Raw genomic sequence first — 226,749 nt, forward strand, 5'->3', positions numbered from 1 at the left:
TCGTCGGTGGGGTCGACCAGGACCAGGGCGCGGACCCGGTCGGGGTGGCCGGCCGCCTTGAGCCCCGCCGCGGCAAGGCGGACCAGTGGGCCGCCCGCGCTGTGGCCCACCAGGATGTACGGACCCGGGCCGAAGTGGTCGAGCAGGTCGGCCAGGTCCTCGGCCATGCGGGGCAGCGTACGGGGGCCCGGGTCGGCGGGGCTGAGGCCGAGCCCGGCCCGGTCGTAGACGACGGCCCGCGCCGCCTCGGCCACGAGGGGCTGCACCAGCGCCCAGGAGGAACGCGTCGCCGCGGCGCCCGCCTCGAAGACCACCGTGGGCACCGCGCCGGCTTCCGTCCCCGAAGGGCCCGCGAGGACCATCGCATGCAGCGTGCGCCCGTCCCGGGTCGGCACCCGCTCCACGACCCCCTGGACATGCCCCGCGCCCGAGCCCCCGCCCGTACCTCCCGTGCCGCCTGTACCGCCCGCGCCCTTGCCCGCGCCCGCGCTCTTGCCCGCCGAGGACATACGCCGTCCCCCTCCCCCGTCATGACGGCCATGACCGTCATGACCGTAAGTTAGGCAAGCCTAACTTCTGCCCCCTCCGTGCTCTCCCGCAGCACCAGCCGGTGCGGTACGACACGATCCTGCGGCGACGGCAAGGGCTCCTCATCCGCCACCCCCCGCACCCCCTCCTCGATACGCTGGCGCAGCAGTTGGACAGCGACCCGGGCCACCGCGTCCTTGTCCGGGGCCACCGTGCTCAGCGTGGGTACGCTGTACTGGCCGCCCTCGACATCGTCGAAGCCCACCACCGCCACCTCCTCCGGCACCCGCACCCCGTGCTCGTGCAGCGCCCGCAACGCCCCCAGCGCCAACTGGTCGTTCAGGCAGAGCAGGGCGTCCGGGCGGGGGACGGAAGCCAGGGCGCGGGCCGCCGCCGCGGCGCCGTCCGGCATCCGGAACGCCGCCACCGGGAGCAGCGCCGCCGGGTCGTACGGGAGCCCCGCCGCGTCCAGAGCAGCGCGGTACCCCCGGGTGCGGGCCTCCGCCGTACCCAGGCCGGAACGGTCCACGCCGCCGATGACCCTGATGTCGCGGCGGCCCTGGCCGATCAGGTGCGCCGTGGCCTCGCGGGCGGCGCGTTCGTTGTCGATCGCGACATGGTCCGCGCCCTCCTCCAGCAACTCCCCCAGCAGCACCATCGGCGGGGAGCCCGCACGGGCCCGCAGGTCGTCGGAGGTCAGGGCGAGCGGGCTGAGGATGACGCCGTCCACGAAGTCGGAACCGAACCCCGCCACCGCCGCCAGTTCATGGGCCCGGTCCCCGCCCGACTGGTGCACCAGCACGGTCAGCGAGCACCGCTCGGCCTCGCGGATGACATGCCGGGCGAGTTCGGCGAAGTACGGGACGTCCAGCTCCGGTACGACGAGGGCGATCACCCCGCTCCGTCCGGTCCGCAGATGGCGGCCGGCCAGGTTGACCCGGTAGCCGAGATGGTCGATGGCCTCGCGGACCGCGCGGCGGGTCCGGTCGGAGACATGGACGTAGTCGTTGATCACGTTCGAGACGGTCTTCTCCGACACGCCCGCGTGCCGCGCGACGTCCTTGATCCTGGGTCGTGCCACCGCCATCTCCCCTGTTCTGGTGCCTGCCGAGTCTATGTGTCAGAGGTCTTTACAGGCGGTGTACATCGATGTAAAAACACTGGACACCGTGCACCGTACGTGCGGCGGCGCGCCGACCCGGCGCCGCCGGAAGGTCCGGAAGGTCCGGAAGGATCGCAAGGTTCGGAAGGTGAGGTCCGTCGATGAGCGCTCCGCCGTCCCCTCCCCCACCCGCCCAGGGCCACGACGGGCGGGACCGGGGCCCCTCCCCCACCCGCCGGAGTCTGCTGCGCGGCGCCCTCGCCGGCACCGGCGCCGCCCTCCTCGGCTCCGCCGCGCTCACCGGCTGCGGCTCGCTCGCCGCCTCGGCGGACCCCTCCGCCCTCCGGGTCTGGGACCTCTTCCAGGGCGGTGACGGCATGCTCATGAACGACATGATCAAGGCCGTCTCCGCCGGGCCCGACGGCTTCACCGTGAACCGTACGATCCTGGAGTGGGGCCCCTCGTACTACACGAAACTGGCCATGTCGGCCGCCGGGGGCCGCGCCGCCGATGTCGGGGTCGTCCATCTCTCCCGGCTCGCCGGATACGCCCCGGGCGGGCTGCTGGACCCCTTCGACCTCGATCTGCTCGCCTCGTTCGGCTGCCGCGAGGCCGACTTCACCCCGTCCCTGTGGCAGCGCACCCGGTACGACGGGACCGTCTACGCGATCCCGCTCGACATCCACCCCTTCATCGTCTTCTACGACCTGGACGCCGCCGAGCGGGCCGGCCTCCTCGACACCTCGGGCGAACTCGCCCCCATGGGCTCCCCCGAGGCGCTGCTCGACGCGGGCAAGGCGCTCGCGGAGGCCACCGGAGGACCCGGCATCATCTTCGGCTACGTCAACGACACCTCCCAGTGCTGGCGGCAGTTCGCCGCCTTCTACGCCCAGACGGGCGCGGCGTTCACGCTGCCCGAGGGCGGCCCGGCCGGGATCGACACCGACGCCGCCATCCGGGTCGTGACGTTCATGCGGCAGCTCTTCGACGGCCGTACCAACCCCAACAACCTGGATTACGACGGCGCCCTGGCCGCGTTCATGGGCGGCCGGGGCGGGATGGCCATGCTCGGGGAGTGGGAGCTTCCGGCGCTGCGGAAGTCGGGCATCCGGTTCGGCGCAGCGCCCTTCCCCCAGGTCTTCGAACGCCCCGCCGTCTACACCGACTCCCACAGCCTCGTCCTGCCGCACCAGGCCGACCCCGACCCCGCGCGGCGGCGCGAGGCGCACCGGTACATCGCGGAGCTGATCAAGCAGAGCCTGACGTGGGCGAGTGCCGGGCACATCCCCGCGTACCGGCCGGTGCTGGAGAGTCCGGAGTACGCGGCGCTCCGCCCCCAGTCGTCGTACGCGGGCGCGAGCGAGGTGGCGGTGCTCGATCCGCCGGCCTGGTTCGTCGGATCCGGTTCGAACTTCCACCACCGGATGTCCCAGTCGATCCAGTCGGCGCTGCTCGGCAACGCCTCCCCGGAGCGGGCGGTACGCGACATGGTCCGTACGGCCAACTCACTGCTGAGCCAGGCGAACCCGGTGGCCTGACCGGCCGGTCCCCCGGCCCGAAAGGCCCCCGGGCCACAGGTCCCGGTCACCGGGCCCTCAGGCCCTCAGACCCCCAAGGTCCCCAAGGTCCCCAAGACCCTCAAGGTCCCCAAGGCTCTCAAGGTCCCTCAAGGAGTCAGTCACATGGCAGTCACCGCGCCCGCAGGAGCCACCGGGACATCCGGCCGGGAAGCGCAGGCAGAGAGCCCCGGGACCGGAAGGAGGCCGGGAAGCGGGAGCGGGATCGCCGGCAGCGGCCTGCTCTTCGTCCTCCCCTTCCTCCTCCTCTTCGGCCTCTTCCTCGTCTGGCCGGTCGTCCACGGCCTCTGGATGAGCCTCACCGACACCTCCCTCACCCTCCGCCCCGCCTCCTTCGTCGGCTTCGCCAACTACGCGGAGGCGCTGGCCGATCCGGATGTCTGGAGCAGTCTGGGCAACACCCTCGTCTTCACACTCCTCTCCTCCGTCCCCCTCGTGCTCCTCGCGCTGACGATGGCGCTGCTGGTGCACAGCGGGCTGGCCGGGCAGTGGGTGTGGCGGCTGGCGTACTTCGCGCCGTATCTGCTCCCCGTCACCGTGGTGACCCTCATCTGGGAGTGGCTGTACCAGCCGGAACTCGGCTTCGGCAACCAGTTCCTCGGGGCGCTCGGCCTGGGCCCGGTCGGCTGGCTCTCCGACGAGCGGGTCGCCATGTGGTCCGTCACGGCGCTGACCGTCTGGTGGACGGTCGGCTTCAACTTCCTGCTCTACCTCGCCGCCCTCCAGTCCCTCCCGGAGACGCTGGACGAGGCCGCGGCGCTCGACGGCGCGGGGGCGTGGCGCCGCCTCTGGTCCATCACCCTGCCCCAGCTCCGCAGGACCACGGCGATGGTGGGCATGCTCCAGATCCTGGCCTCGCTCAAAGTGTTCGACCAGATCTACATCCTGACCAGGGGCGGCCCGAGCGGCACGACGCGCCCGATCCTGGAGTACGTCTACGACGTGGGGTTCACCGGATACCGGCTGGGTTACGCCTCCGCCGTCTCGTATGTCTTCTTCGCCCTCGTGATCGTCGTCTCGATCGCCCAGCTCCGCTTCTTCCGCCAGGGGGACTGACCGTGGCCGCTCACTCCACTCACTCCACGCGCCCCAAGCGCCCCAAGCGCTCTGCTCACTCCGCTCACTCCACTCGCTCCGCTCCGATGCTCCTCGGGCCCGGCCGCCTCCCCCGCGTGCTCGCCGGTACGGCGCTGGCCGTGCTGGCGGGGGTGTGGCTGCTGCCGCTGGTCTGGGCGGTGGCGACCTCCCTCCAGAGCGAGACGGACGCGGCGTCGCCCGGTCTCTCCCCGCTCAAGGGGGCGCTGACCCTGGAGTCGTACCGCCTGATCCTGTCGCGGGGAAACGTTCCGGTCTGGGCGTTCAACAGCTTCCTCGTCGCCGCCCTGGTCACCCTGATCACCGTGGCCGTCTCCACCCTCGCCGCGTACGGCTTCGCGCGCGGTACGTTCCGGGGGCGCCGCGTGCTGCTGGCGGTGACCGTCGCCGCGATCCTGGTGCCGCCGCAGTTGCTGATCGTCCCGCTCTTCGAGCAGATGCTGCTCTTCCGGCTGGTCGACACGTACGCGGCGATCGTGCTGCCCCAAGTCGTGGCGCCCATGATGGTGTTCATCCTGAAACGGTTCTTCGAGGCGCTGCCCCGGGAGCTGGAGGACGCGGCCCGGATCGACGGCGCTTCGGAGGTACGGGTCTTCCTCTCCGTGGTGCTGCCGCTCTCCCGGCCGATCGTCGCGGCGGTCGCGATCTTCGTCTTCATCGGGGCCTGGAACAACTTCATGTGGCCGTTCATCGTCACCAACGACCCGGGCCTGATGACCCTTCCGGTGGGCCTGGCGACCGTGCGGGACGCCTTCGGGGTCCAGTACGCCCAGTCGATGGCCTCGGCCGTGCTCGCCTCACTGCCGCTGATCGTGATGTTCCTGCTCTTCCAGCGCCGCATCGTCAGGTCGGTCGCGACGACGGGCCTGGGCGGCTCCTGACCCGGCCCGCCCCTGGCCGCCCCGGGCGTATGCCGCCGGCCGCCCCGGGCGTATGCCGTCGGCCGAACCGGGCGTATGACCCTGGCCGACCGGGGCGTATGCCCCTGCCCGACCCAGGCGTATGCACGTGCCGTTAATTCTCCCTGCCACGATTTACATCGATGTACATTGGGGTCGGTCCAGCACCGCCCGCCCCTCACCCCACCGACTGGAGTACGCGTGCCCACACCCCCCGCCGCCACCCCGCGCCCCGAGTACCCGCGCCCGCAGTTCGTCCGCAGGGAGTGGCTCAACCTCAACGGCACCTGGCAGTTCGAGACCGACCGAGGGGACAGCGGCCTGGAACGGGGCCTGCTGGAGCGCGAGTTGACCGGGGCGATCGTCGTCCCCTTCCCCCCGGAGTCGGAGCTGTCGGGCATCGGCGACACCGACTTCCTGGAGGCCGTGTGGTACCGCCGGGTGGTCACCCTCCCCGCCGCCTGGGCCGGGCGGCGGGTGCTGCTGCACTTCGGCGCCGTCGACTACGACACCACCGTCTGGGCCAACGGCGTCGAAGTCGCCCGCCACCGGGGCGGGTTCACGCCGTTCACCGCCGATCTCGGGGACGTCCCCGGTGCGGGCCCCGGCGACGAGGTGACCCTCACCGTCCGCGCCCGCGACCCGCGTTCGGGCCCGCAGGCGCGCGGCAAGCAGGCGGTGCGGTACGCGAACCACGACTGCAACTACACCCGGGTCACCGGCATCTGGCAGACCGTATGGCTGGAGCCCGTCCCCGACCTCCATCTGCGCCGCCCCCGGATCACCCCCGACCTGGCGGGCTCCGCCTTCCACCTCGAACTCCCGCTCTCCGGCGCCCACTCGGACCCCCGCCCCGGCCACCGCCTCCGCGCCGTCCTCGCCGACGCCGCCGGCGAGATCTGCCGCGCCGAGGTCCGCGCCGACCTCGACCTCGCGCCCCGCCTCCACCTCCCCGTCCCCGAGGAGCGCCGCCGCCCGTGGTGCCCCGAGGACCCGCACCTCTACGAGCTGCGCATCGAACTCCTCGACGCGGCGGGCGAGGTGACCGACACCGCCGAGAGTTACGCGGGGCTGCGGGCCGTCGCCGTCCGGGGCAAGGCCGTCACCCTCAACGGCCGCCCGGTCTTCCAGCGGCTCGTGCTCGACCAGGGCTGGTACCCGGACGGCCTGATGACCGCGCCGACCGACGCCGCCCTGGTCCATGACATCGAGCTGGCGATGGCCGCCGGGTTCAACGGGGCGCGCCTGCACCAGAAGGTCTTCGAGGAGCGCTTCCTCTACCACGCGGACCGCCTCGGCTACCTGGTCTGGGGCGAGTTCGGCGACTGGGGGTGCGAGACGGGCGGCACCTCAGGAGACAACCAGCGCCCGGACGTCTCGTATGCCGCCCAGTGGCTCGAAGCCCTGGAGCGGGACTACTCGCACCCGTCGGTCATCGGCTGGTGCCCGCTCAACGAGACGTACCAGAAGCTCCACGACCGCCTCACCGGGCTGGACGCCGTGACCCGCGCCATGTTCCTGGCGACGAAGGCGATGGACACCACCCGGCCGGTGGTCGACGCCTCCGGCTACTCCCACCGGGTCGCGGAGACCGACGTCTACGACGCGCACAGCTACGAGCAGGACCCGGCCGCGTTCCAGCGCCAGATGTCGGGGCTCGCCAAGGGCGACCCGTACGTCAACATCCACCGGAACGGCGACACCTTCTCGCTCCCGTACCGGGGCCAGCCGTACTTCGTCAGCGAGTTCGGCGGCATCTGGTGGGACCCGGAGGCCGCTGCCGCCGAGAGCGGCGAGAACCGGACGGAGTCCTGGGGGTACGGCGAACGGGTGCGGGACGAGGAGGAGTTCCACGCCCGGTTCGCCGGGCTGACGGGGGTGCTGCTGGACGACCCGGCGATGTTCGGCTACTGCTACACGCAGCTCACCGACGTCTTCCAGGAGCGCAACGGCGTCTACCGCTTCGACCGCAGCCCCAAGCTCGACCTGGCCCGGGTCCGGTCGGCCCAGCTCCGCCCGGCGGCGTTCGAGGCGGCGGAGGGACAGGGGGAGTTGGAGCAGCCGTAGGGGCTGTACGTACGCGAAGGACGGCCGCCCGCCCGGTGGAAGGGGCGGGCGGCCTCCCACCCCGGTGAGGGGCGGGAGGCCGTCCGGTACGCGGGCCGGGTGACGCCCGCGTACCGGTACGCGGCTTACGCGGCGCCCTCTTCCCCCGTACGCCGCCGCCGCGTCGCGAAGACCACGGCTGCCCCCGCGGCGGCCACCGCACCGGCCGCCGTCAGCAGGGACCCCGTGGGCACGCCGGCGCCCGTGGAGGCCAGCGATCCCCCGGTGCCGGATCCGGCCGTACCGCCGCCGACGGTCCCGCCGACGGTGCCCCCGGTCGTCCCCGCCGATGTCCCGCCCGACGCGCCGCCGGTCGACCCGCCGGTCGACCCGCCCGTCGTACCGGCCGTCGTACCGCCCGAGGCGCCCGGCAGTTCGGCGTCCGCGTCCAGGGAGACCGCGAGGGTCAGCGGGTCGAGGGCCGTGCCCTCCGGGTACATGCCGCCGAACGCCTTCGTGCCGTCGGCGGTCAGCGTGGCCGGTACGGCGTCCAGGGTGACCACGCCGTCCTCGGCGGCCGGCGGGGCGGCCGGGAGGTCGAGCGTGGCGAAGGCGAGGCCCTTGAACTCCGAGACCTTGTGCGTCTCGCGGTCCTTGGTGGAGACATCGGCGACCAGCGTGCCCTTGCCGTCCTTCACCTTCACCCGGAGCGCGCCGAGGTTCAGGTCGAGGATGTACGTACCGTCCGCCTCCTTGTGCCCGAGGAAGCGGACCGTCCCGCCGAAGGCGGCGTCGAGGCTCCCGGCGGAGGCGTCGAACGAGCCGGTGGCCTTCGGGAAGCGGTACGCGGCGCCGCCGGGCTGGGTCGCGCCGTCGCCCAGTTCGACCTTGCTGGCCGCGATCGGCCCGGTGACGTACGAGCGGAACGACTCCTTCACGCCCCAGTCGAGGTTGCCGTCGACGATCGCGCCGTCCACGACGGGGGTGCTGGGGGTCGGCGTGGGCGTCGGGGTGGGGGTGGGAGCGGGGTTCGAGGACGAGGGCGGGGCGGAGGTCGGGGTGGCGGTCGGCTCGGTGGTCGGGCTCGGGGTGGGCGTGGGGGCCGGGCTCTCCCCGCCGTCGCCGGGGTCACCCGGCTCGCCCGGTTCACCGTCTCCGGGCGGTGCGGCCTCGTAACCGACCGAGAGCGTCGCGCTGTCGAGTGCGGTGCCCTCCGGGTACATCCCGTTGAACGCCTTCGCTCCGGCGGCGGTCAGGGTGGCCGGGATGTCCGCGAAGACCATCGTGCCGTCGGCGTTGTCCGGGGCGACGTCCGTCAGGTCGATCGCGGCGAACTCGATGTCGTCCTGGGTGTCGCCGTTGAGGGTGACGTCGGCCTCTATGGCGCCGGTCGTGCCGGAGGTGACCAGTTTGATGTCGCTGATCTTGATGTCGAAGCCGTGGGCGGCCGAGGTGAACCGGACGCTGCCGTCGAACGCCGTGGTCACGGCGTGGGTGGCGGGGTCGTAGGTGCCGGTGCCCTCGGTGAAGGTGAACGGCCCGTTGCCGGCGGCCTGGGTGGCGCCGTCGGCCGGGGTGATGGTGCCGGCGGCGATGCCCGTCACGTACTTGCGGAAGGACTCCTTCACCCCCCACTCCAGCGTGCCGTCCTTCAGCACCAGGTGCGGCGCTGCGGCGGGCGCGGCGGCGAGCGCGGCGCCGGGAAGGGTCCCGGGAACGGCTGCGGGCGCGGCGGTCAGGCCGCTCGTCGCGAGGGCGGGAAGGGCGAACGAGGTCGCGCCGAGCGTCACCGCCGTCGCGATGGCCGCGACGAGGGTGAGGGGGCGGGGGCGGCGGGTGGCTGCCATGGTCGGGATGCTCCTAGGTGTGTGAAGTCTGCGAGATGCGGGGGCGGAGTTCACGCCGGCTGTCGGGGGCGCGAGACGGCCGCACCGCCGGTCAGCCGTCAGGAAGAGTTCGAGTCGTTCGGGTTGTTCGCGCCGTTCGGGCCGCCGGAGTTGTTCTCGCCGTTCGGGCCTGCGGAATCGGCGGAGCCCGGTGCGGAGGACGGCGAGGCCGATTCCGCCGCACCCGCACCCGCACCCGCCGTCGCCCCCGCCCGCCGCTTCCGCGCCACGACGACCGCGAGCCCGGCGGCCGCCACCGCCCCCGCCCCGATCGCCGCGTACGCCCCGGCCCCGAGGGACCCGGAGGACGACGACGTGGCGGCCGGACCGGCCCCGTCCACGGAGGGGCTGGGGGTGGGCGTGGACGGGGCCGTCGGAGTGGCGGAGGGGGCGCCGGAATCCGTGTCGGTGCCCAGGTCGGGGAGGGCCGGAAGCTTCGCCTTCGCGTCGACGGTGACGGCGAGCGAGACGGGGTCCATCGCGGTACCGGCCGGGTAGAGCGAGCCGAGGCTCTTCGCCCCCTCGGCGGTCAGTTCGGCGGGCGCCTCGGTGAGGGCCGCCAGGCCGTCCTTCGGGGTGAAGTCCGGGGCGTCGAAGGTGACGAGGGGCACGGCCTTGCGGGGCGGGCTGCCCTCGGCCGCGTCGGTGACATCGGCGGAGAGGGTGCCCTTGCCGTCCTTGACGGTCACCCCGACCTTGCCCAGGGTCAGGTCGAGGTGGGTGCCGGTGAAGCGGAGGGTGCCCGCGAAGGTGGCGTCCAGGGTGCCCTTCTTCGGGTCGTACGAGCCCTTCCCGCCCGGGAACCGGAAGAGCGCGCCGCCGTCCTGGGCGCCGTCGCCCAGGGTCCACTTGCCGTTGGCGACGGGCCCGGTGACGTACTCGCGGTACGTGCGCCGCACCCCCCAGTCGACGGCCGCGTCCCGGAACTCGCCCTGCCCCGGGGAGTTCTCCGGGGACGCCTCCGGGGACTTCTCCCCCGGCGCGGCGGACTTCTCCCCGCTGCCACCACTGCCACTACTGCCACCGCTGCCGCTGCCGCTCCCCCCGCCGGCGACGACATCCACGGAGAGGCTGACCGGATCGAGTTCGGTACCGGCCGTGTAGTACCCGGCGAAGGCCGTCGCGCCCTGCGAGGTGAGCGTGGCCGGAATGTTGCTCAGCCCGATGGGTGAGGAGCCCCCGCGCATGTTGACGCCGGAGAGATTCAGGGAGGCGAACGGAACCTGGCTCGACGTCGTGACCTTCCCCGAGCCCTTCGCCTTGCTGACCATGTCGGCGTAGAGGGTGGCGCCGCCACCGGTGATCCGGACGGTGGGGCGCGAGAGGGTGAGGTCGAGTTCGTACGTACCGTCGGACTTCTGGTGCCCGACGAACCGTACGCCGCCCGAGAACCCGGCCCGGAAGGCACCGCTGTCAGGGTCGTACGCCCCGGTCGCCGAGTGGAAGCGGAACTGGCTCCCGACGGTGGCCGCGCCCCCGGTGAGGCTCCAACTCCCTTGCGCGATGGGCCCGGTGACATAGGCGAGGAAGGATGATTTGATGCCCCAGTCCAGCCTGCCGCCCTGCACCGTACGCTCCGCCGCCTGCGCGACACCGGCACCGATACCGGACCCGGCACCGGCCGGGAGCAGCACGGGTGCCGACGCCAGCGCGAGCGCCATCAGCAGAGTGCTGAAGGCGCGTACGAATCTGAAGGTAGGCATTCGGGTCACTTCGGGTCACTCCCGCGTCTGGACGCTCGACACACGCCACGTGAAACACCCCCGGGCCTGGTAACCGAGGTAAGGCTAACCTAAGCTATTTCCGACCTGTGCCGGAACCCTCCCGCCACAGAAGCCTCGATACCCGATGTACCGGAAGCGGAAAGAAGGACGGTGCGCTCCGTGCCCAGATCTCGCCTGTCGCGCCTGACGGGTGCGCTCGTCCCCGCGCTGGCCCTCGCCCTCGCCGCCACGCTCACCGGCTGCGGCGGAAGCGGTACGGAGCCCCCCGCCACCCCGTCAGGCGGCTCCGGTTCCGCCTCCGGCTCCGGCGCGGCCGACCGGGTGGAGCCCCTGGCGACGGCGCCCGAGCCGCGTCTCCCGGTCACCGTCGGCTCGGCGGACGGCCGGAAGGTGACCGTCACCTCCGCCGACCGGATCGTGCCGCTGACCGGCTCCCTGAGCGAGATCGTCTTCTCGCTCGGCCTCGGCACGCGGGTCGTGGCCCGCGACATCACCGCGACGTTCGAACAGGCCGCGGAACTCCCGGTGGTGACGCGCGCCCACGACGTCTCCGCCGAGGGCGTCCTCGCCCTCAAGCCGACCCTGGTCCTGGCGGACACCACCACGGGCCCGGCGGAGGCCGTCGACCAGATCAGGGCGGCGGGCATCCCGCTCCTCGTGGTCGAACCGGCGAAGAGCCTCGCGGACGTCGGCCGCCGGATCGACACGGTGGCCGGGGCGCTGGGGGTCACGGCGGCGGGCAAGGAGCTGAAGGAGCGCACGGAGGCCCGGATCACGGCCGTACAGAAGGAGATCCCGCGGCAGAAGGAGGAGAAGTCCGAGCCGCGCGTGGCGTTCCTGTACGTACGCGGCTCCGCCTCCGTCTATCTGATCGGCGGCGCCGACTCCGGCGCCGTATCGCTGCTGGAGGCGGCCGGCGCGGTCGACGCGGGCAAGGAGTCGGGGCTCACCAAGGACTTCACCCCGATCACCAGCGAGGCCCTGGCGAAGGCGGCCCCGGACGCGATCCTGGTGATGACGAAGGGCCTCGCGTCGGTGGGCGGCGTGGACGGCCTGGTGAAGATCCCGGGCGTGGCGGAGACCCCGGCGGGGATGGACCGCAGGGTCATCATGGTGGAGGACGGGGTGCTGCTGAACTACGGCCCGCGCACGGACGAGGTACTGAGGTCCATCGTCGGCCAGCTCTACGCGGGCGAGAAGTGACGGGGCGGCAGAACCGGTGACGACCAGCCCGACGGCGCAGACTCCGGAGGCTCCCCCTCCCGGCACTCCTTCCGCCAATCCGCCCGCCACTCCTCCCAGCACTTCTCCCGCCCAACAGCCGCACCCCGATCGCGCAGCTCCCTCCGACCCCCCAGCCCCCTCCGATTCCCAGGCTCCCTCCGACCCCCCAGCCCCCTCCGACCCCCCAGCTCCCCCCGATCCCCCCGGCCGCCCCCGCCGCCTCCCCGGCACCACCACCCTCCTCACCATCACCCTCCTCGCCGCCCTCGCCCTCCTCTGCCTCCTCTCCGCCGGGATCGGCGCGTACCCCATCCCCCTCGGGGACGTACTCGCCTCCCTCCAGCACCATCTGGGCCTCGGCGGCGCGCCGCTCGACCGGGTCGGCGAGAGCGTCCTGTGGAACGTACGGCTCCCCCGCGTCGTCCTCGCCCTGCTGGTCGGCGCCTCGCTCGGCTGCGCGGGCGCGCTGATGCAGGGCGTGTTCGGCAACCCGCTCGCCGAGCCCGGCGTCATCGGCATCTCGTCCGGCGCGGCGGTCGGCGCGGTCGCCTCGATCGCGCTGGGGCTCACCCTCTTCGGCAACTGGACGGTGACCGTCTGCGCGTTCGTCGCCGGGCTCGCGACCGTCCTGCTGGTGTACGCGCTGTCGCGCTCGGGCGGCCGTACGGAGGTGGTGACCCTCATCCTCACCGGGATCGCGGTGAACGCCTTCGCGGGGGCGCTGATCGGCCTGTTCATCTTCTTCGCGGACAACGCGCAGATCACCCAGATCACCTTCTGGCAGCTCGGTTCGCTCGCCCAGGCGACCTGGCCGAAGGTGCTCGCCGTACTCCCGTGCGCCCTCGTCGGGCTGGCGGTGGCGCCGCTCTGGGCCCGGAAGCTCGACCTGCTCGCGCTCGGCGAACGCCCCGCCCGTCACCTGGGCGTGGACGTGGAGCGGCTCCGCATCCTGCTGGTGCTGGTGGTCGCGCTGCTCACGGCGGCGGCGGTCGCGGTGGCCGGGATCATCACGTTCGTGGGCCTGCTCGTGCCGCACCTGCTCCGCATGGCGAACGGCCCCGGGCACCGCTTCCTCATCCCGGGCAGCGCGCTCGGCGGGGCGCTGGTGCTGCTCGCGGGCGACCTGGCGGCCCGCACGGTCGCTGCCCCCGCCGAGCTGCCGCTGGGGGTGCTGACGGCGCTGTTCGGCAGCCCGTTCTTCTTCTGGCTGCTGCGCAGGACCCGTCGCAAGCAAGGAGGCTGGGCATGAGCAGGTTCCCGCGCACCACGATCGGCACCACGATCGGCACCACCCTCACCAGCATGTTCACCCCCCGAGCCCGCTCCCGTGCCCTCCCCGCCCCCGCGTCCCCCGGCACCCCGGTGGCCGAAGCGACCGCCCTCCACGTCCGCCTGGGCGGGCGCGCCGTCCTCTCCGGCATCGACCTGGTGGCGCGCGCCGGCGAGGTGGTCGCCCTGGTCGGCCCGAACGGGGCGGGGAAGTCCACCCTGCTCGCCGCCCTCGCCGCCGACCTCCCCGCCGAGCAGGGGACGGTACGGATCGACGGCCGCCCGGCCCCCGCCTGGTCCCCGCCCGAACTCGCCCTGCGCCGCGCGGTGCTGCCCCAGGCCGCGACGCTCTCGTTCCCCTTCCCGGTGGGTGAGGTGGTACGGATGGGACGCGCGCCCTGGGCCGGCACGGCGCGGGAGGACGAGGACGACGCGGCGGTCGCCGCCGCGATGGCCGCCACCGAGGTGACGGCCTTCGCCGCCCGCCCCTTCTCCGCGCTCTCCGGCGGCGAACGCGCCCGTGTCGCCCTGGCGAGGGTCCTCGCCCAGCGCGCCCCGCTCCTCCTCCTGGACGAACCGACGGCCGCGCTCGACCTCCGCCACCAGGAACTCGTCCTGCGGATCTGCCGCGAGCGCGCCGAGGCGGGCGACGCGGTCGTCGTGGTCCTGCACGACCTGGGCCTGGCGGCGGCGTACGCGGACCGTACGGCCGTCCTCCACGACGGCCGGATCGCGGCGGAGGGCCCGCCCCGGGAGGTCTTCCGGGACGAGCTGCTGAGCCGGGTCTACCGCCAGCCGGTGGAGGTACTGCCGCACCCGCGCACGGGCGTCCCCCTGATCGTCCCGGAGCGAACACGCTGAGCCCGCCCCCCCACCATCACCATCACCGCCCCCACCACCGTCCCCACCGTCCCCGGCCCCCCGTCTCCCTTCCCCGACGACCCTCTTGGGCTCCCCTTTGCCTAGCCGTGGGGAGCCCCTGAACCCCCTGTGACCTGCTCGTATCCGGACACCACCGAACCGGCTGAGTGAGAGCTGAATCACTGGACGTGAGCGCCCTACTGAGGTAAGCCTCAGTTAAGTTAGCCGCGCCGCACTCCGTGACAATCTCCCCCTTTCGCCGCCCTCAGTGGAGCCCCGTATGCGACCTGTCCGCCTTCCCTCCGTCATCGCCACCGCCACGGTGGTGGCCCTGGCCGCCGTCACGGGATGCGCCGAGAAAAGCGACACCAAGGGCGGCGGATCCGGGGGCGCGGGCTCCGTCCAGGTCACGGCGAAGGACGACGCCTGCGAGATCTCCAAGAAGGAGTTCCCCGCCGGCCATCTCGAACTGGCCGTCGAGAACAAGGGCTCCAAGGTCACCGAGGTCTATGTCCTCTTCCCTGACGACCGGATCGTCACCGAGCGCGAGAACATCGGCCCCGGCACGAAGGCGAAGATCACCGCGGAGGTGAAGGCGGGTTCGTACGAGATCGCCTGCAAGCCCGGGATGAAGGGCGACGGCATCCGCCAGAAGATCACGGTGACCGGCGGCACGGCGACGAGGCGGAGCCCGGAGATGGACGCCGCGGTGGCCTCGTACCGCAAGTACGTGCAGGAGCAGGCCGATCAGACGCTGCCGAAGGTCAAGGTCTTCACCGACGCGGTACGCGCCGGGGACCTGGCGGCGGCGAAGAAGGCGTACGCGCCCTCGCGCATCGGCTGGGAGCGTACGGAACCGGTGGCCGAGTCCTTCGGCGACATCGACCCGAAGGTGGACACCCGCGCGGACGGCCTGGAGCCCGGCCAGAAGTGGACCGGCTGGCACCGCCTGGAGAAGGAACTCTGGGCGGACAAGAAGCTCGGCCCGGACGCGAAGGCGCTCGCCGACGCGCTCGACAAGGACCTGCTGGACTGGCAGAAGCGGGTGGGCCGGGCCGAGATCACCCCGACGTCCATGGCCAACGGCGCGAAGGAACTCCTCGACGAGGTGGCCGCAGGCAAGGTCACCGGCGAGGAGGAACGGTACAGCCACACCGACCTGGTCGACTTCCAGGCCAATGTGGAGGGCGCGGAGCGCTCGTACGAGCTGCTGAAGCCGGTGGCGGTGAAGAACGACAAGGCGCTGGTGACGGAGTTGGACAAGCAGTTCGCTGCGCTGAACGGGCTGCTGGACAAGTACCGCACGGGCAGCGGCACTAACTCCTCGGACTCGTCCGCCTCCCCCGACTCCACGGACTCGGCGGACTCGGCGGACTCGGCGGACTCGTACGAGTTCATGTCGTACGACAAGGTCGGCAAGGCCGAGCGCAAGGAACTGTCCGACGGCGTCAACGCCCTGGCCGAGCCGCTCTCGAAGCTGGCCGCGGCCGTGGTGAAGTAAGCGAAGCGCCCCCATGCCGGACATCAACTCCACACCAACGGACACCACCCCCACCCCTCCTCTTCCCTCCTCCTCCCCCTCACCTTCTCCTTCTCCCTCCCCCTCACCTTCTCCCTCTTCCTCCCCCTCTCCTTCTCCCTCCCGCCGCGCCCTCCTCGGCTGGGGCGGTGCCGGCCTGGCGCTGGGGGCCGTGGCGGCAGGAGGCACCGTCGCGGCGGTACGGGCCGGAGAGCGCACCCCGGGCCCCGAGGAGTCGGGGGAGGCGGCGGGCGCGGCCGTGGCGTTCCACGGGGCGCACCAGGCGGGGATCGCCACGCCCGTACAGGACCGGCTGCACTTCGCCGCGTTCGACGTGACGACGGAGGACCGGGCCGAGCTGATCCAGTTGCTGAAGGACTGGACGCGGGCCGCCGAGCGGATGACGGCGGGGCACGGGGTCGGCGGGGGCGCGTACGGGGGCCTGCCCGAGGCGCCGCCGGACGACACCGGCGAGGCCCTGGGCCTCCCGCCCTCCCGCCTCACGCTCACGGTGGGCTTCGGCCCCGCCCTCTTCCGCGAGAAAGCGGGCTTCGGCCTCGCCGCACACCGCCCCGCCGCCCTCGTCGACCTCCCGAAGTTCCCGGGCGACAACCTCGACCCGGCGCGCGGCGGCGGCGACCTCTGCGTGCAAGCCTGCGCCGACGACCCCCAGGTAGCCGTCCACGCCATCCGCAACCTCGCCAGGATCGGCTTCGGCAAGGTGGCCGTGCGCTGGTCCCAGCTCGGCTTCGGCAAGACGTCGTCCACGACCCCGGGCGCCCAGACCCCGCGTAACCTCTTCGGCTTCAAGGACGGCACCAGCAATATCGCGGGCACCGAGACGGCCGCGCTCGACCGGCACGTATGGGTGGGCGGGAAGGAGGGCCCGGCATGGCTGGCCGGGGGCTCGTATCTGGTCGCGCGCCGGATCGCGATGCGGATCGAGAGCTGGGACCGTACCTCGCTCCAGGAGCAGGAGGATGTCTTCGGCCGCGACAAGAAGGAGGGCGCGGCGGTGGGCAAGGCCCACGAGCACGACCCGCCCAGCCTCCGCGCGATGCTGCCGACCTCGCACGTACGGCTGGCGCACCCCGACTCCCACCACGGGGTGCGGATGCTGCGCCGGGGCTACTCGTTCACGGACGGTACGGACGGCCTGGGCCGGCTGGACGCGGGCCTGTTCTTCCTGGCGTACCAGCGGGACGTGCGGGACGCGTTCATCCCCGTACAGCAGGCGCTGGCGCGCTCTGACGCGCTCAACGAGTACATCCAGCACGTGGGTTCCGCGGTCTTCGCGATCCCGCCGGGTGTACGGGACGGTTCCGACTGGTGGGGCCGGGCCTTGTTCACGTAAGCCCACCCGAGCCCACCGCACCCCGCCCCACCCCTATGACGTGTTCCACCCCTATGACGTGTTCCAGAAGGAGTCCGGCGTGTTCGGCAACTATCTGATCGGCCTGCGGGAGGGCCTGGAGGCCAGTCTCGTCGTCTGCATCCTCATCGCGTACCTCGTGAAGACGGAGCGCCGCGACGCGCTGCGCCCCGTCTGGATCGGCATCACGGTCGCCGTGGTCCTGGCCCTCGCCTTCGGCTTCGGCCTCGAATTCGGCTCCCAGGAGCTGACGTTCGAGGCGCAGGAGGGGCTGGGCGGCTCGCTGTCGATCATCGCGGTCGGCCTGGTGACGTGGATGGTGTTCTGGATGCGGCGCACGGCACGCCACCTCAAGGCGGAGCTGGGCGCGAAGCTGGACGCGGCGCTGCGCATGGGGACGGGCGCGCTGGTGGCGACGGCGTTCCTGGCGGTGGGCCGGGAGGGGCTGGAGACGGCGCTCTTCGTCTGGGCGTCGGTGAGGGCGTCCTCGGACGGTACGCACGGCCCCCTGATCGGGGTGACGCTCGGCATCGCCACGGCGGTCCTCCTCGGCTGGCTCTTCTACCGGGGCGCGCTGAGGATCAATCTGGCCAAGTTCTTCACGTGGACCGGCGGGATGCTGGTGGTCGTGGCGGCCGGGGTGCTCGCGTACGGGGTCCACGATCTCCAGGAGGCGGGGTTCGTGGGCGGCCTGTCGGACAAGGCGTTCGACATCAGTGACACGGTGCCGCCGGACAGTTGGTACGGCACGCTCCTGAAGGGCGTGCTCAACTTCCAGCCGGACCCGACGGTCCTTCAGGTAACCGTCTGGTTCCTGTATCTGGTCCCGGTCCTCGCACTGTTCCTGGCCCCGGTAGGGTGGCGATCCGTTCGTACAGGTCGTACGAGTCGTACGGGTCGTGCGGGTCTTGAGTAGGAACAGCGGCAGGTAGCACGGCGCCTGCGGCAGGGGCCAAGGGGAGCAGAGGCGGCCGATGAGCAGGCTGGTAGGGCCGATTCGGGTTCGGCTTCGGGATCGGGATCGGCTTCGGAATCTGGATCGCCTTCGGGATCGGCTTCGGGATCGCCTTCGGGATCGGAAGACGTTCCGGGCTCGCCGGACGGCGGCGGCGCTCGCGGCGGTGACGGTGCTGTCGCTGACGGCGAGCGGCTGCGTGACCGTACACGGCGAGCTGGCGGTGCTGCCGTCGGCGGACCGGGGCGAGGCCGCGCGGGCGCTGAAGGACTTCACAGAGGCGTACAACGCGGCGGACAAGGCGTACGACCCGGGGCTCGACGCGGACCGGGTGACCGGCGCGCTCGGCGCGATCAACCAGGCGGGCCTGAAGGCGCGTTCCGTCACCTCCCCGAACGGGAACCCTCAGCATCAGCCGCTGGAGCTGTCGGACGCGAAGTTCGCGATACCGAAGAAGGCGGGCTGGCCGCGCTGGTTCGTGGCGGACACCCGGAGCAACCGGCAGTCGGCCGGCGGCCAGCAGACCCGCTGGCTCCTGGTGTTCCTGCGCAACGGCCCGGACCAGAAGTGGAAGGTCCCGTATCTCACGATCGTCGCGGCGGACGCGGTCCCGGAGTTCCGTACGGACGACGAGGGCCTGGCCGAGCCGGTGGAGCCGGGCAGCAAGGGCCTGTCGGTGGCGCCGAAGGATCTGAGCGCGGAGTACGCCTCGTACCTGGAGGACGGCGAACCGGGCCACTTCGCGGACGGCCCGCACACCGACGCGCTGCGCGAGGAGCGCAAGAAGAAGGAGCGGCTGCGGGGCCTGTCCACGCAGTACATCGACCAGGCGGTCAGCAGCGGCGACTTCGAACCGCTGGGTCTGGCGACGGAGGACGGCGGTGCGCTGGTCTTCTTCACGACGCGGTACTTCGAGCGGCTGACGGGCGCGAAGGGCGTGAAGCCGGAGGTCAGCAAGGACGTGCAGGCGCTGACGACGGGTGAGGTGACGAGCACCCTCACGAAGGAGTGGGTCTCCAGCCAGGCGGTCCTGGTCCCGGCGGCGGACGCGGGCGACCAGAGGGTGACCGTGGCGGGCCGCTTGCAGGGGGTTGTGGCGGCGAAGGGCTCGTAGCGGGGCGTGGCTCGCGGGCCGTAGCAGGGTGCCGGGGTGTGCGGGGCCGGTCCGGTCGTACGGTACGGACCCGACGACGCCCCCCGAGTCCCTCCCTCTTCCTCTTCCTCCCCTTCCCCCAACTCCCCATAGGCCCTCTCGCCCCCCATGGGCCCCACGCCCGCAACGCCCCCCATGGGCGGCCAGGTCTGCCGCTCAACGCCCCATGGGCCAGGCGACCGCGTGGGGATCCAGCTCGCCGTTCTCCCCCGCGTACCGCGCACACGCGTCGGTGAGGATCTCCAGCAGGGTCAGCGGGTCCGGCAGCGGATGCTCCGGCCCGCGCACCCAGCCGACACCCAGCTCACCGGGGAGCCGGGCGGGCGGTACGAGTACGTAACTGCCCCGGCAGTGCCAGCGCAGCCCCGGGTGCTCGTCCATGGTCTCGGGGTGGCAGTCCAGCTCACAGGGCCACCACTCGTCCTCGTCCTCCGGGGTGCCGCGCGTGGCGGTGAAGAAGAGCATCCGGTCCCCGCCGGAGTCGGCGACGGGGCCGACCTCGATGCCCTGCTCCAGCAGGCGTTCCAGGGCGCTGCGCCCCGCTTCGAGGGGCACGTCGAGAACGTCGTGGACCATCCCGGTCGCGGTGATGAAGTTCGCCTCGGGCTGATTGCGCGCCCAGCGCTCGACCTGGGCCCGGTCGGTGGTGGACTGGGTCTGCCAGGCGAAGGAGATCGGGTGGCGCCCCGGGGTGGGACAGCCGATACGCTCGCAGGAACATCGGTAACCGACCGGGTGGGCGGCGGGCGCGACGGGCATCCCCGCTCCGGCGACGGCGAGCAGCAGCCCTTCCCGGGCCGCGGCGACGGCCTCGGCCCCGCCCGCACCGCCGCCTCCCTTGCCACCCCGGACACCCTTGGTGTTCTTGGTGCCGTTCGTGCTCTTGGGCCGCCTGCGAAGCCACTGGGGAATTTTGCTCTCCGTGCCGTGGAAGCGGCCGAAATCGTCGCCCATCTATCCCCTCACAGTCATGCTCGTCCACCCATGCCCGTCAGCGCGGACTCTTCCCATGGTCGCACCATCCTGCCTCCCGGGCGGCCGTGGTCCCGCACCGGGGAGCATGGGCGGAGGTGGGCTCATCCCCCGCCGTGGCCGTCATCGCGGCTTATGTAGCGATATGAGGCCCAGGGGAGCGCTTCCCGGAAACCCCGGCGGGGTGCGTTTTCCGCCACAGCCGCCCCACATGCCTCGACGCGCCCCCACGCGCCCCCGGAGGGATGAGCGGCCGGCCGGCTCCGGCCCGCCGCGAGGTCCCCTTATTGCGCGCCGCCCACCGAAAGGCACCGCAACCCGAAGAACGACCCGCAGGAACCACCCACGGGAACCCCTAAAGGAAAGTGGAACCCCCAAAGGGAAGTGGACCCCCCAAAGGGAAGTGCCACCCCGACGCCACACGCCCGTAACGCACCGGTTACGTACCGTCCGCGCAGGCCGTCTGACATGCGCGAAGACCACCCGAACGGTGCACGCGCGGAACCCGGCGACGGCGCACCATAACTCACAGCACGACGTACGAACACGCCCCACTGACACGACGCACGAACACGCCCCACCAACGCAACTCACTAACGCAACTCACTAACGCGACCCACGGCATCACTCTCAGCACAACTCTCAGCACAAACTCTCACCACTCTCAGCATGGCTGTCGGCACATACCCCGTGCGCACTGCCTGCCCCGCCCTACCCCGCCCCGCCCCGCCCCGCCCCGCCCCGACGCGCCGACCCGGTGCGAGGGCGGGCCACCCGTAAGGAGCCCCTAAGGTGCCCCGTCCCCGCGTCTCCTCCCCTCGGCACTATCTGATGTGCCCACCCGAGTACTTCAAAGTGACGTATTCGATCAACCCGTGGATGAACCCGGCGAAGCCGGTGGACCAGCGCCTGGCCCTCGTCCAGTGGGAGGACCTGCGTGACCGGTACCGTTCGCTGGGCCACACCGTCTCCGTACTGGAACCGGACCCCGAGCTGCCCGACATGGTGTACGCGGCGAACGGCGCGACCGTGGTGGAGGGCCGCGTCCTGGGGGCGCGCTTCGCGCACGAGGAGCGGCGCGCGGAGGCGGAGGCCCACCTGAACTGGTTCCGGGGACAGGGGTATCCGGAGGTCAGGGAGCCCGTCCACGTCAACGAGGGAGAGGGCGACTTCGCAGTCACGTCCGACTACATCTTGGCCGGCCGGGGCTTCCGCTCCAGCCCGCTGGCGCACGGCGAGGCCCAGGAGTTCTTCGGCCGCCCGGTGATCGGCCTGGACCTGATCGACCCGCGCTACTACCACCTGGACACGGCACTCTGCGTCCTGGACGAGGCGGCCGGGGAGATCATGTACTACCCGGACGCGTTCTCCCCCGGCAGCCGCGCAGTCCTGACCAGGCTCTTCCCCAACGCCCTCCGCGCAGAGGCCGCCGACGCCTCCCGCTTCGGCCTGAACGCGGTCAGCGACGGCCACCACGTCCTCCTCCCCCAGGCCGCGACTGGCCTGTTCGAACCCCTACGCGCCCGGGGTTTCGAACCCATCGGAATGGACCTGGGCGAACTCCTGAAGGGCGGCGGCAGCGTGAAGTGCTGCACGCAGGAGCTGCGGGGGTGAGAAGGCGCCCCAGGGGGGCGACGCGGGGCGCCAACACGGAAGAGGCTGCCACCCGTCCCCCTGCCTCGCCAAAACGCCCCCGTGAGTACGAGGCCAACCAGACCCAGCGGTCAGAACCCACCTGAGGAACCCCGCGTGCGCGGGGGCGACTTCACCACGATCGGCACCGGAACCACGGGGCTCGGAGCATCCCCGCATACGCCGGGCCGACAGGTGACGAGCCGCCGAGGCCATGATGACCGGGGGAGCGTCCCCGCATATGCGGGGTCGATTGGCACGCGGGACCGTGGCCGGTGGAGTGACTGGGGGCACCCCGCACTGTCGGGGACAACTGGATGCGCGTCTCGCAGGAGGCGATCAGGTCCGGTGCATCCCCGCATGCGCGGGGCCGACGTCATCGGCGAGGAAGATCTGCCGATCGACCGGGGAGCATCCCCGCGTGTGCGGGGCGGACGTCCTGTGGCGCAAAGGCGAACGCACCCCCGACGGAGCATCCCCGCATACGCGGGGCCGACGATCCACCCGGCGGGACACCCGGAACCCGGCGGGGAGCATCCCCGCATGCGCGGGGCGGACCCCCGTGGTGCTGCCCTAGTCCTCCAGCGGCCAGGGGGCATCCCCGCATGCGCGGGGCGGACCTCGGTCTGCCCGCCGAAGGTGACCCACCGCCAGGGAGCACCCCTGCGTGCGCGGGGCCGACGCGAGCAGGTGCTGCGCGTCGCCGGATACGTACGGAACATCCCCGCGTGTGCGGGGCCGACTGGCCGGGGTAGCGAGGGTTCCGTACCTGCCGGGGAGCATCCCCGCGCGTGCGGGGCCGACCCGGGGCGGTGCTGGGGCCAGCGCGCGGGGCCGGGAGCATCCCCGCGCGTGCGGGGCCGACCCGGGGCGGTGCTGGGGCCAGCGCGCGGGGCCGGGAGCATCCCCGCGCGTGCGGGGCCGACGCCCCGCAGCAGGTCGCCTCGCTCAGGTTCTACGGAGCATCCCCGCGCGTGCGGGGCCGACGTCGGCGAGGTGGGTGACTACGCCGAGCTGGAGGGAGCATCCCCGCGCGTGCGGGGCCGACACTTGCTGAGCTGGGGGTTTAACCGGGGCAAGTGCCGATTTCGTTTAGTGGCGTTGGGCGGAGACGCTGACCTGCGTCCTGTCGCTGGCGAGCCGAGGGCGTCACCGGTGACCAACTCCTCCATGCCGTCAGGGGTGGCACTTCGAACGCCCACCCAGCGTACAGACCCAGCGGGCATCCCCGCGCCCCGCCAGAGCAACCGCCCTGCCGACCGAGCCGACTGCTCCTGCGGAAGCACCCCCACGTGCGCGGGGCCGACCCAACGAGCCGCTTTCGCAGACCGTCAAAACCCGGAGCACCCCCGCGTGTGCGGGGCGGACTGGCCGACTCCGCCGGAGCCGCGGGCGGAGGGCGGAGCATCCCCGCGTGTGCGGGGCGGACACTTGTTGAGCTGGGGTTTTAGCCGGAGCAAGTGCCGTTTTCGTTTAGTGGGGTTCGACGGAGACGCTGACCTGAGTCGCGTCGCAGGCAGGCTGAGAGCGTCATCGGTGACCAGGTCCTCCATGCCGTCCGGGGCAGCACTTCGAACGCCCACCCAGCGTACTGACCCGGTGGGCATCCCGGTGCCCCCTCCGGAGTGGCCGCCCCGTTGGCCGAGACGGTTGTTCCGGCGGGCGGAACCGGAGCATGCCCTCCGCGATCAGTGCCGCCGTCCCAACACGCCTCGGCCGCGTCAACCCGGCACCAGGCCCCCGGGGCCAGCGCCTCCAGGGCCCACAGGCCCTACCAGCTCCGGATCCCCTGCGCCGGGTCCGGTGCAGAACGACCAGCGCCCGCAGCTAAAGCTCCTCGTAGGGCGTGACCAGACGCACCGACACCCGTTCGCCGACCAGCACAGCCCCTGCATGCGGGGCCGACGTGGTGTACCTGGGGCAGATGGAGGAGCAGCAGGGAGCACCCCCGCGTGCGCGGGGCCGACCAGCCGCTGCTGCCCGCGACCGGCGCGGAGAACGGAGCACCCCCGCGTGTGCGGGGCCGACACCCCGTAGAAGCGCGCGTTGCCGTCGACCGTGGGAGCACCCCCGCGTGCGCGAGGCCGACACTTGCTGAGCTGGGGCTCTATCCGGGGCAAGTGCCGTTTTCATTTAGTGGGGTTCGACGGAGACGCTGACCTGAGTCGCGTCGCAGGCAGGCTGAGAGCGTCACCGGTGACTAGGTCCTCCATGTCGTCAAGGGTGGCACTGGAACGCCCACTCAGAGTACTGACCCCGTGGGCATCCCCGCGCCCCGCCAGCGCAACAGCCCTGCCGACCAAGCCGGTTGCTTCTGCGGGAGCCTCCCAGGGCGGAGCCGACCTGAGCATCGCCGCCTCCATCGTCGGCATGGACGGAGCATCCCCGGATGCGCGGGGCCGACACGTACTGGGCGACGGCCTGGAGCTGCTGGGTGGGAGCACCCCCGCCTGTGCGGGGACGACCGGCAGTGGCTGACCGTGCCGGAACTGGCCGGCGGAGCATCCCCGCGTGTGCGGGGGCGACCCGACCAGCCAGCCAAGGCTCGGGAACTCACCCGGAGCATCCCCGCGTGTGCGGGGGCGACACTTGTTGAGCTGGGGTTCTATCCGGGGCAAGTGCCGATTTCGTTTAGTGGGGTTGGGCGGAGACGCTGAGCTGAGTCGCGTCGCAGGCGAGCTGGGGACGTCACGTGACCAGGTCCTCTATGCGGTTCGGGGCAGCGCTTGGAACGCCCACCCAGCGTACTGACCCGGGTGGGCATCCCGATGCCCCCTCCGGAGCAGCCGCCCCGTTGCCCGAGCAGATTGTTCCGGCGGGCGGAACCGGAGCATCCCCTCCACGATCAGCGCCACCATCCCAACACGCCTCGGCCGCATCAACCCGGCACCAGGGCCCCCAGGAACAACGCCTCCAGGGGCCACAGGCCCTACCGGCCCCGGATGCCTTTGAGGCGCGTCCGGTGCAGAACGGCCAGCGCCCGCAATTGAAGCTCCTCGTACGGCGTGGCCAGCCGCACCGACACCCGTTCGCCGGCCAACACAGCCCCTACATGCGGGGCCAACCTCACCGCCGAGGACCAGGGCATCGTACGGGCCGGAACATCCCCGCATTCGCGGGGCCGACCTCTCCGTCGCCGCCCAGAAGGTGAGGAAGTCCGGAGCACCCCCGCATGCGCGGGGCCGACGAACTCTGGGGGGGGACGCCCGTAGTACGGCGACGGGAGCACCCCCGCGTGTGCGGGGCGGACTGCCCCTTCGCGGACCGGGACGACAGGTCGTACGGAGCACCCCCGCGTACGCGGGGCCGACGTGCACGAGCTGGTCGAAGCCCTCTCCGCCCCGGGAGCACCCCCGCGTACGCGGGGCCGACCTTCGCCCCGCTCCCCCGAGGGGGTGGGGTGCTGGAGCACCCCCGCGTACGCGGGGCCGACACTTGCTGAGCTGGGGGTTTAGCCGGGGCAAGTGCCGATTTCGTTTAGTGGGGTTCGACGGAGACGCTGACCTGAGTCGCGTCGCCAGCAGGCTGAGAGCGTCACCGGTGACCAGTTCCTCCATGCGGTTCGGGGCAGCGCTTGGAACGCCACCCAGCGTACTGACCCGGCGGACATCCCCGCGCCCCACCAGAGCAACAGCCCTGCCGACCAAGCCGGTTACTCCTGCGGGAGCCTCCCAGGGGCGGGGCCGACCTGAGCATCGCCGCCGCCATCGTCGGCATGGACGGAGCATCCCCGCATGCGCGGGGCCGACGCGCGGGCGGTCGCGATGGGCGCTGCGGAGTGGGGAGAACCCCCGCGTGCGCGGGGCCGACGCCGGACAGTCGGAGCAGCCCCCGCGCATACGGGGAGCACCCCCGCGTGCGCGGGGCCGACGACGCGCCGACGACGACGCCCATCAAGGCGCGCGGAGTATCCCCGCGTGTGCGGGGGCGACCACCAGACGCGTTCCCCGACCGAGCGCCGGATCGGAGCACCCCCGCATGCGCGGGGCCGACGTAGCGGGGGTCGCGGCGGCCGGACTCGTACCGGGAAGCACCCCCGCGCGGGCGGGGTCGACGTGCGCCGAGGACCCCGACCACGACGGTACGAGGGAGCATCCCCGCGTGCGCGGGGCCGACCGCGTAGGTCGAGTCCCGCACCGCGCGCCCCTCGGAGCATCCCCGCGTGTGCGGGGTCGACGTAGACGCCCGCCGTCCGCGGGTCGATCTCGACGGAGCATCCCCGCGTGCGCGGGGCCGACGGGCTCCCGGAGGTGGTCGGGTCCCCGGCCGGGGGAGCATCCCCGCGTGCGCGGGGCCGACGGTACGACGACGCCGGGGGCCACCTCCACGTCCGGAGCATCCCCGCGTGCGCGGGGCCGACGGGCTCACCCTGGGCCGCCGCCGCGGTGCCGGCGGAGCATCCCCGCGTGCGCGGGGCCGACTCTTCGAGGGGGCCGGGAGGGCCGCTGGAGGGCGGAGCATCCCCGCGTGCGCGGGGCCGACCACACCCACTGGCGCGGCATCAACCTGGAGGAAGGAGCATCCCCGCGTGCGCGGGGCCGACACTTGCTGAGCTGGGGTTCTATCCGGGGCAAGTGCCGATTTCGTTTAGTGGGGTTCGACGGAGACGCTGACCTGAGACGCGCCGCCAGCAGGCTGAGAGCGCCACCGGCGACCAGGTCCTCCATGCGGTTCGGGGCAGCACTTGGAACGCCACCCAGCGTACTGACCCGGCGGACATCCCGATGCCCCCTCCGGGGCAACCGCACCGCCAGCCGAGACGGTTGTTCCGGCGGGCGGAACCGGAGCATGCCCTCCGCGATCAGTGCCGCCATCCCAACACGCCTCGGCCGCATCAACCCGGCACCAGGCCCCCGGGGACAACGCCTCCAGGGGCCACAGGCCCTACCGGCCCCGGATGCCTTTGAGGCGCGTCCAGTGCAGAACGGCCAGCGCCCGCAACCGAAGCTCCTCCTAGGACGTGGCCAAACGCACCGACACCCGTTCGCCGACCAACACAACCCCTACATGCGGGGCCAACCTCACCGCTGAGGACCGGGGCATCGTACGGGCCGGAACATCCCCGCATGCGCGGGGGCGACTACTCCGGTCTCTGGTTGTACGAGGATCCCCGCGTGCGCGGGGCCGACCGATGCCTGCTCGGCGCCGCCGTGCCAGACCTGGGAGCACCCCCGCGTGCGCGGGGCCGACGCGCTGGCCTCGCTCCCGGCGCAGATCCTGCACGGAGCACCCCCGCGTGCGCGGGGCCGACCGGAGGTGACGCACTGCGCCAGATCTCGCCATGCGGAGCACCCCCGCGTGCGCGGGGCCGACGAACAACCGGTGCGAGCCCGGTGATTGAGCGCGGGAGCACCCCCGCGTGCGCGGGGCCGACCGCAGGCCGCCGCCGTGCTGCGTGCGGGACGGTGGAGCATCCCCGCGTGCGCGGGGCCGACCCCGACGACTTCGTGCCCGGTGAGGTCCTGCGGGGAGCACCCCCGCGTGTGCGGGGCCGACGACGAGCAGGCGCGCGGTGACCTCGCCGCGTACGGAGCATCCCCGCGTGCGCGGGGGCGACCCAGTCTCAATGGCGTCGACCAGGTCACGCCGCGGAGCATCCCCGCGGGTGCGGGGGCGACACGAACTCGGCCGTGTCCTGGCCGTGGGAGATGGGAGCATCCCCGCGTGTGCGGGGGCGGCGCTTGCTGAGCTGGGGTTCTATCCGGGGCGAGTGCCGATTTCGTTTGGCGGAGACGCTGGGCTGAGTCGTGTCGGTGGCGGGCTGGGGGCGTCGCTGGGGGCCAGGGGCTCCATGGCGTGGGCAGCGTTTGGGACGTCGCCCAGCGTACTGACCCGGGGGGGCATCCCGGTGCCCCTCCGGAGTGGCCGCCCCGCCAGCCGAGGCGGTTGTTTCGGTGGGGGGAACCGGGGCATGGCCTCCGCGAATCAGCGTCGCCGTCCCGGCACGGCTCGGCCGCATCGACCCGGTACCAGGCCCCCGGGGACGACGTCTCCAGGGGCCAAAGGGGCGCCACAGGGTCTACCGGCCCCGGATTCCCTTCAGGCGGGTCCGGTGCAGGGCACCCAGCGCCCTCAACTGGCGCTTCTCGTACGGCGTGGCCAGCCGCAGCGAGAACCGGTTCGCCTCCCAGTGCAACCCCGTGGGCCGGATCAGGTGAACCAGCGGCCCGGCGAACCCGGCGATCTCCCCGGGCATGTCGTACCGCCGGTCGAACACGACCATGCCGAGCCGGAGTTCACCCAGCACGGGCGAGGACGAGGGCGAGGGCGAGGGTCCAGACCCGGATGCGGACTCGGACATCGGGCCCGGCTGCCTCGGCACCGGGGGCACCGGAGCCCTCGGGCGCACCGCACGCGGCGGAGGCGGCCACCCCGACGACGAAGTCAGTGGCAGCGGAGCCGGGGAGAGCGGAGCCGAGGGCGACTCACCCGGGAGCAACCGCCCCTGAGCCGACGGCCCCGGCGGCACCTGCCCCGGGGTCGAGCACGGGCGCGCCGACGGCGAAGGCACGGGCGGGCGCGGCCTCACCCCGGTTCCCCCGCCCACGCGCCCTCCCCGGCCGCCGGCCACTCCCCGACCAACCGGTGCGGGTGATTCCGCAACTCCTCGTTCCACGTCCGAACCGTCCACCCGTCCCCCGCCGCCCGCGCCTCCTCCCGCTGCCGGCAGAGCGCGGCACACACCCCGCACCCCACCGCCGCCCCGGGCTCGCACGCCGACGACAGCGATGCCGACGACAGCGACACCGAGGGCTGCGACGTCGAGTGCTGCGCCGACAATCCCTCACTCACCGCGCACCACCCCCGGCCCCGGCCCCGGCGTCGGCATCGGACCCGGACCCCGCGTCGGCCCCGGCGTCGGGCCCGGGCCCACACCCCGGCCCGGCCGAGGTTCCGACCCCCCGTCAGGGCAGACCGGGCTGCCGCACCGGCACGGCGGCCACCTCAGCGCATCCCCAGGCGCGAGGTCACCCCCCTCGGGCCCGGCCCCGTACCCCGCCCCGGGCCAAGTCCTCGCCCCAGCCCCGTACTTCGGCACCAGAAGCGAACCGTCCACCCCAAACGTGGCGATCACCAACGCGATACGCCTCCGCGCCTCACTCCCCGTCATCACTCAGCCCCCGCAACCCACGCGCCACCCGCGCCGTCAACTCCGGCGTAGGCTCCGCGAACCACCGGGGCACACACTCCGGAACCAGCCGATGAACCCAATCCCCCTCGGCCACCAGCACCTTGTCCGGCGCCCTCCGGACGCCCTCCCACTCGCCACACATGCACCCCTCCGTCATCGAGTAACTACTTTCTGTGCCCAATAATCGGTTTTCGGGCATAGGCTGAACAGGGTTGAGGGCACGACAACGCACCTGGCGTGAAGGAGGATCACGATGTCGGACGGTCAGAAGGGACCGGTGGAGCCGCTACAGCCGATGACGGGAGCGGCGTTTTTCGGTAACGAGGTACGGGAATGGCGCCTGGCCAGGGGCCTGAGCCAACGCGAGGTCGGCGCCCCGAAGCAGTACGGCCAGCAGTACGTGGCGAAGGTCGAGGCCGGCGAGCGCATGGCCAGCCCTGAGTTCGCGGAAGGCTGCGACGAGGTCTTCGGCACGCCGAAGGCGTTCACGCGGCTGCGGGACCGTTGCGCGGAGAGGGGTGGGTACCCGGACTGGTTCGAGCCGTACATTCAGCTCGAACGGAAGGCGACCACGATCCTGAACTTCAGCAACAGCCTGGTCACTGGGCTGCTGCAAACCAAACCGTATGCGCACGCGATCTTCCAGAAAGGATGCCCGACGGATACTCCAGAGGAGACCTCCCGGAAGGTCGAACGCCGTTTGAAGCGCCGCCAAATCCTGGAGAAGGAGAATCCTCCTCTGATCTGGGTGATCCTTGACGAAGCAGCCCTCAGGCGAATGATCGGCACCCCTGCGATCATGGCCGCGCAAGTGGCACACCTGATCCAGGAGGCCGAATCACCGCGCTTCACCATCCAGGTGCTACCGCTCGACTCTGGCGCCCCCTCCTGGTCTTTGGCTTTCACGCTGCTGAGGTTCGACGACGAGGAACCCGACATGCTGTACCAGGAGACACTTGGTGCAGGCCATGTCACCGACTCGCGGACGGTAGTAGCGGATGCAGGCGTCCTTTACGATCGGCTACGAGCCGACGCACTCTCACCAGAGGCGTCAGTCGCTTACTTGCGCAAGGTAATGGAGGAATGGACCCGATGAACACACTCGATCTCTCCAACACGCTGTGGGAGAAGTCCAGTTACAGCGACCAGCAGGGCGGCGAGTGCGTAGAGTTCAGCCGCACCCTCCTCTCCCCCGCCGGGGTCATCCCCGTGCGCGACAGCAAGAACCCCACCGGCCCGGTCCTGACCGTAACCCCGTCCGCCTGGGCCGACTTCATCACCTACGCCGCCCGATAAGCCCTCGGAACAAGGAGATGACCCCGATGAACACACGCGACCTCGCAGACGCGCAGTGGCAGAAGTCCACCTACAGCGACCAGCAAGGCGGCGACTGCATCGAGTTCAGCCGCACGTTCACCCGTGCCGGGGTCATCCGCGTACGAGACAGCAAGAACCCCGACGGGCCCACCCTGCTCACAACTCCCGCAGCCTGGGGCGACTTCACCGCCTACGCCTCAGCGAACCCTGCGTAAAGTTCCGGACACCCCCGGCTGTTTGGGGTGCCATCGCCTCTCCGGGCGGAGGGAGTTGCCCAGGGCCCGATGAACGTCGGCTACGCCACCGCAGCGGCGGAACCGGGCCCACCCCTGCGCGGGCGATACCGCCCGGACCGTAGCGACGCTCTGCGAACCCGGGCACACGTACGTCTGCATGTGGTCGCACGGCCCGGACACCCGCAAGCCCCGCAAGTACCGGCACATCGCGGTCCAGCCGCCGCACGGTCCGAAAGGCGGGCGGCTTGGCCCCGACACATCACAGGCGCGGGCTGCTCACCGCCATGGTGCGGGCCCAGTTGACCGGCCTGTACGCGTCCGGGCGGGAGGCGATCGCGGCGCTTCGCCCCTCCGAGGCCGGGGCTCCGGGATCTCCGGACCGTACAGTTGCGGCTCGGGGACCGCACGCGCTGCGACCGCCGGGCTCCGCGCTTCCGCCCTGCCACGGACTTCGGCGACGGGGCGGTCCGGACGTACCAGCCCGAGCAGGCCCGTCCGCCCTGAGCAGGTCTACGATCAGGCCCGTACCGCCACGTCCGCCGGCCCGACCGGAGGACGGCCCACTGGACGGTACGGTACGTCTCGCCGACCACCCGGTGCACGGCGACGTCGCTGCATCCAGCCGTGCACCAGGAGAGGGACGGCCCTCCGCAAGCGGCTACGCGCTCTACCGCCGTGGTGCGGGGGGGGCCGAGGTGGCGGCGGTCACGCGGGAGGCGTATGCGACGCCGTGGCGGTACTTCGCCGGGAGCGGCCTGGTGACCCGGATCGATGACGAAGGCGCGGCGGACGAACCGCTCCCGTACTTCCCCGTCGACCCGCGAGCGGTCAACGCGTTCCTAGTGGATCGCCTGTGGGTGTGGGTACGGCCGGTCGCCCGTCTCGTTCGCGCGCCCCGGCTACGGCCGAGGGGTATCCGACGCGGGCCCGGGGCGGCGCGCCACGAACACGAACTCCCTGCCCGGGCGGTCGGGTGCGTCGCGTACGTCTTCGACGGTGAAGCCGTGCTCGCGCACGTTCCGTTCGATCTCCGTACGTTCACGGAAGCGCAGCGTCGATTCCGAGGTCAGTACGGCCCCGTCCGCAGCGAACACATGCGTGCCCCGGAAGCTCACCAACGGCAGGCTCACGTCGGTCAGTTCGGCCCAGGTCTCGACGCGGCCGACGCCCGGGACATCCGTGACGCGGTACGTGGTCCCCCGCGTCCACTCCGCCCATTCCTCCCACACGCGGTACGCCGGATCGCGCGTCTCGAAGACGAGCCGGCCGCCGGGCCGCAGTGCGTCGTACGCGCCGCGCAGCGTCGTACGCCACGCCTGCGGATCGGTGATCGCCTGGGCCACGTTCCCGGTCATCGTCACCAGGTCGACCTGCATGGGCGGCAGGTCCCCCGCGTCGCCGTCGAGCCAGCGCACCCGTTCCGCGCCCGGTTTGCCGCGCGCGACGTCGACGGAGGCCCGCGCGGGGTCGATCCCGGTGACCGTCGTCCCGCGCCCGGCGAGCAGCAGCGCGAACACGCCCGTACCGCACCCGATGTCCAGCACGGAGCGCGCGCCGAACTCCTCCGCCATCGCGAGGTACGCGTCGAGATCGGGGCGGTCCGGATCGAGGGGGTCGTAGATGGCGGCGAGGCGCGGATGCCCGAAAGTTGCGTCGACCATGGGGGCGAACGTATGCGGCCCCGAGCCCGCGCGGCCACTGCTTTTCGGGCTCCGACGGTGTGCGGATGGGCGGCGCGTACGACGGCGGGGGCGCCCAACCGCCCGGCCGCCCAACCGCCCGGCAATCCGAACGCCCGACCGCCCGGCCGTCCGACCGCCGGGCATCCGAACGCCCGGCCGTCCGACCGCCCGACGTCAGCCGGTCGGCCTCGCCCGCCTCGTCCGCCGCGTCCGTCGCGCCCCCTCGGGCCCGGGCGCCGCTCGGAGTCGATTCCGCTGACGATGCCCTCGGGGCACCCCTAGGGGGCGCACCCGCACCCCCGGGGTCAGCCGTTCGCGGTGCCGGTCGCGACGTCGGTCGTCGTGCCGGACTCGGTGCCGGTCGCGACGTCGGTCGTGGTGCCGGTCCGGGCATCCGTCCCGGCACCGGTCCCGGCATCCGTCCCGGCGTCGGTCGCGGCGCCGGTCATGGCGTCGGCCCCGGTGCCAGTCCCGGTGCCCGTCGGGGGAAGGGCGTTGTCGATGAGGACGGCGGCGATGGCTGCGGCGGTGGGGAAGGACTCGGCGTTGAGGACCCGGGTGCGGGCCGAGGCGCCGTCGAGGAGCAGCGCCAGTTGCTCGCCGAGTTGTTCGGGGTCGGCGGCGCCGGCTTCGCGGGCCGTCGCGGCGAGCCGCGCGGCGATGGCGAGCTTGTAGTCGCGTGCGTATTGGGACGCGGGGTGCTGGGGGTCGTGGATCTCGACGGTCGCCGCGATGTAGGGGCACAGGGGCGTGAGTTCGTCCGGGCCGGACGCGGGGAGTTCGAAGGCGGCGAGGAGTCGTTCGCGGGGCGTGAGGTCGGTGCGGTCGAACACCCCGGCCATGACGTCGGGATCGAATCGGCGCAGGTATTCGGCGACCAGGTCGTCCTTGCCGGCGAAGTGCTGGTAGGCGGTGCGCTTCGAGACCTGGGCCACCGCGCAGAGCTGGTCCATGCCGGTGCCGTTGATGCCCTGTGCTCGGAACAGTTGCTGCGATGCGCTGAGGATGCGCTCGCGCGCGCCCCTGCCGCGGCGCCGGCCCTGGGGGCCCTTCTCCAGCTTCGTCATGGCTTCATCATACCCCGGTTCGGTACCGCTCGGTGTACATAGCTTGCGTTCCCGCCGGTCGCCGGATACGTTTAAGTACACAGATCGGTTTACGTAGGAGTGATCGTGGGAAAGCTTGATGGCAAGGTCGCGGTGGTCACGGGCGGGTCGACCGGCATGGCGCTGGCCGGCGCGAAGCTGTTCGTCGAGGAAGGGGCTCATGTCTTCATCACGGGCCGGCGGCAGGAAGCGCTGGACGACGCCGTCAAGGTGATCGGCCGGAACGTGACCGCCGTACAGGGCGACGCGGCCGACCTGGCCGACCTGGACCGTCTGTACGAGACGGTCCGGCGCGACAAGGGATCGATCGACGTGCTCTGGGCGAGCGCCGGGATGGGCGAGGAGGGCAGGCTCGGCGAGATCACCGAGGAGCAGTTCGACCGCGCGTTCTCACTGAACGCGCGCGGCACGCTGTTCACGGTGCAGAAGGCGCTGCCGCTGCTCAACGACGGCGGCTCGGTCTTCATGACCGGGTCGAACGCCTCGCTCAAGGGCTACCCCGGGTGGAGCGTGTACGCGGGGAGCAAGGCCGTGCAGCAGGCCTGGGCCCGCGTATGGCTGAACGAGCTGCGGGACCGGCGGATCCGGGTGAACGTACTGACCCCCGGCCAGGTCGCCACCGCCAAGCAGGAGGAGTTGTTCGACGAGGAGACGAAGCGGCAGTTCGAGTCCCTGATCCCGCGCGGCGTGATGGGCCGCCCCGAGGAGATCGCGACGGTCGCGCTGTTCCTCGCCTCGGACGACTCCAGCTATGTGAACGGGCTGGAACTGACCACCGACGGCGGCACCACGGCGATCTGAGCGGACGCACTCCGCGACGCCAGATGGAGCAGAAGCGAACGTTCGAGAACAGGAAAGTTCGAGAACTTCGAGAACTTCGAGAACAAGGAAGAGAGCACACCTCATGAACAGCAGCATCAGCATCATCGGTACGGGGAACATGGCCCGCGCCATCGGCGCGCTGGCGGTAGCGGGCGGCAACACCGTCGAGATCATGGGCCGCGATCACGCCAAGGCGGCCGACCTGGCCAAGGCTCTCGGTGGCGGCACCACGACGGGAGAGTGGGGCGGCGTCCCGGCCGGGGACATCGTGGTCGTGGCCCTGTTGCCCGACGGTGTCGTTCCGGCCGTCGCCCACTACGGAGACGCCCTCGCGGGCAAGGTCGTGGTCGACATCAGCAACCCCTTCAACTCCACGTTCGACGGTCTGACCCACCGCGAGGTCACCTCGGTCGCGCAGGAGGCCGCCAAGGTGGTCCCGGCCGGTGCCGAGGTGGTGAAGGGGTTCAACACCGTCTTCCGGCATGTCCTGGAGAACGGCCGGCCCGACATCTTCATCGCCGGCGACAGCGCGGAGGCCAAGGCGAGCGTGGCGGCGTTCGTCAAGAGCCTCGGCATGCGCCCGATGGACGTCGGTGGCCTGCGAATGGCCCACTGGCTGGAAGGAGCAGGCCTGCTCACGATGGGGCTCGCCCGCCATGGGGTGGGCGGCTGGGACTTCGCCCTCGGCGTCACGGAACTCCCCGCCTGAGCCGGACGGTTCCCCATCCCAGCGCCTCGTTTGTCACATCAGGCCGACCTTGTCCCACCCGTAACACCGTGTGCGCAGAAGGCGTACGGACACGCCGCCCCCGCACCGAACGCGCCGGAGTCCGCCCCTGCCCCGCCCCGGCCCGACACAAGCACCGGCACCGGCACCGGCACCGGAACGGGCACAGGCCCCGGCACCGGGACCGGGACCGGCCCCAGCCCTGGCAGCGGCAGCGGCCACCGGCCGATCCGGGTCCGCCATGGATACCCCTCGGCCGTAGCCGAATGCCGACAGCGGCGAGGGTGGCCAGCCGCTAGCTCAGCAGCTCGGTCAGCCGCCGCGCCGCCTCCGCTGCGGGCTTGCCCACCGAGCCGACGGCCTCCGCGATCCGCACGACGGATGCCAGGACGGTGCCGCGCCCGCTCCGGGTGTCCCGGTCGGGATCGAGCACGGGCAGTGCGTCCCCGACGGTCCGGTCCTGGTCCGGGGTGAGGTGCGGGCGCAGTTCCTGGAGCAATTGGCGGAGATCCGCGATGGCGGCGCGGGTCTCCGCCTCCTGGGCGGCACCGCCGGCCGACCCGTAGTTGATGCCGATGTTCTCGCGCCCGCCATGCATGTTGACCACGGGTCCGTGGTAATTCGACGTATCGCTCACAGCTTGAACCCCGTGTTCCCCCGACCGCCGCTCATGTTGACGACGGGACCGTAGTTGTTCGTGTTGTTGAGCTGCCTGACGATCGCGGTGAATTCGGCTTTCGGGTTGTCGATCGCGGACACGATCTGCCCGGCGATCTGCCGTAGATCGTCCATGTTCGGCAGGGTCACCACCACCTTGGAGCCGCTTGCCATCTCGACGACCAGTACCGGCTTCGCCGACCCGAACAGGGCGACGAGGACGACGACCAGGCCGATCGCGACGATGACGCGGAAAACGCCACCGTTCACCGCGACTTGCGCCCCGCCCTCGGCCACGGCACCGACCAGGGCGCCGACGATCACAATCGTCAGGAAGCGGAGGAGAGCCCTGCCCCAGTCGGGCTTGACCCTGTAGGCATCGACCCAGGTGACATTGCGCAGCGGGATGGCCGCCGTCCCCACCCACAACATCTGGTGGCTGACCCGGAGGACCAGAGGTGCCCCCTTGCGCTGAGCCGACGGTAGCTGCGGCGGCTCGTACGGTCCGGGCGGCTGCTCGGGCGGTGGACCGGGCGGTGCTGCCGGGGGGGCTCCGGGCGGTGGCTCGGGCCGTGACGCGCCGACGTTTCCTGCACGTTCGGCAGGTTCGGCAGGTTCGGCGCGTTCAGCAGGTTCGACGCGTTCAGCAGGTTCGATGTGTTCGGCACGTTCAACGCGTTCGGCAGGTTCGGCGTGTTCGACGCGTGCTGCGCGTGCGGCACGTCTGATGTGTTCTGCGTGATCCATGGTTCCCCCGTGCTGTCATCACTCCCACCCGCATGTCGCGGGAGCACCATTAAGCGCCTGTAGACAGTCACGGGGCAGATGAAAAGCAGCCAACTCGCCATATGAAGGCCGATAGTCGGCCCCATGGCAGGCGGTTACGTGATATATGGCCCGCCCGGGCAGCAGCACGGCGAACCTCCGGGACGATCGCGGTGCCGGCCCGGTCCCGTCCTCGTACCTGGTGATGTGCCGGCCGGGCCGAAGGCGACCGCCCGCCCCTCTCATAGACTCATGGCGTGGCATTCATGAGCACCCCGCACTGCTGCTTCCTGTGATCGGAAGGCGTTGAGGGCGATGTCGGACGGCATCGCCCTCCTTGGTGTGCCTGCCGGGTAACGCGTAACACCTAACGGGTAACGCGTAGTACGCACTGCGTGCGCGTGCGCGTGCGGGCACGGTCCTTCCCATCCCCTTGCCTGGAGTGCCTCGTGCCCGTATCGCTTCCGCCTGCCCTCGAACTCTCCCTCGGCCTGTTGCGCTGCCCGACGTGCCGCACGCGTCGCACACACCGCACACACCGCACACGCCATGCGGGCCACCTGCGCCCCACCGCCGACCTCCGCGCGCTGCGCTGTCCGGCGGGCCACACCTTCGACATCGCCCGGCACGGTTACGCCGGTCTGCTCACGGGCAGCCGCGCCATCAGCGGCGACGACGCGGCCATGGTTCGGGCCCGGGCCCGGTTCCTGTCCAGCGGTGTCTACGCGCCTGTCCGCGACGTTACGGCGCGCCTGGCAGCCACGGCGGTTCCCTCCGGTGCCGCCCACGGCTCCGCCCCCGGCGCGGCCCCCGGCGCCCGCCCCGGCACCGAGCGGGCCACGGTCGTGGACGTGGGATGTGGCACGGGGTACTACCTGGCCGGCGTACTCGACCGCCTGCCCGGCGCCCGTGGTCTGGGGCTGGACACATCGGTACGCGCGCTGCGTTCGGCGGCCCGTGCCCACACCCGGGCCGCCGCGATCGCCTGGGATGTCTTCCGGCCCTTCCCGCTGGCCGACGGGGTGGCCGATGTCGTGCTGGACGTGTTCGCCCCGCGCAACCCGGCCGAGTTCCACCGTGTGCTGCGTGCGGCCGGCCGGTTGATCGTGGTCCGGCCCACCGGGCGGCACCTGGCCGAGCTGCGCGGCCGGCTGCCCGGGATGGTCATGGTCGACCCGGCGAAGGAAGAGCGCCTGCACCGGAGGCTCGGCCCCTTCTTCGACGCCGTCGGCACCGAACTGGTCGAGTACGCCGCGCCCCTGTCCGGGCCCGATGCCCTGGACCTGGTGGCGATGACGCCCAGCGCACGCCATATGGGCCACGCGGACCTCGCCGAAGACGGCGTCCCGCCGGATCCGGCCACCCAGGCCGCCCGCATCGCCCAGGCCACTCACATCACTCAGGCCGCCCGCGTCACCCAATTCACCCAGGTCTCCCAGGTCACCCAAGTCACCGTCACCGTCTCCGTGCTGGCCACCGCCTACCGGCGTCGGTGACCACGGGCGGGTTCGCGGTCGGCGCATGGGCGGGGAGCACGCCCGGCGCCCCGCCCCCCACAGCTCCGCCGAACTCCCCGAGTCGGCCGATTCGTTACCCGCCGACGCCCGTACAGGCCCCGGAATGCGCGGTTTTCGGCCTCCGCAATGGGTAGGATCACGCCGCGTGCCGAGCGAGTGGCATGAATCCGGTGCCGCCCGCCCCGCACGTGGCACAGGTCGGAACATCACGGGGGCGTACGGCATGAGCACGAACGGCAATGGTCACCCGGGGCCCGGTGGGCAGCCCGGTCCCGGCGGCGGGCATCCGCCCTACCCCGGCCCCGGCGGGCCCGGCGGGCCCGGCGCTGGGCCCTACCCAGGGCCTTATCCGGGGCCCTATCCGCCGCAGCCGGGGCCCGTCCCCGTACCGCCGCAGGGGCGGCCGGGGCATCCTCCGGGGTGGGGGCCGTACCCGCCGCAGCCCCCGTACCCGGGTCCGCCGCAGCCGCCCCGGCCGCCGCTGACGCGGGGGCAGCGGATCCTCAAGTGCCTCTACAACCCGTTCTACGCCGCCCAGCGCGCCTTCAGGCCCTCGCGGCCCGACGTCGTCCACGACCTGACGGTGCGCAAGATCCAGATGTGGCGGACGGGGCTCGGGATCGGTGCCTGGCTCGTGCTGGTCATGTCGTACAAGCCGGTCGACACCGCCAAGGGGGTCGAGGCCGTCGCGGACGACAAGTTCAACCAGAGCTGGATCAGCACGCTCGTCCTCGTCTGCGCCTTCCCGCTCGTGATCGGCCTCTTCGCGTACGCCGCCCGGGGAGCGCTGCGCGGGCTCTATCTGCGGCGGTCCCTGAAGTCCTTCGGGGCGGTGGCGGCGCTGATGGGGTCCATGGCCTCGTTCCCCCTCGCCGTCGCGCCCGACCCGGAGACCACCGCCTTCCGGGACGCCATCGGGGTCCCCGGCATGGTCGTGATCGTCATCCTCTGCACATGGTCGCTCGGCTTCGCGCTGTACGGGATCGGGCTCTGCCTGATGCACGTGTTCCGCAGCGCGGACATCCACGAGGTGCTGCCGCCGGTCCTCGCGACCCTGCTGGTGTGGGTGATGGCCGCGCTCGACGTGATCAACAACGAGAACGCCGAAGTCCCGCTCCTCGCCCGGATCGTGTTCCTGCTCGGGGCTCCGGTGTCGGTGACGGTGCTGTCGTGCTGGGAGCTGTACCGGCTCCGGACCCACCACAACCTGACGATCCGCCAGGCCCTGGGCCGGTAGCCCTCGCCAGGACCGTCAGGCCGTCAAGTCATCAGGGCCGTAAGGCCCTCTCCGCCGGGACCACCGCCGCCGCCACCGCCGCGTCGTCGTCGCTCCCAGCGGAACGAGCGGAACGGGCGGAACCGCTGATGTCTCCTTCCGAGGACATCAGCGGCCCGGTAACCCCTGCTTCCTGAGCAGGCTTCAGCAGTGCTCTCAGCTGTGCTCTCAGCAGTGCGGGACGTAACTCTGGATGCGCCCCGTCGTGAGGTAGTAGTCGCTGACGTACCGGGTTCCGCTCGCGGAGTAGAGGCGGGCCCAGATGTTGTAGCCGTTCACGGACGTGCCCGTGGTCCAGCAGTCGACCTCGACCTTGGCGCCGTTGGCAAGGGTGTACACGATGTCGGCGCTGGTGCTGGGCTTGACGCGGACCTTCAGCCCGTTCGGCGCCTTCTGCACATACGCGCACCACGCCCGCGGATCGCTGCCGGAAGAACCGCAGCGGAACGCGTCGGCGTTGGCCGCGGGGGCCAGCGCGACCCCCGAGGCGAGGATTCCGGCGGCGGACGCGGCGACGACACCGGCCTTCCAACGTACGAATCTCATGATTCCCCCTGTTTCTGTCGGTCTGCGCATTCGGTCTGCGCTGTCGGTACAGCTCGCCAGGTGCGGGCGGCTGGTTGACGGCGATGCGCCGTACGCGGCGCTTCTCGTCATGCTCCGATCATTCCCAGGGGACCCGGCCCGGCAGATAGCAATGCGCGCCAAGGGCTTGGCACTGAGCGCCGCCCTCCGGGCCCGGTTCGTGATGTCGCGGCGGAGCCGGCTGCACGGCGGCACCCGTGGTCAGTGGGGTGTCCGGGCCGGAGTGGGCATCAGGGCGTTCCAGAGGGGGGTGGCCCGGCCTCGGTTGCGGGCGGTCAGCTCCTCCAGATACCAGTCCTGGCCCAGGAGTTGCTTGACGCGGGGGACGGCCTCGGCGTCCGGGCCGCTGTAGTAGTGGACCTTGCGGGGGTCGCCGTCGGTGACCATACGGAACATGACCTCGGCCGTGACCGCCGGGTCGGAGCGCACCAGGTTCAGCGAGGCGAAGGTGTTCCAGGACTCCGTGTAGTCGTCCGGGACGTCCCGCGCGCGGTCGGCCTTGCCGAAGATCTTCGTCTCCATGCTCCCCGGGTGCAGGGCCTTGACCTGCACCCCGAACTCGGCCAGCTCCGCGTGGAGACCCTCCGTGAGGGCGGCGACGGCCGCCTTGGACGCCTGGTACACGGAGGTGTACGGGAACCCCGCGTCCGCGCTGATCGAACTGACGTTGACGATCACCCCCGAGCGCTGTTCGCGGAAGATCGGAACGACCGCCTTGTTCAGCGCGGCCAGGCCGAAGACATTGGTCTGGAACTGGCGGTGCACCTGGTCCATCGTCACCGCTTCGAGCGGGCCAGACTGGAAGTAACCCGCGTTGTTGATCAGGGCGTCCAGGCGGCCGAACCGAGACCGGGCGAGGTCGCCGAAGCGCAGGTCGGCGTCCTCGTCGTCGACGTCCAGCAGGAGCGTCCTCACACGGTCCAGACCGGCGTGTACGGCCAGGTCCGCCTCCTTGCGGACAGTGGCGACGACGTTCCAGCCCGCCTCGGCGAAGCGGCGCACGCTCAGACAGCCGAATCCGCTGGCGGTGCCCGTGATGGCGATGGTCTTCGCCGGCATCGGAGACATCAGAGCTTCCTTCTTCCGTGGTCGCGCCTTCCTTTCCTATAGTGAAACACCGGTGCGTTAATTGGGCAAGTTTAACGCGCCGCCGTTGCGTTATTGTTTACGTATGCCGTCGTCGCCCCCTTCGCCCTCGCCCGACTCCTTCCAGCGCGCCCGCCGCCCCGAGCACAAGGAGCGGCGCCGGCACGACATCCTGGAGGCCGCCGCGACGCTGGCCCTGAGGGACGGGGTCCGGTCGGTCACCCTCACCGGCATCGCCGCCCGGGCCGGTGTCCACAAGTCGGCGGTGCTGCGCTACTTCGCCTCCCGCGAGGCGGTCTTCCTGCTGCTGACCGCGGAGGGGTGGGGGGAGTGGGCCGCCGCTGTCGGTGACGCTCTCGCGGAGCCCATGGCGCCCGGCGAGGTCGCGGGCGTGCTCGCGGGGACTCTGGGCGAGCGGGCCCTGTTCTGCGATCTCCTCGCCCACGCGCAGCTCACCCTCGAACGCGGGGTGACCCTGCGCCAGGTACGCGAGTTCAAGATCGCGACCCTCGACGCGGTCGCCGGGATCGCCCAGGCCCTGACCACGGCCCTGCCCGCGCTCCCCCGCGAGCGGGCAATCGACGTCATCGCCGGTACGACCGCGATGGCCGCCGCCCAGTGGCAGACCTCGAACCCGCCGGACACCCTGGCCCTGCTCTATGCCCAGGACCCGGTCTTCGCCCATGTCGCGACCGACTTCGCGCCCCGGCTCACCCGGCTGGTGACCCTGCTCCTGACCGGCGCCGCCGGCCAGGAGTGAACCCAGGCCGGGGAGCGAGCCGGCCGGCGGGCGCGCGGGCTCGGGGGCGGCCCCGCTCGGGGAGGGGGCGGCGCCACTCCGGGAGGGGGCGGCGCCACTCCGGGAGGGGGCGGCCCCCGCTCAGGCGCGGCGCCCGCTCAGCGGTGGCGGCGGGCTCGTACGATCAGGGCCGTCACGGCGGCCACGGTGACCACGCCGCTCACCAGGTTCGTCCAGATCGGCAGGGAGCCGAAGTTGGACGCCATGTTGATGATCACGCTGAGCACGACCACCGTCCACAGCCCGGCCCGTACCATTCCGTCCCGGGCCACGCCCTCCGCCTGCCCTCCTTCCGTCTGCCCGCCCTCCGCCTGCTGACCAGGTCCCTGCTGGTTGTACGTCTGCTGGGCGGTGGGGCGGTAGGGGTCGGTGGTGTGCGTCATGACGGGGCCTCCTCGGGCGGGTTCCGGTGGTGTGGACGACATTACGGAGCGTCGCCGCCCTGCCCCATCCCGCGTACGGCCCGGTCCGCGGTACAGCAGGCTGTACCTTCCCGGCCCTGGAACTGAAGTGGAACCCCTGTTCCCTCTATGGTCGTTCCGGACTACCGGAAAGAGGCGGACGGATGGCCACTGCATCCCCCAACACCAGGCCCGACACCGGGCCCAGCGGCAAGCCCGGCACCAGGCCCAGCGGCACGCAGAGCAGAGGAGGCCGGGGCGGGGGTGACGACGGCGAAGGGCTCATAGCCGTCACCCTCGCCCGTACCGCCTCCGCCGTCGGCGAGCTGCTCGGCGGCCTCGGTACGGCCCTCCTCGCTCTGGTCCTGCTCGCCCTGCTCGCCGTCACCGCCCTCACCTCCCTCCTCGGCGTGGGGCTCCTCCTCGCCCCCCTCACCCTCCGCGCCCTCCACGCCCTGGCCCGCCGCGAGCGCGCCCGGCTCGGGCGGCGGGGCGCCGAGGTCATCGCCCCGGACCCGCCGCCGACCCGGCTGACCGCCGCCCTCGCCGACCCCACCACCCGGCGCGAGGCCCGCTGGCTGGTCCGGCACGCCACGGTGGGCCTCCTGCTCGGCACCGCCGCGCTCCTGATGGTGATCTCCGCCGTGCGCGACACCACGTTCCCGCTGTACTGGCGGCTGCTGCCCGAGAACCCCACCGCCACCTCCTTCGCGGTCGGCGTCGCCCGCTCCTGGCCCGACGCCATCGCCGTGGGCCTGGCCGGCTTCGGCGCGATCGCCATGCTCGTCGGGCTCACCCCGGGCATGGCCCGGCTCCAGGCCGCCCCCGGCCGCCGCCACCTCGCCGCGGGCTCCGAGGTGGACCTCCAGCTCCGCGTCGCCGAGCTGACCTCCACCCGCGCCGCGGCCCTCGACGCCCACGCCACCGAACTCCGCCGTATCGAAAGGGCGTTGCACGACGGCACCCAGAACCGGCTGGTCTCCGTCTCCGTCCTCCTCGGCGCCGCCCGCCGCCAGGTCGCCCGCGACCCGTCCCGCGCCGACGAGATCCTGGAACGCGCCCAGTCCGCCGCCGAACAGGCCCTGGCCGAGCTGCGCTCCGTCTCCCGGAGCATCCTCCCGCCCGTGCTCGACGACCGGGGGCTGGCCGGCGCGCTCACCGGGCTCGCCTCGGAGTCCCCGGTTCCGTGCCGTATCGATGTCGAGACCCGGCAGCGCTGCGCCGCCTCCGTCGAGGCGACCGCCTACTTCGTGGTCGCCGAAGCCCTCACCAACGTCGCCAAGCACAGTGGCGCGCGGCATACGACGGTGACGGTACGGACGCGGGGCGGGCGGCTCCTGCTGAACGTCACCGACGACGGCCGGGGCGGCGCGGACGCCGCCGGTGGTTCCGGGCTGACCGGGATACGCCGCCGGGTGGCGGCCCATGACGGCACTCTCCGCCTGGCCAGCCCGCCCGGCGGTCCGACAACCCTGGAAGTGGATCTCCCCTGTGGAACGTGAAACCCCCCTCGCCCACGCTCCGGGCACCGGCCCCGGCACCGGCCCCGCCCCTGACCGGAGCCTGCGGGTCGTGATCGCCGAGGACGACCCGCTGCTCCGCGAGGGGCTCGCCCTCCTCCTCCACGCCGAGTCGCTGGACGTCGCCGCCACCGCCGGGACCCCCGAGGAGGCGCTGGCCGCGATCGACACGTACCGCCCGGATGTCGCCATCTTCGACGTACGGATGCCCCCCACCCACACCGACGAGGGGATCCGGGCGGCCGTGGAGGCCCGGAGCCGGCACACCGGTCTCGCGGTGCTCGTGCTCTCCGCGTACGTCGAGCAGAGCTTCGCCACCCAGCTCCTCACCGGCGGCGTCGGCGGCCTCGGCTATCTGCTCAAGGAACGCGTCGGCCGGGTCGAGGAGTTCCTCGACGCGCTGTACCGGGTGGCGGACGGCGGCACCGCGATCGACCCGGAGATCGTCGCGCAGCTCTTCACCCGCTCCCGCCAGGACACCCGGCTTGAGCGGCTGAGCCCGCGCGAACGGGATGTCCTCGCCCTGATGGCGGAGGGGCTGGGCAACAGCGCCATCGCCGCCCGGCTGGTGGTCACGGACGGCGCGGTCCACAAGCACATCCGCTCCATCTTCGCCAAGCTCGACCTCTCCCCCGCCGACCGGGTCGACCGGCGGGTGGCGGCCGTTCTGCACTATCTGGAGGATGTGCGGCGGCTCGTCTGACCGGTGACCGGTGATCAGTGACCGGTGAACGGTGAACGGTGAACGGTGAACGGTGAACGGTGAACGGACATGGATACGGGCCGACCGCCGCCGCCGACCGCCGCCGCCGCCGCCGTCCGACAACCCCTCCGGGCTACGGAGGGCTTGTCACTCCCCGGGCCAGCCCTGGTCCTCCTCCGGAGGCCAGCTCTCCCCCCACCCCCTGTCCCGCGCCGCGCGGTACAGGGGGCCATGGCGTTTGGTGACCGTCTCGCGGCGCAGGGCGTCGGTGGCCGTGCAGAGCTCCAGCAGCACCTGCCCCTTCCTGAGCTGCGGCTTCCGGACGATCCTGGCCGGGGCCCGGTCCGGGACCGACCGTACGGCGGCCACGTAACTGAACTTCTCGTCCTCGTACGGCAGCGAGCCGCCCTTCACCTGCCGGTGCAAGGAGGACCTGCTGACCCGGGCCGAGAAGTGGCACCAGTCGGTGCCGGGCGCGATCGGGCAGGCGGTGTCGTGCGGACAGGGCGCCGCGACATGGAAACCCGCGCCGATCAGCAGATCCCGGGCCTCGATGACCCGGAGATAGCCGTCGGGGGTGCCCGGCTCCACGATCACCACGGCCTGGGCCGACGCCCGCGCGGCCTCGGTGACCAGGGCGGCACGGTCCCGCTCCGCCAGTTCCTTCAGAACGTACGAGACGGTCACCAGGTCGCTCCCCTCGGGCAGCCGCAGCGCCTCCCCGATCCGCCCCGTGCGCCACCGGACGGCGCGGAGGGCGGGGATCCCCGAGGACTCCGCGAGCTCCCGGCCGAGCGCCAGGGCGGGCTCCGCCCAGTCGAGGACGGTGGTGGAACGGGGGGTTCCACCGGCGCCGCTCCCGTCGTCCCCGCCCCACACCGCGTCCGCCGCCCACACCGCCGCCCCCGTACCGCCGCCCACGTCCACATGGCCGCCCGGCGCCCACCCCGGCACCGCGTCGGCCAGGGCCTCCAGGGCGGCCCTTACGGCCTCGAAGGTGGCCGGCATCCGGTACGCGGCGTACGCGGCGACGTCCGAACGGTCCCGCAGGACGGGGGCGTCGGTCGGGGTGGTGCCCCGGTAGTGGGCGATCAGGCGGTCGACGGCCTGGGCGGCCTGCTTCGGCGGGAGCCCGTCGAGGAGCCGGCCGAGCCGGGAGCGCAGGGTTTCCGCGGTGGAGAGGGTGGCGTTCACCGCCGAATTGTAGGCAAGCGGGCAGGACCCGACGCCCACTCGGGCACCCGCGCGCACCCCTGTGCCCGCCCCCGCGCCCGTCCCAGGAGCGAACGCCGAGCCCCCTATGACCAGTTGCTACGCTGGCCGCCTTGCAGCACGGGGCGGGCTCTCACAGGAGGACCACGGGGACCATGGCCACCATGTTCCAGCGGATAGGGCGCAGACTCGTGGGGCCTACGGGGATGCTGAGAACGACGCGTCACAACCGTCCCCTGGGGGACGGGCCGACGAGGCGCGAACGGATCGTACGCACCTCCCTGGCGGTCGGCGGGGTGCTGCTCGCCCTGCTGCTCCTCCTCGTCACCTGCGGCCCCCCGGCCGACAGGAAGAGCGACAAGGCGGGGCCCGGCGTCAGCGTGCCGACGGCGAGCGCGTCGGCGAGCAGCGCCCCGCGGATCCCGCAGCTCGTCGTACCGGACACGTACGACACGACGAACGGCTGGGACATCACGGACAGTTCGCCGACGTACGCCGTCGCGCAGTCCAGCGGTCTCATCGCCTACCTGGCGCGGACCGATGACGACGAGTACCTGATCCGCACGATCAACCCGAAGAACGGCAAGCCCGCCTGGGACGGCGAACCCCGGCGCACCCTCTATCCGCCGGATCGTTTCCCCCGGCTGCTGTCGGTCTCCGCGGATCCGGTACGGAAGGCCGAGGAACCGGCCGGGGAAAAGGCTGGGGACAAGGCCGGGGACAAGGGCGGGGACAAGGGCGGGGACAAGAAGGACGACAAGAAGAAGGACGACGAGAAGGACGACAAGGCGAAGGACGACGCCAACGCCAAGGACGGGGAGAAGGCGAAGGACGACGCCCAGGCCAAGGACGGGGACAAGGGCAAGGACGGGGAGAACGCCCAGGGCGCCCAGGACGCCAAGGGCGACGGGAAGCAGGACGCCCCGGAGGAGCAAGAGGCCCAGGAGTACTTCGTCACCTGGTCGTACGGGCGGGTCGACCAGGGGCCCGGGCAGCCCTCCGACTCGTTCATCTCGCTCGACATCTTCCGCGCCTCGGACGGCAGGGCGCGCCGTATCGAACTCCCCTGGCCCGACCCGCCGAAGATCACCGCCTCCGGCCCCTCCATCCTGATCAGCGACGGCAAGGCGACGACGGCGGTGATCGACCCGGCGAAGGGCGACATCGTGAGCGTCCCACCGGGGGCCCTCGGCTACCCCAAGGAGTGCAAGGAGTGCCGCACCCTGACCCAGGTACGGGGTACGACCCCCAAGGGGCTGCTGGTGAGCGGCGCCAAGGAGTTCTGGGTGCGCGGCGGCTGGTACAGCAGGAAGGTCGCGCCGAAGGACGCGGACCCGGCGACCGGGGTACCGGCCTCGCAGGCGGGCGGCTACATCCTCGCCACCTGGCAGAAAAAGAAAGAGGCGAAGGACGCCCGTACGCACGAACTGTGGGTGCTGCACGACGCGGCCACCGGCAAGGCGGTGCTCCAGGCCCGGTGCCGTAAACCCGCGATCAGATCGGCGGAGGACCCGCAGCTCGTGATCTCCCGGGACGGTGAGTACCTGGTCGCCGGGCGGCTCGCCTTCGACCTGCGGGAGAAGCGCGCGTACTGCTTCGAGGAGGAGGACGGCACGCGTCCCCTCATGCTGACCACGGTCACGGACGACGGCACGGCGTACGGCGCGCGGAGCGCGCGCAGCGCCTCGGACGCGCTGGCGGGCGGCGGCAGCGCCCCGGTCGTGGTGGACCTGACGACGGCGACACCGGAGACGATGGCCCTCAACGTACGGATTCCGGGGGCGGAGATCGCCGGGATCGGGCTGTTCCGGTGGACGGACGGCAAGGACAGGTCGCACCTGACGGGGTACCCGCACCGCCAGGAGCCGGGCCAGGAACAGGAGCCGGCCCCGGAGGAGACCCCGGTCCCGGAGCCGGGCCGGAGCGGGGAAGACGGCCAGGGGAATGGCCAGGGGGACGGTCAGGGGAATGGACAAGGGAATGGCCAGGTCCAGGAGGACGGAGCGGGCGGAGTGAGCTGAGGGGCGCGCTCCCCGCGAGCCCAAGCTCCCCGCGAGCCCCTCACTCCCGCGCGCTCCCCCTCACTCCCCCGCGCCCACGTCAGGGTGGGGAAGGCTAGGAGGAAGCCGGACCCGCGCCGCCCCGGCCACCGGCCCCGGCGCCCGTCTCCATCGGCGGCTGGTGCTGCCACGGTCGTACGAGACCGACGAACGCCGCCAGCGCCCCCACCGCGCACACCAGTTGGACGACGGCCATCGGTACGGCCGTCTCCTCGCCCGCGATCCCCACCAGCGGCGACGCGACCGCCCCGATCAGGAAGGACGCCGTGCCGATCAGGGCGGACGCCGAGCCCGCCGCGTGCGGGGTGCGCATCAGGGCGGAGGCGTTGGTGTTGGGCATCGCGAGCCCCATCGCGGACATCAGCACGAAGAGCCCGGCGGCGACCGGGATCAGCCCGACCTCGCCGAACACCCCGCTGGTCATCAGCAGCAGCGCCAGCGCCGCGCCCACGATCACGAGCAGGCCGAAGGCGAGTACGCGGTCGAGGGAGACCCGGCCGACCAGCACCTTGCCGTTGATCTGGCCGACGGCGATCAGGCCGATGGAGTTGACGCCGAAGAGCAGGCTGAAGGTCTGCGGGGATGCGCCGTAGATCTCCTGCACCACGAACGGGGAGGCGGCGACGTACGCGAAGAGCGCGGCGAAGGCGAGCCCGCCCGCGAGGAGATAGCCGGTGAAGATCCGGTCCGCGAGCAGCCCGCGCATGGTGCGCAGCGCGTGGCCGACGCCGCCGCTGTGGCGCTGCTCCTCGGGCAGGGTCTCGTGCAGCCACTTCCAGACGACGAAGGTGAGCACCACGCCGACCCCGGTGAGGACGACGAAGATGCCGCGCCAGTCCGTCAGCCGCAGCACCTGCCCGCCGATGACCGGGGCGATGATCGGAGCGACGCCGGAGATGAGCATGAGGGTGGAGAAGAAGCGGGCCATCTCCATGCCGTCGTAGAGGTCGCGTACGACGGCGCGGGCGATGACGATCCCGGCCGCGCCGGCCAGGCCCTGGAGCAGCCGGAACCCGATGAGGAGTTCGACGGTGGGCGCGAAGGCGCAGATGGCGGTGGCGACGACGTACACGGCCATGCCGACGAGCAGCGGCTTGCGCCGCCCCCACTTGTCGCCCATCGGACCGACGACTATCTGGCCGAGCGCCATCCCGGCGAGGCAGGCGGTCAGGGTGAGCTGGGCGGTGGCGGCGGTGGAGCCGAGGGAGCGGGTGACGGCCGGAAGCGCCGGGAGGTACATGTCCATGGAGAGCGGCGGCAGCGCGGTGAGCCCTCCGAGGATGAGGGTCACCAGCAGCCCGGCCCGGCGCGCGGCGACGACGGCGGGCGGTACGGCTGGTGCTCCCTGTGCCGCCGGGGCGGCCGGGGTGGCCGGGGCGGTCGAGGCGGTCGAGGTGGCCGGGGCGGTCGGGGTGGCCTGGCCGGATGCCGAGCGAGGCTGCTCGGACCGTATGGGTGTGGTACGCGTGGTGCTTTCTTCAGTGGTGCGACAGCCGTCCTGCATCCATCTCTCCATGTCGTTGAATCCGCATCTATGCTCTCAGCTCAGCCGGGCAGCTCGCCCCGCACCGCGACCGGCCGAGCGACCGACCGACCGAGCGGCCGAGCGACCGAGTGACCGAGCGACCAACCGAGCGATCGAGGCAGCGATGACAACAGCACCACTCCCGCAGGACCGCCCCGTGCGCTGGGGCGTCCTCGCCACGGGCGGCATCGCCGAGCGGTTCACCCGTGACGCGGGCGGGCTGCCGGACGCGGAGATCGTCGCGGTGGCGTCCCGGAGCGAGGAGCCGGCGAAGGAGTTCGCGGGCCGGTTCGGGATCCCGCGCGCGTACGGCGACTGGGCGGGCCTGGTGGCCGACCCCGAGGTCGACATCGTGTACGTCGCGACACCGCACTCCGCGCACCGGGCCGCCGCGGGCCTCGCGCTGACCGCCGGCAAGCCGGTGCTCTGCGAGAAGGCGTTCACGCTCAACACCCGGGAGGCCGGCGAGCTGGTCGCGCTCGCCCGGGAGCGGGACGTCTTCCTGATGGAGGCGATGTGGACGTACTGCAACCCGGTCGTACGGCACCTCGCCGAGCTGGTGCGGGACGGGGCGATCGGTGAGGTCCGTACAGTCCAGGCGGACTTCGGCATCCGGGGCGACAACGGCCCCTTCCCCGCCGGACACCGGCTGCGGAACCCGGCGCTGGGCGGCGGCGCGGTGCTGGACCTGGGGGTGTACCCGGTCGCCTTCGCCCACCTCCTGCTGGGCGAGCCGGACCGCGTCCAGGCCGACGCGCTCCTCTCCCCGGAGGGTGTCGACCTGAACACCGGGATGCTGCTCGGCTGGGACTCGGGCGCGACGGCGCTGCTCTCCTGCTCCATCACGGCCCGCACCCCGGCGGCGGCGACGGTGACCGGCACGGCGGGCAGGATCGACGTACCGCCCGGCTTCTTCCACGCGGAGAGCTTCGTCCTGCACCGCGACGGCGCGGAGCCGGAAGAGTTCCGGGCGGGCACGGGCCCGCTGGCCCACGCGGCCTCCCACGGCCTCCAGTACGAGGCGGCCGAGGCGATGCGCTGCCTCCGCGCGGGCGAACGGGAATCCCCGCTGGTCCCGCTGGCCGGCACCCTCGCGGTCATGCGCACGCTGGACGCGGTACGGGAGCGGATCGGCGTCCGGTATCCGGCGGACGGCCATCCGGCGGACGACCAGGGCTGAGGGGCGACGCCATGCGGAAGACGGACAGCACGGAGAGCACGAAGAGCACGGGCAGCGCGGACAGCACGGACAGCGCGGGCCGGGGCGGGCGGCGGGTCGCCGTCGTCACCGGCGCCGGGTCGGGGATCGGACGGGCCGTCGCCGTGGCCCTCGGGGGCGCGGGCTGGGCGGTGGTGCTCGCCGGGCGCCGGACGGAGACCCTGGAGGGGACCGCCGAGGAGGTCCGGGGCGCGGCCGGCACCGCCGGGCCGGAGGGCGACGTCCTGACCGTACGGACGGATGTGGCGCGGCCCGATGACGTGGACGCCCTGTTCGCCTCGGTACGGGAGCGGTACGGCCGGATCGACCTGCTCTTCAACAACGCGGGCACCTTCGGCCCCGGCGGCGTCACCGTCGCCGACCTGCCCTACACGGCGTGGCGGAGGGTCGTGGACACCAATCTGACCGGCTCGTTCCTCTGCGCGCAGGCCGCGTTCCGGCTGATGAAGGCGCAGGAACCGCAGGGCGGCCGGATCATCAACAACGGGTCGATCTCCGCGCACACCCCGCGCCCCGACTCCGTCGCGTACACCGCAACCAAGCACGCCATGACGGGGCTCACCAAGTCGCTGTCGCTGGACGGCCGTCCGTACCGGATCGCCTGCGGCCAGATCGACATCGGCAACGCGGCGACCGATATGACGGAGCGGATGCGGCAGGGCGTGCCGCAGGCGAACGGGGAGCTGGCGGTGGAGCCGGTGATGGACGTACGGGACGTGGCGCGGACCGTGCTGCACATGGCGGAGCTGCCGTTGGAGGCGAATGTGCAGTTCGCGACGGTGATGGCGACGGCGATGCCGTACATCGGCCGGGGGTGACGGCGGGGCGGAGCCCGTACGGGGCCGCCCGTAGGGGATGCGCTCGTACGGGATGAGCCCGTACGGGACCGCCCGTACGGGACCGCCCGCAGGTACTGGGCGGGATCCCCGGCGGAGTCCGGTCCGGGACACCGGGACACCGGAACACCGGAACACCGGAATACGCGACACCACCCGGCCCGTTGGTGACGCGTATGACCTCTCCTGATCTCCCTCCCGTCCTTCGTTACACCGCGTTCTCCGCCGACCCCCGGGGTGGCAACCCCGCCGGGGTCGTGCTCGACGCGACGCGGCTCGACGACCGCGAGATGCTGGCGATCGCGGCGGAGGTGGGGTACAGCGAGACGGCGTTCCTGACCCGGCTCCCCGAGGCCGGGGACGAGGCCGGTAACGGGGACGGGGCCGCGCACGGGGACGGCGGGCGCGTCTTCGGCGTGCGGTACTTCAGCCCCGTCGCCGAGGTGCCCTTCTGCGGGCACGCCACCGTCGCCACCGCGATCGCGCTGGCCGAGCGTTCCGGCCCCGGCGAGCTGGTCTTCGAGACCCCCGCCGGGGCCGTGCCCGTCTCCGTGACCAGAGACGGCGGCACCCCCGGCGGCACCCCCGGCGGCGCGCTGCGGGCCACGCTCACCGGGGTCGAGCCGTACGTCACCGGGGTGGCCGAGGACGACGTACGAGAGGCCCTGGCCGCGCTCGGCTGGCCGGCCGGCGATCTCGATCCGGCGCTGCCGCCCCGTATCGCCTACGCGGGCGCCCGGCATCTCGTCCTGGCCGCCGCGAGCCGGGCCCGTCTCGCGGACCTCGCGTACGACTTCGACCGGCTCGCCGCGCTCATGCGCCGACTGGACCTGACCACCGTCCAGTTGGCGTGGCGGGAATCGGCCGAGGTGTTCCATGTGCGCGACCCGTTCCCGGTGGGCGGGGTGGTCGAGGACCCGGCGACCGGCGCCGCCGCGCTCGCCTTCGGGGCGTACGTACGGGAGGTGGGCGCCGTCGACGGGAGCGCCGTCCTCACCCTGCACCAGGGCGAGGACATGGGCCGGCCCGGTGTCCTGACCGTCGAGCTGCGGGCGGGCGACCCGCGCGTCCGGGTGAGCGGCACGGGCGCCCGGATCCCGGACGACGCCGTCTGACCTGGAGGGCGCCATCTGACCCGGAGGGCGCCGGCCGCCCGTACACGCGCGTCCGTACGCCCTCCCGGTCCCTGAGTCCCCTACGGGGCAGGCGGCTCCCCTGTGACCGCCTGACCCGTACGGGCTCGTCCCCAGGACGGGCTCGTCCCCAGGACGGGCTCGTCCCCAGGACGGGCTCGCCCTCAGGGCGGGTTCGTCCCGTACGGGATGGCCTTACGGGGCCACCGCGTCGCCCGCCAGCAGCCCCGCGACCTCCGCCATCTGCGCCTCCCCCAGCGGCCCGTACCGCAGGGCCCCCGCGTTCTCCTCCGCCTGGGCGACGGAGCGGAAGCCGGGGATCGGCAGGGTGTGCGGGCCGCGCGCCCAGAGCCAGGCGAGGGCGCCCTGCGCGAGGGTGCGCCCGTCGGACATCAGCACCTCCCGTACGGCGTCGACCCGCGCCGCCCACTCCGGGGCCGGTACGCCGCCGGTACGGAACCAGTGCAGCCACCCCGGCGGTACGGAGCGGATGTCACCGCCGTCCCGCGTACCCGCCGTATCCCCGTGGCGGGCCAGGAGGCCCATCGCGAGCGGCCCCCGGTTCACGCTGGCGAGCCCCAGCTCCGCGCAGAGCGCCAGCATCTCCGGCGTGTCCTCCAGGACGTTGCAGGTGTGCTGGACGGCCGCGCAGTGCTCCCCACGCGCGAAGAGCGCCGCCCGCTCCGGGTCGTCCGTGGACCAGCCGTACGCCCTGATCAGCCCCTCCCGTACGAACTCCTCGCACAGCTCCTGGAGTTCGGTGGCGGCCTCGGGGGGCGCGTCGCCGATGTGGAGCTGGTAGAGGTCCACGTACTCCGTGCCGAGGCGGCGCAGCGAGTCGGTGAGCGCCCGGCGGGCGTAGCCGGGGGTGAGGTCGGCGCCGGTGCGGGTGCGGGTCTCCGGGTCGAAGACGTTGCCCCACTTGGTGGCGATGACGGCCTCGTCGCGCCGGCCCCGCAGGGCCCGCCCGAGGACGGTCTCGCTGTGGCCGGTGCCGTAGGTGTCGGCCGTGTCGAAGAAGGTGATCCCGAGGTCGAGCGCGCGCCGGATCGCGGCGACGGACTCGTCGTCGTCCACCGCGCCCCAGCCCAGCGGGGAGCCGTCGGGGTCCTGCCATTCGCCGCCGATCGCCCAGCAGCCGAAGCCGAGCGCGCCGACGGCGATTCCGCTCCGCCCCAGCGTTCTGTCTATGGCGTCCGTGTTCATGGCGTCCGTGGTGTCCATGGAGAGGACCGTAGGAGTTGAAGCGCACACGAAGACAAGGTGCGAGAGACCCGGAAACAGAGAAAGCCGGAAACAGAGTGACCCGGAAACGAGGCGGCCGACCATCGTCAACTTTGGGTTGACGGTCCGCATATCGTCAACCTAAGGTTGACGCATGGAGAATCCCACTCAGGGTCCTCAGGACCCGCAGAACGCAACGTCCGCTCCCGCCCAGGTGACCAACCCGGTCCGTCTCGACGAACTGATCGAAGGCATCAAGAAGGTCCACACCGACGCGCTCGAACAGCTCTCCAGCGCCGTCGTCGCCGCCGACCACCTCGGCGAGGTGGCCGACCACCTCATCGGCCACTTCGTGGACCAGGCCCGCCGCTCCGGCGCCTCCTGGACCGACATCGGCCGCAGCATGGGCGTGTCCAAGCAGGCCGCCCAGAAGCGCTTCGTACCGAAGGCCGGCGAGCCGTTCACCCTCGACCCGAGCGAGGGGTTCAGCCGCTACACCCCCGGGGCGCGGAGCGCGGTGGTCGGGTCGCAGAACGCGGCGCACGCCGCCGGTAACGACGAGATCGGCACCGCCCATATCGTGCTCGGCCTGCTCGGCCTGCCCGGGACCATCGCCGCGCAGGCGATCGTCGCCCAGGGGGTGCCGCTCGACCTCGTACGGGAGAAGGCGACGGCGGCGCTGCCCGGCCGGGCGGAGACGACACCGGCGCTGGTGCCGTTCGACGCGGCGGCGAAGAAGGCGCTGGAGCTGACGTTCCGGGAGGCCCTGCGGCTGGGGCACAACTACATCGGGACGGAGCACATCCTGCTGGCCCTGCTGGAGCTGGAGAACGGTACGGGGGTGCTCCACGAGGCGGGCATCGGCAAGGCCGCGTCGGAGACCCACATCGCGCGGCTGCTCGCGGAGTACGTCACGCGGCAGGCGGAGGCTCCGGAGGGGGCCGGGGAGGGGTCCGGGGCGTAGTCCGGGGAGCGGACGGGCTACCCGGGGGGGGGAGAGAGAAGCGGGGGGCCGGGGGCCAGAGGGGGGCCGGGGGCAGAAGGGGGCCGGGGGGCGGCAACCTTTCCCGTCCCGGAGGCGACCGGAGGGCACAGGGCCCCGACCCCCCACCCCCCTCTGGAGGATTCCGTGCCGCTCAGAACCCCCTCCCCGGGCACTCCACGCCCCCGCCCACGCCGCCGCCCCTTCGCCGTGCTGGCGGTGACCGGCGCGGTGGTGGCCGCCCTGGCCTCCCCCACAGCGAGCGCCACCTCGGCCGAGGCATCTGTCTCCGCAACCGACGCCTCCCCCCTCCTCGCCGCCTCCCGCATGGAGCGCCTCGACCGGGGCCTGGTCAGCGTCCACACCGGCAACGACAACCTGGTGAGCTGGCGCTGGCTGGGGACCGACCCCGACAACGTCACCTTCAACCTCTACCGGGGCTCCCTCAAGGTCAACACGGACCCGATCACCACCACCAACTACCTCCACAAGGACGCGCCCAACTCGGCGGACTACACGGTGCGGGCCATCGTGAACGGTACGGAGCAGGCCGCCTCGCCCCACGCGATCCAGTTCCGGGCCGGGTACTTCGACGTGCCGATCTCCGTGCCGCCGGGCGGCTCCGACTACACGTACGAGGCCAACGACGCCTCCGTGGGCGACCTCAACGGGGACGGCGAGCTGGAGATCGTCCTCAAGTGGCAGCCCACGAACGCGAAGGACAACTCCCAGTCGGGCGTCACCGGCAACACGATCGTCGACGGCTACACCCTTCAGGGGCAGCGGCTCTGGCGTATCGACCTGGGCCGCAACATCCGCTCCGGCGCGCATTACACGCAGTTCCAGGTGTACGACTACGACGGCGACGGCAAGGCGGAGGTCGCCATGAAGACCGCCGACGCGACGGTCGACGGCACCGGCCGGGTCATCGGCAACGCCTCCGCCGACTACCGCAACTCCTCCGGGTACGTCCTGGACGGACCCGAGTACCTGACCATGTTCAGCGGCCAGACCGGCGCCGCGCTCTCCACCGTCGACTATGTGCCGCCGCGCGGCTCCGTCGCCTCCTGGGGGGACTCGTACGGCAACCGCGTGGACCGCTTCCTCGCCGGCACCGCCTATCTCGACGGGGCCACGCCCTCCCTGATCATGGCGCGCGGCTACTACACCCGTACGGTGATCGCCGCCTGGAACTTCACGGGTGGTCAGCTCGTCCGCAAGTGGACGTTCGACACGAACAGTTCCACCAACGTCGGCAAGGGGTACGACGGGCAGGGCAACCACGCGCTGGCCATCGGGGACGTCGACGGCGACGGCCGCGACGAGATCGTCTACGGCTCGATGGCCGTGGACGACAACGGGGCCGGCCTGTGGACCAACAAGAACGGCCACGGCGACGCGGCCCACCTCGGCGACCTCGACCCGTCCCGCCCGGGACTCGAATACTTCAAGGTGGACGAGGACGGTTCGAAGCCCTCCTCGTACTTCGCGGACGCCAGGACCGGCCAGGTGCTCTGGTCGACGCCGGCCGCCGGCGACAACGGGCGCGGCGTGGCGGGCGACATCTGGGCCGGCAGCCCCGGCGCGGAGTCGTGGTCGGCCGCGGACGGCTCGCTGCGCAGCACCACCGGCGCGGCGCTGGGCCGCAAGCCCTCCTCCACCAACTTCCTCTCCTGGTGGGACGGCGACCCGGTGCGCGAACTCCTCGACGGCACGCACATCGACAAGTACGGCCCCTCCGGCGACACCCGGCTGCTGACGGGCTCGGGGGTGCACTCCAACAACGGTACGAAGGCGACGCCCTCGCTCTCCGGTGACATCCTGGGCGACTGGCGCGAGGAGGTCATCTGGCCCACCAGCGACAACACGGCCCTGCGGATCTACTCGACGCCGTACCCGACCGACCGGAAGATCACCACGCTGCTCCACGACCGGATGTACCGGACGGCGCTGGCCTGGCAGAACACGGCGTACAACCAGCCGCCGCACCCGAGCTTCTTCATAGGCGACAACATGCCGACGCCGCCGCGCCCCGCCATCACCACCCCTTAGGCGGACCGCGGACGACCCCTCCGGCACCCGGGGCCCCGAAACCCCCTGCCCGGCCCGTCACCCCGGCCCTCACCCGCTGTTGGCGACGCCGCTGCCGTCCCCGGTGCCGGAGGAGTCGTACCCCTGCCCCTCCTCGACCGAGCCGCCGAGCTTGCCCTGGGCACCCTTGACGTTCTTCTCGTCGTCCGTGCCGATGACCCACCGGGTGCCGATGAGGTAGGTGCCGCCGTACATCTGGGCGTAGTCGACCCAGTCGCGCTTGTTCTTCTCGGTGGTGAAGGTGATGAGCGTGTACCCGGTCCCGCCCTTCTTGCAGACGCCCTGCCGGTAGTCCTCGACGGTCATCCTGATCTGGGCCGTGCACCCGACGGCCTCGGCCAACTGCTCCACGGTCGCGGGCCCGGCCGCCACGGCGGAGGGTCCGGCGCTCCCCCCGTCGCCGCCGGTGGCAGCGCCGGTGGCCTTCCCGGAGTCCTCCCGCACGGAGTCCCCGCTCCCCCCGCTCCCCCCGCACCCGGCGAGGCCCAGCACCCCGACGGCCATCAGCCCCGCCACGACGGGCCGGAATCCCCGGCTCGGCCTCGGGGCCGGCCTCGGGCTCCGGCCCGGCTTCCGGCCCGGCTTCTGGCCCGGCTTCCGGCTCGGCACATACGACAACGTCAACGGCGCGCGCCGCCGGCGCGGATGAAGGCGTATCACACCCACGGATACGCACGCGCCGCCCCGAGCGTTCACCGGCGCCTCCCCGCCGGCCGCTCCCCACCGGCGCCGATCCCCCCGGCACGCCGATCCGCCATCCGTTCCGGTTTCCGCCGTGTCCGGCCCGGTCCTCCGCCCGGGGCGCACCGGCGCCGTAAGACTCGCCGGTACCGGGATCCCAACCGGACACGTGGTGAGAACGAGGAGCGACGATGACGACGACCGGCCTCCGCCCGCTGGGGACTGTGCTGGCCCAGCCCGAACCCGGCCTCACGGCCGACGATTTCCTGCTGCGGGCCCGCGCGCTGCGCGACCACCTCCGCGCCGAGCAGGAGGCGACCGAGCGGCGGACGTTCTACTCGCAGGAGACCCACGACCTCCTCCGGCGGAACGGTTTCTACCGCATGCTCCAGCCCAGGACCTTCGGCGGCTACGAGCTGCGGGTGTCCGAGTTCTACCAGGTCGTCGTCGAGATCGCCCGGGGCTGCCCCTCCACGGGCTGGTGTCTGGCCCTCGGCTCGGGACATGTGCTCCCGTTCGCCTCGCTCTTCGGCCCCGATGTCCAGACCGGGGCGATGGGCGCCGACGGACACTTCATCGCACCGCACCGGATGGTCCCGTCGGTCCGCGCGGTCCCGCACGCCGACGGCTGGGAGCTGACGGGCACATGGAGCTACAACTCCGGGGCGCCGTACTCGACCCACGCGCTCGGCACCGTCGCCCTGCCTCCCGGCGAGGAGGGCGCGCCCCGCTTCGGTATCGCGGTGGTGCCCCGGTCGGGGTACGCGGTCCTCGACGACTGGGGGGACATCCTCGGCCTGCGGGGCACCGGCTCGCCTTCGCTCCGGATGGAGAACGCCGTGGTGCCGTACGGCAACGTGCGCGAGGTGGACGGGCAGGACCCCTTGTGGGCCGAGCCCGTCGGCGCGGCTCTGCACGGCAACCCCATGTACGGAGGACGCTTCGGCGGCTTCTTCTTCGGTGAGACGCTCGCCGTCGCGGCCGGCATCGGTCACGCCATGCTCGACGAGTACCGGTCGGCGCTGCTGGAGAAGGCGCCGATGTGGAACCCGCACGGGGTGCGCGCGGACGACGCCCAGTACCAGGAGTGGTACGGCGAGGCGTGCTCCCTGCTCGACGCGGCGGAGGCGGTGCTCTGGCGGATGGGAGAGCTGTACCACGCGTTCTGCGAGCGCGAGGCCCGGGGCGAAGGGAGGTTCGGCCCCGTGGACGATCTGCGCCTGACCAGCCTGGGCGCGCAGGGCGATCGGTACGTCACGGAGGCGATGGACCTCCTCGTCCGTACCGGCGGGTCGAGCGCGCTCCGCCAGGGGGCCAGGACCGAGCGCTACTGGCGGGACTTCAGCGCCTACCGCACCCACCCCGCCACGATGGCGAGGCCGCTCACGGCCAGGCGTTTCGCCGCCGCCGACCTGGCGTCCGGACGTCCGGAGGCACCGCGAGGGGCGGCGCCCGATGAAGCCCGGGCGCACCACCCCTGAGGTCATCCCGGCCGTTAGCCCTGCCGTTACACCTGCCCTTACCCCTCCTGACCCCTCCTGCCGCCGCCCCCCCCTACGACCGGTCCAGGGCACTCCACGCTCTGCGGGGCGCCATGCGGAGATGGCTTCTCCACTTACGTGTTACGGTGGTCGGGTAAGCGGAGAGACCTTCTCCGCTTACCGTCCCTCCTCCGCTGCTCGCACGCTGCCCCTCCTCGCTCGCCGCCCTCCGCTTCCCTCAAGGAGTGAACGTCATGACCAAGCCCCGCGCCCTGATCGTGGGCATGGGCATCGGCGGCCTGGCCACCGCCATGCGCCTGCACGAGGTCGGCTGGGAACCCGTCCTGGTCGAACGTGCCGCCGACCGCCGCGCCGCCGGCTACTTCATCGGCCTGTTCGAGACCGGCCGGGCCACCGCGCGGCGGATGGGCGTCCTGGACGCCATCGGCAACCGGACCGACCTCACCAGCGTGACCTACGACATCGACCGCACCGGCCGCCGACGCCCCGGCCTGGGCTACGGCGACCTGCCCGGCGGCCCGCGCCTCATGCTCCGCGGGGACATCGAGGCCGCCCTCTACGACGAGGCCGCGCCGCGGACCGAGATCCGCTACGGCACCACTCCCGTCGCCGTCGACGAGCACCCCGGGGGCGTGGACGTCACCCTGCGCACCACCACAGGCGCGGACACGTGCGAGAACACCGAAGGCGCCGGAAGAGCGGAGACGGAGGGCACGGAGAGCACGGAAAGCACGGAGAGCACCGAGCGCTTCGATCTCGTCGTCGGCGCCGACGGCCTGCGCTCCACCGTGCGCCGCCTCGCCTTCGGGCCGGACGCGCGGTACCTGCGGCCCTTCCACCACATCATCGGCGCGGCGATCCTCAAGGACGCCGTACCCGGGTTCCGCCCCAACGACGGCCTGGTCCTGGCGGAACCGGGCCGCTCCGTATGGGTCTTCCCCTTCTCCGACCACCAGCCAGGAGTGCTCTTCAGCTACCGCACCGACGACGAGGACGGCCAGTTCACCCGCCCGCCCGCCGAGTCCCTGCGCCGCGCCTTCGGCCCCGAGCCCACCGGCCCCGTACTGGAGAATCTTCTGACCCAGTTCGAGCAGGCCGACGACTGCCTCTTCGACTCCGTCCACCAGGTGGAGATGCCGGCCTGGCACACCGACCGTGTCGTCCTCCTCGGCGACGCCGCCTGGTGCCTCACCCTGTACTCGGGCATGGGCGCCTCGACCGCCCTGGCCGGCGCCGACCTGCTCGGCACCACCCTGCTGCGCAACCCCGGCAACCCCGGCCGGGCCCTGCGCGAATGGGACCAGCGGCTGCGGCCCTTCATCACCACCCAGCAGGAACTGGGGCGCACCGAGGGCCTGACCATGTTCGTCCCGCAGTCCCGCCGGGACCTGCTCGTCCGCGGCCTCACCCAGAAACTCGCCGGCAACCAGGTCGGCAAGCGAGTCATGCACAAGCTGATCGACGGCAAGTTCGCCAGCAAGTCACAGGACATAGCCGCCCCCTGACCGAGCTCTCCAGGGCGAGTCCTCCGTGGCGAGTCCTCTAGGGCGAGCCCTCTGACCGAGTTCTCCAGGGCGAGTTCTCTGCCGTATGGCGGGCGCGCGCCCGCCCCATGGCGGCGTCGAAGTCGCGCTGGGTGTCGTCGCACCAGTGCAGCAGGTCGACGAGGACCTGCTGAAGGGTCTCGCCGGGGCTGCGGCGCCAGCCGTCGCCCGAGAGCGTGTACGTCTCCATCGCCGCGTTGGCGCGCTTCACCGCGGCATCGTGCCCATCCGGGGTCACCGGCATCGTTCCCCTCCCGCGGAAACTCGCGAAGACTCGCGAAAACTATAATGCGCTGTATATTTACAGCGCACTTCACTTTCCGGCAAGGCGGGCAGAAGCGACCGGGGCAGCCGCAGAGCACACGCAGGGCAGGGGCAGGGGCAGGAACGTATGGAGACACTCTCGGACGGGCTGCGCACGGTGACCGCCGTCCGGTACGTGACCCCGCTGCGGAGCGGCGGCTCCGTCCCCGGTGTCGTCGAGGCGGACGACCTGGGGACGTACGTGGTCAAGTTCACCGGCTCCGCGCAGGGGCGCAAGGCGCTCGTCGCCGAGGTCATCGTGGGCGAGCTGGCACGCCATCTCGGGCTGCCCGTACCGGAACTGGTCCTGGTGGACTTCGACCCGGCGGTCGCCGCCGGGGAACCGCACCAGGAGGTGCGGGACCTGCTGCGCGCCAGCGCGGGGGTGAACCTCGGCATGGACTACCTGCCGGGAGCCGCCGACTTCACGCCGGGTGCGCTCGACATCGACCCGATGGAGTCCGCCAGGATCCTCTGGCTGGACGCGTTCACCGCGAATGTGGACCGTACGGTGCACAGCTCGAACCTGATGACATGGCCGCCCGCCGGCCACCAGAAGCCCCGTCTGTGGCTCATCGACCACGGTGCGTCGCTGGTGTTCCACCACCGATGGGAGAGCGCGGCGGACGCGGTCGGCAAGGGCTACGACTTCCGGTCGCACGCGCTCGGCCCGCCCGGTCCCCACCTGGCGGCGGCCGACGCCGAGCTGGCGCACCGGGTGACCCCCGGGCTGCTGCGTCGGCTCGCCGCCGCCGTACCGGACGTATGGCTGGCCGGCGAACCGGGGTTCGGCACCCCGGACGACGTCCGCGACGCCTACGTCGCCCATCTCGCCTCCCGCGCGCGGTACTCCGCCCGGTGGCTTCCCCAGGAGATGTCATGAGTGAAGGGCTGCGGGAACGGAAGAAGCGGCAGACCCGGCGGCGTATCTCCGAGGCGGCACTCGGCCTGTTCGTGGCGCGGGGCTTCGACAGCGTCACCATCGCGGAGGTCGCTGCGGCGGCGGATGTCTCGGTCAACACCCTCTACAACTACTTCGAGGCGAAGGAAGACCTGGTCCTGCCGCCGGACGAGGCGTCACCGCAGCGGCTCGCCGACATCGTGCGCGCCCGGCGGCCGGGCGAGTCCGCCGCGCGGGCGGTGCTCGGCCGGCTGCGGGAGGAAGTGCGCCGCCATGACCGGAAGGTGGGCCTGACCGAGGGCTTCGGCCCCGTATTCGAGATGATGCGGGCCGCCCCCACCCTCACCGCCCGGCTGGAGAACCTCGGCCGGCAGATGACCGACGCCCTCACCACGGTCCTGGCCGAGGAAACCGGAGCCGCGCCCGAGGACCAGACACCACGCGTGGTCGCCGGCCAGATCGGCTGGTTCCACTCCCTGGTCTACAGCGAGATCGGACGGCGCGTCGCGGCGGGCGAGAAACCCGCCACGATCGCCGGGGCCGTCCTGGAACTCCTCGACATCGTCGAGGAGACGCTGGGCGAACGAACACTCGGCTACGCGGCCGGTTAGTCCGTCAGTGAGGTGGTCCGTCAGTGAGGTAGTCCGTCACAGAGGTACTGCGCCACAGAGGTACTGCGCCAGGCGCGTACCGGCAGACGAAGCGCGTACCGGCCATCGATGACCGGCGGTCGATGACCGGCGGTCGATGACCGGTGGTCGATGACCGGCAGACGAGTCGGGCTGTACGCCGGATTTTGTTCGCCCGGCGCCTCGCGGCGGCCGGGGAGACGGCCATCCATCTAGGGCCGACGTTGCCGCCGGCCTCGTGCGGTCTACCCGCGGACTCGGGCGGGCAGCCCTCGAACGTCCGCGCAGGCCCGCCGTTCCTCGCGGAACGGGGAGCCCTCTTGACCTTGCTCCGGGTGGGGTTTACCGAGCCGTCCGGGTCACCCCGGACGCTGGTGGTCTCTTACACCACCGTTTCACCCTTACCGGGCCCGCCCTCTCCGAGGAGAGCACAGCCCCGGCGGTCTGTTTTCTGTGGCACTGTCCCGCGGGTCGCCCCGGGTGGGCGTTACCCACCACCCTGCCGTGTGGAGTCCGGACGTTCCTCGGCAGGAGCTGAAGAATCAGATCCTGACGCGGCCGTCCGCCCGGCTCGTCTGCCGTACTGGCCATCGTACCCGTCCGTACCCCCGGCCGTACCCGTCGGCTTGACCCTGCCGCGACGTCAGGGTTTGTACTGAGCCCATGCGCATCGCAGAGATCGCCTCCCTCGCCGGGGTCACCACCCGTGCCGTACGCCACTACCACCATGTCGGTCTGCTGCCCGAGCCCGCGCGGCGCCCCAACGGCTACCGCGACTACGCGGTACGGGACGCCGTCCTCCTGGCCCGGATCCGCCGGCTCACCGCGCTGGGGCTCTCGCTGGACGAGGTACGCGACGTACTCGCCGATGACGCGGGGCACGAACTCGCCGAGGTGCTGAGCGAACTCGACGCCGACCTGGCCCGCCAGGAGGCGGAGATCCGGGCCCGGCGGCGCCGTCTCGCCGAGCTGATGGCGGAGCCGCCGACCGCCGAGGGCCCCCTCTCCCCCGCGCTCGCGCGCTTCCTGCGCTCGCTCCCCGACCTCGACTCCCCGGCCGCCGCCGCGGACCGCGCCCTGCTCACCCTCCTCGACCCGCAGGGGAGGGTGACGGGGACGAAGGCGGAGGCGGAGGCCGAGGGAGAGGCAGAGGCCGGGGGAGCGGCCGAGGGAGAGGCGTACGGGCCCGAGGGGCTGTACGACGCGCTGCGCTCCCTCACCGCCGCCCCGGAGCTGCACCGCGCCTACCAGCGGCTCGACGCGCTGGACGGCGCCCCCGCCGACGACCCCCGGATCGGCCCGCTCGTGGCCGACCTGAACACCCTGGTCACCGACGAGATCATCGCCGCGATCCCAGACGACGACGGCCCGCCCCACGACGGAACCGGGCTCGGGGAAGCCCTCCTGGCCGAGTACAGCCCGGCCCAGGCGGAGGTCGTACGGCACCTCATAGCGTCGATAGCGGCCCGCACCCGGTCCCACAGCCGTACACAGAACCAGAACCAGAGCCGGCAGCGGCAGGAGGAGGCGTCATGAAGCGGGCGGCCGAGATCGTACGGCGCCTGATCGCCCTCGAATTCCGGAGCCTGGCCGGCATCGCGCGCTGGGCAGCGCGGCGCCCGCACAGGGTCGGTCCGGGCGCCCACGCGGCCCCGTACACCGGACCGCAGACGGCGATGCTCTACGGGCTGCTCTTCGTCGCCGTCGTGGAGACCGTGGCACTGGCGGCGCTGATCCCCTGGCCCGTCGTGCACCTGATCGCCCTGGTGCTGGACGTCTACACGGTGCTGATGGTGCTGGGGCTGCACGCGGGCTGCGTCACCCGCCCCCATGTGGCGGGCCCGGACGGCTCGTTGAGGATCCGCTACGGCGTCCTCTTCGACCTGCGCATACCGGCCGGCCTCATCGCCGCCGTACGGGTCGACCGGCGCTACCCGGACGGCGGGCTCCTCCAGTACGACGCGGGGAACGGCGAGTACGACGCGGGGAGCGGCGAGCACGACGCGGGGAACGGCGAGGCGGACGGTGGCACGCTGGACCTCGTCGTAGGAAGTCAGACGTCCGTACGGGTGGAACTGGCGACGCCCGTCCCCTTCGTACGGCCGCTCGGCGCGACAGGCCGGGCGCGGGTGATCCGTTTCCACGCCGACCACCCGGAGGAACTGGTGAAGGTGCTCCGGAGCCGGAAGGCGACGGAAAAGGTGCGGGAAGGAGCGCGGAAGGAGCCAGGAGAAGAAGGCACCGCCCCCGTTCACCTACGCTGACGCGGGGATGCCACCTGGCCGCCCACAAAAGTCAACCCCTGTCCAAAATCCCTGTCCCAATCCCTGTCCAACTCCACGTGCCTTCCAAGGAGACCCGCCGTGCTCGTCCTGCTGCCCCCGTCCGAAGGCAAGGCCGCCTCGGGGCGCGGCGCTCCGCTGAAGCCGGAGTCGCTGTCGCTCCCCGCGCTGGCCGGGGCGCGCGCCGCCGTACTGGACGAGCTGGTCGAGCTCTGTGCCGCCGACGAGGAGAAGGCGCGCACGGTGCTCGGCCTGAGCGAGGGGCTGCGCGGCGAGGTCGCCAAGAACGCGGAGCTGCGCACGGCGGGCACCCGCCCGGCGGGGGAGATCTACACCGGCGTGCTGTACGACGCGCTGGGCCTGGCCACCCTGGATCCGGCCGCGCGTCGGCGGGCCGGCACGTCCCTGCTGGTCTTCTCGGGGCTCTGGGGCGCGGTACGGATCGGGGACCGCATCCCCTCGTACCGCTGCTCGATGGGGGTACGGCTGCCGGGGCTCGGCGCGCTGGGCGCGTACTGGCGCACCCCGATGGAGGCGGCGCTGCCGGAGGCCGCCGAGGAGGCCGCGTCCGGGGGCTCCGGGGCTTCCGGGGGCGGCGGTCTGGTGCTGGATCTGCGCTCGGCGGCGTACGCGACGGCCTGGAGGCCGAAGGGCGAACTGGCCGGGCGCACGGCGACGGTACGGGTCCTGCACGCCCAGACCGACCCGGTGACCGGGGCGGAGAAGCGGTCGGTGGTCAGCCACTTCAACAAGGCGACGAAGGGCCGGCTCGTACGGGACCTGCTGGCCTCCGGCGCCCGGCCCCGGGACCCGGAGCGCCTGGTGGAGACGGTGCGGGAGCTGGGGTACGTGGTGGAGGCGACGGCTCCGGCACGGGCGGGGCGGCCCTGGGCCCTGGACGTGGTCGTCCGCGAGATCCACTGACCCTGACCGCCCTGTTCCTTTTCCTCGCCGCCTTCCCCTCCCCGCCTTTCCCTCGCGGCCTTTCCCTCTCCGCTCTTTCCCTCTCCACCGTCCTCCCCCACCGACACTCGTTGCATGCTGCGCAACGGGCATTGCGTACGGTGAGAGCGCGCGGCAGGATGACCCCATGACCTCCGTGCTCGATCTCGCCCCCGTGATCCCCGTCGTCGTCCTGCACGACGCCGCCGACGCCGTCCCGCTCGCCCGCGCCCTGGTGGCGGGCGGGCTGCCCGCGATCGAGGTGACCCTGCGGACGTCCGCCGCGCCGGACGCCATCCGCGCCATCGCCGCCGAGGTGCCGGACGCGGTGGTCGGCGCCGGTACGGTCGTCACCCCCGAGGCGGTGACCGGGTCGGTCGCTGCGGGCGCGCGCTTCCTGGTGAGCCCGGGGTGGACGGAGACGCTGCTGGGGGCGATGCGGGACTCGGGCATACCGTTCCTGCCCGGGGTGTCCACGACCTCCGAGGTCGTGGCGCTGCTGGAGCGCGGTGTGACGGAGATGAAGTTCTTCCCGGCGGAGGCCGCGGGCGGGCGGCCCTATCTGAAGTCGCTGGCGGGGCCGCTCCCGCAGGCCAGGTTCTGCCCCACGGGCGGCATCACGCCCGCATCGGCCCCGGAGTATCTGGCCCTGCCCAACGTCCGCTGCGTGGGCGGTACCTGGCTGCTCCCTGCGGACGCGCTGGCGGCGAAGGACTGGGGCCGTGTCGAGGCACTGGCCCGCGAGGCGGCGGCACTGGGCGGCGCGGCCCGGGACTGACCGGGGCCGCGCCCCGGGGTCACGTCCCGCCGTCGAGTTCGAGCGTGGCGTACCCCTCGATCGGGCGGTACCCGAGGCGCTGGTAGAGCGCGGTGGAGGTCGGGTTCGCGTTGTCGGCGAAGAGCAGCACCTCGCGCGCGCCCGCCCGGCGGGCCGCCTCGCTGATCGCTGCGGTCACCCCGGCCGCGTATCCGCGCCCCCGGTGGGCGGGCGGGGTGTAGACGGGGGCGATCCGGATCTGGTCCGCGAGGAGCGGGGAACGGCCGGCCAGCGAGACGGGCACGCCGTCCTTCTCCCAGAGCAGCAGCAGCCCCTGCCCGATACGGGCGCGGGCCGGGCCCGACTGGTCCGCGCCGGCCGGCTCCCCGATCTCGTCGGCGAAGGCGGTCAGCCACGCGGCCACCAGCGGAACGTCCTCGGCCCTGGCGGGACGCGCCCGCCCCTCGGGCGCGGGGGACTGCGGGGTCAGCTCTCCCAGCCGGAAGAGCCGGATGTGGTGAGTGAGCCGGTACGGTGACGGCCCGGCAGCCCGGTCACCGGCCGACGGCCCCGTCCCGTCCGCCCATGCCGCGCCGAAGGCCCCGATGTCGGCCGCCCGGCCCCGTACCTCCGTCAGCGCGGCCCCGCGCTGCCCCAGCTCCCCGGCCCGCAGGGCGTGGGCCAGGGCGACGGCGGCGCGGGCCGGCATCGTCCCGAGGTACGGCGGATACGGCGGCGTCTGGAGAAACGCCCCGCTCACCGGCGCGCCCGGGGTGTCCGGGTCCGGGGTGTCCGGGTCCAGGGTGTCCGGGCCGTCCTCCCGCCACCAGCCGAACCGGGCTGGCCCATCTCCGGCGCCGGGCGGGTCGGCATCCGCAGCACCGCCGTCACCATCGCCAACACCGTCGCCGCCGTCACCGCCGTCACCGCCGCGCAGCGACTCGCTGACCGTCAGTAGGACGGTGTTGCGCGCGGCGTCCGCCGCCAAATACGGGTCCGCTACACGGCGGAACTCCTCGACGTCTTCGGTCCATTGCCAGCTCATACGGCATCGTCCTCCGCGCTCCCCGCCCGGAGCCAGCGAATAACGGGCCGGCGGACGGAGCGGCCGGGGCCCGGCTCAGCGCAGGTGCGAGGTGTCGTTGAAGAGCCGTACCGACGCGTTGCCGTCCGCGTAGTACGCCACCTCGGAGACCGAGGCCGCCGACAGCTCCATCCGGAACAGCGACTCCTGCGGGGCGCCGAGGGCCAGCCGTATCAGCTCCTTGACGGGGGTGACATGGGTGACCACCAGGACCGTACGGCCCCGGTACCGGTCGAGCAGGGCGTCGCGGGCGGCGGCGACCCGGCGGCCCACGGTGGCGAAGCTCTCGCCGCCGCCGGTCGGTTCGGCCTCCGCCGAGGCGAGCCAGGCGGCCAGGTCGTCCGGATGGCGCTCCTGGACCTCGGCGAAGGTCAGCCCTTCCCACGCGCCGAAGTGGGTCTCGCGCAGGCCCTCTTCGATCACCACGTCGAGGCCGAGCCGGCCGGAGACGGCGCCCGCCGTCTCGCGGCAGCGGCGCAGCGGGGAGGAGACGATGTCCTGGACCGTGCCGCGCCCCGCCAGCTCCGCGGCGATCGCATCCGCCTGGCGGCGGCCCATCTCCGACAGTTCGGGGTCCGTGCCGCCGCTGCCCGAGAAGCGCTTCTCGGGGGTGAGGGCGGTCTCGCCGTGCCGCAGCAGGACGAAGGTGGCGGGGGCGCCGAGGTCGGCGGAGGCGCCCCAGCCGACGGACGAGGAGGACTCGGAGGAGAGCGTCGCCATCAGCGCGTCACAGCCCCGAGTCGGCGGTGCGGACGAGGATGCGGCGGCAGTTCTCGCACCGGAGCACCGCGTCGGCGGGCGCCGCCTTGACCTCGTTGACCTCGGTAATGTTCAGCTCCAGTTGGCAGCCCTCGCAGCGGCGCCGGAAGAGCCGGGCCGCGCCGACGCCGCCCTGCTGGACGCGGAGCTTCTCGTACAGCTTGAGCAGGTCGGCGGGGACGGAGGCGGCGACGATGCCCCGCTCCTTGGTGACGGTGGCGGCCTCGGTGTCGAACTCGGCGAGGGCGGCGTCGCGGCGCGCCGCGGCGTCGTCGGCCTTGGCCTGGACGGCGGAGACCCGCTCGGTCAGCTCGGCCACCCGCTCCTGCGCGGACTCGCGGCGCTCCATGACCTCCAGGACGACGTCCTCCAGGTCGCCCTGGCGCTTGGCGAGGGAGACGATCTCGCGCTGGAGGTTCTCCAGGTCCTTCGGGGAGGTGACGGCCCCGGAGTCCAGGCGCTGCTGGTCCCGTACGGCGCGCTGGCGCACCTGGTCGACGTCCTGCTCCGCCTTGGTCTGCTCGCGGGCGGTGTCGCTCTCCTCGGTCTCCGCGGCGACCAGCAGGTCACGGAGTTGGGCGAGGTCCTTGGTCAGCGATTCGATCTCGGCGTGCTCGGGCAGGGCCTTGCGCTTGTGGTCGAGCTGCGACAGGCGCGCGTCGAGGCCCTGGACGTCGAGGAGTCGGATCTGGTCTGCGGGTGCGGCGTTCAGTTGGGGGCTCCTGAGGAGTGGTGGGCTGACCAGGGGTCGGTGACCGTTTTCGAGACGTGGACCCGCAGGTCCCAGCCGTGGCGGTCGGAAATCTCGTCGAGCTGGGCGGCGGCCTGCTCGCACCAGGGCCATTCGGTGGCCCAGTGCGCGGCGTCGACCAGGCCGAGCGCGCTGTGCTGGGTGGCCTCGGAGACCGGGTGGTGGCGCAGGTCGGCGGTGACGAAGGCGTCCACGCCCGCGGCTCTGACCTGGTCGAAGAGGCTGTCGCCGGAGCCGCCGCTGACCGCGACCGTACGGACGAGGGCGTCCGGGTCGCCGGCGACGCGGATGCCCTGGGCGGTGGCGGGCAGCCGGTGGGCGACGCGGGCGGCGAAGTCGCGGAGGGCGGCGGGGCGGTCCAGCGCGCAGATCCGGCCGAGGCCGCGCCGGCCCGCGGGGTCGGTGGGGTCCGGGACGAGGGGCCGCAGGACCCGCAGGTCGAGCGCGCCGGCGAGGGCGTCGGAGACGCCGGGGTCGGCGGTGTCGGCGTTGGTGTGCGCGACGTGCAGGGCGATGTCGTGCTTGATGAGGGTGTGCACGACACGGCCCTTGAAGGTGCCGGCGGCGACCGTCGTCGTACCGCGCAGATAGAGCGGGTGGTGGGTGACGATCAGGTCGGCGCCGAGCCGCAGGGCCTCGTCGGCGATGCCCTGGACGGGGTCGACGGCGAACAGGACCCGGCGTACGGGGGCGTCGGGGTCGCCGCAGACCGTGCCGACGGCGTCCCACTGCTCGGCGCGCTCGGGCGGCCAGAGGGCGTCGAGCGCGGCGACGACATCGGCGAGCCGGGGCGCGGCGGGCGGTTGGGCGGGGAGTTCGGACACGCAGCAAAGGCTACCTGCCCGGACCTCCCCGCCGACCATGCCTGTGGACAACTCCGCGCCCGCCCGGGCCCGGGGCCTGGGGCCTGGGGCCGGGTCTTGGGCTGGGCCTGGGGGCCAGACCCGGGAGGCGGGACCGGGGCCGGTGGGGCCGTGGCTACTTGACGAGGTAGCCGCGCAGATCGTCGAGGACCAGATCGGCCGCTGTCACGCCGAGCCCGAGGTACCAGGTCTCGTCCGGCACGTCCTCGGCGTGACCGTCCTTGACGGCCGTGAGGTTCTTCCACAGCGGGTTGGAGCGGGCGGTGTCGCGCTGGGTCTTCTTGGGGTCGCCGTAGACCCCGGTGAAGATCCAGTCGGCGTCGGCGTCGTCGATCTTCTCCGGGCTGATCTCGACGGCGAGATCCTCGACCTGCTGGTTCTTCGGGCGCGGCAGCCCGACGTCGTCGAGGATGGTGCCGATGAAGGAGGCCTTCGCGTAGAGGCGGAGCCGGTCCGGCATGTAGCGGACCATGGAGACGGTCGGCTTGTCGGGGCCGATCGCCGTCCCGAGGTCCTTCGCCTTCTTGTCGTACGCGGCCAGCGCCGCCTTCGCCCGGTCGGTACGGTCCAGGGCCTGGGCGTTGAGGAGGTAGTTCTCCTTCCAGGTGAAGCCGGGCCGGATGGAGAAGACGGTGGGGGCGATCGCGGAGAGCGCCTTGTACTTGTCGGCGGCGCGGAGCTGGCTGCCCAGGATGAGGTCCGGCTTGAGCGCGGCCACGGCCTCCAGGTTCAGGTTGTTGATGGTGCCCACGTTCTTCGGCTCTCCGGCGCCCTTCTTCAGGTAGCCGGGAAGCGAGGCGTCGCCTTCTGTGGGCGCGTAGCCGACGGGGGCGACACCGAGCGAGACGACGTTGTCCAGCTCGCCGACATCGAGCACGACGACGCGTTCGGGACGCTTGGCGAGCACCGTGGTGCCCATGGCGTGGGTGATCGTGCGCGGGAACTCACCCGCCTTGGCGTCGGTCCCGTACCCGGCGGTCTTCCTCGCCGCGTCCGCGAAGTCCTTGCCGCCGGTGGCCACGGCCGCCTTCTTGCCCGCGCCGTCTCCCGAGGAGTCGCTGTCGGAGGAGTCGCCACCGCCGCAGGCCGCGAGGGAGAGCGCGGCGGCGAAGGCGACGACGACGGCCGTGGCACGGCGTCTTATGGGCATCTTCAGGCTCCTGACGGGGTCGGACGAGTTAGGCGCGCCTTACCTTAGGCTTCCCCTCTCCCGGCCAGCACACCCGCCCCCGCGCTATCAGGCGAATCGCGTGACGGCCACCCTTATGTGTGAAGTGCGAGGTCTCGTGTTGTTCGGCAGGAAGTGCGAAAACTAGCTTCTTGGCCGGAGGTGACGGATCGATGACTGCCTGTGCTGTCGAGACGGTGGAGTACCCGGGCCTGACGGGGCCAGCGCCCGCGGTGCCCCCGCTGACGGACCCCATGGCGACGGACCCCATGGGGGCGGAACCCGTGACAACCGACCCCATGCCGACGGCGTTGACCTTGACGGCGGACGGGGCGTACGGCGCGCGGCTGGTCCTCAAGGAGGGCACGCGGAACGCGTGGTTCCCCGAGCGGTGGACCCTGGACGGCCCGGAGCCGTACGCCGTGCCACTCCCCCTGGACCAGCCGGAGGAGCCGGACACCCAGGTGCTGCCCCTGGCCGACGGCCGGGTCCTGGTGTGCCGCCGGGTCGCGGAGCGGCACGATCTCTCGCTGCTCTACCCGACGGGCCCGGGGACAGGGCAGCTCCTCGTCGGGGTGGTGGAGTCGCCGGGGCTGACCCTCCTCCCGCCCGCGCCGGAGGGACGGTGCGCGTACGCCCTGGCGGTGGGCGCCGGCGTCACCACGGTCTGGCGGGTGGCGGGCGGCCCCTTCGGCCCGGAGCGGGTCGCCGAGGTTCCGGGGGTGTGCACGGGCGGGGTGTGGCTCGACGGTACGGGGCGGATGCTGGCGCTCGACCGGGAGCGGGACGGCGTGGTCAAGGCCGTCGCGGTGGATCTGGCGCGGGGCGGCGAGGTGACACCGCTGCTCCAGATCACGGAGGAGAGCGACGACCGGCTGCTGCTGGCGGACCCGGACAGCGGTCTGCTCCTGATCCGCTCCGACGCGCCGGGCCACGACCGGCTGGGCTGGGGGGTGCTGGGCAGCAGCCGCCCCGTACGGTTCCCGGAGTGCCTGCGCCCCGCCGACCGCACGGTGACGCCGTTCGCCGTCCAGCCGGGCCAGGTGCTGATGCCGGAGAGCTGCGCGGTCGCCCTGCGGATCGAGGGCGCGGCGGGAACCCGGGTGGGTATGTGGCACCCGGCGGGCCGCCGCCTCCACGAGCGCCCCGCGCCGCCCGGCTGGTTGGCGGGCACCGGGGCGTGGACGAGGGAGGGCGTGCTGCGGCTGCCGTGCGCGACGAGGGCGGTGCCCTGCGGGCTGACGGAGTTCGCGGCCCCGGCGCCGGTCTCGGCTCCGGTTCCGGCTCCGGTTCCGACCTCGGCTCCGGCGAGCGCCCCGAATCAGGACAAGGTCATGAAATCAACACAAGTGGAATGCGGAGAAGGGGAACCATACGGCGCTCCACGGACTCCTGTGATGTGCAGGCCCGTGCCGTTGCAACAGGCTCCTCTCTCCGGCCGCGCGGCTCCTGGATAGAGTTCTTCCGGGCCCTGTGCCACAAGAACCAGAACGACCACAACGGGGTGACTTCCCACATGGCTGAGACCCGAAGCGACACGCAGCAGCAGGGGACGGGGACCGCAGGCGGCGACAGCGACGGCGCCGGCAAGCACCGCGGGGGTGCGGCGTCGGCCGAGAGTTCCGCCGCTCCCGCCCACGGCCGCCACCGCCGCCCGGCGGAGGACAAGAGCGCGGCCTGACGGGCCCGCCCGGGGCTCGGCGCCCGGGCGGGCCCGGGCCGACCACCGGATACGCGCGCGACGCGTGCGCGTGCGAGAGGCCGCCACGGATTTCCGTGGCGGCCTCTCGCGCGCAGGCGGGAAACGGGGCCGGGGGGCGGGGCGAGGTCGCCCGACAGGGGCCGGGGCGGGTCCGGGACATTTGTACCGCCCGAGTCCGTACATGCGCATCTGCCCACGATCGACGGCACTCCGTAACGTTTTGGGCATGACGCAGACGACACAGCAGACCAAACCCGTCCTTCCCCCTCTCCCTTCTTCCCCTTCCTCCCCTTCCTCCTCTTCTCTTTCTTCCTCCCCTTCCCCTCCTTCCTCCCTCACGGCGGTGAGTTTCCGTGGCGTGACCAAGACCTTCGGCGCGGTACGGGCCGTGGCCGGGGCCGACCTCTCCGTCGCGCGCGGTGAGACGGTCGCGCTGCTCGGGCGGAGCGGGGCGGGCAAGTCGACCATGATCGGGCTGCTCCTCGGGGTGGAGCGGCCGGACATGGGCACGGTGCGGCTCTTCGGCGGGGCGCCCGGGCGCGCGGTGGCCGAGGGGCGGGTGGGCGTCATGCTCCAGGAGGGCGGGCCGATCCGCCGGGCGACCGTGCGCGAGGTGCTCACGATCGCGCTCGCGGGCGGCCCCGAGCTGCTGGTGCTGGACGAGCCCGCCGCAGCACTCGAAAGGGAGGCGCGCAGCTCCTTCTGGTCGTCCCTGCGCGGGTATGCGGGGCGGGGGAACGCCGTGTTGTTCTCCACCCGCTCGCTGGAGGAGGCGGACCGGTACGCGGACCGGATCGTGGTCATCGATCACGGCAGGATCGTCGCCGACGGCACGAGCGAGCGGATCAAGGAGGCGGTCGGCGGGCACGCCGTCTCCTTCGACCTGTCGGACGGACTGGACGAGCCGACCATCGCCCGGCTGCCCGGGGTGGTCTCGATGTCGGTACGGGGGCGCCGGGTGCGGCTCCGCAGCGACGACTCGGACGCCACCGTCATCGCGCTCGCCGCGCGCGGTGCGGTCCACCGGCTCGAAGTGCGCCCGGCGACGCTGGAAGACGCGTTCCTCGCCCTGACCACCGACCCCCTGCCCGGCAGGATCCGCCCCCTGGGCCCGCTGGACGACCCGCCCGGACGGGGGTGAGTCCGGTGGGTCCCCGGGGTGGCGGAACGGTCCACGGGGTCCGGCCTGTCGGGGCGGCGGTTTTCCACAGGGCGGCGGGGGTTCGGGCGCGGTGGGCCGGGGCCGACCTAATCTGTGGTTGTGACGGAGATGCCCCAGAATCAGCGGCCGGCCAAGTGTGTGCGTGTCCTTCTCGCCGAGGACCAGGGCATGGTGCGCGGCGCCCTCGCCCTGCTGCTCGGTATGGAACCGGACATGGAGGTGGTCGCCCAGGTGGGCCGGGGCGACGCCATCGTCGGGACGGCACTCACCTCCCGTCCCGATGTCGCGCTGCTGGACATCGAACTCCCCGGGCTCAGCGGCCTGGACGCCGCCGCCGCGCTCCGCGCCGAGGTGCCGGAGTGCCGGGTGCTGATCCTCACCACCTTCGGGCGCCCCGGATATCTGCGCCGTGCGATGGACGCGGGCGCGGCGGGCTTCCTCGTCAAGGACGGGCCCGTGGAGGAGCTGGCCGCCGCGATCCGCGCGGTGCTGACCGGCGAGACGGTCGTGGACCCGGCCCTGGCCACCGCCGCGCTGAGCGCGGGGCCGAGCCCGCTCACCGCGCGGGAGCGGGAGGTGCTCAACGCGTCCGTGGACGGCGCGACCGTCGCCGACATGGCGCAGGGGCTGCACCTGTCCGAGTCGACGGTACGGAACTACCTGTCGGCGGCCATCGGCAAGACCGGCACCCGTAACCGCATGGAGGCGGTACGGGCGGCCCGCCGCCAGGGCTGGCTCTGAGTCACGCGGGCGGCAGGGTCACCTTTTCGGGGCCGCAGCCGATGCGTTCGGCCTCCGTCGCCACATAGCCCGCGATGAGGTCACGGGGCAGGGGATGGTCACCGGCGGACAGGGCGTCGTACCGGTCCACCAGGAAGACCACGGGCCCGGTCTGGCAGTCGGCCGTGTAGAGGGCTCGGGTCTCGTTGAGGCTTCCGCTGCCCTTGGTGCCCCGGAGGCGGAGGCCGCCGTAGAACCTTTCCCTGCTGAAGATCTCGCCCAGCGCCGGATCCTCGATGGTGATCAGGCGCGCCCCCGTCTGCGAGCCGCTGCCCAGTTCGCATACCCGGGCCGGCCCGCCGGAGCCGGTGGAGCCGCTGTCCAGGTAGGTGTCCGTCAGACTCTCGCGGTACGCGGCGGGCAGGGTGAACCCCTTGTTGCCGCAGAGGGCGTCGCTCCGCGTCCTCTCGGATGTGATGAGGGGCGGCAGCTTGGCGGGCCTGCGGTAGGTACCGGAGCAGTCCAGCTCGCGCAGCACGCCGTTGGTGGCTTCCACCAGCACATCGGCGAGCGCGGACCTGTCCGCCTCCTCGTAATCGCCCCCGCTGACGTGCCGGAGGCCCGTGGAGACGTCGACGACGAAGGGGGCCGAGTAGCGGCCCGGGCGCCCGGTGCAGCTCTGCGGCAGGGCCAGCCAGGCCCGGGACGCGGACGCCATGCCGGGCAGTCCGTCGCCCAGCGGGACCATGCCCGAGCCGAGGAACTCCCGGGGCCACTGCCGCCCGTCGTCGCCCCGCATGCCGTCCAGGATGTGCGCCCGTATCGTCAGCCTGCGGCGGCTCTCCTCCCCCTTGAAGCTGGTGACACGGCACTGCCCGTACGACGGTGTGTCGCTCCTCGGGTCGGGGCGCACTTCCTCCTCCTCGGCCTCGACCGTGCGGTCGTCGCCGAAGAAGGCCCGTACGGTCGTGTCGCTGAGCGAGTCCCAGCAGGGCTGGGGGCCGAGGAGCGGCAGGGTGTCCGTCCGCCAGGCGACCGTGCCGGCGCCGAGCAGCCCGCCCACGAGTGCGGCGACCACGGCGGTCCGGAACGTACGGTTCCGGAGCAGCCTGCGCAGCGCGTTCCCGTTCACGTCCCCGCTCTCGTTCCCGCTCTCGTTCCCGTTCTTGGTGTCGTTCTCGTTCTTGCTCTGGTTCGTGTTCTCGTTCGTCATCGGTTGTCATTCCCCGTGTCGCAGCCGATGCGCCGGCTCACCGAGCGCGTGAAGTTCTCGAACACCTGCTGGTCGTCGGGGACCCCGCGCCCCTGACCTCCCGGGTCGACATGCCCGTAGAACGCCGTACGCCGCCCGTCGCACATGGCGTGGACGAGGCCGTGGGCGGCGCCCTCGGGGAGTCCGTCGAAGATGGCGGCCAGCCGGGGTTCGCCCGCCATCACGTACTGCGCGGCCGGTTCGTCGGGCACCCCGAGGGTGCTCCAGACCATGGAGCAGGTCTGGAGCCGGTCCCCGACCGTGCCCACCTGCTGCCGGAAGCGGTATTCCTCGCCCAGGTCGAAGGTGACCCCGGGGATCCGGCAGAGCGGCCGGGCGGCGCTCTGCTCCTTCTCCGCGACGGTGATCAGGGGCGAGGTCATGCTCAGCGGTGCGGAAGGGGCGCATCCGGCCTGCCGCATGGTGGCGTCGGCGACGTCCAGGAGCATCTGGGCGACCTCGGTCCTGGTGCCCATCGCGAACGGCGGGAACACCTTGCCGAGATGGCCGTCGCCCCGGCTCTCGGTGCGGAGGGTGACCACCGAGGGGCGGTCGGCGGTGTCGCACTTCTCGGGCAGGACGAGCATCGCCCGGTCCGTGCCGACCAGCCCGGTGAGCCCGTCCGGGAGCGGGGAGACGGAGCCGTGGAAGTTCCGGGCGATCCAGGCGCGCCGTTTCTCCGCGCTCTCCGGGACGGGGCCGTAGTCGACGGTGACCCGCTCCTTGAAGCGCAGGGGTTCGTCCGCGTCGTCGTCCGGGACCGTGGAGTTCACCGTGACCGTGCAGGTGGCGTCGGGCCGGTCGGCCGAGGGCGGCGCGGACTCGGTCGCCTTCCGTTCCGAGCCGCTCGTGCCGAGCGCCTTCTCGCCGAGGAAGTACGCGCCGCTGTTCTGCTGCCACGCGCCCCAGCAGTACGTGTCCCGGAAGGGCCAGGTGTCGGTGGCCCAGAGCCCGATGCCCGAGACGAGCACCGCCCCGGCCACCGCCCCCGCCACCCACCGGGCACGGCTCCTCACCCGCCGCCCGGTCACACCCCCGCCGACGCCGACGCCCCCGCCGGAGTCCCCGCCGACGCCCTCCGTACCCGCACCCGGCCCCGCACTCGTATCCGTATCCGTATCCGTACGGCTTTCGCCGCCGCTCTCAACACCGTTACCGCCATCGCTCATGGCGTTCCCCCCAGCCGTTACCGAGATCACAGCAAACCCGTCGATGGTACGGGGTGCCGTTCCCCGGCCCGTCAGGGGAGTTGGGCCAGGTCAGCTCTCCGGGGACGGCTCCCGGCGCGGCAGCCAGACCGTCATCAGGGCCGCCGCCACGAGCAGCACCCCGCATCCGGTGCGGAAGGCGAGCGCGTACCCCTCCGTCAGTGCCTCGGGGCCGCCGCGTCCGCCGGTCCGTGTCGCCGCGACGGTGGCGAGTACGGCGAGGCCGAGCGCGCTGCCCATCGTGCGCGAGGTGTTGATCAGGCCGGAGACCAGGCCCGCCTCGCCGGGCGCCGCGCTGCCCGTGGCGAGGACGGCGAGCGGGGTGGTGGCGAGGCCGAGGCCGGTCATCATGAGGATGCCGGGGCCGAGGATGGTCGCGAGGAACGTTCCTTCGACGGTCATCGTGGACTGCCACCCGAATCCGGCCGCCGCCACCAGCGCCCCGCCGATCGCGACCCCGCGCGCCCCGGCCCGGGGCATCAGGCGCGGCGCGAGCTTCGAGCCGAGTACGACGCAGAGCGAACTCGGGACGAGCGCGAGTCCGGCCTCCAGCGGGGTGTAGCCCAGCACGTTCTGCGCATACACGGTCATGAAGAACCACATGCTGAAGGAGGCCGTGCCGCAGAGGAACATCCCGGTGTTGGCCGCCGAGACGGCCCGGATCCGGAAGAGCCCGAGCGGCACGAGCGCCTGCTTCGTCCGCGCCTCCACCAGAACGAAGGCGCCCAGCAGCAGGACGCCGCCGACCAGCGGCACCAGCGTCCCCGGATCGGCCCAGCCGCGCTGTTCGGTCTGGACGACGCCGTACGCGGTGGCCGCGAGCCCCGTCGTGACCAGGACCGCGCCGGGCAGGTCGAGCCGGCGTCCGGCGGCGTCCCGGGACTCGGTGAGCCAGAGGGCGGCGCCGACGAGCACCAGGATCCCGACGGGCACGTTGATCAGCAGGACCCAGCGCCAGGAGAGGAGTTCGGTGAGGAGCCCGCCGACCAGCCCGCCCGCGGCGCCGCCACCCGCGCCGACGGCGGCCCAGGTGGCGACGGCGCGGACCCGGGCGGGCCCCGCGGGCACGGAGGCGGTGAGGATGGTGAGGCTGGCGGGGGCGAGGACGGCGGCGCCGAGTCCCTGGACGGCGCGGGCCGCGATCAACTGCCAGCCCTCCTGGGCGAAGCCGCCGGCCGCGCTGGCGAGGGTGAAGACGGCGAGTCCGGCGAGGTAGGTCGCCTTGCGGCCGAAGAGGTCGGCGGCCCGTCCGCCGAGCAACATGAATCCGGCGAAGGCGATCGTGTAGCCGTTGAGGACCCATTGGAGCCCGGTGGCGGAGAGGGCGAGGTCCGCGCGCATGGAGGGCAGGGCGACGTTCATCACGGACACGTCGAGGACGACGAGGAACTGTCCGGCGCAGGAGGCCAGGATCACGGCCCAGGTACGCGGCCCGGGCTTCCCGGAGGCAGGGGCGGCCCCTGCGGCGGATATGGCGGGGTCGGGGGAGGCGGAGGCGGCGGATGTCGCATCGGAGGAGGTTCTGACCATGGGTGTCATGCTCTCAGCCGGTGGGTGACCCGTACATGGATATTCCGCACGAGCCTGCCCGGCCGGTCGGCCCGGTCCGCAGGACCTACGCCGGGCCCACGCCGGGCCCACGCCGCGCCGGAAGCCCCCTCCCCCAGCCCCTCCCCAGCCGTCCCCCCAGCCCTTCCCAGCTCCTCCCGAGCCCTTCCCCAGCCCTTCCCGAGCCTCTCCCGCGTTCCCCCTCCGCTCCCCGCGCCCCCTGGGTCCCGGACATCACGCCGCCGAAACCTCGTTCACACACTGTTTACCTGATGATGGCCGAAGAGGCCGGAATACAGCGGCGCGCCCACGGGTTGACCTGAGAAGGTTTCATGGTGCATGTACTTGACGGCCGACCCGGCCCTGTCAAGCACCGGCACACCCGGCACACCCGGCACGCCCGGCACGGGTGTCCGCCGCTCACCGCACCACCCTCGCGCACCACCCGTACGTCCGTACTCTCCCCTGCCCCGGAGGCCGCACATATGCCGCAGACGACGACCGATCAGCACGCCGGAGGGCTCCCCGGTCCATCACCCCGCACAGCCGGCGGCATCGTCCCCGTCCTCGCCTTCGCGGGCATCACCGTCGCGGTGATGCAGACCCTGCTCGTCCCCGTCATCAAGGACCTGCCCGTCCTCCTCGGCACCGAGGCCTCCGACGCCACCTGGGTCATGACGGCGACCCTTCTCGCGGGCGCCGTCGCGACGCCGATCATGGGGCGTCTCGGCGATCTCTTCGGCAAGCGGCGGATGCTGCTCGCCAGCCTCGCCGTCATGGTGGTCGGCTCGCTGATCTGCGGTTTCACCGATGACCTCATGATCATGATCGTCGGCCGGGCGCTCCAGGGCTTCGCCATGGGCGCGATACCCCTCGGCATCGGCATCATGCGGGACGAGCTCCCGCCCGAGAAGCTCGGCTCCGCCATGGCGCTGATGAGCTCGTCCATCGGGGTCGGCGGCGGGCTCGCCATGCCGGCCGCCGCGCTGATCGCGCAGAACTCCGACTGGCACGCCCTGTTCTTCGCCTCCGCCGGTCTGGGCACGCTGTCGATCCTGCTCACCGCCTTCCTCGTCCCCGAGTCGTCCGTGCGTGCCCAGGGCACCTTCGACTGGCTGGGCGCGATCGCGCTCTCCGCCGGGCTGGTCGCGCTGCTGCTGCCGATCACCAAGGGCAGCGACTGGGGCTGGGCCTCCGGGACCACCCTCGGTCTCTTCGCCCTGGCGGTCGTGATCCTGCTGCTGTGGGGGGTGATGGAGCTGCGCAGCCCGGCGCCGCTGGTCGATCTGCGGACCAGCGCCCGCCGTGAGGTGCTGCTGACGAACCTCGCCTCGATCATGATCGGGGTGGCGTTCTACGCGGTCTCGCTCGTACTGCCGCAGTTGCTCCAGCTCCCCGCGTCGACCGGGTACGGCCTGGGCCAGTCGATGGTGAGCGCGGGCCTCTGCGTGGCGCCGCTCGGCCTGACGATGATGTTCACGGCGCCGCTGTACGCGCGGCTCTCGGCCCGCCACGGGCCGAAGGTGACGCTGGTCATCGGTCTGCTGGTGATGGCCGTGGGGTACGGGGCCGGTCTGGGCCTGATGAGCGCCGCCTGGCAGACCGTGGTGATCGCGGTCGTCCTCGGCGCCGGGATCGGGCTCGCGTACTCCTCGCTGCCCGCCCTGATCATCGGCGCCGTCGACGAGTCTGAGACCGGCGCCGCGAACGGGCTGAACACGCTGATGCGCTCCATCGGCACCTCGACGTCGAGCGCGGTGATCGGCATGGTGCTGGCGCACACCTCGGTCCCGGTGGGCGGGGTGATGCTGCCGTCGCTGCACGGCTTCCGCATTTCGTTCCTGATCGCCACGGGCGCGGTGCTGACCGGCCTGGTGCTCGCCGCGTTCCTGCCGGGCCGGCGGAGCGCCCCGCGCGCCGAGGAGGCGGAGTACGAGGCTGCCGGGTACGGGGCCGGGTACGCGGGCCCCGCGCACTCGGCCCACTCCGCGCACTCCGCGCACCGGTCGGTGCCGGTCGCGGGCTCCGGCGGGTTCACCGGGCAGGTGGTGGACGTGGACGGTACGCCGGTGGGGCGGGCGAACATCACCCTGATCGACCGGCGCGGGCGCCAGGCGGGGCGGACGACGGCGGACGCGGCGGGCCGCTGGACGCTGCTGCCGCCGGCGGGCGGTACGTATGTACTGGCGGGCACGGCCACCGGGTACAGCCCGCACGCCCGCCCGGCGACCTACCAGGGCGACGGGGTGCCGGTCACGGTCGACCTGGTCCTCGGCCAGGGTCTGGAACAGGCCCAGCAGACCGGCACGGCCGTCACCTCCTGACGTCCTGGCGGTCCCTGGCCTCCTGCACGTCCCTGCCCTCCTGAGGTCCCTGAGGTCCGGTCCAGGACCGGCCTCCTGGCCTTACGGGGCCGGGGTCCCCACGCGTACCGCTGTACGGCACGATGGGACGCCCCCGGCCCCCGAACCCCGCGCCCCAGGAGCCCCCCATGCCCGCCCCCGCCCCTGTCTCCTCCCCCACCCCGCCCCCGAAGATCCTCGCCGCCTTCGAGGCGGCGAGGGGCTTCATGCCCGTCCACGAGGGGCTCGCCCTGTACGCGGCGGCCGTCGAGGCCGGGGCGCTCGGGCTGCCGCTGCTGGAGATCGGCACGTACTGCGGGCGCTCCACCCTCCTGCTGGCCGCCGCCGCGGAGCAGGCCGGCACCGTCGTGGTCACCGTGGACCACCACCGGGGCAGCGAGGAGCAGCAGGAGGGGTGGGAATACCACGACCCGGATCTGGTCGACCCCGGTGCCGGGCTGATGGACACGCTCCCGTTCTTCCGCTCGGCGCTCCACCGGGCGGAACTCGAAGAGCGGGTGATCGCGGTCGTCGGCCGTTCGCCGCAGGTGGCGCGGGTCTGGGGCGACGGGCGGTTCGGGCTGGTCTTCATCGACGGCGGCCACACGGACGAGCACGCCACCGGGGATTACGAGGGGTGGGCGCCCCGGGTCGCCGGGGGCGGGCTGCTGGTGATCCACGACGTCTTCCCCGACCCGGCGGAGGGCGGCCAGGCGCCGTACCGGATCTACCGGCGGGCCCTCGCCTCCGGCGCGTTCACGGAGGTGTCGGCGACCGACACGCTCCGGGTCCTCCGCCGCACCGGGGACCGCGAAGCGGACCCTACCGACGACCGTACCGACGGCCCCACCGCGGACCGCACCGAGGCGGGGCCGCCCGGCGCCCCCTGACCCGTCAGAGGGGTCCTCGGCCCCGCCCCGGCCGGTCCGTGGCCGGAAGACCGCGATCGGGAGGCGGTGCGTCTAGCCTGGCGAGGTGTCGTACGACGAGAGCCCGCACCCCGCGCCCCGCCGCCGCTTCGGCCGGCACCACCTCACCGTCGCGGTCGCCGCGCTGGTGCCGACCGGTCTGGTGGGGTGGCTGGTGTGGCAGGGGGTGAGCGGCCCCGACGGCGCCAACGCCACGGCCGCCTCCTCCTCCGCCGCGCCCGCCTCCCCCACCGGCCCCTCGGCGCCCACCACCCCCCGTACCGCCGCATCCGCGTCCGCGTCCGCCTCGGCCGATGACGACGCCCCCGGCGGCGCCGACCCGTCCGGGCCGCTCGCCGGGAAGGTGGTGGTCATCGACCCGGGGCACAATCCGGGGAACAAGGACCACACCGCCGAGATCAACAAGCAGGTCTCCATCGGGACCACGTCCAAGGAGTGCGACACCACCGGGACCGCCACCGACGCCGGTTATCCGGAGGCCGAGTTCACCCTCGACGTGGCGCACCGGCTCCGTACGCTGCTGGCCCGCCAGGGCGCGACGGTCCGGTTCACCCAGGACGACGACCGCCCGTTCGGGCCGTGCGTGGACGAGCGGGCCCGGATCGGCAACGAGGCGGAGGCCGATGCCGTCGTCTCCGTCCACGCGGACGGCTCGGCGCCCGGCAACCGCGGTTTCCATGTCATCCTGCCCGCCCTCGTCAAGGGCGGCGGGGCCGACACCTCCGCCATCGTCGGGCCTTCCCGGGAACTCGGTGAGCGCATCGTCGGGAATTTCGTACGGGAAACCGGAAGTTCTCCTTCCAACTACATCGGGGACGGTACGGCGTTGGACGTACGGTCGGATCTCGGCGGTCTGAACCTTTCCACCGTCCCGAAGGTGTTCATCGAGTGCGGGAATATGCGGGATTCGGCCGATGCCGCGCTGCTGACCGACCCGGAATGGCGGCAGAAAGCGGCACGGGGGCTGTCGGAGGGCATCAGCGGTTTCCTGAAGAAGTAAAGAAGAAGCGGTGAATCACTGTGCGCCCACTGTGAGGAGCCGGTGCGGCGCACCGTGCGGGGAAGGGACGGGGGAGGGATACCCGGGCGGTACGGGTGGGGATACGGTGCGCGGCGCGAGGAGCGTGCCCGGCGGCAAAAGCCGAGGCAGACGGCGCGCGGCGGGGCAGGTGAGGGGCGCGTCGGGGGCGTGGGCGCGGGGCGCGCGGAGGCCGGGGCGACCGGCGGGATGAGCGGATCGCATAACGGACCCGAGTAACGGCCGGGTACCGGGGCGGATACCGGGCGGACGCCCGCATCGGGCAGACGATAGATTCAACCGTACGATAGGGAGCCGCCCCCGAGCTTCGCACCGCGCACCGCACCCTGAGCGGCGCGACGACCGCCCCCACGAGACGACTGACGAAGGACTTTTCACGTGAACATCCGCTCCCTCACGAGAGGTGACGGCGTGGTGATCGGAGCAGCGGTGTTGCTGTTCATCGCCTCGTTCCTCAATTTCTACGACTCGAACTACGTCTCGGGCACCAAGGCGTGGGACATCCTCGGCGTCGTGATGAGCATCCACATCGCCGGGGTGATCGCCGCGGCGCTGATCGTCGTCTCGCACGCCGTTCCGCAGACCCCGAAGAAGATCGCCGGGCTCGACCTCGGCCAGTTCGGTGTCGCGCTCGCCATCTTCGCCGCGTGGACCTCGCTCTGGTACCTGCTCGGCAACGGCACGGCCGGCAGCGGCCAGATCCTCGGGTTCCTCGGCTCCGCGGTGCTCGCGGGCGCGGCCGTGGCGACCCCGCTCGTGCCCGCGCTGAAGGTCGGCCTCGTCGGCGCCCCGAAGCCGGTCGCGCCGCAGCCGTACGGGGGCGCCCCGGGCACTCCGGGCGGCCCCGGTTACGGCTACCCGGGCGGCCAGCAGCCGTACGGCGCGCAGCCGCAGCCGGGGACGTTCGGCGCGGACGCCCAGGGCGCGCAGGCGGGCCAGCCGGGCGGGCCGGCGCAGGGCGGGGCGGCTCCGGCGGGCGATTTCGCGCCGTTCTGGTTCGCCGTACCGGTGGCGCGGCCCCTCTTCGGTGAGGACGGATCGCCCACGCCGATCGCGGAACTGGCGCCGGGCACCTGGTACTTGGCGGTCGAGCAGCGCGGCGCGAGCCTGGTGGCGCAGACGCAGGACGGCCAGCGGGGCGTCCTCCAGGACACCTCGGGCATCCAGCGCGGCTGACGCCCGGTCACCCCAGGGTGCGGCCCTGGCCCGGAACTTCGCGTTCCGGGCCAGGGCCTTTCTCGTACCCCTTCTCGTCTCCGGCCGTCCGTCAGCCGGCGCCGCTCTTGAGCTGCGACAGGGAGGGCACCTTGTCCTTCACCGGTGCGCCCGCCTTGTCCCCCGCTCCCTTGACGTCCGTGATGTTCTTCTGGAAGTTGTCGATGTCCGAGCTGCTCGCGTCGCCCTTGCGGAGCTTCGTGGCGAGCCCCTTCAGCGAGGCGATCCCGGCCGCCAGCGGTGCGACGGCCTTGGAGAGCAGCGGGTCACCCTTGGCGTTCTCCGAGGCGGCCTTGAGCCGGTTGTAGGTGAAGGCACCGGCCAGGCCCGCCTTGACGAGGGCGAGCTTCCGCCCCTTGGCGCCCTTCTTGAACTTGCCCGCCTTGTACGGCTTGATGATCCACTGGTACGTCGCCCCGGCCGCGAGGCCGGCGTTGGCGACGAAGCGGGTCTTGGAGAACTTCTGCTTCTCCGCCGAGCTGGTGGGCGACGCCGCCGCCTCATCGGCCGCGGGGAACTCCTGCACCGCCTCCACGGCCTTCTCGGCCTTCTCGGCTCGGGGGGACGAGGCGCCGCCACAGGCGGCCGTCGTCAGCAGCGCGCAGGAGAGCAGCAGGGCGAGGACGGCGCGGCGCACCGTCACCTGGAGTGCGTGCGCACGGAGGGGGCGCGGAGGGGGTGCGCCCGGTTCGTGGCCCGGTATGTGGGGGTGGTCGGACATGGGAACCTCCCTGGCAGACTGCCTGAATCCTCACCGGCCCCAGGGTCGCCCGCCACGCGGGCTGGTCCGTTCGGGTCACCCGCCCGCCCCGCGGCTACCTCGGGCAGCACTCCGTCGCCCGGTCCGGTTCCAGGCCGTGCGGGAGGCGTTCGCCGCCGAAGACGGCGGTGGTCGCCTCGTGGCCGCCGAGCGCGGCCACCGCGAGGAGCAGCGCGCCGGCCGTCCAGGTGGTCAGCTCCTCGGGCCACCGGCCCGGCTTCCCCTCGAAGACGTACCCGGTCCAGTACAGGCCGTTCTCGGCGCGCAGGTGCTGGATGGACTGGAGCACGTCGAGGGCCCGGTCGGACTGGCCCATCACCCAGAGGGCCAGGGCGAGTTCGCAGCTCTCGCCGCCGGTGACCCACGGGTTGGGCAGGACGCACCGCACCCCGAGCCCGGGGACGACGAAGCGCTCCCAGCCCTCCTCGATCCGGCGGGTGGCGGCGGCGCCGGTGACGGCGCCGCCGAGGACCGGGTAGTACCAGTCCATCGAGTAGCGGCTCTTGTCGAGGAAGCGCTCGGGGTGGTCGCGGATGGCGTGCGCGAGCGCGCCCGCCGCCAGTTCCCAGTCGGGCTGCGGCTCCTCGCGCTCCTCGGCGATGGCGAGGGCGCACCGCAGCGCCTGGTGGACCGAGGAGTTGCCGGTGAGGAGCGCGTCGTGGCGGGGGGTGCCGTCGGCCTCCCGCTTCCAGCCGATCTGCCCGCCGGGGAGCTGGAGTTCGAGGACGAAGGCGATGGCGGCGTGGACGACGGGCCACATCAGGTCGAGGAAGGCGTCGTCGCCGGTGGCCAGGTAGTGGTGGTAGATGCCGACGACCGGGTAGGCGCAGAAGTTGCTCTCGCGGCCCAGGTCCGAGGGGTGGTGGGCGCCGCTCTCGGTGTCGGTGTAGGCGGCGCACCAGGAGCCGTCCTCGTTCTGGTGCCGGGCGAGCCAGTCGTACGCGCGGGCCGCCGCCCGGTGTTCGCCGGCCGCGTCGAGCGCCATGGCGGCCTCGGTGTGGTCCCAGGGGTCGAGGTGGTGGCCGTGGAACCAGGGGATCGCCCCGTCGGGCCGCTGGACGGCGAGGATCCCGGCGACGGTCAGCGCGGCCTGCTCGGCGGTGAGCACGCCGGGGAGCACGAGGTGTTCGACGGCGCCGGGGGCGGGGCCGGAACCGGCGCCGGACCGGGGCCCTGGCAGCGTCACTTGGCGTCCGCCGGAGCCGTGCCCGCCGTGGCTGCCGTGGCTGCCGTGGCTGCCGTGGCTGCCGTGGCCGCCGGGAGGTGCGGCTTGGTCGCGTACGCCACGAAGCTCTTGCCGACGACCGGGTTGAGGAGCTGCTCGGCGACCCGGGTGGCCATGGGCTTCTTCATGATGTCCCAGACGAGCAGTTTGTGGTACGCGCGGACGGGCAGCGCCTGGTCGTTGTCGACGCCGAAGGCGCACTTGAGCCACCAGTAGGGGGCGTGCAGCGCGTGGGCGTGGTGGGTGCCGTACGGCTTGAGTCCGGCCTCCCGCATCCTGGCGAGGAGTTCGTCGGCCTTGTAGATGCGGATGTGGCCGCCCTCGACCTCGTGGTACGCGTCGGAGAGCGCCCAGCAGACCTTCTCGGGGCCGTAGCGGGGCACGGTGACCGCGATCCGGCCGCCGGGGCGGAGCACGCGGACCATCTCGGCGAGGACGCCCTTGTCGTCGGGGATGTGCTCCATCACCTCGGAGATGATCACGACGTCGAACGAGGCGTCGGGGAAGGGGAGGTTGAGCGCGTCCCCCTCCATGGCGGTGGCGGTGGCGCCCTCGGGGGCCTCGCCCTCGGCCTTCATCGCGGCGAACCAGGTGGCCACCTCGCGGATCTCCGCGCCGTTCCGGTCGAGGGCGACGACCTGGGCGCCGCGCCGGTAGCACTCGAAGGCGTGCCGGCCGGCGCCGCACCCCAGGTCGAGCACGCGGTCGCCCGCGGCGAGCGGGAAGCGGGTGAAGTCCACGGTCAGCACAGGGCGGTCCTGCTTTCGCGGTCGGGGTTCGGGGTCGGACGAGGCGTCAGGGGCGGGGCGGGGGCCGGGGGTCGGGGGGTCAGGGGCGGGGCGGGATCCGGCGGCCCTGCCGGGCGATGGCCTCACGGTAGAGGTCGGCGGTGCCCTGGGCGGCGCGGGCCCAGGTGAACTTGGCCAGGACGCGTTCGCGCCCCGCCGCGCCGAGCCGGGCGCGCAGCTCCGCGTCGTCGAGGAGCCGGCCGAGCGCGGCGGCGAGGGCGCCCGCGTCGCCCGGGGGTACGGCGAGACAGCTCTCCCCGTCGGCGCCGGTGACCTCGGGGATGGCGCCGCCGGTGGTGGCGACGAGCGGGGTGCCGGTGGCCATCGCCTCGGCGGCGGGCAGCGAGAACCCCTCGTACAGGGAGGGGACGCAGGCGATCTGGGCGCCCCGGATCAGATCGACCAGCTCCGCGTCGGAGATGCCCTTGACGAACTCGACGGCGCCTTCGAGCCCGTACCGTTCGATGGCCTGGGCGACCGGGCCGTCCTCGGCGCGCTTGCCGACCACGACGAGGTGGGCGCCGGCGTGTTCGGTACGGAGTTTGGCGAGCGCCTCCACGAGGTGGACGAGGCCCTTGAGGGGGACGTCCGCGCTGGAGGTGGTGACGATACGGCCGGGGATCTCGGGGACGGCCGGGTCGGGGGCGAAGAGGCCGGTGTCGGCGCCGATATGGACGACGCGGATCCGGTCGGCCGGTACCCCGAGGTGGTCGGTGATCTCCTGCCGGGAGGAGCCGGAGACGGTGAGGACGGACGGCAGCCGGCGGGCGACGCGCCGCTGCATACGGGTGAAGCCGTACCAGCGGCGTACGGAGGCGCGGCGGCGCCAGTCCTCGGCGGCGGCGAGGTCGAGGGCGCGGTCGACGGTGATGGGGTGGTGGATGGTGGTGACGAGGGGCGCGCCGAGGTCGCCGAGGAGCCCGTAGCCGAGGGTCTGGTTGTCGTGGACGACGTCGAACTCCCCGGCGCGGGCGGCGAGATGGCGGCGGGCTCGGAGCGAGAAGGTGAGCGGCTCGGGGAAGCCGCCGGTCCACATGGTGGCGACCTCGACGGCGTCGATCCAGTCGCGGAACTCGTCGCGGCGCGGGGTGCGGAACGGGTCGGGCTGCCGGTAGAGGTCGAGGCTGGCGAGTTCGGTGAGCGGGACGCCCGCGTCGAGTACGGGGTAGGGCTGGGCGCCGATGACCTCGATGTGGTGGCCGAGGCGGGCGAGTTCGCGGGAGAGGTGGCGCACGTAGACGCCCTGGCCGCCGCAGAAGGGGTTGCCCTTGTAGCTGAGGAGCGCGATCCGCAGCGGGCGGTCGTCCTGGAGTCCTGGTCCGGTGCCCGCCGCTATGGCCTCAGCGGTCACGCTCGGCCCCCTTCTGGCTGCTCTGACTGCGCTCTCCGTGGTGGATCGGATCGCCGCGGCGAAACCGCTGTCGACAATCTAGAACAAGTTTCAGACGCACTCGTTCACAGGCATTGAATTTACCGGCAGGTAGCGTTCGCGTACCGGCCGGTACAGGTGATTCGTGCCACGGCGGCCGTCCGTCGCCCCCGCCGCTCCCCCGCCACTCCCCCGCCACTCCCCCGCCACTCCCTCACTGCTTCCTCGCTGCTCCATCCGGCCCATCCGGCTCAAGTCCGGGGTGTGTCGCGGCCGAAAGACAGGTGGCTCATCCGCCAGACCCGGCCCCCGACCCCTTACGGAGAACGCATGCGCCGTCCCCGTCCGCGCTGGGCTTCCGCCGCCCTGCTGCTTCTGCTCCCCCTCCTCGGCGCCGCCCCGGCGGCCACCGCCGGCTCCGGTCCCGGTCCCGGTGAGCCGGGACCGGGCGGCGCCGCGAGCACCGCCCCGCGCACCGCGCCGCTGGAGCGCTCGCCGCGCGCGGTGCCCGGTGAGTACATCGTGACGCTCGCCCCCTCGGTCTCCGCCGCCTCGGTGGCCCGTCAGCTCCGGCTCGCCCCGCACTTCACGTACGACACCGTGCTGCACGGCTTCGCCGCCGCGCTCACCCCGTCCCAGCTCGGCCATCTGCGCGGCTTCCCGGGCGTCGAGGCGGTGGAGGAGAACGGGGTCATGGCGCTGGACCCGGCGGAGGCCACCTCGGGGCACCGGCCGCTGGTGCCGGCCGAGAGCTGGGGGCTCGACCGGATCGACCAGCGGTTTCTGCCGCTGGACGGCGCGTACGACGTGACGGCCACGGGCGCGGGCGTCACCGCGTACATCGTGGACACCGGGATCGAGACCGCGCACCCCGAGTTCGCGGGGCGCGCGAGCGTCGGGTACGACGCGGTCGGCGACGGCCGGAACGGCCAGGACTGCCAGGGGCACGGCACCCATGTCGCGGGCACCACCGGGGGCGCGCGCTACGGGGTGGCGCGCGAGGTGTCGCTGGTCGCGGTGCGGGTCCTGGACTGCAAGGGGTCGGGCACCAACGCGGGGGTGATCGCGGGGCTCGACTGGGTGGCCCGTACCGCGCACACGCCCGCCGTCGTCAACGGCTCGCTGGGCGGCCCGGGCTCCACGGCGGTCGACACGGCCGTGACCGCGGTACGGAACGGGGGCGTCCTCCCGGTCGTCGCCGCGGGCAACTCCTCGGCGGACGCCTGTACGGTCTCACCGGCCCGGGCCCGGGGCGCCGTGGCCGTCGGGGCGACCGACCGTACCGACCGGCAGGCGGCGTTCAGCAACACCGGGTCCTGTCTGAGCCTGTACGCGCCGGGTGTCGACATCGTCTCGGCCCGGCTCGGCGGCGGCTCCGTCGCGCTGAGCGGTACGTCGATGGCCTCCCCGCATGCGGCCGGGGTGGCGGCGCTCTATCTGGGGGGCCATCCGTCGGCGTCGCCGGGGCAGGTGGCCGAGTGGCTGGTGGACGAGGCCACCCCCGACGTGATCTCCGCCATCGGCGCCGGATCTCCCGACCGTCTGCTCTACACCGGCGGGTGGTGACGGGGCGGGGCCGCGACAGCGGCTCTGACCACGTACGCAGCCCTCACCAGCGGGTTTTCCCCGCACGGGGGAAAGCGCTGTCATATGCGATACGCGAGCGCCATGGGCATGACGGAACGCCGACCAGGGTGCGGCGGGGCGTGTACCGTGCTCGGTCGTCGCACCCGCCCGCCCGTTCACCGGAGTTCACCGAAGGAGTGAGGTCCCCCATCGCCGCTCTGCCCCCGTATGCCCCGTTCGGCATCGAGATCGTCACCGGCCAGGACCGTGTCCTGGTGCGGGTCAGCGGCGAGCTGGACTGCGACACCGGACCCGACCTGTTCGCCGCGCTGGCCGCGCTGACCGACCGGTATGTCGAACTGGACCTGAGCCGGGTGCCGTTCATGGACTCCACCGGCCTCAGCCTGCTCCTCGGCCAGCGCCGGGCGAGCCGCCGGGCCGGCGGGGACATCTCGCTGCTCCGCTGCTCGGCCCCGGTCCGCCGGATCCTCGATGTCACCAGCACGCTCGCCCATCTGACGGCGCCGTGCGGCTCGGCGCCCGACTCCGCCCCGTAACTCCCGGAGCGGAAAAGGAGTGGCGGGCGGGCGCCCCACGCACGGGGTGCCCGCCCGCCACGTTTCTGCCGGCGGTCGGCTCGGCCGGCCCACTGGCCGGTCAGCCCTGCCGGCCCACTGGCCGGTCAGCTCTGCCGACGGGTCAGCGGATGCGGACCACCTGCGGGTCGTGGTCGCTCGCCTGGTCGGCGAACTCGGCGTTGATGTGGACGACCTCGTACGCCGGCTTCTTGACGGCCGGGCTGACCAGGATGTGGTCGAGGGTCTGCGAGTTGCCGTCGTACACGTAGCTGTAGCGCTCGTTCTTCGGCAGCGTGTTGATCAGGTCGGTGAGGACCTTGCCCTGGGTGAGGGCGGCCAGCGGCTTGGAGAACTGGTAGTCGTTCAGGTCGCCGAGGACGACGACCTTGGCCTTCGCGTCCTGCTTGAGCAGGCCGGTGACGAAGGAGTTGACCTCCTTGGCCTGCGCCAGGCGCTGGGTCTCCGAGGAGAGGACCGGCGGCTGGAAGCGGCTGTGCAGGGACTGGTCGCCGCCCTTGGAGTTGAAGTGGTTGCCGATGACGAAGACCTGCTGGCCCTGGAAGGTGAACTCGCCGACGAGCGGCTTGCGGCTGTTCAGCCAGGCGCTGGAGGTGGGGTTGATACGGCCCGGGGAGTTCGACAGCGTGATGCCGCCCTTGCCGTTGCCCTTGCCCTTCTCGTTGCCCTTGCCGGGCTTCCCGCCCGTCGCGGGGGCCTGGACGACCTTCGTGGCGGTCGTGGCGTCGCCGCCGGGACGGTCCACGAAGCTCACGCGCTTGGGGTTGAAGAGGAAGACGTTACGGATGTTGCCGCCGGGCTCACCGCCGTCCTTCTTGTCCTCCGGGTCGATCGAGCGCCACTCGTACGCGGGGCCGCCCGCGGCCTTGATGGCGTCGGTGAACTGCTGGAGGGTCTTGTCCGCGGCGACCGTGCCGTCGTCCTTGTTCCCGTTGTTGTCCTGGATCTCCTCCAGGCTCACGATGTCGGGCGCGGAGAGGTTCTTGACGACGCCGGTGGCCAGCCGGTCGAACTTCGACTGCGGGTTGGTCGGGGCGAGGTTCTCCACGTTGTACGTGGCGACCGCCAGCTCGTCCGACTTCGCCTTCTTCGCCACCTCGGGCTTGAGGCCGCCGGACTTCACCTTGCCGAGCTGGGTGGCCTGGAGGCCGTAGCCGCCGTAGTTGGAGTAGTCGAGAACGCCGGTGGTCGCTCCGGTGAGCGTGTCGCCCACATTGGCGTCGGCCTTCTCGCCGGTGACCGAGGCGACCAGCAGCCGGCCCGAGTTGGGCTGGGCGTAGGAGCCGTAGAGGGTGCCGCCGCGCGGGGTGGCGTTCTCCTTGGGCTTGGTGGTGATCCAGGTCTCGCCGTACGCGTTGGACGCGCCGACGACCCGGGTGTTGACGACCTGGACGCGCATGCCCTCGCGGGACTCCAGCCAGTCCAGGGCGTACTTGGTGGGCTTGAGGGCCAGGGACTCGATGTTGCCGTCCTTGGCGGTGGCCTTGGGGGCGTACGTGTCCGGGATGGTCTTCGCGTCGATGACCTCGGCGGCGGGCAGCGCGTTGCCGGAGGAGAGGACGGTGGCGGTGGGGCCGGTGATCTCGGTGACGGACTGGTTGCCGCTCGCGGCGCCGCCCGGGTAGTACTCGGAGACCTTGCCGCTGACCAGGACCGAGTCGCCGACCTTGACCTGCGGGGTGGTCGATCCGGTGAAGACGAAGACCGCCTCGCTGGTCGCCGGGTCCTTGTCGGGCTTGGGGTCCTGGACCCAGTAGCCGCGCGAGGTGCCGGTCACGCGCAGGGCGGTGACGATGCCGGGCACGTCGGTGACGGTGGATCCGGCGTACGGGGAGATCCGGGTGTTGCCCTGGATGTCGTGGATGCGGAGCTTGCCCGGGGTGGTGCTGGTGGGCGAGGGGGTCGGGGACGGGTCCGAGCCGCCGCCGGGGGTCGTGCCCTCACCCGCGCTGTTACGGGGGGACGGCGTGGCGCCGGAGAAGTCGACGGAGTTGTCGTCCGTGTCGGCGAACGCGGCGTTCCGGCTGACCGAGGTGGTGTTGCCGGCGCCGGTGGCCGGGGAGCCCTCGCGTACGGTCGCGGTGCCGAAGCCGACGAGGTCCTTGACCGAGGCGTCGGAGGTGCAGCTCTCGGCGGTCAGGCAGGTGAGCGGGGTGGTCGAGTGGACCAGCGCGACGGTGCCGCTGGACGCCGACATCGGGATCGTGCCGACCGCGTCGGGGGTGGGCAGGGCCTCGCCCGCACCGGCGCCCTTGGCCTCTTCGATCAGATAGGTGCCGCCGGCCGGGATGGCCCCGGACAACTCGGTGACCTGCCACTTGGAGGAGGCGGAGGGCGAGCCGCTGAGGTACTGGACGGACCAGCCGCTCAGGTCGAAGGCGCCGCCACCCGCGTTGCCCAGCTTGATGAAGTCGTTGGCGAGGGTGGCCCCGGAGTTGCCGCCGCCACCGAAGACCTCGGCGATCACCGCGTCCGGGGACGGGGTCGCCTGGGCGGTGAAGGGCAGCGCGACGAGGGAACCGGCGATACCGACGGGGAGCGCGAGCGCGACGATCTTCGCGCGTCGGCCACGGAAGGCCGGAGGTATGGAGGGAGACACAGTGGCTCTTTCTGTTGCTTCGATTGCGGCGTCCGTCGAGGGCCCCCCGTGGGTTCCTCGTGGCGAGCCGCGGATGAGCGCATGGCGGGAAAAGTCGGCTCAAGATACGCGCGTAGATCGCTCGCGAACAAGGGGTGGGACCGGGCAAGAGACAAGTGTTTCCCGACTGTTCGCCGGATTTAACCTGGATGCCGGAGAACGGCGGACCGGATCGCGTGCCCGGAGAGCCGGCCGGGGCGACCGGAGCGGCCGGCCGGGGCGGGCGGGCGCCGGGGCGGAAAACGTTCGAGGTGGGGGCAGTTGAGAAGGCGGGGCGCGACCGGGGCGCGCGGAACGGGGCGGGCGCGAAACGGTAGAGTGAGCCCCGTCGCCCTCGGTGCCCGTATGGAGGGAAGCCGGTGCGAAACCGGCACCGGTGGCGGGCGCTGTCGGGGTCGACAGGCATAACTTCACGCTTTGTTCACGACCTGTACGAGCTGTACGTACGAGCAGGACGAGCGGGGCGGCGGCACGGCGCGTGCCGGGCGCCCGGCCCCCGCAGGAGAGGCCCCAGTCGCCATGACCACCGTTCGCCGCGGCAGCGCGGCGCTCGCCGTATCAGCCCTCCTCTGGGGGATGTTCGCCCCGGCCGCGTATGCGGGCGGGGATGTGACTCCGCCGACTCCCGCGCCGTCTTCCGCCCCTTCCTCCGCTCCCTCCGCTCCTTCCGCCCCTTCCTCCGCCGCACCCTCCGACGCTCCCTCCCCTGCCGTCCCTTCCGCCCCGGCCGCCCCCTCCGGCTCCCCGGCTCCCTCCGCCCCTGCCGCCTCGCCCGCGCCGGTACCGCTCTCCTCGCCCGCGTCGCCCACGCCGCCCGCGCCGCTCTCCGCCGAGATGCTGCCGCGCGGGCTGTACGGCTCGACGGACCCGGCGCTCGACGGGGTACGGCGGCAGTCGCTCGCGCTGCTGGGCCAGGCCGCGGCGGGCGTGCGGCCCGGGGACGACGGGGTGCGGTGGCTGAAGAGGCAGCGGTGCGCCGACGGCGGGTACGCCCCGTTCCGCGCCGACCCGGGCACGCCCTGCGACGCGCACACCCCGGTCGACACCGAGTCGACGGCGGTCGCCGTCCAGGCGCTCTCCTCCCTCGGCGACCAGCGGCCGTTCATGGCCGGGAGCGTGGCGTGGCTGCGCGCCACGCAGAACGAGGACGGCGGCTGGGGCCGGGCCCCCGGCGCGCCGAGCGACGCCCGCTCGACCTCCCTGGTCATCGGCGCGCTGACCTCCGCCGGGGTGCGCCCCGGTTCCGTACGGGCCCCGGTGGGCGGCCCCGGGGGCAAGGACGCCTACGACGCGCTGGTGGAGCTCGCGATCCCGTGTGACGCGGGGTCGGGCGCCGACGCCGGGGCCTTCGCGCAGCGGCGGGGCGAGGACGGCGCGCTCACCGCCGACGACGGGGCCACCGCGGCGGCCGTGCTGGCCGGGCTCGGCAAGCGGCTGGTCAGCAATCCGGTCAAGGCGGGCCCCGCGCCGGTCTGCCAGGAGACACCGGAGGGTCCGGAGGGACCGGAGCCGCCCTCGCCGGAGCGAGCCGCCCGGAACGGTGCCGCCTATCTGGCCGGCGCGCTCGCGGCCACCGGCCATCTCGACCGGGTGGCGGGCGAGAGCCCGCCGGAGCCGGATGTCGGGAACACGGCGGCGGCGGTGGTCGCGCTGACGGCGGCCGGTTACGGGGACCAGGCGACCGGCGCCCTGGAGTGGCTGAAGAAGAACTCCGGGGCGTGGGCGCAGCGGCAGGGGCCCGCCGGATACGCCCAGTTGATCTTCGCGGCGTATGCGACGGACACGGACCCGCGCAGCTTCGGCGGCCTCGATCTGGTGGAGCGGCTGAACGCGACCGGCCCCACGCCCAAGTCGGTGGCGCCCCCGGAGCCGCGCCCCGGCACCTTCGCGGAGGCCGTGATCGCCGACGGGGACACCGCGGTGATCCTCTGGGTCGTGGCGATCGGCGGGGGCGCGGTGCTGCTGACGGTGTTCCTGGCCGGCCGGAAGAAGACCCGGCGGCCGTAGGGCCGTTACGGCGACGGCGCGGCCACCGGGCCGGGGGCCTGCCCCGGGTCCAGGCCCGGGCCCGGGTCCAAGCCCGGGCCCCCGCCGGGCTCTTGCCCCCGGGGCCGCGCCCCGACGAGGCCCCGCTCTTCCCCGCGGCCCCGGCTACTCCCGGGCCGCGCCCGCCGCCGGTACCGCCCCGTCCCGTACGGCCCCGTCGGCCCGTACAGCGGTGTCGTCCCGTACGGCCGCCCCGTCCCGTACTGCGTCGTCGTCCCGTACCGCGTCGTCCTCGGCCCGGCGGCTCCTCGGGAACGGGTCGGTGTGTCCCACCGCCTTCGGGAGCAGCCGCCTCGGCCCGGCGAGCAGATAGGTCAGGCCGAAGCCCGCGCCCACCACCGCCGCGCCGCCGACCGCGTCCAGCACCCAGTGGTTGGCCGTGGCGACGATGGCGCAGACCGTGAAGAGCGGGTGGAGCAGCCCGAGGAGCTTCATCCACAGCTTGGGCGCGAGGACCACGACGACCACCCCGCACCAGAGGGACCAGCCGAAGTGGAGCGAGGGCATCGCCGCGTACTGGTTGGTGAGGGCGGTGAGGGCGCCGTACTCGGGGTTGGTGAGGTCCTGCGGCCCGTGGACGGTGTCGATGAACCCCAGGCCCGGCATGAGCCGGGGCGGCGCCAGCGGGTAGAACCAGAAGCCGACCAGCGCGAGCACCGTGGCGAAGCCGAGCGAGGAGCGGGCCCACCGGTAGTCGGCGGGGCGCCACACGTAGAGGAGGGCGAGGATGGTCAGCGGGACCACGAAGTGGAAGGACGTGTAGTAGAAGTTGAAGAAGCCCTCGGCCCAGCCGGTCCGGGCGACCGCGTGGTTGACCCAGTGTTCGATGTCGATGCCGAGCGCCCGCTCGATCCCGTGGATCTGCCGGCCGTGTGCCTCCGCCGTCTCCCGGCCGCCCGTCGCGGCGAGCCTGATGTGGGAGTAGAGGGCGTAGCAGACGCGGATGGCGAGGAGTTCGAGGAGCAGGTTGGGCCGGCTCGCGAGCCGCTTCCAGAACGGCGCGAGCGGGATCCGGCTCCAGCGGGCGGGCACGGGGTGCGCGTACGTGGTGGGGACCGGCCGGTCGAAGTGGGGCGAGGTCCGGGCGAGGAACGGCACCACGCAGGCCGCCGCGAGGGCCGCGAGCAGCGGTACGTTGTCGCGGAGCTGGGCGAGGGCCGCCATGTTCGGCAGCATCATGGTGCCCGGCAGTGTCATCACGAGGATGACCACGGCGGGCCACACCAGCCGGTCCCCGGCGCGGACGCCGACCCGGCCGACCAGCGCCAGCAGCACCCAGAGCAGTTGGTGCTGCCAGGCGGTCGGGGAGACCGCGACCGCGACGCACCCCGTCACCGCGACGGCGAGCAGCAGTTGGCCGTCGCGCGCGTAGCGGACGGCGCGGCGCACCCCGAGGACGGCGACGGCCGTGGCGAGGGCGATGAAGAGGACGACCTCCAGGGGCCCTTCCAGGCCGGCCCTGAGCAGGGCGCCGTGCAGGGACTGGTTGGCGAGGCTGTCGGCGCGCTGCCCGAGCCCGGCGCCCGCCACATGGTGCACCCAGTACGCCCAGGAGTCGCCCGGCAGTGCCGCCCAGGCGAGCGCGGTGAGCGCGGCGAAGCCGCCCGCCGAGGTGACGGCCGCCTTCTTCCGTCCCGTCAGCCAGAGGAGCGGGGTGAAGAGGAGGACGGCGGGCTGGAGGGCCGCGCCCAGGCCGATGAGAACACCGGAGGCGCGTTCGCCGCGTACCGCGAAGCAGCCGAGCACGACCAGCAGGACCGGGATGATGCTGGTCTGGCCGAGCGAGAAGCTGTTGCGCACCGGGAGCGAGAGCATCAGCAGGCTGATCGCGACGGGCGCGGCGAGCAGGCGGGTACGGCCGGAGAGTTCGCCCGGCAGCGCGCGCCGGGCCACCACCAGGCCGAGGGCGACGACCAGCAGCAGGGTGCCGAGGGTCCAGGCGATCCCCAGGCTCTCCTGGGCGGAGCTGGCCAGGGGTCTGAGGACCAGCCCCGCGAAGGGGGTCCCGGTGAACTTCCCGGTGTCGTAGAGCGAGCCCGGTACGTGGAGGACGCCGGCCGGTCCGATCCAGGTCTCCAGGTCGGTGAGGCGCTGCCCGGGCGGCTGTCCGAGCACCGCCGCCGTCTGCCGTACCGCCAGCACGGCGGCGAGCAGCCAGAGCACGGCGCGCGCGGCTCCATGGCCGCCCCCCGCCGCGCCGGTGGCGCCCGCCGTCCCCGCCACGCCTGCCACGCCTGCCGCCGCACCGCCGTGCACGCTGCGTTCTGCCTTCACCACGCCGCGCCGACCCTCCGTCCGATAACGCCGTCCCTGGGGCGTTCCCCGAGGCATAGAGCCTCGCACTGCTCTCCGGAGAAGACCACGGCCACCCCCTCTTCACCTGACCGACACCACTGTTTCGGATCGTTGCCCATGACATCAGAGACGGGGCGGCGCGTGCAGGGTACTGATCCATCACGCGGTTCGAAGGACGACCGGGAGGATGAACGACCGGGAGCCGCACGACCGGGAGACGGACGACCGGAAGACGAACGGCCGCGCAATGTACCCGAGAGCGATGGAGAGACCCGTATGGCATCCGAGGACCAGGGACGGCAGCAGGCAGGCTGGAACGCCGTCGACCACTACTTCACCGACCGTCTCGCCCCCGCCGACGAGGCGCTGACCGCCGCGCTCGCCGCCATCGAAGCGGCCGGGCTGCCCGCGATCAGCGTCGCCCCGAACCAGGGCAAGCTGCTCCATCTGCTGGCCGCGACGCAAGGCGCCCGTACGGTGCTGGAGATCGGCACGCTCGGCGGCTACAGCACTATCTGGCTGGCCCGCGCGCTGCCCGCCGGCGGGAAGCTGATCTCGCTGGAGTACGACCCCGCCCACGCCGAGGTGGCCCGCGCCAATCTGGCGCACGCGGGTCTCGCGGGGATCGCCGAGGTACGGACCGGGGCGGCGCTGGACACGCTGCCGGTGCTGCTCGCCGAGGGCGCGGGCCCGTTCGACTTCGTCTTCGTCGACGCCGACAAGCAGAACAACGCGGCGTATGTGGAGTGGGCGCTGAAGCTCACCCGGCCCGGCAGCGTGATCGTCGTGGACAACGTCGTACGGGGCGGGGCGGTAGCGGATCCGGACGACCCGTCGGCCGCGGTGCGCGGCACCCGGCGGATGGTCGAGGAAATGGCCGAGAACCCCCGGCTGTCGGCGACGGCGGTCCAGACGGTCGGGACGAAGGGGTACGACGGCTTCGCGCTGGCCCGCGTGGTGGGGTGAGGGGCGGCTCCGCGCCGTACCGCCCGCCCGTAATCCGGTGGCCGCGGGGGCGCCGTACCGGGTAGAGAGGCACCATGCACTCGTCCCGGTCCCGGTTCTGGTCCGTACGCCCGGAATCCTTCGCCACCCCCGACGCCACCCGGCTGCGCCGCGCGTACTACGCGGAGGTCGCGGGCCGGTACTGGCGGCGGCCCGCGACGGAGGCGGAGATCGACGAGGGGCTGGCCGGCGACCCGCCCGGCCTTCTCGCCCCGCCCACCGGTGCGTTCGTGGTCGGGCGGTACGGGGCGGGGCCGGGCGCGGGGCCCGGCGTGGCGGCGTCCTGTGGCGGCGTACGGCTGCGGGACGCCGCGACCGGCGAGCTGACCCGGGTGTATGTCAGCCCGGAGGCGCGCGGCACGGGCGGCGGCGGGGCGCTGCTGGCGGCGCTGGAGGAGGCGGCGTGGCGGCTGGGGGCGCGGCGCCTGGTCCTCGACACGCGGCTGGACCTGGTGGAGGCGCGGGGGCTGTATGTGAAGCACGGGTTCCGGGAGATCCCGGCGTACAGCACGGGTCCGTACCGGGAGATCTGGTACGGCAAGGACCTGGTGGCGCCCGGTCCCGCGGGTCCTTCCGGTACCCCCTGACCCCGGGGTGGCGGCTCAGGCTGCGTGGTCGCGGGGCGGGTGCGGGGTGCGGGGGCGTTCGCCGTCGGAGCCGCACAGCTCGCTGTTCAACTCCTTCACCAGCGCGACCAGATCGGTCGGCCGGTCCGCGCCCCACCAGTCGCCCAGCAGTTCGGCGAGCGATGCCTCCCGGGCCTCCGCCAGCCGTTCGGCCACCTCCTCGCCGCGCGGGGTGAGGCGCAGCTCCACCCCCTCACGGCGGGTCAGGCCGCGCTCCTCCAGTTGCCGGGAAGCGTCCGTGATCACCCGCAGCGGTACGGGTGCCCGCTCGGCCAGGGGTACGGGGCGGACCGCGCCCTCGCGGCGGACCCGGAGCAGCAGCCAACTGGCCGCGGGGAGCAGGTCGTACCCGGCCTTCGCGGTGATCTTCTCGTAGACGCGGCGGCGCCCCTCGCGCGTGCCGAGGACGGAGAGGGCGCGGGCGACCTCGTCGCGCGAGGAGCGGACGACGGGGTTGGTGGCGAGCGTCTCGGTGATCTCCGGGGCGGTCACGGAGCCGCGCAGCTTGTCCTCCTTCAGGAACCAGGCGATGACGAAGCCGGCCAGCACCACGGGCACCCCGTACAGGAAGACGTCGGTGATGGAGGTCGCGTACGCGTGCAGCACGGGGGTGCGGAGCGCGGCGGGGAGCCGGTCGAGGGCGTGCGGGTCGGCGGCGAGCTGTCCGGCGCTGGTGCCGGGCGGCAGGGTAGCGCCGGCGAGGGCGCTGTCGAGCCGTTCGCGGAGGAGGTGGGTGAAGATGGTGCCGAAGATGGCGACGCCGAAGGAGGAGCCGATGGAGCGGAAGAAGGTCGCGCCGGAGGTGGCGACGCCGAGGTCCTCGTAGCGGACGGCGTTCTGCACGACGAGGACGAGGACCTGCATGACGAGGCCGAGCCCGGCGCCGAAGACGAAGAAGCAGAGGCTCATCGCCCAGGTGGAGCTGAACTCGGTGAGCTGGTGGAGGAGGAGCAGCCCGACGGCGGTGACACCGGTGCCGAGGATCGGGAAGACCTTCCAGCGGCCGGTACGGCTGACGATCTGGCCGGAGAGCGTCGAGGTGATCAGCAGTCCGAGCACCATGGGCAGCAGATGGACGCCGGACATGGTGGGCGTGACGCCGTGGACGACCTGGAGGAAGGTCGGCAGGTAGGTCATCGCGCCGAACATCGCGAAGCCGACGATGAAGCTGATGCAGGCGACGAGCGTGAAGGTCCTGAGGCGGAAGAGGCGGAGGGGGAGGACGGGTTCGGCGGCGCGTCGTTCGGCGCGGATGAAGAAGGCGAGGAGCACGAGGCCGAGGAGGGCGAGCCCGATGATCTCCGGGGAGCCCCAAGCCCAGGTGGTGCCGCCGAGGGAGGCGACGAGGACGAGGCAGACGGCGACCGAGGCGATGAGGAAGGTGCCGAGGTAGTCGATGGTGTGCGGGGTGCGGTGGACCGGGATGTGCAGGACGGCCGCGATGACGATCAGGGCGATGATGCCGAGCGGCAGGTTGATGTAGAAGACCCACCGCCAGCTCAGTTGCTGGGTGAAGAAGCCGCCGAGGAGCGGGCCGAGGACGCTGGTCGCGCCGAAGACGGCGCCGAAGAGGCCCTGGTACTTGCCGCGTTCGCGGGGCGGCACGAGGTCGCCGACGATCGCCATGGAGAGCACGATCAGCCCGCCGCCGCCGAGGCCCTGGAGGGCGCGGAAGCCGATCAGCTCGGGCATGTTCTGTGCGAGGCCGCAGAGCGCGGAGCCGATGAGGAAGAGGACGATCGCGATCTGGAAGAGCCGCTTGCGGCCGTACTGGTCGCCGAGCTTCCCCCAGAGGGGGGTGGCGGCGGTGGAGGCGAGCAGATAGGCGGTGACGACCCAGGAGAGGTGTTCCAGGCCGCCGAGGTCGCTGACGATGGTCGGCAGGGCGGTGGAGACGATGGTCTGGTCGAGCGCGGCGAGCAGCAGCCCCATGAGCAGGGCGCCGATCGCGACGAGGACGGTACGCGGGCTCCCGTCGCCCGCCCCGGGCGCCGGGGGCGGGCTCACGGCCGGGGTGGTCGCTTCCTGGGCCATGGGTCAACTCCTCGGGGTCCGTCCCGGCCGTGTCGGACCGCCGGTTTTCGCCAGTTCCACGACTCCGCCGGATACCCATCCTGGCCGCTCTGTCCGGTTATGGCCTCTCGACCGGCGCTCGACCGGCGAACGGGGCGGGGCCGGCGTACGTAGTTCTTCATATCGGGGCTGCATAATCGGCGGCAGTTCAAGGGGAGGGGAACCCAGGTGTCAGAAGAGCTCTGTCCCGGATGCGGTACGCCGCTCGGCGCGGAGATAACCCCCTGCTGTGTCTGCGACCCGCGCCTAGCGCAGAAGCAGGCCCAGGCGCAGGCTCAGGGGCAGGGGAACGATGTGGTGGGGCTGGCCGGGTCGGGGGGCCCGGCGGGTCCGGTGCCACCGGGGGGTCCGGGAGGTCCGGTGCCACTGGCCGGACCGGCGGGGCCGGCAGGTCCGGCGGGGGCAGCGGGGCCGGGAGGTCCGGCAGGACCGGCGAGCCCCGCCGGGGCGGCGCCCATGGCGGTGCCTCCGCCCGGTGCCGACCCGCGCCAGGCCCTCGCGGTCCCGGGCGCGGGCGCGCAGGGCGCAGCCCCGGACGGCGGCGTCCCGGGAGGCGCCGTCCCGGAAGGCGCGGCTCCGCACGGGGCGGGCGCGGGCGCGGAGGGCCCGGTCACGGAGGAGTTCCCGCCGTTGCACGTACGCCCGTACGTGCAACTCTCGGACGAGGGTGCCGGGGACGGGCCCGGTGCCTTCCGTACGGCCGGACCGCTGCCGCCCCTCAAGGCCGCACCCGGAGCACCCGGAGCACCCGGAGCACCCGGAGCACCCGGAGCACCCGGAGCCGGCGTGCCCGACGCCTCCGCCGCCCCGGACCCCGATCCGTACCCCACCATGAACCTCACCCCGGTTCCCCGCCTCGCCCCCGGCCCGGATTCCGTGCTGGCCGCCGGCGCGCCGCCCGAGGGGGAGGCTCCGGGGGAGCCCCGGGCGAGCGGTCGGCGGCGCAAGGCCCTGCTGCTGGCCGCGATCGGCGCGGCGGCGGTGGCGGTGCTCGGCGTGGCCGGTTTCGCGGGCGGCCTCTTCTCGGGCTCCGAGCGCGAGGACCGCAGGACACCGGACGAGATCAGCACCTGGCTGCCGTCGTCCGCCGGGGAGAGCTCGGAGGAGCCGTCCGAGTCGGCCGCCCCGAGCCCCACCGCGTCCTCGGAGTCCCCGGCCCCCGTGGAGTCCCCGGCCGCCGAGACGACGCCCTCCGTACGGTCGGCCACCAGCTCGGCGCCGCCGCCCTCGCCGAAGGAGTCCGCGGCGTCGCCGAGCGGGCCCGCCGCGAGCACCTCCGCCACCGGGTCGGACGGCGTCCGGGGCGCCACGCTCAAGCGCGGGGACTCCGGCGACGAGGTGACGGAGCTCCAGTACCGGCTGACGTGGGTCGGGATGTACTACGGACAGCCGAACGGGGAGTACGACCAGGCCGTCGAGGACTCCGTACGCCGGTACCAGCAGGAGCGGAGCGTCCCGGACGACCCCGCGGGCGTCTACGGCCCCCGGACCCGGGCCGCGCTGGAGGCGGAGACGCCCGGGTACGGGAGGGGTTACAACCGGGGGCAGGGCTACCGGTAAGACGGCCGACCGATAAGAGGGCCGACCGGTAAGACGGCCGACCGACAACGGCGGTACCGCTCACAGGGGGTACCGCTGGCGGGACCGTCCCTGCTTTGTATAATGACGGAACAAAGTGGCTCCGCCCGTTCACCTGACCGACGGGCGGAGTCACTTTGCCCGCACCCTCCCGCCCGTACGGTCGTACGAACGTATGGTTCGCGCGTCCGCACGCCGACCGCCGCCCCAGCCCGGGAACACCCCGGGGACACCTCGGAGCCCCCCGGAGAACCCTGTGAAGCTCGACGCCGTCAAGGCCCTGCTCCTCGACATGGACGGCACCCTCGTCAACTCCGACGCCGCCGTCGAGCGCTGCTGGAGCCGCTGGGCACACGCCCACGACCTGGACCCCCGGGAGATCCTGAAGGTCGTTCACGGCCGCCAGGGGTACGCCACGATGGCCGTGCTGCTGCCGGAGCGCCCGATGGAGGAGAACTACGCCGACAACCGGGCCATTCTCGCCGAGGAGATCGCGGACACGCGTGGCGTGGTGCCCATCCCCGGCGCACCGGAGTTCATGACGGCGCTCGCCACCGCCCCGCACGCCCTGGTGACCTCCGCGAACGTACCGCTGGCGGACGCCCGGATGGCCGCGGCGGGCCTGCCGATGCCGAAGATCCGGGTCACCGCCGAGGACGTCGGCGCGAGCAAGCCGGACCCGGAGGGCTTCCTGCTCGGCGCGGCGACGCTCGGCGTAGCGCCGCGCGACTGCGTCGCGTTCGAGGACTCCGAGGCGGGCATCGCGGCGGCGCGGGCGGCGGGCATGCGCGTGGTGGGCGTGGGCCCGCGCGCGGCGGCCATGAACCCGGACGCCCATGTCGAGGACCTCACGCGGGTACGGGTCGAAGTGCTGCCGGGCGGCGACCTGGCCCTGCACATCGCCGGGTACTGACCACGCCCCGCGCCACCACCGCGCGGCGCGCCCATGAGATCATCGGCCGTGATGCGTAACAGGCTGAGCGACCTGGTCGCCACCGGTCTGATCGACCGGCTGGACGCGCGCGACAGGATGCTCCTGGAGCGCCGCGCCCGTATCAAGTCCACCGAGGGCGGGCCCTTTCCCCTGGATCCTCGCGGCTGGTGGTACGCGGTGCCCGGCGCGACGTACGAGGGGCTCTTCGAGGCGCTCGGCCTGCACGACCGGTTCCCGGTCACGCTGGACGAGGGCGCCGACGTGGAGGACCTGCCGTTCCGGGGGCTCGCGGTCCCCAGCTTCGTCACGCCCGAACTGGACGGCTGGCGGCTGGTCCTCGGCAACCTGCCCGACCTGGTCGGCACCGAGCGGGACGACTGGATCGGCGCCGTGGAGCGGCTGAGCGCCCACTGCGGCGAGGCGCACCTCTTCTACGAGGACCCTGCGGAGGGCACCGACATCTGGGCCGTCGCCCGGAAGGGCGCCGTCCAGCGGTGTTACGCGGCGGAGAGCGACCCGGAGTGGGTGGGCGAGCCGCTCCCCTGGGAGCGGCTCGCCGTCGACGAGGACGGTTTCGACCCGGAGTACGGGACGGCCGCGCCGAACGCGGGTACGGCGGGGGTGGCCCGCGCCTGCGGACAGCTCTCCGTCGATCCCGGCGCGCTCGGCGCCACGACGCGGATGCGGGGCCACGGCTGGCTCGCGCTCGACCGGGCGGGCGTCGGCCACGAGGGCCTCAACGCCCTCGTGGAGTTCTGAGCCCGCGCCCCGTTCTCGCGAGCCACCGGCGTCCCCGGGCGCCCGGGGCCCTCGTGTGTCACGGGCATACGATGCCGCCTATGACGCACGAGGACAGCGGCGACCTGGACAGTCTCGTACGCGGCCGTATCCGCGCCCTGCGGGTGGCGCAGGGCTGGTCCCTGGAGGAGCTGGCCTCCCGGGCCAGGATCAGCCAGTCCACGCTGTCGCGCATCGAGAACGGCCGGCGCCGCCTCGCCCTGGATCAGCTGGTCGTCCTCGCCCGCGCCCTGGACACGTCGCTGGACCAGCTCGTGGAGAGCGCCGCCGACGACGTCGTCATCAGCCCGGTGATCGACGGCGCCCACGGACAGATGCGCTGGCCGGTCAGGGCCGACCCGGGCATGACCGTCATGCGGCGGCGGATGACGGAGCCGCCGCCGGAGAACCCCGCGCGGATGCGCGCGCACCCCGGCAGGGAGTGGCTCGTCGTCCTGTCCGGCACGGCGCTCCTCATGCTGGGCCACCGCCGCTTCCGTATCGAGACCAACCAGGCCGCCGAGTTCCCCACCATGCTGCCGCACGCTCTCGGGGCCGAGGGCGGCCCCTGCGAGATCCTGGGCATCTTCGACCGCGAGGCCCGCTGCGGCCATCAGCGCGACGGCGACGGCGAGGCGGAGGGCTCCCGCGCCTGACGGCCTCCCGCACCCCTGGGCGCGGGGGTTGCGCGTACGGCACCCCGGGCGACGATCTTCTTGCCAATGCCGCAAAGAATGATGCCGTACACGCAAGGCCGTCCTAGCGTGGGCCCATGACCCACACACACCCGCGCCACGCGCACGTTCCCGCCTCCGGCCCCACCCCTGAATCCGCCGCCCTCGGCGATCAGGCCGAGATCCTCGACCTGGACGCGGAGGTCCTCGCCGAACACATCGCGGAGATCATCGGATGGCTGCCGCTCGCGTCGGCGCCACGGGAGATCGTGGACCTGGGCTGCGGAACGGGGACCGGCACCTTCGCCCTCCTCGACCACTTCCCCGGGGCGCGGGTCGTCGCCGTCGACTCCTCGGCCGAGCACCTCCACCGCCTGCGGGCCAAGGCGCGCGCCCAGGGCGCGGAGGGGCGCGTACGCACCGTGGAGGCCGACCTCGACGCCGCCGACTGGCCCGCTCTCGGGGCGCCGGACCTGGTGTGGGCCTCGGCCTCGATGCACCATATGGCCCGCCCCGAGCGCGCCCTGCGCACCGTCCACGAACTCCTCGCGCCCGGCGCCCTGTTCGCCGTCGTCGAGCTGGCCGGCTTCCCCCGCTTCCTGCCCGCCGACGCCCCGGAGGACCGGCCCGGACTGGAGGAACGGTGCCACGCCGCGAGCGACCGCCTGCACGCCGAGCATGTGCCCCACCGCGGCGCGGACTGGGGGCCGCTGCTGGCCGCCGCCGGATTCGCCGTGGAGGGCGAACGTACCGTCGCCGTCGACATCGAGGGCGCGGGCGACGCGACCGTCGGCCGCTACGCGCTCGGCTCCCTGCGGCGCCTGCGTCTGGGCATCGACGGCGTCCTCCCGCCCGAGGACCTCGCCGCGCTCGACCGGCTCCTCGACACCGAGGGCCCGCAGAGCATCCTGCTCCGCGCGGACCTGACGGTACGCACGGAACGCACCGTCTGGGCCGCGCGCCGCACCGGCTGACCCCGGGGGCCTGGCGACGGGCTCCCCTTGCCGGGCGTCTGATGACGGGCCCCCTTGCCGGGTGCCTGACGTCAGGCGTCCGGTGTCAGGCTCCCGCCGGCGGTCCCGCGAGGCCGCCGGCGGGAGCCCCGTCCGTCCTCTCCCCCGGCCGGTCACACATCCCTGTGCAGCCGCCCCCGCGCCACCAGTTCCAGCACCACGCTCACCGCGACCGCCTGCACCGCCATCAGCGCCACCAGCACGAAGAGCTGGACCGCCCCCGCCATCACCGGCGACGCGCCGCCCAGCAGCATGCCCACGAAGGCCCCCGGCAGGGTGACGAGGCCGACCGTGCGGGTCTGGTCGAGACCCGGAAGGAGGGCGTCCGCCGCCGCCGGGCGGGCGACCTCCATGCGCGCCTCCCGGTCGAGCAGGCCGAGCGCCATACCCGCCTCCACCTCGCCGCGCCGGGCGTGGAGTTCGTCGAGCGCGCGCCGGCCGCCCAGGACCGTCGCGGTGAGCGCGCCGCCGATGAGGATGCCCGCGGCGGGGATCAGGGCGATGCCCTTGGCCGGTACGACACCGGTGAGCAGCAGGACCGTGACCACCGGCGCCACGCCCGCGCCGATCGGCAGGGCGGCCCACCACCAGGTGCGGTTGGCGGTGACGCGGCGCCCGGCCGTGCGTACGGCGACCGCGTACATGAGCGCGAGAAAGCCGAGCAGCGGCGGTACGGAGCCGACCACCCAGCCGATCAGCAGGGAGACCGCGCCGAGCTGGAGCGCGGCGCGCACCCCGGCGACGGCGATCTCACGGCCCCGCCCGAGCCGGGCGAGACCGGCCACGGCCACCGCGGCGATCAGCAGGAGGCCGAGGACGACTCCGAACGTGGTATCGACGCGCAGCAGCACGTGCCCATCCTAGCCGCCGCTTACATCAACTTTGCCCGGGTAAGCCCGAATTACCGTCCGTCAGAAAATATCGACGGCCGCCGACCCCTTGATGTGACGTGTTCATGTCGTCACCCTGTTACCTGAAGCCCACCTTCCGGAAACCCGCCGCCACGACGATGTCGAACGGTTCGCACCGGCCGAGCCCCCAATCGGCCACCACGTCAGGTTCCGCAGGTTCCCCCCACCCTCAAGGGAGTCCCCATGTCCGGTGTCTACGCGCGTCGAATGCGCCGTCTCGCCGTGCTCGCCTCGTCGGCCGCCATCGCCCTCGCCACCACCCTGCTCGGCGCCCCCACCGCGCAGGCCGCCATGCCCACGCCGATCGCCGCCAGCACGGCCCGCACGTACCTGGCCAGCCTGACCGTCCAGGCGGAAGGTTCCTCCTCCGGCTACAGCCGCGACCTGTTCCCGCACTGGATCACCCAGTCCGGCACCTGCAACACCCGCGAGGTCGTCCTCAAGCGCGACGGCACGAACGTCGTCCAGGACTCCGCCTGCGCCGCCGTCAGCGGCTCCTGGTACTCCGTCTACGACGGCACCACCTTCACCGCCTCCTCCAGCCTCGACATCGACCACATGGTCCCGCTCTCCGAGGCCTGGAAGTCGGGCGCCAGCAGCTGGACCACCGCGCAGCGCCAGGCGTTCGCCAACGACCTGACCCGCCCGCAGCTCGTCGCCGTCTCGGCCAGCTCGAACCGCTCCAAGGGCGACAAGGACCCGGCCAACTGGCTCCCGCCGCTGGCCTCGTACAAGTGCACGTACGTCCGCGCCTGGGTCCAGGTGAAGTACTACTACAAGCTGAGCGTCGACTCGGCCGAGAAGACCGCCCTCACCAACGCCCTGAGCGGCTGCTGAGCCGGCGGCGACCCCCGCACCGAGCAGCACAGAGCAGCATCGAGCAGCACCAAGCGGGCCGCCTTCCTCCTGCCCGCCCATCCGGGTGGACCGGCGGAGAAGGCGGCCCGTTCGGATGAGGCGGCGCCGCAAGCCGATGGGGTGGCGCCTCAAACCGATGGGGTGGCACCTCAAACCGATGGGGCGGTGCCTCAAGCCGATGGGGCGGCTCCTCAAGCCGATGGGGCGGCTCCGCGAGATCTCTGCAAATTCCCCACACTATCGGCCCGCGAGGACCGCGATCCCCCCGTGTGATCATTCCCACACAACGTGATCCTTCACCCGAGGGTTCGAACTCACCACACACCAACGGCATGATGATGCGGACCATCCGCGTCCAGTACCGCCCCATGCCTCCGGAGCCACAGCTTTGTCCGATGTACGGCAGCACCCCCACCGTTCACTCGCCGTCGTCGGCGTCGGCCCGCGTGGTACCTCCGTACTGGAGAGACTCTGCGCGTCCGTGCCCGCGCTGGCACCGGATCTGGATCTGACGGTGCATCTGGTGGATCCGGCGCCACCGGGGGCGGGGCGGGTGTGGCGGACGGACCAGTCGGGCGAGCTGCTGATGAACACGGTGGCCTCTCAGGTGACCGTCTTCACCGACCTGAGCGTGGAGTGCGAGGGGCCGATCCGTCCGGGGCCGAGTCTGTACGAGTGGGCCGCCGCCCTGCCCGAGGAGCGGCTGGGGCCCGACGACTATCCGAGCCGGGCCACGTACGGGCGGTACCTGGAGTGGGCGTTCCGTACGACGGTGGAGGGCGCGCCCGAGCGCGTGACGGTCGAGGTGCACCGGGCGCGTGCGGTACGGCTGGACGACGAGCCCGGGCAGGGCGCGGCTCCGGCGTCCCCGGCGCAGCGCCTCACGCTCGACGACGGGACGACGATTTCCGGCCTCTGTGCCGTCGTCCTCGCGCAGGGACATCTTCCGGTCGTTCCGGGGCGGACACAGGCGACCCTGGCCGAGTTCGCCGAACGCCACGGGCTGCGCTACTTCCCGCCCGCCAACCCGGCCGACCTCGACCTGTCGGGCATCGCACCGGGCTCCCCGGTGCTGCTGCGCGGGCTCGGGCTGAACTTCTTCGACCACATGGCGCTGCTGACGGCGGGGCGGGGCGGCACCTTCCGGCGGGACATCGGCGGCGTCCTGACGTACCGCCCGTCGGGGCGCGAGCCACGGCTGTACGCGGGGTCCCGGCGCGGGGTCCCGTACCAGGCGCGCGGCGACAACGAGAAGGGCCCCTCGGGGCGCCATCACCCGCTGAAGCTGACCCCGGACGTCATAGCGCTCTTCCGCAAGCGGGCGGAGGCGGGCGATCCGCCGGACTTCCTTCAGGAGATATGGCCGCTGGTCGCGAAGGAGGTGGAGGCCGTGTACTACGCGGCGGCCCTGCGGGAGGCCTCCCTCCGGATCGGCGCGACCGCCGCCACGGATGCCGCCGCCCCCGAAGCCGCCGGCGGCCCCGCCGTCCCGGGCGCCCTGCTGGAACGCTTCCTCGCCGCGCCGCACGGGAGCGCCGAGGAGGCGGCCGTGCTGGACGAGGCCGGGATCGCCGCCGCCGGGCGCTGGTCCTGGGAGCGGATCTCGCGCCCGTACGACGGTGAGACCTTCCGCGACCCGGCCGGGCACCGCGCCTGGCTCCTCGCCCATCTGCGGCGGGACGCGGCCGAGGCGGCGCTCGGCAATGTCGTCGGGCCGGTCAAGGCGGCGCTGGACGTCCTGCGCGATCTCCGGAACGAGCTGCGCCTGATCGTCGACCACGCCGGCCTCTCCGGCGCCTCCCGGCGCGACCATCTCGACCGCTGGTACACGCCGCTCAACGCGTTCCTCTCCATCGGGCCGCCCCGCCGCCGTATCGAGGAGATGGCCGCGCTGATCGAGGCGGGCGTGCTGGAGGTGGTCGGCCCCCGGACCGCCGTACGGGCGGAGGACGGCGCGTTCCTGGCCGAGTCCCCGGACGTCCCCGGTTCCGCCGTACGGGCCACGACGCTCGTGGAGGCCCGGCTTCCGGAGCCGGACCTGCGGCGGAGCCGCGACCCGCTGCTCGCGCTGCTGCTCCGGACCGGCCAGTGCCGGCCGCACACGATCGACGGGTACGAGACGGGCGGCATGGACGTCACGCCGCGCCCGTACCGCCTGGTGGACCGCGAGGGCGCGGTCCACCCGCGGCGGTTCGCGCTCGGCGTGCCCACGGAGGGCGTGCACTGGGTGACGGCGGCGGGGGCACGCCCCGGGGTGGACTCCGTGATGCTCTCGGACACGGACGCGGTGGCGCGGGCGGTGCTGCGGACGGCGGTGCGGGACGCCGGCCGGGACGCCGCCGGGGACGCCGGCCGGGAGGCGGCCGGGGGCGCCGCCGGGGAGGCGCGAATTGGCCCTCCACGGAATGTTGAACTTGCAAGCATCGATTAGGCCAACCTAACCTGGCGGGACGTCACTCGTCGGCCCCGGCCTCGCCCCCACGCCTGGTCCGGGCCTCGACCCAAGGAGTACACCCCCCATGTACACACGACTGAACGCCGCCCAGCCCTATGTGCTGGGCCTGTTCCGCGTCGTTGTAGGACTCCTGTTCACCTGCCACGGCGCCGGTTCGCTCTTCGGCGCCTTCTCCCGTGAGACGGTGGCCGCCGGCACCTGGCCCGGCTGGTTCGCCGCCGTCATCGAACTCGTGGGCGGCGCCCTGGTGCTGCTGGGCCTCGCCACCCGCCCGGCCGCCTTCATCGCCTCCGGGGCGATGGCGTACGCGTACTTCACCGTCCACCAGCCCAACGGCCTGTTCCCCATAGCCAACGGTGGCGAACTGCCCGTCATGTTCTGCTGGTCGTTCCTGCTCCTGGTCTTCACCGGTCCCGGCGCGTTCGCCCTCGACCAGTTCCTGCCCGCGCGCGACGGCGCCGCCGCCTCCGGGAACAGCGCCGGGAACGGGGACGGCACCGAGGACGGGCGGCACGGCGAGCCCGCGAAGGTCGCCGCGTAAGCGGCAGGCACCTCGGCGGCACGCCGGTGATACGCCGGTGATACGCCGGTGATACGGCGCCCCGCCCCCGGTCGGCACGGCCCGCTCGGCCGCCCGGGGCGCGGGGCGCCTCCGCGTCCGTACAGGACGAACCGGCGTCCGTACGGAACGAACGGGCGTACGGCCGCGACGACATGCCGCCCCGGACGTACGCTCCGTACCGCACACGCGTACGCTGTGTGGCTCAGCAGCCGCTGCCGCGCACCAGCGGCATCGAGCGCTGTCACGGGTGCGCGCAGGGGGAGTCGGAGAAGTGCTGGAGAGTCTGGGTCTGCTGACCGGCAGCCCATGGATCTACGCCGTCGTGGCCGTCTCCGTACTGCTGGACGTCTTCCTCCCGGTGCTGCCCAGCGGCGTGCTGGTGATCACCGCCGCCACGGCCGCCGCGGCCGGGACCACGACGGTCGTGAGCGCGGCCGGCAAGGTGGGCCAGGGCCAGGTGCCCCAGGAAGTCCCCTCGCTGCTCCTCCTCATGCTCTGCGCGTTCAGCGCGTCGGTCCTGGGCGACCTGGTCGCGTTCCGGCTGGGCCGGCACGGCGGGCTCGGCCGTGCGATCGCCCGTTCGCGCCGCCTCACCACCGCGCAGGAACGCCTCGGCACCGCGCTCAGCGGGGGCGGCGGCGCCCTGGTCGTGATCGCCCGGTTCGCCCCGGCGGGCCGCTCGGTGGTCTCCCTGGGCGCGGGCGCGGCCCACCGCAAGGTGAAGGAGTTCCTGCCCTGGTCGGCCCTGGCGGCGGTGGCCTGGACCGGATACAGCGCGGGCCTCGGCTACTTCGGCGCCCAGTGGCTCGGCTCGACCTGGATCGGCGTGGCGCTCTCGGTACTGGCGCTCTTCGGCGCGGGCTCCCTGGCCGCGTACGTGATACGCCGCCCGGGCCCGGCGGGCACGGCGGCGGCGTGACGCCAGGGTTTCATGGTCCCCGGCCGAGGAGGGCGGCGAGCGCGGCGGACCCTTCGAGGAGGGCGCGGGAGCGTGCGGTGATACGGGCGTCCCGGGCGGCCAGCGCGGAGGCGACCTCCTCCGAGCGCCGCCCGCCCCGCAGTTGGGGCATCAGGGAGCGGAGCGCCCCGACCCCGTACCCGGCGCTCCGTAGCTGCTGCACGATCCGGGCGTCCCGGGCCTGGTCCGGCGTATAGCGGCGGGTCCCGCGCGGCGGCACCCGGTCGGGCACGGCGAGCCCCTCGGCGTCCCAGTGCCGCAGTGTCGAGGGACGCACGCCGAGCGCGGCGGCGAGCGCGGACACACTGAACGCGTCGGATTCCCGTACGTCCCCCAGCGGCTCGGCGGAGATCGCGGCGGCGGCCTCCCTGGCGAGCGCGAGCCCCCGGCGCTCCCGGTCGAGCCGCGCGTGCGCCGCGTCGAGCAGCGCCAGCACGGACCCGGCCGCCCCCTGCTCCCGGTCCCGGTCCCGGTCCTGGTCCCGGTCCCGGTCCCGCTCCTGGTCCTGGTGCGCGGCACGGAGCATCCGCTTCGCCTCGACCGGCCCCGTACCGGCGGCGAGGGACCGGTAGGCGAGCGCCGCCCGCACATGGACCTCGGCGTAGCACCGGTATCCGGCGGCGGTGCGGACGGCGGGCGGCAGCGCGCCGTCGCGTTCGAGATCACGGATCTGCTGCACGGAGTACCCGGCGCGGCGCGCGACATCGCTGGTCCGCAGCACATCCGTACCGCCGGATTTGAGGGTTCCCACTATGCCGCTCCCCCGCTCCCGGGGCCGTACCGCCCCGGAGTCTCCACAACCACCTGAATGAAACGCTTGAGCACATGACCATCGAAGAGATCATCGCCCATCTGGAAGAACTCGGCGGAGTCCTGGTCCTCAGGCCCGGCCCCGGCGCCGGCTCGCCTCAGGTGAGCTGGGGGGACACGTACTTCTACTACGCCCCGGACGGCGTGACGCCGAAGGCGGGTCAGCCCTTCGCGACGGTCGTCACGAAGAACTACCCCGGCGACGAGGCATCACGACTGGACCGCCCGGGAGCCTTCCGGGTCAACATGGCCCCGGGCAGGGAAGCCTTCACCCACTGGACGACCACCGCTTCCTCCCCCTCCCCCGCCGACCCGAGCACCCCCGACACCGTGCTGCCCCACCCGGTCTACGCCGAGGCGGGCTGGCTCGCGGTGGTGAACCCGGGCCCGCGCACCGCCGCCGCCCTCCGCGACCTGCTCACCACGGCCCACCACCTGGCCCGCGCCCGCCACGAGCGGCGCCGGGCGGGTTCCTGACCACGCGGGACGGACCCACCCGGTTCACCGCGTACGAGCCCGCTCCCCGGCACCGGCCCTGGCCCCGGCTCCGGCCCCGCCCCGTACCTCCAGGTCCCGCAGGAGCGCGGCGGTCGCCTCGGCGATCTGGTCCACGGCCCGGTCGAAGACCTCCCGGTTGTGCGCGGCCGGAGCCCGGAACCCGGACACCTTCCGTACGTACTGAAGCGCGGCGGCCCGAATGTCCTCCTCGGTCGCCTCCTCGGGAAGCGCGGGCGGACGGAGCGTCTTGATACTGCGGCACATACCTCCAGTGTGCCCCCGCGCCCCTCAGGACAGATCGAACTCCCCCGAAAGCTGCCGCCCGGGGCCGAGGAAGTCGGTGGCGTACTCGGTCGTCACCCCGTCCTCGTCCCAGTACCGGTTGGCCATGACCAGGGCTGGAGTGCCCGCTTCGACACCGAGGAGTTCCGCGTCCTCCGGCGGCACCGGCCGCAGGGACACCACATCGCTCCTGCGCACCGCACGCCTCCCGGTGCGCTCCTCCACCAGCCCGAACGTCATGGTCGGCAGCGGAGCCGCCACGACCAGTTCCGGAGCCGCGTCCGCGAACTCCCCGGGCAGCCATGACGTGGAGAGCGCGACCACACCGGCGTCGTCGAGATACCTGCGCTGCCGCCTGACAACGTCCGAGCCCTCCTCCAGCCCGAGCGCCTGGGCCACATCGGCGGGCGCCGGAACCATTTCGGCACCGACGATCTCCACCCGCTCACCGGGCCGGAACCCGGTGCCCCCGGCCCGCGAGATCAGCAGCCGGTCCGCGCCTGTGGTCTGCTTCGCCCCCAGGTCCACGAAGGTCCCCTGCGTGGACGACCGTACGTACCCCTCCGCCTGAAGTTGCTTGATTCCCTTGGCCGCCGTGGCCGTGGCCACGCCCCACTCCTCGGAGATCGCGGCGATGGAAGGGAGCTTTGCCTCAGGAGCGAGTTCCCCGTCGATGATCTGCTGTCGAAAATGGTCCGCAATCTGAACGAACGGTGGCGGTTCCCGCCGTACTCGTGGCGCCATGTCCCCTCCACATCGTCTGCTAGCTCGCGCGTAACACTACCGCTAGCCAACGATTGTCGACGTAAGCTAGCATGCGATGTCCAAGCGTGAGCTAGCATGCGATCCCTGGAGAGGGGCAACGCCCATGCCAGGCCATCCGGTGGTGCCGTACATCACCCAGTGGAGTGCGGAACAAGCCCCTCGGCTGACTGTCGTCGCGAGGGGCCAAGGCATTGGTTATGCGGACGAACGGCCTTACGATCGCGACACCGACGGCGTGCTGTGGACCGGCGTTCCGTGTCTCCCCGGCAAAGGACAGCCGGAGTTCGGCAAGGTCCATGCTCTGAGGCAGCTACGCGCGATACGCGAACTGCTCTGCCAGGTCTGCGGCCGGCCTGCCGACCGTGACGCGCATGGCGTGTTGTGGCTCCTGGGTGAGGCCCCCGACGATCTCACTCCCCGAACCACCGAACTCACCACCACGCATCCGCCGCTCTGCATGCCATGCGCCCTGCAATCCGTCCGCGCATGCCCGCACCTGCGAAAGCGATACGTGGCGCTTCGGGCCCGGACCTTCGAACCGGTCGGAGTGCGTGGAGCGCTCTATCGCCCCGGCCATCCGGCGCCCACCCTCGTGGACGTTGCCGGAGTCGCCTTCGACGACCCCCGCATTCACTGGACGCGGGCCGGACAACTCGTCGTACGGCTGCGCGAATTCACCCTCACACGACTGGAATCGGCGGCTCTCCGCCCGCCGACCGGCTGACTCGGAACGAGGACCTATGACCACCACCGCAACACCTCGGCCCCACGGTGTCATCGGGGCGGCCGGACCACTCCGGAGCCGTCCCGCGGTCCGGAATCTGCTGGAGTCGCGGACGCTCACCCCCGCCGACCTCTCTCTCGTGCTGCTCGTCACCACGGAACCCGCCGACCGCCCCATGCCGACCGTCACGGTCGAGCGGATTCCCACCGTCCTACGGGAAGCCGAAAGGCTCGGCATCCGGTCCGTGAAGCTGTTCGCCGGATCCGCCGACCGGGATGCCACGGGGGAAAAGTCCCTCGCCCCCGATTCCTTGATGGCCCGCGCCATCCAGGCGGCCAAGGATTCCGTACCGTCCATCGCCGTCATGACGGAGACATGCCTGTGTTCCCACACCGATGACGGGCTCTGCTATCTCGCCGGAGCACAAGGGCGGCCAGACGTGGCTGCCACGGTAGAGGTGACCGCCCGGCAGGCAGTCGCTCACGCGGAAGCCGGCGCCGACATCGTCGGCCCCGCGTCCATGCTGCTCGGCACGACGGCGGGCGTCAGGGGCGCGCTGGACGGGAGCGGGCACGAAGGAGTGTCCGTCATGCCTCATGTGATCTTCTGGTCCAGCTTGTACGACGGGTTCCGACGGACCATGGGGGCGACCCCGAGAACTGGCGCCGATCGGGAGTTCCAGATCCATCCCGGCCAGGCCGAGCAATTCGTCGACACCGCGTTACGGATGGAGGCGGAAGGCGCCGAAATGCTGTTGCTGGAGCCGGCCTTGTTCACCGCGGATGTGCTCGCCACACTCCGGACCGTGACCCGGGCTCCCCTGTTCCCGTTCTCCGTCTCCGGGGAGTACGAGGCGCTGACGCACACGGATCCGGCCACCGGGAAGCGGGACGTTCGCCGGTTGGTGGAACTCTTCACCATGCTCAAGCGCGCGGGGGCAAGCGCGAGCCTGACCTACGCCGCGCTCGATATCGCACGCCTGCTCACCTGACCCCGGTCGCGGCGCGCGCCGTGGCGAGGACGGCGTGTGCGCCCTGGTCGATGAGTTCGGCGGCCAGGGCCGCACCCAGTTTCTCGGGTTCACCGGGCGGACCGGCCATCCGCCCTGAGATTCGCTCCGTTCCGTCCAGGGACGTCACCTGGCCGAACAGCGACAGCCTTCCGTCCGGTGAACTCTCCGCGTACGCGCCCACAGGAACACTGCACCCGCCGTGCAATGCCGCGAGCAGTGAGCGTTCCGCCCGCACGTGGGCGTCGATGTCGAGATCTCCGGTGGTGGCGAAGACTTCGCGGGCGGCCTCGTTGTCCTGACGGACCTGGATGCCCAGTGCGCCCTGTCCGGGGCTCGGCGGGAAGAGGTCGAGAGGCAGGATCTCCCCGATCGCGTCGTCGAGGCCGAGTCGGTGCAGCCCCGCGACCGCGAGGACGACCCCGTCCAGGCCCATGGTCTCGATCTTCCTGAGGCGCGGCGGGACATTGCCCCGAATGGGCACCACCTCAAGGTCCGGTCGTACGGCGAGGAGTTGGGCGGCTCTGCGGGGCGCGCCCGTACCGACCCGCGCGCCCTGCCGCAGACCGGCGAGGGTCGATCCGCACAGTGCGTCCCGTACATCCGCGCGTCCGGGCGGGGGCAGGAGCACCAGGCCGGGCGGGGTGGCGGTCGGAAGGTCCTTCAGGGAGTGGACGACGGCGTCCACCTCCCCTCGTACCAGCGCCGCCTCCTGCGCGGAACTGAACGCGGAGCCGCCGCTGCGCGCGGATACGCCGTGGAGCGGCGACTTCCGGTCCCTGTCACCGCCTTCGAGAATCACCCGGTGGGTGAATCCGGTTTCCGGAAATCTTTCCCGGAGCGGGGCGAGGAAGGTCCTCACCTGGGTTTTCGCGAGATGGCTGGCGCGCGAACCGACGACGAAGGTGTTCACTGACGATCGGCCGACTTCCGGAAGCCCGACAGGGTCGGCTTCAGCGTACGGTTCGTACCGGGTTGCCCATACAGACAGTCGGTCGGGAACGGGGAGTTCCGGTAACTGTTCTGGTTACCCGCCGCTACCCCCGCTGTCCCGGCGGGCGGGCCGTGCTGTCACGGATGACCAGGCGCGGCGCCGGATGCGTGTAGTCCAGGTCGTATCCGTACCGGTAGTGCACGACGCGGCGACGCCGGTCGCTCTCGTCCGACCATCCGGACTGTTCGGCATTGTCCGGTTCCTGCGTGCGCCGCCAGATACCTTCCTCCACCGACCGTAACCGGTCATGGCCACCGACGAAGAATGTCTTCCACTGTTCGACGTCACGCTGGCTGAGATGCTCCAACACCGCATAGGGCATCAGCATGCTCGTCTCCTCTCGGGGAGTGAAGCGATTCCGATGGCGCCGACGGGGGGACTGCCCGCTGCCGGGGGCCGTCGCCGGTGTCCCCTGGTCGTTCATCGTCGCCCCGCTTTCCGGCGCGGTCTCCACTCGCTCCAGGCAACAGGACGACTACCCACAGCGCTACGCTGATGCCAACGGCAGGACTTAAGACCCTTAAGCGCCATTTGTGCGGGGAGTTGAGGCCAGTGAGGACACCGGAGCCGAACACGGCACTTGAACTGCTGTACCGCGAGAGCGGCTGGACGCTGCGCCAACTCGCCCAGGCGATCAACCGCATCGGCACCGAACGCGGAACACCGCTCAAGTACCAAGAGCCCTCGGTCCATCAGTGGCTGAAGGGGCATATGCCCAAGGCGAGCACGCGGCCGATCGTCCTGGAGGCATTCGCCCGAAGACTGCTCCGCCCCGTCACGCACATCGAAGCGGGATTCCCCGCACCTCCACACGAGTCGAACGCCCATCCGAGTACGGTGGAAGGGCTGATCGACCTGGGGAGGCACGACGTGGACCCGTCCCGCCGAAGCGTTGTCGGAACAAGCCTGTTCTCTGTCGCTCTCACCATCCCGAACTGGCCGGACGTCGTGGGGCGAATGGAGGCCGTTCAGACCGGCAAAACGCGCCGCATAGGGATGCACGAAGTCGACATGGTCATCGCCATGACAGAACGAATCTCGGAGCTCGATGACCAGTTCGGCGGCCGACATGCCCGACCGATGGCGGCGGCGTTCCTCGTGAACACGGTAGCGCCATACCTCAAGGCGGATGCTTCCGACGAAACCCGCAAGGCAATGATGTCGGCAGCGTCGGACCTGTGCTATCTCACCGGCTACATGGCCGTGGACGAAGGAATCCATGGATTGGCGCAGCGGTACTACTTGAAGGCTCTGGAACTGGCAGGCGCTTCGGAAGACCATCTCACTTACTGCACCACACTGCGAGGAATGAGCGTCCAGGCCGTCGACCTGGGTCACGGAAAAGCCGCGATGCGGCTGGCCGACGCCGCCGCAGCGGCTTCCCCGCAGGCCGGGCCCCGGATGCGGGCGTTTCTGGCCGGGCAGCAGGCTCATGCGGCGGCGCACATCGGGGATCGTTCGAAGGCGTTCACGTACCTGCGTGAAGCCGAAGTCGCCATGGACAAGGCCGAATCCCAACAGAAAATATTCGGCTCCTACGATCCGGCCGCCTTGAATTACCACACCAGTCAGGTCCGATATGAACTCGGCGATACGGTGGGAGCCGTAGAAGCGATGCAGGAGTCCGACAAACTTCGCTACGACATCTATCGGCGAACACGGGTCAAAGAGCGTGCCATCCTCGCCGAACGCCATTTCGCGGTCGGGCATGTGGAAGCCGCCTGCGCCACATGGAACAGCGCATTGGACGACTACCCACTGATTCAATCGGGAAGAGCCGATCAGCGAATGTGGAATCTCCTGCAACTGGCACGGCCCCATCTCAAGAACCATGTGGCTCGCGACGTTTACGAGCGGGCGCACTCGATCGTCCCTGGAGCGCCCCAGGGGTAACGCGGGGCACCACTCGGGGATCCAGGCTCCGCACAGCGCTTCCCGCTCCCGCCGCTACCCCCGCTGTCCCGGCGGGCGGGCCGTGCTGTCGCGTACGACCAGGCGGGTGCCGAATTCGATGCGGGTGTCGGCCTGGTCGGTGGGGGTGGGCGGGAGGGGGCGGGGGGTGTCGGTGGGGGGTGGGGGCGGGGTGGTGTGGCGGAGGCGTAGGAGCATTCTGGCGGCCTCTTCCGCCATGCCTACCAGGGGCTGGTGGACGGTGGTGAGGGCGGGGCTGGACCACTGGGCCAGGGGGATGTCGTCGTAGCCGACCAGGGAGAAGTCCTCCGGGATGCGGAGGTTCAGGACGCGGGCGGCCTCCAGGACGCCGAGGGCCTGGAGGTCGCTGCCGGCGAAGATCGCGGTGGGGCGGTCGGGGGCCTGGAGGAGTTCGGCGGCGTGGGTGCGGCCGGAGCGTACGTGGAAGTCGCCGAAGCGGACCAGCGCCGGGTCGACCGCCACGCCCGCCATGCCCATGGCGGAGCGGAAGCCGTCGAGGCGGGCCAGTGAGCAGAGCATGTCCTCGGGGCCTGTGATGACGGCGATCCTGCGGTGGCCCAGGTCGAGGAGGTGGCGGGTGGCGGCGAGGCCGCCGGCCCAGTTCGCCGAGCCCACCGAGGGGACGTCGGGCTCCGGGTCGCCGGCCGGGTCGATGATCACGAAGGGGATCGCCCGGGACCAGAGCTTCTTCTTCAGGTCGTCGGGGAGTGTGGAGAAGACCAGGACCACGCCGAGCGGGCGGCGGCGCAGCACGCCCTCGACCCAGTCGGCGCCCGGGGAGTGCCGGGTGCCGGTCTCGGTGAGGACGACGCTGAGGCCGGTCTCCTTGGCGACGTTCTGGACGCCTCTGATCAGCTCCATCGCCCAGGTGCTGTCCAGTTCGTGGAAGACGATCTCGATGAGCGGGGCCTCGGGGGCGCCGGCGCTGGAGCGGCGGTAGCCGTGGGCCTCCAGCAGCTCCTCGACCTTGCCCCGGGTGGGTGCGGAGACATCAGGCCGCCCATTGAGCACTTTCGAAACTGTCGAAAGGGAAACCCCGGCTTGCGAAGCCACCTGGGCCAGGGTGACCCGGCCCGTACTCGTCTCATCACGCATGGACTGAAGGATAAGCCAAGGGAAGTCGACCCGAAATCGGGCCGAAATCGGTAACGGTTTGGCTGCGCGCCGACCGGGGTGTTGACCGCTCCGGAGCGGAGTCCTACGGTCACACGCCAGATACTTTCGGCGAACTCAGCGATAGTTTCGAGATGGTTTCGATGGGCTTCGGGAGAGGGTGGTGGTTGCGCGATGGTGAGGGAACGGGCCGTGTGGCGGGGGGTTGCCGGGGGGCTGGCGCTCGCGCTGAGTCTGGTGGGGCTGGCGGGGTGCGGGGGAGGGAGCGGGGGTCCGGGCGGGGCCGACTCGTTCCATGTCCTCGTCTACGGTGACGCCACCAACAAGGTGGAGAAGCAGATCGTCGAGACGTTCAACAAGACCTCGAAGGTCAAGGCGGTGCTGGACACCGTCCCCGGTGCCGACTACCAGAAGAAGCTCCAGACCACCATCAATACCCCGCAGGCGCCCGATGTCTTCTTCAACTGGGGCGGCGGTTCCATCCGGCCCTTCGTGAAGTCGGGGCTGCTGCTGCCGCTGGACGACATGGTGGCGAAGAACCCGGAGCTGGAGTCGGCCTTCCTGCCGTCCGTCTACGACACGGCGAAGATCGACGGCAAGGCGTACGGCGTCCCCATGCGCGGCACCCAGCCGGTGCTGCTCTTCCACAACAAGAAGGTCCTCGCCGACGCGGGGATCACCCCGCCCGGGACCTGGGATGAGCTTCTCGGCGCGGTCGCGAAGCTGAAGGCCAAGGGGGTCACTCCGATCGCGCTGGGCGGCGGGGACAAGTGGCCGACGCTGATGTGGTTCGAGTACCTGTACGACCGGGTGGCGGGGCCCGGACTCTTCGCGAAGGCCCTGGCGGGCGACGCGTCGGTCTGGGAGAGCGCGGAGAGCAGGCGCGCGCTGGCCATGATCAAGGAGCTGGTCGACGCGGGCGCGTTCGGCACGAACTACGACTCGGTGAAGTTCACCGACGGCGGCTCCCCCGCCCTGGTGGCGACCGGGAAGGCGGGGTTCGAGCTGATGGGCTCCTGGGTGTACTCGACCCAGCAGGACGCCAATCCGGAGTTCGCGAAGAACGGGCTCGGGTATACGGCGTTTCCGACCGTGCCGGACGGCAAGGGTGATCCCGCCGATGTCGTCGGCAACACCAACAACTTCTACTCGGTGCTGAAGAAGACGAAGCACGCGGACGCGATAGCCGAGTTCCTGAAGCTGATGTACTCGGACGAGTTCGTCGAGGCGCAGCTCGCCATCGGCAACTTGCCGACCACCACGAGCACCGAGAAGTTCCTCGGCTCGGCGGAGAACCCGGCGTATCTGAAGTACCAGTTCGCCATGGTCAGCAAGGCGCCCTCGTTCCAGCTCTCCTGGGACCAGGCGTACCCGCCGTCCGCCAACGCGCCGATGTCGACGGCCATCCAGCAGTACTTCAACGGGTCGATGGACGCCGACGGGTTCATCAAGGCCATGCAGGGGTTGTCCGCCGGGTGAGCACCGCCGACGTTCGCCGCCCCGGCCGTTCCGGGCACCTCGGCCGGTCCGGGCGGGCCGGCCGCTCCGGGACCGGCGGTCCCGCCGGGCACACCGGTCCCGCCGGGCCCGCCGGTCCCGCCGGGCATACCGTGGCGCGGCCCGGGCTGCTCTGGGCGGTGCCCGCCGCCGTCTTCTTCGCCCTGTTCGCGCTGGTCCCGCTGGTGCTGGTGGCCGTGCTCTCGTTCGCCGCCTGGGACGGGGTGGCGGCGCCGCGCTTCACCGGGTTCGCCAACTGGAGCGCGCTCGCCCGCGATCCGGTGATGCTCAAGAGCCTCTGGCTGAGCGTGCTGCTGACCGGGCTCGGGGTGGTCACCCAGACCCCGCTGTCGCTGCTGCTCGGGGTCTGGGCGGCGGGGCGGCAGCGTAACCGGGCGGTGCTCTCCGCAATCTTCTTCGTGCCGCTGCTGCTCTCCGCCGCCGCCGTCTCGGTCCTCTGGCGGGCGCTGCTCGACCCGAACTTCGGGGTGCCGGCGGAGCTGAAGTGGCTCTTCGGGGACGGGAATCTGCTGGGCAGCGGGACCGGGGCGATCGGGGTGCTGGTCTCCGTGGCGGCCTGGCAGTTCACCCCGCTGCACACGCTCATCTACCAGGGCGCGGCGCGCGCGGTGCCGGATGTGCTGTACCAGGCGGCGGCGATCGACGGGGCCGGGCGGGTCCGCCAGTTCTTCCACATCACGCTGCCGCAGCTCCGCAACGCGATCATCACCTCGGTGATTCTCATGGTGGTCGGCGGGCTCACCACCTTCGACACCGTGCTGATCCTGACGCAGGGCGGGCCGGGCACCGACACCAGCATCAGCGCGTACTACATGTACCAGAAGGGTTTCCGGGAGTTCGACTTCGGCCAGAGCTCGGCCATCGCGCTGCTGCTGGTCGTGGTGGCGACGGTGATCTCGCTGGTCGTGGTGCGGATGTCGGGGTACGACCGGATGGCCGGCACCAAGGAGGGGATGTGACGCCCCGTACCACCACCGCGCGAAGGCCCGGCACGACGGCCGGCCGGCGGCCCAACTACCTCGCCGGGCTCGGCGCGCTGCTCTGGCTCGGGCTGGTCGCGCTGCCGCTGTACGTGATGCTCGGCGCGACGGTGCGGACCCGGGCCGAGTACGGCACCAACGGGCCGCTCTCCTTCCCGCGCTCCTTCACCTTCGACAACTACGCGCAGGACCTCACCGCCGGTTTCGGCCGCTACTTCCTCAACACCCTGGCGGTGACGGCCAGCGTGGTGGCGATCGTGCTGCTGCTGGTACCCCCGCTGGCCTTCGCGATCGTGCGGAACGGGGGCCGGGGCAGCCTGCGCGTCTTCCGGCTCTTCCTCCTCGGCCTCGCCATCCCGGCGCAGGCCGTGATCGTCCCGATGTTCTACGTGATCAGCCAGGCGGGGCTGTACGACAACCTCATCGGGGTCATCCTGCCGACCGCCGCTTTCTGCCTCCCGGTCTGCGCGCTGATCCTCACCGGCACCATGCGCGACATCACCGGCGAACTCTTCGAGGCGATGGCCCTCGACGGGGCGTCGACCCGCCGGGTCTTCTTCCAGCTCGTCGTACCGCTCTCGAAGGGCGGCCTCGCGACGATCGTGGTGTTCTCCGCCCTCCAGGCGTGGAACGGCTTCCTCTTCCCGCTCGTCCTGACGCAGTCCGCCGAGACCAAGGTCCTCACCCTCGGCCTGTACGACTTCCAGACCGCGTACGGGATCAACATCCCGGGTCTGCTGGCGGCCGTGGTCCTCTCCACGCTGCCCGTCCTGCTCGTCTACCTGTTCGCCCGCCGAGCCCTGGTCCAGGGGCTCATGGGGGTCGGAGGAAAGTGATCGACAACGTGAGTGCCACCCCCGAGGCCGCCGTCACCGGCCAGGCCGCCGCCGAAGCCGCACCCCACGAATCCGCACCGCGCGAAGCCCCCGCCGAAGCCCCCGCCGAGAGCGCCCGTTCCGTCGCGCGGGCGCGCCGCGTCGACGAGCTGATCGCGGCGATGACCGTCGAGGAGAAGCTCGCGCAGCTCTACGGGCTGTGGGCGGGCGCCTCCGCGGACGGTGCCGAAGTCGCCCCGCACCAGCACGACATGGAAGCGCCGCCCGCGCTGGACGAGCTTCTGCCGTACGGGCTGGGCCAGTTGACCCGGCCCTTCGGCACCGTCCCGGTCGACCCGGCGGTCGGGGCGCTCTCGCTGATGCGGACCCAGGAGCGCGTCGTGGCCGCGAGCCGCTTCGGGATCCCGGCGATGGCCCACGACGAGTGCCTGGCCGGCTTCGCCGCCTGGGGGGCCACCACCTACCCGGTGCCGCTCTCCTGGGGCGCCTCCTTCGACCCGGAGCTGGTACGGGCCATGGCGGGCGCGATCGGCCGGGACATGCGGGCGGTGGGGCTGCACCAGGGGCTCGCGCCGGTGCTGGACGTGGTGCGCGACGCGCGCTGGGGGCGGGTCGAGGAGACCATCGGCGAGGACCCGTACCTCACCGGCACGGTCGGGACGGCGTATGTGCGCGGCCTGGAGTCGGCGGGCATCGTCGCCACGCTGAAGCACTTCGCGGGGTACGCCGCCTCGCGCGGCGGGCGGAATCTGGCCCCCGTCTCGCTGGGCGTACGGGAGTTGGCGGATGTGGTGCTGCCGCCGTTCGAGATGGCGGTACGGGAGGGCGGGGCGCGCTCCGTGATGTCCGCGTACAACGACATCGACGGGGTGCCGTGCGCGGCGGACGACCGGCTGCTCACCCGGCTTCTCAGGGAGGAGTGGGGGTTCGAAGGGACGGTGGTCGCCGACTACTTCGGGGTCGGCTTCCTGAGGACGCTGCACGGGGTGGCGGGCGACTGGGGCGGGGCCGCGGTGGCCGCGCTGACGGCCGGGCTCGATGTGGAGCTGCCCACGGTGAAGACCTTCGGGCAGCCGCTGCGGGACGCGCTCGCCGAGGGGCGGCTGCCGGTGGCGGCGGTGGACCGGGCGGTACGGCGGGTCCTCACCCAGAAGGCCGGGCTCGGTCTGCTCGACCCGGGGTGGAGCCCCCGCCCGGACGCCCTCGCCGGGGCGGATCCGGCGGCCGGGCCCGAGGCGCTGCGCGCCACGGTCACCCTGGACTCCTCCGCGCACCGGGCCGTCTCCCGCCGTCTGGCGGAGCGTTCGGTGATCCTGCTGAGCAACGACGGGACGCTGCCGCTCAACTCCCCTGCGGGGGCGGGTGGTCACGGCGGCGGTACGGGCCTCGTGTCCCCGGCCCGGATCGCGCTCATCGGGCCGCAGGGCGACTCCCCCACCGCCGTCCTGGGCTGCTACTCCTTCCCCGTCCATGTCGGCGCCCACCACCCGGAGACCCCGGCCGGTATCGAACTCCCCACCCTGCGGGAGGCGTTGGCGGCGGAGTTCCCGGAGAGCGAGCTGGTCACGGTGGCCGGCACCGGCATCGACACCCCCGCGACCGAGGAGGGGATCGCCGAGGCGGTACGGGCCGCCCGCGCCGCCGATGCCGTCGTCCTCGCCCTCGGCGACCGGGCCGGGCTCTTCGGGCGCGGCACCAGCGGCGAGGGGTGCGACGCCGAAAGCCTCGACCTGCCGGGCACCCAGGGCAGGTTGCTGGACGCCGTACTCGACGCCGTACACGGCACCACCACCCGCGTCGTGGTGACCCTGCTCGCCGGGCGTCCGTACGCGCTGGGCCGGGCGGTCGAGGAGGCCGGGGCGATCGTGCAGGCGTTCTTCCCCGGGCAGGAGGGCACCCCGGCGGTGGCGGGGGTGCTCAGCGGCCGGATCAACCCCTCGGGTCGGCTTCCCGTCTCCGTACCGCGGCTGCCCGGTGCGCAGCCGTCCACGTATCTCGCGGCGCCGCTGGCCCGCAGGAGCGATGTCTCCACCATCGACCCGACGCCCGCCTTCGCCTTCGGCCACGGGCTCACGTACACCGCTTTCACCTGGGGGGAGTTGACCACGGCCGTCACCACGCTGCCCACGGACGGCGCCGCCGCGTTCTCGTTCACCGTCACCAACACGGGCGGGCGGGCGGGGGCCGAGGTGGTCCAGCTCTATCTGCACGACCCGGTCGCCTCGGCCGTCCAGCCCGTACAGCGGCTGGTCGGGTACGTACGGCTTCCCCTGGCGGCGGGCGAGCGGGCGCGGGTGTCCGTCACCCTCCCCGCCGACCTGGCCTCCTTCACCGGGCGGGACGGGCGCAGGATCGTCGAACCGGGCGCGCTGGAGGTCCGGCTGGGCGCCTCCAGCACCGATGTCCGGCTCACCGCCGCGCTGACCCTGACCGGACCGGTGCGGTCCGTGGACCACACCCGCGCGCTGCATGCCGGGCTCCATGTCGAGTCGGTGTGAAGATCTTGTAGCGACTGTGCGGCTCAGGGGATAGCGTTACGGCACGGTCGCCCCTGAGCCGGAGAAACCGGGGCCGTCGGTGGCGTGCGCGGAACACCGGCGCCGGCGCCGACCAGCGGAGCCCCCGCCGACCGGCGGACGGACCCCGGGGAGAGAGCAGAGATGACGCCGACCCAGCTCCGTGCGTACGCCGCCGTCGTCCGCCTGGGTTCGGTGAAGGCCGCTGCGGCCGATCTCTCGGTCTCCGAGGCCGCCGTCTCCATGCATGTCGCCCAGCTCCGCAAGGAGCTGGGCGACAAGTTGTTCACCAGGACCGGCGCGGGGCTCGCCTTCACCCCCGGCGGGCTGCGGCTGGCCAGCCGGGCCACGGAGCTGCTGGGGCTCCAGGACCGCACCATTCTGGAGGTGAGCCAGGCGGGGTCGGGGCGGCGGCTGCTCCGCGTCGCCACGTCGAGCCTCTTCGCCGAGCACGCGGCGCCCGGACTCATCGAACTCTTCGCGGGGCGCGCCGACGACCTGGACGTCGAGCTGAGCGTGCACAGCCCGCGCCGCTTCGCCACCCTGCTCCGCAACCGCACCGTCGACGTGGCGATCGGGCCCCGCCCGGCCGAGCTGGACCCGGCCATCGCCGGCGCCCCGTTCCTCCACTACCGGATGGTGGGCGTCGTCGGCCCGCACCATCCGCTGGCCGGCCGGCCCGCCGGCCCCGGTGAACTCCGCCGCCAGACCTGGCTGCTGGGCCCGTCGGCGGCGGACCGCACCGGGCTCGTCCCGTCCGTGCTCCACCAGCTCCAGGTGGACGAGGAGCACCAGCGGATCTTCCAGAGCCATGCCGCCGCCCTGGAGGAGGCGAAACACGGCAAGGGCGTCGCGTTGGCGCTCTCCTTCGCCGTCACCCGGGCGCTCTCCGGCGGCGAACTCCGCCAGCTCCTCAGCCCGGCGCTCCCCGCGAAGGGTTCCTGGCACACGCTCGCCCTCCCCGGCCGGGACGCGCCCCCGGCGGCGGCCGAGCTGATGCGGTTCGTCACCACGCCGCGCGCGCTCCAAGCGATGCTCCGTGGGGAAGGAGTGACGGCAGGGAGGTTCCGCCCCGCCGTCCATGTGACCCTCTGGAGCTGACGCCCCACCCGCGCGAACCCCCCGTACGTCACCCGCTGGAGTACGCGCACCTCAAGGGAAAGGCAGAACAGAACCGTGAAGATCACCGCACTGGAGACCTTCTCCGTCGCGCCCCGCTGGCTCTTCCTCGCCGTCCGCACCGACGAGGGCATCACCGGATGGGGCGAGCCCGTGGTGGAGGGCCGCTCGGCGACCGTGGCCGCCGCCGTGGCGGAGCTCTCGGACTATCTCGTCGGCCGGAACCCCTTCCGTATCGAGGACTTGTGGCAGGTGATGACGAAGGGCGGCTTCTACCGGGGCGGCCCGGTCCTCTCCAGCGCCGTCTCGGGGATCGACCAGGCGCTGTGGGACATCAAGGGCAAGGCGCTCGGTGTGCCGGTGTACGAACTCCTCGGCGGCGCGGTGCGCGACCGGATGCGTACGTACTCCTGGATCGCCGGGGACGAGCCCGACCGGGTCGCCGAACACGCCCTGGAGCGGGTGGCGCAGGGCTTCGACGCGGTCAAGATGAACGGCACCGGGCGGACCCGCGCACTGGAGTCCAAGGCCGAACTCGACCTGCTGGTGGGGCGGGTGGCGGCGGTCCGGGAGGCGATCGGCGACGCGGCGGACATCGCGGTCGACTTCCACGGGCGGGTCTCCCCCGCCGTCGCCCGCGAGGCGTGCCGGCTGCTGGAGCCGCTGCATCCGCTCTTCGTCGAGGAGCCGGTCGTGCCCGAGCTGACGGCGGACTTCGGGAGGATCTGCGCTGCCACCACCGTGCCGATCGCGACCGGTGAACGCCTCTACTCCCGCTGGGACTTCCGGGAGGTGCTGGGCGCGGGCATCGCGGTGGCGCAGCCGGACGTCTGCCACGCGGGCGGCATCTCGGAGGTGCGCAGGATCGCCTCGATGGCGGAGGCGTACGGGGTCTCCCTCGCCCCGCACTGCCCGCTGGGCCCGGTCGCCTTCGCCGCGAGCCTCCAGATCGACTTCGCGACCCCCAACGCGCTGATCCAGGAGACCAGTCTGGGCATCCACTACAACACGGAGGGCGGCTCGGACCTGCTCGACTACCTCGTGGACACCAGCGTCTTCGACTTCACCGACCATCATGTCAACCTGCTGACCGGGCCGGGGCTCGGCATCGAGATCGACGAGGCGGCGGTGCGCGCGGCGGCCGAGGTCGGCCAGCGCTGGCGCAACCCGGTGTGGCGGAACCCGGACGGCTCCTTCACGGAGTGGTAGTCCCGCCCGTACCGGCCGCGGAGGTGCCGGAGAGCCGTCGCCGGTAGCGGTACGCCAGCGCCGCCAGCACCACGGCCGCCCCGGCTCCGCCCACGCCCCAGCGGAAGGGGGCCGTGCGGTGGAACGGGGCGGGCGAGGCCTCCAGGGGGAAGGAGGCGGTGTCGTTGCCGGGGGTGCGGTCGTAGGGGTGGTAGGTACGGATGGTGCCCCGGGCCCCCGGGACCTGGCGGTCGATGCGGACCCGGAAGCCGAGGGTGACGCTCCCGGCGTCCCGCTGCCCGTCCATGGAGCGGGCCTTGTCCAGCTCGCAGACGAAGGCGCCGCCCTTCGCGGCGGGCCGCTCGCACGCCCAGTCGCCGGGGTCGCCCTCGATGGAGTACGGGATGGAGGTGACCGTGGTGCCCTCGGGCGGGACCACCTCGAAGCGGCCCTGCTCGTCCATGCCGCCGTTCTGCCCGGGGCCGTTGTTCCGCGCTCCGAGCCGTACGGTCACGGTGTCGCCGACCCGGCCCCGTACGGGCGCGGCGATCGGCTCGTGGTCGGCCTGGACCGTGGTCTCCACGGGGACGGACCCGGTGGCCCCGGTGAACCCCTGGTCCGGGGTGGCCGCGAGGGTGAGCGGGGCGTCCGTACCGCGCACGGTGAGCCCCTTGGACGAGGGCTCGCCGGGGCCGCCGACGTCGGAGGACCAGGTGTAGGCGAGGGTGGCGGCGAGGGTGCCGGGGGCGGCGGTGATCCCGACCGGGGAGCTGGTGCGGTACGCGGTGCCGGGTGCGGGCCGGGTGGTGAAGGTGCACCACGCCTCGGTGTACGCGGGGTTGAAGAGGCAGTTCTCGGGGCGCCCGGCGATGATCACACCGTCCTGCGAGGAGAGCCGCAGGCCGACACCGTTCGCGGGGGTGAAGCGGCTGTGGTTGGCGAACCGGGGCGTCACCGAAGCGGACTCCGCGGGCTTCCCCGGCTCGACCCCGGTGAGCGGCTTCTCCTCCCCGGGGGTGAGCAGGGTGGGGCCGCCCACGGTCATCCGGGTGGTGCCGGTGACCGGGGCGGCGTTGTCGGCGGTGGCGGTGTAGGTGACCGTACCGCTGTCGCCCGGGGAGACCCCGGCCGCCCCGGTGAGGACGAAGGGGTTGTTGGACTCGCCGTCGCCGTTCTGCACATCGCCGTAGCGGCAGGTGAACACCGCGCCCTTCCGCCCGCAGTTGCCCCCGCCGCCGGGCTCGGCGCGGGCGACCCCGCCGAGCCCGGAGACGTTCACGGTGACGGTGACACCACGGGCGTCGCCGCCGTCGCTCCGTACCACCGACACGGGCACCACGAAGTCGGTGTTCCGCGCCTCCGCGCCCTCGTCCGCCGGGTAGAGGGTGAACTCCGCCGGGGCTTCGAGGCGGAGGGTGACCTGGCCGGAGCCGTCGGCGGGGGCGGCCCCGGCGGTGGTCACGGGGGACAGGGCGGCGGCGAGGAGGGTGGCGGCGAGGGCGCGTACCGGGGTGCGGGCTCTCCCGGTGTGTTTCGCCGTGCCGGCCGGCCTGTGTGTCGGTGTGTGTGCCGCGGCGTGTGCCGGTGTGCCTGCCGGAGTGGTTGCCGGAGTGGTTGCCGGTGTGTGTGCCGGCCCGTGCGGCCGCGGGTGTATCGGCGTGGACGCCGGCATGAACGCTGGGTGCATGCGCTCCATGGCAGCAGGTGTGCGGCGCGCCACGCAACTCGCCCGGAGCAGTGTTCAGTTGGCGGCGTCCTGCTTCTCCCTCACCTCCGTGGGGGCGGGGTCGGGCGGGTTGAGTTCGACATGTCCCGAGGTGCCGAGCACCTTCAGCAGCGGTCCGGTGAGCACCGTGGTGACCACCGCCATGAACACCATGATGGAGTAGAACTGCTGGTTGATCAGGCCCATTTCGAGCCCGACGGAGACGATGACGATCTCGGTGAGCCCCCGGGTGTTCATGAGGACGGCGGCCGTCAGCGACTGGCCGTGTTCCGCGCCGGCCAGCCGTCCCGCCACGTACACCCCGACCGTCTTGGTCGCGATGGAGACCGCGATCACCAGGGCGAGGGTGAGGAGGACTCCGCCGCCGACGCCCGAGAGGTCGACCTTCATCCCGGCGACCACGAAGTAGAGCGGCAGCAGGAGATAGCCGCTCTGCTGCATCCGCGTCACGACCAGATGGCGCATCCGCTCGGAGACCCCCGCGCGCGGCATGATGGCGCCGAACGCGAAGGCGCCGAAGATGAAGTGGATGCCCATCCATTCGGTGGCGGCGGCGCAGAGCAGCAGGCCCGCGACGAGGACCGGGAAGAGGACGGTGGCCTCGCGGTCCTCGCGTTCCGCGCGGTGGACGGCGCGCCGGAGCGCGGGCCGTACCACCAGGCCCAGGAGGAGCACGAAGAGCGGCATCAGGGCCGTACGCCACTGTCCGGTGCCGCCCGCGAACGCGATGACCCCGGCGAGGCAGATCCAGGCGACCAGGTCGCCGATGGCCGCGGCGACGAGGACGACGGCGCCGGTGGCCGTACGGTTGAGCCGCCGGTCGGCGAGGATACGGGCCAGTACGGGGAAGGCGGTCACGGAGACGGCCACCCCGACGAAGAGCACGAACCCGGTGTGGCTGCCGGGCGCGTAGGTGGCGGCCAGCGGGATCGCGACGGCGATCCCGCCCGCGAGCGGCAGCAGGACCGAGCCGGCGGCGACGGCGACGGGGACCCGCTTACGGCCCCGGAGCAGGGCGCCGTCCATCTCGTACCCCACGAGGAACATGAAGGTCGCGAGGCCGACATGGGCCAGCCCGGCGAAGACGGGGCGCACGGCGTCCGGGAAGATGGTCTCGCTCGCGGTGGCCGACAGCACCATGGGGCTGGCCAGGATGCCGGCCAGGATCTCGCCCACGACCGGGGGCTGTCCGACCCGGCGGAGCAGGGCGCCGAAGAGTTTGGCGGCGCAGATGGCGAGGGTCAGGGCCAGGAAGAAGTCGGATACGGCGTTACCAGTCATCGGAATCAGCCTCGGAGGGCGTCAGGGGGCAGGGGGCAGCAGCGCGGGGGGGGGAGGGGCAGCGGCGCGGAGGGCAGGGGGGAACCCGGTGGGTCTGCTGGGGGAGGCAGGCCCACCGGGGGTACGCGGCACACCGGCGTACACAGTGCGAGGCGCACACCGGCGTGCACTGAGCAACGCGCACACCGGCGTACACAGTGCGACACGCACACCGGCGTACACAGTGCGACACGCACACCGGCGTGCACAGGGCGGGGCGCACACCGGCAGGCACGCCGGTGTCACGCCGGTGTCACACCGACAGGAACTCCTTCGCCGCGATCAGCACCCGCCGGTGCGCCTCCTCGGTCCCCACCGAGATCCGTACGCCGTCGCCGGAGTAGGACCTGACCAGGACGCCGGCCCGCAGCGCCGCTTCGGCGAAGCGGTCCGACTCTCCGCCCAGGGGGAGCCAGACGAAGTTGGCCGAGGAGGGGATCGGGGTGAGTCCCTGAGCCCCGAGGTCGGCGTGCAGGTCGGCACGTAACCGCCGTACATGCGCGAGCCGTCGGGCCAGCTCCTCGCCCTGGGCGAGGGAGGTCACGGCCGCCTGTTCGCCGGAGTGGGTGACGGAGAACGGGATGACCGTCTTGCGGGCCCGCAGGGCGATCTCCGCGGAGGCGAAGGCGTACCCGACCCGGAGCCCGGCGAGACCGTACGCCTTGGAGAACGTCCGCAGCAGGACGACGTTCGGGTACTCCCTGATCAGCCCGAGGTCGTGCGGGTCCTCCTCCTCGTCGAACTCCATGTACGCCTGGTCGACGATGGCGGCCACCCGGGGCGGGAGCGCCGCCAGGAACTCCCGGAGGGTGTCCCGGGGGATCCGGCGTCCGGTGGGGTTGTGCGGGGAGCAGAGGATGACCGCGCGGGTACGGGAGGTGACCCGCCCGAGCAGTTCCGGCAGGTCGTGCTCGCCGGTGGCGGTGAGCGGCACCGGCACCCCGGTGGCGCCGGTGACGGCGACCAGCAGGGGGTAGGCGTCGAACCCGGGCCAGGCGTAGAGGACTTCGTCGCCACGCCCGGCGAGGACCAGCAGGAGCTGCTGGAGGACACCGCCGCTGCCGGGCCCGACCACTGTCTCGGCCGGCTCGGCGCCGAAGTGCCGGGCCAGGTTGGCCTTGAGGAAGCGGGCGGCGGGGTCGGGGTAGAGGTTGACGCGAAGGCCGCTGCGGTGCAGCGACTCCGCGACCGCCGGGAGCGGCGGCAGCATGAGTTCGTTGTTGGAGAGGTCGAGGATGTCGGGGGCGTCGGGGGTGGCGCCGTCGGAGCGGTAGGCGGCGAACTTGTCGAGCTCCGTGTTGTCGAAGGAGACCTGCTCGGCCTGGTGGGGAGTCACCTGGGATGGAGTCATCATTGTCCCGTCTCGGTGAGGAGCGGTTCCGGCTCCCGGCCCTCGCCGCCGGTGGGCAGCGGCCAGGCGGCGAACGAGCGCAGACCGTACAGGAGCGGGGTGGCGTCGGTCTGGGAGATACGGCCGACCTCGCCGAAGACCACGGTGTGGTCGCCGATCTCCTGGACGCCGCTGACCCGGCACTCCGCGACCGCGAACGCGTCCTGGGCGAGCCAGGGCATTCCGGAGCCGCACTCGCGCCAGTGGACGCGCGCGAAGCGGTTGGGGTCGGGCCCGGAGAAGACCTCGGCCGCGTGCCGCCCGCCCTCGTGGAGGAGGTTGACGGCGAAGCCGCCGCTGGCCCGGACCGCGTCGAGGGTGGCGCTGCCGTTGCGCAGGCAGACCAGCAGGGTGGGCGGGGAGAGCGTGGCGCTGGTGACCGACGAGCAGGTCATGCCGCGCGGGGTGCCCTGGGCGTCGCGGCTGGTCACCACGGCGATTCCGGTGGGGAAGGCGCTCATCAGGTCGCGGTAGTGCTGCCGCGATGTCACCTGCCCCGGCGGGTCCGGCGGCGCCTGCGTCGCCTGTTCCGTCGCCCCCGTCACGACGCACCGTGGAGCTGGCGCAGCAGCTCGTACGTGGAGGGCAGCTCCTCGACCAGGGTCTCCTGCTTCCGCTTGACGTCGGCGAAGAGCACGTCGGCCTCGGCCGTCGACTGGGGCTTGTAAGCGAGCGCGGGCAGCGGGGTGCGGGGCATCAGGCCGAGGCCGGCGAAGATGCAGTAGTAGCTGCCGTTGGTCCAGAAGTTGCGGAACTCGGCCTCGAAGTTGCCGTAGTAGGTACCCTCGTCGGTCACCGGCAGGTTGACGGGAAGACCGGCGCGGTAGGTCTCGACCTTGTCCTTGATGGAGTCGGCGAGGGTGAGTTCCTTGTTGGCCCGCCAGAACGGGGTGTCCATGCGCGGCGAGAAGTAGTAGTGCGCCTGGAGGAAGTCCCGGGTGTCGTCGAACATCTCCTCGATCTCCCGGTTGAACCGGTCGACGAGGACCTTGTCGAAAGTCTTGTCCGGGAAGTGCTTGGCCAGCATGTGGATGGCCGCGTAGATGAAGTAGATGCCGCTGGACTCCAGGGGCTCCACGAAGCAGGAGGCGAGGCCGACACTGACGCAGTTGCGCACCCAGGCCCTGCGGTTGCGGCCGACCCGGAAGCGGACGTGGTTGAACTCGGTGTGGTCCGGGTCGAGCCCCCACAGCTTGGCGAAGGCGAGGGTGGCCTCGTCCTGGGTGGCGAAGTCGTTGGAGTAGACGTGCCCGGAGCCGAACCGGCCCAGCATGGGGATCTTCCAGGTCCAGCCGGCCTCCATGGCGATCGAGGAGGTGTACGGCTCGACACCGTTCTTCTCGTCGTCGTGCGGGACGGCGGTGGCGACCGCGCTGTTGCAGAGGAGGTGGTCGCTCATGTCGATGAACGGCTCCTCCATGGCCTTGTTGATCAGCAGTCCGCGGAAGCCGGAGCAGTCGACGAACAGGTCGCCCTTGAGGAGCCGGCCCGACTTGGTGCGCAGCGCGGTGATGAACCCGCGTTCGTCGGTGAGGACTTCGGTCATCTCGTCCTCGACGTGCTCGACCGCCTGCTTGGTGACGGCGAACGTGCGGAGGTACGCGGCGACGCGCGCGGCGTCGAAGTGCCAGGCGTAGTTGGTGGCCCGGCGCATGTCGAGGAAGCGGGGGGCCTTCTTGGCGTCCATGATGGCCGTGTCGGCGAAACAGGCGGCGTCGAAGGGCTCGTCGGTCTCGCCCTGGAGCCGCTTGGCCGCCCAGTAGTGGGAGAGCGGGATCTGGTCGGCGGAGGGCAGCAGCCCGAACGGGTGGTGGAAGGTGTCGGGCCGGCCGCCCTCCACCGTACGGGGGGTGGGACATCCCTCGCCGGGCGTGCGCCAGTTGATGAATTTGACGGCCATCTTGTAGCTGGCGTTGCACTCCCGCATCCACTCCTCCTCGGGGATGCCGAGGTAGTCGAAGAAGGCGCGCTGGAGGTTGGGGACGGTCGCTTCGCCCACGCCGATACGCGGGATGGTGGGCGCCTCCAGGACCACGATCTTCACCGTGTTCTGGAGGGCCTTGCCGAGGTAGGACGCGGCCATCCAGCCGGCGGTGCCGCCGCCCAGGATCACGACGGTCTTGATGCGGTTGTCCACGATGGGCTCCTTCAGGAATTCGAGCGGGGGTGGGTCGGTGCGGTGTGCCGAGCCGAACGGACCTCTTCGACTTCTTGAAAAGCGGCTCCGTGTGCCTGTGGTGCTGGTGGTGCTGGTGGTACGGGGCCGGGAGTCAGCCGGTGGTGACCAGACCCCGGGCGCGCAGGTCGGCGAGGACGGTGCCGGGGAGACGGGCGGCGGCGGCCTGGGTCTCGGTGAGCGACACCGGGATGGACTGCTCGAAGGAGAAGACGTTCTCCGGGTCGTACGCGCGCTTCACCTCCATCAGCCGGGGCAGGTTCTCGCCGTAGTAGGCGTGCAGCCAGTTCTCCAGGTCGCGGTCGGGGCTGTTGACATAGGCGCCGCCGGTCATGAAGGGGTCCAGCTCCGCCCGGATGCCGGAGAGCCAGCTCAGGTGCTCCTCGTCGGACTCCGCCCCGTGCCAGTGCCCGAGGTACTCGACGCAGATCGACGCGTCGCGGTGTGCGAACGCCGAACTCTCCGGGGCCACGGAGCCGAGCACGGTGCCGCCCAGCCCGTAGAACCCGGTCTTCACCCCGGCGGGCGCGTCCCGGTGCCAGCGCTCCAGGGTCTTCAGCGCCTCGGTGGAGAGCGGCCCGGCGGCGAGCGCGGGCACGAACTTGGCCCGGATCGAGGGGACTTGCTCGCTGAAGGTGCCGACGCACTCCATGTACGGCATGGTGCGGACGGAGAAGTCCCGGGGCGGGTGGGCGTTGGTCAACGGGGCGAGCAGCGCGCGCAGTTCGTCGGCCGGCCCCTCGAAGAGGCCGATCGTCATGACACTGTCCGCCGCCTGCGGGAAGAAGTTGAAGCGGGAGTTGATCCGGGAGTCGGCGTCGAGGATCCAGTGCTGCCAGGCGTCGAGCACCCCGATGCCGCCCTGCCACCCCCACTCCAGGCGGAAGATCGTCACATCGGAGATCGGCTTCATCTCGAAGGTGTACGAGGTGGCGATCCCGTAGTTGCCGCCCCCGCCGCCCCGGCACGCCCAGAGCAGGTCGGCGTGGTGGTCCTCGTCCACCCGGAGGGTCTCGCCGTGCGCGTCGACCAGGGTGAGCCCGACCAGGTTGTCGATGAGCAGGCCCCGGGAGCGTACGAGCATCCCGATGCCGCCGCCGAGCACATGGCCGCCGATCCGGATGTCGGGGCAGACCCCGGCGGGGATGGTGCCGCCCACGGACCACAGGTTGGCGTACACCTCGCCGAGGTGGACACCGGGGCTGATGGTCGCGCGGGAGCGGTCCTCGTTGACGGCGATCGAGCCGAGCTTCGACAGGTCGATGACGATGCCGTCGTCGAGGGTGCAGAAGCCCTCGCTGTTGTGACCGCCGGAGCGGATACGGAACGGGACGCCGTTGTCCCGTACGTGATCCACCGCGGCGGCGACCTCGTCGGTGTTCGCCGGGTACATGATGGCCTGGGGCCGGCAGTCGAACCGGTTGTTCCAGATCCGGCGCGCCCGCTCGTAGTCGGGGTCGGACGGCGTCGTCACCGTACCGGCGTTCCGCGGATACTCGTGCATGCGTGGTCCTTTGGCTCGGGGCGCCTGGGAGCGGCGGTGTGTTCTGCGGTGGTCCGGTGGTGCGGAGGGGATCACTCGGCCCCGGTGTGGCCTGCCACGAAGTTCCTGACGGTGATCTTCCTGACCCGCGCGGCCGGGTCGTCGGTGGCGGGCGGGGACCAGGCGGCATAGGTGTGGGTGATGCCGCCGCCCCGGCTCTCCAGGTAACAGATGATGTTGAGCGGCCAGCCGGCGTTGCGGAACAGGTACTCGTCCATCCGGCTGGGGTTCTCGCTCAGGCTGTCGTTGCCGCGTTCGTGGGCGGGCCCGATGCGGTGCCAGTCCGGGTGCATATGGACCGAGCCCAGCATCTCCAGCCCGGCGTCCTCGAACTGCCGCACGACCTTGAGGAGTTCGCGGGAGTCACACCAGAACCCGCGCTCCCCGTCGTCGTACTGCTTGCCGAACTGGGGGACGATGTTCTCCTTGAACTCCTCCAGCGGTACGGACTCGACGGCCCGTACGTTGGTGGCGAAGGCGACCTGCTTCACGATCATCGCGTCGTCCTCGAACACCCCGCCCAGCAGCCCGAAGCTGTTGGGCCGGTGCAGCCGGGGCCCCTCCGCCTTCACCGACTCCAGGCCGAGGCGGTACTGCTCGGTGGCGTCGTCGACGAAGGCCGCGAAGGTGTCGGTGTCGATGACCGCGACGGAGAGGTGTGCGAAGAGCCCGGCGGGGTGGGCCTCAGGGGCCTGGTGGCTCTCGTCGTGCGCCAGCGTGCTGTCCAGCATGGTGGTGCTCCTTTCCGGGTGTGAGCTGGGTTTCAGACGATTCCTCCGTTGGCGCGCACCACCTGCCCGTTGATCCAGCCGCCGTCCTCGCCGGCCAGGAACTCCACCACCGCGGCGATGTCCTCGGGCCGCCCGATCCGGCCCAGCGGGATCTGCGCGGCCAGCGCCTCGATCGCCTCCGGGGGCCGGCCGCTGAGGAAGAGTTCGGTGCCGGTGGGCCCCGGGGCGATGGCGTTGACGGTGATGTCGCGGCCCGCGAGCTCCTTGGCGAGTTGCCGGGTCAGCACCTCGACGGCGGACTTGGCCGCGTTGTAGAGGGCCTGGCCCGGGGCGCCCAGGGCGAGGGCCGAGCTGGAGAAGGTGATGACCCGCCCGCCCGGGCGCACCCGGTTGGCGGCGGCCCGCAGCAGATGGAAGGTGCCGCGGAGGTTGACGTCCACGACCCTGTGGAAGTCGTCGTCGTCCGTATCGGCGATCGGACCGCGCCGCGCGGCATGGGCCCCGGCGGAGCAGACAACGATGTCCACCCGGCCGTAGGCGGCCTCCGCCGCGTCGAAGAGCAGTACGACGTCATCCGTCCTGGCGATGTCCGCCCGCACGGCGAGCGCCCGCCCGGAGCCGCCGCCGGCCCCGTTGCCGGTCCCGCCGGGCGTCCCGCCGGCCGCTCCGGAGGCCGCCCCGGAGATCTCCCCGGCCAGCTTCTCGGCGGCCACGGTGTCCTGGACGTATCCGATGACGACATCCACCCCGCCCGCCGCGAGCCGGCGCGCGATCTCCGCGCCGATCCCCCGGCCGCCGCCGGCCACGATCGCCACCCTGCGTGGCGTCGCGCCCGTCACCGCTCGGACTCCGCACGGACGCGCAGCTCGTCGATGGCGCTGCGGCCCTTCTCCGACCAGCGGGACCCCTCGCCGTCCTCGAAGCGCTGTCCGTACGATTCGAGGAACTTGATCCGGTCGGCGACGGGGTCGTCCACCCGGTTGAGGAACGGCAGGTCGGAGTCGACCATGTGCCGGATGGCGAGGAGCGGGATCGGGCTGCGCAGCGGCCGGAACCCCGGGTTGTGGAGCCCGCCCTGCTCGCTCAGCGGATGGAACTTGCCGATCATCAGGCCGGAGGCGACGAATTCCGCCTTCAGCCTGCGGTGGGTCTCGTCCACCACCTCGGCCGCGTCCTCCTCCCGTACATCCGGGAGGATCACCATGATCGCCTTGTCCATGGCCTCCTGCCCCGAGACCGGCTCCATGCGGAGGATGGTCTCCCGGTACGAGGCGATGATCCGGTCGATCTCCGCCTCGGTGCGGTGGGCCGTGCGCAGCACGACGAACGAGACCCGGTTCATGGAGAGGGCGCGCGGGATGAACGGGCAGACGGAGCCGCCCCGGCCGAGGTCGGGGTGGGGCTTCGACAGGAACTCGGTGCACCAGTCGGCGATGGTGCGGATGGCCGGCAGGTCCTCCGCCATCCGGTCCACGTCCTCGGGGCGGTAGAGCACGGGCATGTCGTCGGGCCTGCCGCCCGGCATGCCGTCGGGCGTCGCTTCTGCGGTACTCATAACGGCCTCACCTCCCAGTTCTCCAGGTTCTCCGTACGCACGGCGCTCGCCGAACTCGCCGAACTCGCCGTACTCGCCGTACTCGCCCTGCTCACGGTGCTGGCCGTGCTCACCATGTGAGCGGCAGCTCCGCGATCGCGTGCGTCATCATGTCCGGCTTCCAGACGATCTCCTCGGCGGGTACGGCGAGCCGCAGGTCCGGGAAGGTGCGGACGAGCACGTCGTACGCCTCCTGCAACTGCACCCGGGCGAGATACGCGCCGATGCAGTAGTGCGCGCCCTTGCCGAAGGCGATGTGCGCGTTGTCCACGCGGTGGATGTCGAACCGGTCGGGGTCCGCGAACCGCTTCGTGTCGCGGTGTGCCGAGGAGATGACCGGCATGACGCCTTCCCCGCGCCGGACGGTCCCGGACGGCAGCTCGACATCGTCGGTGGCGACCCGGAGGAAGCCCACGTCGGCGGGGAAGTCGTGGCGCAGCACCTCCTCGACGGCGGCGGGCACCAGCGAGGGGTCCGCGACCAGTTGGGCGTACTGCTCGGGGTGGCGGAGCAGGGTGAAGATGCCGCGCCCGATCGAGGTCATGGTGGTCTCGTGCCCGGCGAGCAGCAACGAGCGTGCGGTGTCGCAGAGTTCGGCCTCGGTGAGCCGGTCGCCGTCCTCGGTGGCCTGGATCATGGCGTCGAGGAGGTCGGTGCCGGGCTCGGCGCGGTGCTTCTCGATGAGGTCGACCAGGTACGCGAAGAACTCCTCGCGCCCCGCGACGCGTTCGTCGGCCATGTCGGGCGTGATGCTCATCGCCACGTACGACCAGTGGCGGAACTGGTCGAGGTCGCTGTCGGCGACACCGAGCACCCCGGCGATCACCCGCATGGGCAGCGGCTCGGCGAGCCCGGCCATCAGGTCGACGGGGCCGGGACCGGACGCGGCCATGGTGTCGACCAGTTCCTGGACGATCTCGCGGATGCGCGGCCGGAGCTTCTCGATGTTCCGTACGGTGAACGCGCGGCTGAGGAGGCGGCGTACCCGTGTGTGGCGCGGCGGGTCCATGTTGATCAGCGTGTCGCGGTCGTCGGACATGTCGGCGCCGGCCTGGAGCCGGGGGCAGCCGGGCTTGCTCAGATCGCGGCTGAACCGGGGGTCGGTGAGGACGGCCTCGACATCGTCGAAGCGGACCGCGAGCCGTACGGCGTCCCCGCTGGGCAGGGTGACCTGCCCGAGCGGGTCGGTGTCACGGCGCCGGGCACAGCTCGCGGGAATCGCGCCGAGCGGCTCTTCGGGGAAGGGGAAGAATTCAGCGGACATGGCTCTCGCTCTCGGTTCTGGTCGTTCGACTTTCGACTTTCGACTTTCGACTTTCAGTGTTCGGCGTTCGGCGTTCGGCGTTCGGCGCTCAGTCTTCGAAAGTGAGCAGAGGAACGTCGTACAGGTCGGCGTGGACCGGCCGGCGCATATTCGGGGAGGCGACCTCGACGATCAGCATCTCGGTCAGATACTGGACCGTCGCCGAGATCAGATGGCTGGAGTAGGCCAGCGCGGACTGCTGCTTGAGGCCCACAGTGACATGCACATGCGGGACGACAATCTCCTTGACCGGGTCATAGGAGAAGGTCCCGGATCCGACGGCCTCGACCTTCTCCAGGTATACGGGAAGACGTACGGGGGCCTCCGGGTCCTCGACCCGCGCACACGTTCCCGCGATCTCGGTCTCGGCGAAAGCGGCGAGGAACATCGGAATGTACCCCTGACGGACGTCGTTCTCCTTGCAGAAGTCCGCCAGCGTCTGGAAGAAGTCCTCCTTGTGGTCGAAGTTGAGCCCGAAGGACCTGCCGGTCTTCAACTCGCTGCTGCGCATACGGAAACCACTCCTGTCGAATAGGACGTGCGGAGAAAAGAAGGGGAAGCGGGGGAAGACGGGGAAGCGGGGGGAGCGAAAGGCGGCGAAGGAGGTGAAGGGCGGCGCCGGACGGACGGCAACGCCCTCAGACGTCGACGCGCAGCGCCTGGGAGTCCAGCCAGGCGTTCAGGTCGAGCACCATCTCCAGGCTGATCCGGGTCACCGTGGACGCGGTCGCCTCCGGCGGTGTCGCGAGCAGCCCCTGGACGGCCTCGTCGTCCAGGAGCGGCAGTACGGGCGCGGTGCCCTCCGCGATCAGCTCGGTCAGTGTGGCGCGGAGCGCCTGCCCGTACGCGGGGTCCTGGGTGGCGGGGTACGGGCTCTTGCGGCGCTCCAGGATCGACTCCGGTACGAGGTCGGAGACGGCGGCCCGGAGCAGGCTCTTCTCGCGCCCGTCGAAGGTCTTCATCGCCCAGGGGGTGTTGAACACGTACTCCACCAGGCGGTGGTCGCAGAACGGCACCCGGACCTCAAGGCCGTGCGCCATGCTCAGCCGGTCCTTGCGGTCCAGGAGCATGTTCACGAAGCGGGTGAGGTGGAGGTACGAGACCTCGCGCATCCTGCGCTCGCGGGCGCTCACCCCGGCCCCGGTCAGATACGGCACCTCGGCCAGCGCGTCGGCGTACCGGTCGCGCTCGTACGACGCGACGTCGAGCTGCTTGCGGAGCGCCGGGTCGAAGAGGTCCTCGGGCCGCTGCTTCTGCATCATGAAGACGAGCCAGGGGAAGGTCCCGGAGTCCACGGCCTTGGGCAGGTGGAACCAGGCGTACCCGCCGAACACCTCGTCGGCGGACTCCCCGGAGAGCGCGACGGTCGAGCGTCCCTGGATGGCCCGGAACAGCATGTAGAGCGAGGAGTTCATGTCGCCGCTGAACTGCGGGTACTCCCAGGCGTCCAGCACACTGACGCGGAGCCGGGGATCGGTGAGCTCGGTGGTGTCGAGCGTGATGTCGGTGTGATCGGGGCGCAGATGCTCCACCGCGTCGCGGACGAAGGGCCCGTCGGCGCTGCCGCGCATCTCGTCCGGCTGGAAGTGGTCGGCGTACCCGGCGAAGTCGACGGCGAAGGAGCGGACGTCGCCGTGCTTGAGGGCCAGGGCGGTGAGCGCGCTGGAGTCGAGGCCGCCGGAGAGCAGGCTGCAGAGCGGGACGTCCGAGACGAGCTGCCGTTCCACGATGTCTTCCAGGAGTCCGCGCACCGTACGGACGGTCGTGTCCACGTCGTCGGTGTGTTCCTGGGCCGTGAGCTGCCAGTACCGCCGCTTGGTGAGGCCCTGGCGGCGGACCTTCACCACCTCGCCGGCGCGCACCTCGTGCATGCCCTTGTAGAGGGAGACCCCTGGCGTCTGGGTGATGGTGAAGATCTCCCGCAGCCCGTCGGCGTCCACGGCGTGGTCGGCCTGGGGGTGGGCGAGGATGGCCTTCGGCTCGGAGCCGAAGAGCACGCCGCCGTCGGGGAGCGGGTAGTAGAAGAGCGGTTTGACGCCCATCCGGTCCCGGATGAGCAGGAGTTCCTCGCGCCGGGTGTCCCAGAGGGCGAAGGCGTAGATGCCGTTCAGCTTCTCGGGCAGGGCCTCGCCCCACTCCAGATAGCCGCGTAGGACGACCTCGGTGTCGCTGCGGGTCCGGAAGCGGTGCCCCTTGGCCTCCAACTGGGACCGTAACTCACGGAAGTTGTAGACCTCTCCGCTGTACGTGAGGACGGCCGCGTCGTCGGCGGCCATGGGCTGCCTGCCCCCTTCGACGTCGATGACCGCCAGCCGGCGGTGGCCGAACGCCGCGTGGGGGGCGAGCCAGACGCCGGTGTCGTCCGGCCCGCGTAACGCCATGGTTTCCGTCATGGCCTGCACGGTGGACCGCTCCCTGGTCAGGTCGCGGTGGAAATCTACCCAGCCTGCGATACCGCACATATGGCTTCCCATTCTCGGTTCGGTCGCTTCGCCCCCCGGTCCGGCGAAATACGCATGCCGAGACCGTCGGTACGTCAGGAACGCACGCCGGAAAGGCCGGTCGTGCCAACACCCGATGGCGCGCCGGAAAGTGGCGACGGGGTGCGTGAAGGAGTAGGGGATTACTCAATGACAGAGGAAACAGAAGGAGGACAGAGAGACAACAGAAGACAGCAGGAGACAGCAGCGGACAGCGTGAGACAGCGGAAGACGGCAGGAAGACGGCAGGAAGAGACAGCAGGGTGAGAGAGCAGGAGACAGCGGATACTGAAGGAAAGGGATCGCGCATCCCCATGCGCGGATGCGGACCTTTGTGCTCCGTGCGGGAACCGGCGCTCGCACCAAGGAGAACAATCACCGGCTGAGGCGCTTGCCAAACGACGTTTCTCAACGGCGCTCGCTCAACTGTTCAACGGGCCGGCCCACGAATGCGTTCGTGTGTCGGCGTCGGGGGCAGATCCTGCCACGGCCGTCATCCGGTGGTCCATAGCGGCTTTTCGACACCTGTGCATTCCAGCCTCACCGAGCGGTGAACCGGACATGGGCGAGGGCCCGTTCGGTCAGAAGGGGGTCACCCCGCAGCCTTTTCCGGGCCACCGGGCCGCCGTCGGCCCCCCTCGGCCCCGGGGCGCCGTACCCGGCCCCGTAGCGAAGGAAAAACGGTTCTTCTGCTCGTCACTTCCGGATCCGGCCCCGGTACGCCCGACCGGTCAGCGGAACGCGCCCGGACATCTGACCGGTCCGTCCGTGCCTCGGTTGCGGGCAGCGCCCGGTTGGCCGAATAGAGCCCCGCAATACTCCGTTCACAATCCAGGGGGCCCTTCGGCTTCACCCGGACACCCCCCGGCGGTCACCCGCCACGAGGGCCCCTCCCCCGCCTCCGCCACCCCTCCGGCGGCACTCCCCCGGCGGCCCCGGTCGCCCGGCGGTCGCGCCGCCGCCCGGCCCCGCCCGGCCCGTCTGCCCCAAAGGACGGCAGGTCTGCCCTCCCTCGCACCCCGGGTGACCGGATGTCCGGGCGCCGGGGGGACAGGCGGGATACCCGCGGATCCCCTGACGCTCTCCTGATGATCGCCGAGGGGATGAGCGGAGTCGAGCGTGTTTCGCGGCCCGGGCTCCGAAGAGCGGGGGCCCGCCCGTTCGGGCACGGAGGTGCGGATACGGCCGTAAGGATACAACAGTTTCGGCCCAGCGGGCCGGAAGGATCCCGTCACACCCCGCCCGGCCGGACGGCCCGGCTCCCCGGCTGGAGTCCGCCCGACCGGAATCCGCCCCGCCGGAGTCCGCCCGGCTAGAGCCCGCCCGGCCGGAGTCCGCCCGGCTAGAGCCCGCCCGGCTGGAGTCCCGCGTCGCGGGCGAGGAGGGCGGCCTGGACGCGGTTGTCACAGCCGAGCTTGGTCAGGATCCGGCTGACGTACGTCTTCACCGTGGCCTCGCTCATATGCAGCCGCCGCCCCGCGTCCGCGTTGGAGAGCCCCTCCCCGAGCAGCGCGAGCACCTCGCGCTCCCGCGTGGTGAGCCCGTCGAGGCGGCGCCGGGCGGCCTCCCCCCGGGTGGTGGCCCCGGGGGAGGAGAGCGCGTCCGCGACATGCCGGGTGGCCGCGGGCGAGAGATACGCGTTGCCCGCGGCCGCCGCCCGCACCGCCTGGATCAGCTCGTCGGGCGCGGAGTCCTTGAGCAGAAAGCCCGCACCGCCGTGGCCGAGCGTCCGCAGCACGTTGTCGCGCTCGCCGAAGGTGGTGAGGATCAGGACCCGTACCCCCGGCGCCGCGCGGCCGAGTTCGACCAGGGCCGTCAGCCCGTCCATCACCGGCATCTGGATGTCCAGCAGCGCCACGTCGACGCCGCCGCCCCGGGCCCTCTCCACCGCCTCGCGGCCGTCCCCCGCCTCGGCGACCACGTCGATGTCGTCGGCCGAGGTGAGGATCATTCTGATGCCGGCCCGGATGAGCGGCTCGTCGTCGGCGACGAGGACCCGGATCACACAGCCTCCTGCGCGGTGTCGGTCGGGAAGTCAGGGGGATCGAGAAGCGGATCGCGTGCCCCCGCCCCGCCCGCCATCATGCCCTGCTCCGTACCGCGCCCTCCTCCGCACCCCCGCCTGACGCACCCCCGCCTGACGCACCGTCGGCTGCCCGGCCGCTCGGCCTGCCCGCCCTGCCTGGCCTGCTCGGCCTGCTCGGCCTGCTCGGCCTGCTCGGCCTGGTTGACCTGCTTCGCCTACGTGGCCTACTCGGCCTGATAGGTCTCCTTGACCGCCAGCTTTCCGTCCTGGAAGCAGAACCGGAAGACCGTGATGGTCTCCAGACTCGTGTCCTTGTCGGAGGTGAAGTGCCGGCAGGTCGCACCCTCGGGCAGCATGGGCCCCTGGTTCGCCAGGTCGGAGGTGAGCAACGAGTCCTCCTTGGGGAGCGTGGCCTGGACATCCGCCTCGGGATCGCCCACCTTGGCCGCCTCGTACACGCTCGGCGAGATGTCGGCCTTCTTCAACTCGTCCTTGAGGGCGCCCACTCCCCAGATTCCCAGGGCGACGACGCCCACCACGAGGAGGACGGCGATGACGCCACAGCCGATGGCGACGTTCTTCTTGGTACTCATGAAGGTGGTGAGCTCCCTCTGCGGATCGGCCCGGTTGATGACCGCTCCACCGTCGCCCACCGGTCCGGGCCGCCTCTGCCCCCGAAAGTCGCTCCCCGGCACGACGGAGGTCGCGCCGCGCGTACCGTGAGCGCCGCTCCCCCGGCCCGCGTCTCCGCTCCCCCGGCCCGCGTCTCCGCCCTCCTCCCCGTACGGGAGCATGCCCGCGATCCGGAACCCGCCGTCCTCGGTGGGCCCGGTGTGCACCATGCCCCCGACGAGCCCCACCCGTTCCCGCAGCCCCTTCAGCCCCTGTCCGCCGCTGATCTCCGGCGGCACCTCGGGCGCCCCGCCCGGCACGGGCCCGTTGGTGACCTCGACGACCAGGCTGTCCGGCTCGTACCGCAGGGCGAGGCGTATCGGGGCGCCCGGCGCGTGCTTGTGGGCGTTGGTCAGGCCCTCCTGCACGACGCGGTACGCCTCGTGATCGGCGGCCGGGGCCAACGGCCGCCGCTCCCCCGTCCGGTCCAGCTCCACCGCGGTGCCGGCCGCCCGCGAGGCGCCGACCAGGCCGTCGACGGCGGCGAGGGTACGGGGCGCGGGGGCACCGGATCCGTTCCGTACCCCCTGGTGGGAGCGGTGCCCCTCCTGCCCCTGCGGCGGCTCCAGCCGTTCCGGCCGCTCCTGTTGCCCCCCGGACCCCCGGTCGTCATGGAGGACGCCCACCGCCTCCCGCAGCTCCGCCATCGCGGTGACCGAGGCGCCCCGGAGGATCCGTACCGCCTCCCGCTGGTTCTCGGTGAGTTCCGGATCGACCTGGAGGGCGCCCGCGTGCACGGAGATCAGGGCGAGCTGGTGGCCGAGGCTGTCGTGCATGTCGTGGGCGATGCGGTTGCGCTCCAGCAGGCGCGCCTCCCGGGCCACCATCGCCTGCTCACGCTTGAGTTGCTCGTTGTTCTGTCGCAACGCGTCGAGCAGTGCCCGGCGTTGGGTCCGGTAGCGGGCGACGAGGGCCGGCACCACGGACAGCGGGAGGAAGAAGCCCAGGCTCAGCCAGACCGACACGGGCAGGGCCATGGCGGCACCCACCTTGAGGTCGGTGACGACGGACAGCAGGGTGTAGAGCACGCACGCGGCACCGAACGCGGCGACCACGCGCCAGGGTTCCCTGATACGCCGCCCCGCCGACCAGCTCACACAGATCAGCAGCAGGGTCGTCATGGTGTTCCACCCCCCGGCCAGCGGGGCGGTGGCGACCAGCGCGGTCGCGGGGAGCGCGTGCCGTACCGCCGACAGCAGGGCCACCGCCGCCACGAGGACCAGGGACAACACCCCGCCCCCGCCCTGCAACACCTCGGCGCTCCACACGAACCCGGCGAGGGTGAGGGCGAGTACCGCCTCCCAGACGGTCCGGCCGGGGCGCCGGACCACCCCGTCGGCGAGCCGCCGCCGGAAGCCCCGCGCGATGCGGCCGGCGTCCGCTCGTCGTATGTCCACGTCCACCAGGTCCACGTCCACTTCCACGTCCACAGGCCGACGGTAGGCGGCTCAGCGGAAGGCGCACGTCGGCCAAGCGTCGTGCCACCGTACGACGAAAGTTGACACCTGAGCCGGGCAACGGAGTTGACACCTTTCGTCGCCCTGGGCCGCGACTTACGGAGACTGCGCCGGCCCCGCCGGTCCGATGACGATAGGCGGGCCGAACGGAACACGCGCCGGCGGGACGAGCACGGGACGCGTACGGGACGAGCACGGGACATGTGCGGGACGAGTACGGGACATGTGCGGGACGGACAACGGGAGACACGAGATGGACAGCACGGATACGGGCACCGGTACGGACACAGGAACCGGCCCGGACACGGGCACGGGCACAGGCACAGGTACGGGCACTCCCCCGAAGCCGCGTACGCCGCTGAACCTGAGCAAGACTCCGGGCACGGACACCCAGGGCACCGAACTCCCGGACATCCAGTCCCACGACACCTTCATCATCCGGAAGAAGTGGAGCCTCAAGGCAGGCGATTACGTGGTGAGCGTGGCCCGCCCGGACGGCTCCGAGGGCGAACCCGTCGCGTTCGCGCGCGAGAGGCTGATGTCGCTCAGGGGCGAGGTGACCGTCTACACGGATGAGTCCAGGAAGTCCGTCCTGGCCGGCTTCAAGGGCCGCGACGACGAGATGGGCTACATGTACGACGTGCGGGACGCGTCGGGCCAGTCCTTCGGTTCGTTCTACGAGGACCCGGGCTCGTCCATCCTCCGCAAGACGTGGCACATACGGCAGCCGGGGACGATGGAGCTGATCGGCAGCGAGCGCAGCCGGGTGGTGGCCTTCATCCGGTTCGTCTGGGGGTTCGTCCCGTACCTCGAATACGCGCCGTTCATCTGGCCGTACCGCTTCAGCTTCACCGAGAGCGGCAGGCGGCTGATGACCGTCGACAAGAAGCTCGGACTGCACACCCGGTACGTACTCAAGATCCTCGCGCCCGACATCGACCGCCGCCTCGCCATCGTCCACGCGCTGGCCCTGGACGCCCTGGACGTGGACTGACACCTGCGGACGGCGTTGCCGATAGGCCGCCGTGCGGCATATGTTGGCCGGATGAGCAAGCAGGAGCCGCACGAGCACGAGCCGCACGAGCACGAACTGCGCGAGCACGAACTGCGCGAGCCGACCCTCCTGATGCTGACCGCGCTGGCGGACGCGCCCCGGCACGGTTACGCCATCGCGCAGGAGGTGAAGGGGCTCTCCGGCGGAAGAGTCGTGCTGCGCACCGGAACCCTCTACGGCGCCCTGGAACGCCTGCTCAAGGACGGGCTGATCGCGGTGGAGCGCGAGGAGGTCGTCACCGGACGGGCCCGCAAGGTCTACGCGCTGGCCGAGCCGGGGCGCCGGCGGCTGGCCGCCGAGGCGGAGCGGATGGCGGCGACGGCGCGCGAGGCCACCCGGCGGCTGGGCATCTCCGCGGCGGCGACGGCCCCGGCGTGACCGGGACGGAGACCACCGGCCCCGGCGTGACCGGCGCGGGCGCGACCGGCGCGGGCGCGACCGGCGCGAGCGTGATCGGCGCGAGCGTGATCGGCGCGAGCGTGATCGGCGCGGCGATACGCCTGTACCCGAGGCGGTACCGGGAGGAGTACGGCGCGGAGATCCGGGCCGTCTACGAGGAGACGGCGGCGGAGGCGTCGGCCGTGAACAGGCTCCGGGAGACGGCGGACATCGCCGCCCACGCGGTACGGATGCGGCTGGGTCTGAACTCCTCGACGGCGGCCGGCCGGATCCTGGCGGCGGCGGCCCCGTACGCGGCGGGCGCGGCGGCGGTGACGTACGGCACCCACCTCACGAGCTGGTACGCGGCCCTGGCGACCACCCCCACCCGCCTCCCCCTCTCCGCCGCTCTCCCCCCGGACGCCTGGACCGCGCTCCTGCTCGCCTCGGCGGTGGTCTGCGCGGGGGCGGTGACGGCGCTGACGGGCCGGTGGCACGCGGGGGCCCGCACGGTGGCCGCGGGGCTGGTGGCGGTGGCCGTCGCGGCGCTGATCAGCGGCCCGGCCTTCGCCGACCCGGTGGTCACCCCGGCCATGGCGCTGCTCACGGCCCTGGTGGTGCTGGCCTGCCCACCCGGCCTCCACCCGACTCCCCGGGCCCGCAAGGCGGCGGGCACCATGACGATCGCGGCATGGCTCCCCCTGGCGGCCCTGCACACGGGGGCGCTCCCCATCACCACGGACTACGGCCTGTGGCCCCTCCTGGTCCTGGCCGCCACGATCCTGCCGCTGTCCCTGCGCGCGAGGTCCGCCGGCCGGCGCGAGACCCTGACGATGACGGCGGCCTGTCCCCCGCTCCTCGCGTACGCCTACACCACGGCCTGGGGCACCCCGCTCCCGGTCCTGACCCTGGCCACGGTGCTCCCCCTGGCAGGCGCGCTGGCGGCGGCGGCCCACGCGATACGAGGACGGGCACGGGCACGGACACGGGTACGGCTTCCCCACTCCTGAGCGGCTGCCCCGCGGACACACTCCCCCACGCCCCCGGAACTCCCCACTCCGGACTCCCACTCCGCCGCCCCCACCCCCTCACACTCCGCCAGACGACATATACTTCCCCCCGACGTATTCAGCCGTCCCCACCGTCCCCAGCCGCCGAGGGCAGGGGCGTCCTCACGCCGACCGGAAGCGCCCCGCCCCATGCCGTTCACGCCGGCCCACCCCGCGGCCGTACTCCCGCTGCTGCGCCACCCGTTCTCCCCGGCCGCCCTGGTCTGCGGAGCCATCGCCCCTGACGTCCCGTACTTCCTGGCCGGCGCGGGTATCCCGGTGAGCGCACAGTCCTGGTACGAGCCGTTCCTCAACGCCACGTACTCCCATACGCTGCCGGGCCTGACCGTGGCCCTGCCGAGCGCGCTGGCCCTCCTGGTCCTGTACGGGGTGGTACGCCGCCCGGTGGCCGCCCTGCTCCCCACTCACCCCTCCCCCGCGAGAACGGCCTCCCACCCCGCGGTCTGGGTGCTGCTGTCCGCCCTGACAGGCATAGCGACCCACTTGGTGTGGGACTCCTTCACCCACGCGGACGGCTATGTGGTCGAGCACGCGGCCGTCCTCCGGACCCAGGTGGCGGGCAGCCTCACCCTGGCCCGCCTGATCCAGCACCTCAGCACGGTCGGCGGCCTGGCTGCGGTGGCGATCCACCTCTGGCACCGCCGCCCCCGTACCCCCCGTACCCCCCGGACACCTGCGACCACTCCCTCCTCCACTACCGCCCCTGCTCCGTTCCCCGCCCTCCCCCGCCCGGCGCGGCGAGCGGCGGTGGCGACCCTGACCACGGCCACCCTCATCGGCGCGGTCACCGGAGCGGCGGCGACCCTCGAAGACAGCAGGGGCGGGGCGGCCCACCCCGAGCAGGTCCCCCTGCGCGACCTGGCGGAAGCCACCGCAGCGACCGCCCTGACCAGCGCGGGCGCCGCCCTCGCCGCCGCGCTGGCCCTCTACGCGGCGGCCTGGTGGAGCTACACCGCGCTCCGCCGCACCACGCCATCCACCTGACCGGCCCTCCTCCCGGCCCGTACGTACGGGATCTGTTCGATCACCCGCGCCAGGGAGCGGAACGTGTCCGCCGGGAGGAGCGCGTCGCAGTACGGGAGCGCGGCGGCCATCGGCGCCACGCGGGGCTCGTAACCGGGGGCCCCGGCCCGGGGGTTGATCCAGACGACCCGGTGGGCGCGGCGGCGCAGGCGGGACATGGCGTGGGCCAGTTCGGACGGGGGGTCGCCGTCCCAGCCGTCGGAGCCGATGATCACGATCGCCCCGCGCAGCGCCCCGCCGTGGTGCGAGGCGAGCAGTGTCCGCAGGCAGCCCGCGATCCTGGTGCCCCCGAACCGGTCCGTGACCTGCGCCGTCGCCCCCTCGATCGCCGCCTCGGCGGAACGCCGGCGCAGCACCGCCGTCAGCCGTGTCAACCGGGTCGCGCACGCGAAGACCTCCGCGTCGGCGGTGAGCGCCAGCGCCCGCATCAGATGGAGGTACGCCACCGCCTGCGCCTGCATCGAGCGGCTGACGTCGCAGACCATCACGACCCGGCGCGGCGCCGCCACCGGCGCGACCCGCACCAGTTCCATCGGCTCCCAGCCGGTACGCCGCGACCGCGCCAGGGTCCGGCGGAGCGCCACCCGGCCCCGCCTCCCCCGCCCCGGCGCCACCCGCCGCGACCGCCGGGCGGGCCACTCCCGTACGGCCGCCTCCAGCCACCGCCCGAGCAGCGCCGTCTCCTCGGGCGTCAGCCGCTCGAACGGTACGTCGGCCGCCCCGGCCAGCGCGCTCGGCAGCCGCGTCGGCACCCCGGGCCCGCGCTCCTCCGCCCGCGCGTCCTCGCTCTCCGCCACCACCTGCGGCCGGGTCGCCCAGGGCAGGGCCCCCGCGCCCTCCGGGGTGGTGCCGGGGCGCACCGAGTGCGGGCGCCGGCCCGGGGCGCTCTGCGGCCCCGCGAGGGCGGTACGGCGCGCGTGCGGGTCCAGGGCGAGGAGCGCGTCGCCGAACAGCGCGTCGAAGACCGCGTCGAAGAGGGTGAGTTCGGCGTGGCGGCGTACGAGCGTGGTCCGCGCCGTCCAGTACAGCCGCGCCTTCGTCACCGGGCGCACCGCGCCCAGCGCGCGGACGAAGTCCTCGACCGCCGTGACCCCTGCGGTCACCCCGCGCGCCCGCAGCCGCTCCGCGAACGCCACCGCGAAGGCCGCCCGGTCCACCCCCCGCAGGAGGGGCGGCACGCCGGGCGGCTCCGGCGCGTCAGCGGACAAGGAAGTAGACGACCAGCGCGATCAGGACCAACGCCCCTGCCACGACCGGCAGGAACCGCTTGTAGACCGAGCCCCCCGCTATCCCCATCAGGTCGAGCGGAGCCACGTCGTCGTCCAACTCCTCGGGGACGGCGGCGGCAGCGGGTGCAGGCGCGGCTGCGGGCGCGGGCGCGGGCTTCGTGGACGGCTCGGGGTCCCGTACGCGTACCGGAGGCTGCTCAGGGGTCCGTACGGGGTCAGGGGCCGGCGCGGGCCCAGGGGTCCGTACGGGCTCAGGTGCCGGCGCGGAATCCCGTACGGATCCCGGTGCCGGCTCCTCCCGTACCGGCTCCGGGGAGGGGCCGGGATCGGCCGCCGCGACCTCCTTCGCCTCCTCCCCCCGCGCCGTCGCCTCCTCCCCCGTGCCCTCATGAAGCCGCGCCTCCAGGTTCTCCACGAACTGGGCCAGCAGCTTCACCGACACCTCCTTGATCATGCCGCTGCCGAACTGCGCGACCTTTCCCGTGATGTTGAGGTCCGTCACCACCGTGACGACCGTCCTCTCCCCCTCCGCCCGCAGCACCGCGTCGATCAGCGCCGACGCGTTGCCGGCGCCCCGCGAGTCCTTGCCCTTCGCCCGGATCACCGCCCGGCGCGCCGCCGCGTCCTTCTCCACGATCTCCGCCGTGCCCGCGTACTGGCTGACCACCGGGCCGACCTTGATCCTGACCTTTCCGCGGTGGACGCTCCCGTCCACCCCCGTGAGCTGCGCGCCCGGCATGCACGGCGCGATGCCCTCCAGGTCGGTGAGCACCTCCCAGGCCCGGTCGACGGGCACCCCGACGGTGAACTCGTTGTCGATCCTCATGGGTTCCTCCGTTGCTACGCCGAGGCGGGCTCGGGAAAGCCCAGCCCGTCGAGGGCGTCGGTGATCGTGGTGTGGTCGTCCGGACTCTTGGCGATCGTGCTGAGGGTGCGGACGATGTCCGCGCGCACCAGCTCCGAGGCGCGCAGCGCGGAGAGCGCGGAGACCCAGTCGATCGTCTCCGCCATGCCCGGCGCCTTGTCGAGGTCGAGCCCTCTGACCCGGCCGATGAACTCCGCCGCCGAGGCGATCAGCGGCTCGTTCGCGGCGGGTACGGAGCGGCGCAGGATCTCCGCGACGCGCTCGGGCGCCGGAAAGTCGATCCAGTGGTAGAGGCAGCGGCGGCGCAGCGCGTCGTGGAGCTCACGGCTGCGGTTGGAGGTGAGGATCACCACGGGGCGCCTGGCCGCCGTGAACGTCCCCAGTTCGGGGATGGTGATCGACGCCTCCCCGAGGAACTCGAAGAGCAGCGCCTCGAATTCGTCGTCCGCGCGGTCGATCTCGTCGATCAGCAGGACGGGCGGTACGGGGCCGCGGTGCCGGATCGCGCGGAGGATCGGCCGGTCCTGGAGGAACTCCTCGGTGAAGAGATCCGCGTCCGCCGGCCGCCGCCCGCCCCGCGCCTCCGCGAGCCGTACGGCGAGGAGCTGACGCTGGTAGTTCCACTCGTACAGCGCCTCGCCGGCCGTCAGCCCCTCGTAACACTGCAACCGTACGAGCGGCGCGCCCATCGCCTGGGCCAGGGACTTCGCTGCCATGGTCTTGCCCACACCCGGCTCGCCCTCGACCAGCAGGGGCCGGTCCAGGGCGAGGGCGAGGTAGAGGGCGGTGGCGGTCCCGTCGTCCACGAGGTGACCCACGGCGTCGAGGCGGCGCCGGATGTCGTCGGCGTCCTGGAAGGGGACGCTTGGTGAGGTCTCCGGCATGCCGTCACCGCTGCCCGGCGGCATAGCGGTCACGGCACCCCGGTGCGCAGAACCAGACGTCGCCACCGCCGACGGAGAGCCGCGGGGTCTCCGGCATGACCGTCACCGCCATACCGCAGACGGGGTCGGACACCGTTATGGGGGCGGTTGTGCCTCCGGGCGGCGCTGCGGGGGCGGCCGTGCCTTTTGGCGACGTTACGGGGGCGGTTACGCCTCCGGGCACCGCTATGGGGGCAGCCGTGCCCTCGGGCGGCGCTGCGGGGGCGACCGTGTCCCCGGGCGCCGCTGCGGTGCCGGTCGCGCCCTCGGGCGCCGCTGCGGGGGCGGCCGTGCCCTCGGGCGGCGCTTCCGCCTCGGCCCCGGCTTCCGCCCCGGGCGCCGCTTCCGCCCCCGCTGGAATGCCTGCCCCGGCCGACATCCCCGCCCCCGCCGGAATCCCCGGCCCGGCCGACGCCTCCGGGTCCCGCGCCCCCTTGCCCCGCGCTGCCGTGCCCGGTCCCGGGCCTTTCCCGCGTAACGCCGCGACGACCTCCGCCAGGATCGACAGTGCCACCTCCGGGGGCGTGCGCGCGCCGATGTCCAGGCCTGCCGGGGTGCTGATACGGGCCCGTTCCGGCGCGCTCAGGCCGAGTCCGTCCAGGACGGCGCGGCCCCGGCGGGCGCTCGCCACCAGGGCTGTGTAGCCGACGCCCGCGTCCAGCGCGGCCCGCAGCGGGGCGGTCTCGTCGCGGCCGTGGGAGGCGACGATCACCGCGTCCACCCCGGCGAGGGCGTCCGGCTCCGCGAAGGCGCCCGGCAGGGCCCGCGCCGTCGCATACCCGAGGATCTCCGCGATCGCGGCCAGCGCCTCCGCGACCGGCGTCTCGCCGACGATCCCGATCAGCGGCGGGGGCACTCTCGGCTCCAGGAAGATCTCCAGCGCCCCGCCCGACAGGCAGGGGTTGACGACCACCTTCGCCCCCGGCGACTCGGGGAACTCCGCCGCGCCCTCCGGCAGCACCCGCAGCAGCAGCGGCCCGCCGCCGCGCAGGGCGCCGAGTGCCGCCGTACGGACGGTGCCCTCGGCGCACACCCCGCCGACGAAGCCCTCGATCACCCCGTCCCCGGTGACGATCGCCTCGTCGCCGGGGCGGGCGGAGCTGGGCACCTGGGCCCGTACCACCGTCGCGTGGACGAACGGCACGCGCCCGGCGGCCAGTTCGGCCATCCGAGCCGCCACCCCGCGAGCCGCCGCCCCGGCCGCACCCCTCCCGGCCGCCACCGCCCCGGCCGTACCCGTCCCGGCCGCCGCCCCGGCCACCGCCGAACCGGCGGCCGTCCCTCCGACCGCCGCCGCCCCGGCCGCCGACCCGCCGGCCGCCACCGCGGCCGTGTCCGCCGCGCCATCGCCCATCGCCCCGGCCGTCACCGTCGTCGCCCGCGTCGTCGTCATGGTCATCCGTACGTTCACCACCCTCATAACCCTCACTTCGACCGGGCACGGCCCCGGGCACCCTCCGCCGGGCCGCCCGGGACCGGTCCCCCGCACCGCCACGGCCGGGACCGGTCCCGGCCTCCGGCACCTCCGCCTCTCCCCCCGGCACCTCCGCCTCTCCCCCGACACGCCCGCCTCCCGGCTCCCGGCTCCGCCCCCCTCCCCGCCCTAGATCGGCGGCGCCCCCCGCCCCCGCATCGCCTCCCACACCCGTGACGGCGTCAGCGGCATGTCCGCGTGCCGGACGCCGTACGGGCGGAGCGCGTCGACCACCGCGTTCACCACCGCCGGCGGGGAGCCGACCGTCGCCGACTCGCCGACGCCCTTCGCGCCGATGGGATGGTGCGGGGAGGGCGTGACCGTGAACCCCGTTTCCCAGTCGGGGACTTCGAGCGACGTGGGGATCAGGTAGTCCATCAGCGAGCCGCCGAGACAGTTGCCGTCCTCGTCGAACGAGATCATCTCCATCAGCGCCATGCCGACCCCGTCGGTGAGCCCGCCGTGCACCTGCCCCTCGATGATCATCGGGTTGATGCGCGTCCCGCAGTCGTCCACCGCGATGAACCGGCGGACCGTGACCCGCGCCGTCCCCGGGTCGATGTCGACGACGCAGATGTACGCGCCGTGCGGGTACGTCAGGTTCTCCGGGTTGTAGCAGATCTGCGCCTCCAGGCCGCCCTCGACGCCCTCCGGCAGATCACCCGCGCCGTGCGCCGCCATCGCGATGTCCTGGATGGTGACGGACTTCGCCGGGTCGCCCACGACCCGGAACTCACCCTTCTCCCACTCCAGATCGGCCACCGAGACCTCCAGCATCCCGGAGGCGATGAGCCGCGCCTTGTCCCGGACCTTCCGGGCGACCAGCGCCGCCGCCGCGCCGGAGACCGGGGTGGAGCGGCTGCCGTACGTGCCGAGACCGAAGGGGGTCTGGTCGGTGTCGCCGTGCACCACGTCGATGTCGGCGGGCGGGATGCCGATCTCCTCGGCGACGATCTGGGCGAACGTCGTCTCGTGGCCCTGCCCCTGGGTCTGCACCGAGAGCCGTACGACCGCCTTCCCGGTCGGGTGGACACGCAGCTCGCAGCCGTCGGCCATGCCGAGCCCGAGGATGTCCATGTCCTTGCGCGGCCCCGCGCCGACCGCCTCCGTGAAGAACGAGACGCCGATGCCCATGAGTTCGCCGCGCGCCCGCTTCTCCGCCTGCTCGCGCCGGAGTCCGTCGTAACCGGCCAGCTCCATGGCGAGCCGCATCGTCGGGTCGTAGTCCCCCGAGTCGTACACCCATCCCGTCCTGGTGGTGTACGGGAACTGCTCGGGCCTGATGAAGTTCTTCCGCCTCAACTCGACCGGGTCCATGTCGAGTTCGAAGGCGAGGCAGTCCACGATCCGCTCGACCAGATAGACCGCCTCGGTGATACGGAACGAGCAGGCGTACGCCACCCCGCCCGGCGCCTTGTTGGTGTGGACGGCGGTCATCCGGGCGTACGCGGCCTCGATGTCGTAACTGCCGGTGAAGACCCCGAAGAAGCCCGCCGGATACTTCACCGGCGCGGCCACCCCGTTGAACGCCCCGTGGTCGGCGAGGACATCGGTGCGGATCGCGAGGATCTTCCCGTCCCGGGTCGCCGCGATCTCGCCGCGCATGATGTAGTCGCGGGCGAACCCGGTGGAGATGAGGTTCTCGGAGCGGTCCTCCATCCACTTCACCGGCTTCCCGGTGAGCATCGAGCCGACGATCGCGCAGACGTAACCCGGGTAGATCGGCACCTTGTTGCCGAATCCGCCGCCGATGTCCGGTGCGATCACCCGGATCTTGTGTTCGGGCAGCCCGGCGACGATCGCGTAGAGCGTACGGTGCGCGTGCGGGGCCTGGGTGGTGGACCAGAGGGTGAGCCGGCCGTCGACCGCGTCGTAGTCGGCGACGGCGCCGCAGGTCTCCATCGGCGCCGGGTGCACGCGCGGGTAGACGATGTCCTGGCCGACGACGACTTCGGCCCGGTCGAAGACGGCCGCCGTCGCCGCCGCGTCACCGGTCTCCCAGTCGAAGCAGTGGTTGTCCGTCTTGCCTTCGAGGTCGTCCCGGATGACGGGCGCGCCGGCCTCCAGCGCGCGCCGTACGTCGACGACCGGGTCGAGCTGCTCGTACTCGACGTCGATCAGCTCCAGTGCGTCGCGCGCCGCGTAGCGGTCCTCGGCGACGACGAAGGCGACCTCCTGGCCCTGGAAGCGGACCTTGTCGGTGGCGAGCACCGCCTGTACGTCGTTGGAGAGCGTGGGCATCCACGCGAGCCCCTTTTCGGCGAGCATCGCGCCGGTCACGACGAGCTTCACCTTGGGGTGCGCCTCGGCGAGGGAAGTGTCGACGGAGAGGACGCGCGCGTGGGCCATCGGGGAGCGGAGCACGGCGAGGTGGAGCATGCCGGGGAGCTGGACGTCGTCCACGTAACGGCCCCGGCCCCGGATGAAGCGGGGGTCCTCCTTGCGGAGCATCCGGCCGTGCCCGCAGGGCTTCCGGTCGTTGTCGGTGAACGCGGTGGCGGGGGCGGCGGGCCCCGGGACGGTGGTGCTCACGCCGCACCTCCGCCCGTGGCCCCGGCGGCGCCCGCGCCGGACTCCGTACGAGCCGCACCGGCCGCGCCGGCCGTATCGACCGTACGGGTCCCGGCCTCCTCCGCGGCGGCCCACCGCACGGAGCGGACGATGGAGGCGTAGCCGGTGCAGCGGCAGATCTGGCCGGAGACCGCCTCCCGTATCTCCTGCTCGGAGGGGTTCTCGTTACGGTCCAGCAGCGCCCGCGCCGTCATCAGCATGCCCGGCGTGCAGAAGCCGCACTGGAGGCCGTGGCACTCCATGAACCCCCGTTGTACGGGGTCGAGTTCGCCGTCGCGCTCCAGCCCCTCGACGGTCCGGATGTCATGGCCGCCCGCCATCGCGGCCAGCACCGTACAGGACTTGACGGGCTCGCCGTCCATCCGTACCACGCACGTACCGCAGTTGCTGGTGTCGCACCCCCAGTGGGTGCCGGTGAGCGCGAGATGGTCGCGCAGGAAGTGGACGAGGAGCAGCCGGCCCTCGATCTCACGGGTGACCTCGTCACCGTTGACGACCATGGTGACCTGCATGGATCACTCTCCCTGGGGATGCGGGGCGGGATACGGGGCGGCGGTACCGGTACCGCCGGCGGGACCGGTACCGCCCGTGGGACCGGCATGTCCGGCGGCGCGGGCGGCTTCGGCGATACGGGCGGCGTCGGCGATACGGGCGACGGAGCGCCGCAGGGTGCGTACGGTCAGCTCCTTGGCGAGGTGGCGCTTGTACTCCGCGCTGCCGCGCCGGTCCGTGACCGGGTCGCAGGAGGCCGCCGCGATCTCGCCGGCCCGCGCGTAGACCGCCTCGGAGGGCTCCTGCCCGCGCAGCGCGGCGGAGATCTCCGGCAGCCCGGTGGTGTTCGGGCCGACGGCGGCGAGCCCGACCCGGGCGTCCTCGATCACCCCGCTCCCGGCGTCCAGCCAGACGGCGGCGCCCGCCGAGACCACCGCCCAGTCGCCCGCGCGGCGCTCGACCTTCTCGTACGCGCTGGACCCGTTGGGCCGGAGCGGGAGGACGACCTCGATCAGCATCTCGGCGTCGCCCACGGCCGTCTCGTACGGGCCCCGGTGGAACTCCTCCATCGTGACGGTCCGCCGCCCGCCGCTGCCCTGGATCACACAGCTCGCGCCCAGGGCCGTACAGACGGCGGAGAGGTCCTCGGAGGGGTCGGCCTGGCAGAGCGAGCCGCCGAGCGTGCCCCGGTTGCGGACCACGGGGTCGGCGATCACGCGCTCGGCGTCGGCGAAGACCGGGAAGGCCCCGGCGAGCGCGGCGGACTCCAGCAGCTCGCGGTGGCGGGTCAGGGCGCCGATCCGGATACGGTCCGGCTCGGCCCGGATATAGCCCAGCTCGCCGTAGAGGTCGTTGATGTCGATCAGGTACTCGAAGTTGGCCAGCCGGAGTTTCATCATCGGCAGCAGACTGTGCCCGCCGGCCACCAGCCGGGCCGTGTCACCCAGCCGGCCGAGGAGTCCGATGGCGTGGTCGACGCTGGTGGCCCGTTCGTACTCGAAGGGGGCGGGAACCTGCATCAGCGATCCCTCTCTCGTGGCACCCTCGCCACAGCCGCTCGCCGGCCCCCGTCGACGCGGTCATTGGGCGCCACGGGGTGCGGAAAGTCAACAGCGAATTAAGGTGTCACTTAGGTCCCCCGCACGGGCCCGGGAACGCGGCGTCGGCACGCCTCGGGGACGGCTTAAGCAATCCCTGAAGTCCCCTTTGACAGCCCGGGGCGCGGATGCCCAGGCTGCGTCGGCAAGAGCCCAGGAAGCGGGAACGCCTCCAGCGGCGAAGGGAGCGCAGGTGCGGGACATCACCGGAGCCATCGCCGCATGGCACGCCGCGGGGGTACGTTTCGCGCTGGCCACCGTCGTGCAGACCTGGCGCTCCGCGCCGCGCGCGCCGGGCGCGGCGATGGCCGTCGCGGAGAACGGCGAGGTGGCAGGCAGCGTCTCGGGCGGGTGCGTCGAGGGCGCGGTGTACGAGGTGGCGCGGGAGGTCCTGGACACCGGCGAGGCCCAGCTCGTCACGTACGGGATCAGCGACGGCGACGCCCTGGAGGCGGGCCTGACCTGCGGCGGGATCGTGGACATCCTGGTACGGCCGACGGACGCCGCCCACTTCCCCGGCCTGCCCGGCGTCCTGGCACGGATCGCGGCGGGAACCCCGGTGGCGGTGGCGTCCGTACTCTCCGGCGGGGATACGGCACCGGAACTCTCCGACGGCGATACGGCACCGGCACCGGCACCGGCACCGGCACCGGCACCGGGCGGCAACCTGGTGGTGGTCCCGGAGGTGCCCGGGGCGGAGTCCGGCACGCTGGGCGGCGGGGAACGGCTGGACGCGGCCGTCACCGAGCAGGCGCGCGGTCTGCTGGCGCAGGGGCACACCGGGGTCGTCCGGGTCGGCCGCCACGGGGAGCAGCGCATGGACGACCTGGCGGTCTTCGTCCAGTCCTTCGCGCCGCCGCCCCGGATGCTGGTCTTCGGCGCGATCGACTACGCGGGGGCGGTGGCCCGGATGGGCAAGTTCCTCGGCTACCACGTCACGGTCTGCGACGCGCGTCCCGTCTTCGCGACGCGACAGCGCTTCCCGGACGCGGACGACCTGATAGTCGACTGGCCGCACCGCTACCTGGAGCACCACCCCGTGGACGCGTCCACGGTGATCTGCGTCCTGACCCACGACCCCAAGTTCGACATCCCGCTCCTCGAACGCGCGCTGCGCACCCCGGCGCGGTACATCGGCGCGATGGGCAGCCGCCGCACCCACGACGACCGCCTGACCCGCCTGCGCGAGGCGGGCCTGACCGACCAGGAACTCTCCCGCCTCTCCTCCCCCATAGGCCTCGACCTGGGCGCCCGCACCCCCGAGGAGACGGCGGTGGCCATCATGGCCGAGATCATCGCCCTCCGCTGGGGCGGCACCGGCGAACGCCTGACCCGCACGGACCTCTCCATCCACCACTGACACAGACACACCACGCCACATGGCTCCCCCGGCCGGCCGCCCCGCGTGGCCTCCCGCCCGGGATCACTCCAGCGCGGCGATCGCCTTGAGAATCAGGGCACGGGCTTCGGCGCCGTACACGGCCATGGCACGCAGCCGCTCGAACGCCTTGACGTACTGGGCGATCTCGGACGGCTGGGTCACGCTGATCGAGGCCGAGACCAGTTCCACGGAGACCAGGGTGTCGTCATAGATGTGGAAGGTCTCTTCGGGCCAGTGGGCCCGTCCGCGCGTCGCCATGGGGATGATGCCCAGGGATACCGCGGGCAGTGCCCCGACCGTGAGCAGGTAGCCGAGTTGGGCGGCCATCGCCTCGGCGTCTCCGACCTGGTGGCGGAGGACCGATTCCTCAAGGAGAAAGACAAACCGGTGTCCGGCCTCGTGGATGACGCGGGAGCGGTCCATGCGCGCACGGACGGCCTCGGCGTTGTCGTCGGGGGACAGACCATGAAAGCGCGCGGCGATGGCGAGTACGGCGGTGGCGTACCCCTCGGTCTGGAGGAACCCGGGCACCACGGTGGACGAGTAGAGCCGGAACGTTTCGGTCGCGCGGTAGAACGGCACCAGTCCGGCTTGTAGTTGCTTGAGCCCACTGCGTACCTGGTGGCGCCACTCCTTGTACATCGACTCGGCGTTGAGGGACTGAGCGATCAGGTCCCGTACGTGGTCCCGGGAGCCGGTGGCGGCACACCACTTGCGGATATCCGTCGCCGTGGGGCCCGTGAGCGCGTTCTCGATGCGCGAGGTCTTCGAGTAGTGCCACCCGCACCGACGGGCCAGCTCAGTGATGGTCAGCCCGGACTCCTTGCGCAGGTCGCGCAGGCGGCCGGCGACGGTTTCACGCGCCGCGCGGGCGGACGAGGAGGGGGAGACGGACATGAACCGGCCTGTCGGTACTTCCTGTCAGCGGATCTCGTACTGGCCGTGCGGAACCGCGCGCGCCCACACGGCCTCGAACGCCTCGGCACACAGCTTGGCGGCCGATGTGTCGTCCGACATCTCCTGGCCGGCCCACGCGCCCGAGCCGGTGAAGTGGTTCCACCGGATCAGGCGGCCGTCGAACAGCCAGAAGTCGTTCCCCGGCAGCGCGAGGTCCGAGGCGTTCCGCCGGGGCAGCCACCGCACCTGCTCGCCCGCGTGCACGTTGACGTCGGTTCCGGCGTACTCGTACCGGATGTAGTCGGTGACCGGCTCGGAGACCACACGGGCCCGCCGTACGACCACCCCGCGCGCGACGGCACCCCCGATCAGCTCGACCCAGGGCGCCCACGATTCCGAACCGGGATCCCTGTCCCTCCGCCCCGTACGCGACCAGGTTCGGAAGCCTTCGGACTCGTCGCTGACGGCGTACTGGTCCCGCATCTCCAGATGCACGGCCGAATGCGCGCAGTCGGCGATGAGTTCAGCGAAGGTGGGCTCGCTCGACGGCATCACACGCCTCCCTGATCATGTGCACCATCCTGGCCGGGATACGGATGACCGCCTCGTCGTCCGGGATGCCCTTCGCATGCCCCGGAAGCTCGAACGCGGCGCACTTCGCCTCCAGTTCGGCCCCCGGCTTCAGCCCCTGGAACACGAACTCCTGCTCGTCCAGGTCCACCCAGACGGTGGGGCTCTTGTCCTTCTCGGTGGCGGGGTCGATACCGATGAACAGTAGCGACATGACTGCCTCCTCTGCCATGGCCATGGCCGTGCGGCTCTTTGCTTCAGATTCCGGGACCGGGCCCCCCTCGTCAAGCCCTCGAAAGTGTGCTTCCCCGTAGTGAAACGTGTTTCCGCAAACATCTGCACATAGCTGGCGAACCCTCACCCCACGCCCCTAACGTCGGCGAGCACGGCACCCCGCCGCCGCCCACTGAACCGTCCCGGATCCCCCGAACCACCCACCACTCCCAACTCCCCTCCAACTCCCCGGCCCCGCCCGGGGAATCCCCCGCCCGTAAAGGAGCCCCCCATGCCGGACCCGACCCCCCTTCCTCCCGTGCGGGCGCCCCGGTGACCGGGGCCGTTCAGGGCGTTCCGGCCGCCGCCCTCGCCGCCCTCGTGCTGCCGGACCCCGACCGCCTCGCCCCGGAGCGGGCCCGTGGCGCCGTATGCGTCTGGTGCCGCGCCCGGCTGACCGGTGACGCCGTCGTCGACCTCGGCGAACGCAGGTCCGGCGACGGCCGGTGGGTCTTCCCCCGGGCCGGCACCCCTCGGCTCCCGTCCGCCACTCAACCGAGTGAAAGGAGGGCAGAACGACACACACACCGCACCGCGCGACGCGAGACTCGGCGCCCTGATCCCGGAGAGGACGCCATGGCGCTCATCTGCCCGCACTGCAAGGCCCCCGAGGCCGTCTCCTACGTGGAGAACGAGGACGGCAAGACGCTGTTCCCCTGCCTCGTCTGCGACCGGCCGCCCTCGCCGGGGCACACCCACACCGTCGCCGTCTCCGCGCCCTGCGCGACCGACGGCTGCGGCGGCGAGGTGCGGGACACCTACGTGTACGGGATCCGGGGCCGCCTGATCACAGCGGAACGCCGGCCGTGCGCGTTCTGCGGAACGCCCAGAACGGCGGTACGCGACGGCCCCCGCATCCGCCGCCCCGGATACCGGTCCCCGGGCAGCCCCGGGTAGCCGGGTACGGTCCCCGGCTCGCCGCCCCCGGACCCGGCGGCGGTCACAACGGGCAGAACGGGCGAGGGCCCCGGACCGGGAACGGTCCGGGGCCCTCCGAGCCTGCGGCTCACCTCGGTGGGCGCGGACGGTTTCGAACCGCCGACATCTGCTTTGTAAGAGCAGCGCTCTACCCCTGAGCTACGCACCCGTGGACGAGGGACCAGCGTACATGGCCCACCGCACCGCACCGCAAACCCGGGTTCACGGCGGGCGAGGCCGAGGGAGGAGGGGAGGGGAGGGGAGAGGGGGTACGGGGGTTAGCCCCACCTCTGGGGCGGTGGGCGGCCGGATGGGCAAGGGAGACCGGGGTCCCTAGCCTGTGGGGGTACCGAACGTCGCCGGGTGGGCCGGTGGCGGAGACCCTGGGGGACGACCACCGTGACCGTACGACCGACGCACCCGCACACCGGCGCGCAAGCGGATGCGGATACGCATAGCCATGTGCATACCCATGCGGATGGGTATGCACAGAACCGCGCGCACCGCCATGTTCGTACGCGCCGTCCCGCCCGTCCCGCCCGCACCCTCCTCGCGGCCACCGGCGCCGCCCTGCTCGCGCTCACCGTCGCCGGCTGCGGCGCGGACCCGTCGGAGGCACCCGTCGAGAAGAAGTCCTTCGAGTACGGCGGCAAGGCGCTCACGATCGAGGGCGGGAACTCCGCGATCGAGCTCTCGACCGGTGACGTACCGGACATCGAGGTGACCCGCCAGGTCGACGGCTGGACCTTCCTCGGGAGCGGCCCCAAGGCCGAGTGGAAGCTGTCCGGCGACACCCTCACCCTTGAGGTGAAGTGCCGGGCCCTGATGAACAACTGCCAGGCGCTGCACAAGGTGACCGTGCCCAGGGACGTCGCCGTGGAGGTCCGTACGGACAACGGGAAGGTGACCGCGGCCGGGTTCGCCACCCCGCTGAAGCTCACCACCGACAACGGGTCCATCTCCGTACAGGACGGCCGCGGGCCGCTCGACCTCACGACCCAGAACGGGAAGATCACGGCGAAGGGCATCACCGCCCCGACGGTGAAGGCCCGGACGGACAACGGCTCCGTCCACCTCACGCTCCGTACCGCCCCGGACACCGTCGACGCCGCCACCGACAACGGGTCGATCGACATCCGCGTCCCCGAGGCGGGCGCGCCCTACGCGGTGACCACGGCGACCGACAACGGGAGCATCGACGTCTCCGTCCCCAAGGACGCCAAGAGCTCCCACGTGGTGAAGGCCCGCACCGACAACGGGAAGATCACGGTTCGCGGCGCGAACTGACCGGCCCGTGTGTTCGTCATCACCTGATGGGACAATGGGTTTCCAGGAGTCCCAGGGCAGGGCAGGGCGAACTCGGCACGGGAGAGTGATGTGACGGCGACCCACGCGCGGCCGTACGGAAGAGCCAACGCACACGCCGCCGGAACGACCAGGAAGGCCGACACCGGCGCCGGAGCCGGGACAAGGGCCGGAGCGGGGAACACCCGTACCACCCGCGCCGGGAACACCCGCGCGCTCCGCGACGCGCTCGCGCTCGTGCTGCTGCCCCTGCCGCTCCTGGCCGTCGCCGCCCTGCCCGCCGCCTTCGCCGGCGGCGGCACCCGCCGGTGGTTCGGCGGGCGGGCCGAGAACCTGCGGGCCGAGGCGCAGGAGGCGAAGGACGCGGCAGCGGCCTCGTTCTACGCGCTCGACACCGCCCAGCGCGACCTGCGGATCTCCATGGAGACGATCAGGGCGGTCGACGACTCCCCCGAGGCCCGCCGGGCCGAGTCCGGGTTCACCGCGCTCGGCGAGCGGATCGACCAGGTGAGCCACGCGTACATCACCGCCGTCGACGCGCACGACCTCGACAAGGACGACCTGGAGGCGTCCGCCGCCACCCGCGCCCGCTCCGACCTGACCGCCGCCCAGCGGGAGCTGGACAAGGTCAAGGCCGACCTGGACCGGTTCGAGTCGACGCTCGCCCCGCTGCTCGACAAGGCCGAGACCCAGCTCGCCCGGCTCGCCCCCGCCGTGGAGCGGGCCCGGCAGGCGCTGCTCGCCGCGAGCAACGGCCTGGACGCGGTGCGCGCCGCCGGCCTCCGCGCCGACGACCTCGCCACCCGCCTCGCCGCCCTCGCCCCGGAGCTGACCAAGCTCAACCAGGGCGCGGGCCGGCACGGCGTGGCGGAGACCCTGCACCGCGCCGAGCAGGTCAAACGGGACGCCGAGGCGGTACGGGCGGAGGCCGAGCGGCTGCCCGAGCGCGCGCGGGAGATCGACCGGCGGCTGGTCTCGCTCCGTACCCGCGCCCAGGCCCTGACCACCCGCGCCGGCACGGTCGACCCGGTCCTCAGCGAGCTGCGCCGGCGCTTCTCGGCCGCCTGCTGGCAGGACCTCCAGCAGGTCCCGGCCCAGGCGGCGAGCGGCGTACGGCAGGCCGAGGAGAAGCTCGCCCAGGCGGCGAAGGCCCGCGAGGAGCAGCGCTGGCCGGACGCGACCGCGCTGCTGAGCACGGTACGGGCCGTCCTCGACGGCATCGACGAGGCGGTCTCCGCGGCGGGCGACCGGCTCCAGCGGCTGAACGCGGTCGCGAAGGACCAGCAGCAGGAGATCGACCGTACGCGCTTCGCCATCCGCGACGCGCAGCGCCTGGCCATGTCGGGCCGCACCACCCCCGACCCGCGCCACGCCCGCCCGCTGGACGACTCCGTGGGGCGGCTGGACCGGGCGGTGGCCGCGCTGGAGGGACGCCACCCCGACTACTGGCGCTTCCTGACCGAGACGGAGGCGATACGGCAGCGGGTGGCCCAGGTCGTCGCGGAGATCCGCGGGGAGCGCGGCGCCGGGCACTGAGGCCCCTCCCCCTCCCCCTGAGCCCATCCCGCGGTCGAGTTGTCGGGGCGCCCGGACGGGCGGATCCTGGTGAAACGTACGGATACGTACCGGCCCGAAGGAGGCCACCATGGCCACCCCCGCGATCGGCCCCTCCCCCGGTGACTTCACCGGCCGCCACCGCCTGGGCCCCGGCTCTGGCCAACGCCCCGGTCACGCCCGCCGCAGCCGCCGGCGCGTGATGCTCGACGAGCAGCTCCCGCTGGACCACCGGCTCAACCAGGTCTACCGCGTCGGCGCCGGACTGATGGGCCTCGCCCTGATCGCCTTCGGCATCCTCGGGCTGATGGACCGGATCGGCTTCTTCGGCACGGGCGGCCAGCGCGTCCTGGGCCTCAACGCCAACGGCACGCTCAGCGTCCTCTCCATCTGCGTCGGATTGCTGCTGCTCGCCGGGATGGTGATCGGCGGGAACACCGCTTCGACCATCAATATGGTCCTCGGGCTCCTCTTCATCCTCAGCGGTTTCGTCAACCTGGCGTTGCTGGAGACCAGTTACAACTTCCTCGCCTTCCACATCCAGAACGTGCTCTTCAGCTTCGTCGTCGGAGTGCTGCTGATGTTCTTCGGGATGTACGGACGGGTCAGCGGCAGCCTGCCGCACGACAATCCGTACTGGCGCGCCCGCCACCCGGAGGAGGCGGAACGGCAGGAACGGCAGGCGCGGGCGCGGCGGGCACAGCAGACGCGGCAGGCGCTACGGGAGCTTCCGGAGCCGGGGGCGTCTCCTCGCGTCGGATAATCTGAGCCGCATGCCTCGCTACGAGTACCGCTGCCGTTCCTGTGGTGACACCTTCGAACTCAGCCGCCCGATGGCCGAGTCCGCGGCTCCGGCGACCTGCCCCGAGGGGCACGACGACACCGTGAAGCTGCTCTCCACCGTCGCGGTCGCCACCGGCGCCACCGGCTCCCAGGGCGGCGCCCCCTCCGCCGGGCCGTCCGGCGGTGGCGGAGGGTGCTGCGGGGGCGGCTGCTGCGGCTGAGACCGAAGCACCGGGAGGTTCAGGCCCCCGCCGACGCTCCCGCCCCCGCCTCCGCCTCCGCCTCCGCCAGCAGCCGCCGCAGGATCTCCTCGCCCGCCGCCACGCCCCGCTCCGGGAGCGCCGTCACGCGCTCCCCGGCCCACCCCGCCTCCGCCAGTTCCCCGTGCCCGGGGCGGAACGCCCGGTCGGCGGCGAGGAGCAGATCCGCGTCGAGCAGCGAGTCGCCCGCCGCGAGGGTCCGTACGGCGCCGGTCCTGCGGGCCACCTCCCGCATGGCCGCGCTCTTCGTCAACGGGCCCGGTACGACGTACACCTTGCGGCCCTGGAGCGAGACGCTCCACCCGCGCTCCCGCGCCCAGTCGGTCAGTTCCGCCACCCACTCCCCGGGCAGCAGCGCCCGGTCGACCACCAGATAGGCGAACAGGTCCTCGGCGACCCGCTCCTTGCGGAGCCACGCCGGGTCGGCGGTCTTCCGCAGATACGCGCTGATCTCGGCCAGCGGGGCGCACCGCGCCGCCAGCCGCGCCGCCACCCGCTCCCGCCACTCCGGGTCGGAGACGCCGTCGACCAGCAGATGCCCGCCGTTGGCGCAGATCGCGAAGCGCGGGGCGGGGCCCGGCAGCCGGATCCGGCCGTACTGCTCGCGGGTCCGGGTCGTCGTCGGTACGAAGACGGCGGCGCTGGCCAGCCGGGCGAGGAGCCCGGCGGCCGTCTCGGTCAGATACGACAGCGGCCGGCTCTCGTACGTCTCGACGGAGAGCAGCCGGGGCGCCTCGGCGTCCGGCATCGTCAGCCCGAGCGCGGCGGCCGAGTAGATGAGGGTGCGGTCCAGGTCACTGGCGACCAGGACCGGGCCGGCGGACGGCGACGTACTCACGAGGACGCCACCGACGTCACCGACGCCGACGCCGACGCCGGTACTACCGGCGATTCCGGTACTACTGGCGATTCCGGTATTACCGGTGACTCCGGTACTACCGGCTTCTCCGACGCCACCGGCTCCTCCGAGGCCGCCCCGGCCACCGCCACCGCCGTACCATCGGCCCCCGTAGCCCCCCGCGTATACCGCGGGTGGATCAGCCCGACGCAGCTATAAGGCAGTCCGTCGACCTCCTCCACCGGCACCCCGCGCTGCTCCGCCAGGAGCCGTACGTGGTCGAGGTCGGCGCCCGCCCCGCGCCGGGCCAGGATCTTCCAGGGGACCCGGCGCAGCAGGACCCGGGTGGTCTCGCCGACGCCCGGCTTGACCAGGTTCACATCGTGGATGCCGTACTCCTCACTGATCCGTTCGACCGCCGCCCACCCCTCCCAGGTGGGCGCGCGGTCCGCCGCGAGGAGCTCCTTGACGTCGGCGTCGACGGCGTCGGCGACCTCCGGGAAGCGGGCGGCGACGGCGTCGACGAAGTGCTGCGAGACATCGGCCCCGGCGAGTTCCCGGTAGTGCTTCGCGCCGTGGAAGTCGCCGGGCCCGACCAGGTCGGCGCGGAGGACCGTACGGGATATCAGCCCGGAGACCGTGGAGTTGAGGCAGGCGGAGGGGATGAGGAAGTCCTCGCGGGTGCCGTACGTACGGACACAGCCGCCCGGGTCCGCGAGGACGGCGATCTCCGGGTCGAAGCCCTCGAACCCGGCGAGCGCCGCCGCGAGTTCGCGGGTGATGGCGCCCTTGCCGGTCCAGCCGTCCACGAAGACCACGTCGGCCGGGTCGTGGTGGGCGGCCAGCCAGCGCAGGGCGTTGGCGTCGATGCCCCGGCCGCGCACGATCGAGATGGCGTAGTGCGGCAGGTCGAGCCCGTGGCGATGGTGGGCCCAGCGGCGCATCAGGACGCCGACGGGGGTGCCGGCGCGGGCCAGGGAGACCAGCACGGGGCGCGGCGAGCGCTCGGCGAGCACGGTCTCGGTGACGGTGCCGACGGCGCGGGCGACCCGGGCCGCCGAGGTCTCCAGGGCGGCGGCGAAGAGCGCCTGGTAGCGCTCGCTCGGCTGGTACTCGACGGGCAGCGACTCCGCGTAGTGCGCGCCGCCGTTCTGGATGGCCTCCTCGCGCTCCTCGGTGGGCGCCTCCAGTTCGACGTCCGAGAGGTCCTGGAGGAGCCAGCCGACGTCCTGCGGCGGGTAGGAGGAGAAGGCGGGGCCCCGGAGGGGGTCGGGCAGCATGGGGGGTTCCTCGGCTTGCTCGGGCTTGATTTCGTCAAGGGCCGGTGGGGGGACGTGGTCAAGGGCCTGTGTGGGGACGTACGACGGGAGCGTCGCCAGGATCACGTGCGGGGTGTGCTCGGCCAGGCGCGCCAGCAGGCCGCCGGGGGCGTGCAGGGCCGGGGTGTCGCCGGCGGTGTCGACGACCGCGACGACGGCGTCGAAGCCGCCGCCCGCGACGTTGTACGCGTACCGCTGCCCGCTGTCGCCGTCCTCCGGCTCCGCCCCGCCGGTGCCGTCCCCCCTGTCGTGCACGGGGAAGACCAGCCGGCTGCGGATCGCGTACCCGGGGTCGTCGACCGCCAGCACGGGCGACCGCGTCGTGGTCGAGAACCGCACCTCGCGCGCGGCCCCGTCCCCGGTGGCTCCGGAGCCGTCCCCGGAGCCGCTGCCCCCGTCCCCGGAGCCGCTGTCCGCCCCGTACTCACGCTCCAGCTCCTCGGCCAGCCGCAGCGGCGCGTACATCAGCTCCTCGAAGCCGAGGACCAGGATCCGCCGGGCCGGGCCCGCCTCCGCCGCCACCGCGCCCGCGAGCGCGGGCAACGCGGCGTCCAGCGCCGCCCGGTGGGCCGGGGTGAAGCCGTGCCGGCCGCCGTCCGGCACCCCGGCGGGCCACTCCAGCGCCACCCGCGACACCCGCCCGCCCGAAGCCTCCGTCCCCGGCCCGGACACCTCCGTCCCCGGCACCGAAGCCACCGCCCCAGGCCCAGGCCCAGGCCCAGCCACCGGAGTCTCGCCCTCGTACCGCTCCACCAGCTCCTGCCCCCGCGCCAGCACGCCCTCGGGCAGCCCGACCGTGCCGGACGCCAGCGCGACCAGGTCGACGCGCGCCCCGATCTCCGCCGCGAACTCCGCGAGCCGCCCCTGATCGGCCGGTGACCGCATGTCGACCAGGGCGACGATCACATACCGCCGCCGGGGGTAGCGGCCGTGCAGCGCCCTGATCGTGTTGAGCACCGTGTTGCCGGTGGAGAACTCGTCGTCCACGAGCACCAGCGGCCCGTCCGAGGCGAGCAGCCCGGGGTCCTCGGGGAGCAGCAGATGCGAGGTGGCGTGCGAGTGGGCCTCCTCGAAGCCGCCCGCGCGGGCGACGCCCGCCACCGCCCGCCGCGTGGAGTGCAGATACGTCGCGTGGCGCACCCCGTCGGCGACGGAGTGCCCGAGCCCGGTGGCGGTCTCGGCGTATCCGAGCACCACCGCCCGTCCGGCCTCCGCGCCGAGCAGCTCCCGGACCCGCTCGCCGAGGCGGACACCGGTGCCGTGGACGACGGCGGGGCTCTGCGGTACGTGCTTGCCGAGCACGTTGGAGACGAGCAGATGGGCGCGCTTGGGGTTACGGCGCAGGGCGAGCCCGAGGAGCCCGTGCAGCCCGGGGTCGCCCCGCAGTTCGACCCCCAGCCGCTCCGCGACCCACGTACCCGACCACACCGCGCCCGCAGCACCCACCCCGCTCACCCGGCTCACTCCACTCGTCCCGCTCACCCCGCTCGTCTTGCTCACCCCGCTCACCCCGTTCACTCCGCGATCCCCGTCGTCAGCAGCTCCACGAACCCCACGTCCTCGCGCGCCACCCCGAAGACCTCGGCCCGCAGCAGCGTGCGTTCGGCCCAGGCGCGGTGCGGCTTCACCTCGTTCATCTTGTTCGTGTACGCCGAGCGCAGCACCCCGCCGCCGCCCCGGTCCGGGCGGAGTATGTCCTGGGCGTCGCTGAACTCCTCGTGGCTGACGACCGACAGGGCGTGCACCGGCGGTACGTGCGAGGGGTGGATGCAGGTCTTGCCCGTCAGACCGTTGGCGCGGTCGAGTTCGATCTCGCGGAGCAGCCCGTCGAGGTCGTGTTCGATGAGGGCGGTGCGCAGCTCTTCGGCGCGCCCTTCGAGGAAGGGGCTGCGGCGGAGCTGGGGTTTGAACATGCGCTCCTGGAGCCGGAAGTACTCCCAGACGGGGCCGGTGATCGTGAACCCGGTGCCGTCCGCGCGGCCCAGCACGTTGACGACGTCCGCGATGACCCCGGCGACGATATGGACGTCGTACGCCGTCATGTGGGGCGGGCGGCGGAGCCCGTACGCCGAGCAGAAGTCGGTGACGCCGAGCCGGAGCGCGAGGATCCGTTCGCGGTACTTGTCGACGGCGTTGGCGATGCCGTTGAGCGTCTTGGTCCGGGTCTCCAGGTGGAGGAGTTCGGGCGATTCGAGGACGGGCATGGCGTAGAGGGTGCGCCCGCACGCCGCCTCCGCCTCGGCGAGCGCCTCCAGGAAGGGGATGCCGCGCTCCTCGGTGAACTTGGGGAGTACGAATCCGGACAGCAGCCGGACCGAGCCGCCGAGGCGCCGGACGAGGTCGGGGATCTGGTCCGGTTCGCGGACGCGGACGAAGAGCAGGGGGGTGGCGGCCCGGCGCCGGTCGAGATCGGCGAAGTGGCGGACCAGGTTGGCCTCGGCGCCCTCGACCTCGTCGTCGTGGATGGAATCCTCCAGGCAGAGGACCATGGAGACGACACCGCGCCCGAGCTGCTTCAGTACGTCGTCGGCGAGGCAGGGCCGGGTGGCCGGGCTGTAGAGGGTGGCGCCGAGCGCGGCGGAGAGCAGCCTGACGGGGGAACCGTCGGTGAACTCGCACGGCTCCTGATGGAAGAGGCCCTGCCGGACGGCGGGCGGGATATGCCCGAAATGACGCATCAGTATCCCCCGTACCGCTCAAATGGTCCGTAGTTCGTGTGGCCGGTAATAGTACGTATGGACGGGTGTCAACGGTTCCCCGGACGCATGAAATCCTGGTAACTCGTCCGGTTCTCAGTGGTACCCCCGGCGTACCTGGCGTACGACCGACGGTACGGAACGGGAACGGAAGGGGGAGGAGGGGCCTCCCCGTTGTCGCCGCGGGTGGCGGGAAGGCAGGATGGCCGGTATGACGCACGCGATGCTCAAGGGCTCGAACGTCCCCCTCGACGCCATGGCCGTACGAGCCGTGCTGCGCTGGTCACCCGGGGCGGGGGTGCCCGATGTGGACGCCTCCGCGCTGCTGCTCGGCTCCGGGGGCCGGGTCAGGTCGGACGAGGACTTCGTCTTCTACAACCAGCCCAGGCATCCGTCCGGTGTGGTGCGCAGACTGCCCAAGATGCAGCTCGGCGAGTGGCTGACCGACTCCGTCGAGGCGGATCTCACGAGCCTCGACCCGTCGGTGGAGCAGGTGGTGCTCGCCGCCTCGTCGGACGGCGCGAGCTTCCAGCACGTGAGCGATCTGCGGATCCTGCTGTACGACGCGGAGGGCGTCGACGGTGAGCCGCTGGCGGTCTTCGACGTCCAGCCGGAGACCGGCGAGGAGACCGCGATCATCTGCGGGGAGCTCTACCGGCGCGGCGACGGCTGGAAGTTCCGCGCCGTGGGACAGGGGTATCCGACCGGGCTGGTCGGCCTCGCCACCGCCTTCGGTATCTCGGTCGACGATTCGGAGGAGGCGCCGGACGCCGGAGGAGCTGACGGCGCCGACGGGTCCGACGGGGCCCCGGAGGGCGCGGCGGGCGGAGCCGGGGAGGGCCCGGAGTACGATCCCGACGCCACGGCCCCCTATCCGGGGCCCGGCGCCGATCCCACGGGCGCCGGCGCGCTCACCGAGCCCGGCGTCCCGCTGCCGCCGCCCCCGGCCCAGCCGCCCGCGTACGGCTACCCGCAGCCCGCGCTGCCCGCGGCCCAGCCGCCGTACGGCTATCCGCAGCCCGTCTCGGCGCCGCAGCCGCAGCGGCCCGCGTACGGCTACCCTCAGCCGGCCCCCGCCGCGGCACCCGCCCCGGACCCGCACTTCGTGCTGCCGCCGATGGGCCCGCAGTTCGCCCGCCAGTAGCGGCGGTGCGGACGGGAGCGCGCCCAGCGGCGGCCGTACGGGCGGAGGTGCGGCCAGGGGCTGCCGTACGCGCTCCCGGCCGTCCGGGCCGCCTCAGGTCTTCGCCTTGTAGCCGCGGCCCCACTGGAGGCCCCAGCCGTAGAGCCGGTCCAGCTCGGCCTGGAAGCCGTACACGTACTTGACCTCGCGGTGGATCACCAGATCGCCCTTGACGTTGGTGAGCGAGAACACCGCGCAGGAGCGGGCCTGCGGCTCGTCGTCGTCGAGGTCGATCTCTATCTGGACGCCGTTGGCCGGATAGAGCGTGACGTGGGCGTGCGTACGGTTGAACGCCGGGGTCTGGTCGTAGATGTAGACGAAGAACAGCAGTCGCTTGATCTCGTCCCGCTTGTCGAGGTTGACGTAGAGCGTCTCCCCCGAACCGGCCCCGAACCTGTCGTCGCCGCTGCCCTTTACATAGGGCGGTTCGTTGAGGTCGCCGAGGAAGTTGCCCAGCGGCTGTACAACTCCCTTGGTTCCGTCTTTGAGTTCGTACAGGCAGCCGAGGTCCAGGTCCACGTTGACCACGCCCTGGGTGTGGGCCTGGACGACCTCGGGCTTGAAGAGCTTGAGCGGATTGCCGAAGAGCTTGCCGCTCTGCCGGCGGTCCATGATGTCCGAAGTCCGCATCGACCAGGAGAGATTGACCCGGAGGTTGCCGGAGACCGAGCCGAGCTTGGAGAGCGAGACGGTCGGGCGCCGCTTCGTCAGCTCGATGGAGCTGGACGCACTCGAATCGAATTGCGATGCCCTTTGTCCTTGCCACAGGTTGTCCCAGAAGGCCATGCCCCCACCCCACTTCTACGTTTGCCGCATATTTGCAGATTCGCCTGTACCGCCTGGTAACAAGGTGTTCCAGTACTGTTGTCGGACAGTTCCGCCACCGTGTCAAGGCCGTACGGGCATGGAACAGCGGGGCGGCCGGAGGAGGCTCGCGCCTCATGGCCGCCCCGCTGAACAGGGTTCCCTGGATCCGCTCGGTATCACACCCCCGCGTACCGGCTCACGGGAGGGCTCACCGGTGCATGCGCTCAGACGTGGAGCGCCGTCTTGTCATCATCGGGGTCCTTGTCGCCGGCCTCCGCTTCGAGCGCCTTGTTGCGGCGCACGGAGGACCAGAAGGAGGCGGCGATGAGAACGACGCCGACCAGACCCGTGATGATCTCGTTGATGGAGTACTCGATGGTGACGAGAAGGATCGCCGCCAGCGCACCGATCGCGTAGTGCGCGCCGTGCTCCAGGTAGACATAGTCGTCCAGGGTGCCCTGCCGCACGAGGTAGACAGTCAGGGAGCGAACGTACATCGCGCCGATGCCCAGACCCAGCGCCATCCAGAAGATCTGGTTGGTGATGGCGAAGGCGCCGATCACGCCGTCGAAGGAGAAGGAGGCGTCCAGGACTTCGAGGTAGAGGAAGAGGAAGAACGCCGCCTTGCCGGCCAGGCCGACCGCGGAGACCTGCTTCCCCTCGGCCCTGGCCTTCTCCTCCTCCTCGTGCTCGCGCTCCTCGTCCTCCTCCAGCCGGTCCTCGAAGTAGCCGGAGAGACCGCCCACGACGAGGTAGGTGATCAGACCGGCGACCCCGGCGAGCAGGACGGTGGCGGTCTTGTCCTCCTGGCCCGTGCTGGTGTGCGCGTCGACCGCGAAGGTCAGGGCCGAGACCAGCAGGACGACCAGCGCGACACAGACCGACAGCATGTCGACCTTGCCGAGCCTGGCGAGCGGGCGCTCCAGCCACCCCAGCCACTGGATGTCCCGGTCCTCGAAGATGAAGTCCAGGAAGATCATCAGCAGGAACATGCCACCGAACGCGGCGATCGCCGGGTGGGCGTCGGTGACCATGTCCTTGTACTGGTCAGGGTGGTCGAGCGCCAGTTGGACGGCCTCGATCGGCCCGACCTTGGCGGTGATGGCGACGATGACGACGGGAAAGACCAGCCGCATCCCGAACACCGCGATGAGGATGCCGACCGTGAGGAAGATCCTCTGCCAGAAGGCGTTCATCTTCTTCAGGACACCGGCGTTGACGACCGCGTTGTCGAAGGACAGCGAGATCTCCAGGATGGACAGGATCAGCACGATCCCGAATGCCTGCCACCCCCACTGCCAGGCCGCGAAGGCCAGGCCGAGCGCCGTGACGGCGAACGACCAGCCGAAGGTTTTCAGGATCACTGACTACCCCATCCGGTGATTAACGGGTTCTCCCCCGCGCAGCGAACTGCTTTACGAAACGTTGACCCCAAAGTCTAGGGCGATGCCCCGCAGCCCGGACGCGTACCCCTGGCCAACTGCACGGAACTTCCACTCGCCGCCGTACCGGTACAACTCGCCGAAGATCATCGCGGTTTCGGTGGAGGCGTCCTCGCTGAGGTCGTACCGGGCGAGTTCCTGGCCGTCGGCCTGATTGAGCACGCGGATGTACGCGTTGGCGACCTGGCCGAATGTCTGGCCGCGGTTGTCGGCGTCGTGAATGGAGACCGGAAAAACGATCTTGTCGCACCGCGCGGGGACCTTGGTGAGATCGACGATCAGCGTTTCGTCGTCGCCCTCGCCCTCACCGGTCAGATTGTCACCGGTGTGCAGGACGGAGCCCTCGGGGCTCGTCAGGTTGTTGTAGAAGACGAAGAAGTCGTCGCCGAGCACCCGGCCGGCCTGGCAGAGCAGCGCGCTGGCGTCGAGGTCGAAGTCGGCTCCGGTGGTGGAGCGCGCGTCCCAGCCGAGCCCGACCTGCACCTGGGTGAGGTTGGGTGCGGCTTTGGAGAGGGAGACGTTGCCTCCCTTGGCGAGTGTGACGCCCATGACGGTAAGTCCTCCCCGTGGTGGAAATTTCTGCGGTGATTGCGTACGTGCCGTACCGAGATCATGCCGTCCCCGGCCCGCCCCGCGCACCCTCCGGCCGGGACCGGTACGAACCCGGTACGCGTCCGGCGCCGCACCGGAAGGTGCGGCGCCGGAGAAAGGTGCGAAGGGGACGGCCCCGGCCGGACGTTGACGTCAGACGTTGACGCCGAAGTCCTGGGCGATGCCGCGCAGGCCCGAGGCGTACCCCTGGCCGATGGCGCGGAACTTCCACTCGGCGCCGTTGCGGTAGAGCTCGCCGAAGACCATCGCGGTCTCGGTCGAGGCGTCCTCGCTCAGGTCGTACCGGGCCAGCTCGTTGTTGTCCGCCTGGTTGACGACGCGGATGAACGCGTTGCGCACCTGGCCGAAGGACTGCTGGCGGCTCTCGGCCTCGTAGATCGAGACAGGGAAGACGATCTTGTCGACATCGGCCGGGACGGAGGCCAGATCGACCTTGATCGACTCGTCGTCGCCCTCGCCCTCACCGGTGAGGTTGTCACCGGTGTGCTCGACGGAACCGTCGGGGCTCTTGAGGTTGTTGAAGAAGACGAAGTTCCCGTCGACGGCCACCTTGCCCTCGGCGTTCGTCAGCAGGGCGCTGGCGTCGAGGTCGAAGTCGGCTCCGGTGGTGGTGCGTACGTCCCAGCCCAGACCCACGGTGACCGCGGTCAGGTTGGGCGCGGCCTTGGTCAGCGAGACGTTGCCGCCCTTGCTGAGGCTGACTCCCACGAGTCCTCCCTAATGATTGAAGCGTTTCCGTCCGATCAACGACTGGATCCTAGTGACCGGTTCCCGGCCACGCCGCCATTCGGTGGCCGATACACGACGTGGCGCGGGCAGGGTGTGCGGCCCTGGTCTCAGAGCGCGGCGAGGGCCTTGACGTACTCGTCCAGGTCGCGGGCGTCCGGCAGGGCGTTGACGACGCTCCAGCGGACGACGCCCTCCTTGTCGATGATGAAGGTGCCGCGCACCGCGCACCCCTTCTCCTCGTCGAAGACGCCGTACGCGCGGGAGACCTCGCCGTGCGGCCAGAAGTCCGAGAGCAGCGGGTACTCCAGGCCCTCCTGCTCGGCGAAGACGCGCAGGGTGTGGATGGAGTCGTTGGAGACGGCCAGGAGCTGGGTGTCGTCGTTGACGAACGAGGGCAGCTCGTCCCGGAGGGCGCAGAGCTCGCCGGTGCAGACGCCGGTGAAGGCGAAGGGGTAGAAGAGCAGCACCACGTTCTTGGCGCCGCCGGCCGCGTCGGCCGCCCGGAAGTCGGAGAGCCGCACGGTCCGCCCGTGGTTGTCCTTCAGCTCGAAGTCCGGGGCGGGGGTGCCGACCTCGATCGCCATGGGATGCACGTCCTTTCGAAGGCGCGGCGGATCGGGGCGCGCTGCCGGGACGGCAGCCGCCTCACCCGCCGGGTGTACCCCCGAGCCTACGCAAAGGGCCCCCGCCGACGAGGTCGGCGGGGGCCCTTGGGCGACCTGGGGTCACGGCGCCGGGGTCAGCGCTTGCTCTTCGCCGCCTTGGGCGTGACGAGCCGGCTGCCGCTCCAGTCCTTGCCGGCGGCGATGCTCCTGGTCTGGGAGAGACCCGCGGTCTGGGACGCGTCGTTGATGTCGCTCGGTTCGACATGTCCGTCGCGGCCCGTCTTGGGTGTCAGCAGCCAGATCACCCCGCCGTCCTCGATCAAACCGATGGCGTCCACCAGCGCGTCCGTAAGGTCGCCGTCCTCGTCCCGGAACCACAGGACGACGGCGTCCGCCACGTCGTCGTAGTCCTCGTCGACGAGTTCCTGGCCAATGATGGCCTCGATGGCCTCGCGGAGATCGAGGTCGACGTCGTCGTCGTAGCCGATCTCCTGGACCACCTGTCCGGGTTCGAACCCAAGCCGTGCGGCAGGGTTGGTCCGTTCCTCCGCGTGGTCCGCGGTCGCGCTCACGGATTGCCTCCTGATCATGTTTCGTTTCAACGCTTCGGGCCGTGCGCGTACGCGCGGCATTGGCCGTAGTCCACACGGGCGGGGCGGATCGCGCAAGTACCCGGCCGCCGAGACCGCCGAAACGGTGACTTTCCGGGCGCCTTCGCCGCAACTGCCGTCACTCCGGCCGCGCCGCGCGGGAACCGGGCCACGCGTTTCTTCCTTCTTTGCCATGGTATGCCTCCCGGGAGCGCCCCCGAGCCGGGAATTTCCCGGAGGATCGGGGTTACCCCTCAGTAGAGATGACGTTTCCGTCGTCTCGGTACACCATGGATGCGGCGTCATGTACCCCCGCCGTACCCCTACGCGGCAGCAGTACCGGCGCCGAGCGGTAACCCGACGGCGCGCGACCGCATGATCGGCGTGCGGGGCGCGACACGACCGACCAGCGAAGGACAAGCGTGGCTTCCGGATCCGATCGCAACCCGATCATCATTGGCGGCCTGCCCAGCCAGGTCCCGGACTTCGATCCCGAAGAGACCCAGGAGTGGCTCGACTCGCTCGACGCCGCTGTCGACGAACGCGGCCGGGAGCGCGCCCGGTATCTCATGCTCCGGCTGATCGAACGGGCCCGCGAGAAGCGCGTGGCCGTGCCCGAGATGCGCAGTACGGACTACGTCAACACCATCGCCACCAAGGACGAGCCGTTCTTCCCCGGCAACGAGGAGATCGAACGGAAGATCCTCAACGCGACCCGCTGGAACGCCGCGGTCATGGTCTCCCGCGCCCAGCGCCCGGGGATCGGGGTCGGCGGCCACATCGCCACCTTCGCCTCCTCCGCCTCCCTCTACGACGTGGGCTTCAACCACTTCTTCCGGGGCAAGGACGGGGGCGACGGCGGCGACCAGATCTTCTTCCAGGGCCACGCCTCGCCCGGTATCTACGCCCGTGCCTTCCTGCTGGACCGGCTCAGCGAGACCCAGCTCGACGCCTTCCGCCAGGAGAAGTCGAAGGCCCCGTACGGGCTCTCCAGCTATCCGCACCCGCGGCTGATGCCGGACTTCTGGGAGTTCCCGACCGTATCGATGGGCCTCGGCCCGCTCGGGGCGATCTTCCAGGCCCGGATGAACCGCTACATGGAGGCGCGCGGCATCGCCTACACCTCCCGCTCCCATGTGTGGGCCTACCTCGGCGACGGCGAGATGGACGAGCCCGAGTCGCTCGGCCAGCTCTCCATCGCCGCCCGGGAGGGCCTGGACAACCTGACCTTCGTCGTCAACTGCAACCTCCAGCGCCTCGACGGCCCGGTCCGGGGCAACGGCAAGATCATCCAGGAGCTGGAGTCCCAGTTCCGGGGCGCCGGCTGGAATGTGATCAAGCTGGTCTGGGACCGCTCCTGGGACCCGCTGCTGGCCCAGGACCGCGACGGGGTGCTGGTCAACCGGCTGAACACGACGCCGGACGGCCAGTTCCAGACGTACGCCACCGAGACCGGCGCGTACATCAGGGAGCACTTCTTCGGCGACGACGTACGGCTCCGCGCCATGGTCGAGCACATGTCCGACGACCAGATCCTGCACCTCGGGCGCGGCGGGCACGACCACCGGAAGGTCTTCGCGGCGTACGCGGCGGCCAAGGCGCACCAGGGCCAGCCCACGGTGATCCTGGCGCAGACCGTCAAGGGGTGGACGCTCGGGCCGAACTTCGAGGGCCGCAACGCCACCCACCAGATGAAGAAGCTCACCGTGAGCGACCTCAAGGGCTTCCGGGACCGGCTCCACCTGCCGATCGCGGACCGCGAGCTGGAGGACGGCCTCCCGCCGTACTACCACCCGGGCCGGGGCTCCGAGGAGATCCAGTACATGCACGACCGGCGCAGGTCGCTGGGCGGGTACGTACCGACCCGCGTCGTGCGCGCCAAGCCGCTGGCGCTCCCCGGCGAGAAGACCTACGCGGCGGTGAAGAAGGGCTCCGGCCAGCAGTCGATCGCCACCACGATGGCGTTCGTACGGCTCCTCAAGGACCTGATGCGGGACAAGGAGATCGGCAGGCGCTTCGTGCTGATCGCGCCCGACGAGTACCGCACCTTCGGGATGGACTCGTTCTTCCCGAGCGCCAAGATCTACAACCCGCTGGGCCAGCAGTACGAGTCCGTCGACCGTGAGCTGCTCCTCGCGTACAAGGAGTCGCCTACGGGGCAGATGCTGCACGACGGCATCTCCGAGGCCGGGTGCACGGCCTCGCTGATCGCGGCGGGCTCCGCGTACGCCACCCACGGCGAGCCGCTGATCCCGGTCTACGTCTTCTACTCGATGTTCGGTTTCCAGCGCACCGGCGACCAGTTCTGGCAGATGGCCGACCAGCTCGCGCGCGGTTTCGTCCTGGGCGCGACCGCCGGCCGTACGACGCTGACCGGCGAGGGGCTCCAGCACGCCGACGGCCACTCGCATCTGCTGGCCTCCACCAACCCGGCGTGCGTCGCCTACGACCCGGCCTTCGGCTTCGAGATCGCGCATATCGTCCAGGACGGGCTGCGCCGGATGTACGGGCCGGAGAGCGAGGACGTCTTCTACTACCTCACCGTCTACAACGAGCCGATCCGGCATCCGGCCGAGCCCGCCGACGTGGACGTGGAGGGCATCCTCCAGGGGATCCACCGCTACCGCCGGGGCGAGAGCGGCGAGATCCCGGCCCAGATCCTGGCCTCGGGTGTGGCGGTGCCGTGGGCGGTCGAGGCGCAGCGGATCCTCGCCGAGGAGTGGAACGTCCGGGCGGACGTGTGGTCCGCGACCTCGTGGAACGAGCTGCGCCGCGAGGCGGTGGAGGTGGAGCGGCACAATCTGCTCCACCCGGAGGAGGAGCAGCGTGTCCCGTACGTGACACGGAAGCTCTCGGGTTCGGCGGGTCCGTTCGTGGCGGTCTCGGACTGGATGCGCTCGGTGCCGGACCAGATCGCGCGCTGGGTGCCCGGCCCGTACCAGTCGCTGGGCGCGGACGGGTTCGGCTTCGCGGACACGCGGGGCGCGGCGCGGCGCTTCTTCCACATCGACGCGGAGTCGATCGTGCTCGGGGTGCTGACGGAGCTGGCCAAGGAGGGGAAGGTGGACCGGTCCGCGCTGAAGCAGGCGGTGGACCGCTACCAGTTGCTGGACGCGTCGGCGGCCGACCCGGGCGAGGCGGGCGGCGACGCCTGACGCTCGGCGGCGGTTCATCGTTCCCAGATCTTGAAGGCGCGCACCCGGTAAGGGGAGCTGGGCAGCCAGGTCCCCTTGCCGGGGTAGGTCTCGAACTCCCCGGTCTCGTCGCAGGTGGCCGACTGGTACGTGGTGACCGGCCGGCCGGTGCGGTTGGCGAGGGAGTGGGCGGTGCTCCCCGCCGGGAGCGGCACGCAGCTGTCGATGTCGGTGGAGGAGAGTTCATGGGTCCACCGGGCCCCCTTGAACTCCTCGCGGGCCCAGAGGCAGAGCTCTCCCGCCGCACACGCCCCGAGGCGCGGCGCGGGAGCGGCCGGCGCCGCGGTCTTCGGCGCTGTGGTCTTCGGCGCTGCGGCGCCCGTCCCCGGCGCCAGGACGGTCAGGGCGAGCGCCCCGACGGCGGCCCCGGCCAGTGCGGTGATGGTCGTGATGGCGGTACGCGGCTGAGTGGTCATGTCGTTCTGCCCCCGTGTGTGCTGTCGTGCGGTCCCCACCACTCTGACCTGCGGCGCGGCCCGCCGGAAGGGGGTGCCGCCGCCCTCCACCCGGATAGGCGACGGCCCCGCCGAAACCTTCCGGCGGGGCCGTCGTGGGCGCGCGGTTGACGCCCCGTCAATCTGGGATTGACGTCAGATGTGCACGCTCGCGCCCGCGGCGTCCGCGTTGTCACCGCGCTTCGTCAGCAGCGCGACAAAAACCGCCACGACGGCGACCCCGGCCGCGACGAGGCACGCCAGCCCCATGCCGGACATGAAGGTGTCATGCGCGACCGTCGTGATCTTCCCGGCGATCTCGGCCGGCGTGCCGGGCGCCACCGGCGCCATCCCGACCTGGACCGCCTCGGTCACCGGACCCGACTGCTCGGCGGTGAGCGGCGGCAGCCCCGCCGCCGTCCAGTTGCCCGGCAGGTCGTCCGAGACCTTGGAGGCCATGACGGCACCGAGCACCGCCGTACCGAGGCTGCCGCCGATCTGCATGGCGGACTGCTGGATCCCGCCGGCCACCCCGGAGAGCTCCATGGGCGCGTTGCCCACGATGACCTCGGTGGCGCCCACCATCACGGGGGCGAGGCCGAAGCCGAGCAGCGCGAACCAGACCGACATGGTGACGCCGCTGGTGTCCGTCTCCAGGGTGGACATGCCGAACATGGCGACGGCGGTGAAGACCATGCCGCCGGCGAGCGGGATCCGGGGGCCGACCTTGGTGATCACCAGTCCGGCGAGCGGCGAGCCCACGATCATCATGCCGGTGAGCGGCAGCAGGTGGAGACCGGCCTCGACGGGGCTCATCCCGTGCACGTTCTGGAGGTAGAAGGTGACGAAGAAGAGCCCGCCGAGGAAGGCGACGGCCATGAGCACCATCAGCAGCACACCGGCGGAGAGCGGTACGGAGCGGAAGAGCGCCAGCGGTACGAGCGGCTCGGCGACCCGGGTCTCCCAGTAGGCGAAGCCGCCGAAGGAGACCACGGCGAGGGCGATGAAGAGCCAGGTGAGCCCGGCGCCCCAGCCCCACTCAGGGGCCTTGATGATCGCCCAGACCAGGAAGAACATGGCGCCGGAGAGCAGCACGATGCCGGGTATGTCGAAGGAGCGCGGGGCGTTGTCGGCCCGGTGGTCCAGCAGGATCAGGGAGCCGAGGACGAGGGCGAGCACGCCCACCGGCACATTGATGAAGAAGACGGACTGCCAGCTCACATGCTCGACCAGGACCCCGCCGAGGATCGGCCCGCCGGCCGTCGAGGCGCCGATGACCATGCCCCAGATGCCGATGGCCATATTGAGCTTCTCGGCCGGGAAGGTGGCCCGCAGCAGGCCGAGCGCGGCCGGCATGAGCAGGGCGCCGAAGAGCCCCTGGAGGACCCGGAAGGTGATCACCACGGCGATGCCGCTGGAGAGCCCGATCACCGCCGACGCGGCGGCGAACCCGGCGATGCCGATGAGGAAGGTCTGCCGGTGGCCGAAGCGGTCGCCCAGCTTGCCCGCGGTGATCAGCGCGACGGCGAGGGCGAGGAAGTAGCCGTTGGTGATCCACTGGACATCGGCGAACGAGGCCCCGAGGTCGGTTTTGATGGCCGGGTTCGCGATCGCCACAATGGTGCCGTCGAGCGCCACCATCATGACGCCGATGGCCACGGAGAAGAGAGTCAGCCAAGGGTGGCCGCGCCGCCCCTGGGAGGGCGCCGGTTCCGGGGGCTCCGGGGACGGCGGCACCTTGTCGAGGGTGGTCTGACTAGTCATACCGAAAAGATAGTGTCAGCCTCTGACACTTGACAAACCATTTCATAAGCAAGTAACTCCCACGTTACGCTTCGGAGAGGTGAGGTTTCCACGGTGACCGGACTGCGCGACCGGAAGAAGCAGCTCACCCGGGAGTCCCTGCTCCGCGCCGCGCTCGAACTGTTCACCTCGCAGGGGTACGGCGCGACCACCGTCGACGAGATCGCGGGCGCCGTGGAGGTCTCCCAGCGCACGTTCTTCCGCTACTTCGCCAGCAAGGAGGACGTGGCCTTCGCGGTGGTCGACCTCGTGGAGTCCACCTTCGTGGACGCGCTCCGCGCCCGCCCGGCCGGCGAGGGTCCCTTCGAGGCGATGCGCAACGCCGTCGCCACCGCCTGGGAGTCCATGGCCGACACGATCGAGTCGGCCGTGCCCATGGAGCTCTACATGGCGTCGTTCCGGATGGTCGAGTCGACCCCGGAGCTGCTCGCGGCCCATCTGCGCCGCTCCGCGGAGCTGGAGGAGACCGTCGCCCGGCTGATCGCGGAGCGCCAGGGCCTGGACCTCGACACCGATGTGAGACCCCGGGTCGCGGTCGCCGCCTTCACCGGCGTCGTACGGGCCACCAGCCGGATCTGGGGCCGGGGCGAGGAGTGCACCCTGGCGGAGCTGGGCCGGCTGACCGTGGCGTGCCTCGAACAACTGACCCCGAGGCTGCTCACGGACGACTGGCGCTGAGCCCGCACCGCACCCCGCACCCCGCACCCCGCACCCCGCACGGGGAACGCGTCGCCCCCGTACAGGAACGCCCGAGCCCACCGCCCACAAGGGGCCATTCGGGCGAAAAAACGGCCGCCACGCCGTAGCCGCGCCCACCGCCGTACGACGGCCCCGCGAACCCCCGCGCCGCCCGCCGCAGTGTGTGCCCCGCCACACGTTCGGTGAGGTTACCGACGGTTCAATCCTCATCCGCCCGTGATCTCCCTCACCCTCGTCGCGAGGCCACCCGCCCGCGCTCTAGGGTGAGAACCAGTGACTTCCTTCGACTCCTCCCCCACCCTGAGCGTCTGGCGCGCGCTGCTGGCCCTCTCGGTCGTCTTCGTCATGCTGGCGACGACCGGCTGGACCGCCGTCCAGCACCAGCGCGCTCCGGGCGAGCCCCTGAAAGTCGCGTTCACCGCCTGGGAGCGGGGCCGGATAGGCGCCCGCCACCTGCCCGACCCGGCCGGTCCGGCGAAGGCCGTGGCCGCGTTCTTCGCCTCCCTCGACACCGCCCAGCAGACCCGGCTCGCGACGAAGTACCCGCTCGTCGTCGGGAACCTCAACGGCGCCCCGGTCACCCTGCGCTACCGGGCCAACCGGATCGCGCTGATGGAGGCCCGCACCGTCGAGGAGCACCGGATGCACGACGGCAGGCTGTCCAGCGACGGCCGCCATATCGCGGGGCGCCGGATGAACCGGTACGAGTCGCTGCTCGGCGGCGACCGGCAGATCCTCGCCTTCGACCCGTCGGGGCAGGGCCGCGTCGCCGAGGTGATCGGGGACCTCGACACCGCCCAGCGGGTCTCCGTCGTGGTGCCCGGCGTCGACACCAACCTCCTGACCTTCGAACGCACGGACCGCTGGTACTCGGCGCCCGTCGGCATGGCCGAATCCCTGTACTCCGCCGAACGCAAGGCCGACCCGGAGACCCGCACCGCGGTCATCGCCTGGGCCGACTACACCGCGCCCGCCGGGCTCGGCGTGGACGCGGCCATCGGCAAGCTCGCGGAGAACGGCGCCGTACGGCTCAACGCGCTCACCGAGGCCCTGCCGGGGCGTGCGAAGGTCGGGCTCTTCTGCCACAGCTACGGCTCCGTGGTGTGCGGGGTCGCCGCGCACGCGCTGCCCTCCCGGGTCACCGACATCGCGGTCGCGGGCAGCCCCGGCATGCGCGTCGAGAACGCGGCCCAGCTCGCCACCCGCGCGCATGTGTGGTCCATGCGGGACAGCGACGACTGGATCCAGGACGTGCCGTATCTGGCCGTCGGCGGCCTCGGCCACGGCGCCGACCCGGTGACCCGCGCCTTCGGCGCCCGGGTCCTCTCGGCGGCGGGCGCGGTCGGACACGCCGGTTACTTCGCGCCGGACACCGAGAGCCTGGGCAACTTCGCGGAGATCGGGGTCGGCGCGTACAAGACGGTGACCTGCGCGGACGAACGCGTCTCCTGCCGCAGCGGGATCGTGTACGACGGCGAGACGCTCGCCTGAGGCTCCGCCCCACGCGCGTAGATTCCCTCTCTCGGGCAGGCGACGCCGACGCGCGCGCCGCCTACGATGAAGCGCATGGGTGATGTGCTTGCGGGGATTCATGCCACCTGGGAGTTCGACGACGACAGCGTGCTGATCCGCTTCGAACGGGGGATACGGACGCCGAGACTCCTCTCCGCCCTGGGTGAGCGCCGGATCCCGCACGAGGCGCTGTCGTCGGTGACGGTCGGCGCGGGGAAACGCGGGACGGTCGTCCTGCGTGCCGTGCCGCGCCCCGGTGCCGACCCGCTCACGGAGGCCGCGGCCGGGCAGCTCAGGGAGAGCGTCGACCCGTACCGCCTGGTGCTGCCCGCCGAGGCGCGCCCTCTGGCCGAGTACTACGCGGAGACGCTGGGCGCCGCCGTCGACGCCGCCCGGACCCGGCGCGCGGGCGCCGGCCTGGTCACCGACGAGCAGCCGGGGGCGGGGACACCGGGGCACGGGACACCGGGGCCCGATCGGAGCTCCGGGGCCGACGAGCCCGCGGAACGCTTCCTGGTGGCGGCCCCCGAGGCGCCGCTGAGCTTCAAGGCGTACGACGCGAAGGCGTCCTTCGACGGCCGGACGGTCTCGTTCCGCTGGTTCCGGACGGGCGCCTCCTCCGCCAAGTGGAAGGCGGGCGACCAGCGCCTGCCGGTCGGTGAGCTGGAGGGGGTCGAGTGGCACTCCCCCGAGCTCTTCGACGGCTATCTGCGGCTGCTCCCGCGCGGCGGCCCCGCCGAGTCGAGCGGCGCCGACCATGACCCGGCCGCCGTCGTCTTCGGGCTCGGGTACGGCCCGGTCCACGAGTCGCTGCCGTTCGCCGCCGCGGTCCTGGCGGCGGTGCGCGACGCGGCGGCGACCCGGGTGGCGGCCCCGGTCCCCGCGCTCGCTCCGGCGGGCCGGCGCGACCCGGCCGACGTGGCGGACCGGATCAGGCACCTCGGGGAGCTGCACCAGGCGGGGCTGGTGACGGACGAGGAGTTCACGGCGAAGAAGACCGAGCTGCTGGCCGAGCTGTGAGCTTCCCCGCACCAGTGGCCCCGGCCGGGGAGTGACGGCCCCTCCTCAGCAACCCCGTCCGTCCCACACAGAAACCCCATCCCCCTCAGAAACCCCGTCCCCCACAGGAACCCCGTCCCCCTCAGGGACTATGAGCGCGGACGGAGCCCGTACGGCGCTCCAGGGTCCCCCGGGCTGCACCGCCGGGATGGCGGCGCCTCATCCCCGGGGCTGACACCCGGGCCCCGTACCGCCGCCGACAGGGCCCGCGGGTCCCCCGCCGCGCCCGGGGTGGCGGGGAGCCCGCGCGCCCGTACCCCACCGGAACCCCCCACGGGCCCGGTCCCCCGGTGCCCGCTTCCTCCGTCTGCCGGGCGACCCCCGCTACCCAGGGATGATCCCGCAGTTGCGTCCGTGGGGTGACGTGCGCCCGTACCCCTCCTTTCTAGGTTTCTCACTGCCGCCTCACGGGAGGGGGCGAGACGAGGGAGAGGTACATGCGCCGCTACCGCAGGACCCTGATCACCGCCGCCCTGGTGGCGGGCATGGCCGGGTCCACGGCCGGCTGGGCCGTCGGCGGCGCGCAGCGCGCGGTGACCGGGCCGCCGCCCGGGAGCGCGGCGTGGCGGGCGGACGGCTCCCTCGGCCGGGCGCTGCCCGATCCGGCGACCGCGAGCCCGTACGAGGTCGCGGCGTTCTACGCCACGCTGACCCCGGCCGAGCGGCGCGAGCTGACCCGGCGTCACCCCACCGTCGTCGGCAACCTCGACGGGGCGCCGGTGGGGCAGCGTTACGAGGCCAACGACCTGGCCATCCGCGCCACCCACGACCCCCGGTTCGCCCGGCTCACCGAGCCGGGCCGGCAGATCCTCGCCTTCGACCCGCGCGGCCGGGGGCAGGTCGCCGAGGTCTACGGCGACCTGACGGCGGACGGGCATATCGCGGTCGTCGTCCCGGGTGCCGATATCGACCTGAACTCCTTCGACCGGCGGAGGGACCCCTACGGGACGCCCGCGGGGATGGCGGCCTCGCTGCGGAAGGCGGCCGGGGGCCGTATCGCCACCGTCGCGTGGACCGGGTACACCACCCCCGTGGGGGTAGGGGTGGACGCGGCCATGGGGGATCTCGCGGTGGCCGGGGCGGAGCGGCTGACGCGGTTCACCCAGGGGCTGGTGGCGATCGGCGCGGGGAAACCGGCGCTCTTCTGCCACAGTTACGGCTCGGTGGTGTGCGGCCTCGCGGCGAAGGAGGTGAACGCCCGGGACATCGTGGCGTTCGGCTCGCCCGGGATGCGCGCGAACACCGTGGCCGACCTGGGCACGCGGGCCCGGGTGTGGGCGGCGAAGGACACGACGGACTGGATCTCCAAGGTCCCGAACGTCGAGTTCGCCGGGCTCGGCCATGGCACCGACCCGGCCGACAAGGCGTTCGGCGCGCGCCGGGTCCCCGCCACGAGCGCCCACGGGCACACCGGCTACTTCGCCCCGGGCACGGACTCGCTGGACGCCTTCGTGGACATCGCGCGGGGCCGGATCCGGCGGGACGGACCCGGCCCCGGCACGGAGACCGCGGAGGCGGCGGAGGCGGCGGAGACCTCGGAGGCTGCGGAGACCGCGGAGGCGTACCCGGCGGCTGCTCCCGGCCGGCCGAGGTGACGCGCCGAGGTGACGTGCTACTCCCGCCCGGCCGAGGTGAAGGTCATATCGGCGTACCGGCTGCCCGCCACCCGCGACGCGATCGGCTCCAGCAGCCCCAGCTCGCTCTCGGTGAGGATGAGACGCGTCGCCGCGGTGTTCTCCTCGACCCTGGCCCGGCTCCGCGTCCCGGGGATCGGCACGACGGCCACCCCGTACAGCGGCGCCCGCTGCTGCACCCAGGCGAGCGCGACCTGCCCCGGGGTGGCGCCCCGCCCCTCGGCGATCTTGCGCAGGGGTTCCAGCAGCGCGGCGTTGGCGGCGGCGTTCTCGCCGGTGAAGCGCGGCTGCTGACGGCGGAAGTCGTCGGCGCCCAGCTCGCGGTCGGCGTGGACGAACGCACCGGTCAGGAAGCCCCGGCCGAGCGGGGAGTACGGCACGATCCCCACCCCCAGCTCCGCGGCGGCCGGCACGACATACCGCTCGATGTCCCGGCTGAACAGCGACCACTCCGACTGGAGCGCGGTGATCGGGTGCACGGCGTGGGCCGCGCGCAGCTCGTCCGCGGTGACCTCGCTCAGCCCGAGGTACGCGACCTTGCCCTCGGTGACCAGTTCGGCCATGGCGCCGACCGTCTCCTCGATGGGGACCTTCGGGTCGCGCCGGTGCAGGTAGTAGAGGTCGATCCGCTCCACGGCGAGCCGGCGCAGACTGCCCTCGACGCACTTCCGCAGATAGCCGGGATCGTTGGTGATGGTCCGCTTGGCCGGCTCCTTCGGGTCGATCCCGAGGGCGAACTTGGTGGCCAGGGTGATCTCGTCGCGGTGCGCCCGTACGAAGGGGGCGAGGAACTCCTCGTTCGCGCCGTTGCCGTAGGCGTCGGCCGTGTCGTACAGCGTCACGCCCAGCTCCAGGGCGCGCTCCAGGGTGGCCCGCGCCTCGTCCGCGTCGGTAGGCCCGTACGCGAAGCTCATGCCCATGCACCCGAGCCCCTGGGCGCCGACCTCGGGGCCGCCGGTCCCGAGCCGTACGCTCTCGATCTTCGTTCCGTCCCTGCTGTCACCACTCATGACGCACCCCTTCTCTCATGACGCCCTCTACCACTGCACCGCCCCCTACTACCCCACCGCCCCCGCCGTTACCGCCCGGCACGGCGGGCACCGGCGTAAAAGCTGATCTTGTGGTCGAGCACGGAGACCGTGTCGTGCAGCTCCTCGATCCGGCGGAGCACATCGCGGCGGGTCCGTTCCAGCAGCTCCTGCCGCTCCTCGAAGGTCTCCTCGCCCACCCGCAGCAGCTCGGCGTACCGGACCATGTCGGCGACGGGCATGCCGGTCAGCCGCAGCTTGCCGACGAAGAGGAGCCAGTCCAGGTCCCGGTTGCGGAACCGGCGCTGCCCGGTGTGCGAGCGGCTGACATGCGGCATGAGGCCGATCCGCTCGTACCAGCGCAGGGTGTGCGCGGTGAGGCCGGTGAAGGCCGCGACCTCACTGATCGTGTAGTGGTCCGCGCCTTCGGGGCGCGGATGCGCGGGCGGGGCGGCGGCACAGACATCCACGGGCGCCGTCCGTTCCTGTCCGGTCTCCAGGCTGCTCTCCGGGCTGGTCTCGATCAGTGTCATATCTCCCACGCTAGAACCTTCGAGTGCACTCGAAGCAAGTGGAAGAGAACGGAAGAGCACGAAAAAGGGATGACGTCCGGGCGGACCCGCGGGAAGACTCGCACGCCATGAGCCTCGTACGCCGCGCCACCCCCGCCGACGCCGCCGAACTGGTCCGCCTCCGCAAGGTCATGCTGGACGCGTCCCACGGCCCGGATCCGGACACCGGCTGGCAGCCCGCCGCCCTCCGCACCCTGCGCGAACGGCTCGCGGACCCGGACGGCGACCTGGCCGCGTTCGTCGTCGACCGCCCGGCCCGGCCGAGCCGTCCGGGTGACGGCGCCGGCGCCCGCGACCGTACGGAGCCGACCGCCCCCGAGGACACCCCGCCCCCGCTCGTCTCCTGCGCGGTCGGCACGATCGAACACCGCCTGGGCTCCCCCGGCGACCCCTCGGGCGCCGGCGGCCACCTCTTCAACGTCGCCACCGACCCGGACGCCCGCCGCCAGGGCCACTCCCGGGCCTGCGTGGCGGCGCTCCTGGAGTGGTACCGGACCCGAGGCATCCGCAAGATCGACCTCCACGCCACCCCCGAGGCCGAACCCCTCTACATCTCCCTCGGCTTCACCCGCACCACGGCCCCCGCGATGCGCCTCCGGCGGATCCGGTAGGGGCGCCGGAGGCGAGCCGGTCGAAGCCGCCGGAGAACCGGGCCGAGGCCGTCAGAGCAGGCCCAGCACCAGCCTGAGCGCGTGCTCGATGTCCGCCCACTCCTCGGGGTCCACCCGGCCCGCGAAGTCGCCGAGGCGTTCCGTGGAGACCGCCGCCATCTGTTCGACGAGGACGACCGTGGGGGTGCCGTCCCTATCGAGTGCGGGATGTACGAGACCCGGCCGTGCGCTGGTGGAGGTCGGCGCGACGACCAGGGTCGACGTGGGCAACTGGTCGGATTGGAGCACCACCGCGTATCTGGTGCCTCGCTGCTCGTGGCCCACGGCGTTCTTGTTGGCGCGGAGGCGGTAGAGATCACCACGCACGGAGGTCGCTCATCTCTTCCTGTACGGCGGCGATCTCGTCCCGGTACGCGGGGTCGGCCCGCCACTCGGTCATTTCCGCTCTGGCCCGCGCGTACTGCTCGGCGATGTACGCCTCGTGAATCGCCTGCCTTATCACGTCGGAGGCCGTGACACCCCGCAGCTCGGCCAGCACCTCCAGTTCGTGGCGCGTCGCCTCATCGGGCCGGAAACTGATAGCACGTACCGTCATACACGTATCGTATGACGCGCCGTATGACGGCGCAATCGCCCCGTTAGGCTCTTCCCCATGCAGAGCCTGGCGATGATCGAGAACTGGCCCGTGCCGCACGCCGCGGCTGTCGTCGTGCGTGCCGACGGGGGTGTTGCCGGGGCGTACGGGGCCACGGCGCGGCGGTTTCCGCTCGCCTCGGTGACCAAGCCGCTCGCCGCGTACGGGGTGCTCGTCGCGTACGAGGAGGGGGCCGTCGAGCTGGACGAGCCGGCCGGGCCCGAGGGGGCGACCGTGCGGCATCTGCTCGCGCACACCAGTGGGCTCGCCTTCGACGAGCACCGGGTGGCCGCCGCGCCCGGCACCCGGCGGATCTACTCGAACGCCGGGTTCGAGGTGCTGGGCGAGCATGTCGCGCTGGCCACCGGGATCCCGTTCGCCGACTATCTCCGCGAGGCCGTGTTCGAACCCCTCGGGATGACGGAGAGCGCGCTGCCGGCCGGCGGTTCGCCCGCCCGGGACGCCGTGTCGACCGCCGACGACCTGGCGCGGTTCGCCGCCGAGGTGCAGGCGCCCCGGCTGCTCGACCCGCGGACGGTGCTGGAGGCGATGAGCGTCGTCCACCCGGGGCTCTCCGGGGTGCTGCCCGGCTACGGCAGCCAGAAGAACAACGACTGGGGCCTGGGGTTCGAGATACGCGACGGGAAGTCCCCGCACTGGACGGGCGCCGCGTCGTCGCCGCGTACGTTCGGACACTTCGGGCAGTCCGGTACGTTCCTCTGGGTCGACCCGGAGGCGGGGGCCGCCTGTGTGGCCCTGGCCGACCGGGACTTCGGGCCGTGGGCGATCGAGGCGTGGCCGCCGTTCACGGACGCGGTGCTCGCGGAGGTACGCGGCGCCGGTCGCTGACCCCGGGGATATGGGGGGCGGAGGCCGAGGTCAGGGCGCCATCTCCCAGAGGAGGACCTCCGCCGCCGCCCCGGCCGGGGCCCCGGAACCGGGGCCGCCCTCCGCGTCGCCCACCGGGCCCGCGACCAGTTCCAGGCCGCGCGCTTCCGTGATCCGGGCCGAGTCGCCCGGGTGAAGTTCCGCCGTGCCCCCGGTCCCCCCTGCCGGGCCCTCCAGGCGTACCGCGCCCCGTACCACGTGCGCGTAGACGTACGGGGCGTCCGGGACGGCGGAGCGTTCGCCCGCCCGCAGCCGCCGTACGTGCAGCATCGCGCCCGCCTGGGGCAGCGCGTACGGCGTGGCGTCGGCGATGCCCCGGACGACCTCGTACGCGGGGTCGCCGCCCGGCTCCAGCGGCGTCAGCCACATCTGGACGAAGACCAGCGGGACCGTCCCGTCGTTCCGCTCCACATGGCGCACCCCGCCCGCCGAGCTGAGCCGCTGGACGTCCCCGGGGCGTACGACGGTGGCGTGCCCGGCCGAGTCGCGGTGGGTCAGCTCGCCCTCGACGACCCAGGTGACGATCTCGGTGTGCCGGTGCGGATGCTCGTCGAACCCCGCGCCGGGTGCGAGCCGCTCCTCGTTGCAGGCCAGGACCGCGCCGAAGCGGAGATTGTCCGGATCGTAGAAGTGGCCGAAAGAGAAGGCGTGCAGCGAGGCGATGCCCGCCGCCGCGTCGCCGCCCGCGTACCGCTCCGCCGCGTACCGTACGAGAATCACCACCCCACGGTAGCGCCGCCCCGCGCCGCGCCACCCCCGGCCCGTGCCATGCCGCCGCCCGGCGGCTCCCGGGGCCGGGCCCACGAGCACCCCCGCCGATAGGGCAGTCTTGTCACGTGCCTGAACCTTCGAACGAACCCCACCCGCACCCGGCCACCCTGCGCCGGCTCGAACACTCCGCCGGGCGGCTCGCGGCGAACGCCATCGCCCGCATGGACGCGACGCTGCCGTGGTACCGGGCGATGCCGCCGGAGAACCGTTCGTGGATCGGGCTGGTAGCGCAGGCGGGCATCGCCGCGTTCACCGAGTGGTTCCGCCACCCGGAGACGCCGCAGGCCATCTCCACCGATGTCTTCGGCACGGCGCCGCGCGAGCTGACGCGGGCGATCACCCTGCGCCAGACCGTCGAGATGGTGCGGACCACGATCGAGGTCATGGAATCGGCCATCGAGGAGGTCGCCGCCCCCGGCGACGAGGCCGCGCTCCGCGAGGCCCTGCTCGTCTACGCGCGGGAGATCGCCTTCGCCACCGCCCAGGTCTACGCGCAGGCCGCCGAGGCGCGCGGGGCATGGGACGCGCGGCTGGAGTCGCTGGTGGTCAACGCGGTGCTCTCCGGGGAGGCCGACGAGGGCGCGGTCTCCCGGGCCGCCGCGCTCGGCTGGAACTCGCCGGAGCATGTCTGTGTCCTGCTCGGCACCGCCCCCGACGAGGACAGCGAGCTGACCGTGGAGGCGATCCGGCGCGCCGCCCGGCACGCCAAGCTCCAGGTGCTGACGGGGGTGCTGGGCGACCGCCTGGTGGTGATCGCGGGCGGCAGCGACGACCCGCTGAGGGTCGCCAAGTCGCTGATCGGTCCGTACGCGGCGGGCCCCGTGGTGGCCGGGCCCGTGGTGCCCGACCTGCTGGCCGCCACCAAGTCGGCGCAGGCCGCCGCCGCCGGGCTGCGGGCGTGTTTCGCCTGGCAGGACGCGCCGCGCCCGGTCCTCGCGGACGATCTGCTGCCGGAGCGCGCGATCGCCTCGGATCCGGCGGCGCGCGAGCAGTTGGTGGAGGAGATCTACAGACCGCTCGAAGAGGCGGGTTCCGCGCTCCTGGAGACGCTGAGTGTCTATCTGGAGCAGGCGAGCAGTCTGGAGGGCGCCGCGCGGATGCTCTTCGTACACCCGAACACCGTGCGCTACCGGCTGCGACGTGTGACAGACGTCACCGGCTGGTCACCCTCCGATGTCAGGTCGGCGTTCACGCTGCGGATTGCGCTGATCCTGGGGCGCCTGGCCGACGGCGATCCCCAGTCCTAGACTTTTGTCGCACCCCAACAATTCCCCTCGCGGTTCTTCGTTCCTGTCCCCACGGGCGGTGAGGACCGTCCACAAGAGAGAGTGTGAGTGTGCTCGTACTCGTCGCTCCCGGCCAAGGCGCTCAGACGCCCGGCTTCCTGACCCCCTGGCTCGACCTGCCCGGCGCCGAAGACCGGCTGCGGGACTGGTCGGCCGCCATCGACCTGGACCTGGTCCACTACGGCACGAAGGCCGACGCGGAGGAGATCCGCGACACCGCCGTCGCGCAGCCCCTCCTGGTGGCCGCCGCGCTGCTCTCGGCCCGTCAGCTCTTCCCGGCCACCGACGGCCTCGTTCCGCGGGTCGGCGCCGTGGCCGGTCACAGCGTCGGCGAACTGGCCGCCACGGCGCTCGCCGGGGTCTGCTCCGACGAGGCCGCCATGCGGCTGGTACGGGCGCGGGGCCTGGCGATGGCCGAGGCCGCCGCCGTCACGGCGACCGGGATGTCCGCCCTGCTCGGCGGCGACCCGGAGACCACCATCGCCCACCTGGAGAAGCTCGGTCTGACCCCGGCGAACGTCAACGGCGCGGGCCAGATCGTCGCCGCGGGCACCCTGGAGCAGCTCGCCGCGCTCGAAGCGGACAAGCCCGAGGGCGTACGGCGCGTGGTGCCGCTGAAGGTCGCCGGGGCGTTCCACACGCACCACATGGCACCGGCGGTCGAGAAGCTGACGGCAGCCGCCGGCGCCGTCGACCCGGCGGACCCGTCCGTTCCGTACGTCTCGAACAAGGACGGCGGGGTCGTCGGCTCAGGCGCCGAGGTGGTGGCGCGGCTGATCGGCCAGATCGCCAACCCGGTCCGCTGGGACCTCTGCATGGAGACCTTCCAGCACCGTGGGGCGACCGCGCTGATCGAACTCTGCCCCGGCGGCACCCTGACCGGGATCGCGAAGCGGGCCCTGCCCGGGGTGCGGACCCTGGCGCTGAAGACCCCGGACGACCTGGACGCGGCCCGCGAGCTCATCGCCGAGACGGCCGAGACCACCGAGGACGCCGAGACCTCCACCTCCTCCACCTCCTCCCCCGCCCCTACGACAACTCCCTCCTCGCACTCCTCCACGGCTGAATAGGAGCCAGTGAGCATGTCGAAGATCAAGCCCAGCAAGGGCGCCCCGTACGCGCGCGTCATGGGCGTGGGCGGCTACCGCCCCGTCCGGGTCGTGCCGAACGAGGTGATCATCGAGACGATCGACTCGTCCGACGAGTGGATCCGCTCCCGCTCCGGTATCGCGACCCGCCACTGGGCCTCCCCGGAGGAGTCGGTCGCCGCGATGTCCGTCGAGGCGGCGGGGAAGGCCATCGCCGACGCCGGGATCACCCCCGAGCAGATCGGCGCCGTGGTCATCGCCACCGTCTCGCACTTCAAGCAGACCCCGGCCATCGCGACGGAGATCGCCGACCGGATCGGCGCGGGCCGGCCCGCGGCGTTCGACATCTCCGCGGCGTGCGCCGGCTTCGTCTACGGGCTGACCCTCGCCAAGGGCATGGTGGTCGAGGGCTCGGCCGAACATGTCCTGGTGGTCGGCGTGGAGCGGCTCTCGGACCTCACCGACCGGGAGGACCGCGCGACGGCCTTCCTCTTCGGCGACGGTGCGGGCGCCGTGGTGGTGGGCCCGGCGAAGGAGCCCAGGATGGGCCCCACGGTGTGGGGTTCGGAGGGCGACAAGTCCGAGACGATCAAGCAGACCGTACCGTGGGACGCGTACCACTCCGGTCCCCAGGAGAAGTTCCCGGCCATCACGCAGGAGGGTCAGGCGGTCTTCCGCTGGGCCGTCTACGAGATGGCGAAGGTCGCCCAGCAGGCGCTGGACGCGGCGGGCATCACTCCGGAAGAATTGGACGTCTTCATTCCGCACCAGGCCAACATGCGGATCATCGACTCGATGGTGAAGACTCTGAAGCTGCCGGAGAGCGTCGCGGTCGCGCGTGACGTCGAGAACACCGGCAACACCTCGGCCGCCTCGATCCCGCTCGCTATGGAGCGGATGCTGGCGACCGGGCAGGCGAAGAGCGGTGACACCGCGCTCGTCATCGGCTTCGGGGCGGGTCTCGTGTACGCCGCGACGGTCGTTACCCTCCCCTAGGCACACCGGATCTTTCCGGAACGCCTTCTGTAACTCCCTGTTCAACATCCGCTCAAAATCTGCTCAACATCGAAGGAGATCGCCCACCATGGCCTTCACCCAGGAAGAGATCGTCAAGGGTCTCGCCGAGATCGTGAACGAGATCGCCGGGATCCCGGAGGAGGACGTCCAGCTCGACAAGTCCTTCACCGACGACCTGGACGTCGACTCGCTGTCCATGGTCGAGGTCGTCGTCGCCGCCGAAGAGCGCTTCGACGTGAAGATCCCGGACGACGACGTCAAGAACCTGAAGACGGTCGGCGACGCGGCCGACTACATCGCCAAGCACCAGGCCGCCTGACGCCTTTCGAGGCCCCCGGGCCCCCGGGCCCCGGGCTCCGGCCCCGGATCTCCTGACCGGCGGTCCGGCGTGTGACACCTGACCCGTTTCACCGCGCGGCAGACGCCACCCGGTGGTGGCGCCGTAACAATTCAGCACCCTCTACACGTGGAGAAGAATTCCAGTGAGCCAGACCAATCGCACCGTGGTCGTCACCGGTATCGGCGCAACTACACCACTGGGTGGCGACAGCGCGTCGACCTGGGAGGGCCTGCTCGCCGGCCGTTCCGGGGTACGGGTCCTGGAAGGCGAGCTCTTCGCCGACCTGCCGGTACGGATCGCCGCCACCGCGGCCGTCGACCCGTACGAGGTCCTCGCCCGGCCGCTCGCCCGCAAGCTGGACCGTTCGGCGCAGTTCGCGCTGATCGCGGCCAGGGAGGCGTGGGCGGACGCCGGTTACACCGCGCGGGCCGGTGACGACCCCGCGGTCGACGCCGACCGGCTCGGCACCGTGATCGCCTCCGGCATCGGCGGCGTCACCACCCTGCTCGACCAGTACGACGTGCTCAAGGAGCGCGGTGTCCGCCGGGTCTCCCCGCACACCGTGCCCATGCTGATGCCCAACAGCCCCTCCGCCAACGTCAGCCTGGAGGTGGGCGCCCGCGCGGGCGTGCACACCCCGGTCTCCGCCTGCGCCTCGGGCGCCGAGGCCGTCGGCTACGCCGTGGAGATGATCAGGACCGGCCGCGCCGATGTGGTCGTGGCCGGCGGTACGGAAGCGGCCATCCACCCGCTGCCGATGGTGGCGTTCGCCAACATGATGGCGATGTCCAAGCGGAACGACGACCCGACCGCCGCCTCCCGCCCGTACGACACGGGCCGCGACGGCTTCGTCATGGGCGAGGGCGCGGGCGTCCTCGTCCTGGAGTCCGCCGAGCACGCCGCGAAGCGCGGCGCGCGCGTCTACTGCGAACTCCTCGGCCAGGGCCTCTCCTCGGACGCCCACCACATCGCGCAGCCCGAGCCGACCGGCCGGGGCATCGCGAAGGCCGTCCAGAACCTGCTGGACAACACGGACCTCAAGCCCTCCGAGGTGGCCCACCTCAACGCGCACGCCACCTCCACCCCCCAGGGCGACGTGGCCGAGATCAAGGCGCTGCGCCAGGTCCTCGGCGACGACCTGGACCACATCGCGATCTCCGCGACGAAGTCGATGACCGGCCACCTGCTGGGCGGCGCGGGCGGCATCGAGACGGTGGCGACGGTCCTCGCGCTGTACCACCGCACGGCCCCCCCGACGATCAACGTGGACGAACTGGACGCGGAGGTCGACGCCGACGTCGTACGCGGCGAACCCCGCACCCTCCCGTCCGGCACGATCGCCGCGATCAACAACTCCTTCGGCTTCGGCGGCCACAACGTGGTCCTGGCCCTCCGCACGGTCTGACCACGCCGCACCCGCGTACCCGCGAAGCGCCCGCCCGGATCTCCCGGGCGGGCGCTTCGGCGTGACAGAGGGTCAGACGACCTGGTGGAGCCAGCGGACCGGGGCGCCTTCGCCCGCGTAGCGGAAGGGTTCCAGCTCGTCGTCCCAGGGCTTGCCGAGGAGTTTGGCGATTTCCGTCGCGAGCCGGGTCTCGTCGCCCTGGGCGCGGGCCATCGCGGCGCGCAGGCGGTCCTCCGGGACCATGATGTCGCCGTGCATGCCGGTGACCGCGTGGAAGATGCCCAGGTCGGGTGTGGCGCTGTAGCGCTCGCCCTCCGCCGTGGCGCAGGGTTCCGCCGCGACCTCGAAGCGGAGCATCCGCCAGCCGCGCAGCGCGGAGGCGAGCTTGGAGGCGGTGCCCGCCCTCGCCTTCCAGGAGACCTCCGCCCGCCAGGTGCCGGGCGAGGCCGGCTGGGGGATCCAGTCGAGCTGGACCCGCACCCCGAGCACCCCGGCCACCGCCCATTCGACATGGGGGCACATCGCTCGGGGTGCGGAGTGTACGTACAGGACTCCACGTGTCGTCACCGGGACCTCCAGTGTGGGACGAGGTTCGCCTGCCCAGCGGCCTCAGTAAACAGCATCGGGAGTGAAACTCCGCAAAAGGGACAGCTTGTGACGTGAGGTAATTTACCGGAGCCAAGCGATCAGGCGCCTCTGTTTCGACGTGGGAAAAGCTATCGTGCGGTGAGGGGCCCGGGGTGACGTACCGTCGGTCCCGGGACGGATATGCGCGAAGCTTTCACTCACCGGGCTCGCCGGGACGCCGCCGGGAGCCTCCGGCCCCGGGCAGCCCGGGCGGAGAGCGGTGGCCGGCGCCGATCGGAGAGCCTTATGCGAGGAGTGAAGTCGTCCGGCCGGGTGGGGGCGGTGTACGGGGGCGCCCCGCGCCGTCCCCCGTTCGGCGCTCTGACCGCCCTCGTTCTCGCCGGGGTCACCGTGCTCACCGGGTGCACCTCCTCCGGTACGCCCTCCCCTGGCGGTACCTCCGCCTCCGCCGGTGCCTCGCCCTCCCCGCGCCCCACCCCCGTCTGGAACCGCACCCCGGCCTCGGTCGCCGCCGTCGGGGACTCGATGACGCGGGGGTTCGACGCCTGCGGGGTGCTCGTGGACTGCCCCGAGGTGTCCTGGGCGACCGGTACGGACAGCGGGGTGCGGAGTCTCGCCTACCGGTTGCTGGGCGGTGGGTCGGCGGACGTGGCGGGGCGGACGGAGGGGCGGGCCGGGTCGGCCTCCGACCAGGTGGCCCGGCGGGTCGCCGAGCGCTCCTGGAACCTCGCCGCCACCGGCGCCCGGATGGCGGATGTACCGGCCCAGATGACCCGCGCCGCCCGCCACCGGCCGGAACTGGTCACCGTCATGGCGGGCGCCAACGACGCCTGCCGTAAGTCGGCGGCGCAGATGACCCCGGTCGCCTCCTTCCGGACGTCCTTCGAGGAGGCCCTGCGCCGGCTCCGCGCGGACGCCCCGAAGGCGCAGGTGTACGTGTCGAGCGTGCCGGATCTCAAGCGGCTCTGGTCCACGGGGCGCGCCAACCCGCTGGGCCGCCAGGTCTGGAAGCTGGGCATCTGCGCCACGATGCTGGGCGACTCCCAGGACGACAGCAAGGCCGCCCAGGCCCGCCGCGACCTGGTGTACGCCCGGGTCGTCGGCTACAACACCGCGCTCAAGGAGGTCTGCGCGAAGGACGAGCGCTGCCGGTACGACGGCGGCGAGGTCTTCGCGTACCGCTTCACCGGTACCCAGCTCAGCCACTGGGACTGGTTCCACCCCAGCAAGGACGGCCAGCGCAGGCTGGCCGAGATCGCGTACCGGAATGTCACGGCGGAGTCCCCGCCCGCGTAGGGTGCTCGTTCGTGACTGTCATGAACACCGAGCGCGTCGGCGCCACGCCCGAGGGTACGCCCGTCGACCGCTGGACCCTGGAGCGGGCCGGTACGCGGGTGCGCCTGTTGACGTACGGCGGCATCCTCCAGTCCGTGGAAGTACCGGACCGGAACGGCGCCGTCGCCGATGTCGTGCTGGGCTTCCCGGAGCTGACCGGCTATCTGGAGAACCGGGGTCCGTATTTCGGCGCGCTCGTCGGCCGGTACGCGAACCGCATCGCGGGCGCCGCCTTCACCCTGGACGGGGTGGTCCACCGGGTCACGCCCAACGAGGGGCCGAACTGTCTGCACGGCGGGGCGTACGGCTTCGACCGGCGGGTCTGGGAGGCGGAGCCGGTGGGCGAGGGGACGGACGGGGCGGGCCGGTACGGGGTGCGGTTGTCCCGGGTCAGTCCGGACGGGGAGGAGGGGTTCCCCGGGCGGCTGGCGGTCTCGGCCACGTACACCCTGGACGCGACGGGGGCGCTGCGGATCGCGTACCGCGCGGTGACCGACGCGCCCACCCATCTCACGCTCACCAACCACACGTACTGGAACCTGGGCGGGCCCGGCGCCGCTCCCGCGACCTCCGGGCACGAGCTGCGGATCGCGGCGGGCCGGATCACCCCGGTGGACGGCGCGGCCCTGCCGACCGGGGAGCTGGCGCCGGTCGACGCCACGCGCTTCGACTTCCGGACGCGGCGGCCCGTGGGGCCCGGGTACGACCACAACTATGTGCTGGACGAGGTGGGTGACGATGCCCCCGCCGCCGAACTGTACGACCCGGTGTCCGGGCGGGTGCTGACGGTCGCCACCTCCGAGCCGGGGATCCAGCTCTACACGGGCGACCACTTCGACGGGAAGCCGTTCGGGCCCGGCGCCGGGATCGCGCTGGAGACGCAGCACTTCCCGGACTCGCCGAACCAGCCGTCCTTCCCGAGCACGGTGCTGCGTCCCGGTGAGGTGTTCGCCTCTCGTACGACGTACCGGTTCGGCACGCGTACGGGCTCGTAGGGGCCGGCGCGCGGCAGGTGTGTGCGGCCCCGGGGCGGGTGTCAGGTCCCGCCCCGGGGCCGCACGTCTCTCAGGCCCGGGCTGCCGGGTCCGTGGCCTCCACCCGGGTGCTCAGGCGGCGGTCGGCGACCGAGCGGGCCGCCTCGATCTCGTACGGGCCGGTGAGGTACGACCAGGAGCCCGCCGCCTCGTCCCAGATCTCGAAGGCCCGGCGGCAGAGCGGGATCCGGAGTTCGACGCTCTCGCCGGGGGCCGCCTCGGCGGAGGCGAAGCCGGCCAGCCACCGTGCCGGGCGTTTCGCCTCGCCACCGGTCTCCCCGGTCACCGGGGCCAGGTAGAGCTGGACGGTCTCGCGGCCCGGACGGGTGCCGGTGTTGCGGATCCGGACGTACGCCTCCTCCGGGGTGGCGGTGATCGTCTCGTACGCCCAGTCGGTGTAGCCGAGTCCGTGGCCGAAGGGGTACGCGGGGGTGGCGCCCGCCCGTTCCCAGGCGCGGTAGCCGATGAAGACGCCCTCGGTGTACGGGAGTTCGCCGTCGCGCGGGGTGGTGTCCGAGACCGGCGCTTCGGCGAGGGCGGCGGGCCAGGTGGTGGGGAGCCGGCCGCCCGGTTCCGCCGCGCCGAGCAGCACATCGGCGAGCGCGGCGCCGCCCTCCTGGCCGGGGAACCAGGTCAGCAGGACCGCGGCGGCCTCCTCGCGCCAGGGCAGTTCGACCGGGGAGCCGGTGTTGACGACCACGACGGTGTTCGGGTTGGCGGCGGCGACGGCGCGCACGAGGTCGTTCTGGCGGCCGGGGAGCGCGAGATCCTTCCGGTCGAAGCCCTCGGACTCGACGCGCTCGGTGGTGGCGACGACGACCACGGCCGTGCCGGCGGTACGGGCCGCCTCGACGGCCTCCGCGATCAGTTCGTCGGGGTCATGGCGCGGGCCGAGGTGGAGCAGCGAGATGGCGACGGCCCGGATCCCGAGGTCCTGGGTGGCCGGGACGGTGTGCAGGAGCGAGACCTCGACCCGCTCGCCCTCGGTGAGGGTGACGCGGGCCCGCTCGACCGGGGAGCCGAAGAACGCCTCGAAGGGGTCGGACTCGGAGCCGGGTTCCTGGACGCCCTCGAAGCGTACGGTGCCGTCGACGGTGAGCGTGAAGCCGCCGAGGCCGCGGGTGCCGAAGGTGTGCTCGCCGCTCTCCCGGGGCGTGAAGGTGCCCGTCACCTCGACGGAGTGGAGCGTGTCGTGGGTGACCCCGGCGGGCAGGTCGCCGCCGATCCACTGGAGCTGGCCGCCGGGGACGGAGGCGGTCCCGAGGATCTCGCCCGCGGCGTCCCTGCACACGGCTCGCAGTTCGAACCCCGGTCCGGCGACGGCGAGTTCGTCGCTGGGGTCGGCGCCGATCGCGTAGCTCAGACGGCCGGGCGGGAGGGCGGCGGTGAGGCCGTCGAGCGGGGAGACGACATGGTCGGGGAAGACGGTCGCCGAGCCGCCGCCGAGGACCCGGGCGTCACGGGCGGCGGCGCCGCTGAGCGCGATGGTTCCGGCGGCGGGGTCGAGCGGGAGCAGGGGCCGCCCGTCCCGCGCCTCGTTCCGTACGAGTACGAACGACCGGCGGGCGATCTCGCGGGCCAGCGCCTCCCCGTCGAGCGGCGCGGGCGGGGTGGTGACGGCGGCGGGCGCGCCCTCCAGCGCGCCGACGCGGGCGGCGAGCAGCAGGACCCGGCGCACCGCGTCGTCCACGGCGGACTCGGGGACCTCCCCGGCGCGTACGGCGGCGGCCAGCGCCTCGCCGTAGACGGTGTGCGGCCCCGGCATGGCGACGTCCAGGCCGCCGAGGAGGGCGCCGACGGTGGAGCGGGCGGCGAGCCAGTCGGAGACGATGAAGCCGTCGAAGCCCCACTCGCCGCGCAGCACCTCGTTCTGGAGGTAGCGGTGTTCGGTCATGGTGGAGCCGTTGACCTGGTTGTACGCGGCCATGATGCCCCAGGGGTGGGCGTTGGCGACGATCGCCTCGAACGGCGCGAGGTACAGCTCGCGGAGGGGGCGCGGGGCGACGAGGTTGTCCACGGTGAAGCGGTCGGTCTCGGCGTCGTTGGCGACGAAGTGCTTGACCGTGGTGGAGACGCCGCCGTCCTGGACGCCGAGGACGTAGCCGGTGCCGATCTCGCCGGTGAGGTACGGGTCCTCGCTGTACGCCTCGAAGTGCCGGCCGCCCAGGGGCGAGCGGTGCAGGTTGACGGTGGGCGCGAGCAGCACGTGCACGCCCTTGCGCCGGGCCTCCTGGGCGAGCAGCCGCCCCGCCCTGCGGGCCAGTTCCGGGTCCCAGGCGGCGGCGAGGGCGGTCGGGGAGGGGAGCGCGACGGAGGGGTCGTCGGCGGTCCAGCGGACGCCGCGCACCCCGATGGGCCCGTCGGACATGACCAGGGAGGCGAGCCCGATCTCGGGCAGCTCGGGCAGGGTCCACATGTCCTGGCCGGCCAGGAGCCGGGCCTTGGCGTCGAGACCGAGCTTGCCGAGAGCCGCGGCGACGGCGGACTCACGTGCCCGGCGGGCCCGGGAATCCTGGTCGGACCCGGTGGCTCCGGTGGCCTCGGTGGCTCCGGTGGTGGATGCGTCGGCCACGGCCGTACCTCTCCTCGTCGGTGGGAACGGAAGGAATGGTTACATGGAGACGCCGAAAACTGTAGACCGGTAAGTTTGGTTATCTTTCCGTTACCGAAGGAGGGGCGATGGCCCGCGCCAGGAACGCGGAGCGGCGCGCCGAGATTCTGCGCGCCGCCCTGGAAGTGATCGCGGAGCGCGGCTACCGGGGCGCGACCCTGTCCACGGTGGCCGAGCGCGTCGGCCTCACCCAGCAGGGGGTGCTGCACTACTTCCCGTCCAAGGAGGCGCTGCTCATCGCGGTCCTGGAGGAACGCGACCAGTGGGACACCGGCGGCGCCCGCGAGGGCCGCCGGGGGTGGCGCCTCGACCTGCTGGACTCCCTGGTCGAGTACAACGCGATGCGCCCCGGCATCGTCCAGACCTTCTCCGCGCTGCTCGGCGAGAGCGTGACGGAGTCGCACCCGGCGAAGGAGTTCTTCACCCGCCGCTACACCCAGGTACGCGGCGAGATGGCCGAGGTCCTGCGCGCCGAATTCGGCGACCACCTCCCCGGCGGCCTCACCCCGGAGCAGGCGGCCCCGCTGCTGACGGCGGTCCTGGACGGACTCCAGTACCAGTGGCTGCTGGACCCGGAGTCGGTGGACATGCCGGCGGCGTTCCGGGACTTCGTGGCGCTGCTGCGCGCGGGGCGCCCTGGTCAACAGGGCTTTCCGCGGTGATACTTCCGCCAACCGTCGGAAGGATCCCCCGTGAGACTCACGTCCGTACGTCCGCCCCGTGTCCGCGTCCGGCTCCGCCCCGGGGCGGCCGGGGTCGCTCTGCTCACCGCCGCCGCGCTGACCGTCGCCGTACCGCTGCCGGGTGCCGTCGCCGATGCCCCGGCGACGGGGGCCGGGGCCGGGACTGCGGCGGGGACGGTCGCCGGTGCGCCCGTCGAGGAGGCGCGGCTCGATCTCGCGGTGCCCCGGGAGATCCTGGCGCGGAGCGGGTTCGACGGGGTGGCGCCGGGGGTCGTACGGGCCTTGGGGCGCGTGGAGTCGTACCGGGCGGCCGAGCGGGTCGTACGGGAGGAGGGCGCGCGGCTCTGGCGGCGGGCGGTGGACCGGGCGCAGGGGCGGGGGCCGGCGGGCGGGGACCTGCCCCGGGACGACGACCGGCCGCTGTACTGGGCCCGGTTGGCGGTCAGCCGTGAACTGCGCCTGTGGGAGCCCGCGTTCGGGCTCTCGGAAGCGCAGCGCGGCAAGCTGACCGGGGTGCTGGAGCGGTCGTCGCGTGGCCAGGACTCGATGGACTTCCCCCGGTCGGGCGGGCTCAAGCGGGTCGTCGTGACCGGGTTCGATCCGTTCACCCTCGACACCGACATCCGGATCAGCAACCCCTCGGGGGCGATCGCGCTCGCCCTGGACGGCACGGTGATCCGGACCGCCGACGGGCCCGCGAGGATCGAGACCGCCGTGTTCCCGGTGCGCTGGCAGGACTTCGCGGACGGCACGGTGGAGCGGACCCTGAGCGGACCGCTGGCGAAGGCCGATCTCTTCGCCACGGTCAGCCAGGGCCGGGTGGGCCGGATCGACGTCGAGCGGTTCAACGGGGCCTGGCGGGGCGGGTTCGGGGACAACGAGAACGTCTCCGAGACCGGCCTGGTCCCGGTCGGCGACCCGGCATCGCAGCCGCAGTGGACGGTGACCAGCCTGCCGTACGCGGCGATCACCTCGGCGGAGACCGGCCGCTTCCCGGTGTACGACAACACGTCGGTGACGGAGGTCCCGGCGGGCTCCACCGCCTCGGTGGTACGGCCCGACGGGCCGACCCCCGGATCGGCGGCCCGGGCCGGCGGCGGCGGGAACTATCTCTCCAACGAGATCGCCTACCGCGCCACCCTCCTCCGCGACCGGCTCGGCCTGGACATCCCGGGCGGCCATGTGCACACGCCGGTGCTCCAGTTCGGGGCCGGGAACACCAATCCGGCGACCGGGACGGTGACCGATCCGGTCTTCGAGCAGAACCGGCTGGACATCGTCGACCAGATCCGGTCGATCGTCACCGTGGCGGTCGGTACCGCCCGCACGTCCTGAGGTACCCGGGGGTTCCGGGAGGTACGGACGCGCCCCTCGCCCCGGCTACTTGTCCAGGGTGAGGGGGGTGTCGGGGCGCCTCGCCCCGGGAGGTGCCGGGGCCGTACGGGCTTCGGGTGCCGCGGGGTCCGTGGCGGCCCGGTCCTCGTCCGGCTCGCGCTCCCCCGTCAGATCGCGGACCAGGAGCGTCGCCCCCGCCACCGCCCCCGGCATCAGGAAGACCGCCACCACCGGCAGCAGGAAGGCGGCCGCGATCGGGACGCCGAAGCCGAGGGTGAGCATCCGGCGCCCGCGCAGCAGGGCGAGGCGTTCCCGCAGCGCGACGCCCCGGCGCTGGAGCGCGATCGCGGTCAGCTCCTCCGCCAGGAAGTAGCCCGAGACACAGACGCCGATCACCGGGACCACGGTCTGGCCGACGACCGGGACGAAGCCGAGCGCGAAGAGCAGGATTCCGTAGAGCGCCACCCGTACCAGGATCCGGAGGCTGTCCCGCGCGGAGATCCACAGGTCGCGCCAGAACGAGAGCCCCGACTCCGGGACGTCCCCGCCCTGCGAGCGCTCGACGTCCTCGGAGAGCGCGTCGTAGAAGGGCTGGCCGAGCAGGAGCGTCACCGAGGTGAAGGTGATCACCGCGAGGAAGAGCCCGAGCACGAGGATCAGCGCGGTCAGGAACCCCCGGAAGAGGGCGAGCCAGGGAGAGCCCCAGCCGTCGGCGAACGGGGTGGCCCAGGCGGCCAGGTCGTCGGCGCCGTAGAGGAGCCCGACGAGCACGCCCACATAGAGCACCAGGGTGAGGAGCGGCGGCAGCAGTCCGAAGCCGAACCGCCGGCGGCGGCCGGCGACCCAGCGCTGGCCCTTGATGACATAGCCGAATCCCGACCCCAGTTCACGCATGGCCTTCACCCTACCGGCGGACCGGGGAGGCACCCTTGCCGCCGCCGGGGCGGAGCCGGTAGACCCTCCGTACCGATCCGGCCGGATCACCGGCACCGCCGTAATCACCGGCACCGCCGAAATCGCCGAGATCGCCGGCTTCGCGTACGTCGCCGAGATCACCGGACCGGCCAACCCGGCCCGGTCCCGTCCGCCCGCTCTGGAGGAACGCACCGTATGGGGATACCCCGCCCGCCCCGCCGACCCCGTCCGCCCCGCTGGTCCCTGCTGACCACCGCCGTCGCTGCCGGTGCCCTGCTGCTCGCGCCGCTGCCCGCCTCCGCCGCGCCCGCCGCTCCCGCCGCCCCTCCCGCTCCCGTACGGGAGGACCCGCACCGGCCGCATCCGGTACGGGAGGACACCGCGCCCGTACGGGAGGACCCCGGCCCGCTGTCAGGGGCCGCCCTCACCGGCCCGGCGACGGACCCGGCGGCGGAGAGCCGCGCCGAGCCGGCCGCCCTGCCGGACACCCAGGGGTATCCGCGCCGTACGACCCTGCGCACCCCGCCCGAGAACCCGGCCGACAAGTCGATCAGGCTCGGCCTCGCCCCGTACCACTCGCTCGCGCCCCGCCTCAACGCCCTCCAGAAGCTGGGGAACCGGGTGAGCGTGGAGGTCGCGGGGCGTTCGGCGGGCGGGCACGAGCTCTATCTCGTCACCGTCACCGCGCCCGAGAGCCCGAAGGAGGCGCGCGAGCAGCGGCGGATGCGGGGACTGATCGAGTCGGCCCCGGCCGCCGCCGCCAAGGACCCGGCCGTCAAGTCCTCGTACAAGACACCGGTGTTCATCAACAACAACATCCACGGCAACGAGTGGGAGGGCACCGACGCCGCCCTCGCCCTCGTCGAGGAGCTGGCGAAGGCCGAGGACAGCGGGACGGCCCGGCTCCTCGCCACCAGCCGGGTCTATCTCAACGTCACGGCCAACCCGGACGGCCGCATCGCCGGGACCCGTACCAACGCCAACGGCTTCGACCTCAACCGGGACTTCATCACCGGATCGCAGCCCGAGGCGCGCGCCATGCGGCGGATCGCCGTCGACAAGCAGCCCGCCGTCATGCTCGATCTGCACGGCTATGTCAACGGCACCCTGATCGAGCCGACGACTCCCCCGCACGGCGAGAACTACGAGTACGACCTCTTCCTCAAGAACACCTACGCCAACGCCCTCACCATGGAGCGCGCGGTCGACGACCTCGGCTACACCCCGGAGAAGGACGGCGTGCGGCCACCCGTCATCCCCTTCCGGGACGAGGAGGAGGGGTGGGACGACTGGCCGCCCATCTTCACCCCGCAGTACATGGCGTTCCAGGGCGCGGTGGCCTCGCACACCGTCGAGTTCCCGATGGCGGTCAACAACAGCCTCTACGACTCGCTCCCGGTCGCCGAGCTGCGCCGGCGCTCCGCGATCAACACGGACATCGCCGGGGCGGTGATGCGCGCGACCCTGAAGTGGACTGCGGAGCACCGGAGTTCGGTGCTGGCGGACCAGATCGAGATGTTCCGGCGGGGCGCGGCGGGCGAGGCGCAGCGGCCGGTCTCCGAGGAGACCGTGCCGGGGGTGCCCGGGATCGGCCCCGAGGACGTCTACACCACCGACTTCCCGCGCGCGTATGTGATCCCGGCGGGCGCGGGGCAGCGCTCGGCGACGGCGGCGGCCCGGCTGGTGGACCATCTCCTCGCCAACGACGTACGGGTACGGCGCGCCTCCGCCTCCTTCCGGCTGGGCGGGACGGCGTATCCGGCCGGGTCGTACGTGGTCGACATGCACCAGCCGAAGCGGGGCGTGGCCAATGTGATCCTGGACGCGGGCCGGGACATCAGCGCGGACGTCTCGACGATGTACGACATCTCGGGGTGGAGCCTCGGGCTGCTCTGGGGCGCGACCGTCGACAAGGTCCAGCGGGCCGGGGGCGCGGGGGACACCGCCCCGGGGCGCGTTCCGGGGCGTACGGTACGGGCCGCCGCGCCCACCGGGCAGGTCGGCGCGGGCCGGGGCGGACTGCGGCTGCGGCTGACCGACCCGGCCGAGTTCGCGGCGCTCGACTCGCTGCTGGCGCAGGGCGTGGCGGTACGGCGCGGGGCCGACGGGTCGGCGATCGTACCGGCGTCGGCGCGCGGCCGGGCCGCGGTGCTCGCGGCGCGCCACGGGGTCGCGTTCACGGCGACGGAGGAGAAGGGGACGGGGGCGCTGCGCCGGACGCGGGTGGCCGCGGCCGTGACCTCGGGCGAGCTCTTCGCGCTCCGCGAGATGGGCTTCGAGGTGGTGCCGGTGTCGGCCCCGGTGCTCAACGCGGGCTTCGACTGGTCGGCGGTGGATGTCCTCTATGTCTCGTCGGGACTGCGGTACGGGGCCCTGGACGACGGGGCACGGGGCGCGCTGGACGCCTTCCTGCGCGCGGGGTCCCGGGGGACGGGCGGCGGGAGCGGGGGCGGGGGCGGGGGCGGTCTGGTGGCCCTCGGCGCGGGCGGCGCGGCCTTCAACTCCGCCGCCGGGCTGCTCCCCGCGACGGCGGTCGCGGGCAACGGGGACGCCAACGGCGTGGTGCGGGTGGCGAACGCGGGCGGGACGGTGACGGGCGGCGCCCCGGCGCACTCGTTCGTCTACTCGCCGCTCTGGTTCACCGGGCTCGGCTCCGGGGTCCGGGCCGACCAGTCGTACGCCACCGGGAACCCGCTGGTCTCCGGCCACTGGCGCGCGAAGGCCGACGGCACCGGCGGGCCGGTCGCCGCCGGGGGCCGGGCCTCGGTCGTCAGCGGTACGGCGGCGACGGGCACCCGGGTGACGCTCTTCGGCACGGAGCCGCTCTTCCGCGACCACCCGAAGGGGCTCTTCCCGCAGATCGGCCGGGCGCTGCTGGCGGCGGCGGGCTGAGCGAGGCCGGGGGGGGTGCCGGGGGCGCCGGCCCGGTTCCTTCCGTACGAGAAGGAACCGCGCCGGCGCCACGCCCGCCCGCCGCGCCTCGGGCCGTCACCTCAGGCGGGCCTGAACGCCCACTGCTGGCAGGCGTTGTTCAGCCAGGTCCACTGCCGTAGGTCCGCGCCGTCCGCCGTGGAGCAGTTGGCGACATCCGCGACCTTGCCGCTGCGCGCGCCCACGATCCGTACCCACCCGCCCTGGTCGGTGACGGTGAACCGGAACGCCTGGCAGAGGTTGTTCAGCCAGGACCACTGGCGCAGCGCCGCCCCGTCGGCGACCGAGCAGTCCGCCGTGTCCAGCACCTTGCCGGTGGCGGCGTTGACCAGGCGGCTGGTGTCGTTGCCGAGGTCCTCGACCCGCCAGCGCTGCTCGGGCCGCCCGTCGCACCCCCACTGCCGTACGGCGGCACCGTCGGCCGTCGAACCGTCCGCCACCTCAAGGCACTTGCCGCTGTTCCGGTTGACGACGGTGTACGCCGCCGGGGTGGCCGCGGTCTCCCCGGCGGGCCCCGGGAGCGTACTGCCGAGGGGGACGGGGGTGCCGAAGTCCGGGGTGCCGTCGGCGTTCCAGGTGAACTTCTGGGCGCGGGTGGTCCGGCCGTTGTCGCAGCCGTCGCCCGGCGCGTCGTTGGCGTGGTAGACGATCCAGCTCTCGCTGCCGTCCGGTGAGGTGAAGAACCCGTTGTGGCCGGGGCCGTACACCCCGGCCGCGTCGTTCCGGCCGAAGACGGGGGTGGGGTTCTTCGTCCAGGAGGAGGCGCGCAGCGGGTCGGTGCCCGTGTAGGTGAGCCGGCCGAGGGTGTAGTCGGGGGTCCAGCAGCCGCTCGCCGAGTAGACGACGAAGGTCCGGCCGCCGCGCCGCAGCACCTCGGGCCCCTCGTTGACCGCGCCGCCGGAGCGCTCCCAGGCCAGGGTGGGGGTGGAGATCGTCGAGAACGGGCCGCTCGGCGTGTAGGGGTTGGCCAGCGGGGCGATGACCAGGTTCTGCGTACCGCCGCCGCTCGCGCTCCCCAGCAGATAGAGGGAGCCGTCGAGGGTGAGCAGGGTGGCGTCGAGCATCCAGTCGGAGCCGAGTCGGCCCCGGTAGGTGTACGGGCCGAGCGGGTCGGCGCCCGCGCTCTCCAGGACATGGACACGCTGGGTGGGGATGTAGTCGGCGATGCCCTGGCCCGCCACGTAGTAGAGGTACCAGCGGCCGTTCCAGAGATGGATCTCGGGCGCCCACATGTTGCAGCAGCGGGAGGCCGTGGAGTCCGCCCAGACCTGGCGGCTGGGCGCGGTGGCGAGCCCGGCCAGGGTGGGCGCGGTCCGCATGGTCAGCTCGGAGGTCCAGGACGTCGTGATCAGGTAGTAGGCGCCGTCGTGGTACTGGATCCAGGGGTCCGCGCCCTTCTGCGACTTGACGGGGTTGGTGTACGGACGGCCCGCCGCCGCGACGGCCGCCGTGCCCGTGCCCGGGAGGAGCGCGAGGAGGACGAGGAGGGCGGCGGAGAACAGGGCGAGGAGGGAGCGGAGGGGCGGCAGGGATCCGCGGGGGAAGTGGGAGGTGCGGGCGATGTGGGGGGTGGTGGGGCTCACGCGAATTCTCCTGACGGCGCGGGGGAACCGTACGGACCGTTCGGCATACCGAACTTCGCTCGTGGCTTCGGACGGACCGTAGAGTCGAAGCGCTTCCGCGTCAACGGCTCCCGCGCGCATCCCCGCGTGCATCCCCGCGTGCATCCCCGCGTATCCGCGCGCTTGCCCCCGCGCCTCCGCCCCGTGTCATGGCCGGTGGTGGAGCGCTCCACCACCGGCCATGACACGGCGTCCGTCACCGGCATCAGTTACCGGCGTCCGTCAACACGGCCCGTCAACACGGCCCGTCACCAGGGCCCGTGACCGGAGCCCGTCACCCTCAGGCCGGCCGCGCCTTCTCCACCCGGAAGTCCACCGGCCGGAAGGACTTCCAGCCCTTGCCCTCCGCGCCCGCCGCGGCCCGCACCCGGGTGATCTTCTTCTCCCAGTGCCGGGGCACCGAGACCCGCACCTGGTAGCCGGCGGTCGCCCCCTCCCGTACCGTCCGGTGGCCCAGGAGCGCGAACGCGCCGCCCTCGCCCCCGCGCCGACCCGCACCGGTGTGCTCCCAGCGCACCGGCGCCCACCGGCCGTGCCGCAGCTCCTGGACCACCGGGCGCTCGGCGGCGTCCGTACGGTAGCCGAACGCGACGTTCCGCAGGGTGTGGTGGGTGTCGTTGTACAGCCGGACCGTGAAGGTGCCGGCCCGGCCGCCCGGCCGCAGTTCCGCGGCGGAGGGCCAGCCGGTGACCCGTACCTCGGGACGGATGTGCGCCCCGGCGCGGGGCGGCGTGGGCGCCGGGGTGGCGGCGTACGCACTCCCGGCGCCCGCCAGAGAGACTCCGATCACGGCCGCGCCCACCACCGGCCCGACGGTCCTGCGAGTGAAAAGGTTCACTTCGTGCCTCTTTCTCATCGCTCTGTTCCCTTGGGGGAGTTACGAGGTGATGGACCGGAATCACACGGTCCATCACCTCTCGCCCCTCTAGACGACGGACCCTCGAAGTCCGTTTCGCCCGGGTAGCAGAGTTTTCACACCGATGAGAAACGCTTTGCCCGGCCTTGCCGGACCGGGGGCCGCAGGGCCCGGCCCCCGCCCTGCTCAGACCAGCCGGATCATGTTCCAGGAGCAGGGCTCCAGCACCGCCGTCAGCGCCGCGCCCTCCAGGGACGTGCCCGCGCCCTCGTGCGGGCGGACCCGCTCCTGGTCCTCCAGGGTGTTCCTGGCGTCCTGGTCGCCGTCGGCGAGGACGAGGTGCTCGGCCAGTTCCAGGCCGTCGAAGTCGGCGAGGACGACCTCCAGCGGCAGCGGCTCCGTCCGGTGGCGGTTGACGGCGAAGAGGGTGACCGAGCCGTCCTCACCGTTCGCGACGGCGGTGGCGTGCAGGACGTCGGTGGTGCCGTACTTCTTCGTCTCGAACGCCGGCGAGTCGACCCGTACGTCCAGCACCGTGCCCCGGCCGTACTTCGCCGCCTGCGCGAACGGGAAGAACGTGGTCTGCCGCCAGGCGGGGCCGCCGGGCTCGGTCATGATCGGCGCGATCACATTGACCAGTTGGGCCAGACAGGCCACCTTGACCCGGTCGGCGTGGCGGAGCAGCGCGATGAGCAGGGAGCCGAAGACGACGGCGTCCGTCACCGAGTAGACGTCCTCCAGGAGGCGGGGCGCCTCCTCCCACTCCGCCACCTCGTGCGGGTTGGGCTTGTCCATGTACCAGACGTTCCACTCGTCGAAGGAGAGGTCGATCTTCTTCTCCGACTTGAGCTTCGCGCCGACGTGGTCGCACGTGGCCACGACCTTCTCGATGAAGCTCTCCATGTCGACGGCCGAGGCGAGGAAGGAGTCGCGGTCGCCGTCCTTCTCCCAGTAGTAGGCGTGCAGGGAGACATAGTCGACCAGGTCGTAGGTGGCGGCCAGGACGGTCGCCTCCCACTCGGCGAAGGTCTCCATCCCGGAGCCGGAGGAGCCGCAGGCGACCAGCTCGACGTCCGGGTCGATCTGGCGCATGGCCCGCGCGGTCTCGGCGGCGAGCCGCCCGTACTCCTCGGCCGTCTTGTGGCCGGTCTGCCAGGGGCCGTCCATCTCGTTGCCGAGGCACCAGAGCCTGATGCCGTACGGGTCCTTGTCGCCGTGCGCCCTGCGCCGCTCGGAGAGCTCGGTGCCGGCCGGGTGGTTGGCGTACTCCTGGAGCTCGATGGCCTCGGTGACGCCGCGCGTGCCGAGGTTGACGGCCATCATCGGCTCGGCCTCGGGGCCCGCCTTGCGGACGAAGTCGATGAACTCGGCGAGCCCGAAGCGGTTGGACTCGGTGGACTTCCAGGCCAGGTCGAGCCGGCGGGGCCGGTCCTCCACGGGGCCGACGCTGTCCTCCCAGCGGAAGCCGGAGACGAAGTTGCCCCCGGGGTAGCGGATGGCCGTCGGGCCCAGCTCCCGCACCAGGTCGAGGACGTCCGTACGGAGCCCCTTCTCGTCGGCGGCCGGGTGGCCCGGCTCGTAGAGCCCGGTGTAGACGCAGCGGCCCAGGTGCTCGACGAAGGAGCCGAAGAGACGGGGGTTCACCTCGCCGACGGTGAAGGCGGGGTGCAGGGTGAGGCGTGCGGAATAGTGCATGGCTTCCTCGGGCTCGGGTCGGGCGGCGGGGCGGGCGGCGGAACAGCGAGGCACCGTCCGAAATCCCGAACGGCGACCGCATCCTCGAACCGGAAACTAAGGTCGAAGAGCGGACGAGTCAATCCCCTGTCCGAGAAAGGGCCGAGGGCCACACCCCCGATGGGGCGTGGCCCTCGGTCCTGACGCCCGTTCGCCGCCGGACCCGGCCGCGTCAGCCGTCGAGCGAGACGACCATCTTGCCGGTGTTGTCGCCGCGCAGGACCCCGAGGAACGCGTCGAATCCGTTCTCGACGCCCTCCACCACGGTCTCGTTGTACTTGAGTTCACCGGAGGCGAGCCACCCCGCGACATCCTCGACGAAGCGCGGCCGGAGCCCGAGGTGGTCGGTGACGATCATGCCCTGGATGCGCAGCCGCTTGCCGATCACGAGGGCGAGGTTGCGCGGCGCCGCCGGCGGCTCGGTGCTGTTGTACTGCGAGATCATGCCGCAGATGGTGACGCGGCCGTGCAGGTTGAGCCGGCTGATGGCGGCTTCGAGGTGTTCCCCGCCGACGTTGTCGAAGTAGACGTCGATCCCGTCCGGCGCCGCCGCCTTGAGCTGCTCCCTGACCGGGCCGTCCTTGTAGTTGAAGGCCGCGTCGAAGCCGTACTCCTCGACCAGGAGCTTGACCTTCTCGTCCGAGCCCGCCGAACCGATGACCCGCGAGGCGCCCTTGAGCCGGGCGAACTGGCCGACCTGGCTGCCGACCGCGCCGGCCGCGCCGGAGACGAAGACCGCGTCGCCCTCCTGGAAGGACGCGATCTCGAAGAGCCCCGCGTACGCGGTGAGTCCGGTCGAGCCGAGCACGCCGAGATAGCTGGAGAGCGGCGCCCGCGAGGGGTCCACCTTGGTGGCGTGCTCGGCGGACACCTCCGAGAACTCCCGCCACCCCAGACCGTGGAGCACCTGGTCGCCGACGGCGAACCTGTCGGAGCCCGAGGCGATGACCTCGCCGACCGCGCCGCCTTCCATGGGCCGGTCCAGCTCGTAGGGCGCGACATACGACTTGACGTCGTTCATCCGGCTCCGCATGTACGGGTCGACCGAGAAGTACCGGTTGCGGACGAGGATCCGCCCTTCGCCCGGCGCGGTGACCGGAACGTCGCGCAGCTCGACATCGCCGGGCCGGGGCCAGCCGTGCGGGCGGGCGACGAGATGCCAGGCGCGGCCGGTCGCGGGAAGTGCGGTCATGATGCGGGTCCTCCTCGGAGTCAAGGGAGCTTCACCGGCGTGCCACGGAGAGCTTCACCGAAAAAGCTTCACTACCTGAAACAACCATGCTCCTTAATATTTCATGTTGTCAAACAAAAGAGTAGGCTGGTCCCCATGGTCACCACAGCGCGCAGAGATCCGCTCACCCTCGAAGTCCTCGAACTGATCGGGACGGTCGTGGCGCGCTACCACGAGGAGTACGACCAGGCCGCGTCCGAGCACTCCCTCACGGGCGCGCAGGCGCGGGTCCTCTCCCTGCTCTCCTTGGAACCTATGCCCATGCGGCGGATCGCGCAGAGCCTGAAGTGCGAGCCGTCGAACGTCACCGGCATCGTGGACCGGCTGGAGGCGCGCGGCCTGGTGGAGCGCCGCCCCGACCCGGCCGACCGGCGGGTGAAGCTCGCCGCGCCGACCGAGCGGGGGCGGGCGACGGCGGCGCTCCTCAGGGACTCCCTCGACTTCGCCAGGGAGCCCCTGGCCGGCCTCTCCGAACAGGAGCGGACGACGCTGCGCGACGTACTGCGGCGGATGGTGGACCGCTTCGACGACTGAGGGGCCGCGTGCGGACCCGTGTGCGGCCCCGCGTGCAGGTCCGCAGCGCCGCCCGGGCACGGGGTCAGCTACAGAAGATGATCAGCCAGCACGACCGGGTCGGCGTCGGCTCCGGGGACGGCGTGGGCGTCGGCGGATCCGGCGACGCGGTCGGCTCCGGGGTGGCGGAGTCCGTGGGGCCGCCGGTCGGCCCGCCACTGCCGCCGGGGTCGGTCGTCCCGGGGTCCGGTCCGGCCGGTCCTTCGCCGCCCGGCTCCGTACCACCGCCGCCGTCGCCACCGCCACCGCCGCCGTCACCGTCTCCGCCGTCGCCGGGACCGCCCGGTGGGCCCGACGCCTCTCCTCCCGGTACGGAGGCGGACGCGCCCGGGGAGCCGTGGGCACCCGTGCCGCCGGTACGGTCCCGGCCCGTCGGGGCGTCCACGTCCTCCGCCGTGCCCGTACCGGAGTCGGCGGGCGGGGAGGCCGGCGGTCCCGGGTCGTCGGGGTCGGCCGGGGCCCCGGTGTCGCGCGAGCCGCCGTCCGGGAGGACGGACCGGTCCTCCTTGACCGAGACCGCGTGGTCCGGGCCGGGCGCCAGCTCCTCGTACGCGAGCTGCGCCAGGCTGAGCATGCCCACGGCGAGCACCACGCCGAGCAGGCCGATCAGCGCCCTGCGCCCGCGCCGGTCCCGGCCGCGACGGCCGCGCGAGGGCGGCTTGCGCGACCCTCGGCGCGAGCGCCCGGCGGAGGTGCGGCGCGGAGAGGGGGAGCGGGTACCGCGGGGATCGGGGGCGTGGCCGATCAGGCCGATGTCCCCGTCGAGATGACCGTCATGGCCGCCGGCCTGTCCGCCGGTACGGCCGTCACCGTCACCATCGATCACGGGCTCGTACGCTCCGTGACCGCCCCTGGTCCCGCCGCCCCGGCCGGTCGGCTCGGGGTGTCCGTGCCGCAGCTCCTCGGCGGGGGTACCGCATCCGGCGCAGATCAGTGCGCCGTTGAGGTGCCGGTGGCACTGGTGGCAGTAGTCCATGGCGCCCGAAGATTATGCGGCGGTGGCGCGGCGCTGATGTCGGGTCTGTGAGGGTCCTGTGCGGATGGCCGCGCCGGCGACCGGGCAGGATGGCGTCATGACGTCCAACGGGCCGTTCGGGCCGCTCGAATTCCAGCTCGTCCTGCTCCGCCGGATGGCCGACCACCAGCCGGAGCTGGTCGACGACGCCCGCCGTGAGCTGGGGGTCTCCCTGGCCGACATGCGTGAGGCGAACCGGCGCTGGCAGGCGATGGTGCGCGGCCCGCGCGCCCGCCAGGCGGTGAGCCGCTACCGCTCCGTGCTCGGCGAGCCGGAGAGCGTCACCCGGCGCAGGATCGGCGATCTGGAGTGCGAGGCGCTGCTCTGGCCGGTGGCGCTCTGGCCGGGGCTGCGCTTCGAGGTGATGACCGCGCCGGGCGGGGCGGTGTGGAACGAGTGGCTGGTCCGCGCGCCGGGCGAGCCCGGCCCCGAGTTGCGGACGGCGGAGGATCTGCTGCCGTGGTCGTGCACGGTGGACGAGGTGGCCCGTGCCTTCCCCCCGGCCGAGCCGCTGCCGGGCACGGCGCCGACGAGGACGGGGCTCCGTTTCACCCTGCCGGGCGGGAACGGCCACGGGGCGGGCGGGCAGGGGAGCGGCCACGGGGCCGGGAACGGGTACGGGCAGGGGCAGGCGCACGGGTACGGGCAGGGACATGGGTACGGGCACGGGAGCGACGGCGGGGTCCGGGTCGCCGAGTTCACGTGGGGGCTGCTGCAACGCTGGACGGCGTGACGGGGAGGGGCAGCCGCTCCCTCACCCGTACGGAGCAGCGGGCCCCCGCCCGGAGCAGCCCGGCGCGCGGCGCGGGTGGCGGGGGCGCACGATGCGGTGAAGGGCCGGCTCCGCCGGCGCACCACCACCGCGCTGGGGAGAACCTGCCGTGACCGTCAGCCTTGAGCAGTTGCGCCGCTGCCACCTCGCCGTCGACCTGGGTGCCGCCAGGACCAGGGTGTTCGTGAAGGGGGCCGGGCTCGTGGTGGACGAGCCGAGCGTCGCCGCCGTCAACACCCGTACGGGCGCGCTGATCGCCGTCGGGACGCTGGCCGAGCGGATGACGGGCCGCACCCCCGGCTATATCCGGGTCGTCCGCCCGGTCACCGGCGGCACGGTCGTCGACATCGAGATGGCCCAGCGGATGCTGCGCCACCTGATCGGCGACAAGCTCCGCCGTCAGCTCCGCCGCAAGCCCCGGCTGCGCGCCGCCGCCTCCACCCCGCACGACGCCGACCCGCTGGCCCAGCGCGCCGCCGTGGAGACCCTGGTGGGGCTGGGCGCCCGCCGGGTCGAGCTGGTCGACACGTTGATCGCGGCGGCCGTGGGGTGCGGGCTGCCGGTGGAGCAGCCGACCGCGACCATGATCATGGTGTGCGGGGCGGCGACCACACAGGTGGCGGTGGTCTCGCTGGGGTCGATCGTGACGGCGCAGCGGATCCCGGTCGGCGGCAACGCCATCGACCACGCGGTGCTCCAGCACCTGCGCCACCAGCACCAGTTGATGCTGCCGAGCCAGTCCGTACGGCCGCTGCAACTCGCCCTCAGCGGCAACGGTCTGAGCCCGGGCGGGCCGACCACGACCGAGATCCACGGCCGGGACGTGGCGACCGGCATCGCCCGCTCCGTGCTGGTCGACACGGCCGCCGTACGGGCCGCGATCTACACGCCGCTGACGGCGGTCCTCGACGGCATCGGGAAGGTGCTCCGCGAGTGCCCGCCGGACCTGGTGGCCGACCTCGCGGACCGGGGCATCATGATGGTCGGCGGGAGCGCGCTGCTGCCGGGGCTCGACGGGATGCTGCACCGGAAGACGGGGATGCCGGTGGCCATCGCGGAGCGTCCGGACCTCTGCGCCGTGCTCGGTATGGGGGCGATGCTGGAGGGAAAGGTCCAGCCGATCGTCCTCAACCCGCTGGTCGACGCGGGCTGAGCGCCGGTGACCGCCGGTGATCCCGGGGGCGCCGGTGACCCCGGGGGCGCCGGTGACCCCGGTGGCCACGGTGACTCCGGCCGGAGGCGGCCCCCGCCCGTACCACCGTCCGTATCCCCACCCGTTCCACCACCCGTATCCCCACCCGTTCCACCACCCGTATCCCCACCCGCTCCGCCGCACGCTCCGCCGGTCCCCCTGGAGGATGTCCTCGGGATCGGTGACGGTCTCGAACTGCGGGCCACGCTCCAGCACATCGTGGAGAGCGCCACCGAGCTCGCGGGCGCGCGGTACGGCGCCCTCGGGGTGGTCGACCCCGAACGCGGCGGGCTGGCCGAGCTGTTCACCGCCGGGCTCTCCGACGCGGACCGGCAGCGGATCGGCCGGCTGCCCGACGGCCGCTCCGGGGTGCTCGGGGCGCTGCTCACGGAGGCCCGCCCGCTCCGGCTGGACGATCTGACCGCCGATCCCCGGTCGGTGGGGGTGCCGCCGGGGCATCCGCCGATGCGTTCCTTCCTCGGGGTGCCGGTCCGGCTCGACAAGGAGGTGCTGGGCAGCCTCTATCTCACCGAGAAGCGGACGGGGTCCTTCACCGCGCGGGACGAGAACCTGCTCCGGGTGCTGGCCGCGCAGGCGGCCGTCGCGATCGGCAACGCCCGTCTCTACGGCACGGCGCGGCAGCGTGAGCGGTGGATCGCGGGTGCCGCCGCCGTGACCAACGCGCTGCTCACCGGCGTGGACGCGACGGACGCCCTGATGACGGTGGCCGAGGCGGCGCGCTCGCTCGCGGGGGCGTTCGCGGGGGTGGTGCTCCAGCCGACCGAGGAGGGCGGGATGGAGATCGTCGCCGCCTCGACCTGTGACGACCCGGGGGACATCGTGGGCACCACCATCGCCCCCGGCTCCCCTGTCCTGGTCCAACTGCTGGGCGGGGAGCCGGTGTTCATCGAGGACTCGTCGACCGATCCCCGGATGACCACGCACGTGCGGGAACGCTTCGGACCCAGCATGATGCTGCCGCTCCAGAGCGGCGGCAAGCTGATCGGGACGCTCGCCCTGCCGAGGCGGCGCGGCGGCACCCCGTACCGCGCGGTGGACCGGCTGCTGGCGACGCAGTTCGCCTCGCAGGCGGCGCTGGCGCTCGTCCTCGCCGACTCCCAGCACGACCGTGAGCGGCTCGCCGTCTACGAGGACCGCGACCGGATCGCCCGCGACCTGCACGACCTGGTCGTCCAGCGGCTGTTCGCCACCGAGATGATGCTGGAGTCGACCCGCCGGCGGGTGGTCCAGCCCGCCCTGGACGGGCTGCTGGGGCGGGCGGTGGACGAGCTGGACTCGACCATCCAGGAGGTACGGACCACGATCTTCGCCCTCCAGCAGCCGCCCACGGAGGGTCCGACGGGCGTACGCGGCGCGGTGCTGCGCGAGACGGAGGGCGCGGCGGGCCTGCTGGGCCTCCGCCCCTCGGTCCGTTTCACCGGGGCCGTGGACACCCTGGTCACTCCCCGGGTGGCCCGGGATCTGCTGGTGGCGCTCCGCGGGGCGCTGGCGGCGGCGCGGCGGCGGGGCGGGGCGACGGCGATCGAGGTGACGGTGGACGCGACGGCCCGCGTGGCGGACGCCTCAGGGGCCGGGGGCGACGGGGTGGCGGGCGTACGGCTCCGGGTCCGCGACAACGGCGCCCGCGAGGACGGCACCCCCGGGGGCACGACGGTGACCTGGGAGTCCCCCCGGTGACCGTCGCCGCCCCTCACCCGGCACGGACTACGGCTTGCGCCCGACGGCTCCGTACGCGTCGACCGCCAACGGCTCCGCCGTCTCCCCCGCGTCCCCGGTCTCCGGGCGCCACCGGGTGACCTGCGCGACGCCGGGCTCCGCCAGGTCGAGCCCGTCGAAGAAGCCGCCGATCTCCTCGACGGTGCGTACGTAATAGGGGACGGCGCCGCTCTTGTTGTACGCCTCCGACGCGGCCACCATGCCCGGACTGGTGGAGGTGGAGTCGCTGATCACCAGATGACTGCCGGAGGGCAGTCCGGCCATCAGCCGTGCCACCAGCGAGCGGGCCCGCTCGTACTCGGCGACATGCCCGAGGGTGTTGAGGATCATCAGCGCGACGGGCCGCGTGAGATCGAGGGTGTTCCCGGCGGCCGCGAGGATCGCGTCGGGGTCGTAGAGGTCGGCGTCGAGGTAGTCGGTCCTCCCCTCGGGCGTGGAGGCGAGCAGCGCCCGGGCGTGCGCGAGGACCAGCGGGTCGTTGTCGACGTACACGATCCGCGCGTCCGGTGCGAGGCGCTGGGCGACCTGGTGGGTGTTGTCGGCGGTGGGCAGCCCGGTTCCGATGTCGAGGAACTGGCGTACGCCCTGGTCCACCACGAGATGGCGGACGGCGCGCCCGAGGAAGTGCCGGCTCGTCCGCGCCACGTCGACGAGCCCGGGGAAGATCTCCTTGATGTGGTCGCCGACGGCGCGGTCGACCTCGTAGTTGTCCTTTCCTCCTACGAAATAATTCCAGAAGCGGGCGGAGTGCGGCTTCTCGGTGTCGATCCGGGCCTCGGCGGCTGCGGACTCCGCGGACTCGGATCTGGACTCACGCTCGGACACGGAAGGTCCCCTCCTCGGACGGCACGGCGGCACGGCCGGCACGGCGGTACTGCCGGCACAGCGGCACAGCGGCACGGCGACTGGCAACGATCACCCAACCTAGCCGAGGACATGACGGAGCGTCAGACCGGATTCTGGTCGTCAGATCAGATTCTGGCCGGGGGCGGTGGTCGCCCCGCTCCAGTCGAGGGCCGGCTCGCCCGCGACGGGGAGGGCGGTGGCGGCCGTCCAGCCGTTGCCGGCCAGGTCGTTGCCGATGATGGCGCAGCCGGTGGCGGTCGCGGCGGAGGAGACGCCGCTGAGGGTGGTGCCGCCGTCCTTTCTGACACGGTTGGCGGTGACGAGCACGCCCGGGGAGGTGAGCCTGATTCCGGCGGAGGCGGCGGCGCGGATGGTGTTGCCGGAGACCGTGGTGTTGCCGCCGGAGGCTCCGGCCACGCCGACCATGATGCCGTGGTTGGCCGTGGTGGCGTCGATCAGGTTGCCGGAGACGACCGCGCCCGAACACCCGGCGATATTGATGCCGTTGGAGCCGGCGGACGTGACCGAGTTGCCGGTCACCGTGGTGCGGTCGCCGCGCTGGGCGAGGATGCCGCCGCCCGCCGTGCCCGAGACGCGGTTGCCCTCGATGACGGCGCCGGGCGCGTAATCGGTCCGTACCCCGTAACCACCGCCCGCCCGCACGGTGTTGCCCCGGATGACCACATCGTTCCAGAGGGCCGCTGGAAGCCCGGCGACCCGGATGCCCGCATCGGCGCCCGGCGCCTCGATGATGTTGTCGGTGATGGTGAGGGCGCGGTAGTCCTGCGGTACGGAGGTGGCGGAGGCGGCGCGGATACCGGCCCCGCCGGTGCCGGAGATCCGGTTGCCGGAGATGACGGAGGAGCGCCAGTGCATGGCGAGGATGCCGCTCTCGTACGCACCGGTGATCTCACAGTCCCGTACGGTGATCCGGTCGTAGTACGAGCCGACGGCGCCCGCGTGCGTACCGACGGCACGGCCCCAGTCGCCGAGCCGGGCGGAGGGCCCGAACCAGCAGCCGGTCACCTGGATGTCCCGGCACGCGGTGGAGTCGAAGTCCCCGATGGAACTGGATCCGGACCGGGCGATGTCGATCTGGACCGCCTCGGAGGTGAGCCGGGACCGGTCGGCGGTGTTGTCCGCGAACCCCTCGAAGCGGCAGTCCACGATCCTGGCCCCGCTGACGGCGTTGACCTCGACGCCGTGGGCGCCGGAGCAGTCCCGGAAGGTGGCGTCCTTGACGAGGATGTCGGAGCAGTGGATGAAGGTCATGATGTTCGTCGTGCCGGTGACGACCCCGCTGCCGTCCGCGGCCCGGCGCGCGTTGCCGTCCCAGGTGCCGCCGTAGACGCGGATGTGGGAGTGGCCACCGTACGCGGGGAAGGAGTCGTCCCCGTAGAAGTTGCGGAAGCAACCGGTGGTGGCGTGGACGGAGCGGATGGTCGCGCCGTGGGCGACGACGGTGGTATTGGCCCGGCAGACCATGAAGGTGGCGACGTTGTAGGTGCGTCCGGGCGGGAAGAAGACGGTGCCGCCGCCCGCCGCGTAGGCCGCGTCGAGCGCGGACTGGATGGCGGCGGTGTCGTCGGCCACGCCGTCCCCCACCGCGCCGAAGAGCATCGGGTTGAAGACCCGCATGCCGGAGAGGTCGACGGAGGTGGCGACGGGGAGCGGCAGGAGCGTCGCGGGTGGGGATGGTACGGGCAGGGGTGGCGCGGGCGGTGCCGGTACGGGCGGGGCGGCGTCCTGGGTGGTGGCCCGGGCGGCACGGGCGGCACGGGCGGCACGGTAGCGGCGTACGACACGAGGTGCGGGGGCGTCGGCCGCCTCGACGGCGTCGACGGCCTCGACGGCGCGCTCGGCGTCGGCTCCGGCGGGGGCCGCCTCAGGGGCCTCGTACGTGTACTCGTACTCGATCGCCGGAACGTCCCGCACCAGGAATCTGCGCAGCACCCCCGGCTCCGGGGAGTCCGGTCCGTCGCCGCGCAGTTCGCCGATCGGGGTGGTCCCGTCGGCCTCGAAGACCCCGGTGACGATCGCGCCGCCGCCGGGGAGGCGCAGGGTGACCGGGTGGTCGGGGAGCGGTTCGCCGCTCGCCGTGGTCAGGATGTCGGTGGGCGTCCCGCCATAGGTGTAGAGCGCCATCGGGTCGGCCCCTCTTCGCCGGGGATCCAGTAACTCCTACTGGTATGTACCCAGAGCGGGGCGCGTGCCCCTCCGGTTCCAACTCCCTTATTAATACGATGACCTGACGTACCGTCAGTCTCCATGCCGACCCACCCGCCGGCGAAGCCCTTCGACGGAAGGCCCGTTGACCGTACCCCTGTACGGGCACCGCCCGGTACGGGGCAGGGCACGGCGTGCCGTACCCGTACCGGAGCCGGCGACTCCCTAGGCTTCCGGCGTGACAAATCCCCTTTTCTTACGCCTCCGTTCGCGGCGCGCCCTCGCGCTCTCCGCCACGGCGCTCGCTGCCGCCACCGCACTGCTCGGCTTCCAGGCGCCGCCCACCCAGGCGGGTGCCCCCGTACGGGTCCCCGTCCAGCTCCTCGCCCTCAACGACCTGCACGGCAACCTCGAACCGGTGGACGGCGCCGCGGGCCGGATCACCCACCGGGGTACCCCCGTCCAGGCCGGCGGCCTGGCACAGATGGCCACGCTGATGGACGAGGCCCGCGCCGGTCGTACGAACAGCCTCACCGTGGCGGCCGGTGACATGATCGGCGGCAGCCCGCTGCTCTCCGCGATCTTCCACGACGAGCCGACGGTCGCGGCGCTCGACGAACTCGGCCTGGCCGCCTCCTCCGTCGGCAACCACGAGTTCGACGAGGGCCCGCGGGAACTGCGGCGCGTGATCGACGGCGGCTGCCATCCGGTGGACGGCTGCGCCCCCGACGCCCCGTACGCCGGGGCCGGGTTCACCTATCTCGGTGGCAATGTGACCGAACGCGGCGCCACCACCCCGCTGTTCCGCCCGTACACCGTCGAGACCCTGCCGACCGGGCAGAAGATCGGCTTCATCGGCGTGGTGACCAAGAACGCGCCGAGTGTCATCAACGCGTCCATGATCCGCGACCTGGAGTTCCACGACGAACTCCCCGTCATCGAGAAGTACTCGAAGGAACTCACGAAGCAGGGCGTACGAGCCCAGGTTCTCCTGATCCACGAGGGCGAGACCGTCAACGGTGTGGCCGGCGGGAAGTGCGACGAGGGCGGCCCCGCCGCCCGGCTCGAAGGCCGGATCAAGGAGATCGCGCAGCAGGCCCCGAGCGCGGTGGACCTGGTGATCAGCGGCCACTCGCACGACAGTTACGAGTGTGCCGTCCTCGACCCGGCGAAGAAGCGGCGCGTGGTCACCCAGGCCGACTCCTTCGGACGCTCCTTCACCGACCTGCGGTTCGACCTCAACGGGCAGGGCGACGTGGTCCGCGGTACGGTGACGGCCGAGCACCGCCCCGTCCCGGTCACCACGGCGCGGCAGCCCGCCATGACCAAGCTGATCGACACCTGGCGCGGCCGCTCCGAGGAGCAGGCCAACCGGGTCGTCGGCCATATCGCGGGCGACCTGCCGGGACGCGGCTCGACCGACCCCGAGACGCCGCTCGGCTCCCTCATCACCGACGCCCAGGCCGCGGCGGGCCGGGGTTACGGCGCGGACTTCGCGCTGACGAATCCGGGCAGCATGCGGGCCGACCTGATCTTCCATGACGGCGGCGAGGTCACCTACGCGGACGCCTACCGCGTGCAGCCGTTCGCCAACGCGCTGTGGGTGCTGCCGATCACCGGGGAACAGGTGGTCAGAGCGCTCCAGCAGCAGCTCGGCGGCGGCAACGAGGTCAAGACGGTCTTCCTCCAGTTGTCGAAGGAGCTGAGTTACTCGGTCGACATGAGCAAGTCGGGCGCGGACCGGGTGCTCGTCGACACGATCCGGCTGAACGGCCGCCCGCTGGACCCGGCGGCGACGTACAAGGTCGTGGTGAACGACTTCCTCGCCAACGGCGGGAACAACTTCGGCGTCTTCGCCGAGATCGCCGACCGCGAGGGCGGCGACATCACCGACCTCGACGCGCTGGTCACGTATCTGACGGACACGACCTCCGCCGAACACCCGGCCCCGGTGCCGGCCCCGGGCAGGATCACCTTCGTCACCCCATGACCACCCCCCGCTGAAGCGTCGCGCGGGGTCCCCCGGGACGGCGGACCCCGCGCCTCAGCCCCTCAGACCCTCAGCCCCTCAGCCCCTCAGACCTGGTCGGCCCGGTCGCCCCGTACGCCCCGTACCTCACGGGTGCCCCCGCGCGAGGCGTCCGTGGCACCCGTGAGGTACGGGGTGTCCGTGGCGTCCGTGCCCCAGCTCGCCAGCAGGCGCAGCGCCTCCGCGTCGGGGGTGTCCGGTTCCGCGTAGTAGACGACGAGGCACTGTTCCGGGTCGTCGGGGAGCGTCAGGGACTCGTACGAGAGCGTCAGATCACCGACCAGCGGGTGCCGCAGGTGCTTGACGCCATGGCTCTTCTCCTTGACGTCGTGCGTGGCCCACAGCCGCCGGAACTCCTCGCTCTTGACGGACAACTCCCCCACCAGCGCCGACAACTCGGGGTCGTCGGGCCGGTACCCCGCGTACATCCGCAGATAGCTGACCATGTCGGACGCCTTCGCGTCCCACTCCACGAACAGCTCGCGGTAGGCGGGCGAGAGGAAGACCAGCCAGGCCCAGTTCCGCTCCCGGGCCGGCAGCGCCCCCCAGTCCCCGAAGAGGGCCGAGGACATCCGGTTCCAGGCGAGGATCTCGGAGCGCGGCCCGTTGACATAGGCCGGTACGTCGCCCATCGCGTCCAGGAGCAGCCGGAGCCCGCCGCGTACCCGCGTCCGGGAGACGGTCTTCTTCCCCTTGTAGCGCTTGGGGCTGGCGAGATGCATGAGGTGGGAGTGCTCGGCGTCCGAGAGGCGCAGGGCGCGCGCGATCGAGTCCAGCACCTCCTGGGAGACATTGCGCCCGTTGCCCTGTTCCAGCCGGGTGTAGTACGCGACGGAGACACCGGCGAGCTGGGCCAGCTCCTCCCGGCGCAGCCCCTCCACCCTGCGGTGCCGCCCGTACTCCGGCAGCCCCACGTCGGAGGGCTTGAGCCGGGCGCGCCGGGTGCGCAGGAACTCGACCAGTTCGGCACGGCGGTCGAGCGGCTCGGCGGCCGCTTCGCTCCTCGCGTCGGCCGCCGCCGTGTCAGTGGGGGTGGTCCGATCGTCCATGCCGCCCATTATTCCTGGTCGTACCCAGACGTACGCATATCAGCCTGTCCCCGCTGGTGGTAGGACCACTGGACGTACACAAGACGGTGGCCTGGGTAACGCCGAGCGACGGCGGCAGGGTGGGGCAGAGTGGAGAAAGGGCCGCGGAAGTCGCATTCCCCCGCGATCCCCTACAAAAGTCTTGTTCCGTTACGGCGTTTTCCGTCGAACCCCCCACCCATCTGTCGAACCCCCCACCCATCTGAGGAGACCCGGCATGGCCACCGTCCCCGCATACGCCGCCCCCGCCGCCAAGGCGCCCCTGGAGCGGACCACGATCGAGCGCCGCCCGGTGGGCGAGTTCGACGTCCTGATCGACATCAAGTTCGCCGGCATCTGCCACTCCGACATCCACCAGGCCCGCGACGGCTGGGGCGAGGGCATCTTCCCGATGGTGCCCGGCCACGAGATCGCGGGCATCGTCACCGAGGTCGGCTCCGGCGTGACCAAGTTCGCCGTGGGCGACCGGGTGGGCGTCGGCTGCATGGTCGACTCCTGCCGCACCTGCGAGAACTGCCTCGCCGGCCTGGAGCAGTACTGCCTCGCGGGGAACATCCCCACGTACAACGGCCGCGACAAGAACGGCGACCCCACGTACGGCGGTTACTCCACGCACATCGTCGTCGACGAGAAGTACACGGTCCGCATCCCGGACGGGCTCTCCCTCGACATCGCGGCGCCGCTGCTCTGCGCGGGCATCACGACGTACTCGCCGCTGCGGCACTGGAACGTCGGCCCCGGCAAGAAGGTCGCGGTCCTCGGCATGGGCGGCCTCGGCCACATGGGCGTCAAGATCGCGCACGCCCTGGGCGCGGAGGTGACGGTCCTCAGCCAGTCGCTGCGCAAGAAGGACGACGGCCTGCGCCTGGGCGCCGACCACTACTACGCGACCAGCGACCCGAAGACCTTCGAGGAGCTGCGCGGCACCTTCGACGTCATCCTCTCCACGGTCTCGGCCCCGCTGAACCTGGACGCCTACCTCGCCCTCCTGCGGACGGACGGCGCCTTCGTGAACGTGGGCGCCCCCGAGGACCCCGTCTCGGTGAACCTCTTCTCCGTCATCGGCGGCCGCAAGACCCTGGCGGGCTCGGGCATCGGCGGCATCCGGGAGACCCAGGAGATGCTCGAGTTCTGCGCCGAGCACGGCCTGGGCGCGGAGATCGAACTGATCGAGGCGTCCCAGATCAACGAGGCGTACGAGCGCGTCCTCGACAGCGACGTCCGCTACCGCTTCGTGATCGACACGGCGACGATCTGAGCCCTGGCCGTACGGCCTGGCCGTACGGCCTGCGACCAGAACGGAGTGGTGCCCCCCCGCCGCGCGGCGGGGGCGCCCGACGTACGGACCCGGGCGTCGAACAGCTCCGAGAACCAGGCGCCCTGCGTCCCCGCGAGCGAGTCGTGGCAGAGCGCGAGGCCGAGGA

The 226,749-nt window shown here is 72.4% G+C and carries 192 protein-coding genes, 1 tRNA gene, 1 other RNA gene, 4 pseudogenes and 1 CRISPR repeat array (1 of these 199 only partly in view); of the genes and pseudogenes, 104 read left to right on the forward strand and 94 right to left on the reverse strand.

The window, feature by feature from the left end:
- Both AB0O07_RS12785 and AB0O07_RS12790 read right to left on the reverse strand, forming a co-directional pair.
- On the reverse strand, positions 1 to 509 hold the 5' portion of the coding sequence (locus tag AB0O07_RS12785; protein WP_365631186.1) for an alpha/beta hydrolase. 454 nt of this gene lie to the left of the window's left edge; the window shows 509 of its 963 coding nt (coding positions 1–509); the start codon lies at positions 507 to 509; its stop codon lies beyond the left edge, outside the window.
- A 50-nt stretch (positions 510 to 559) separates the two neighbouring features.
- On the reverse strand, positions 560 to 1,609 hold the full coding sequence (locus AB0O07_RS12790; RefSeq protein WP_365631188.1) for a LacI family DNA-binding transcriptional regulator: 1,050 nt from the start codon (positions 1,607 to 1,609) through the stop codon (positions 560 to 562).
- A gap of 182 nt (positions 1,610 to 1,791) precedes the next feature.
- Between AB0O07_RS12790 and AB0O07_RS12795 the strand changes: the two genes are divergently transcribed.
- The 4 genes from AB0O07_RS12795 (at position 1,792) to AB0O07_RS12810 (ending at position 7,268) form a co-directional block, all read left to right on the forward strand.
- On the forward strand, positions 1,792 to 3,168 hold the full coding sequence (locus tag AB0O07_RS12795) for an extracellular solute-binding protein (protein WP_365631190.1): 1,377 nt from the start codon (positions 1,792 to 1,794) through the stop codon (positions 3,166 to 3,168).
- Between the two features lie 144 nt (positions 3,169 to 3,312).
- Positions 3,313 to 4,263: a sugar ABC transporter permease gene (locus tag AB0O07_RS12800; protein ID WP_365631192.1), complete on the forward strand. Its 951-nt coding sequence runs from the start codon at positions 3,313 to 3,315 to the stop codon at positions 4,261 to 4,263.
- 2 nt (positions 4,264 to 4,265) lie between these two features.
- Positions 4,266 to 5,183, forward strand: a complete 918-nt coding sequence (locus AB0O07_RS12805; protein ID WP_365631194.1) for a carbohydrate ABC transporter permease — start codon at positions 4,266 to 4,268, stop codon at positions 5,181 to 5,183.
- A gap of 219 nt (positions 5,184 to 5,402) precedes the next feature.
- Positions 5,403 to 7,268, forward strand: coding sequence for a sugar-binding domain-containing protein (locus AB0O07_RS12810; protein WP_365631196.1), 1,866 nt, complete (start codon positions 5,403 to 5,405; stop codon positions 7,266 to 7,268).
- 125 nt (positions 7,269 to 7,393) lie between these two features.
- Here AB0O07_RS12810 and AB0O07_RS12815 read toward each other — a convergent pair whose 3' ends face one another.
- Together AB0O07_RS12815 and AB0O07_RS12820 are read right to left on the reverse strand one after the other, a co-directional pair.
- Positions 7,394 to 9,094 (reverse strand): HtaA domain-containing protein, encoded by a 1,701-nt coding sequence (locus tag AB0O07_RS12815; protein ID WP_365631198.1) that lies wholly within the window; start codon positions 9,092 to 9,094, stop codon positions 7,394 to 7,396.
- A gap of 98 nt (positions 9,095 to 9,192) precedes the next feature.
- Entirely contained in the window at positions 9,193 to 10,836 is a 1,644-nt protein-coding gene (locus AB0O07_RS12820) for an HtaA domain-containing protein (protein ID WP_365631200.1), read from the reverse strand.
- Positions 10,837 to 11,016: 180 nt separating this feature from the next.
- On the opposite strand from AB0O07_RS12820, the gene AB0O07_RS12825 reads away from it, so the two are divergent.
- The 7 genes from AB0O07_RS12825 to AB0O07_RS12855 all read left to right on the forward strand — a co-directional run bounded on the left by AB0O07_RS12825 (position 11,017) and on the right by AB0O07_RS12855 (position 19,171).
- Positions 11,017 to 12,060 carry an ABC transporter substrate-binding protein gene (locus AB0O07_RS12825; protein ID WP_365631202.1) on the forward strand — a complete coding sequence of 348 codons (1,044 nt, stop codon included), beginning with the start codon at positions 11,017 to 11,019 and terminating at the stop codon, positions 12,058 to 12,060.
- Positions 12,061 to 12,076: 16 nt separating this feature from the next.
- Entirely contained in the window at positions 12,077 to 13,330 is a 1,254-nt protein-coding gene (locus tag AB0O07_RS12830) for an iron ABC transporter permease (RefSeq protein ID WP_365631204.1), read from the forward strand.
- A 53-nt stretch (positions 13,331 to 13,383) separates the two neighbouring features.
- Positions 13,384 to 14,211: a heme ABC transporter ATP-binding protein gene (locus AB0O07_RS12835; protein ID WP_365631580.1), complete on the forward strand. Its 828-nt coding sequence runs from the start codon at positions 13,384 to 13,386 to the stop codon at positions 14,209 to 14,211.
- Positions 14,212 to 14,491: 280 nt separating this feature from the next.
- The gene (efeO, locus tag AB0O07_RS12840) at positions 14,492 to 15,712 is read left to right on the forward strand and encodes an iron uptake system protein EfeO (protein ID WP_365631205.1); all 1,221 of its coding nucleotides are present in this window, start codon (positions 14,492 to 14,494) and stop codon (positions 15,710 to 15,712) included.
- A 13-nt stretch (positions 15,713 to 15,725) separates the two neighbouring features.
- Positions 15,726 to 17,084, forward strand: coding sequence for an iron uptake transporter deferrochelatase/peroxidase subunit (gene efeB / locus AB0O07_RS12845; protein ID WP_365631207.1), 1,359 nt, complete (start codon positions 15,726 to 15,728; stop codon positions 17,082 to 17,084).
- A 79-nt stretch (positions 17,085 to 17,163) separates the two neighbouring features.
- Positions 17,164 to 18,018, forward strand: a complete 855-nt coding sequence (efeU, locus tag AB0O07_RS12850) for an iron uptake transporter permease EfeU (protein WP_365631582.1) — start codon at positions 17,164 to 17,166, stop codon at positions 18,016 to 18,018.
- Positions 18,019 to 18,223: 205 nt separating this feature from the next.
- Positions 18,224 to 19,171 (forward strand): hypothetical protein, encoded by a 948-nt coding sequence (locus AB0O07_RS12855; RefSeq protein ID WP_365631209.1) that lies wholly within the window; start codon positions 18,224 to 18,226, stop codon positions 19,169 to 19,171.
- A 195-nt stretch (positions 19,172 to 19,366) separates the two neighbouring features.
- On the opposite strand, the gene AB0O07_RS12860 is transcribed toward AB0O07_RS12855, so the two are convergent.
- The gene (locus AB0O07_RS12860) at positions 19,367 to 20,164 is read right to left on the reverse strand and encodes a bifunctional DNA primase/polymerase (RefSeq protein WP_365631211.1); all 798 of its coding nucleotides are present in this window, start codon (positions 20,162 to 20,164) and stop codon (positions 19,367 to 19,369) included.
- 810 nt (positions 20,165 to 20,974) lie between these two features.
- Between AB0O07_RS12860 and ddaH the strand changes: the two genes are divergently transcribed.
- The gene (gene ddaH, locus AB0O07_RS12865) at positions 20,975 to 21,796 is read left to right on the forward strand and encodes a dimethylargininase (protein ID WP_365631213.1); all 822 of its coding nucleotides are present in this window, start codon (positions 20,975 to 20,977) and stop codon (positions 21,794 to 21,796) included.
- 3,739 nt (positions 21,797 to 25,535) lie between these two features.
- Positions 25,536 to 26,357: a CRISPR direct-repeat array (repeat unit 28 nt; unit sequence GGAGCATCCCCGCGTGCGCGGGGCCGAC).
- 1,476 nt (positions 26,358 to 27,833) lie between these two features.
- On the opposite strand, the gene AB0O07_RS12870 is transcribed toward ddaH, so the two are convergent.
- Complete coding sequence (locus AB0O07_RS12870) at positions 27,834 to 28,115, reverse strand: hypothetical protein (RefSeq protein ID WP_365631215.1); 282 nt, start codon at positions 28,113 to 28,115, stop codon at positions 27,834 to 27,836.
- A 1,084-nt stretch (positions 28,116 to 29,199) separates the two neighbouring features.
- Here AB0O07_RS12870 and AB0O07_RS12875 point away from each other — a divergent pair.
- The 4 genes and pseudogenes from AB0O07_RS12875 to AB0O07_RS12890 form a co-directional block, all read left to right on the forward strand.
- Positions 29,200 to 30,042 (forward strand): helix-turn-helix transcriptional regulator, encoded by an 843-nt coding sequence (locus tag AB0O07_RS12875; protein WP_365631217.1) that lies wholly within the window; start codon positions 29,200 to 29,202, stop codon positions 30,040 to 30,042.
- Positions 30,039 to 30,242, forward strand: coding sequence for a DUF397 domain-containing protein (locus tag AB0O07_RS12880; RefSeq protein WP_365631219.1), 204 nt, complete (start codon positions 30,039 to 30,041; stop codon positions 30,240 to 30,242). The genes AB0O07_RS12875 and AB0O07_RS12880 overlap by 4 nt, the downstream gene beginning before the upstream one ends.
- A gap of 26 nt (positions 30,243 to 30,268) precedes the next feature.
- The gene (locus AB0O07_RS12885; RefSeq protein WP_365631220.1) at positions 30,269 to 30,478 is read left to right on the forward strand and encodes a DUF397 domain-containing protein; all 210 of its coding nucleotides are present in this window, start codon (positions 30,269 to 30,271) and stop codon (positions 30,476 to 30,478) included.
- Between the two features lie 305 nt (positions 30,479 to 30,783).
- Positions 30,784 to 31,320 (forward strand): annotated as a pseudogene (locus AB0O07_RS12890) (hypothetical protein); the annotation flags it as partial.
- Positions 31,321 to 31,398: 78 nt separating this feature from the next.
- Here AB0O07_RS12890 and AB0O07_RS12895 read toward each other — a convergent pair.
- Together AB0O07_RS12895 and AB0O07_RS12900 are read right to left on the reverse strand one after the other, a co-directional pair.
- Positions 31,399 to 32,160, reverse strand: a complete 762-nt coding sequence (locus AB0O07_RS12895) for a methyltransferase domain-containing protein (RefSeq protein ID WP_365631222.1) — start codon at positions 32,158 to 32,160, stop codon at positions 31,399 to 31,401.
- Positions 32,161 to 32,486: 326 nt separating this feature from the next.
- Complete coding sequence (locus AB0O07_RS12900) at positions 32,487 to 33,248, reverse strand: TetR/AcrR family transcriptional regulator (protein ID WP_365631224.1); 762 nt, start codon at positions 33,246 to 33,248, stop codon at positions 32,487 to 32,489.
- 105 nt (positions 33,249 to 33,353) lie between these two features.
- Here AB0O07_RS12900 and AB0O07_RS12905 point away from each other — a divergent pair, with 105 nt between their 5' ends.
- Complete coding sequence (locus AB0O07_RS12905) at positions 33,354 to 34,088, forward strand: SDR family oxidoreductase (protein ID WP_365631225.1); 735 nt, start codon at positions 33,354 to 33,356, stop codon at positions 34,086 to 34,088.
- A 103-nt stretch (positions 34,089 to 34,191) separates the two neighbouring features.
- A complete protein-coding gene (locus AB0O07_RS12910; RefSeq protein ID WP_365631227.1) occupies positions 34,192 to 34,818 on the forward strand; it encodes an NAD(P)-binding domain-containing protein in 627 nt (208 codons plus the stop codon).
- Positions 34,819 to 35,131: 313 nt separating this feature from the next.
- Here the strand turns inward: AB0O07_RS12910 and AB0O07_RS12915 are convergent, their stop codons facing one another.
- Both AB0O07_RS12915 and AB0O07_RS12920 read right to left on the reverse strand, forming a co-directional pair.
- Positions 35,132 to 35,434: a hypothetical protein gene (locus AB0O07_RS12915; protein ID WP_365631584.1), complete on the reverse strand. Its 303-nt coding sequence runs from the start codon at positions 35,432 to 35,434 to the stop codon at positions 35,132 to 35,134.
- A 35-nt stretch (positions 35,435 to 35,469) separates the two neighbouring features.
- On the reverse strand, positions 35,470 to 36,240 hold the full coding sequence (locus tag AB0O07_RS12920; protein WP_365631229.1) for a DUF6232 family protein: 771 nt from the start codon (positions 36,238 to 36,240) through the stop codon (positions 35,470 to 35,472).
- A 467-nt stretch (positions 36,241 to 36,707) separates the two neighbouring features.
- Between AB0O07_RS12920 and AB0O07_RS12925 the strand changes: the two genes are divergently transcribed.
- The gene (locus AB0O07_RS12925) at positions 36,708 to 37,754 is read left to right on the forward strand and encodes a methyltransferase domain-containing protein (RefSeq protein ID WP_365631231.1); all 1,047 of its coding nucleotides are present in this window, start codon (positions 36,708 to 36,710) and stop codon (positions 37,752 to 37,754) included.
- 244 nt (positions 37,755 to 37,998) lie between these two features.
- Complete coding sequence (locus AB0O07_RS12930) at positions 37,999 to 39,012, forward strand: hypothetical protein (RefSeq protein ID WP_365631232.1); 1,014 nt, start codon at positions 37,999 to 38,001, stop codon at positions 39,010 to 39,012.
- Between the two features lie 207 nt (positions 39,013 to 39,219).
- Here AB0O07_RS12930 and AB0O07_RS12935 read toward each other — a convergent pair whose 3' ends face one another.
- Entirely contained in the window at positions 39,220 to 39,597 is a 378-nt protein-coding gene (locus AB0O07_RS12935) for an SH3 domain-containing protein (RefSeq protein ID WP_365631234.1), read from the reverse strand.
- A 240-nt stretch (positions 39,598 to 39,837) separates the two neighbouring features.
- The gene (locus AB0O07_RS12940) at positions 39,838 to 40,704 is read right to left on the reverse strand and encodes an SDR family oxidoreductase (protein WP_365631236.1); all 867 of its coding nucleotides are present in this window, start codon (positions 40,702 to 40,704) and stop codon (positions 39,838 to 39,840) included.
- 103 nt (positions 40,705 to 40,807) lie between these two features.
- Between AB0O07_RS12940 and AB0O07_RS12945 the strand changes: the two genes are divergently transcribed.
- On the forward strand, positions 40,808 to 41,482 hold the full coding sequence (locus tag AB0O07_RS12945) for a TetR family transcriptional regulator (protein WP_365631238.1): 675 nt from the start codon (positions 40,808 to 40,810) through the stop codon (positions 41,480 to 41,482).
- Positions 41,483 to 41,619: 137 nt separating this feature from the next.
- Here the strand turns inward: AB0O07_RS12945 and AB0O07_RS12950 are convergent, their stop codons facing one another.
- Complete coding sequence (locus tag AB0O07_RS12950; protein WP_365631240.1) at positions 41,620 to 41,904, reverse strand: hypothetical protein; 285 nt, start codon at positions 41,902 to 41,904, stop codon at positions 41,620 to 41,622.
- A 182-nt stretch (positions 41,905 to 42,086) separates the two neighbouring features.
- On the opposite strand from AB0O07_RS12950, the gene AB0O07_RS12955 reads away from it, so the two are divergent.
- Both AB0O07_RS12955 and AB0O07_RS12960 read left to right on the forward strand, forming a co-directional pair.
- Entirely contained in the window at positions 42,087 to 43,424 is a 1,338-nt protein-coding gene (locus AB0O07_RS12955; RefSeq protein WP_365631241.1) for a sensor domain-containing protein, read from the forward strand.
- A gap of 61 nt (positions 43,425 to 43,485) precedes the next feature.
- Entirely contained in the window at positions 43,486 to 44,145 is a 660-nt protein-coding gene (locus AB0O07_RS12960; RefSeq protein WP_365631586.1) for a response regulator transcription factor, read from the forward strand.
- A 147-nt stretch (positions 44,146 to 44,292) separates the two neighbouring features.
- Here AB0O07_RS12960 and AB0O07_RS12965 read toward each other — a convergent pair whose 3' ends face one another.
- The gene (locus AB0O07_RS12965; RefSeq protein WP_365631243.1) at positions 44,293 to 45,339 is read right to left on the reverse strand and encodes a small ribosomal subunit Rsm22 family protein; all 1,047 of its coding nucleotides are present in this window, start codon (positions 45,337 to 45,339) and stop codon (positions 44,293 to 44,295) included.
- Between the two features lie 173 nt (positions 45,340 to 45,512).
- Here AB0O07_RS12965 and AB0O07_RS12970 point away from each other — a divergent pair, with 173 nt between their 5' ends.
- Positions 45,513 to 47,378 carry a hypothetical protein gene (locus AB0O07_RS12970; protein ID WP_365631245.1) on the forward strand — a complete coding sequence of 622 codons (1,866 nt, stop codon included), beginning with the start codon at positions 45,513 to 45,515 and terminating at the stop codon, positions 47,376 to 47,378.
- 94 nt (positions 47,379 to 47,472) lie between these two features.
- On the opposite strand, the gene AB0O07_RS12975 is transcribed toward AB0O07_RS12970, so the two are convergent.
- Positions 47,473 to 48,921, reverse strand: a complete 1,449-nt coding sequence (locus AB0O07_RS12975) for a multidrug effflux MFS transporter (RefSeq protein WP_365631247.1) — start codon at positions 48,919 to 48,921, stop codon at positions 47,473 to 47,475.
- Positions 48,922 to 49,066: 145 nt separating this feature from the next.
- On the opposite strand from AB0O07_RS12975, the gene AB0O07_RS12980 reads away from it, so the two are divergent.
- From AB0O07_RS12980 to AB0O07_RS12990, 3 genes are all read left to right on the forward strand, one after another.
- The gene (locus AB0O07_RS12980) at positions 49,067 to 50,122 is read left to right on the forward strand and encodes a Gfo/Idh/MocA family oxidoreductase (RefSeq protein ID WP_365631249.1); all 1,056 of its coding nucleotides are present in this window, start codon (positions 49,067 to 49,069) and stop codon (positions 50,120 to 50,122) included.
- An 11-nt stretch (positions 50,123 to 50,133) separates the two neighbouring features.
- Positions 50,134 to 50,979, forward strand: coding sequence for an SDR family oxidoreductase (locus AB0O07_RS12985; protein WP_365631251.1), 846 nt, complete (start codon positions 50,134 to 50,136; stop codon positions 50,977 to 50,979).
- Positions 50,980 to 51,173: 194 nt separating this feature from the next.
- Positions 51,174 to 52,112: a PhzF family phenazine biosynthesis isomerase gene (locus AB0O07_RS12990; protein ID WP_365631253.1), complete on the forward strand. Its 939-nt coding sequence runs from the start codon at positions 51,174 to 51,176 to the stop codon at positions 52,110 to 52,112.
- A 213-nt stretch (positions 52,113 to 52,325) separates the two neighbouring features.
- Here AB0O07_RS12990 and AB0O07_RS12995 read toward each other — a convergent pair whose 3' ends face one another.
- Positions 52,326 to 53,354, reverse strand: a complete 1,029-nt coding sequence (locus AB0O07_RS12995; RefSeq protein ID WP_365631255.1) for an aldo/keto reductase — start codon at positions 53,352 to 53,354, stop codon at positions 52,326 to 52,328.
- Between the two features lie 154 nt (positions 53,355 to 53,508).
- Here AB0O07_RS12995 and AB0O07_RS13000 point away from each other — a divergent pair, with 154 nt between their 5' ends.
- Positions 53,509 to 54,318 (forward strand): Clp protease N-terminal domain-containing protein, encoded by an 810-nt coding sequence (locus AB0O07_RS13000; RefSeq protein ID WP_365631257.1) that lies wholly within the window; start codon positions 53,509 to 53,511, stop codon positions 54,316 to 54,318.
- A 165-nt stretch (positions 54,319 to 54,483) separates the two neighbouring features.
- The gene (locus AB0O07_RS13005) at positions 54,484 to 56,388 is read left to right on the forward strand and encodes a rhamnogalacturonan lyase (RefSeq protein WP_365631259.1); all 1,905 of its coding nucleotides are present in this window, start codon (positions 54,484 to 54,486) and stop codon (positions 56,386 to 56,388) included.
- Between the two features lie 69 nt (positions 56,389 to 56,457).
- Here AB0O07_RS13005 and AB0O07_RS13010 read toward each other — a convergent pair whose 3' ends face one another.
- Positions 56,458 to 56,943, reverse strand: a complete 486-nt coding sequence (locus AB0O07_RS13010) for a hypothetical protein (protein WP_365631261.1) — start codon at positions 56,941 to 56,943, stop codon at positions 56,458 to 56,460.
- Between the two features lie 356 nt (positions 56,944 to 57,299).
- Between AB0O07_RS13010 and AB0O07_RS13015 the strand changes: the two genes are divergently transcribed.
- Together AB0O07_RS13015 and AB0O07_RS13020 are read left to right on the forward strand one after the other, a co-directional pair.
- Entirely contained in the window at positions 57,300 to 58,589 is a 1,290-nt protein-coding gene (locus AB0O07_RS13015) for an acyl-CoA dehydrogenase family protein (RefSeq protein ID WP_365631263.1), read from the forward strand.
- A 254-nt stretch (positions 58,590 to 58,843) separates the two neighbouring features.
- A complete protein-coding gene (locus AB0O07_RS13020; protein ID WP_365631265.1) occupies positions 58,844 to 60,115 on the forward strand; it encodes an FAD-dependent monooxygenase in 1,272 nt (423 codons plus the stop codon).
- Positions 60,116 to 60,152: 37 nt separating this feature from the next.
- Here AB0O07_RS13020 and AB0O07_RS13025 read toward each other — a convergent pair whose 3' ends face one another.
- A complete protein-coding gene (locus AB0O07_RS13025; protein WP_365631267.1) occupies positions 60,153 to 60,365 on the reverse strand; it encodes a hypothetical protein in 213 nt (70 codons plus the stop codon).
- A 180-nt stretch (positions 60,366 to 60,545) separates the two neighbouring features.
- Here AB0O07_RS13025 and AB0O07_RS13030 point away from each other — a divergent pair, with 180 nt between their 5' ends.
- Both AB0O07_RS13030 and AB0O07_RS13035 read left to right on the forward strand, forming a co-directional pair.
- Positions 60,546 to 61,340 (forward strand): HipA family kinase, encoded by a 795-nt coding sequence (locus AB0O07_RS13030; protein WP_365631269.1) that lies wholly within the window; start codon positions 60,546 to 60,548, stop codon positions 61,338 to 61,340.
- Positions 61,337 to 61,969, forward strand: a complete 633-nt coding sequence (locus AB0O07_RS13035) for a TetR/AcrR family transcriptional regulator (protein ID WP_365631271.1) — start codon at positions 61,337 to 61,339, stop codon at positions 61,967 to 61,969. The genes AB0O07_RS13030 and AB0O07_RS13035 overlap by 4 nt, the downstream gene beginning before the upstream one ends.
- 158 nt (positions 61,970 to 62,127) lie before the next feature.
- Here the strand turns inward: AB0O07_RS13035 and rnpB are convergent.
- An RNA gene (rnpB, locus tag AB0O07_RS13040) (RNase P RNA component class A) lies at positions 62,128 to 62,561 on the reverse strand.
- A gap of 89 nt (positions 62,562 to 62,650) precedes the next feature.
- On the opposite strand from rnpB, the gene AB0O07_RS13045 reads away from it, so the two are divergent.
- The 4 genes from AB0O07_RS13045 to eda all read left to right on the forward strand — a co-directional run bounded on the left by AB0O07_RS13045 (position 62,651) and on the right by eda (position 65,989).
- On the forward strand, positions 62,651 to 63,523 hold the full coding sequence (locus AB0O07_RS13045; RefSeq protein ID WP_365631273.1) for a MerR family transcriptional regulator: 873 nt from the start codon (positions 62,651 to 62,653) through the stop codon (positions 63,521 to 63,523).
- Positions 63,520 to 64,251: a hypothetical protein gene (locus tag AB0O07_RS13050; protein ID WP_365631275.1), complete on the forward strand. Its 732-nt coding sequence runs from the start codon at positions 63,520 to 63,522 to the stop codon at positions 64,249 to 64,251. Before AB0O07_RS13045 ends, AB0O07_RS13050 begins: the two co-directional genes overlap by 4 nt.
- 99 nt (positions 64,252 to 64,350) lie before the next feature.
- A complete protein-coding gene (gene yaaA, locus AB0O07_RS13055; RefSeq protein WP_365631277.1) occupies positions 64,351 to 65,193 on the forward strand; it encodes a peroxide stress protein YaaA in 843 nt (280 codons plus the stop codon).
- A gap of 166 nt (positions 65,194 to 65,359) precedes the next feature.
- Complete coding sequence (gene eda, locus AB0O07_RS13060) at positions 65,360 to 65,989, forward strand: bifunctional 4-hydroxy-2-oxoglutarate aldolase/2-dehydro-3-deoxy-phosphogluconate aldolase (protein WP_365631279.1); 630 nt, start codon at positions 65,360 to 65,362, stop codon at positions 65,987 to 65,989.
- A gap of 19 nt (positions 65,990 to 66,008) precedes the next feature.
- On the opposite strand, the gene AB0O07_RS13065 is transcribed toward eda, so the two are convergent.
- From AB0O07_RS13065 to AB0O07_RS13085, 5 genes and pseudogenes are all read right to left on the reverse strand, one after another.
- Complete coding sequence (locus AB0O07_RS13065) at positions 66,009 to 67,013, reverse strand: GNAT family N-acetyltransferase (protein WP_365631281.1); 1,005 nt, start codon at positions 67,011 to 67,013, stop codon at positions 66,009 to 66,011.
- A gap of 75 nt (positions 67,014 to 67,088) precedes the next feature.
- A pseudogene (locus AB0O07_RS13070) lies at positions 67,089 to 67,739 on the reverse strand (histidine phosphatase family protein); the annotation flags it as partial.
- A 40-nt stretch (positions 67,740 to 67,779) separates the two neighbouring features.
- Positions 67,780 to 68,523: a C4-type zinc ribbon domain-containing protein gene (locus AB0O07_RS13075; RefSeq protein ID WP_365631588.1), complete on the reverse strand. Its 744-nt coding sequence runs from the start codon at positions 68,521 to 68,523 to the stop codon at positions 67,780 to 67,782.
- Positions 68,520 to 69,386 carry a Nif3-like dinuclear metal center hexameric protein gene (locus AB0O07_RS13080; protein WP_365631283.1) on the reverse strand — a complete coding sequence of 289 codons (867 nt, stop codon included), beginning with the start codon at positions 69,384 to 69,386 and terminating at the stop codon, positions 68,520 to 68,522. The genes AB0O07_RS13075 and AB0O07_RS13080 overlap by 4 nt, the downstream gene beginning before the upstream one ends.
- A 154-nt stretch (positions 69,387 to 69,540) precedes the next feature.
- Complete coding sequence (locus AB0O07_RS13085) at positions 69,541 to 70,575, reverse strand: iron-siderophore ABC transporter substrate-binding protein (RefSeq protein ID WP_365631285.1); 1,035 nt, start codon at positions 70,573 to 70,575, stop codon at positions 69,541 to 69,543.
- Between the two features lie 287 nt (positions 70,576 to 70,862).
- Here AB0O07_RS13085 and AB0O07_RS13090 point away from each other — a divergent pair, with 287 nt between their 5' ends.
- The 4 genes from AB0O07_RS13090 (at position 70,863) to AB0O07_RS13105 (ending at position 74,198) form a co-directional block, all read left to right on the forward strand.
- On the forward strand, positions 70,863 to 72,050 hold the full coding sequence (locus AB0O07_RS13090; protein WP_365631590.1) for a hypothetical protein: 1,188 nt from the start codon (positions 70,863 to 70,865) through the stop codon (positions 72,048 to 72,050).
- A 59-nt stretch (positions 72,051 to 72,109) separates the two neighbouring features.
- Positions 72,110 to 72,274, forward strand: coding sequence for a hypothetical protein (locus AB0O07_RS13095; RefSeq protein WP_365631286.1), 165 nt, complete (start codon positions 72,110 to 72,112; stop codon positions 72,272 to 72,274).
- 364 nt (positions 72,275 to 72,638) lie between these two features.
- On the forward strand, positions 72,639 to 73,436 hold the full coding sequence (locus tag AB0O07_RS13100) for an ABC transporter ATP-binding protein (RefSeq protein WP_365631288.1): 798 nt from the start codon (positions 72,639 to 72,641) through the stop codon (positions 73,434 to 73,436).
- Positions 73,437 to 73,565: 129 nt separating this feature from the next.
- Positions 73,566 to 74,198 carry a response regulator transcription factor gene (locus tag AB0O07_RS13105; RefSeq protein WP_365631592.1) on the forward strand — a complete coding sequence of 211 codons (633 nt, stop codon included), beginning with the start codon at positions 73,566 to 73,568 and terminating at the stop codon, positions 74,196 to 74,198.
- Position 74,199: 1 nt separating this feature from the next.
- On the opposite strand, the gene AB0O07_RS13110 is transcribed toward AB0O07_RS13105, so the two are convergent.
- From AB0O07_RS13110 to AB0O07_RS13120, 3 genes are all read right to left on the reverse strand, one after another.
- Entirely contained in the window at positions 74,200 to 75,390 is a 1,191-nt protein-coding gene (locus tag AB0O07_RS13110; protein WP_365631290.1) for a hypothetical protein, read from the reverse strand.
- A complete protein-coding gene (locus AB0O07_RS13115; RefSeq protein ID WP_365631292.1) occupies positions 75,387 to 76,598 on the reverse strand; it encodes a hypothetical protein in 1,212 nt (403 codons plus the stop codon). The genes AB0O07_RS13110 and AB0O07_RS13115 overlap by 4 nt, the downstream gene beginning before the upstream one ends.
- Before the next feature lie 90 nt (positions 76,599 to 76,688).
- Positions 76,689 to 78,167, reverse strand: coding sequence for an MFS transporter (locus AB0O07_RS13120; RefSeq protein ID WP_365631294.1), 1,479 nt, complete (start codon positions 78,165 to 78,167; stop codon positions 76,689 to 76,691).
- Between the two features lie 503 nt (positions 78,168 to 78,670).
- Between AB0O07_RS13120 and AB0O07_RS13125 the strand changes: the two genes are divergently transcribed.
- From AB0O07_RS13125 to AB0O07_RS13140, 4 genes are all read left to right on the forward strand, one after another.
- Entirely contained in the window at positions 78,671 to 80,509 is a 1,839-nt protein-coding gene (locus AB0O07_RS13125; RefSeq protein ID WP_365631296.1) for an MFS transporter, read from the forward strand.
- A 167-nt stretch (positions 80,510 to 80,676) separates the two neighbouring features.
- Complete coding sequence (locus AB0O07_RS13130) at positions 80,677 to 81,417, forward strand: class I SAM-dependent methyltransferase (protein WP_365631298.1); 741 nt, start codon at positions 80,677 to 80,679, stop codon at positions 81,415 to 81,417.
- 85 nt (positions 81,418 to 81,502) lie between these two features.
- Complete coding sequence (locus AB0O07_RS13135) at positions 81,503 to 82,456, forward strand: N-acetylmuramoyl-L-alanine amidase (RefSeq protein ID WP_365631300.1); 954 nt, start codon at positions 81,503 to 81,505, stop codon at positions 82,454 to 82,456.
- A 417-nt stretch (positions 82,457 to 82,873) separates the two neighbouring features.
- On the forward strand, positions 82,874 to 83,671 hold the full coding sequence (locus AB0O07_RS13140; RefSeq protein ID WP_365631302.1) for a hypothetical protein: 798 nt from the start codon (positions 82,874 to 82,876) through the stop codon (positions 83,669 to 83,671).
- A 91-nt stretch (positions 83,672 to 83,762) separates the two neighbouring features.
- On the opposite strand, the gene AB0O07_RS13145 is transcribed toward AB0O07_RS13140, so the two are convergent.
- From AB0O07_RS13145 to AB0O07_RS13160, 4 genes are all read right to left on the reverse strand, one after another.
- Complete coding sequence (locus AB0O07_RS13145; RefSeq protein WP_365631304.1) at positions 83,763 to 84,431, reverse strand: hypothetical protein; 669 nt, start codon at positions 84,429 to 84,431, stop codon at positions 83,763 to 83,765.
- Positions 84,432 to 84,525: 94 nt separating this feature from the next.
- A complete protein-coding gene (locus AB0O07_RS13150; RefSeq protein WP_365631594.1) occupies positions 84,526 to 85,650 on the reverse strand; it encodes a prenyltransferase in 1,125 nt (374 codons plus the stop codon).
- Positions 85,651 to 85,652: 2 nt separating this feature from the next.
- Positions 85,653 to 86,444, reverse strand: a complete 792-nt coding sequence (locus AB0O07_RS13155; protein WP_365631305.1) for a class I SAM-dependent methyltransferase — start codon at positions 86,442 to 86,444, stop codon at positions 85,653 to 85,655.
- Between the two features lie 79 nt (positions 86,445 to 86,523).
- Complete coding sequence (locus AB0O07_RS13160; RefSeq protein ID WP_365631307.1) at positions 86,524 to 87,834, reverse strand: glycosyltransferase family 4 protein; 1,311 nt, start codon at positions 87,832 to 87,834, stop codon at positions 86,524 to 86,526.
- 348 nt (positions 87,835 to 88,182) lie between these two features.
- On the opposite strand from AB0O07_RS13160, the gene AB0O07_RS13165 reads away from it, so the two are divergent.
- Positions 88,183 to 89,418, forward strand: a complete 1,236-nt coding sequence (locus tag AB0O07_RS13165; RefSeq protein ID WP_365631309.1) for a S8 family peptidase — start codon at positions 88,183 to 88,185, stop codon at positions 89,416 to 89,418.
- Between the two features lie 197 nt (positions 89,419 to 89,615).
- Positions 89,616 to 89,975 carry an STAS domain-containing protein gene (locus AB0O07_RS13170; protein WP_365631311.1) on the forward strand — a complete coding sequence of 120 codons (360 nt, stop codon included), beginning with the start codon at positions 89,616 to 89,618 and terminating at the stop codon, positions 89,973 to 89,975.
- 142 nt (positions 89,976 to 90,117) lie between these two features.
- On the opposite strand, the gene AB0O07_RS13175 is transcribed toward AB0O07_RS13170, so the two are convergent.
- Positions 90,118 to 92,568 carry an endonuclease/exonuclease/phosphatase family protein gene (locus tag AB0O07_RS13175; protein ID WP_365631596.1) on the reverse strand — a complete coding sequence of 817 codons (2,451 nt, stop codon included), beginning with the start codon at positions 92,566 to 92,568 and terminating at the stop codon, positions 90,118 to 90,120.
- Positions 92,569 to 93,171: 603 nt separating this feature from the next.
- Between AB0O07_RS13175 and AB0O07_RS13180 the strand changes: the two genes are divergently transcribed.
- Complete coding sequence (locus AB0O07_RS13180) at positions 93,172 to 94,659, forward strand: prenyltransferase/squalene oxidase repeat-containing protein (RefSeq protein ID WP_365631313.1); 1,488 nt, start codon at positions 93,172 to 93,174, stop codon at positions 94,657 to 94,659.
- 144 nt (positions 94,660 to 94,803) lie between these two features.
- Here AB0O07_RS13180 and AB0O07_RS13185 read toward each other — a convergent pair whose 3' ends face one another.
- On the reverse strand, positions 94,804 to 97,029 hold the full coding sequence (locus AB0O07_RS13185; protein WP_365631315.1) for a bifunctional glycosyltransferase 87/phosphatase PAP2 family protein: 2,226 nt from the start codon (positions 97,027 to 97,029) through the stop codon (positions 94,804 to 94,806).
- A 240-nt stretch (positions 97,030 to 97,269) separates the two neighbouring features.
- On the opposite strand from AB0O07_RS13185, the gene AB0O07_RS13190 reads away from it, so the two are divergent.
- A complete protein-coding gene (locus tag AB0O07_RS13190; RefSeq protein WP_365631317.1) occupies positions 97,270 to 97,959 on the forward strand; it encodes an O-methyltransferase in 690 nt (229 codons plus the stop codon).
- Between the two features lie 74 nt (positions 97,960 to 98,033).
- On the forward strand, positions 98,034 to 98,585 hold the full coding sequence (locus AB0O07_RS13195; RefSeq protein ID WP_365631319.1) for a GNAT family N-acetyltransferase: 552 nt from the start codon (positions 98,034 to 98,036) through the stop codon (positions 98,583 to 98,585).
- 15 nt (positions 98,586 to 98,600) lie between these two features.
- On the opposite strand, the gene AB0O07_RS13200 is transcribed toward AB0O07_RS13195, so the two are convergent.
- Positions 98,601 to 100,658, reverse strand: a complete 2,058-nt coding sequence (locus AB0O07_RS13200) for an MDR family MFS transporter (protein ID WP_365631321.1) — start codon at positions 100,656 to 100,658, stop codon at positions 98,601 to 98,603.
- A gap of 495 nt (positions 100,659 to 101,153) precedes the next feature.
- On the opposite strand from AB0O07_RS13200, the gene AB0O07_RS13205 reads away from it, so the two are divergent.
- The 5 genes from AB0O07_RS13205 to AB0O07_RS13225 all read left to right on the forward strand — a co-directional run bounded on the left by AB0O07_RS13205 (position 101,154) and on the right by AB0O07_RS13225 (position 105,634).
- Positions 101,154 to 102,257: a peptidoglycan-binding domain-containing protein gene (locus AB0O07_RS13205; protein ID WP_365631323.1), complete on the forward strand. Its 1,104-nt coding sequence runs from the start codon at positions 101,154 to 101,156 to the stop codon at positions 102,255 to 102,257.
- A gap of 274 nt (positions 102,258 to 102,531) precedes the next feature.
- On the forward strand, positions 102,532 to 103,188 hold the full coding sequence (locus AB0O07_RS13210; protein ID WP_365631325.1) for an HAD-IA family hydrolase: 657 nt from the start codon (positions 102,532 to 102,534) through the stop codon (positions 103,186 to 103,188).
- Between the two features lie 51 nt (positions 103,189 to 103,239).
- Positions 103,240 to 103,968 carry a hypothetical protein gene (locus AB0O07_RS13215; RefSeq protein WP_365631327.1) on the forward strand — a complete coding sequence of 243 codons (729 nt, stop codon included), beginning with the start codon at positions 103,240 to 103,242 and terminating at the stop codon, positions 103,966 to 103,968.
- Positions 103,969 to 104,048: 80 nt separating this feature from the next.
- A complete protein-coding gene (locus AB0O07_RS13220) occupies positions 104,049 to 104,642 on the forward strand; it encodes an XRE family transcriptional regulator (RefSeq protein WP_365631329.1) in 594 nt (197 codons plus the stop codon).
- 116 nt (positions 104,643 to 104,758) lie between these two features.
- On the forward strand, positions 104,759 to 105,634 hold the full coding sequence (locus AB0O07_RS13225; protein ID WP_365631331.1) for a class I SAM-dependent methyltransferase: 876 nt from the start codon (positions 104,759 to 104,761) through the stop codon (positions 105,632 to 105,634).
- 152 nt (positions 105,635 to 105,786) lie between these two features.
- Here AB0O07_RS13225 and AB0O07_RS13230 read toward each other — a convergent pair whose 3' ends face one another.
- Complete coding sequence (locus AB0O07_RS13230; protein ID WP_365631333.1) at positions 105,787 to 106,524, reverse strand: ABC transporter permease; 738 nt, start codon at positions 106,522 to 106,524, stop codon at positions 105,787 to 105,789.
- A gap of 243 nt (positions 106,525 to 106,767) precedes the next feature.
- Here AB0O07_RS13230 and AB0O07_RS13235 point away from each other — a divergent pair, with 243 nt between their 5' ends.
- The 4 genes from AB0O07_RS13235 to AB0O07_RS13250 all read left to right on the forward strand — a co-directional run bounded on the left by AB0O07_RS13235 (position 106,768) and on the right by AB0O07_RS13250 (position 111,378).
- The gene (locus AB0O07_RS13235) at positions 106,768 to 107,421 is read left to right on the forward strand and encodes an HNH endonuclease family protein (protein ID WP_365631335.1); all 654 of its coding nucleotides are present in this window, start codon (positions 106,768 to 106,770) and stop codon (positions 107,419 to 107,421) included.
- Between the two features lie 409 nt (positions 107,422 to 107,830).
- Complete coding sequence (locus tag AB0O07_RS13240; RefSeq protein WP_365631337.1) at positions 107,831 to 109,873, forward strand: FAD/NAD(P)-binding protein; 2,043 nt, start codon at positions 107,831 to 107,833, stop codon at positions 109,871 to 109,873.
- 88 nt (positions 109,874 to 109,961) lie between these two features.
- Positions 109,962 to 110,438, forward strand: a complete 477-nt coding sequence (locus AB0O07_RS13245) for a DoxX family protein (protein WP_365631339.1) — start codon at positions 109,962 to 109,964, stop codon at positions 110,436 to 110,438.
- A gap of 292 nt (positions 110,439 to 110,730) precedes the next feature.
- Positions 110,731 to 111,378, forward strand: a complete 648-nt coding sequence (locus AB0O07_RS13250; RefSeq protein ID WP_365631341.1) for a VTT domain-containing protein — start codon at positions 110,731 to 110,733, stop codon at positions 111,376 to 111,378.
- 10 nt (positions 111,379 to 111,388) lie between these two features.
- On the opposite strand, the gene AB0O07_RS13255 is transcribed toward AB0O07_RS13250, so the two are convergent.
- Positions 111,389 to 112,168: a MerR family transcriptional regulator gene (locus AB0O07_RS13255; protein ID WP_365631343.1), complete on the reverse strand. Its 780-nt coding sequence runs from the start codon at positions 112,166 to 112,168 to the stop codon at positions 111,389 to 111,391.
- 74 nt (positions 112,169 to 112,242) lie between these two features.
- Between AB0O07_RS13255 and AB0O07_RS13260 the strand changes: the two genes are divergently transcribed.
- Positions 112,243 to 112,704, forward strand: coding sequence for a DUF6194 family protein (locus tag AB0O07_RS13260; protein WP_365631345.1), 462 nt, complete (start codon positions 112,243 to 112,245; stop codon positions 112,702 to 112,704).
- Positions 112,705 to 112,728: 24 nt separating this feature from the next.
- Here AB0O07_RS13260 and AB0O07_RS13265 read toward each other — a convergent pair whose 3' ends face one another.
- Positions 112,729 to 112,989 (reverse strand): DUF2277 domain-containing protein, encoded by a 261-nt coding sequence (locus AB0O07_RS13265; RefSeq protein WP_365631347.1) that lies wholly within the window; start codon positions 112,987 to 112,989, stop codon positions 112,729 to 112,731.
- A gap of 24 nt (positions 112,990 to 113,013) precedes the next feature.
- Positions 113,014 to 113,751: a GntR family transcriptional regulator gene (locus AB0O07_RS13270; protein WP_365631349.1), complete on the reverse strand. Its 738-nt coding sequence runs from the start codon at positions 113,749 to 113,751 to the stop codon at positions 113,014 to 113,016.
- 124 nt (positions 113,752 to 113,875) lie between these two features.
- On the opposite strand from AB0O07_RS13270, the gene AB0O07_RS13275 reads away from it, so the two are divergent.
- Together AB0O07_RS13275 and AB0O07_RS13280 are read left to right on the forward strand one after the other, a co-directional pair.
- Positions 113,876 to 114,496 carry a hypothetical protein gene (locus AB0O07_RS13275; protein ID WP_365631351.1) on the forward strand — a complete coding sequence of 207 codons (621 nt, stop codon included), beginning with the start codon at positions 113,876 to 113,878 and terminating at the stop codon, positions 114,494 to 114,496.
- Positions 114,497 to 114,512: 16 nt separating this feature from the next.
- A complete protein-coding gene (locus AB0O07_RS13280; RefSeq protein ID WP_365631353.1) occupies positions 114,513 to 115,487 on the forward strand; it encodes a hypothetical protein in 975 nt (324 codons plus the stop codon).
- Here AB0O07_RS13280 and hemC read toward each other — a convergent pair.
- Positions 115,480 to 116,418, reverse strand: coding sequence for a hydroxymethylbilane synthase (gene hemC, locus AB0O07_RS13285; protein WP_365631355.1), 939 nt, complete (start codon positions 116,416 to 116,418; stop codon positions 115,480 to 115,482). The genes AB0O07_RS13280 and hemC overlap by 8 nt on opposite strands.
- Before the next feature lie 124 nt (positions 116,419 to 116,542).
- The gene (locus AB0O07_RS13290) at positions 116,543 to 116,827 is read right to left on the reverse strand and encodes a hypothetical protein (protein ID WP_365631357.1); all 285 of its coding nucleotides are present in this window, start codon (positions 116,825 to 116,827) and stop codon (positions 116,543 to 116,545) included.
- Positions 116,828 to 117,051: 224 nt separating this feature from the next.
- Between AB0O07_RS13290 and AB0O07_RS13295 the strand changes: the two genes are divergently transcribed.
- Positions 117,052 to 118,392 (forward strand): tetratricopeptide repeat protein, encoded by a 1,341-nt coding sequence (locus tag AB0O07_RS13295; protein ID WP_365631359.1) that lies wholly within the window; start codon positions 117,052 to 117,054, stop codon positions 118,390 to 118,392.
- A gap of 54 nt (positions 118,393 to 118,446) precedes the next feature.
- Here the strand turns inward: AB0O07_RS13295 and AB0O07_RS13300 are convergent, their stop codons facing one another.
- On the reverse strand, positions 118,447 to 119,526 hold the full coding sequence (locus AB0O07_RS13300; RefSeq protein ID WP_365631361.1) for a LacI family DNA-binding transcriptional regulator: 1,080 nt from the start codon (positions 119,524 to 119,526) through the stop codon (positions 118,447 to 118,449).
- 192 nt (positions 119,527 to 119,718) lie between these two features.
- On the opposite strand from AB0O07_RS13300, the gene AB0O07_RS13305 reads away from it, so the two are divergent.
- The 6 genes from AB0O07_RS13305 to dgoD all read left to right on the forward strand — a co-directional run bounded on the left by AB0O07_RS13305 (position 119,719) and on the right by dgoD (position 127,722).
- Complete coding sequence (locus tag AB0O07_RS13305; RefSeq protein ID WP_365631362.1) at positions 119,719 to 121,023, forward strand: extracellular solute-binding protein; 1,305 nt, start codon at positions 119,719 to 119,721, stop codon at positions 121,021 to 121,023.
- A 131-nt stretch (positions 121,024 to 121,154) separates the two neighbouring features.
- The gene (locus AB0O07_RS13310) at positions 121,155 to 122,021 is read left to right on the forward strand and encodes a sugar ABC transporter permease (RefSeq protein ID WP_365631598.1); all 867 of its coding nucleotides are present in this window, start codon (positions 121,155 to 121,157) and stop codon (positions 122,019 to 122,021) included.
- Entirely contained in the window at positions 122,018 to 122,878 is an 861-nt protein-coding gene (locus tag AB0O07_RS13315; RefSeq protein WP_365631364.1) for a carbohydrate ABC transporter permease, read from the forward strand. The genes AB0O07_RS13310 and AB0O07_RS13315 overlap by 4 nt, the downstream gene beginning before the upstream one ends.
- A gap of 161 nt (positions 122,879 to 123,039) precedes the next feature.
- A complete protein-coding gene (locus AB0O07_RS13320) occupies positions 123,040 to 125,376 on the forward strand; it encodes a glycoside hydrolase family 3 N-terminal domain-containing protein (RefSeq protein WP_365631600.1) in 2,337 nt (778 codons plus the stop codon).
- 162 nt (positions 125,377 to 125,538) lie between these two features.
- A complete protein-coding gene (locus AB0O07_RS13325) occupies positions 125,539 to 126,495 on the forward strand; it encodes a LysR family transcriptional regulator (RefSeq protein WP_365631366.1) in 957 nt (318 codons plus the stop codon).
- A 75-nt stretch (positions 126,496 to 126,570) separates the two neighbouring features.
- Positions 126,571 to 127,722 carry a galactonate dehydratase gene (gene dgoD, locus AB0O07_RS13330; RefSeq protein ID WP_365631368.1) on the forward strand — a complete coding sequence of 384 codons (1,152 nt, stop codon included), beginning with the start codon at positions 126,571 to 126,573 and terminating at the stop codon, positions 127,720 to 127,722.
- Here the strand turns inward: dgoD and AB0O07_RS13335 are convergent.
- From AB0O07_RS13335 to AB0O07_RS13400, 14 genes are all read right to left on the reverse strand, one after another.
- Complete coding sequence (locus AB0O07_RS13335) at positions 127,709 to 129,163, reverse strand: hypothetical protein (protein ID WP_365631369.1); 1,455 nt, start codon at positions 129,161 to 129,163, stop codon at positions 127,709 to 127,711. The genes dgoD and AB0O07_RS13335 overlap by 14 nt on opposite strands.
- Positions 129,164 to 129,442: 279 nt before the next feature.
- Positions 129,443 to 130,708: a cation:proton antiporter gene (locus AB0O07_RS13340; protein WP_365631371.1), complete on the reverse strand. Its 1,266-nt coding sequence runs from the start codon at positions 130,706 to 130,708 to the stop codon at positions 129,443 to 129,445.
- 292 nt (positions 130,709 to 131,000) lie between these two features.
- Positions 131,001 to 132,083: an aminotransferase class I/II-fold pyridoxal phosphate-dependent enzyme gene (locus AB0O07_RS13345; protein WP_365631372.1), complete on the reverse strand. Its 1,083-nt coding sequence runs from the start codon at positions 132,081 to 132,083 to the stop codon at positions 131,001 to 131,003.
- A gap of 14 nt (positions 132,084 to 132,097) precedes the next feature.
- Complete coding sequence (locus tag AB0O07_RS13350) at positions 132,098 to 132,682, reverse strand: flavin reductase family protein (RefSeq protein ID WP_365631373.1); 585 nt, start codon at positions 132,680 to 132,682, stop codon at positions 132,098 to 132,100.
- Positions 132,679 to 134,277, reverse strand: a complete 1,599-nt coding sequence (locus tag AB0O07_RS13355; protein ID WP_365631602.1) for a tryptophan halogenase family protein — start codon at positions 134,275 to 134,277, stop codon at positions 132,679 to 132,681. Before AB0O07_RS13355 ends, AB0O07_RS13350 begins: the two co-directional genes overlap by 4 nt.
- A 130-nt stretch (positions 134,278 to 134,407) precedes the next feature.
- A complete protein-coding gene (locus AB0O07_RS13360) occupies positions 134,408 to 135,817 on the reverse strand; it encodes an FAD-binding oxidoreductase (protein WP_365631375.1) in 1,410 nt (469 codons plus the stop codon).
- 71 nt (positions 135,818 to 135,888) lie between these two features.
- On the reverse strand, positions 135,889 to 136,587 hold the full coding sequence (locus AB0O07_RS13365; RefSeq protein ID WP_365631377.1) for a hypothetical protein: 699 nt from the start codon (positions 136,585 to 136,587) through the stop codon (positions 135,889 to 135,891).
- Positions 136,588 to 136,619: 32 nt separating this feature from the next.
- Complete coding sequence (locus AB0O07_RS13370; RefSeq protein ID WP_365631379.1) at positions 136,620 to 137,426, reverse strand: SDR family oxidoreductase; 807 nt, start codon at positions 137,424 to 137,426, stop codon at positions 136,620 to 136,622.
- On the reverse strand, positions 137,423 to 138,142 hold the full coding sequence (locus tag AB0O07_RS13375) for a DUF6875 domain-containing protein (protein WP_365631381.1): 720 nt from the start codon (positions 138,140 to 138,142) through the stop codon (positions 137,423 to 137,425). The genes AB0O07_RS13370 and AB0O07_RS13375 overlap by 4 nt, the downstream gene beginning before the upstream one ends.
- Positions 138,143 to 138,251: 109 nt before the next feature.
- Positions 138,252 to 139,445 carry a cytochrome P450 gene (locus AB0O07_RS13380; protein ID WP_365631383.1) on the reverse strand — a complete coding sequence of 398 codons (1,194 nt, stop codon included), beginning with the start codon at positions 139,443 to 139,445 and terminating at the stop codon, positions 138,252 to 138,254.
- A gap of 88 nt (positions 139,446 to 139,533) precedes the next feature.
- Complete coding sequence (locus AB0O07_RS13385; RefSeq protein WP_365631385.1) at positions 139,534 to 139,995, reverse strand: DUF296 domain-containing protein; 462 nt, start codon at positions 139,993 to 139,995, stop codon at positions 139,534 to 139,536.
- Positions 139,996 to 140,122: 127 nt separating this feature from the next.
- Entirely contained in the window at positions 140,123 to 141,946 is a 1,824-nt protein-coding gene (gene asnB / locus AB0O07_RS13390; protein WP_365631387.1) for an asparagine synthase (glutamine-hydrolyzing), read from the reverse strand.
- Between the two features lie 1,360 nt (positions 141,947 to 143,306).
- Positions 143,307 to 143,969 carry a response regulator transcription factor gene (locus AB0O07_RS13395; RefSeq protein WP_365631389.1) on the reverse strand — a complete coding sequence of 221 codons (663 nt, stop codon included), beginning with the start codon at positions 143,967 to 143,969 and terminating at the stop codon, positions 143,307 to 143,309.
- A 245-nt stretch (positions 143,970 to 144,214) separates the two neighbouring features.
- Positions 144,215 to 146,092 (reverse strand): histidine kinase, encoded by a 1,878-nt coding sequence (locus AB0O07_RS13400; protein WP_365631391.1) that lies wholly within the window; start codon positions 146,090 to 146,092, stop codon positions 144,215 to 144,217.
- A 280-nt stretch (positions 146,093 to 146,372) separates the two neighbouring features.
- Between AB0O07_RS13400 and AB0O07_RS13405 the strand changes: the two genes are divergently transcribed.
- The 4 genes from AB0O07_RS13405 (at position 146,373) to AB0O07_RS13420 (ending at position 149,605) form a co-directional block, all read left to right on the forward strand.
- Positions 146,373 to 147,113 carry a hypothetical protein gene (locus AB0O07_RS13405; RefSeq protein WP_365631393.1) on the forward strand — a complete coding sequence of 247 codons (741 nt, stop codon included), beginning with the start codon at positions 146,373 to 146,375 and terminating at the stop codon, positions 147,111 to 147,113.
- A 51-nt stretch (positions 147,114 to 147,164) separates the two neighbouring features.
- A complete protein-coding gene (locus AB0O07_RS13410) occupies positions 147,165 to 147,551 on the forward strand; it encodes a PadR family transcriptional regulator (RefSeq protein WP_365631395.1) in 387 nt (128 codons plus the stop codon).
- Positions 147,548 to 148,561, forward strand: a complete 1,014-nt coding sequence (locus AB0O07_RS13415; RefSeq protein ID WP_365631397.1) for a hypothetical protein — start codon at positions 147,548 to 147,550, stop codon at positions 148,559 to 148,561. The genes AB0O07_RS13410 and AB0O07_RS13415 overlap by 4 nt, the downstream gene beginning before the upstream one ends.
- A 189-nt stretch (positions 148,562 to 148,750) precedes the next feature.
- Complete coding sequence (locus AB0O07_RS13420; protein ID WP_365631399.1) at positions 148,751 to 149,605, forward strand: DUF4184 family protein; 855 nt, start codon at positions 148,751 to 148,753, stop codon at positions 149,603 to 149,605.
- On the opposite strand, the gene AB0O07_RS13425 is transcribed toward AB0O07_RS13420, so the two are convergent.
- The 7 genes from AB0O07_RS13425 to AB0O07_RS13455 all read right to left on the reverse strand — a co-directional run bounded on the left by AB0O07_RS13425 (position 149,569) and on the right by AB0O07_RS13455 (position 158,217).
- Entirely contained in the window at positions 149,569 to 150,852 is a 1,284-nt protein-coding gene (locus AB0O07_RS13425) for a VWA domain-containing protein (protein ID WP_365631401.1), read from the reverse strand. The two genes, AB0O07_RS13420 and AB0O07_RS13425, sit on opposite strands and share 37 nt — an antisense overlap.
- Entirely contained in the window at positions 150,842 to 151,699 is an 858-nt protein-coding gene (locus AB0O07_RS13430; protein WP_365631403.1) for an SRPBCC domain-containing protein, read from the reverse strand. Before AB0O07_RS13430 ends, AB0O07_RS13425 begins: the two co-directional genes overlap by 11 nt.
- 14 nt (positions 151,700 to 151,713) lie before the next feature.
- Positions 151,714 to 152,646 (reverse strand): MoxR family ATPase, encoded by a 933-nt coding sequence (locus tag AB0O07_RS13435; RefSeq protein ID WP_365631604.1) that lies wholly within the window; start codon positions 152,644 to 152,646, stop codon positions 151,714 to 151,716.
- Positions 152,627 to 154,081 carry an XdhC family protein gene (locus AB0O07_RS13440; protein ID WP_365631405.1) on the reverse strand — a complete coding sequence of 485 codons (1,455 nt, stop codon included), beginning with the start codon at positions 154,079 to 154,081 and terminating at the stop codon, positions 152,627 to 152,629. The genes AB0O07_RS13435 and AB0O07_RS13440 overlap by 20 nt, the downstream gene beginning before the upstream one ends.
- A 183-nt stretch (positions 154,082 to 154,264) precedes the next feature.
- The gene (locus AB0O07_RS13445) at positions 154,265 to 156,667 is read right to left on the reverse strand and encodes an aerobic carbon-monoxide dehydrogenase large subunit (protein ID WP_365631407.1); all 2,403 of its coding nucleotides are present in this window, start codon (positions 156,665 to 156,667) and stop codon (positions 154,265 to 154,267) included.
- On the reverse strand, positions 156,664 to 157,218 hold the full coding sequence (locus AB0O07_RS13450) for a (2Fe-2S)-binding protein (RefSeq protein WP_365631409.1): 555 nt from the start codon (positions 157,216 to 157,218) through the stop codon (positions 156,664 to 156,666). Before AB0O07_RS13450 ends, AB0O07_RS13445 begins: the two co-directional genes overlap by 4 nt.
- Before the next feature lie 3 nt (positions 157,219 to 157,221).
- Entirely contained in the window at positions 157,222 to 158,217 is a 996-nt protein-coding gene (locus tag AB0O07_RS13455) for a xanthine dehydrogenase family protein subunit M (RefSeq protein WP_365631411.1), read from the reverse strand.
- Between the two features lie 271 nt (positions 158,218 to 158,488).
- Here AB0O07_RS13455 and AB0O07_RS13460 point away from each other — a divergent pair, with 271 nt between their 5' ends.
- Complete coding sequence (locus tag AB0O07_RS13460) at positions 158,489 to 159,655, forward strand: XdhC/CoxI family protein (RefSeq protein ID WP_365631413.1); 1,167 nt, start codon at positions 158,489 to 158,491, stop codon at positions 159,653 to 159,655.
- Between the two features lie 63 nt (positions 159,656 to 159,718).
- On the opposite strand, the gene AB0O07_RS13465 is transcribed toward AB0O07_RS13460, so the two are convergent.
- Genes AB0O07_RS13465 through AB0O07_RS13475 form a run of 3 tightly spaced genes read right to left on the reverse strand, consistent with a single transcriptional unit; the run spans position 159,719 to position 161,357 of the window.
- A complete protein-coding gene (locus AB0O07_RS13465) occupies positions 159,719 to 160,573 on the reverse strand; it encodes a helix-turn-helix transcriptional regulator (RefSeq protein ID WP_365631415.1) in 855 nt (284 codons plus the stop codon).
- A gap of 24 nt (positions 160,574 to 160,597) precedes the next feature.
- Positions 160,598 to 161,125: a DUF6879 family protein gene (locus tag AB0O07_RS13470; protein ID WP_365631417.1), complete on the reverse strand. Its 528-nt coding sequence runs from the start codon at positions 161,123 to 161,125 to the stop codon at positions 160,598 to 160,600.
- On the reverse strand, positions 161,097 to 161,357 hold the full coding sequence (locus AB0O07_RS13475) for a hypothetical protein (protein WP_365631419.1): 261 nt from the start codon (positions 161,355 to 161,357) through the stop codon (positions 161,097 to 161,099). Before AB0O07_RS13475 ends, AB0O07_RS13470 begins: the two co-directional genes overlap by 29 nt.
- Positions 161,358 to 161,992: 635 nt before the next feature.
- Between AB0O07_RS13475 and AB0O07_RS13480 the strand changes: the two genes are divergently transcribed.
- Complete coding sequence (locus AB0O07_RS13480; protein ID WP_365631421.1) at positions 161,993 to 162,313, forward strand: hypothetical protein; 321 nt, start codon at positions 161,993 to 161,995, stop codon at positions 162,311 to 162,313.
- Positions 162,314 to 162,431: 118 nt separating this feature from the next.
- On the opposite strand, the gene AB0O07_RS13485 is transcribed toward AB0O07_RS13480, so the two are convergent.
- A tRNA-Val gene (locus tag AB0O07_RS13485) sits at positions 162,432 to 162,503 on the reverse strand.
- A 293-nt stretch (positions 162,504 to 162,796) separates the two neighbouring features.
- Between AB0O07_RS13485 and AB0O07_RS13490 the strand changes: the two genes are divergently transcribed.
- From AB0O07_RS13490 to AB0O07_RS13505, 4 genes are all read left to right on the forward strand, one after another.
- On the forward strand, positions 162,797 to 163,621 hold the full coding sequence (locus tag AB0O07_RS13490; protein WP_365631423.1) for a DUF4097 family beta strand repeat-containing protein: 825 nt from the start codon (positions 162,797 to 162,799) through the stop codon (positions 163,619 to 163,621).
- Between the two features lie 255 nt (positions 163,622 to 163,876).
- Positions 163,877 to 165,175, forward strand: coding sequence for a hypothetical protein (locus AB0O07_RS13495; protein WP_365631606.1), 1,299 nt, complete (start codon positions 163,877 to 163,879; stop codon positions 165,173 to 165,175).
- Positions 165,176 to 165,395: 220 nt separating this feature from the next.
- The gene (locus tag AB0O07_RS13500; RefSeq protein ID WP_365631608.1) at positions 165,396 to 165,956 is read left to right on the forward strand and encodes a DUF4383 domain-containing protein; all 561 of its coding nucleotides are present in this window, start codon (positions 165,396 to 165,398) and stop codon (positions 165,954 to 165,956) included.
- 10 nt (positions 165,957 to 165,966) lie between these two features.
- A complete protein-coding gene (locus AB0O07_RS13505; protein ID WP_365631425.1) occupies positions 165,967 to 166,197 on the forward strand; it encodes a zinc ribbon domain-containing protein in 231 nt (76 codons plus the stop codon).
- 19 nt (positions 166,198 to 166,216) lie between these two features.
- Here AB0O07_RS13505 and AB0O07_RS13510 read toward each other — a convergent pair whose 3' ends face one another.
- The 3 genes from AB0O07_RS13510 to AB0O07_RS13520 all read right to left on the reverse strand — a co-directional run bounded on the left by AB0O07_RS13510 (position 166,217) and on the right by AB0O07_RS13520 (position 171,071).
- Positions 166,217 to 166,984: an HAD family hydrolase gene (locus tag AB0O07_RS13510; RefSeq protein ID WP_365631610.1), complete on the reverse strand. Its 768-nt coding sequence runs from the start codon at positions 166,982 to 166,984 to the stop codon at positions 166,217 to 166,219.
- Between the two features lie 86 nt (positions 166,985 to 167,070).
- Positions 167,071 to 169,857 carry a phosphoribosyltransferase gene (locus AB0O07_RS13515; RefSeq protein ID WP_365631612.1) on the reverse strand — a complete coding sequence of 929 codons (2,787 nt, stop codon included), beginning with the start codon at positions 169,855 to 169,857 and terminating at the stop codon, positions 167,071 to 167,073.
- A gap of 50 nt (positions 169,858 to 169,907) precedes the next feature.
- A complete protein-coding gene (locus tag AB0O07_RS13520) occupies positions 169,908 to 171,071 on the reverse strand; it encodes an HpcH/HpaI aldolase/citrate lyase family protein (protein WP_365631427.1) in 1,164 nt (387 codons plus the stop codon).
- Between the two features lie 229 nt (positions 171,072 to 171,300).
- Here AB0O07_RS13520 and AB0O07_RS13525 point away from each other — a divergent pair, with 229 nt between their 5' ends.
- Entirely contained in the window at positions 171,301 to 172,233 is a 933-nt protein-coding gene (locus tag AB0O07_RS13525) for a TerD family protein (protein ID WP_365631429.1), read from the forward strand.
- 93 nt (positions 172,234 to 172,326) lie between these two features.
- Here AB0O07_RS13525 and AB0O07_RS13530 read toward each other — a convergent pair whose 3' ends face one another.
- The 6 genes from AB0O07_RS13530 to AB0O07_RS13555 form a co-directional block, all read right to left on the reverse strand.
- Positions 172,327 to 173,058, reverse strand: a complete 732-nt coding sequence (locus tag AB0O07_RS13530) for a Tellurium resistance (protein ID WP_365631431.1) — start codon at positions 173,056 to 173,058, stop codon at positions 172,327 to 172,329.
- A gap of 245 nt (positions 173,059 to 173,303) precedes the next feature.
- A complete protein-coding gene (locus AB0O07_RS13535) occupies positions 173,304 to 174,443 on the reverse strand; it encodes a DUF475 domain-containing protein (RefSeq protein WP_365631433.1) in 1,140 nt (379 codons plus the stop codon).
- Positions 174,444 to 174,494: 51 nt separating this feature from the next.
- The gene (locus tag AB0O07_RS13540) at positions 174,495 to 175,070 is read right to left on the reverse strand and encodes a TerD family protein (RefSeq protein ID WP_365631435.1); all 576 of its coding nucleotides are present in this window, start codon (positions 175,068 to 175,070) and stop codon (positions 174,495 to 174,497) included.
- Positions 175,071 to 175,265: 195 nt separating this feature from the next.
- Positions 175,266 to 175,841: a TerD family protein gene (locus AB0O07_RS13545; protein WP_365631437.1), complete on the reverse strand. Its 576-nt coding sequence runs from the start codon at positions 175,839 to 175,841 to the stop codon at positions 175,266 to 175,268.
- Positions 175,842 to 175,969: 128 nt separating this feature from the next.
- On the reverse strand, positions 175,970 to 176,446 hold the full coding sequence (locus AB0O07_RS13550; protein ID WP_365631439.1) for a peroxiredoxin: 477 nt from the start codon (positions 176,444 to 176,446) through the stop codon (positions 175,970 to 175,972).
- Positions 176,447 to 176,601: 155 nt separating this feature from the next.
- Positions 176,602 to 177,039, reverse strand: a complete 438-nt coding sequence (locus tag AB0O07_RS13555) for a DUF3052 domain-containing protein (protein ID WP_365631441.1) — start codon at positions 177,037 to 177,039, stop codon at positions 176,602 to 176,604.
- 440 nt (positions 177,040 to 177,479) lie between these two features.
- On the opposite strand from AB0O07_RS13555, the gene aceE reads away from it, so the two are divergent.
- The gene (gene aceE, locus AB0O07_RS13560) at positions 177,480 to 180,212 is read left to right on the forward strand and encodes a pyruvate dehydrogenase (acetyl-transferring), homodimeric type (protein ID WP_365631443.1); all 2,733 of its coding nucleotides are present in this window, start codon (positions 177,480 to 177,482) and stop codon (positions 180,210 to 180,212) included.
- Positions 180,213 to 180,226: 14 nt separating this feature from the next.
- Here the strand turns inward: aceE and AB0O07_RS13565 are convergent, their stop codons facing one another.
- A complete protein-coding gene (locus tag AB0O07_RS13565; protein WP_365631445.1) occupies positions 180,227 to 180,667 on the reverse strand; it encodes a peptidase inhibitor family I36 protein in 441 nt (146 codons plus the stop codon).
- Between the two features lie 174 nt (positions 180,668 to 180,841).
- Positions 180,842 to 182,449, reverse strand: coding sequence for an MFS transporter (locus AB0O07_RS13570; protein ID WP_365631447.1), 1,608 nt, complete (start codon positions 182,447 to 182,449; stop codon positions 180,842 to 180,844).
- 93 nt (positions 182,450 to 182,542) lie between these two features.
- Between AB0O07_RS13570 and AB0O07_RS13575 the strand changes: the two genes are divergently transcribed.
- The 4 genes from AB0O07_RS13575 to AB0O07_RS13590 all read left to right on the forward strand — a co-directional run bounded on the left by AB0O07_RS13575 (position 182,543) and on the right by AB0O07_RS13590 (position 187,353).
- The gene (locus AB0O07_RS13575; protein WP_365631449.1) at positions 182,543 to 183,166 is read left to right on the forward strand and encodes a TetR family transcriptional regulator; all 624 of its coding nucleotides are present in this window, start codon (positions 182,543 to 182,545) and stop codon (positions 183,164 to 183,166) included.
- Between the two features lie 294 nt (positions 183,167 to 183,460).
- A complete protein-coding gene (locus tag AB0O07_RS13580; protein WP_365631451.1) occupies positions 183,461 to 184,678 on the forward strand; it encodes an alpha/beta hydrolase in 1,218 nt (405 codons plus the stop codon).
- 75 nt (positions 184,679 to 184,753) lie between these two features.
- Positions 184,754 to 185,719: a DUF4429 domain-containing protein gene (locus AB0O07_RS13585; RefSeq protein WP_365631453.1), complete on the forward strand. Its 966-nt coding sequence runs from the start codon at positions 184,754 to 184,756 to the stop codon at positions 185,717 to 185,719.
- Positions 185,720 to 186,195: 476 nt separating this feature from the next.
- Positions 186,196 to 187,353: an alpha/beta hydrolase gene (locus tag AB0O07_RS13590; protein ID WP_365631455.1), complete on the forward strand. Its 1,158-nt coding sequence runs from the start codon at positions 186,196 to 186,198 to the stop codon at positions 187,351 to 187,353.
- A gap of 17 nt (positions 187,354 to 187,370) precedes the next feature.
- Here the strand turns inward: AB0O07_RS13590 and AB0O07_RS13595 are convergent, their stop codons facing one another.
- Together AB0O07_RS13595 and AB0O07_RS13600 are read right to left on the reverse strand one after the other, a co-directional pair.
- Positions 187,371 to 188,402, reverse strand: a complete 1,032-nt coding sequence (locus tag AB0O07_RS13595; RefSeq protein ID WP_365631457.1) for an aldo/keto reductase — start codon at positions 188,400 to 188,402, stop codon at positions 187,371 to 187,373.
- A 68-nt stretch (positions 188,403 to 188,470) separates the two neighbouring features.
- The gene (locus AB0O07_RS13600) at positions 188,471 to 188,953 is read right to left on the reverse strand and encodes a MerR family transcriptional regulator (protein WP_365631459.1); all 483 of its coding nucleotides are present in this window, start codon (positions 188,951 to 188,953) and stop codon (positions 188,471 to 188,473) included.
- A gap of 107 nt (positions 188,954 to 189,060) precedes the next feature.
- On the opposite strand from AB0O07_RS13600, the gene AB0O07_RS13605 reads away from it, so the two are divergent.
- Positions 189,061 to 189,603 carry a GNAT family N-acetyltransferase gene (locus tag AB0O07_RS13605; protein WP_365631461.1) on the forward strand — a complete coding sequence of 181 codons (543 nt, stop codon included), beginning with the start codon at positions 189,061 to 189,063 and terminating at the stop codon, positions 189,601 to 189,603.
- 51 nt (positions 189,604 to 189,654) lie between these two features.
- On the opposite strand, the gene AB0O07_RS13610 is transcribed toward AB0O07_RS13605, so the two are convergent.
- Together AB0O07_RS13610 and AB0O07_RS13615 are read right to left on the reverse strand one after the other, a co-directional pair.
- Positions 189,655 to 189,969 carry a type II toxin-antitoxin system PemK/MazF family toxin gene (locus AB0O07_RS13610; protein ID WP_365631463.1) on the reverse strand — a complete coding sequence of 105 codons (315 nt, stop codon included), beginning with the start codon at positions 189,967 to 189,969 and terminating at the stop codon, positions 189,655 to 189,657.
- Positions 189,959 to 190,198, reverse strand: a complete 240-nt coding sequence (locus tag AB0O07_RS13615) for a ribbon-helix-helix protein, CopG family (RefSeq protein WP_365631465.1) — start codon at positions 190,196 to 190,198, stop codon at positions 189,959 to 189,961. The genes AB0O07_RS13610 and AB0O07_RS13615 overlap by 11 nt, the downstream gene beginning before the upstream one ends.
- Before the next feature lie 57 nt (positions 190,199 to 190,255).
- Between AB0O07_RS13615 and AB0O07_RS13620 the strand changes: the two genes are divergently transcribed.
- Entirely contained in the window at positions 190,256 to 191,086 is an 831-nt protein-coding gene (locus tag AB0O07_RS13620) for a serine hydrolase domain-containing protein (RefSeq protein WP_365631467.1), read from the forward strand.
- A 30-nt stretch (positions 191,087 to 191,116) separates the two neighbouring features.
- Here the strand turns inward: AB0O07_RS13620 and AB0O07_RS13625 are convergent, their stop codons facing one another.
- Positions 191,117 to 191,845, reverse strand: coding sequence for a pirin family protein (locus AB0O07_RS13625; RefSeq protein ID WP_365631469.1), 729 nt, complete (start codon positions 191,843 to 191,845; stop codon positions 191,117 to 191,119).
- A 116-nt stretch (positions 191,846 to 191,961) separates the two neighbouring features.
- Between AB0O07_RS13625 and AB0O07_RS13630 the strand changes: the two genes are divergently transcribed.
- From AB0O07_RS13630 to fabF, 5 genes are all read left to right on the forward strand, one after another.
- The gene (locus tag AB0O07_RS13630; protein ID WP_365631471.1) at positions 191,962 to 193,143 is read left to right on the forward strand and encodes a helix-turn-helix domain-containing protein; all 1,182 of its coding nucleotides are present in this window, start codon (positions 191,962 to 191,964) and stop codon (positions 193,141 to 193,143) included.
- Positions 193,144 to 193,232: 89 nt separating this feature from the next.
- On the forward strand, positions 193,233 to 194,252 hold the full coding sequence (locus tag AB0O07_RS13635; protein WP_365631614.1) for an ACP S-malonyltransferase: 1,020 nt from the start codon (positions 193,233 to 193,235) through the stop codon (positions 194,250 to 194,252).
- A 12-nt stretch (positions 194,253 to 194,264) separates the two neighbouring features.
- Positions 194,265 to 195,266 carry a ketoacyl-ACP synthase III gene (locus tag AB0O07_RS13640; RefSeq protein WP_365631473.1) on the forward strand — a complete coding sequence of 334 codons (1,002 nt, stop codon included), beginning with the start codon at positions 194,265 to 194,267 and terminating at the stop codon, positions 195,264 to 195,266.
- Between the two features lie 88 nt (positions 195,267 to 195,354).
- The gene (locus AB0O07_RS13645) at positions 195,355 to 195,606 is read left to right on the forward strand and encodes an acyl carrier protein (RefSeq protein ID WP_365631475.1); all 252 of its coding nucleotides are present in this window, start codon (positions 195,355 to 195,357) and stop codon (positions 195,604 to 195,606) included.
- A 163-nt stretch (positions 195,607 to 195,769) separates the two neighbouring features.
- The gene (fabF, locus tag AB0O07_RS13650) at positions 195,770 to 197,032 is read left to right on the forward strand and encodes a beta-ketoacyl-ACP synthase II (protein WP_365631477.1); all 1,263 of its coding nucleotides are present in this window, start codon (positions 195,770 to 195,772) and stop codon (positions 197,030 to 197,032) included.
- Positions 197,033 to 197,104: 72 nt separating this feature from the next.
- On the opposite strand, the gene AB0O07_RS13655 is transcribed toward fabF, so the two are convergent.
- Positions 197,105 to 197,599 (reverse strand): DUF3145 domain-containing protein, encoded by a 495-nt coding sequence (locus AB0O07_RS13655; protein WP_365631479.1) that lies wholly within the window; start codon positions 197,597 to 197,599, stop codon positions 197,105 to 197,107.
- 306 nt (positions 197,600 to 197,905) lie between these two features.
- On the opposite strand from AB0O07_RS13655, the gene AB0O07_RS13660 reads away from it, so the two are divergent.
- Together AB0O07_RS13660 and AB0O07_RS13665 are read left to right on the forward strand one after the other, a co-directional pair.
- Entirely contained in the window at positions 197,906 to 198,916 is a 1,011-nt protein-coding gene (locus AB0O07_RS13660; protein WP_365631481.1) for an SGNH/GDSL hydrolase family protein, read from the forward strand.
- A 20-nt stretch (positions 198,917 to 198,936) separates the two neighbouring features.
- On the forward strand, positions 198,937 to 199,950 hold the full coding sequence (locus tag AB0O07_RS13665) for an aldose epimerase family protein (RefSeq protein ID WP_365631616.1): 1,014 nt from the start codon (positions 198,937 to 198,939) through the stop codon (positions 199,948 to 199,950).
- A 70-nt stretch (positions 199,951 to 200,020) separates the two neighbouring features.
- On the opposite strand, the gene AB0O07_RS13670 is transcribed toward AB0O07_RS13665, so the two are convergent.
- Positions 200,021 to 202,561, reverse strand: coding sequence for a glycoside hydrolase family 3 C-terminal domain-containing protein (locus tag AB0O07_RS13670; RefSeq protein WP_365631483.1), 2,541 nt, complete (start codon positions 202,559 to 202,561; stop codon positions 200,021 to 200,023).
- A gap of 107 nt (positions 202,562 to 202,668) precedes the next feature.
- Here AB0O07_RS13670 and AB0O07_RS13675 point away from each other — a divergent pair, with 107 nt between their 5' ends.
- Positions 202,669 to 203,262, forward strand: coding sequence for a TetR/AcrR family transcriptional regulator (locus AB0O07_RS13675; RefSeq protein ID WP_365631485.1), 594 nt, complete (start codon positions 202,669 to 202,671; stop codon positions 203,260 to 203,262).
- A gap of 30 nt (positions 203,263 to 203,292) precedes the next feature.
- Positions 203,293 to 204,618 (forward strand): pyroglutamyl peptidase, encoded by a 1,326-nt coding sequence (locus AB0O07_RS13680; protein ID WP_365631487.1) that lies wholly within the window; start codon positions 203,293 to 203,295, stop codon positions 204,616 to 204,618.
- Positions 204,619 to 204,663: 45 nt separating this feature from the next.
- Here the strand turns inward: AB0O07_RS13680 and AB0O07_RS13685 are convergent, their stop codons facing one another.
- Positions 204,664 to 205,512, reverse strand: coding sequence for an EI24 domain-containing protein (locus tag AB0O07_RS13685; protein ID WP_365631489.1), 849 nt, complete (start codon positions 205,510 to 205,512; stop codon positions 204,664 to 204,666).
- On the opposite strand from AB0O07_RS13685, the gene AB0O07_RS13690 reads away from it, so the two are divergent.
- Together AB0O07_RS13690 and AB0O07_RS13695 are read left to right on the forward strand one after the other, a co-directional pair.
- Entirely contained in the window at positions 205,511 to 205,783 is a 273-nt protein-coding gene (locus AB0O07_RS13690; RefSeq protein WP_365631491.1) for a hypothetical protein, read from the forward strand. The two genes, AB0O07_RS13685 and AB0O07_RS13690, sit on opposite strands and share 2 nt — an antisense overlap.
- Entirely contained in the window at positions 205,729 to 208,425 is a 2,697-nt protein-coding gene (locus AB0O07_RS13695) for a M14 family zinc carboxypeptidase (protein WP_365631493.1), read from the forward strand. Before AB0O07_RS13690 ends, AB0O07_RS13695 begins: the two co-directional genes overlap by 55 nt.
- Before the next feature lie 101 nt (positions 208,426 to 208,526).
- Here the strand turns inward: AB0O07_RS13695 and AB0O07_RS13700 are convergent, their stop codons facing one another.
- The 4 genes from AB0O07_RS13700 to AB0O07_RS13715 all read right to left on the reverse strand — a co-directional run bounded on the left by AB0O07_RS13700 (position 208,527) and on the right by AB0O07_RS13715 (position 213,871).
- Complete coding sequence (locus AB0O07_RS13700) at positions 208,527 to 209,993, reverse strand: family 43 glycosylhydrolase (protein ID WP_365631618.1); 1,467 nt, start codon at positions 209,991 to 209,993, stop codon at positions 208,527 to 208,529.
- Between the two features lie 373 nt (positions 209,994 to 210,366).
- A complete protein-coding gene (locus AB0O07_RS13705; RefSeq protein WP_365631495.1) occupies positions 210,367 to 210,924 on the reverse strand; it encodes a hypothetical protein in 558 nt (185 codons plus the stop codon).
- Positions 210,925 to 211,128: 204 nt separating this feature from the next.
- Positions 211,129 to 212,637 (reverse strand): alpha-N-arabinofuranosidase, encoded by a 1,509-nt coding sequence (locus tag AB0O07_RS13710; protein ID WP_365631499.1) that lies wholly within the window; start codon positions 212,635 to 212,637, stop codon positions 211,129 to 211,131.
- 211 nt (positions 212,638 to 212,848) lie between these two features.
- Positions 212,849 to 213,871, reverse strand: coding sequence for an NADP-dependent oxidoreductase (locus tag AB0O07_RS13715; RefSeq protein ID WP_365631619.1), 1,023 nt, complete (start codon positions 213,869 to 213,871; stop codon positions 212,849 to 212,851).
- Between the two features lie 132 nt (positions 213,872 to 214,003).
- On the opposite strand from AB0O07_RS13715, the gene AB0O07_RS13720 reads away from it, so the two are divergent.
- The gene (locus AB0O07_RS13720) at positions 214,004 to 214,441 is read left to right on the forward strand and encodes a MarR family transcriptional regulator (protein ID WP_365631501.1); all 438 of its coding nucleotides are present in this window, start codon (positions 214,004 to 214,006) and stop codon (positions 214,439 to 214,441) included.
- 64 nt (positions 214,442 to 214,505) lie between these two features.
- Here the strand turns inward: AB0O07_RS13720 and AB0O07_RS13725 are convergent, their stop codons facing one another.
- The gene (locus AB0O07_RS13725) at positions 214,506 to 215,456 is read right to left on the reverse strand and encodes a hypothetical protein (protein WP_365631503.1); all 951 of its coding nucleotides are present in this window, start codon (positions 215,454 to 215,456) and stop codon (positions 214,506 to 214,508) included.
- Positions 215,457 to 215,553: 97 nt separating this feature from the next.
- Here AB0O07_RS13725 and AB0O07_RS13730 point away from each other — a divergent pair.
- From AB0O07_RS13730 to AB0O07_RS13740, 3 genes and pseudogenes are all read left to right on the forward strand, one after another.
- Positions 215,554 to 216,054, forward strand: a pseudogene (locus tag AB0O07_RS13730) (hypothetical protein); the annotation flags it as partial.
- Between the two features lie 322 nt (positions 216,055 to 216,376).
- Entirely contained in the window at positions 216,377 to 217,420 is a 1,044-nt protein-coding gene (locus AB0O07_RS13735; RefSeq protein WP_365631505.1) for a rod shape-determining protein, read from the forward strand.
- 198 nt (positions 217,421 to 217,618) lie between these two features.
- Positions 217,619 to 219,157 (forward strand): GAF domain-containing protein, encoded by a 1,539-nt coding sequence (locus AB0O07_RS13740; RefSeq protein ID WP_365631621.1) that lies wholly within the window; start codon positions 217,619 to 217,621, stop codon positions 219,155 to 219,157.
- A 27-nt stretch (positions 219,158 to 219,184) separates the two neighbouring features.
- Here the strand turns inward: AB0O07_RS13740 and AB0O07_RS13745 are convergent, their stop codons facing one another.
- Positions 219,185 to 220,021, reverse strand: a complete 837-nt coding sequence (locus AB0O07_RS13745; protein ID WP_365631507.1) for an SAM-dependent methyltransferase — start codon at positions 220,019 to 220,021, stop codon at positions 219,185 to 219,187.
- A gap of 141 nt (positions 220,022 to 220,162) precedes the next feature.
- Entirely contained in the window at positions 220,163 to 222,187 is a 2,025-nt protein-coding gene (locus tag AB0O07_RS13750; RefSeq protein ID WP_365631509.1) for a right-handed parallel beta-helix repeat-containing protein, read from the reverse strand.
- Between the two features lie 259 nt (positions 222,188 to 222,446).
- On the opposite strand from AB0O07_RS13750, the gene AB0O07_RS13755 reads away from it, so the two are divergent.
- The gene (locus AB0O07_RS13755; RefSeq protein WP_365631511.1) at positions 222,447 to 224,198 is read left to right on the forward strand and encodes a bifunctional metallophosphatase/5'-nucleotidase; all 1,752 of its coding nucleotides are present in this window, start codon (positions 222,447 to 222,449) and stop codon (positions 224,196 to 224,198) included.
- Positions 224,199 to 224,284: 86 nt separating this feature from the next.
- On the opposite strand, the gene AB0O07_RS13760 is transcribed toward AB0O07_RS13755, so the two are convergent.
- Entirely contained in the window at positions 224,285 to 225,286 is a 1,002-nt protein-coding gene (locus AB0O07_RS13760; protein ID WP_365631513.1) for a helix-turn-helix transcriptional regulator, read from the reverse strand.
- A gap of 256 nt (positions 225,287 to 225,542) precedes the next feature.
- Between AB0O07_RS13760 and AB0O07_RS13765 the strand changes: the two genes are divergently transcribed.
- Complete coding sequence (locus AB0O07_RS13765) at positions 225,543 to 226,583, forward strand: NAD(P)-dependent alcohol dehydrogenase (RefSeq protein WP_365631515.1); 1,041 nt, start codon at positions 225,543 to 225,545, stop codon at positions 226,581 to 226,583.
- On the opposite strand, the pseudogene AB0O07_RS13770 reads toward AB0O07_RS13765, so the two are convergent.
- A pseudogene (locus AB0O07_RS13770) lies at positions 226,550 to 226,749 on the reverse strand (hypothetical protein); the annotation flags it as partial. The gene AB0O07_RS13765 and the pseudogene AB0O07_RS13770 sit on opposite strands and share 34 nt — an antisense overlap.

It is taken from the genome of Streptomyces sp. NPDC093085 (genome assembly GCF_040683935.1).
In the GTDB taxonomy this organism is placed as follows: Bacteria; Actinomycetota; Actinomycetes; order Streptomycetales; family Streptomycetaceae; genus Streptomyces.

What these genes read in the sequence shown, in the direction of transcription:
- AB0O07_RS12795 (WP_365631190.1), top strand. Translation starts at nt 1,792, where the DNA reads ATGAGCGCTCCGCCGTCCCCTCCCCCACCCGCCCAGGGCCACGACGGG.
- AB0O07_RS12800 (WP_365631192.1), top strand. Translation starts at nt 3,313, where the DNA reads ATGGCAGTCACCGCGCCCGCAGGAGCCACCGGGACATCCGGCCGGGAA.
- AB0O07_RS12815 (WP_365631198.1), bottom strand. Translation starts at nt 9,094, where the DNA reads ATGGCAGCCACCCGCCGCCCCCGCCCCCTCACCCTCGTCGCGGCCATC.
- AB0O07_RS12820 (WP_365631200.1), bottom strand. Translation starts at nt 10,836, where the DNA reads ATGCCTACCTTCAGATTCGTACGCGCCTTCAGCACTCTGCTGATGGCG.
- AB0O07_RS12835 (WP_365631580.1), top strand. Translation starts at nt 13,384, where the DNA reads ATGTTCACCCCCCGAGCCCGCTCCCGTGCCCTCCCCGCCCCCGCGTCC.
- efeO (WP_365631205.1), top strand. Translation starts at nt 14,492, where the DNA reads ATGCGACCTGTCCGCCTTCCCTCCGTCATCGCCACCGCCACGGTGGTG.
- efeB (WP_365631207.1), top strand. Translation starts at nt 15,726, where the DNA reads ATGCCGGACATCAACTCCACACCAACGGACACCACCCCCACCCCTCCT.
- AB0O07_RS12860 (WP_365631211.1), bottom strand. Translation starts at nt 20,164, where the DNA reads ATGGGCGACGATTTCGGCCGCTTCCACGGCACGGAGAGCAAAATTCCC.
- AB0O07_RS12870 (WP_365631215.1), bottom strand. Translation starts at nt 28,115, where the DNA reads ATGTCCGAGTCCGCATCCGGGTCTGGACCCTCGCCCTCGCCCTCGTCC.
- AB0O07_RS12875 (WP_365631217.1), top strand. Translation starts at nt 29,200, where the DNA reads ATGTCGGACGGTCAGAAGGGACCGGTGGAGCCGCTACAGCCGATGACG.
- AB0O07_RS12880 (WP_365631219.1), top strand. Translation starts at nt 30,039, where the DNA reads ATGAACACACTCGATCTCTCCAACACGCTGTGGGAGAAGTCCAGTTAC.
- AB0O07_RS12885 (WP_365631220.1), top strand. Translation starts at nt 30,269, where the DNA reads ATGAACACACGCGACCTCGCAGACGCGCAGTGGCAGAAGTCCACCTAC.
- AB0O07_RS12895 (WP_365631222.1), bottom strand. Translation starts at nt 32,160, where the DNA reads ATGGTCGACGCAACTTTCGGGCATCCGCGCCTCGCCGCCATCTACGAC.
- AB0O07_RS12900 (WP_365631224.1), bottom strand. Translation starts at nt 33,248, where the DNA reads ATGACGAAGCTGGAGAAGGGCCCCCAGGGCCGGCGCCGCGGCAGGGGC.
- AB0O07_RS12910 (WP_365631227.1), top strand. Translation starts at nt 34,192, where the DNA reads ATGAACAGCAGCATCAGCATCATCGGTACGGGGAACATGGCCCGCGCC.
- AB0O07_RS12915 (WP_365631584.1), bottom strand. Translation starts at nt 35,434, where the DNA reads ATGCATGGCGGGCGCGAGAACATCGGCATCAACTACGGGTCGGCCGGC.
- AB0O07_RS12920 (WP_365631229.1), bottom strand. Translation starts at nt 36,240, where the DNA reads ATGGATCACGCAGAACACATCAGACGTGCCGCACGCGCAGCACGCGTC.
- AB0O07_RS12930 (WP_365631232.1), top strand. Translation starts at nt 37,999, where the DNA reads ATGAGCACGAACGGCAATGGTCACCCGGGGCCCGGTGGGCAGCCCGGT.
- AB0O07_RS12935 (WP_365631234.1), bottom strand. Translation starts at nt 39,597, where the DNA reads ATGAGATTCGTACGTTGGAAGGCCGGTGTCGTCGCCGCGTCCGCCGCC.
- AB0O07_RS12940 (WP_365631236.1), bottom strand. Translation starts at nt 40,704, where the DNA reads ATGTCTCCGATGCCGGCGAAGACCATCGCCATCACGGGCACCGCCAGC.
- AB0O07_RS12945 (WP_365631238.1), top strand. Translation starts at nt 40,808, where the DNA reads ATGCCGTCGTCGCCCCCTTCGCCCTCGCCCGACTCCTTCCAGCGCGCC.
- AB0O07_RS12950 (WP_365631240.1), bottom strand. Translation starts at nt 41,904, where the DNA reads ATGACGCACACCACCGACCCCTACCGCCCCACCGCCCAGCAGACGTAC.
- AB0O07_RS12955 (WP_365631241.1), top strand. Translation starts at nt 42,087, where the DNA reads ATGGCCACTGCATCCCCCAACACCAGGCCCGACACCGGGCCCAGCGGC.
- AB0O07_RS12970 (WP_365631245.1), top strand. Translation starts at nt 45,513, where the DNA reads ATGGCCACCATGTTCCAGCGGATAGGGCGCAGACTCGTGGGGCCTACG.
- AB0O07_RS12975 (WP_365631247.1), bottom strand. Translation starts at nt 48,921, where the DNA reads ATGCAGGACGGCTGTCGCACCACTGAAGAAAGCACCACGCGTACCACA.
- AB0O07_RS12980 (WP_365631249.1), top strand. Translation starts at nt 49,067, where the DNA reads ATGACAACAGCACCACTCCCGCAGGACCGCCCCGTGCGCTGGGGCGTC.
- AB0O07_RS12985 (WP_365631251.1), top strand. Translation starts at nt 50,134, where the DNA reads ATGCGGAAGACGGACAGCACGGAGAGCACGAAGAGCACGGGCAGCGCG.
- AB0O07_RS12990 (WP_365631253.1), top strand. Translation starts at nt 51,174, where the DNA reads ATGACCTCTCCTGATCTCCCTCCCGTCCTTCGTTACACCGCGTTCTCC.
- AB0O07_RS12995 (WP_365631255.1), bottom strand. Translation starts at nt 53,354, where the DNA reads ATGGACACCACGGACGCCATGAACACGGACGCCATAGACAGAACGCTG.
- AB0O07_RS13000 (WP_365631257.1), top strand. Translation starts at nt 53,509, where the DNA reads ATGGAGAATCCCACTCAGGGTCCTCAGGACCCGCAGAACGCAACGTCC.
- AB0O07_RS13015 (WP_365631263.1), top strand. Translation starts at nt 57,300, where the DNA reads ATGACGACGACCGGCCTCCGCCCGCTGGGGACTGTGCTGGCCCAGCCC.
- AB0O07_RS13020 (WP_365631265.1), top strand. Translation starts at nt 58,844, where the DNA reads ATGACCAAGCCCCGCGCCCTGATCGTGGGCATGGGCATCGGCGGCCTG.
- AB0O07_RS13030 (WP_365631269.1), top strand. Translation starts at nt 60,546, where the DNA reads ATGGAGACACTCTCGGACGGGCTGCGCACGGTGACCGCCGTCCGGTAC.
- AB0O07_RS13035 (WP_365631271.1), top strand. Translation starts at nt 61,337, where the DNA reads ATGAGTGAAGGGCTGCGGGAACGGAAGAAGCGGCAGACCCGGCGGCGT.
- AB0O07_RS13045 (WP_365631273.1), top strand. Translation starts at nt 62,651, where the DNA reads ATGCGCATCGCAGAGATCGCCTCCCTCGCCGGGGTCACCACCCGTGCC.
- AB0O07_RS13050 (WP_365631275.1), top strand. Translation starts at nt 63,520, where the DNA reads ATGAAGCGGGCGGCCGAGATCGTACGGCGCCTGATCGCCCTCGAATTC.
- eda (WP_365631279.1), top strand. Translation starts at nt 65,360, where the DNA reads ATGACCTCCGTGCTCGATCTCGCCCCCGTGATCCCCGTCGTCGTCCTG.
- AB0O07_RS13065 (WP_365631281.1), bottom strand. Translation starts at nt 67,013, where the DNA reads ATGAGCTGGCAATGGACCGAAGACGTCGAGGAGTTCCGCCGTGTAGCG.
- AB0O07_RS13085 (WP_365631285.1), bottom strand. Translation starts at nt 70,575, where the DNA reads ATGCCCATAAGACGCCGTGCCACGGCCGTCGTCGTCGCCTTCGCCGCC.
- AB0O07_RS13090 (WP_365631590.1), top strand. Translation starts at nt 70,863, where the DNA reads ATGGGGGCGGAACCCGTGACAACCGACCCCATGCCGACGGCGTTGACC.
- AB0O07_RS13095 (WP_365631286.1), top strand. Translation starts at nt 72,110, where the DNA reads ATGGCTGAGACCCGAAGCGACACGCAGCAGCAGGGGACGGGGACCGCA.
- AB0O07_RS13105 (WP_365631592.1), top strand. Translation starts at nt 73,566, where the DNA reads ATGCCCCAGAATCAGCGGCCGGCCAAGTGTGTGCGTGTCCTTCTCGCC.
- AB0O07_RS13110 (WP_365631290.1), bottom strand. Translation starts at nt 75,390, where the DNA reads ATGACGAACGAGAACACGAACCAGAGCAAGAACGAGAACGACACCAAG.
- AB0O07_RS13115 (WP_365631292.1), bottom strand. Translation starts at nt 76,598, where the DNA reads ATGAGCGATGGCGGTAACGGTGTTGAGAGCGGCGGCGAAAGCCGTACG.
- AB0O07_RS13120 (WP_365631294.1), bottom strand. Translation starts at nt 78,167, where the DNA reads ATGGTCAGAACCTCCTCCGATGCGACATCCGCCGCCTCCGCCTCCCCC.
- AB0O07_RS13125 (WP_365631296.1), top strand. Translation starts at nt 78,671, where the DNA reads ATGCCGCAGACGACGACCGATCAGCACGCCGGAGGGCTCCCCGGTCCA.
- AB0O07_RS13130 (WP_365631298.1), top strand. Translation starts at nt 80,677, where the DNA reads ATGCCCGCCCCCGCCCCTGTCTCCTCCCCCACCCCGCCCCCGAAGATC.
- AB0O07_RS13145 (WP_365631304.1), bottom strand. Translation starts at nt 84,431, where the DNA reads ATGTCCGACCACCCCCACATACCGGGCCACGAACCGGGCGCACCCCCT.
- AB0O07_RS13165 (WP_365631309.1), top strand. Translation starts at nt 88,183, where the DNA reads ATGCGCCGTCCCCGTCCGCGCTGGGCTTCCGCCGCCCTGCTGCTTCTG.
- AB0O07_RS13180 (WP_365631313.1), top strand. Translation starts at nt 93,172, where the DNA reads ATGACCACCGTTCGCCGCGGCAGCGCGGCGCTCGCCGTATCAGCCCTC.
- AB0O07_RS13185 (WP_365631315.1), bottom strand. Translation starts at nt 97,029, where the DNA reads ATGCCTCGGGGAACGCCCCAGGGACGGCGTTATCGGACGGAGGGTCGG.
- AB0O07_RS13190 (WP_365631317.1), top strand. Translation starts at nt 97,270, where the DNA reads ATGGCATCCGAGGACCAGGGACGGCAGCAGGCAGGCTGGAACGCCGTC.
- AB0O07_RS13195 (WP_365631319.1), top strand. Translation starts at nt 98,034, where the DNA reads ATGCACTCGTCCCGGTCCCGGTTCTGGTCCGTACGCCCGGAATCCTTC.
- AB0O07_RS13200 (WP_365631321.1), bottom strand. Translation starts at nt 100,658, where the DNA reads ATGGCCCAGGAAGCGACCACCCCGGCCGTGAGCCCGCCCCCGGCGCCC.
- AB0O07_RS13205 (WP_365631323.1), top strand. Translation starts at nt 101,154, where the DNA reads ATGGCGGTGCCTCCGCCCGGTGCCGACCCGCGCCAGGCCCTCGCGGTC.
- AB0O07_RS13215 (WP_365631327.1), top strand. Translation starts at nt 103,240, where the DNA reads ATGCGTAACAGGCTGAGCGACCTGGTCGCCACCGGTCTGATCGACCGG.
- AB0O07_RS13220 (WP_365631329.1), top strand. Translation starts at nt 104,049, where the DNA reads ATGACGCACGAGGACAGCGGCGACCTGGACAGTCTCGTACGCGGCCGT.
- AB0O07_RS13225 (WP_365631331.1), top strand. Translation starts at nt 104,759, where the DNA reads ATGACCCACACACACCCGCGCCACGCGCACGTTCCCGCCTCCGGCCCC.
- AB0O07_RS13235 (WP_365631335.1), top strand. Translation starts at nt 106,768, where the DNA reads ATGTCCGGTGTCTACGCGCGTCGAATGCGCCGTCTCGCCGTGCTCGCC.
- AB0O07_RS13245 (WP_365631339.1), top strand. Translation starts at nt 109,962, where the DNA reads ATGTACACACGACTGAACGCCGCCCAGCCCTATGTGCTGGGCCTGTTC.
- AB0O07_RS13260 (WP_365631345.1), top strand. Translation starts at nt 112,243, where the DNA reads ATGACCATCGAAGAGATCATCGCCCATCTGGAAGAACTCGGCGGAGTC.
- AB0O07_RS13265 (WP_365631347.1), bottom strand. Translation starts at nt 112,989, where the DNA reads ATGTGCCGCAGTATCAAGACGCTCCGTCCGCCCGCGCTTCCCGAGGAG.
- AB0O07_RS13270 (WP_365631349.1), bottom strand. Translation starts at nt 113,751, where the DNA reads ATGGCGCCACGAGTACGGCGGGAACCGCCACCGTTCGTTCAGATTGCG.
- AB0O07_RS13275 (WP_365631351.1), top strand. Translation starts at nt 113,876, where the DNA reads ATGCCAGGCCATCCGGTGGTGCCGTACATCACCCAGTGGAGTGCGGAA.
- AB0O07_RS13280 (WP_365631353.1), top strand. Translation starts at nt 114,513, where the DNA reads ATGACCACCACCGCAACACCTCGGCCCCACGGTGTCATCGGGGCGGCC.
- AB0O07_RS13290 (WP_365631357.1), bottom strand. Translation starts at nt 116,827, where the DNA reads ATGCTGATGCCCTATGCGGTGTTGGAGCATCTCAGCCAGCGTGACGTC.
- AB0O07_RS13300 (WP_365631361.1), bottom strand. Translation starts at nt 119,526, where the DNA reads ATGCGTGATGAGACGAGTACGGGCCGGGTCACCCTGGCCCAGGTGGCT.
- AB0O07_RS13305 (WP_365631362.1), top strand. Translation starts at nt 119,719, where the DNA reads ATGGTGAGGGAACGGGCCGTGTGGCGGGGGGTTGCCGGGGGGCTGGCG.
- AB0O07_RS13320 (WP_365631600.1), top strand. Translation starts at nt 123,040, where the DNA reads ATGACCGTCGAGGAGAAGCTCGCGCAGCTCTACGGGCTGTGGGCGGGC.
- AB0O07_RS13325 (WP_365631366.1), top strand. Translation starts at nt 125,539, where the DNA reads ATGACGCCGACCCAGCTCCGTGCGTACGCCGCCGTCGTCCGCCTGGGT.
- AB0O07_RS13340 (WP_365631371.1), bottom strand. Translation starts at nt 130,708, where the DNA reads ATGACTGGTAACGCCGTATCCGACTTCTTCCTGGCCCTGACCCTCGCC.
- AB0O07_RS13360 (WP_365631375.1), bottom strand. Translation starts at nt 135,817, where the DNA reads ATGCACGAGTATCCGCGGAACGCCGGTACGGTGACGACGCCGTCCGAC.
- AB0O07_RS13365 (WP_365631377.1), bottom strand. Translation starts at nt 136,587, where the DNA reads ATGCTGGACAGCACGCTGGCGCACGACGAGAGCCACCAGGCCCCTGAG.
- AB0O07_RS13375 (WP_365631381.1), bottom strand. Translation starts at nt 138,142, where the DNA reads ATGAGTACCGCAGAAGCGACGCCCGACGGCATGCCGGGCGGCAGGCCC.
- AB0O07_RS13380 (WP_365631383.1), bottom strand. Translation starts at nt 139,445, where the DNA reads ATGTCCGCTGAATTCTTCCCCTTCCCCGAAGAGCCGCTCGGCGCGATT.
- AB0O07_RS13385 (WP_365631385.1), bottom strand. Translation starts at nt 139,995, where the DNA reads ATGCGCAGCAGCGAGTTGAAGACCGGCAGGTCCTTCGGGCTCAACTTC.
- asnB (WP_365631387.1), bottom strand. Translation starts at nt 141,946, where the DNA reads ATGTGCGGTATCGCAGGCTGGGTAGATTTCCACCGCGACCTGACCAGG.
- AB0O07_RS13405 (WP_365631393.1), top strand. Translation starts at nt 146,373, where the DNA reads ATGGACAGCACGGATACGGGCACCGGTACGGACACAGGAACCGGCCCG.
- AB0O07_RS13410 (WP_365631395.1), top strand. Translation starts at nt 147,165, where the DNA reads ATGAGCAAGCAGGAGCCGCACGAGCACGAGCCGCACGAGCACGAACTG.
- AB0O07_RS13420 (WP_365631399.1), top strand. Translation starts at nt 148,751, where the DNA reads ATGCCGTTCACGCCGGCCCACCCCGCGGCCGTACTCCCGCTGCTGCGC.
- AB0O07_RS13430 (WP_365631403.1), bottom strand. Translation starts at nt 151,699, where the DNA reads ATGAGGATCGACAACGAGTTCACCGTCGGGGTGCCCGTCGACCGGGCC.
- AB0O07_RS13435 (WP_365631604.1), bottom strand. Translation starts at nt 152,646, where the DNA reads ATGCCGCCGGGCAGCGGTGACGGCATGCCGGAGACCTCACCAAGCGTC.
- AB0O07_RS13440 (WP_365631405.1), bottom strand. Translation starts at nt 154,081, where the DNA reads ATGAGGGTGGTGAACGTACGGATGACCATGACGACGACGCGGGCGACG.
- AB0O07_RS13450 (WP_365631409.1), bottom strand. Translation starts at nt 157,218, where the DNA reads ATGCAGGTCACCATGGTCGTCAACGGTGACGAGGTCACCCGTGAGATC.
- AB0O07_RS13455 (WP_365631411.1), bottom strand. Translation starts at nt 158,217, where the DNA reads ATGCAGGTTCCCGCCCCCTTCGAGTACGAACGGGCCACCAGCGTCGAC.
- AB0O07_RS13465 (WP_365631415.1), bottom strand. Translation starts at nt 160,573, where the DNA reads ATGTCCGTCTCCCCCTCCTCGTCCGCCCGCGCGGCGCGTGAAACCGTC.
- AB0O07_RS13470 (WP_365631417.1), bottom strand. Translation starts at nt 161,125, where the DNA reads ATGCCGTCGAGCGAGCCCACCTTCGCTGAACTCATCGCCGACTGCGCG.
- AB0O07_RS13475 (WP_365631419.1), bottom strand. Translation starts at nt 161,357, where the DNA reads ATGTCGCTACTGTTCATCGGTATCGACCCCGCCACCGAGAAGGACAAG.
- AB0O07_RS13480 (WP_365631421.1), top strand. Translation starts at nt 161,993, where the DNA reads ATGGCGCTCATCTGCCCGCACTGCAAGGCCCCCGAGGCCGTCTCCTAC.
- AB0O07_RS13500 (WP_365631608.1), top strand. Translation starts at nt 165,396, where the DNA reads ATGCTCGACGAGCAGCTCCCGCTGGACCACCGGCTCAACCAGGTCTAC.
- AB0O07_RS13505 (WP_365631425.1), top strand. Translation starts at nt 165,967, where the DNA reads ATGCCTCGCTACGAGTACCGCTGCCGTTCCTGTGGTGACACCTTCGAA.
- AB0O07_RS13510 (WP_365631610.1), bottom strand. Translation starts at nt 166,984, where the DNA reads ATGCCGGACGCCGAGGCGCCCCGGCTGCTCTCCGTCGAGACGTACGAG.
- AB0O07_RS13520 (WP_365631427.1), bottom strand. Translation starts at nt 171,071, where the DNA reads ATGCGTCATTTCGGGCATATCCCGCCCGCCGTCCGGCAGGGCCTCTTC.
- AB0O07_RS13525 (WP_365631429.1), top strand. Translation starts at nt 171,301, where the DNA reads ATGACGCACGCGATGCTCAAGGGCTCGAACGTCCCCCTCGACGCCATG.
- AB0O07_RS13530 (WP_365631431.1), bottom strand. Translation starts at nt 173,058, where the DNA reads ATGGCCTTCTGGGACAACCTGTGGCAAGGACAAAGGGCATCGCAATTC.
- AB0O07_RS13540 (WP_365631435.1), bottom strand. Translation starts at nt 175,070, where the DNA reads ATGGGCGTCACACTCGCCAAGGGAGGCAACGTCTCCCTCTCCAAAGCC.
- AB0O07_RS13550 (WP_365631439.1), bottom strand. Translation starts at nt 176,446, where the DNA reads ATGGCGATCGAGGTCGGCACCCCCGCCCCGGACTTCGAGCTGAAGGAC.
- AB0O07_RS13565 (WP_365631445.1), bottom strand. Translation starts at nt 180,667, where the DNA reads ATGACCACTCAGCCGCGTACCGCCATCACGACCATCACCGCACTGGCC.
- AB0O07_RS13570 (WP_365631447.1), bottom strand. Translation starts at nt 182,449, where the DNA reads ATGACTAGTCAGACCACCCTCGACAAGGTGCCGCCGTCCCCGGAGCCC.
- AB0O07_RS13585 (WP_365631453.1), top strand. Translation starts at nt 184,754, where the DNA reads ATGGGTGATGTGCTTGCGGGGATTCATGCCACCTGGGAGTTCGACGAC.
- AB0O07_RS13590 (WP_365631455.1), top strand. Translation starts at nt 186,196, where the DNA reads ATGCGCCGCTACCGCAGGACCCTGATCACCGCCGCCCTGGTGGCGGGC.
- AB0O07_RS13595 (WP_365631457.1), bottom strand. Translation starts at nt 188,402, where the DNA reads ATGAGTGGTGACAGCAGGGACGGAACGAAGATCGAGAGCGTACGGCTC.
- AB0O07_RS13600 (WP_365631459.1), bottom strand. Translation starts at nt 188,953, where the DNA reads ATGACACTGATCGAGACCAGCCCGGAGAGCAGCCTGGAGACCGGACAG.
- AB0O07_RS13605 (WP_365631461.1), top strand. Translation starts at nt 189,061, where the DNA reads ATGAGCCTCGTACGCCGCGCCACCCCCGCCGACGCCGCCGAACTGGTC.
- AB0O07_RS13615 (WP_365631465.1), bottom strand. Translation starts at nt 190,198, where the DNA reads ATGACGGTACGTGCTATCAGTTTCCGGCCCGATGAGGCGACGCGCCAC.
- AB0O07_RS13620 (WP_365631467.1), top strand. Translation starts at nt 190,256, where the DNA reads ATGCAGAGCCTGGCGATGATCGAGAACTGGCCCGTGCCGCACGCCGCG.
- AB0O07_RS13640 (WP_365631473.1), top strand. Translation starts at nt 194,265, where the DNA reads ATGTCGAAGATCAAGCCCAGCAAGGGCGCCCCGTACGCGCGCGTCATG.
- AB0O07_RS13645 (WP_365631475.1), top strand. Translation starts at nt 195,355, where the DNA reads ATGGCCTTCACCCAGGAAGAGATCGTCAAGGGTCTCGCCGAGATCGTG.
- AB0O07_RS13660 (WP_365631481.1), top strand. Translation starts at nt 197,906, where the DNA reads ATGCGAGGAGTGAAGTCGTCCGGCCGGGTGGGGGCGGTGTACGGGGGC.
- AB0O07_RS13665 (WP_365631616.1), top strand. Translation starts at nt 198,937, where the DNA reads ATGAACACCGAGCGCGTCGGCGCCACGCCCGAGGGTACGCCCGTCGAC.
- AB0O07_RS13675 (WP_365631485.1), top strand. Translation starts at nt 202,669, where the DNA reads ATGGCCCGCGCCAGGAACGCGGAGCGGCGCGCCGAGATTCTGCGCGCC.
- AB0O07_RS13690 (WP_365631491.1), top strand. Translation starts at nt 205,511, where the DNA reads ATGGCCTTCACCCTACCGGCGGACCGGGGAGGCACCCTTGCCGCCGCC.
- AB0O07_RS13685 (WP_365631489.1), bottom strand. Translation starts at nt 205,512, where the DNA reads ATGCGTGAACTGGGGTCGGGATTCGGCTATGTCATCAAGGGCCAGCGC.
- AB0O07_RS13695 (WP_365631493.1), top strand. Translation starts at nt 205,729, where the DNA reads ATGGGGATACCCCGCCCGCCCCGCCGACCCCGTCCGCCCCGCTGGTCC.
- AB0O07_RS13710 (WP_365631499.1), bottom strand. Translation starts at nt 212,637, where the DNA reads ATGCACTATTCCGCACGCCTCACCCTGCACCCCGCCTTCACCGTCGGC.
- AB0O07_RS13720 (WP_365631501.1), top strand. Translation starts at nt 214,004, where the DNA reads ATGGTCACCACAGCGCGCAGAGATCCGCTCACCCTCGAAGTCCTCGAA.
- AB0O07_RS13725 (WP_365631503.1), bottom strand. Translation starts at nt 215,456, where the DNA reads ATGGACTACTGCCACCAGTGCCACCGGCACCTCAACGGCGCACTGATC.
- AB0O07_RS13750 (WP_365631509.1), bottom strand. Translation starts at nt 222,187, where the DNA reads ATGGCGCTCTACACCTATGGCGGGACGCCCACCGACATCCTGACCACG.
- AB0O07_RS13760 (WP_365631513.1), bottom strand. Translation starts at nt 225,286, where the DNA reads ATGGACGATCGGACCACCCCCACTGACACGGCGGCGGCCGACGCGAGG.
- AB0O07_RS13765 (WP_365631515.1), top strand. Translation starts at nt 225,543, where the DNA reads ATGGCCACCGTCCCCGCATACGCCGCCCCCGCCGCCAAGGCGCCCCTG.